The organism is Rhodococcus sp. 66b (genome assembly GCF_002076325.1).
Taxonomy (GTDB): domain Bacteria; phylum Actinomycetota; class Actinomycetes; order Mycobacteriales; family Mycobacteriaceae; genus Rhodococcus_F; species Rhodococcus_F erythropolis.
The window spans coordinates 164995-395680 of the sequence record NZ_MUZB01000004.1 but is presented as its reverse complement, the minus strand read 5'-3'; the positions used below and the strand labels follow the sequence as shown (position 1 = coordinate 395680).

223 protein-coding genes (2 of these 223 running past the window's edge) are annotated in these 230686 nt (G+C 61.8%); 136 read left to right on the top strand and 87 right to left on the bottom strand.

Annotation, left to right across the window (positions count from 1 at the left end; translation table 11 throughout):
• The 6 genes from B0E55_RS09985 to B0E55_RS09960 all read left to right on the top strand — a co-directional run.
• On the top strand, positions 1-568 hold the final stretch of the coding sequence (locus tag B0E55_RS09985) for an NAD-glutamate dehydrogenase (protein WP_020970829.1). It extends 4079 nt beyond the left edge of the window; the window shows 568 of its 4647 coding nt (coding positions 4080-4647); the start codon falls outside the window, past its left edge; it ends in the stop codon at positions 566-568.
• 109 nt (positions 569-677) lie between these two features.
• A complete protein-coding gene (gene hutC / locus B0E55_RS09980; protein ID WP_024487384.1) occupies positions 678-1433 on the top strand; it encodes a histidine utilization repressor in 756 nt (251 codons plus the stop codon).
• Positions 1434-1650: 217 nt separating this feature from the next.
• On the top strand, positions 1651-3045 hold the full coding sequence (locus B0E55_RS09975) for a serine hydrolase domain-containing protein (RefSeq protein WP_241896042.1): 1395 nt from the start codon (positions 1651-1653) through the stop codon (positions 3043-3045).
• A gap of 98 nt (positions 3046-3143) precedes the next feature.
• Entirely contained in the window at positions 3144-4223 is a 1080-nt protein-coding gene (locus tag B0E55_RS09970; RefSeq protein WP_019745341.1) for a dipeptidase, read from the top strand.
• A 32-nt stretch (positions 4224-4255) separates the two neighbouring features.
• Positions 4256-5191 carry an alpha/beta fold hydrolase gene (locus B0E55_RS09965; RefSeq protein WP_029256278.1) on the top strand — a complete coding sequence of 312 codons (936 nt, stop codon included), beginning with the start codon at positions 4256-4258 and terminating at the stop codon, positions 5189-5191.
• Positions 5192-5278: 87 nt separating this feature from the next.
• Complete coding sequence (locus B0E55_RS09960; RefSeq protein WP_019745339.1) at positions 5279-5785, top strand: ClbS/DfsB family four-helix bundle protein; 507 nt, start codon at positions 5279-5281, stop codon at positions 5783-5785.
• Here B0E55_RS09960 and B0E55_RS09955 read toward each other — a convergent pair.
• Positions 5776-6354: a GNAT family N-acetyltransferase gene (locus tag B0E55_RS09955; RefSeq protein WP_070386370.1), complete on the bottom strand. Its 579-nt coding sequence runs from the start codon at positions 6352-6354 to the stop codon at positions 5776-5778. The two genes, B0E55_RS09960 and B0E55_RS09955, sit on opposite strands and share 10 nt — an antisense overlap.
• Before the next feature lie 214 nt (positions 6355-6568).
• Between B0E55_RS09955 and B0E55_RS09950 the strand changes: the two genes are divergently transcribed.
• Positions 6569-7363 (top strand): SDR family NAD(P)-dependent oxidoreductase, encoded by a 795-nt coding sequence (locus B0E55_RS09950; protein ID WP_019745337.1) that lies wholly within the window; start codon positions 6569-6571, stop codon positions 7361-7363.
• A 1-nt stretch (position 7364) separates the two neighbouring features.
• On the opposite strand, the gene B0E55_RS09945 is transcribed toward B0E55_RS09950, so the two are convergent.
• The 4 genes from B0E55_RS09945 to B0E55_RS09930 are packed head-to-tail and all read right to left on the bottom strand — an operon-like array spanning position 7365 to position 10131.
• Complete coding sequence (locus B0E55_RS09945; RefSeq protein ID WP_021331968.1) at positions 7365-7823, bottom strand: nuclear transport factor 2 family protein; 459 nt, start codon at positions 7821-7823, stop codon at positions 7365-7367.
• 51 nt (positions 7824-7874) lie between these two features.
• A complete protein-coding gene (locus B0E55_RS09940; RefSeq protein ID WP_080909638.1) occupies positions 7875-8663 on the bottom strand; it encodes an SDR family NAD(P)-dependent oxidoreductase in 789 nt (262 codons plus the stop codon).
• Positions 8664-8693: 30 nt separating this feature from the next.
• Positions 8694-8990 (bottom strand): hypothetical protein, encoded by a 297-nt coding sequence (locus B0E55_RS09935; RefSeq protein ID WP_080909637.1) that lies wholly within the window; start codon positions 8988-8990, stop codon positions 8694-8696.
• A complete protein-coding gene (locus B0E55_RS09930; protein ID WP_019745333.1) occupies positions 8968-10131 on the bottom strand; it encodes a Rieske 2Fe-2S domain-containing protein in 1164 nt (387 codons plus the stop codon). The genes B0E55_RS09935 and B0E55_RS09930 overlap by 23 nt, the downstream gene beginning before the upstream one ends.
• A 237-nt stretch (positions 10132-10368) precedes the next feature.
• Here B0E55_RS09930 and hsaA point away from each other — a divergent pair, with 237 nt between their 5' ends.
• From hsaA to B0E55_RS09890, 8 genes are all read left to right on the top strand, one after another.
• Positions 10369-11535: a 3-hydroxy-9,10-secoandrosta-1,3,5(10)-triene-9,17-dione monooxygenase oxygenase subunit gene (hsaA, locus tag B0E55_RS09925; RefSeq protein ID WP_020970820.1), complete on the top strand. Its 1167-nt coding sequence runs from the start codon at positions 10369-10371 to the stop codon at positions 11533-11535.
• Positions 11536-11573: 38 nt separating this feature from the next.
• The gene (locus B0E55_RS09920; RefSeq protein ID WP_080909636.1) at positions 11574-12866 is read left to right on the top strand and encodes a glutamine synthetase family protein; all 1293 of its coding nucleotides are present in this window, start codon (positions 11574-11576) and stop codon (positions 12864-12866) included.
• A 65-nt stretch (positions 12867-12931) separates the two neighbouring features.
• A complete protein-coding gene (locus tag B0E55_RS09915; protein ID WP_003940373.1) occupies positions 12932-13291 on the top strand; it encodes an ArsR/SmtB family transcription factor in 360 nt (119 codons plus the stop codon).
• Entirely contained in the window at positions 13284-13745 is a 462-nt protein-coding gene (locus tag B0E55_RS09910) for an SRPBCC family protein (protein WP_020970817.1), read from the top strand. The genes B0E55_RS09915 and B0E55_RS09910 overlap by 8 nt, the downstream gene beginning before the upstream one ends.
• 82 nt (positions 13746-13827) lie before the next feature.
• Positions 13828-14709, top strand: a complete 882-nt coding sequence (locus tag B0E55_RS09905; protein WP_080909635.1) for an SMP-30/gluconolactonase/LRE family protein — start codon at positions 13828-13830, stop codon at positions 14707-14709.
• Between the two features lies 1 nt (position 14710).
• The gene (locus B0E55_RS09900) at positions 14711-15727 is read left to right on the top strand and encodes a TIGR03617 family F420-dependent LLM class oxidoreductase (protein ID WP_080909634.1); all 1017 of its coding nucleotides are present in this window, start codon (positions 14711-14713) and stop codon (positions 15725-15727) included.
• A 30-nt stretch (positions 15728-15757) separates the two neighbouring features.
• Positions 15758-16309: a pyridoxamine 5'-phosphate oxidase family protein gene (locus B0E55_RS09895; RefSeq protein WP_019745326.1), complete on the top strand. Its 552-nt coding sequence runs from the start codon at positions 15758-15760 to the stop codon at positions 16307-16309.
• A gap of 163 nt (positions 16310-16472) precedes the next feature.
• Complete coding sequence (locus B0E55_RS09890; protein ID WP_080909633.1) at positions 16473-18383, top strand: alkyl/aryl-sulfatase; 1911 nt, start codon at positions 16473-16475, stop codon at positions 18381-18383.
• 74 nt (positions 18384-18457) lie between these two features.
• On the opposite strand, the gene B0E55_RS09885 is transcribed toward B0E55_RS09890, so the two are convergent.
• Positions 18458-19990, bottom strand: coding sequence for an FAD-dependent oxidoreductase (locus tag B0E55_RS09885; protein WP_020909157.1), 1533 nt, complete (start codon positions 19988-19990; stop codon positions 18458-18460).
• A 169-nt stretch (positions 19991-20159) separates the two neighbouring features.
• On the opposite strand from B0E55_RS09885, the gene B0E55_RS09880 reads away from it, so the two are divergent.
• The 7 genes from B0E55_RS09880 to B0E55_RS09850 all read left to right on the top strand — a co-directional run bounded on the left by B0E55_RS09880 (position 20160) and on the right by B0E55_RS09850 (position 27883).
• A complete protein-coding gene (locus B0E55_RS09880) occupies positions 20160-20771 on the top strand; it encodes a TetR family transcriptional regulator (RefSeq protein WP_024487262.1) in 612 nt (203 codons plus the stop codon).
• Positions 20772-20964: 193 nt separating this feature from the next.
• Entirely contained in the window at positions 20965-22128 is a 1164-nt protein-coding gene (locus B0E55_RS09875) for a steroid 3-ketoacyl-CoA thiolase (RefSeq protein WP_031330808.1), read from the top strand.
• A 34-nt stretch (positions 22129-22162) separates the two neighbouring features.
• Complete coding sequence (locus B0E55_RS09870; protein ID WP_080909632.1) at positions 22163-24343, top strand: acyl-CoA dehydrogenase; 2181 nt, start codon at positions 22163-22165, stop codon at positions 24341-24343.
• Positions 24344-24350: 7 nt separating this feature from the next.
• Positions 24351-25553, top strand: a complete 1203-nt coding sequence (locus B0E55_RS09865; RefSeq protein ID WP_080909631.1) for a lipid-transfer protein — start codon at positions 24351-24353, stop codon at positions 25551-25553.
• Positions 25553-26422, top strand: coding sequence for a MaoC/PaaZ C-terminal domain-containing protein (locus B0E55_RS09860; RefSeq protein WP_046379299.1), 870 nt, complete (start codon positions 25553-25555; stop codon positions 26420-26422). The genes B0E55_RS09865 and B0E55_RS09860 overlap by 1 nt, the downstream gene beginning before the upstream one ends.
• Positions 26422-27072, top strand: a complete 651-nt coding sequence (locus B0E55_RS09855) for a PaaI family thioesterase (RefSeq protein ID WP_021331979.1) — start codon at positions 26422-26424, stop codon at positions 27070-27072. The genes B0E55_RS09860 and B0E55_RS09855 overlap by 1 nt, the downstream gene beginning before the upstream one ends.
• Positions 27073-27094: 22 nt before the next feature.
• Positions 27095-27883: an SDR family NAD(P)-dependent oxidoreductase gene (locus B0E55_RS09850; RefSeq protein WP_080909630.1), complete on the top strand. Its 789-nt coding sequence runs from the start codon at positions 27095-27097 to the stop codon at positions 27881-27883.
• Between the two features lie 31 nt (positions 27884-27914).
• On the opposite strand, the gene B0E55_RS09845 is transcribed toward B0E55_RS09850, so the two are convergent.
• Complete coding sequence (locus B0E55_RS09845) at positions 27915-28739, bottom strand: mycofactocin-coupled SDR family oxidoreductase (protein WP_021331981.1); 825 nt, start codon at positions 28737-28739, stop codon at positions 27915-27917.
• Between the two features lie 135 nt (positions 28740-28874).
• Here B0E55_RS09845 and B0E55_RS09840 point away from each other — a divergent pair, with 135 nt between their 5' ends.
• Positions 28875-29057 (top strand): hypothetical protein, encoded by a 183-nt coding sequence (locus B0E55_RS09840; protein ID WP_080909629.1) that lies wholly within the window; start codon positions 28875-28877, stop codon positions 29055-29057.
• A gap of 62 nt (positions 29058-29119) precedes the next feature.
• On the opposite strand, the gene B0E55_RS09835 is transcribed toward B0E55_RS09840, so the two are convergent.
• Entirely contained in the window at positions 29120-30616 is a 1497-nt protein-coding gene (locus B0E55_RS09835) for an HNH endonuclease signature motif containing protein (RefSeq protein WP_080909628.1), read from the bottom strand.
• A gap of 831 nt (positions 30617-31447) precedes the next feature.
• On the opposite strand from B0E55_RS09835, the gene B0E55_RS32155 reads away from it, so the two are divergent.
• Positions 31448-31963 carry a hypothetical protein gene (locus B0E55_RS32155; RefSeq protein WP_229756667.1) on the top strand — a complete coding sequence of 172 codons (516 nt, stop codon included), beginning with the start codon at positions 31448-31450 and terminating at the stop codon, positions 31961-31963.
• Between the two features lie 8 nt (positions 31964-31971).
• Here B0E55_RS32155 and B0E55_RS09825 read toward each other — a convergent pair whose 3' ends face one another.
• The 4 genes from B0E55_RS09825 to B0E55_RS09810 are packed head-to-tail and all read right to left on the bottom strand — an operon-like array spanning position 31972 to position 35518.
• Positions 31972-32481: a nuclear transport factor 2 family protein gene (locus B0E55_RS09825; protein WP_046379295.1), complete on the bottom strand. Its 510-nt coding sequence runs from the start codon at positions 32479-32481 to the stop codon at positions 31972-31974.
• A gap of 1 nt (position 32482) precedes the next feature.
• Positions 32483-33379 (bottom strand): TIGR03619 family F420-dependent LLM class oxidoreductase, encoded by an 897-nt coding sequence (locus B0E55_RS09820; RefSeq protein ID WP_080909627.1) that lies wholly within the window; start codon positions 33377-33379, stop codon positions 32483-32485.
• Positions 33380-33389: 10 nt separating this feature from the next.
• Positions 33390-33860: a nuclear transport factor 2 family protein gene (locus B0E55_RS09815; RefSeq protein ID WP_070795669.1), complete on the bottom strand. Its 471-nt coding sequence runs from the start codon at positions 33858-33860 to the stop codon at positions 33390-33392.
• The gene (locus B0E55_RS09810) at positions 33857-35518 is read right to left on the bottom strand and encodes a class I adenylate-forming enzyme family protein (protein ID WP_003940339.1); all 1662 of its coding nucleotides are present in this window, start codon (positions 35516-35518) and stop codon (positions 33857-33859) included. The genes B0E55_RS09815 and B0E55_RS09810 overlap by 4 nt, the downstream gene beginning before the upstream one ends.
• A 254-nt stretch (positions 35519-35772) precedes the next feature.
• Between B0E55_RS09810 and B0E55_RS09805 the strand changes: the two genes are divergently transcribed.
• Genes B0E55_RS09805 through B0E55_RS09795 form a run of 3 tightly spaced genes read left to right on the top strand, consistent with a single transcriptional unit; the run spans position 35773 to position 39109 of the window.
• The gene (locus tag B0E55_RS09805) at positions 35773-37404 is read left to right on the top strand and encodes an AMP-binding protein (RefSeq protein WP_372588550.1); all 1632 of its coding nucleotides are present in this window, start codon (positions 35773-35775) and stop codon (positions 37402-37404) included.
• Positions 37401-38231 carry an SDR family NAD(P)-dependent oxidoreductase gene (locus tag B0E55_RS09800; protein ID WP_020970801.1) on the top strand — a complete coding sequence of 277 codons (831 nt, stop codon included), beginning with the start codon at positions 37401-37403 and terminating at the stop codon, positions 38229-38231. The genes B0E55_RS09805 and B0E55_RS09800 overlap by 4 nt, the downstream gene beginning before the upstream one ends.
• On the top strand, positions 38228-39109 hold the full coding sequence (locus tag B0E55_RS09795; RefSeq protein ID WP_080909625.1) for an LLM class F420-dependent oxidoreductase: 882 nt from the start codon (positions 38228-38230) through the stop codon (positions 39107-39109). The genes B0E55_RS09800 and B0E55_RS09795 overlap by 4 nt, the downstream gene beginning before the upstream one ends.
• 12 nt (positions 39110-39121) lie before the next feature.
• On the opposite strand, the gene B0E55_RS09790 is transcribed toward B0E55_RS09795, so the two are convergent.
• Positions 39122-40384, bottom strand: a complete 1263-nt coding sequence (locus B0E55_RS09790; RefSeq protein ID WP_080909624.1) for a TetR/AcrR family transcriptional regulator — start codon at positions 40382-40384, stop codon at positions 39122-39124.
• Between the two features lie 210 nt (positions 40385-40594).
• Here B0E55_RS09790 and B0E55_RS09785 point away from each other — a divergent pair, with 210 nt between their 5' ends.
• Positions 40595-40834: a LuxR C-terminal-related transcriptional regulator gene (locus tag B0E55_RS09785; protein WP_020909141.1), complete on the top strand. Its 240-nt coding sequence runs from the start codon at positions 40595-40597 to the stop codon at positions 40832-40834.
• A 37-nt stretch (positions 40835-40871) separates the two neighbouring features.
• Here the strand turns inward: B0E55_RS09785 and B0E55_RS09780 are convergent, their stop codons facing one another.
• Positions 40872-41435, bottom strand: coding sequence for a GtrA family protein (locus tag B0E55_RS09780; RefSeq protein WP_003939753.1), 564 nt, complete (start codon positions 41433-41435; stop codon positions 40872-40874).
• Positions 41436-41500: 65 nt separating this feature from the next.
• On the bottom strand, positions 41501-42706 hold the full coding sequence (locus B0E55_RS09775) for an enhanced intracellular survival protein Eis (protein WP_443216805.1): 1206 nt from the start codon (positions 42704-42706) through the stop codon (positions 41501-41503).
• 133 nt (positions 42707-42839) lie between these two features.
• Here B0E55_RS09775 and B0E55_RS09770 point away from each other — a divergent pair, with 133 nt between their 5' ends.
• Positions 42840-44060 (top strand): fatty acid desaturase family protein, encoded by a 1221-nt coding sequence (locus B0E55_RS09770; RefSeq protein WP_003939858.1) that lies wholly within the window; start codon positions 42840-42842, stop codon positions 44058-44060.
• A gap of 4 nt (positions 44061-44064) precedes the next feature.
• On the opposite strand, the gene B0E55_RS09765 is transcribed toward B0E55_RS09770, so the two are convergent.
• From B0E55_RS09765 to B0E55_RS09750, 4 genes are all read right to left on the bottom strand, one after another.
• Entirely contained in the window at positions 44065-44733 is a 669-nt protein-coding gene (locus B0E55_RS09765; protein ID WP_007732650.1) for a methionine ABC transporter permease, read from the bottom strand.
• Complete coding sequence (locus B0E55_RS09760) at positions 44730-45731, bottom strand: methionine ABC transporter ATP-binding protein (RefSeq protein WP_007732648.1); 1002 nt, start codon at positions 45729-45731, stop codon at positions 44730-44732. Before B0E55_RS09760 ends, B0E55_RS09765 begins: the two co-directional genes overlap by 4 nt.
• Positions 45732-45743: 12 nt before the next feature.
• Entirely contained in the window at positions 45744-46601 is an 858-nt protein-coding gene (locus B0E55_RS09755) for a MetQ/NlpA family ABC transporter substrate-binding protein (RefSeq protein WP_080909661.1), read from the bottom strand.
• Between the two features lie 115 nt (positions 46602-46716).
• On the bottom strand, positions 46717-47175 hold the full coding sequence (locus B0E55_RS09750) for a nuclear transport factor 2 family protein (protein ID WP_019745302.1): 459 nt from the start codon (positions 47173-47175) through the stop codon (positions 46717-46719).
• A gap of 130 nt (positions 47176-47305) precedes the next feature.
• Between B0E55_RS09750 and B0E55_RS09745 the strand changes: the two genes are divergently transcribed.
• From B0E55_RS09745 to B0E55_RS09720, 6 genes are read left to right on the top strand one after another with little or no spacing between them, the layout of a single operon-like run.
• Positions 47306-48472: an acyl-CoA dehydrogenase family protein gene (locus tag B0E55_RS09745; protein ID WP_020970792.1), complete on the top strand. Its 1167-nt coding sequence runs from the start codon at positions 47306-47308 to the stop codon at positions 48470-48472.
• Positions 48469-49416, top strand: coding sequence for a bifunctional MaoC family dehydratase N-terminal/OB-fold nucleic acid binding domain-containing protein (locus B0E55_RS09740; RefSeq protein WP_080909622.1), 948 nt, complete (start codon positions 48469-48471; stop codon positions 49414-49416). The genes B0E55_RS09745 and B0E55_RS09740 overlap by 4 nt, the downstream gene beginning before the upstream one ends.
• Entirely contained in the window at positions 49416-50531 is a 1116-nt protein-coding gene (locus B0E55_RS09735) for an acyl-CoA dehydrogenase family protein (protein WP_080909621.1), read from the top strand. The genes B0E55_RS09740 and B0E55_RS09735 overlap by 1 nt, the downstream gene beginning before the upstream one ends.
• Entirely contained in the window at positions 50528-50956 is a 429-nt protein-coding gene (locus tag B0E55_RS09730; protein ID WP_020909133.1) for a MaoC family dehydratase, read from the top strand. The genes B0E55_RS09735 and B0E55_RS09730 overlap by 4 nt, the downstream gene beginning before the upstream one ends.
• Entirely contained in the window at positions 50956-52134 is a 1179-nt protein-coding gene (locus B0E55_RS09725) for a lipid-transfer protein (protein ID WP_020909132.1), read from the top strand. The genes B0E55_RS09730 and B0E55_RS09725 overlap by 1 nt, the downstream gene beginning before the upstream one ends.
• 8 nt (positions 52135-52142) lie before the next feature.
• A complete protein-coding gene (locus B0E55_RS09720; protein ID WP_080909620.1) occupies positions 52143-52970 on the top strand; it encodes a MaoC/PaaZ C-terminal domain-containing protein in 828 nt (275 codons plus the stop codon).
• A gap of 110 nt (positions 52971-53080) precedes the next feature.
• On the opposite strand, the gene B0E55_RS09715 is transcribed toward B0E55_RS09720, so the two are convergent.
• Positions 53081-53857 carry an SDR family oxidoreductase gene (locus tag B0E55_RS09715; RefSeq protein WP_003940546.1) on the bottom strand — a complete coding sequence of 259 codons (777 nt, stop codon included), beginning with the start codon at positions 53855-53857 and terminating at the stop codon, positions 53081-53083.
• Positions 53858-54055: 198 nt separating this feature from the next.
• Here B0E55_RS09715 and B0E55_RS09710 point away from each other — a divergent pair, with 198 nt between their 5' ends.
• Entirely contained in the window at positions 54056-54817 is a 762-nt protein-coding gene (locus tag B0E55_RS09710; protein WP_020909130.1) for an SDR family NAD(P)-dependent oxidoreductase, read from the top strand.
• A gap of 15 nt (positions 54818-54832) precedes the next feature.
• Here the strand turns inward: B0E55_RS09710 and B0E55_RS09705 are convergent, their stop codons facing one another.
• Both B0E55_RS09705 and B0E55_RS09700 read right to left on the bottom strand, forming a co-directional pair.
• On the bottom strand, positions 54833-55609 hold the full coding sequence (locus B0E55_RS09705) for an SDR family NAD(P)-dependent oxidoreductase (protein ID WP_046379285.1): 777 nt from the start codon (positions 55607-55609) through the stop codon (positions 54833-54835).
• A complete protein-coding gene (locus B0E55_RS09700) occupies positions 55606-56244 on the bottom strand; it encodes a hypothetical protein (RefSeq protein ID WP_080909619.1) in 639 nt (212 codons plus the stop codon). The genes B0E55_RS09705 and B0E55_RS09700 overlap by 4 nt, the downstream gene beginning before the upstream one ends.
• A gap of 188 nt (positions 56245-56432) precedes the next feature.
• Between B0E55_RS09700 and B0E55_RS09695 the strand changes: the two genes are divergently transcribed.
• Complete coding sequence (locus tag B0E55_RS09695; RefSeq protein WP_080909618.1) at positions 56433-57341, top strand: LysR family transcriptional regulator; 909 nt, start codon at positions 56433-56435, stop codon at positions 57339-57341.
• A 32-nt stretch (positions 57342-57373) separates the two neighbouring features.
• Here B0E55_RS09695 and B0E55_RS09690 read toward each other — a convergent pair whose 3' ends face one another.
• Together B0E55_RS09690 and B0E55_RS09685 are read right to left on the bottom strand one after the other, a co-directional pair.
• On the bottom strand, positions 57374-58228 hold the full coding sequence (locus B0E55_RS09690; RefSeq protein ID WP_158510638.1) for an AraC family transcriptional regulator: 855 nt from the start codon (positions 58226-58228) through the stop codon (positions 57374-57376).
• Positions 58229-58247: 19 nt separating this feature from the next.
• Positions 58248-59150, bottom strand: a complete 903-nt coding sequence (locus B0E55_RS09685) for a siderophore-interacting protein (RefSeq protein WP_080909617.1) — start codon at positions 59148-59150, stop codon at positions 58248-58250.
• Between the two features lie 141 nt (positions 59151-59291).
• Between B0E55_RS09685 and B0E55_RS09680 the strand changes: the two genes are divergently transcribed.
• The 4 genes from B0E55_RS09680 to B0E55_RS09665 are packed head-to-tail and all read left to right on the top strand — an operon-like array spanning position 59292 to position 63261.
• Positions 59292-60323, top strand: coding sequence for a hypothetical protein (locus tag B0E55_RS09680; protein WP_080909616.1), 1032 nt, complete (start codon positions 59292-59294; stop codon positions 60321-60323).
• Positions 60324-60328: 5 nt separating this feature from the next.
• Entirely contained in the window at positions 60329-61315 is a 987-nt protein-coding gene (locus B0E55_RS09675) for a hypothetical protein (RefSeq protein WP_020970783.1), read from the top strand.
• A 9-nt stretch (positions 61316-61324) separates the two neighbouring features.
• The gene (locus B0E55_RS09670; RefSeq protein WP_443216804.1) at positions 61325-62614 is read left to right on the top strand and encodes an adenylosuccinate synthetase; all 1290 of its coding nucleotides are present in this window, start codon (positions 61325-61327) and stop codon (positions 62612-62614) included.
• On the top strand, positions 62611-63261 hold the full coding sequence (locus B0E55_RS09665) for an NUDIX domain-containing protein (protein WP_020970781.1): 651 nt from the start codon (positions 62611-62613) through the stop codon (positions 63259-63261). Before B0E55_RS09670 ends, B0E55_RS09665 begins: the two co-directional genes overlap by 4 nt.
• 5 nt (positions 63262-63266) lie before the next feature.
• Here B0E55_RS09665 and hppD read toward each other — a convergent pair whose 3' ends face one another.
• Positions 63267-64472 (bottom strand): 4-hydroxyphenylpyruvate dioxygenase, encoded by a 1206-nt coding sequence (hppD, locus tag B0E55_RS09660; protein WP_080909615.1) that lies wholly within the window; start codon positions 64470-64472, stop codon positions 63267-63269.
• A gap of 195 nt (positions 64473-64667) precedes the next feature.
• Here hppD and B0E55_RS09655 point away from each other — a divergent pair, with 195 nt between their 5' ends.
• Entirely contained in the window at positions 64668-65180 is a 513-nt protein-coding gene (locus tag B0E55_RS09655; protein ID WP_003939810.1) for an Lrp/AsnC family transcriptional regulator, read from the top strand.
• On the opposite strand, the gene B0E55_RS09650 is transcribed toward B0E55_RS09655, so the two are convergent.
• The gene (locus B0E55_RS09650) at positions 65168-66712 is read right to left on the bottom strand and encodes an MFS transporter (RefSeq protein ID WP_019745285.1); all 1545 of its coding nucleotides are present in this window, start codon (positions 66710-66712) and stop codon (positions 65168-65170) included. The two genes, B0E55_RS09655 and B0E55_RS09650, sit on opposite strands and share 13 nt — an antisense overlap.
• Positions 66713-66768: 56 nt before the next feature.
• Here B0E55_RS09650 and B0E55_RS09645 point away from each other — a divergent pair, with 56 nt between their 5' ends.
• Positions 66769-67419: a TetR/AcrR family transcriptional regulator gene (locus B0E55_RS09645; RefSeq protein WP_019745284.1), complete on the top strand. Its 651-nt coding sequence runs from the start codon at positions 66769-66771 to the stop codon at positions 67417-67419.
• Positions 67420-67423: 4 nt separating this feature from the next.
• On the opposite strand, the gene B0E55_RS09640 is transcribed toward B0E55_RS09645, so the two are convergent.
• The gene (locus B0E55_RS09640) at positions 67424-68524 is read right to left on the bottom strand and encodes an adenylate/guanylate cyclase domain-containing protein (protein ID WP_020970778.1); all 1101 of its coding nucleotides are present in this window, start codon (positions 68522-68524) and stop codon (positions 67424-67426) included.
• Between the two features lie 206 nt (positions 68525-68730).
• Between B0E55_RS09640 and B0E55_RS09635 the strand changes: the two genes are divergently transcribed.
• Entirely contained in the window at positions 68731-69450 is a 720-nt protein-coding gene (locus B0E55_RS09635; RefSeq protein ID WP_080909614.1) for a DUF6319 family protein, read from the top strand.
• A gap of 74 nt (positions 69451-69524) precedes the next feature.
• Entirely contained in the window at positions 69525-70181 is a 657-nt protein-coding gene (locus B0E55_RS09630) for a S1 family peptidase (protein WP_007732621.1), read from the top strand.
• Positions 70182-70194: 13 nt separating this feature from the next.
• On the opposite strand, the gene ilvD is transcribed toward B0E55_RS09630, so the two are convergent.
• Complete coding sequence (gene ilvD / locus B0E55_RS09625; protein ID WP_003940201.1) at positions 70195-71889, bottom strand: dihydroxy-acid dehydratase; 1695 nt, start codon at positions 71887-71889, stop codon at positions 70195-70197.
• Between the two features lie 143 nt (positions 71890-72032).
• Here ilvD and B0E55_RS09620 point away from each other — a divergent pair, with 143 nt between their 5' ends.
• From B0E55_RS09620 to B0E55_RS09610, 3 genes are all read left to right on the top strand, one after another.
• Positions 72033-72374, top strand: a complete 342-nt coding sequence (locus B0E55_RS09620) for a hypothetical protein (protein WP_019745280.1) — start codon at positions 72033-72035, stop codon at positions 72372-72374.
• 103 nt (positions 72375-72477) lie between these two features.
• Positions 72478-74166 carry an alkaline phosphatase D family protein gene (locus tag B0E55_RS09615; RefSeq protein WP_080909613.1) on the top strand — a complete coding sequence of 563 codons (1689 nt, stop codon included), beginning with the start codon at positions 72478-72480 and terminating at the stop codon, positions 74164-74166.
• The gene (locus B0E55_RS09610; RefSeq protein WP_029256241.1) at positions 74163-75437 is read left to right on the top strand and encodes an alkaline phosphatase family protein; all 1275 of its coding nucleotides are present in this window, start codon (positions 74163-74165) and stop codon (positions 75435-75437) included. The genes B0E55_RS09615 and B0E55_RS09610 overlap by 4 nt, the downstream gene beginning before the upstream one ends.
• On the opposite strand, the gene B0E55_RS09605 is transcribed toward B0E55_RS09610, so the two are convergent.
• Positions 75434-75991 (bottom strand): TIGR03086 family metal-binding protein, encoded by a 558-nt coding sequence (locus tag B0E55_RS09605; protein ID WP_020970773.1) that lies wholly within the window; start codon positions 75989-75991, stop codon positions 75434-75436. The two genes, B0E55_RS09610 and B0E55_RS09605, sit on opposite strands and share 4 nt — an antisense overlap.
• 101 nt (positions 75992-76092) lie before the next feature.
• On the opposite strand from B0E55_RS09605, the gene B0E55_RS09600 reads away from it, so the two are divergent.
• From B0E55_RS09600 to B0E55_RS09575, 6 genes are all read left to right on the top strand, one after another.
• Entirely contained in the window at positions 76093-77088 is a 996-nt protein-coding gene (locus B0E55_RS09600) for an aldo/keto reductase (protein ID WP_080909612.1), read from the top strand.
• Positions 77089-77133: 45 nt separating this feature from the next.
• Positions 77134-78405, top strand: coding sequence for an MFS transporter (locus tag B0E55_RS09595; protein ID WP_007732605.1), 1272 nt, complete (start codon positions 77134-77136; stop codon positions 78403-78405).
• A gap of 70 nt (positions 78406-78475) precedes the next feature.
• Positions 78476-78904 (top strand): DUF6325 family protein, encoded by a 429-nt coding sequence (locus B0E55_RS09590; protein ID WP_019745274.1) that lies wholly within the window; start codon positions 78476-78478, stop codon positions 78902-78904.
• 24 nt (positions 78905-78928) lie between these two features.
• Positions 78929-79249, top strand: coding sequence for an SHOCT domain-containing protein (locus B0E55_RS09585; protein ID WP_019745273.1), 321 nt, complete (start codon positions 78929-78931; stop codon positions 79247-79249).
• A 68-nt stretch (positions 79250-79317) separates the two neighbouring features.
• The gene (locus tag B0E55_RS09580; RefSeq protein ID WP_080909611.1) at positions 79318-81225 is read left to right on the top strand and encodes an alkyl/aryl-sulfatase; all 1908 of its coding nucleotides are present in this window, start codon (positions 79318-79320) and stop codon (positions 81223-81225) included.
• 114 nt (positions 81226-81339) lie between these two features.
• Positions 81340-82578, top strand: a complete 1239-nt coding sequence (locus B0E55_RS09575; protein WP_080909610.1) for an HNH endonuclease signature motif containing protein — start codon at positions 81340-81342, stop codon at positions 82576-82578.
• A 70-nt stretch (positions 82579-82648) separates the two neighbouring features.
• On the opposite strand, the gene B0E55_RS09570 is transcribed toward B0E55_RS09575, so the two are convergent.
• Both B0E55_RS09570 and B0E55_RS09565 read right to left on the bottom strand, forming a co-directional pair.
• Positions 82649-83644: an endonuclease/exonuclease/phosphatase family protein gene (locus B0E55_RS09570; protein WP_080909609.1), complete on the bottom strand. Its 996-nt coding sequence runs from the start codon at positions 83642-83644 to the stop codon at positions 82649-82651.
• Positions 83645-83711: 67 nt separating this feature from the next.
• A complete protein-coding gene (locus tag B0E55_RS09565; RefSeq protein WP_020909101.1) occupies positions 83712-85133 on the bottom strand; it encodes a short-chain fatty acyl-CoA regulator family protein in 1422 nt (473 codons plus the stop codon).
• Between the two features lie 167 nt (positions 85134-85300).
• Here B0E55_RS09565 and prpD point away from each other — a divergent pair, with 167 nt between their 5' ends.
• The 6 genes from prpD (at position 85301) to B0E55_RS09535 (ending at position 91215) form a co-directional block, all read left to right on the top strand.
• On the top strand, positions 85301-86803 hold the full coding sequence (gene prpD / locus B0E55_RS09560; protein ID WP_080909608.1) for a 2-methylcitrate dehydratase PrpD: 1503 nt from the start codon (positions 85301-85303) through the stop codon (positions 86801-86803).
• Positions 86803-87720, top strand: a complete 918-nt coding sequence (gene prpB, locus B0E55_RS09555) for a methylisocitrate lyase (RefSeq protein WP_080909607.1) — start codon at positions 86803-86805, stop codon at positions 87718-87720. The genes prpD and prpB overlap by 1 nt, the downstream gene beginning before the upstream one ends.
• Positions 87717-88838: a bifunctional 2-methylcitrate synthase/citrate synthase gene (locus B0E55_RS09550; protein ID WP_060937997.1), complete on the top strand. Its 1122-nt coding sequence runs from the start codon at positions 87717-87719 to the stop codon at positions 88836-88838. The genes prpB and B0E55_RS09550 overlap by 4 nt, the downstream gene beginning before the upstream one ends.
• Before the next feature lie 189 nt (positions 88839-89027).
• Entirely contained in the window at positions 89028-89810 is a 783-nt protein-coding gene (locus tag B0E55_RS09545) for an enoyl-CoA hydratase (RefSeq protein ID WP_080909659.1), read from the top strand.
• A gap of 60 nt (positions 89811-89870) precedes the next feature.
• Entirely contained in the window at positions 89871-90731 is an 861-nt protein-coding gene (locus B0E55_RS09540) for an SDR family NAD(P)-dependent oxidoreductase (RefSeq protein WP_080909606.1), read from the top strand.
• Positions 90732-90741: 10 nt separating this feature from the next.
• Positions 90742-91215: a MerR family transcriptional regulator gene (locus tag B0E55_RS09535; protein ID WP_080909605.1), complete on the top strand. Its 474-nt coding sequence runs from the start codon at positions 90742-90744 to the stop codon at positions 91213-91215.
• A gap of 6 nt (positions 91216-91221) precedes the next feature.
• On the opposite strand, the gene B0E55_RS09530 is transcribed toward B0E55_RS09535, so the two are convergent.
• Positions 91222-91734, bottom strand: coding sequence for a MarR family winged helix-turn-helix transcriptional regulator (locus tag B0E55_RS09530; protein WP_024487435.1), 513 nt, complete (start codon positions 91732-91734; stop codon positions 91222-91224).
• Positions 91735-91829: 95 nt separating this feature from the next.
• Here B0E55_RS09530 and B0E55_RS09525 point away from each other — a divergent pair, with 95 nt between their 5' ends.
• On the top strand, positions 91830-92798 hold the full coding sequence (locus B0E55_RS09525; RefSeq protein WP_070386398.1) for an NAD(P)/FAD-dependent oxidoreductase: 969 nt from the start codon (positions 91830-91832) through the stop codon (positions 92796-92798).
• Here B0E55_RS09525 and B0E55_RS09520 read toward each other — a convergent pair.
• The gene (locus B0E55_RS09520; RefSeq protein ID WP_080909604.1) at positions 92756-93676 is read right to left on the bottom strand and encodes a TIGR01777 family oxidoreductase; all 921 of its coding nucleotides are present in this window, start codon (positions 93674-93676) and stop codon (positions 92756-92758) included. The genes B0E55_RS09525 and B0E55_RS09520 overlap by 43 nt on opposite strands.
• The gene (locus B0E55_RS09515; RefSeq protein ID WP_080909603.1) at positions 93673-94350 is read right to left on the bottom strand and encodes a TetR/AcrR family transcriptional regulator; all 678 of its coding nucleotides are present in this window, start codon (positions 94348-94350) and stop codon (positions 93673-93675) included. Before B0E55_RS09515 ends, B0E55_RS09520 begins: the two co-directional genes overlap by 4 nt.
• 145 nt (positions 94351-94495) lie before the next feature.
• Here B0E55_RS09515 and B0E55_RS09510 point away from each other — a divergent pair, with 145 nt between their 5' ends.
• Both B0E55_RS09510 and B0E55_RS09505 read left to right on the top strand, forming a co-directional pair.
• A complete protein-coding gene (locus tag B0E55_RS09510; protein ID WP_080909602.1) occupies positions 94496-94900 on the top strand; it encodes an EVE domain-containing protein in 405 nt (134 codons plus the stop codon).
• A gap of 12 nt (positions 94901-94912) precedes the next feature.
• Complete coding sequence (locus B0E55_RS09505) at positions 94913-95359, top strand: MarR family winged helix-turn-helix transcriptional regulator (RefSeq protein ID WP_020970755.1); 447 nt, start codon at positions 94913-94915, stop codon at positions 95357-95359.
• 6 nt (positions 95360-95365) lie between these two features.
• Here B0E55_RS09505 and B0E55_RS09500 read toward each other — a convergent pair whose 3' ends face one another.
• A complete protein-coding gene (locus B0E55_RS09500) occupies positions 95366-96019 on the bottom strand; it encodes a TetR/AcrR family transcriptional regulator (protein ID WP_019745258.1) in 654 nt (217 codons plus the stop codon).
• A 92-nt stretch (positions 96020-96111) separates the two neighbouring features.
• Here B0E55_RS09500 and B0E55_RS09495 point away from each other — a divergent pair, with 92 nt between their 5' ends.
• The 9 genes from B0E55_RS09495 to B0E55_RS09455 all read left to right on the top strand — a co-directional run bounded on the left by B0E55_RS09495 (position 96112) and on the right by B0E55_RS09455 (position 105867).
• Positions 96112-96573 carry a MaoC family dehydratase gene (locus B0E55_RS09495; RefSeq protein ID WP_020909091.1) on the top strand — a complete coding sequence of 154 codons (462 nt, stop codon included), beginning with the start codon at positions 96112-96114 and terminating at the stop codon, positions 96571-96573.
• Positions 96574-96601: 28 nt separating this feature from the next.
• Positions 96602-97774: an acyl-CoA dehydrogenase family protein gene (locus B0E55_RS09490; protein WP_080909601.1), complete on the top strand. Its 1173-nt coding sequence runs from the start codon at positions 96602-96604 to the stop codon at positions 97772-97774.
• Positions 97775-97783: 9 nt separating this feature from the next.
• Positions 97784-98917 (top strand): acyl-CoA dehydrogenase family protein, encoded by a 1134-nt coding sequence (locus B0E55_RS09485; protein WP_080909600.1) that lies wholly within the window; start codon positions 97784-97786, stop codon positions 98915-98917.
• A 131-nt stretch (positions 98918-99048) separates the two neighbouring features.
• Positions 99049-100977, top strand: a complete 1929-nt coding sequence (gene htpG, locus B0E55_RS09480) for a molecular chaperone HtpG (RefSeq protein ID WP_080909599.1) — start codon at positions 99049-99051, stop codon at positions 100975-100977.
• Between the two features lie 155 nt (positions 100978-101132).
• Entirely contained in the window at positions 101133-101672 is a 540-nt protein-coding gene (locus B0E55_RS09475; protein WP_080909598.1) for a DinB family protein, read from the top strand.
• A 92-nt stretch (positions 101673-101764) separates the two neighbouring features.
• On the top strand, positions 101765-103345 hold the full coding sequence (locus B0E55_RS09470; protein ID WP_021345509.1) for an FAD-binding oxidoreductase: 1581 nt from the start codon (positions 101765-101767) through the stop codon (positions 103343-103345).
• Positions 103342-104259 (top strand): diacylglycerol kinase, encoded by a 918-nt coding sequence (locus B0E55_RS09465; protein WP_003940547.1) that lies wholly within the window; start codon positions 103342-103344, stop codon positions 104257-104259. Before B0E55_RS09470 ends, B0E55_RS09465 begins: the two co-directional genes overlap by 4 nt.
• 46 nt (positions 104260-104305) lie before the next feature.
• On the top strand, positions 104306-105133 hold the full coding sequence (locus B0E55_RS09460; RefSeq protein ID WP_029256219.1) for a potassium channel family protein: 828 nt from the start codon (positions 104306-104308) through the stop codon (positions 105131-105133).
• A 47-nt stretch (positions 105134-105180) separates the two neighbouring features.
• Positions 105181-105867, top strand: a complete 687-nt coding sequence (locus tag B0E55_RS09455) for a TetR/AcrR family transcriptional regulator (RefSeq protein WP_021332017.1) — start codon at positions 105181-105183, stop codon at positions 105865-105867.
• Between the two features lie 6 nt (positions 105868-105873).
• Here B0E55_RS09455 and B0E55_RS09450 read toward each other — a convergent pair whose 3' ends face one another.
• The gene (locus tag B0E55_RS09450) at positions 105874-107058 is read right to left on the bottom strand and encodes a metallophosphoesterase (RefSeq protein WP_080909597.1); all 1185 of its coding nucleotides are present in this window, start codon (positions 107056-107058) and stop codon (positions 105874-105876) included.
• A gap of 123 nt (positions 107059-107181) precedes the next feature.
• On the opposite strand from B0E55_RS09450, the gene B0E55_RS09445 reads away from it, so the two are divergent.
• Positions 107182-107811 carry a GyrI-like domain-containing protein gene (locus B0E55_RS09445; protein ID WP_080909596.1) on the top strand — a complete coding sequence of 210 codons (630 nt, stop codon included), beginning with the start codon at positions 107182-107184 and terminating at the stop codon, positions 107809-107811.
• A 3-nt stretch (positions 107812-107814) separates the two neighbouring features.
• Here B0E55_RS09445 and B0E55_RS09440 read toward each other — a convergent pair whose 3' ends face one another.
• The 6 genes from B0E55_RS09440 to B0E55_RS09415 all read right to left on the bottom strand — a co-directional run bounded on the left by B0E55_RS09440 (position 107815) and on the right by B0E55_RS09415 (position 112915).
• Positions 107815-108207, bottom strand: a complete 393-nt coding sequence (locus B0E55_RS09440; protein ID WP_029256216.1) for an RNA-binding S4 domain-containing protein — start codon at positions 108205-108207, stop codon at positions 107815-107817.
• Positions 108208-108231: 24 nt separating this feature from the next.
• A complete protein-coding gene (locus B0E55_RS09435; protein WP_080909595.1) occupies positions 108232-109107 on the bottom strand; it encodes an oxygenase MpaB family protein in 876 nt (291 codons plus the stop codon).
• Between the two features lie 164 nt (positions 109108-109271).
• Positions 109272-110120, bottom strand: a complete 849-nt coding sequence (locus tag B0E55_RS09430; RefSeq protein ID WP_020909078.1) for a 3-hydroxybutyryl-CoA dehydrogenase — start codon at positions 110118-110120, stop codon at positions 109272-109274.
• 92 nt (positions 110121-110212) lie between these two features.
• Positions 110213-111370, bottom strand: coding sequence for an acyl-CoA dehydrogenase (locus B0E55_RS09425; protein WP_003939784.1), 1158 nt, complete (start codon positions 111368-111370; stop codon positions 110213-110215).
• Positions 111371-111529: 159 nt separating this feature from the next.
• Positions 111530-112222, bottom strand: a complete 693-nt coding sequence (locus B0E55_RS09420; protein ID WP_080909658.1) for a TetR family transcriptional regulator — start codon at positions 112220-112222, stop codon at positions 111530-111532.
• 72 nt (positions 112223-112294) lie between these two features.
• Entirely contained in the window at positions 112295-112915 is a 621-nt protein-coding gene (locus B0E55_RS09415) for a TetR/AcrR family transcriptional regulator (protein ID WP_070795694.1), read from the bottom strand.
• A 91-nt stretch (positions 112916-113006) separates the two neighbouring features.
• On the opposite strand from B0E55_RS09415, the gene B0E55_RS09410 reads away from it, so the two are divergent.
• The gene (locus B0E55_RS09410) at positions 113007-114374 is read left to right on the top strand and encodes a cytochrome P450 (protein WP_060938012.1); all 1368 of its coding nucleotides are present in this window, start codon (positions 113007-113009) and stop codon (positions 114372-114374) included.
• Positions 114375-114389: 15 nt separating this feature from the next.
• Here the strand turns inward: B0E55_RS09410 and B0E55_RS09405 are convergent, their stop codons facing one another.
• Complete coding sequence (locus tag B0E55_RS09405) at positions 114390-115994, bottom strand: acyl--CoA ligase family protein (RefSeq protein WP_080909594.1); 1605 nt, start codon at positions 115992-115994, stop codon at positions 114390-114392.
• A 131-nt stretch (positions 115995-116125) separates the two neighbouring features.
• Between B0E55_RS09405 and B0E55_RS09400 the strand changes: the two genes are divergently transcribed.
• The 4 genes from B0E55_RS09400 (at position 116126) to B0E55_RS09385 (ending at position 120097) form a co-directional block, all read left to right on the top strand.
• The gene (locus tag B0E55_RS09400; protein ID WP_042952912.1) at positions 116126-116992 is read left to right on the top strand and encodes a helix-turn-helix transcriptional regulator; all 867 of its coding nucleotides are present in this window, start codon (positions 116126-116128) and stop codon (positions 116990-116992) included.
• A gap of 114 nt (positions 116993-117106) precedes the next feature.
• A complete protein-coding gene (locus B0E55_RS09395; RefSeq protein WP_080909593.1) occupies positions 117107-118534 on the top strand; it encodes an amidase in 1428 nt (475 codons plus the stop codon).
• Between the two features lie 125 nt (positions 118535-118659).
• Positions 118660-119115 carry a DUF6069 family protein gene (locus tag B0E55_RS09390; RefSeq protein WP_020909071.1) on the top strand — a complete coding sequence of 152 codons (456 nt, stop codon included), beginning with the start codon at positions 118660-118662 and terminating at the stop codon, positions 119113-119115.
• A 13-nt stretch (positions 119116-119128) separates the two neighbouring features.
• A complete protein-coding gene (locus B0E55_RS09385; protein ID WP_020970736.1) occupies positions 119129-120097 on the top strand; it encodes a TIGR00341 family protein in 969 nt (322 codons plus the stop codon).
• A gap of 75 nt (positions 120098-120172) precedes the next feature.
• Here B0E55_RS09385 and B0E55_RS09380 read toward each other — a convergent pair whose 3' ends face one another.
• Entirely contained in the window at positions 120173-121489 is a 1317-nt protein-coding gene (locus B0E55_RS09380) for a DUF1254 domain-containing protein (RefSeq protein WP_206745218.1), read from the bottom strand.
• Between the two features lie 276 nt (positions 121490-121765).
• On the opposite strand from B0E55_RS09380, the gene B0E55_RS09375 reads away from it, so the two are divergent.
• From B0E55_RS09375 to B0E55_RS09360, 4 genes are read left to right on the top strand one after another with little or no spacing between them, the layout of a single operon-like run.
• On the top strand, positions 121766-122962 hold the full coding sequence (locus B0E55_RS09375) for an NAD-dependent epimerase/dehydratase family protein (RefSeq protein ID WP_080909592.1): 1197 nt from the start codon (positions 121766-121768) through the stop codon (positions 122960-122962).
• A complete protein-coding gene (locus B0E55_RS09370) occupies positions 122959-124878 on the top strand; it encodes a hypothetical protein (RefSeq protein ID WP_080909591.1) in 1920 nt (639 codons plus the stop codon). Before B0E55_RS09375 ends, B0E55_RS09370 begins: the two co-directional genes overlap by 4 nt.
• Before the next feature lie 13 nt (positions 124879-124891).
• Positions 124892-126796 carry a glycosyltransferase gene (locus B0E55_RS09365; RefSeq protein ID WP_080909656.1) on the top strand — a complete coding sequence of 635 codons (1905 nt, stop codon included), beginning with the start codon at positions 124892-124894 and terminating at the stop codon, positions 126794-126796.
• A gap of 41 nt (positions 126797-126837) precedes the next feature.
• The gene (locus B0E55_RS09360) at positions 126838-128733 is read left to right on the top strand and encodes an alkyl/aryl-sulfatase (RefSeq protein ID WP_020909064.1); all 1896 of its coding nucleotides are present in this window, start codon (positions 126838-126840) and stop codon (positions 128731-128733) included.
• Between the two features lie 21 nt (positions 128734-128754).
• Here B0E55_RS09360 and B0E55_RS09355 read toward each other — a convergent pair whose 3' ends face one another.
• The 12 genes from B0E55_RS09355 to B0E55_RS09300 all read right to left on the bottom strand — a co-directional run bounded on the left by B0E55_RS09355 (position 128755) and on the right by B0E55_RS09300 (position 145888).
• Entirely contained in the window at positions 128755-129435 is a 681-nt protein-coding gene (locus B0E55_RS09355) for a 3'-5' exonuclease (protein ID WP_080909590.1), read from the bottom strand.
• 122 nt (positions 129436-129557) lie between these two features.
• On the bottom strand, positions 129558-130691 hold the full coding sequence (menC, locus tag B0E55_RS09350; protein ID WP_020909062.1) for an o-succinylbenzoate synthase: 1134 nt from the start codon (positions 130689-130691) through the stop codon (positions 129558-129560).
• Entirely contained in the window at positions 130681-131502 is an 822-nt protein-coding gene (locus tag B0E55_RS09345; protein WP_029256203.1) for a GNAT family N-acetyltransferase, read from the bottom strand. The genes menC and B0E55_RS09345 overlap by 11 nt, the downstream gene beginning before the upstream one ends.
• Positions 131480-132643, bottom strand: a complete 1164-nt coding sequence (locus B0E55_RS09340) for a M20/M25/M40 family metallo-hydrolase (RefSeq protein ID WP_080909589.1) — start codon at positions 132641-132643, stop codon at positions 131480-131482. The genes B0E55_RS09345 and B0E55_RS09340 overlap by 23 nt, the downstream gene beginning before the upstream one ends.
• Positions 132640-135999: a serine hydrolase gene (locus B0E55_RS09335; protein WP_080909588.1), complete on the bottom strand. Its 3360-nt coding sequence runs from the start codon at positions 135997-135999 to the stop codon at positions 132640-132642. The genes B0E55_RS09340 and B0E55_RS09335 overlap by 4 nt, the downstream gene beginning before the upstream one ends.
• A complete protein-coding gene (locus B0E55_RS09330) occupies positions 135996-136787 on the bottom strand; it encodes an ABC transporter ATP-binding protein (RefSeq protein WP_003940215.1) in 792 nt (263 codons plus the stop codon). Before B0E55_RS09330 ends, B0E55_RS09335 begins: the two co-directional genes overlap by 4 nt.
• Positions 136784-138664 carry a dipeptide/oligopeptide/nickel ABC transporter permease/ATP-binding protein gene (locus tag B0E55_RS09325; RefSeq protein WP_241896041.1) on the bottom strand — a complete coding sequence of 627 codons (1881 nt, stop codon included), beginning with the start codon at positions 138662-138664 and terminating at the stop codon, positions 136784-136786. Before B0E55_RS09325 ends, B0E55_RS09330 begins: the two co-directional genes overlap by 4 nt.
• Before the next feature lies 1 nt (position 138665).
• A complete protein-coding gene (locus B0E55_RS09320) occupies positions 138666-139679 on the bottom strand; it encodes an ABC transporter permease (RefSeq protein ID WP_019745232.1) in 1014 nt (337 codons plus the stop codon).
• 65 nt (positions 139680-139744) lie between these two features.
• Positions 139745-141346: an ABC transporter substrate-binding protein gene (locus B0E55_RS09315; protein WP_019745231.1), complete on the bottom strand. Its 1602-nt coding sequence runs from the start codon at positions 141344-141346 to the stop codon at positions 139745-139747.
• Positions 141347-141573: 227 nt separating this feature from the next.
• Positions 141574-143178 (bottom strand): ABC transporter substrate-binding protein, encoded by a 1605-nt coding sequence (locus tag B0E55_RS09310; protein ID WP_020970729.1) that lies wholly within the window; start codon positions 143176-143178, stop codon positions 141574-141576.
• 144 nt (positions 143179-143322) lie between these two features.
• Positions 143323-144924: a PucR family transcriptional regulator gene (locus tag B0E55_RS09305; RefSeq protein ID WP_037120543.1), complete on the bottom strand. Its 1602-nt coding sequence runs from the start codon at positions 144922-144924 to the stop codon at positions 143323-143325.
• A 49-nt stretch (positions 144925-144973) separates the two neighbouring features.
• On the bottom strand, positions 144974-145888 hold the full coding sequence (locus tag B0E55_RS09300) for an SDR family NAD(P)-dependent oxidoreductase (protein WP_019745228.1): 915 nt from the start codon (positions 145886-145888) through the stop codon (positions 144974-144976).
• Between the two features lie 100 nt (positions 145889-145988).
• Between B0E55_RS09300 and B0E55_RS09295 the strand changes: the two genes are divergently transcribed.
• Both B0E55_RS09295 and B0E55_RS09290 read left to right on the top strand, forming a co-directional pair.
• Entirely contained in the window at positions 145989-146606 is a 618-nt protein-coding gene (locus B0E55_RS09295) for a TetR/AcrR family transcriptional regulator (RefSeq protein WP_020970727.1), read from the top strand.
• Positions 146607-146908: 302 nt separating this feature from the next.
• The gene (locus B0E55_RS09290; protein WP_007731382.1) at positions 146909-148060 is read left to right on the top strand and encodes a magnesium and cobalt transport protein CorA; all 1152 of its coding nucleotides are present in this window, start codon (positions 146909-146911) and stop codon (positions 148058-148060) included.
• Between the two features lie 120 nt (positions 148061-148180).
• On the opposite strand, the gene lppU is transcribed toward B0E55_RS09290, so the two are convergent.
• Positions 148181-148798, bottom strand: coding sequence for an LppU family putative lipoprotein (gene lppU, locus B0E55_RS09285; RefSeq protein ID WP_069145634.1), 618 nt, complete (start codon positions 148796-148798; stop codon positions 148181-148183).
• 109 nt (positions 148799-148907) lie between these two features.
• On the opposite strand from lppU, the gene B0E55_RS09280 reads away from it, so the two are divergent.
• The 13 genes from B0E55_RS09280 (at position 148908) to B0E55_RS09220 (ending at position 161701) form a co-directional block, all read left to right on the top strand.
• Positions 148908-149954: an ATP-dependent DNA ligase gene (locus B0E55_RS09280; protein ID WP_019745225.1), complete on the top strand. Its 1047-nt coding sequence runs from the start codon at positions 148908-148910 to the stop codon at positions 149952-149954.
• Positions 149954-150994 (top strand): non-homologous end-joining DNA ligase, encoded by a 1041-nt coding sequence (gene ligD / locus B0E55_RS09275; RefSeq protein ID WP_080909586.1) that lies wholly within the window; start codon positions 149954-149956, stop codon positions 150992-150994. The genes B0E55_RS09280 and ligD overlap by 1 nt, the downstream gene beginning before the upstream one ends.
• A 78-nt stretch (positions 150995-151072) precedes the next feature.
• Entirely contained in the window at positions 151073-151588 is a 516-nt protein-coding gene (locus B0E55_RS09270) for a DUF6764 family protein (protein ID WP_020970725.1), read from the top strand.
• Positions 151589-151697: 109 nt separating this feature from the next.
• Positions 151698-152909 carry a serine hydrolase domain-containing protein gene (locus B0E55_RS09265; RefSeq protein ID WP_080909585.1) on the top strand — a complete coding sequence of 404 codons (1212 nt, stop codon included), beginning with the start codon at positions 151698-151700 and terminating at the stop codon, positions 152907-152909.
• A 15-nt stretch (positions 152910-152924) separates the two neighbouring features.
• The gene (locus tag B0E55_RS09260; protein WP_003939815.1) at positions 152925-153143 is read left to right on the top strand and encodes a dodecin; all 219 of its coding nucleotides are present in this window, start codon (positions 152925-152927) and stop codon (positions 153141-153143) included.
• Positions 153144-153153: 10 nt separating this feature from the next.
• Positions 153154-154035 (top strand): hypothetical protein, encoded by an 882-nt coding sequence (locus B0E55_RS09255; protein WP_080909584.1) that lies wholly within the window; start codon positions 153154-153156, stop codon positions 154033-154035.
• Between the two features lie 81 nt (positions 154036-154116).
• Positions 154117-155799, top strand: coding sequence for an FAD-dependent oxidoreductase (locus B0E55_RS09250; protein ID WP_080909583.1), 1683 nt, complete (start codon positions 154117-154119; stop codon positions 155797-155799).
• A 216-nt stretch (positions 155800-156015) separates the two neighbouring features.
• Entirely contained in the window at positions 156016-156939 is a 924-nt protein-coding gene (locus tag B0E55_RS09245) for a L,D-transpeptidase (protein ID WP_019745219.1), read from the top strand.
• A 74-nt stretch (positions 156940-157013) separates the two neighbouring features.
• A complete protein-coding gene (locus tag B0E55_RS09240) occupies positions 157014-157988 on the top strand; it encodes a carbohydrate ABC transporter permease (RefSeq protein ID WP_080909582.1) in 975 nt (324 codons plus the stop codon).
• Positions 157985-158887, top strand: a complete 903-nt coding sequence (locus B0E55_RS09235; RefSeq protein WP_003939837.1) for a carbohydrate ABC transporter permease — start codon at positions 157985-157987, stop codon at positions 158885-158887. Before B0E55_RS09240 ends, B0E55_RS09235 begins: the two co-directional genes overlap by 4 nt.
• Before the next feature lie 38 nt (positions 158888-158925).
• Positions 158926-160257 (top strand): ABC transporter substrate-binding protein, encoded by a 1332-nt coding sequence (locus B0E55_RS09230; protein WP_019745217.1) that lies wholly within the window; start codon positions 158926-158928, stop codon positions 160255-160257.
• Positions 160258-160272: 15 nt separating this feature from the next.
• Positions 160273-161358 carry an ABC transporter ATP-binding protein gene (locus B0E55_RS09225; protein WP_019745216.1) on the top strand — a complete coding sequence of 362 codons (1086 nt, stop codon included), beginning with the start codon at positions 160273-160275 and terminating at the stop codon, positions 161356-161358.
• Between the two features lie 16 nt (positions 161359-161374).
• Positions 161375-161701, top strand: coding sequence for a YnfA family protein (locus B0E55_RS09220; RefSeq protein WP_003940244.1), 327 nt, complete (start codon positions 161375-161377; stop codon positions 161699-161701).
• A gap of 68 nt (positions 161702-161769) precedes the next feature.
• On the opposite strand, the gene B0E55_RS09215 is transcribed toward B0E55_RS09220, so the two are convergent.
• Positions 161770-163728, bottom strand: coding sequence for a M13 family metallopeptidase (locus tag B0E55_RS09215; RefSeq protein WP_080909581.1), 1959 nt, complete (start codon positions 163726-163728; stop codon positions 161770-161772).
• Positions 163729-163841: 113 nt separating this feature from the next.
• On the opposite strand from B0E55_RS09215, the gene B0E55_RS09210 reads away from it, so the two are divergent.
• From B0E55_RS09210 to B0E55_RS09200, 3 genes are all read left to right on the top strand, one after another.
• Positions 163842-164291, top strand: coding sequence for a helix-turn-helix transcriptional regulator (locus tag B0E55_RS09210; protein WP_019745214.1), 450 nt, complete (start codon positions 163842-163844; stop codon positions 164289-164291).
• Between the two features lie 5 nt (positions 164292-164296).
• Positions 164297-164707 (top strand): VOC family protein, encoded by a 411-nt coding sequence (locus B0E55_RS09205; protein ID WP_020909044.1) that lies wholly within the window; start codon positions 164297-164299, stop codon positions 164705-164707.
• A 70-nt stretch (positions 164708-164777) separates the two neighbouring features.
• Positions 164778-167138 carry an ATP-binding cassette domain-containing protein gene (locus B0E55_RS09200; RefSeq protein WP_019745212.1) on the top strand — a complete coding sequence of 787 codons (2361 nt, stop codon included), beginning with the start codon at positions 164778-164780 and terminating at the stop codon, positions 167136-167138.
• Positions 167139-167151: 13 nt separating this feature from the next.
• Here B0E55_RS09200 and B0E55_RS09195 read toward each other — a convergent pair whose 3' ends face one another.
• The 6 genes from B0E55_RS09195 to B0E55_RS09170 form a co-directional block, all read right to left on the bottom strand.
• Positions 167152-168129 (bottom strand): intradiol ring-cleavage dioxygenase, encoded by a 978-nt coding sequence (locus B0E55_RS09195; protein WP_080909580.1) that lies wholly within the window; start codon positions 168127-168129, stop codon positions 167152-167154.
• Between the two features lie 64 nt (positions 168130-168193).
• Entirely contained in the window at positions 168194-169120 is a 927-nt protein-coding gene (locus B0E55_RS09190; RefSeq protein ID WP_080909579.1) for a PaaI family thioesterase, read from the bottom strand.
• Between the two features lie 44 nt (positions 169121-169164).
• Entirely contained in the window at positions 169165-169947 is a 783-nt protein-coding gene (locus B0E55_RS09185) for a pirin family protein (protein ID WP_020970714.1), read from the bottom strand.
• A 114-nt stretch (positions 169948-170061) separates the two neighbouring features.
• Positions 170062-170808, bottom strand: coding sequence for a pirin family protein (locus tag B0E55_RS09180; protein WP_080909578.1), 747 nt, complete (start codon positions 170806-170808; stop codon positions 170062-170064).
• Between the two features lies 1 nt (position 170809).
• Positions 170810-171775 (bottom strand): pirin family protein, encoded by a 966-nt coding sequence (locus tag B0E55_RS09175; protein WP_080909577.1) that lies wholly within the window; start codon positions 171773-171775, stop codon positions 170810-170812.
• Positions 171776-171906: 131 nt separating this feature from the next.
• Positions 171907-172629, bottom strand: a complete 723-nt coding sequence (locus B0E55_RS09170; protein WP_060938028.1) for an IclR family transcriptional regulator — start codon at positions 172627-172629, stop codon at positions 171907-171909.
• A gap of 138 nt (positions 172630-172767) precedes the next feature.
• On the opposite strand from B0E55_RS09170, the gene B0E55_RS09165 reads away from it, so the two are divergent.
• From B0E55_RS09165 to B0E55_RS09140, 6 genes are all read left to right on the top strand, one after another.
• Complete coding sequence (locus B0E55_RS09165) at positions 172768-173217, top strand: nuclear transport factor 2 family protein (RefSeq protein WP_080909576.1); 450 nt, start codon at positions 172768-172770, stop codon at positions 173215-173217.
• Positions 173218-173266: 49 nt separating this feature from the next.
• The gene (locus tag B0E55_RS09160; RefSeq protein WP_007731420.1) at positions 173267-174103 is read left to right on the top strand and encodes an SDR family NAD(P)-dependent oxidoreductase; all 837 of its coding nucleotides are present in this window, start codon (positions 173267-173269) and stop codon (positions 174101-174103) included.
• Positions 174096-174878, top strand: a complete 783-nt coding sequence (locus B0E55_RS09155; protein WP_080909575.1) for an SDR family NAD(P)-dependent oxidoreductase — start codon at positions 174096-174098, stop codon at positions 174876-174878. Before B0E55_RS09160 ends, B0E55_RS09155 begins: the two co-directional genes overlap by 8 nt.
• Positions 174875-176332, top strand: a complete 1458-nt coding sequence (locus B0E55_RS09150) for an FAD-dependent oxidoreductase (protein WP_080909574.1) — start codon at positions 174875-174877, stop codon at positions 176330-176332. The genes B0E55_RS09155 and B0E55_RS09150 overlap by 4 nt, the downstream gene beginning before the upstream one ends.
• A 76-nt stretch (positions 176333-176408) precedes the next feature.
• Positions 176409-177722 carry an MFS transporter gene (locus B0E55_RS09145; protein WP_007731424.1) on the top strand — a complete coding sequence of 438 codons (1314 nt, stop codon included), beginning with the start codon at positions 176409-176411 and terminating at the stop codon, positions 177720-177722.
• A gap of 27 nt (positions 177723-177749) precedes the next feature.
• A complete protein-coding gene (locus tag B0E55_RS09140; protein ID WP_042952875.1) occupies positions 177750-178238 on the top strand; it encodes a nuclear transport factor 2 family protein in 489 nt (162 codons plus the stop codon).
• A gap of 68 nt (positions 178239-178306) precedes the next feature.
• Here the strand turns inward: B0E55_RS09140 and B0E55_RS09135 are convergent, their stop codons facing one another.
• Positions 178307-179947 carry an ABC-F family ATP-binding cassette domain-containing protein gene (locus tag B0E55_RS09135; RefSeq protein WP_080909573.1) on the bottom strand — a complete coding sequence of 547 codons (1641 nt, stop codon included), beginning with the start codon at positions 179945-179947 and terminating at the stop codon, positions 178307-178309.
• Between the two features lie 208 nt (positions 179948-180155).
• Complete coding sequence (locus tag B0E55_RS09130; RefSeq protein ID WP_003940110.1) at positions 180156-180713, bottom strand: TetR/AcrR family transcriptional regulator; 558 nt, start codon at positions 180711-180713, stop codon at positions 180156-180158.
• A 51-nt stretch (positions 180714-180764) separates the two neighbouring features.
• Between B0E55_RS09130 and B0E55_RS09125 the strand changes: the two genes are divergently transcribed.
• From B0E55_RS09125 to B0E55_RS09070, 11 genes are all read left to right on the top strand, one after another.
• A complete protein-coding gene (locus B0E55_RS09125) occupies positions 180765-181724 on the top strand; it encodes a DMT family transporter (RefSeq protein WP_029256186.1) in 960 nt (319 codons plus the stop codon).
• Positions 181721-183316, top strand: a complete 1596-nt coding sequence (locus tag B0E55_RS09120) for an amidohydrolase (protein WP_080909572.1) — start codon at positions 181721-181723, stop codon at positions 183314-183316. The genes B0E55_RS09125 and B0E55_RS09120 overlap by 4 nt, the downstream gene beginning before the upstream one ends.
• A gap of 727 nt (positions 183317-184043) precedes the next feature.
• Entirely contained in the window at positions 184044-184985 is a 942-nt protein-coding gene (locus B0E55_RS09110) for an Ig-like domain-containing protein (RefSeq protein WP_232253211.1), read from the top strand.
• Positions 184986-185203: 218 nt separating this feature from the next.
• Positions 185204-185716 carry an alternate-type signal peptide domain-containing protein gene (locus tag B0E55_RS09105; RefSeq protein ID WP_175470320.1) on the top strand — a complete coding sequence of 171 codons (513 nt, stop codon included), beginning with the start codon at positions 185204-185206 and terminating at the stop codon, positions 185714-185716.
• Positions 185717-185742: 26 nt separating this feature from the next.
• Positions 185743-186285 carry a hypothetical protein gene (locus B0E55_RS09100; RefSeq protein WP_019745195.1) on the top strand — a complete coding sequence of 181 codons (543 nt, stop codon included), beginning with the start codon at positions 185743-185745 and terminating at the stop codon, positions 186283-186285.
• A 65-nt stretch (positions 186286-186350) separates the two neighbouring features.
• Positions 186351-187022: a signal peptidase I gene (locus tag B0E55_RS09095; protein ID WP_223257981.1), complete on the top strand. Its 672-nt coding sequence runs from the start codon at positions 186351-186353 to the stop codon at positions 187020-187022.
• A 9-nt stretch (positions 187023-187031) separates the two neighbouring features.
• Positions 187032-187637, top strand: a complete 606-nt coding sequence (locus B0E55_RS09090) for a SipW-dependent-type signal peptide-containing protein (protein ID WP_080909568.1) — start codon at positions 187032-187034, stop codon at positions 187635-187637.
• A gap of 8 nt (positions 187638-187645) precedes the next feature.
• Entirely contained in the window at positions 187646-188245 is a 600-nt protein-coding gene (locus B0E55_RS09085) for a signal peptidase I (protein ID WP_020909024.1), read from the top strand.
• Position 188246: 1 nt separating this feature from the next.
• Positions 188247-189296 (top strand): hypothetical protein, encoded by a 1050-nt coding sequence (locus tag B0E55_RS09080; RefSeq protein ID WP_241896040.1) that lies wholly within the window; start codon positions 188247-188249, stop codon positions 189294-189296.
• 295 nt (positions 189297-189591) lie between these two features.
• Positions 189592-190875, top strand: a complete 1284-nt coding sequence (locus B0E55_RS09075; protein ID WP_080909566.1) for a hypothetical protein — start codon at positions 189592-189594, stop codon at positions 190873-190875.
• Entirely contained in the window at positions 190875-192260 is a 1386-nt protein-coding gene (locus B0E55_RS09070) for a lipase family protein (RefSeq protein ID WP_370627621.1), read from the top strand. Before B0E55_RS09075 ends, B0E55_RS09070 begins: the two co-directional genes overlap by 1 nt.
• A gap of 6 nt (positions 192261-192266) precedes the next feature.
• On the opposite strand, the gene B0E55_RS09065 is transcribed toward B0E55_RS09070, so the two are convergent.
• Entirely contained in the window at positions 192267-193490 is a 1224-nt protein-coding gene (locus B0E55_RS09065) for a cytochrome P450 (protein WP_080909564.1), read from the bottom strand.
• 185 nt (positions 193491-193675) lie between these two features.
• Here B0E55_RS09065 and B0E55_RS09060 point away from each other — a divergent pair, with 185 nt between their 5' ends.
• The 3 genes from B0E55_RS09060 to B0E55_RS09050 all read left to right on the top strand — a co-directional run bounded on the left by B0E55_RS09060 (position 193676) and on the right by B0E55_RS09050 (position 196563).
• A complete protein-coding gene (locus B0E55_RS09060; RefSeq protein ID WP_080909563.1) occupies positions 193676-194230 on the top strand; it encodes a TetR/AcrR family transcriptional regulator in 555 nt (184 codons plus the stop codon).
• Positions 194231-194353: 123 nt separating this feature from the next.
• Positions 194354-195502, top strand: coding sequence for an acyl-CoA dehydrogenase family protein (locus B0E55_RS09055; RefSeq protein WP_241896039.1), 1149 nt, complete (start codon positions 194354-194356; stop codon positions 195500-195502).
• The gene (locus tag B0E55_RS09050; protein ID WP_080909561.1) at positions 195499-196563 is read left to right on the top strand and encodes an acyl-CoA dehydrogenase; all 1065 of its coding nucleotides are present in this window, start codon (positions 195499-195501) and stop codon (positions 196561-196563) included. The genes B0E55_RS09055 and B0E55_RS09050 overlap by 4 nt, the downstream gene beginning before the upstream one ends.
• A 19-nt stretch (positions 196564-196582) precedes the next feature.
• On the opposite strand, the gene B0E55_RS09045 is transcribed toward B0E55_RS09050, so the two are convergent.
• Complete coding sequence (locus B0E55_RS09045) at positions 196583-198106, bottom strand: acyl-CoA synthetase (protein WP_080909560.1); 1524 nt, start codon at positions 198104-198106, stop codon at positions 196583-196585.
• A 192-nt stretch (positions 198107-198298) separates the two neighbouring features.
• Here B0E55_RS09045 and B0E55_RS09040 point away from each other — a divergent pair, with 192 nt between their 5' ends.
• Positions 198299-199345 (top strand): phosphatidylinositol-specific phospholipase C domain-containing protein, encoded by a 1047-nt coding sequence (locus tag B0E55_RS09040; protein WP_198538406.1) that lies wholly within the window; start codon positions 198299-198301, stop codon positions 199343-199345.
• 44 nt (positions 199346-199389) lie between these two features.
• The gene (locus B0E55_RS09035) at positions 199390-200166 is read left to right on the top strand and encodes a trans-aconitate 2-methyltransferase (RefSeq protein WP_020908998.1); all 777 of its coding nucleotides are present in this window, start codon (positions 199390-199392) and stop codon (positions 200164-200166) included.
• A 27-nt stretch (positions 200167-200193) separates the two neighbouring features.
• On the opposite strand, the gene B0E55_RS09030 is transcribed toward B0E55_RS09035, so the two are convergent.
• The 11 genes from B0E55_RS09030 to B0E55_RS08980 form a co-directional block, all read right to left on the bottom strand.
• On the bottom strand, positions 200194-201189 hold the full coding sequence (locus B0E55_RS09030; protein WP_019745161.1) for a glycine betaine ABC transporter substrate-binding protein: 996 nt from the start codon (positions 201187-201189) through the stop codon (positions 200194-200196).
• Positions 201186-202004 (bottom strand): ABC transporter permease, encoded by an 819-nt coding sequence (locus tag B0E55_RS09025; RefSeq protein ID WP_003939758.1) that lies wholly within the window; start codon positions 202002-202004, stop codon positions 201186-201188. The genes B0E55_RS09030 and B0E55_RS09025 overlap by 4 nt, the downstream gene beginning before the upstream one ends.
• A 2-nt stretch (positions 202005-202006) precedes the next feature.
• On the bottom strand, positions 202007-203218 hold the full coding sequence (locus B0E55_RS09020; RefSeq protein WP_020908997.1) for an ATP-binding cassette domain-containing protein: 1212 nt from the start codon (positions 203216-203218) through the stop codon (positions 202007-202009).
• Positions 203215-203862 carry an ABC transporter permease gene (locus tag B0E55_RS09015; protein WP_019745160.1) on the bottom strand — a complete coding sequence of 216 codons (648 nt, stop codon included), beginning with the start codon at positions 203860-203862 and terminating at the stop codon, positions 203215-203217. The genes B0E55_RS09020 and B0E55_RS09015 overlap by 4 nt, the downstream gene beginning before the upstream one ends.
• Before the next feature lie 316 nt (positions 203863-204178).
• Positions 204179-204799, bottom strand: coding sequence for a malonic semialdehyde reductase (locus B0E55_RS09010; protein WP_020908996.1), 621 nt, complete (start codon positions 204797-204799; stop codon positions 204179-204181).
• 122 nt (positions 204800-204921) lie between these two features.
• Positions 204922-206127 carry a TetR/AcrR family transcriptional regulator gene (locus B0E55_RS09005; protein ID WP_070795732.1) on the bottom strand — a complete coding sequence of 402 codons (1206 nt, stop codon included), beginning with the start codon at positions 206125-206127 and terminating at the stop codon, positions 204922-204924.
• Positions 206128-206152: 25 nt separating this feature from the next.
• Complete coding sequence (locus B0E55_RS09000) at positions 206153-207700, bottom strand: long-chain-fatty-acid--CoA ligase (protein ID WP_080909558.1); 1548 nt, start codon at positions 207698-207700, stop codon at positions 206153-206155.
• A gap of 29 nt (positions 207701-207729) precedes the next feature.
• Complete coding sequence (locus B0E55_RS08995; protein ID WP_020908993.1) at positions 207730-208533, bottom strand: SDR family NAD(P)-dependent oxidoreductase; 804 nt, start codon at positions 208531-208533, stop codon at positions 207730-207732.
• 29 nt (positions 208534-208562) lie between these two features.
• Complete coding sequence (locus B0E55_RS08990; protein WP_080909557.1) at positions 208563-208943, bottom strand: MaoC/PaaZ C-terminal domain-containing protein; 381 nt, start codon at positions 208941-208943, stop codon at positions 208563-208565.
• Positions 208940-209395 carry a MaoC family dehydratase N-terminal domain-containing protein gene (locus tag B0E55_RS08985; protein WP_020970674.1) on the bottom strand — a complete coding sequence of 152 codons (456 nt, stop codon included), beginning with the start codon at positions 209393-209395 and terminating at the stop codon, positions 208940-208942. The genes B0E55_RS08990 and B0E55_RS08985 overlap by 4 nt, the downstream gene beginning before the upstream one ends.
• A 1-nt stretch (position 209396) precedes the next feature.
• The gene (locus tag B0E55_RS08980) at positions 209397-210581 is read right to left on the bottom strand and encodes a lipid-transfer protein (RefSeq protein ID WP_020908990.1); all 1185 of its coding nucleotides are present in this window, start codon (positions 210579-210581) and stop codon (positions 209397-209399) included.
• 443 nt (positions 210582-211024) lie between these two features.
• On the opposite strand from B0E55_RS08980, the gene B0E55_RS08975 reads away from it, so the two are divergent.
• From B0E55_RS08975 to B0E55_RS08940, 8 genes are read left to right on the top strand one after another with little or no spacing between them, the layout of a single operon-like run.
• Positions 211025-212284 (top strand): MFS transporter, encoded by a 1260-nt coding sequence (locus tag B0E55_RS08975; protein ID WP_080909655.1) that lies wholly within the window; start codon positions 211025-211027, stop codon positions 212282-212284.
• 39 nt (positions 212285-212323) lie between these two features.
• The gene (locus tag B0E55_RS08970; RefSeq protein WP_080909556.1) at positions 212324-213481 is read left to right on the top strand and encodes an acyl-CoA dehydrogenase family protein; all 1158 of its coding nucleotides are present in this window, start codon (positions 212324-212326) and stop codon (positions 213479-213481) included.
• 17 nt (positions 213482-213498) lie between these two features.
• A complete protein-coding gene (locus B0E55_RS08965; RefSeq protein WP_029256164.1) occupies positions 213499-214290 on the top strand; it encodes an enoyl-CoA hydratase/isomerase family protein in 792 nt (263 codons plus the stop codon).
• 46 nt (positions 214291-214336) lie between these two features.
• A complete protein-coding gene (locus B0E55_RS08960) occupies positions 214337-215869 on the top strand; it encodes an acyl-CoA synthetase (protein WP_080909555.1) in 1533 nt (510 codons plus the stop codon).
• Positions 215870-215907: 38 nt separating this feature from the next.
• Positions 215908-217053, top strand: a complete 1146-nt coding sequence (locus B0E55_RS08955; protein ID WP_080909554.1) for an acyl-CoA dehydrogenase family protein — start codon at positions 215908-215910, stop codon at positions 217051-217053.
• Positions 217054-217104: 51 nt separating this feature from the next.
• On the top strand, positions 217105-218199 hold the full coding sequence (locus B0E55_RS08950; RefSeq protein ID WP_046379214.1) for a CaiB/BaiF CoA transferase family protein: 1095 nt from the start codon (positions 217105-217107) through the stop codon (positions 218197-218199).
• Positions 218196-219089, top strand: coding sequence for an acyl-CoA thioesterase (locus B0E55_RS08945; protein WP_241896038.1), 894 nt, complete (start codon positions 218196-218198; stop codon positions 219087-219089). The genes B0E55_RS08950 and B0E55_RS08945 overlap by 4 nt, the downstream gene beginning before the upstream one ends.
• A 9-nt stretch (positions 219090-219098) precedes the next feature.
• The gene (locus tag B0E55_RS08940; protein ID WP_046379212.1) at positions 219099-219452 is read left to right on the top strand and encodes a winged helix-turn-helix transcriptional regulator; all 354 of its coding nucleotides are present in this window, start codon (positions 219099-219101) and stop codon (positions 219450-219452) included.
• Position 219453: 1 nt separating this feature from the next.
• Here B0E55_RS08940 and B0E55_RS08935 read toward each other — a convergent pair whose 3' ends face one another.
• Entirely contained in the window at positions 219454-219870 is a 417-nt protein-coding gene (locus tag B0E55_RS08935; RefSeq protein ID WP_070795737.1) for a PPOX class F420-dependent oxidoreductase, read from the bottom strand.
• Between the two features lie 239 nt (positions 219871-220109).
• On the opposite strand from B0E55_RS08935, the gene B0E55_RS08930 reads away from it, so the two are divergent.
• Complete coding sequence (locus B0E55_RS08930; protein WP_019745156.1) at positions 220110-220958, top strand: alpha/beta fold hydrolase; 849 nt, start codon at positions 220110-220112, stop codon at positions 220956-220958.
• Between the two features lie 177 nt (positions 220959-221135).
• Positions 221136-221339: a PspC domain-containing protein gene (locus B0E55_RS08925; protein WP_019745155.1), complete on the top strand. Its 204-nt coding sequence runs from the start codon at positions 221136-221138 to the stop codon at positions 221337-221339.
• Between the two features lie 9 nt (positions 221340-221348).
• Here B0E55_RS08925 and B0E55_RS08920 read toward each other — a convergent pair whose 3' ends face one another.
• Positions 221349-222008, bottom strand: coding sequence for a TetR/AcrR family transcriptional regulator (locus tag B0E55_RS08920; protein ID WP_019745154.1), 660 nt, complete (start codon positions 222006-222008; stop codon positions 221349-221351).
• A gap of 99 nt (positions 222009-222107) precedes the next feature.
• Between B0E55_RS08920 and B0E55_RS08915 the strand changes: the two genes are divergently transcribed.
• Positions 222108-223604 carry an MFS transporter gene (locus B0E55_RS08915; RefSeq protein ID WP_003940566.1) on the top strand — a complete coding sequence of 499 codons (1497 nt, stop codon included), beginning with the start codon at positions 222108-222110 and terminating at the stop codon, positions 223602-223604.
• Between the two features lie 49 nt (positions 223605-223653).
• Here B0E55_RS08915 and B0E55_RS08910 read toward each other — a convergent pair whose 3' ends face one another.
• Positions 223654-224361: a TetR/AcrR family transcriptional regulator gene (locus tag B0E55_RS08910; protein WP_020970663.1), complete on the bottom strand. Its 708-nt coding sequence runs from the start codon at positions 224359-224361 to the stop codon at positions 223654-223656.
• A 141-nt stretch (positions 224362-224502) separates the two neighbouring features.
• On the opposite strand from B0E55_RS08910, the gene B0E55_RS08905 reads away from it, so the two are divergent.
• Together B0E55_RS08905 and B0E55_RS08900 are read left to right on the top strand one after the other, a co-directional pair.
• Positions 224503-224940, top strand: coding sequence for a GtrA family protein (locus B0E55_RS08905; RefSeq protein WP_020908979.1), 438 nt, complete (start codon positions 224503-224505; stop codon positions 224938-224940).
• Between the two features lie 50 nt (positions 224941-224990).
• Positions 224991-225761, top strand: coding sequence for an ABC transporter permease (locus B0E55_RS08900; RefSeq protein ID WP_020970661.1), 771 nt, complete (start codon positions 224991-224993; stop codon positions 225759-225761).
• Here B0E55_RS08900 and B0E55_RS08895 read toward each other — a convergent pair.
• The 3 genes from B0E55_RS08895 to B0E55_RS08885 form a co-directional block, all read right to left on the bottom strand.
• A complete protein-coding gene (locus tag B0E55_RS08895; protein WP_241896037.1) occupies positions 225739-226452 on the bottom strand; it encodes an NAD(P)H-binding protein in 714 nt (237 codons plus the stop codon). The two genes, B0E55_RS08900 and B0E55_RS08895, sit on opposite strands and share 23 nt — an antisense overlap.
• A 319-nt stretch (positions 226453-226771) precedes the next feature.
• The gene (locus B0E55_RS08890; RefSeq protein ID WP_080909553.1) at positions 226772-228253 is read right to left on the bottom strand and encodes a flavin-containing monooxygenase; all 1482 of its coding nucleotides are present in this window, start codon (positions 228251-228253) and stop codon (positions 226772-226774) included.
• Between the two features lie 75 nt (positions 228254-228328).
• Positions 228329-228787 (bottom strand): DUF5990 family protein, encoded by a 459-nt coding sequence (locus tag B0E55_RS08885; protein WP_080909552.1) that lies wholly within the window; start codon positions 228785-228787, stop codon positions 228329-228331.
• Between the two features lie 38 nt (positions 228788-228825).
• Here B0E55_RS08885 and B0E55_RS08880 point away from each other — a divergent pair, with 38 nt between their 5' ends.
• Positions 228826-229980: an alpha/beta hydrolase gene (locus tag B0E55_RS08880; protein WP_080909551.1), complete on the top strand. Its 1155-nt coding sequence runs from the start codon at positions 228826-228828 to the stop codon at positions 229978-229980.
• A gap of 61 nt (positions 229981-230041) precedes the next feature.
• Here the strand turns inward: B0E55_RS08880 and B0E55_RS08875 are convergent, their stop codons facing one another.
• Both B0E55_RS08875 and B0E55_RS08870 read right to left on the bottom strand, forming a co-directional pair.
• Positions 230042-230374 (bottom strand): CD225/dispanin family protein, encoded by a 333-nt coding sequence (locus B0E55_RS08875; protein WP_003940071.1) that lies wholly within the window; start codon positions 230372-230374, stop codon positions 230042-230044.
• Between the two features lie 72 nt (positions 230375-230446).
• Positions 230447-230686: the final stretch of a hemerythrin domain-containing protein gene (locus B0E55_RS08870; RefSeq protein WP_021345440.1), read on the bottom strand. The gene runs 288 nt beyond the window's last position; only the last 240 of its 528 coding nucleotides appear in the window; the start codon falls outside the window, past its right edge; it ends in the stop codon at positions 230447-230449.

The following is a 230686-nucleotide window of genomic DNA, read 5'->3' as shown; positions in this document are numbered from 1 at the left end:
GGCCGTCGGGGCCGAGATCAGCAGATTCGGTGATCGCATCGCGGAGGCGTCGACCGAGCTCGATGACTGGCTGGTAGGCGCAGATCAGCGGAACCTGGCTGCGCGAACGGTCCTCATCACGGACAAGGGCGCGCCGGAGAACCTGGTCAGGCGAGTGGAGATATTGCTCGATCAGTTCGGACTGCTCGATGTGGTGGAGATCGCTGACCTCGCCGATCGCGCAATCTCGGAGACCGGTGAACTCTACTTCCGGCTCGGTGAGCATGTTGGGCTCGTCCCGATGCTCAATCGAGTGTCGGCATTGAGCAAGGACGGAAAATGGAACGCATTGGCGAGGTTGTCGCTGCGGGACGAGTTGTACTCGACGGTGCGGGCCTTGACCCTCGACGTCTTGGCCGACGCGGAAGCGGGTGACTCGACAGCGGAAAAACTCTCCAGGTGGGAAGAAAGGAATGCGTCGAGAATCGAGAGGTCGACTCTCGCGCTCGCCGAGATCGAGGCATCGGGGCAACACGATCTTGCTGCGCTTTCGGTTGCGACGAGCCAATTGCGGCGCATGGTGGGCTAGGCCCGGCGCGGACGCCCGCGGATTGATCGGAAAGGTGCGCGAGACGGATAGACTTCGAAGGCCGAACGGGAGAACCGACTCGGTGGTTTTCGACGAACGGGTGGTGGCGATGGCGATTGCTGAAGTGGACGCAGAACTCGCCGTGCTGTTCAACGAGGCAGGCGGCGAGTCCGCCCCTGCCTACGAACGGGTGAAGAACCTCGTGGTCTCGCAGATCAATTCGGGTCGGTGGACCGAAGGCGATCAGCTGCCTTCGGAAAATCAACTGGTCAGTGCACTTGGGTTGTCACGTATGACGATCAACCGAGCGCTTCGTGAACTCACCAGCGACGGTCTGATCGTGCGGATGATGGGGGTCGGTACTTTTGTCGCCGCCACGAAGACCGCGTCCCCGCTGTTCGAAGTAAAGAACATCGCCGACGAGATTCAGCGCCGCGGCCACCGTCATCGAACCGAGGTCGTCTTCGTTCGTGAGGAAGAAACCGACCACGGGCAGACGTTCCTTCGTGAATCGGTGGGCAAACGGGTGTTCCATTCGCTGATGGTGCACTTCGAGGACGAAACCCCGATTCAGGTGGAAGACCGGTTCGTGAATCCGAACGAGGCGCCCGACTATCTGCGCCAGGACTTCACCGCGATCACCCCCAACAACTACTTGAGTGACGTTGCGCCTCTGGTTCGCGGCGAGCATGTCGTGGAAGCAGTGTTAGGTAGCCCGGACGAATGCGAGCTGCTCCGCATCGATCGAGGGGAACCGTGTCTGCTGATTCGCCGCCGCACCTGGTCGGCCAACGGGTTGGTCAGTGCGGCGCGCTTGATCCACCCCGGTTCACGCAATCGCTTGGAAGGAACCTTCGAGCGCTGATCGTTTCGAGTGGCGAGTCCTGAACGCAGGCTCGTCCGATCGCACCATTTTCGGGGTCGAGTTCGGTGCAATCGACCAGGACGTGACTGCGAGCACACTGAGATCATGGGTGGACGGTTATTGCTTCCGCAACCTCACTTCCCGACGAGTGAGACCTGAGCGGATCGCAGCAACGCTGTCTACGCCACTGGCTTCCATGATCGAAGGAGTTCGACCTGTGACCGACTTGCCCAAGGACCTACTTGTCGCCCCGAAGTGGCAGGAACGCCTCGACGAACTGGCAGCCAAGCATTCGGTACCTGGCGCGCAGGTCGGTGTGATCGCGCTGGGCGAAGACGGTGCAGCGGATATCCGTGTCATCACCACCGGAGTGACGAGCCTGAACACGCGTGTCGACGTCGACGCAGACACCCTGTTCCAGTACGGATCCGCGAGCAAGATCTGGACGACGACTCTGATCATGCAGCTCGTCGACGAGGGCAAGCTGACGCTGGACACCCTGGTGGTGGAGGTGCTTCCGGAGTTCACGATCGCGGATCCTTCCAACACGAAGGAAATCACGATCCGCCAGTTGCTCACGCACACAAGCGGTATCGACGGAGACCTGTTCAACGACACCGGCGACGGCGACGACTGCGTCGAGAAGTACGTCGACGAACTCGCGACCGCGATCAGCGTCACCGAGCCCGGCGGGCATCTGAGTTACAGCAATGCAGGTTTCGCCGTTGCCGGCCGTATCGTCGAGGTTCTTCGTGAGATGACGTGGGACGAGGCGTTGGTCGAATACCTCTGGAAGCCACTCGGATTGACGCACATCATCACCAAGGCCAAGGATGCCCCGCTGTTCCGCACCGCCGTCGGTCATGTGGCGAACCCGGATCGGACGTCGCCGGACAAGGTGGTTCCGACCAAGCAGTGGCTGCTTCCGCGCGGTATCGGTCCGGCCGGGATCATCACCGGATCCGTCAGCTCGCTTCTGACCTTCGGTGCTGCACACATGCGTGACGGCCTCGCGTTGACGGGTGAACGCATCCTGTCCGAAGAATCCGCGCGTCTGATGCGCACCCCACAGTTCGACCTGACCGCGGTTTCGAGCGTCGATCAGGCCTGGGGGCTCGGCTGGATCCTGTCCGACTGGGGCGGTGTGACGTCCGCGCAGCACGGTGGTGCGACGATCGGCCAGATCACTCGTTTTCACACCTTCCCCGAACTCGGCCTGGCCATGGCAGTTGTCACCAACTCGCGTGGTGGCGGTGCCCTGGCTCACGACATCGAGAAGGAGATCGCTCAGGAGCTCGATCTCGTTCTGCCGGAGCCGAAGTCCGAACCGGATGCAGCAGACATCGATCTGTCTCACATTCTCGGGACCTATGAATCGACAACCGTTCGAATCGAACTCACGCGTGGCGACGACGGCGGATTCCAGGCTCAGAACTTCGCCAAGGTCGAGATCGACGGCGAGCCGCCGGCCCCGCCCACCAAGGTCGTGCCTCTGTCTGCTTCCCGGTTCTCGATCAGTAACGAGAGCGCTTCTGGCGAGATGGCTCACCTCACGATCGATGGCGAGGAATATCTGTACATGACACGGCTTTTCAAGAAGATTTCCGACTAGCCGCGGCGAGATGATTCTCTCCGCTGAATGAATTCTCGGGCAGGTCGAGGGCGATGAGGGCCCTCGACCTGCCCGCACTACTTTCTCGAGGAAAACTCATGTTGAAACCTCTCGCTCCTTTTCCGGACGTGAATCACCCAGCGGCACTGGATGCTTACGGCCTTGCGCCGGTCATCGACGGTCACAACGATCTGGCATGGACGGCTCGCGAAACTGCCGCATACTCGGTGGAAAATCTGGAGAAGGATTCCATATTCCAAACCGACATCGACAAACTCGGTCGCGGTGGCGTCGGTGCGCAGTTCTGGTCGGTTTACACCCCGTGTGACAGGACGGAGGCCGAGGCTGTTCAGTACACACTCGAACAGATCGACTATGTATACCGGATGATCGAGCGGTACCCGGATACTTTCGAATTCGCGCGCACCGGTGACGATGTGCGTCGCATCTGGAGCGAGGGCAAGGTCGCGTCATTGTTGGGTGCGGAGGGCGGTCACAGCATCGGCAGTTCGCTCGGCGTTCTGAGAATGATGGCGCGCCTTGGTCTTCGGTACATGACTCTGACGCACAACGACAACACCGGGTGGGCGGACTCCGCGACGGACACGCGCGTACACGGCGGGCTGACCGACTTCGGTCGCGAGATCGTGCGCGAAATGAACCGGCTCGGCGTGCTCGTCGACCTGTCGCACGTCTCGGTGGAAACGATGAGAGATGCCATCGAGACGTCGTCGGCGCCGGTGATCTTCAGCCATTCGTCCTGCACTCAGCTATGCGGTCACCCCCGCAATGTTCCCGACGAGGTCATGAGGCTGCTCGCGGACAACGGCGGGGTCATCATGATCGCCTTTGTGCCCATGTTCCTTTCTTCCGAGTACAACGAGTGGTTCAAAGGCGGGCGGGTCGGCCCACGGCCGGCGATGACGGTGGACCATCTGGCCGATCACGTCGAGCATGCCCGAGACGTCGCGGGCATCGACCACATCGGTTTGGGAAGTGACTACGATGGGTTCGACGACTTTCCGGACGGTATGCAGGACGTATCCGGTTTCGCGGTGTTGATAGACCGTCTGGCGGAACGCGGTTGGTCCGCGGAGGACTTGGCAAAGCTGATGGGCAACAACGTGTTGCGTGTGCTCGACGAGACCAGTGCGGCCTCGATATCGAGCCTTTCCTAGCCGTATCGACGCCCGAGAAGATGAGGATGAGAATGAAGAAGATTCGTACCGTTGCACTGAAGGTGGTTGCTTCGGTGTCCGTAGTTCTGGTTGTGCTGGTATCGATAGCGCTCGTATTCAACGTCGGCTCCAGCAAGGCGAACGTTCCTACCGCGGAAACGGGCAACCAGTTCGTGTCCGTCGACGGCAAGAACATGAGCTACTCGATTCGCGGCAGCGGTGATCGGACCATCGTGCTGCTGCCCGGGTTCGGAACGTCCGCACCGATCCTCGACTTCAAATCACTCATCGACGAGCTTGCACCTGACTACCGCGTTGTCACGATCGAGCCCTTCGGCTACGGATACAGCGACGCAACCGACAAGGACCGCACGGCTGAGAACATCGTCGAAGAGATACACGAGGCTGTGCAGGCCTTGGGGATTGACGAATACATCCTCATGGGTCACTCCATCACAGGTGTTTATGCCTTGGACTACACCGCGAAGTACGGCGACGAGGTCACCGCTTTCGTGGGCATCGACAGCAGCGTCCCGGGGCAGCCGAACATGGACACCAAGTTCCCGATCGAAGTCTTCCGCGTTGCAAAGAAATTGGGCTTCTCCGACGTTCTGGCGAAACTCGGTGGCAGTGAGGAAACCGATGCCTACCTCGATGAAGCCGAGAAGGCAGAGATGAGCCGACTCGTCGCGAAGAACAACTTCAGCGACACGTATCTCAACGAAATGGATCACCTTTCCAGCAACTTCGCCGCGGCGATCGGCAAGACGTTCCCTGCCGATCTCCCGATTCTGTTGTTCGCTGTACAGAATTCCAAGGTCCAGGGCTGGACAGAGCTGCACGAAGAACAGGCAGCATCGGTCGATCATGGTGAACTGGTCTTGCTGGACGGAGACCACTACCTACACCACACCAAGTCGAAGGAGATCGCCGAGAACCTCGAAAGGTTCCTGGGCGAGCTGAACTGAAACTCGTAGGACGTTAATGTTGAATGCGGGGCCATCGAGTCGAGATGGTCCCGCTTCTTCTTTCTCTACTGATCGTTCGGAGGCATTGTGGCGCAGACCTTGTCACGTGAGGAACTGGCGAGTGCGCTGGACTCGGCGTATTCGAAACTCGACGCGTTACTCGACGGCGTCGCCGAGGCCGATGCGTTCGACGCCGTTGCCGTCGATGCGTGGACGGTGCACGACGTACTCGCTGTGCGTGTCTGGTGGGCAGAGGCCGTCGTAGAGTGGATAGGTGCCGGACTGCGAGACGAGACACCGCAGACGCCGGCTGCGGGTTACAAGTGGACGCAAACACCCGCGCTGAACCAGTCGGTGGTCGAGGCGAGTGCAGGTACCTCGGTTCGAGAGCTTCGGGATCGTTTGCGCGCGGCTGTCGCAGCGCTGCGTCGATACGTGGGAACTCTCGAAGACGATCAACTGCTGTCGGTCGGGGTTTTCTCGTGGACCCGGACGTGGCCGGTCTCGAGGTGGATTGCCGTCAACACGATCACCCAATACGCGTCGTTGTCGAAAATGATTCGGCGAGTGCTGAAGTCGAACAATCAGCCCTGAAGTCGATGCATCCGCCATACGCCCGGTCCGTCGGGGAGCGAGGTCTGGCCGACGATCGTGAAACCGAACCGTTGGTACAGCGGGAGATTTCGTTCGGTCGACGTGTCGAGCCAGCAAGCCTGTTCGGTTCGATCCAGTTCCGCCAAGGCATGTTTCAGTAGTGCAGAGCCCAATCCACTGCCCTGCGAACGCGGTGTCGTACCGATCGTTGCCAACGACCACGCGTGCTCGAGGGCGGGAAGCGCAGACAGTTGTTCGTCAGCCTGGAGAACGCGCTCGAACCGATCTCCGTGCAGTTCCACGATCTTCTCGACAGTCGCTTCATCAGGCTCCGGGGCGTCGGGCGGCAGGACTGCGATGACGCCGTTGCCTGAATCATCGATGTATGAACGTCCGAACGGTAGTGCCAGGTGTTCGAGGTAGATCCGTTGCAGAGCGGCGACCCGTTCCACGTGAGAGTCTTCGGCGACGCACCAGTTCGTCCAGGGATAGTCGGCAAAAGCCTCGCCGAGAACCTCGGCGGCACGGTCGAGGTCGTCGATGGACAGCGGTCGAACAGAATTCTGCATAGTGCCACTTCAGCACAATGGTGTCTTCCGTCGCCACTCGATTTCGGCGGTGTAGCAGGTGCGCGGGCCGTGGTCACGTACTTGTGAGTTCATTCAAGAAAGTTGGACGCGGCTGTCGATCCTGCGTTCACTGGTAGTGATCGGGTAATCGCCGAGCTGTCAATTTCGGGCACATGAGATCCGGGTACGGCGATTCCCCGCGAAGGGAATGAATATGAACAGGCTCGAAGGCAAAAATGTAGTGATCACCGGCGCCGCCAGCGGAATCGGGCGTGCAGCAGCACAACTCATGGCGGCAGAAGGCGCCAAGGTGCTGGTCGCCGACCTCGATCCAGCTCGAGCGGAGGAAGCAGCGGCGGCGATCCGCGAGACCGGCGGCACTGCGCTGGGTTTCGGCGTCGATGTCATGAACGAGGAGTCCCTGGCAGCGATGATCGAAAGGGCGGTCGCCGAATTCGGTGGCATCAACGTCTTGTGCAATCACGTGGGCGGTAGTAATCCGCGCAAGGATCTCGACCTGCTCCGGATGGACCTGGACGAGTGGGATCGCGTGATGTCGCTCAACGTCCGCAGCACTGTCGTCGCTTCACGACTTGCCATTCCGCACATGAACAGTGCCGGTGGAGGATCGATCGTCAACACGGCCTCGGTAGGTGGATTGATCGGGGATTCCCTGCAGTCTGCCTACGGATCCGCCAAAGCGGCAGTTATTCGTCTGACGCAGTACATCGCAGTCCAGTACGGAGCAAACGGTGTTCGGTGCAACGCCGTAGCGCCGGGCGCGATCATGACACCCGCACTCGTGGACAACATCCCCGCTGATGTCATCGACGGCATGAAGCAGGCAAACGCGCTGCCCTACCTCGGTGAGCCCGAAGACATCGCACACGCCATGCTCTACCTGGCCTCGGACGAATCTCGCTACATGACGGGGCAGACCTTGGTGGTCGACGGTGGACTCACCAGCAAGAGTCCACTCGCGACCGGCCGTTCGTCGATGTTGAGCTGAGTCAGCTCCGCCAACCGCTGGGGCCGGCGCCCAGAACCTCGATGGATCCCTGACTGGCGTGTGAATGCTTGGTGCGGTGCGTCATTCGCCACCTTCCGTCGATTCGGGTCCAAGAATCGTGGTAGTCGCCGAGGGTGAAGAAGTTCAGGTGAGCTTTGCTTCCGGTGCCCACATGCATGTCGCTGACATAGGAGCGGCTGGTGGCAATATCACCGACCACCTCGACCAGCACGTTGCCGATCAGATGTTGGGTGGGACCGCACTCGTCGAGGAACGAGCGGATGGAAGCCACTACCTCGGCAGGTCCACGAAGAGTTCCGGTTCCCAGTTCTGCCGTAGCGTCCGGAGTCATGATCCGGTGGAGTTCATCCCAGTCCCGCGCGTCCATGGCTCGGGCGAACTCGAAAATGGAGCGGGTGATCTCGCGTTCGTCGAGAAGAGTGGTGATGTCGACGCCCATGCTGTGCGCCTTTCTTAACGTCGGGGGGTTAATAAAGGCGCACAGCAGAAGTCAGCGGTTCAGCAGCTTGCGCATCGCTTCGGCAGCGCCCTTGACCATCTTGTCTCGGGGGAAGCCGCTGCGCTTCTTGGCGCCTTCGTAGTTTCCTGCAGCAACCCAGATCGGGCCGTCGGCAAGGTGTTCGAGGCCTTCGCGTGCAACATCCTCGGGCTCTGCGACGTTCATGCCCGGGATGTCGAAGTTCAATCCCGCGCGAACCATGGCCGGCGTGCGAGTGACACCGAGAATGAACTCGACGACGTGAACGCCGTACGGCTGAAGTTCGAGCCACAGGCTCTCGGCGAAGATGCGACCGAAAGCTTTCGACGCCGCGTAGATGCTCTGGTGCTCGGAGCCCATGAATCCGGCCAGCGAGCCGAGCAGCATGATGCCGCCTCGTCCGCGATCCTTCATCAAACCGCCGAAATGGTGCGAGAGTTCGAGCTGCTTGTTGATGTTCAGCTCGATGACTCCGGCGAATCCCGTCAAATCACCGGTGACGAACTCGTGGCCGTAGCTGTTGGCGCCGGCGTTGAAGATGAGCAGGCCGACCTCGACGTCGTCGGTGACAGCCTTGATCTGGTCGAGCGCGTCGGGAACCAATAGATCCAGTGCAAGAGTTCGTACTTCGACGCCGTTGGCGCGTGCCTTGGCCGCGGTCTCCTCGAGCGGGCCCGGCTTGCGGGCGATGAGAACGAGGCTGATGCCGATCTTGCTGAGCTCGTCGGCGAACCCTGCGCCGACACCTTCGGAACCGCCGGCGATGACTGCCCACGGGCCGTAGTACTGGGGATCGATCATTACTACCTTCTTCGAAAGATGTTGGCTCGGCTAGTGAAACGGAGCGGGTACTGGTTCGCTGTCGTCGACGATCGGCTGAGGCACCGGCTCGTCGTTGAGAATCTCGAGCTCGCCCGCTGTTGCAGCGTTCACGATAGACGCGATCAAGGCGCCGCACTCCTTGCGGGGAGCACCGGGTCGTCCCTCACGTTGCCCGAATTCACGTTCGTCGGCGATTTCGAGGCACTGGGCGCGGGCCTGGTCACTCCACTGAACGGTGGTGTGTTCCCAACTGTTCTTCTGGACCAGGACCTGCGCCTTGCACTCAGCGCACTGAAGAGGCTGCATCTTCGTCTGCCTTCTTCGCAGCGAGGTTGTCTTCGACTTCCTTCTGCCAGGCGGCGACGGGTCGCGCGGTGTCGAGTTCGAATTCGAAGCGCTCGGTCATCTCGGGAGCGATGTCCGCGACGTCGACGTAGAACTGTTCGTACCAGCGACGGAGCTGGTAGACCGGGCCGTCTTCTTCGCACAGGAGCGGATTCTCGATGCGAGTCTTGTTCTTCCAGATCTCGACGTCTTGCTCGAAGCCCTTGGCGATGAACGTGCCGAAGTTCGCGGCCATCGCGTCGGCGGCTTCGCCCTGGAAACGATCCGACTTCTTGACGATGATGCCGTACTGGAGCACGAACTTGTCTGCGCTGACCGGGTAGTGGCAGTTGATGAGTACAGAGTCGACGTTGTAGTCCTCGTACTCGTAGGTCAGGTCGTCGACCATGAAGGAAGGGCCGAAGTACGTCGCAACCGAGTTGCTTCCCACCATCTTCGGGGTGCCTGCCGCGTGGGGACGCATATCGGAGCGAGCGACGCCGCGCATGTACTGCGTTGCGGCGTGGCCTTCGAAGACGTTCTTGAAGTACGTCGGGAACGAGTAGTGGACGTAGAAGAAGTGGGCCATGTCGACGATGTTGTCGACGATTTCACGGCAGTTCGTGTCGACGGTCGTGGTGTACCAGACCCAGTCGCTCCACTCGTCGCTGAGCGCGCCTTCGATACGGGGGATGGCTACGTCGTCGGTCGGCGGGTTGCCCTCGGGGTCGTGCCAGACGAAGAGCATGCCGTCCTGGTCGAGCGTCTGCCATGCGCGCGTCTTGGCCAGCGGGGGAACGCGGCGTGCGTACGGAATCTTCTGGCACTTGCCGTTGCCGCCCCAGCGCCAATCGTGGAACGGACAGGCAATGGCGTCGCCCTTGATGGTGCCCTGGCTCAGGTCGCCACCCATGTGACGGCAGTACGCGTCGAGGATCTTGACGTTGCCTTCACTGTCGGCGAAGACGACGAGCTTGGTACCGAACGCCTCGATGGAGTGCGGCTGGCCGTCCTTGAAGGACTCCGTGAGCCCAATGCAGTGCCATCCACGTGCAAAGCGAGTAGGCGCGGTTCCAGCTTGGATCTCGCGAACTTCGTCGTTGTCGGACTGATTGATCGTCACGATGAGTCCCGTCCTTTCCAGGGTCAGTGTCGACGCCCGACGCTAGGGGAGCGTGAATTACCGCTGGGGCCTCGTCTCACTGGCCGGGACCAGCGGCGAGCGAGAGGATCCGGCGGCTGATCCCGGCCTCCGGGACTTCCGATCATCGGAACGTGTGACCGACATATCGTGACGGGGCAGCCGTTATGTCTATCTGCCGATCCGCTCCCTCACGGTTCGGTGCGAGGAGTGTCTTCCATGGTCAACAAGGTTCTGAGCTCAGTCCGTGATCTGCTTCCGAAGATCGCGGCCCGCGCTCAGAAGGTCGACGATTCGCGCAAGATCTCCGAACGGACCATTCGGGAGCTTTCCGAAGCCGGCGTCTTCTCCATGCTGGCGCCCAAGAGATATGGGGGCGCCGAGAGCGACCCGGTCCACTTCTACGAAGTGGTCAGGGCAATCTCCGCTGCCTGTGGTTCGACCGGTTGGGTCGCGTCGGTGGTGGGAGTGCACCCGTGGCATCTGGCGCTTTTCGACGACCAGGCACAGGCCGACGTGTGGGGAGAGGATCAGACGACGCTCATCTCGTCCGCGTACGCGCCGGTCGGTCGACTGACGGCGGTGGACGGTGGTTACGAACTGTCGGGCCAGTGGGGCTTCTCTTCCGGCTGTGATCACGCGAGTTGGGCATTGCTGGGAGCGATGGTGGTCGGGATGGACGGCCGGCCGGTCGATTTCATGACGGTGTTGGTGCCGCGTACGGATTACGAGATCCGAGATGTCTGGGATGTCGTGGGGATGCGCGGCACCGCGAGCAACGAGATCGTGGTCGACAAGGCCTTTGTGCCCGAGCACCGATTGAAGCGCAACTACGAGACCGCACAACTTCGCGGCCCAGGCCAAGCAGTCAATCCTGGTCCGCTGTACAAGCTTCCGTTCGGGAGTATCTTCACCTCGACGGTCGCGGCTCCGTGTGTGGGCATCGTCGCCGGTTGTTACGAGGGGTACCTGGACGTGATGCGTGAGCGGGTCCGTCTGAGCTTGGGTGGTGGACGGTTCAGTGAGGACCAGTTCGCTCAGGTTGCCGTCGCGCGTGCGTCGTCGGAGATCGATGCCGCGATTCTGCAGATGGATCGCAATATCCGGGAGATGTACGAACTTGCTGTCGCCGGCAAGGAGCTTCCGCTCTCGATGAGGCTGCGCGCGCGTCGTGATCAGGTTCGCGCGACGGAACGTTCGGTGGAGGCGATCGACATGCTGTTCAAGACAGCAGGCGGGAACTCCCTCTCTCGTGGAAACCCGATCGAGCGTGCGTGGCGAGACGTTCATGCGGGCAGCGTTCACGTTGCCAACGAACCCGAGCGCGCGTTGGCGCTGTACGGCCGGGCGGCGTTCGGACTGCCGGTGGAGGACAACCTGATCTGACCGGTTGGCGCGCCGCCGAGTGGGGTATCTGCCTCTGGATGAGGGAAGTTCCGGCGCTGACTATCGGCTCGATCGTGGACATGGCGGGTGTCGCGCGGGCGAAAGTGATGCCGGCAGGCCGAAGCGGTGTCTTCGAGGAAGTCGGTGCGGGGGTCTCGCCGAGTTGGAATGTTTTCTGCAGCGACGATCGGATTGCCTTCACCGATTCCTTTTCCGTCGTGGGTGATCTCCGGTTGCGTATCGACCGCTCCGACCTCCGCGATCTCGGCGAGGGTGTGTCGTGGGCGCCGGCCACTTTGTACGAGCAAGACGGTTCGACGGCTGCTGTGTGCACTCGGTCCGCACTCACTGCCGTCGTGGCGCGGCTTGCTGCCGACGGACTGGAAGCTCGGGTGGGTCACGAGATCGAATTCACTCTTTTCGGTGATGCGTGCGACGGAGCGTGGTCGGCGTACGGGTTAGGTGCAGTCCTTCGCCGCGAGGACTTCCTCAAGGACCTTCTGCGCAATGCCGAACGCGCACAACTTCATATCGAGCAAGTTCATGCGGAGTACGGACCGGATCAATTCGAGATCTCCATCGCTCCGAGCGCTCCTGTTCAAGCGGCCGATCTTGTGGTGCTGGCCCGGATCTTGATCAGCCGCACTGCCAGAGCCCATGGATTGGCGGCATCGTTTTCACCGATACCTACGATCGGAGGTGCAGGGAACGGTGCACACCAGCACTTTTCGTTGATCTCAGGTGGGCGGCCCGTCTTCTCCGGTGGTGGTCAGGACTACGGGATGACCGACGAAGGATCATCAGCTTTGGGTGGAATCCTTTCTCACCTCACGGAATTCACGGCCGTCTTTGCTTCCTCGCCGCTCTCCGGCCTCAGGCTGCGTCCGGACAATTGGTCGGGGGCCTACGTCTGTTGGGGGCTCGAGAACCGGGAAGCGGCACTGAGGTTCTGCACGGAGTCACCGTCGAATCCACACGGCGCCAACGCCGAAGTCAAGATCATCGATCCATCGGCCAATCCGTATCTGGCCACCGCTGCGGTACTCGGTCTTTCGCAGATCGGTATCGACAATGCCGCGCCATTGCCGCCTGAAATCGTGGTGAACCCGTCGACTCTCACAGAGGCGGAACGTGATGAGCGCGGGGTGACCCGAGTCCCCACCGATCTCGGCGAGATCGTGCAGAAGTTCAACTCCTCCTCGGTGGCGAGGGAAATCTTCGGGGAGTCGATCATCGAAGCGATGGTGTCCGTGAAGGGAGCTGAGCAGGAGACGTTCTCCCAGATGGACGAGGCGACAACCGTCGAGAGGCTTCGATACACCTGGAGTTGAAGGGGTTGACGCTTAGGATCGTGAGTTCTATGTTTAAGTTATTCCTTAATTAAGGAGTTGCTTACATGGACGAGCGAAGTGGTCGACTCGATGCAGTATTCAGCGCACTGGCCGACCCGACGAGGCGTGAAATGCTCTCTCGCCTGACGGATGGTTCGATGACCGTCGGTGAGCTGGCCGAGCCGTTCGAGATGAGTCGGCCCGCCATCTCACAGCATTTGAAGGTGCTCGAGCGAGCCGGTCTCATCGAACGAACCGCCACCGCGCAATGGCGCACTTGCACCCTTCGCGCGGAGGGTCTCGACGACGCCAGCGCCTGGGTCGACGAACACCGGCGCGGTTGGAACGAACGCTTCGACCTCCTCGACGAGCGTCTACGTGAGCTGAAGCAACGTCGACCGAAGAAGGAGAAGGACAATGAGTGACCAGAATGCCGATGCCACCGCAGAATTCACCATCACCCGGATCTTCGATGCGCCGCGTGACCTTGTCTGGCAAGCGTGGACCGATCCCGACGAGGCGGCGCGGTGGTGGCACCCCGAGGGTGTCAGCAGCCCTCGGGAGCACGTCACGATCGACCCCAGAGTTGGCGGAACGTACCGCTACCTGATGATCAACGACGAGAATGGTGCCGAGTTTCCCACCGGTGGAACCTATCTCGAGGTCGACGAGCCGAAGAAGCTAGTCTTCACCTGGGGGAATCCAGGAGATTCGGTGGACACCGCGCCTCGAATCACGGTCACGCTCGCAGATCGGGGAGACAAGACCGAGATGACATTCCATCTGGTCGGGATCCCGGGTTTCAAGGGCGACGGCAACGTCTACGACGGGTGGGAATCCGCGTTCGACGTGCTGGACAAGGTATACCGCGGCGAGTAGTCGGGAATCGGACACCGCCACCGGGGCACCGGTGATTGAATGGAGTGAACACACCATTCAATCACCGACGTGGGAGAGCCTGATGGCACCAGAGGTTGCGGTAGTTCTCGAGGGATATACCTACTTCGAATGCCCGCGCTGGCACGAGGACCGAATTTGGGTGTCGGACTTCTATACCTACCAGGTGATTTCGGCCCGTGAGGACGGGACCGACGTACGCGTCGAGGCGGAGATTCCAGGGCAGCCGTCCGGGTTGGGGTGGCTTCCGGACGGCAGATTACTGGTCGTCTCCATGCGGGACCAGAAGATTCTGCGGCGAGAATCCGATGGCGATTTGGTGGTGCACGCAGACTTGTCCGAGTACGTGAGTGCCAACGTCAACGACATGCTGGTCGACGCGCAGGGACGAGCGTACGTGGGCAACTTCGGGTTCGACCTGATGAACCTGGCCCCCGTCGAGACGGCAGATCTCCTCCGCGTCGACCCGGACGGATCGGTGCACGTCGTGGCGCGAGATCTCCACTTCCCCAACGGGATGGCTCTGACGTCGACCGGAGATCTGCTCGTGGACGAAACGCTGGGAAATCGAATCAGTGCGTTTGCCGTCCAGCCCGACGGCTCTCTGGGCGAACGCCGTGATTGGGCGTCGTTCGGGTCGGTACCTGGTGGACCCGAGATGGAGACCACCCTCGCTGAGATCGTCGTTGCGCCCGACGGATGTTGCATCGACGGAGACGATTCGATGTGGGTGGCCGACGCACTCGGAAGTCGAATTCTCCACGTCGACCCGTCTGGCAAGACAATCGGTGAAATTGCCTTCGACAGCGGCGTCTTCGCTTGCGGGCTCGGCGGTTCCGACGGTCGTACGCTGTTCGTCTGTGCCGCCCCGGACTTCAACGAACACGCTCGCAAGGTGGCAACAGAAGGAAAGCTGCTGTCGATTCGTCTGGAGCCTTTGGGCTGACATGGAATTGGTGACCTCGCTACCTGCCGACACTCCGCTGCGGCAGGTGGCTCAGCACGTCGAACGCATCGAGAACCTCGGTTTCGACACGGTGCACATCTCCGAGACCATTCGCGACCCCTTTGCCGTGGCGGCACTGGCCGTCGAGCACAGCAGTACTCTCACTGTCCGGACGTCGATGGTTGTCGCGTTTGCGCGCAGTCCCATGGTGACGGCTTTGGCTGCCTGGGATCTTGCAGGTTTCTCGGGTGGGCGATTTCAACTGGGGCTCGCAACGCAGGTGCGCGGGAACATCGTCGGGCGGTACTCGATGCCGTGGACCAATCCTGTTGCACAACTGCGCGATTACGTCAGTGCTGTAAGGGAGATATTTCAAGCGTTCCAGACGGGCGGCGAACTCGACTATGCCGGCTCGCACTACACCTTCAACCGACTGCAGCCCTACTTCAATCCGGGGCCGCTCGACGTTCCAGCTCCCGAGATCTGGACCGGGGGAGTGAACTCCCGCATGTGCTCACTGGCAGGAGCCGTCGCCGACGGCTTTGTTGCTCACCCCACCAGCTCCCATCCGAAGGTGCTCGCGGAGAGGATCATTCCATCATTGACGGAAGGCGGAAGGAAGCCGCGGCTGATTGCCGTTCCGAAGACGATCACCGGCAAAGATCGTGCCGCGATACTTGCTCGACGAGAAGCGGTGCGCAGTGAACTTGCCTTTCTCTACTCCACACCGGCATATCGAACCGCGCTCGAGGTTCTCGGCTTGGCGGGGATCGGCGAGAAGCTGACTGCGATGGCACGAACGGGTGATTGGGCTCGACTACCAGCTGTGCTCACGGACGATGTTCTCGACATCTTGGTCACGCAATGCACCTACGCCGAACTCCCCGGGGTGCTGAGTTCGAAATACGCGAGTCTCTGCGACGGCATTGCACTGGCAGTGCCGGCGGATCCCGCCGACGACCGCGCCTTCGCAGCGATGTGTGAGGAGATTCGAGCCGCCGCAGCGTCTGCCCCGTGACGTCCAGTCGGCGCGAACTACACTCTCGACATGGGGCGCGTCTACGAAGGCATCGATGAAAAGCTCACCACGTGGTTGCAGGCCCAACCGCTGTTCGTCGTTGCTACCGCACCTTTGTCTCCTGACGGGTTGATCAATTGCTCACCCAAAGGGGGAGTCGGATCGTTCGTGGTGCTGACATCCACCCGCGTGGCGTACCTCGATCTCACTGGCAGCGGTGTGGAAACCATCGCGCACGTGCGCGAGAACTCGCGAATAACCCTGATGTTCATGGCATTTGACGGACCACCGAAGATCGTTCGACTGCACGGTCACGGACAAGTTCTGCCCGCAGGGTCGGAACCGTTCAACGAGCTTGTCGGTAGGTTCCCCGAGCACCCGGGACTGCGGTCGATCGTCGTGGTCGATCTGACGCGCATTTCGGATTCGTGCGGATACGCAGTACCGCTGATGGACTACCAATCCGATCGTGACGTGCTCGACCGCGTAGCGGAGAAGAGGGGTCCGGAGCGGCTCATCGCCTATCGCGCCGAGAAGAACGCGAAGAGTGTGGACGGGTTGCCCGGTCTCGACCCGGAGTGAGGCTCTGGTCCTGTCCGTTGTTCAGTCGCCGTCTCACCTGCGATGGGTGATGCGCGAATGCCGCGTGGCCACCAGATTGGTTGCAGAGGGTTCCGCGTGAGGTCACGTCGATGGCATCGCGTGCTTGCGTGGACGAGGACACAAGGACCGGAGGAGAGTGCTCATGGGTGCTGAGACCAAGCCTGCAACACCGTTCACCGTCGAGGTCAATCGCGCGGCAGTCGACGACTATCCCATGTCTGACCGGGAGGATTTCGGCGACGCGGACCGCGGATTCATCACCGGGTGGGACAACGATCAAGTCTTCAACGACAACGGCGATCTGATCCACGACGGTCGACCACTCGAGTACATCGCGGACGACAAACCTGCGCCAGAGTCCGTCAACCCCAGCCTGTGGCGCCAGTCGCAAGTAGTGAAGCGGTCCGGTCTGTACAAGGTTGTCGACGGTCTGTACCAGGTCAGATTCGCGGTTAACCTGACCATCGTCGACGCACCCGACGGGCTCGTCATCATCGACACCACCACCAGCGCCGACCTTGCCAAAGCAGGGCTCGAACTGTTCCGGCGTGAGCTGAACAATGACAAACCTATCGCTGCGATCATCTACACCCATACACACTTCGACCATTACGCCGGAGTCAAAGGCCTGGTCGACGAAGCAGACGTGGCATCGGGAAAAGTCCCGATCGTCGCGCCCGGAACCATCGAGTCATTCAACAAGTTCGCGATCGGCGAGAACGTCATCACCGGTAATGCGATGTCGCGGCGGATGGGATACACCTTCGGTTTGATTCTGCCGCAATGTGATTGTGGTCTGGTGACAGTTGGTCTGTCCCCTGGTACCGACAACATGAACATCCACATGACCTACATTCCGCCCACTGACGGCATCACCAAGACCGGTGAGGTACGCAATCTCGGCGGGTGGGACTTCGAGTTCCTCTACGCTCCCGATACCGAAGCGCCGGAGGAGATGCATATCTGGATCCCGGCCATCAAAGCGCTCACCTGTGCTGAGAACGCCAATCACTCGATGCACAACATCCAGACCATCCGCGGCGCACGCACCCGAGATGCGCGCAACTTCGCCAGGTACCTGGATGAGACATTGGTGCGGTGGGGCGACGAGGTCGAAGTTCACCACGGTCCGCACACATGGCCGGTATGGGGGAACGCCACGGTGGTGGAATTCCTTGAATCGCAACGGGACATGTACAAGTTCATTCACGATCAGGCGCTACGATTCGCGAACCAGGGTTACACGCCGCTCGAAGCTGCGGAGGTCGTCCGGCTGCCGGAAGCCATCGGACAGAAGTGGTACAACCGTTACTACCACGGCGGACTGCACCACAACGTCCGCGCGGTATTCCACAAGGAGTTGGGATTCTGGGACGGTGACCCGGCGACGATCTTGCCGTTGCTACCCGCGGATCACGCCAAGCGGCACGTCGACCTGATCGGGCGAGAGAAAATACTTGCCGAGGGGCGCAGTGCTTTTGAAGCGGGCGACTATCGGTGGGCGGTGCAGCTACTCCATCACCTGGTCTTCGCCGATCCTGACGACGAGGAAGCGAAGAATTTGCAGGCGGACGCCTACGAACAACTCGGATACCAGCAGGAAGTCCCGCAGTATCGGTCGATCTTCCTCGCCACGGCGATGGAATTGCGCAACGGAGTGACGAGCGCCGGTCAGATCAACACCGACACCACCGACACGATTCTGGCGATGCCAATCGATCTGCTTTTCGACTACGCGGCAGTACACCTCATCGCGGAGAAGGCCGAGGACGTCGACATTTCCGTCAACTTCAGTTTTGCTGACACGAAACAGGATTGGAATATGTGGATTCGACGGGCAGTTCTCAACGCGCGTTCGGGCCGCGCCCCTGACGCGCAACTGACCCTGACCGGTCCGAAGCCGTTGCTTGCCGGCATCCTTCTCCAACCAGGAAAGGCCGCTGCCATCCTCGACACCGGAAAAGTCACGTCCGACGGTGATGTTTCAACGCTGACTCGCCTCGCCGACATCATGGACACGTTCGATCCGAATTTCAACATAGCGACGCCGTGAGAAAGATTGTGGGGCAGCCGATTGCGATATCGGCTGCCCCACGATCTGTTGTCACAGAGTGTGATTGAACTGTGTTACTTCGCCATGTCCTGAGCTGCTCGGTACGAGAAGACCATGGCCGTGCCGAGTGGAACTCCGGGGCCTGGGTAGAAGCGGCCGCTCAGTGACGCGCTCGTGTTGCCGGCGGCGTACAGGCCGTCGATGGCGCTGCCGTCAGCACGCAGGACTCGGCCGTTGACGTCGGTGACCAATCCGCCCTTGGTGCCGAGGTCACTGAGGACGATGCGGGCCGCGTAGAACGGTCCGTTCTCGATGGCCGTCAGTGCCGCATTCGCACCGCCGTTGGGTGGGCAGAAGAACGCGTCGTACGGGTCTTCGCCGCGATGGAACTCTTCGTCGACGCCCAGTTTTGCGGCATCGTTGAACTTTTCGACAGTGCTGCGCAATGCGTCGGCCGGTAGTCCGGTCTTGGCAGCGAGTTCTTCGAGAGTGTCGGCACCGACCCACGTTCCGGCTTCGAGGTGCTTGGCGGGCGCCGTGTTCGGGATGCAGATGGCGGGCAGTCCGCCACCCTCGCGCGAGTCGAAGATCATGAACGACGGCACGGCAGAACCGTTGTCGTCGTGAGCATCCATGGCTCGTCCGAACTGGTCGTACGGAAGCGACTCGTTGAGGTAGCGCTCACCGGCGCTGTCGACGACGAGCCCACCGCGAACGCCGACCATGAAGGCGGCGCTGCCGTCGGGCTGCTCGACGCCGGGGCAGAACCACGCCTGATCGAGCAAGGCTGTTGCGCCGCCGACAGCAATTCCGGCGGAGATCGCGTCGCCGGTGTTGGCGCCGAAGGGACCCATACTCCAGATCGCCTTGCCGGGGGTGCCTGCCTGCTCACGCATCTCGGCGTTGCCTTCGATGCCGCCTGCTGCCATCAGGACACCGCGGTTCGCCTTGATTCGCTGGGTTTCGCCGCCGGATTCGACCTCGGCGCCGACAACCCGGCCGTCTTCCACGATCAGGGAGGTGAGGACGGATTCGGTGCGAAGTTCTGCCTTGCCGGTGCTCTGAACTGCGGCCAGCAGACGGCCGATCAGTGCGCGCCCACCGATCATCGGGCCGGGAGCATGATCCTGACCGGTGCGGTCTTGGTCCAGTTCCGGACGCACCTTGCCGGCGAGGTCACCGATGTCGGCGGGATCGAGATCGAGAGGGTTGATGGAGCGTCCCGTGTCCATCCGGCCTTCGGCTTTGTAGTAGTCGGGGAACGCACGGAACTCGAATTCGATGTTCGGGTTCTGCTCGAGTAGAGCGACGACAGCGGGAGCGGTCTCGACGTAGGCGTCCTGGCGCTCGGACTCGGCGTCACCGAGCAACGCGCGCAGATAGGTGCGGGCATTCTCGGTCGAGTCGGGAAGTCCGGCGCGTTCCTGCACCTGGGTACCTGGGAGCCAGATCGAGGCGCCCGAGTAGGCGGAGGTCCCGCCGAAACGATCGGTTTTCTCGAGGACGATCGTCGTCAATCCCTGAGCAGCGGCGGTATATGCGCCGGTCAGCGCTCCGCCGCCGGAGCCGACTACCAACACGTCGCACTCGCTGGTCCAGTCCTGCATCATTGCGTCCTTACTCCAAGAGGGTGGGGTGTCCACGGAATACCGCACGGCACTGGAAGGCCATGCCAGGTCCCACTGAGCGGGCAATATGCCGAGATGGGTGGTCCAGGTGAGAGAATTAGCGCGGTCGTTCGCGGCCGGGACACATAATCGATGATGGGGGGCGACGTTGCCGAGAATTGCCGAGGTCAGGGACGCTGCTGAGCCCAGTTCGGACGAGCAGCGGGCGCGCCATGTGCGGATGCTGGAAGCGGCCGCCGAATTGGGGACCGAGAAAGAACTCTCACGGGTTCAGATGCACGAAGTTGCCAAGCGGGCAGGCGTGGCCATCGGCACTCTCTACCGTTATTTCCCTTCGAAGACGCACCTCTTCGTCGCTGTGATGGTCGAGCAGATCGATCAGATCGGCGACAGTTTCGCCAAGCATCAGGTGCAGTCGGCCAATCCGCAGGACGCCGTGTACGAGGTCCTGGTGCGCGCGACTCGCGGGTTACTGCGTCGGCCGGCCCTTTCGACTGCGATGCTGCAGTCGTCCAGTACCGCCAACGTCGCGACGGTGCCGGACGTGGGCAAGATCGATCGCGGCTTCCGGCAGATCATCCTCGATGCGGCCGGGATCGAGAACCCGACCGAGGAAGACAACACCGGGTTGCGTCTGCTGATGCAGCTGTGGTTCGGGGTCATCCAATCGTGCCTCAACGGTCGAATTTCCATCCCGGATGCGGAGTACGACATCCGCAAGGGGTGCGACCTGCTTCTGGTGAATCTCTCACGACACTGACGTGACCTCGCCCCTTCTCGGGGTGGGTTCGTCGTGTCCTCAAAATTGAAATCAATTCTATTATTTGAGTCAGACTTGGTTCAAAGATGACGTTCATTCCGGCATTGCCCTGACATCAACAATAGAATACATTACAGAAAAGTTGACGGTGAGTCAGCTCACCGACCGAAAACTCCACGAAGGAGCGCACATCATGGGTCATGCAGTCATCGTCGAGGCCGCTCGGACACCGATCGGCCGTCGTCGCGGCGCCCTGGCGGGGCTGCACCCCGCCGAGATTCTGGGAGCAGCGCAACTCGGCGTTCTCGAACGGGCAGGCGTCGCACCGGAAGACATCGGGCAGATCATCGGTGGCTGTGTCACCCAGGCAGGTGAGCAGTCCAACAACGTCACGCGGCAAGCGTGGCTGCACGCCGGATTGCCGTACAGCACAGCGGCAACCACCGTCGACTGCGCCTGTGGATCTGCCCAGCAGGCAGTGCATTTGATTTCCGGCCTGATTTCCTCGGGTCAGATCTCAGCCGGTATCGGCTGCGGCGTCGAGGCGATGAGCCGTGTGTTCCTGGGCCAGGCAAACGCGCCCGGTACGGGAAACCCGTACCCGGACGACTGGACCATCGACATGGGTGACCAGTTCACCTCTGCGCAGCGTATCGCCGAGAAGCGTGGCATCACACGCGCCGACGTCGACGCCTTCGGCCTGGAATCGCAGCGCCGCGCAGCCCAGGCTTGGGCCGAAGGACGCTTCGACCGTGAGATCGTGCCCGTCAAGGCTCCCGTCGTCACCAAGGAAGGTGTGCCGACCGGTGAGATCGCCACTGTCACCCGCGACGGTGGCCTGCGCGAGACGACAGCCGAGGCGCTGGCCGGACTCAAGCCGGTCATCGAAGGCCATATCCACACCGCCGGAAACTCGTCGCAGATCAGTGACGGCGCGGCTGCGGTACTGCTGATGAGCGAAGAGCGCGCGCAGGAGTTGGGATTGAAGCCCCGCGCGCGGATCGTCGCGTCCGGCATGGTCGGATCCGATCCCTTCTATCACCTGGACGGACCGATCGAGTCCACCCAGATGGTGCTCGACAAGGCCGGAATGACTCTGAACGACATCGATCTCGTCGAAATCAACGAAGCGTTCGCCTCGGTAGTGCTCTCCTGGGCGCAGGTTCACGACGCAGATCTGTCCAAGGTCAACGTCAACGGCGGTGCGATCGCACTCGGGCATCCCGTCGGTTCGACCGGCGCTCGTCTGATCACGACCGCGCTGCACGAACTCGAGCGCTCGAACAAGTCCACGGGGCTGGTCACGATGTGCGCCGGTGGCGCTCTCTCTACCGCCACCATCATCGAACGCATCTGACCCGTACTCACACAGTCGAATTGACGAGGTAGACATGACCATTGGATTGAGTGAAGAAGATCGTGACCTCCGCGACTCCGTACGGGGCTGGGCGGCACGTCACGCAACACCCACCGCTATCCGTGAAGCGGTCGAGGCGAAGGTCGAAACTCGCCCCCAACTCTGGAGCGGGCTTGCAGAGCAGGGACTTCTCGGACTACACGTGGCCGAGGAATTCGGCGGCGCTGGATACGGATTGGTCGAGCTCGCGATCGTCGTCGAGGAACTCGGGCGCTCCATGGTTCCCGGCACGTTCCTGCCGACAGTCGTGGTCAGCGCCGTTCTCAGCGACGCCGGAGTCACCGCTCCGCTGGCCGGACTGGTCGACGGCAGCACACTCGGAGCCGTTGCACTGCAGCCGGGTTCGCTGAAGATCGCCCGCGACGGCAACACCGCCACCCTCAGTGGAACGTCCAGCCAGATTCTCGGTGGCCATGTCGGCGACGTGTTCCTCCTCGCGACGGACAGCGGATTCGTTCTGCTCGGACGTGACCGCCTCGAGGTCACGGACTTGGCCAGTTACGACGTCGTACGTCGTAACTCCGAGGTCACCGTCGACGGTCTGATCCTCGCCGATTCCGAGATCCTCACCATCGATACGCAGCGTGTACTCGACATTGCTGCAACACTGTTCGCCGCCGAGGCATCAGGCTTGGCCGACTGGGCCGTCACGACCTCGGCCGACTACGCGAAGGTGCGTCAGCAGTTCGGTCGCCCGATCGGCCAGTTCCAGGGCGTCAAGCACAAGGCCGCTCGGATGCTCGCTCTTGCCGAGCAGGCGCGCGTCTGCGCGTGGGACGCTGCGCGCGCACTGACGCCCGCCAACGGCGTCGGTGCCGAAGAGGCTTCTCTCGCAGCAGCCGTCGCCGGAGCCACGGCCCTCGAAGCAGGCTTCTCCGTCACGCGTGACTGCATCCAGGTGCTCGGCGGAATCGGCTACACGTGGGAGCACGACGCGCACCTGTACCTGCGCCGCGCGCAGTCCCTGCGAATTCTGCTGGGTTCCACGGCATCCTGGCGTCGTCGCGTTGCCGAGCTGACCATTGCCGGCACCCGTCGCGTGCTCAGCATCGAGTTGCCGCCCGAGGCCGAGGCGGTCCGCGCCGACGTTCGCGCCGAGCTCGCTCCTGCACTCGAACTCGAAGGTGCCGCGCAGAAGACGTACCTCGCGGAAAAGGGCTACACCGCACCGCACTTCACGGCTCCGTGGGGCAAGTCCGCCGATGCCGTCAGCCAGCTGGTCATCGCCGAAGAACTGCGCGCTGCGAAGATCAAGCCGCACGACATGATCATCGGCAACTGGGTCATCCCGACGCTCATCGCGCACGGCAACGAAGAGCAGCTCGCCAAGTTCGTCCCGCCGTCACTGCGCGGCGATATCGTCTGGTGCCAGCTCTTCTCCGAGCCCGGCGCAGGTTCCGACCTCGCGGCTCTGAGCACCAAGGCCACCAAGGTCGACGGTGGCTGGAAGTTGCAGGGCCAGAAGGTGTGGACGTCGATGGCACGCGACGCACACTGGGGAATCTGCCTCGCGCGCACCGACGCCGACGCCCCCAAGCACAAGGGCCTGTCCTACTTCCTGATCGACATCAAGAACAGCGGCCTCGACATTCGCCCGCTTCGCGAGATCACCGGTGAAGCACTGTTCAACGAAGTCTTCTTCGACGACGTCTTCGTCCCCGACGAGTGCCTGGTCGGCGAGCCGGGGGACGGCTGGAAGCTCGCTCGCACCACACTGGCCAACGAGCGTGTCTCGCTGTCCAACGACTCGTCTCTCGGATCGGGTGGTGAGGCTCTTCTGAGTCTGGTCGACGGACTACCCGGTGGCATCGACGACGAGCAGCTGACGGTGCTCGGAAAGGTGCTGTGCGACGCGCAGTCCGGCGGTCTGCTCGGTCTGCGCACCACGCTGCGCTCGCTCACCGGCGCGCAGCCGGGGGCCGAATCCTCGGTGGCGAAGTTGATCGGTGTCGAGCACATCCAGCAGGTCTGGGATGTGGCAATGGAGTGGGCCGGTCCGAGTTCACTTCTGGGCGAACAGCATCGGATGTCTGCAACCCAGATGTTCTTGAACTCGCAGTGCATGTCCATCGCGGGTGGTACAACCAATGTTCAGCTCAACATCATCGGTGAGCGAATCCTGGGTCTGCCTCGCGACCCCGAACCGGGAAAGTGACCTGCACATGAGCAATCGCACCTTCGTCATCGGCGTGGGCATGACCAAGTTCGAGAAGATCGAGACCCGCGACTGGGAATACCCGGACATGGTGACCGAAGCCGTCTCGAATGCACTCACCGATGCCGGGATCAGCTACGACAAGATCCAGCGTGCTGCAGTCGGTTACGTGTTCAACGCGTCGACAGCAGGCCAGCGTGCCCTGTACGAAACGGGTCTGTCCGGTATCCCGATCTTCAACGTCAACAACAACTGCGCCACCGGCTCGACGGCACTGATGACGGCGCGCGAGTGGGTACAGGCCGGACAAGCGGACTGCGCACTGGCCGTCGGCTTCGAAAAGATGACCAAAACGGCGCTGACCGGAACCGGTGAGATGCCCAAGGTCACCACTTTGGACTCGCAGCTGAAGATCATGGTCGAGGACTACGGCTTCGCCCGATCGCCCATGACCGCTCAGTTGTTCGGTAATGCCGCCGTCGAGCACATGAAGAAGTACGGCACCACGGTCGAGCAGATTGCAGCCGTGGCGGTCAAGAACCACAAGCACTCGGTCAACAATCCGTATGCGCAGTTCCGTGACGAGTACACCCTCGAACAGGTGCTCGGCGACAAGATGATTCACGAGCCGCTGACGCGCTCGCAGTGTTCACCGACTTCGGACGGTGCCGGTGCTGCCGTCGTCGTGAGTGAGAAGTTCGTCCGTGAGCACGGACTCGAGGACCGTGCGATCGAGATCGTCGCTCAGGCCATGACCACCGACACCTCGGCAGCGTTTGCCGAGAAGTCGATGATCGACGTAGTCGGCGCGCCGATGACGGCTGCGGCCGCCGAGCAGGTCTTTGCCGAAGCCGGCATCAGCATCGACGACGTCGATGTCATCGAACTGCACGACTGCTTCGCGATCAACGAGATCATCACCTACGAAGGTCTCGGAATGTGTGGCGCCGGCGAAGGCGGAAAGCTCGTCGAATCCGGTGCCACGACGTACGGCGGCCAGTGGGTCGTCAACCCGTCTGGCGGTCTGATCTCGAAGGGCCACCCGCTGGGTGCCACCGGGCTGGCACAGTGTGCCGAACTGACGTGGCAGCTTCGCGGGACCGCAGACGCTCGCCAGGTCGAAGGCGCACGAATCGGATTGCAGCACAACCTCGGACTGGGCGGCGCGTGCGTCGTGACCGTCTACCGAGCCGGAACTTTGGAGAACTGATGGCTATCGATCTCGAGGTGGCATTGTCCGCCGAACCGACTGTGCGCGAAGCGTCGTGGACCGACCGCGACGTCATGCTCTACCAGTTGGGGCTCGGCGCCGGCGTGAACGCTCTGGATCCCGCCGAGCTCACCTGGGTGTACGAAAAGGGTCTGAAAGTGCTCCCGACCTTTGCAATGGTTGCAGGCCAGGGAGTTTCGGCGGGTGTACTGCCCGCAGCGTCGATGAGTATGCCGGGAATCGACATCGACCTGCGCAAGATTTTGCACGGTGGGCAGTCGCTGACACTTCACGCGCCGATCCCGTCGACGGGTGCTGCTCGTATTTCCACTCGCATCGCTGACGTGTGGGACAAGGGCAAGGCTGCCGTCATCGTGCTCGAGACGGCGGCCGAGGACCTTGACGGGAATCCGTTGTGGACCACCGGAATGCAGATCTGGGCCCGCGGCGAAGGTGGCTTCGGCGGCAGCGCCGGTCCCGAAGTGGTTGCCGGGGTGCCTGACCGGGCGCCCGACAAGGTACTGACGTCGAGCACGAGTCCCTCACAAGCGCTGGTGTACCGACTCAGTGGAGACATGAACCCGCTGCACGCTGATCCCTCCTTCGCGAAGATGGCGGGATTCGACGCTCCGATTCTGCACGGTCTGGCGTCGTACGGCATCGTCTGCAAGGCGGTGGTCGACGGAATTCTCGACGGAGATCCGACGCGGGTGAAGAACTACTCGGTGCGGTTCGCCGGTTCGCTGTTCCCCGGCGAATCCATCACCACATCGGTATGGCAGGACGGCAACACACTGACCTTGGCGGCGACGTGCCCCGAGCGCGAGAACTCCCCGGTTCTCACACACGCAACAATGGAGATCAACTGATGGACCTCGGCACGCACCCCACGGCAGCCACACACCCGGGCGGCACGGTTTTGACGTCGCCGCCGCAGGACGCCCCGGTCGACCGGGCCACGGCAGCAGCGCGTCGCGTTGTCGACGCGATGCTGCGCACCGACCGCGGAAACGCCAATCTGGATCGGGTTGCGGAGGAGCTCAACAGCATTGCCGAGCACCTCGAGCAGCACTCGCCCGAGGTGGCCGAGCGCTTGATCGACATGTGGAACGGTGAGGGCGTGACTCGTCACGATCCGGTGACCGGCCCCGAGAATGCCATTGCGCCGCCGCTGGTTCTGGAAGGGCTCGCTGACGGGTCGGTGCAGGGAGTGGTCACGTTGACTCTGCCGTACCAGGGCCCTCCCGGCCACGTACACGGCGGTGTTTCGGCTCTGCTGCTCGATCACGTTCTCGGTGTCGCCAATGCCTGGGGTGGAACTTCAGGCATGACAGCACAATTGAGCACTCGGTACCATCGCCCGACTCCGCTGTTCGAGCCCCTCACGATCAGCGGCAAATTCCTTTCCAAGGACGGCCGCAAGATTCACACCGTCGGTGAGATCAAGACTGCGGACGGCGAATTGTGTGTGTCGGTAGAGGGATTGTTCATCGACAAGACCGTGCCGCGCCCCAGGTAGGGGTCTGACGAAGGAGGGCCCAGTGGGCAAGCTCGACGGACGTGTAGCAGTGGTCACCGGTGCCGGGATGGGCATCGGGCGCGGAGTGGCAGGCGCGTTCGCGCGTGAAGGCGCGTCGGTGTTGGTTGCCGAGATCGACGAGGCAGCGGGCCTCGAAACCACCCAGTGGTTGCGGGACGAATGGGGCGCGGAGGCGGAATTCGTCCGGACCGACGTCACCGACAAAGCGCAGGTTGTTGCCATGGTCGACAAGTCCGTCGAGCGGTTCGGACGCCTCGACATCCTGGTCAACAATGCTTGGCGGACTTTCGGTTTCGCTCGGATCGAGAAGATGACCGACGAGCAATTGCGCGGCGGTTTCGACATGGCAGTGATGGCCGCTTTCTGGGCCATGCAGGCTGCGTTGCCGGAACTCGAGCGTCACGGCACCGGCCGCGTGATCAACATGTGCAGCCTCAACGGCGTGAATGCTCACATGTACTCGGTGCAGTACAACGCGGCCAAGGAAGCATTGCGAACACTGACTCGCACTGCTGCCCGCGAGTGGGCTCCCAAGCACGTGAACTGCAACGTCATCTGTCCCGGTGCGCAGAGTGCGGCGTACAAGCGTGTCGCCGAAGCCAATCCGGAAAACGCGGCAGTGATGGCCGCACAGAACCCGATGGGGCGGATCGGCGATCCCCTCGACGACATCGGCCCCGTTGCGGCCTTCCTGGCGAGCGACGACAGCCGTTACGTCACCGGCAACACTCTCTTCGTCGACGGTGGTGGGCATATCAACGGTGTGCAGTGGGCGCCGACCGTCGACTGATCGGCAGTAATTCGGCTCGAGGATCCGGCGTCTATTTGGCCGTGAATCCCGCATCGACCGGCAACGCGATACCTGTGACGTATCGAGCCTGATCCGAGACCAACCAGGCTATCGCGTTGCTGACGTCGGAAGCTTCGATCAGCCCGACGTCCAAGAGATTGCCGACGTCGGCTCCGCTCGATGCGGGGGAGTCTGCGAACAGTTTCGCGACGGCATCGTTGACGACCATCGGTGTATTCGCTCCCGCCGGATGCACGGAGTTGACACGAATGTTGTGGGGAGCAAGCCAGTGCGCCCACGTGCGCCCCAACCCGACGATGGCGTGTTTACTCGCGCAGTAGCCGTCGGATCCGCCGGTTCCATCACCTCCGCGGCCGACAAGTCCCAGTGTTGATCCGGTCAGGACTATTGCGCCGCCTGTCCCTTGCTCGATCATCGCGGGCGCTGCGGCCTGGACGGTATTCCAGACGCCGAAAAGATTGACCTCCATCTGGTCGCGGAAGGCGCGGGCATCGTCGATGTCCGGGGACATCATGCCGATACCGGCGTTGGCCAGGACGATGTCGAGGCCGCCCAACACTGCGATACCTTCGGCCACTGCGGCTCCCAGCGCGGGTAAATCGCGAACGTCGACTTCTCGCGCGACGACATTTCGCCCGACCGCCTCGATCATTGCCGTTGTCTGCCTCAAATCCTCGGCGGTACCCATCGGGTAGGCCACCGATTCGATCTGGCGGCAGATGTCGAGTGCAATGATGTCCGCACCCTCCTGCGCCAATCGCACGGCATGGCTTCGGCCCTGACCTCGGGCGGCTCCGGTGATCAGTGCGGTTTTGCCTTCCAACTGTCCGGGCATGGGTGCTCCGTCCGTCGTGAATCATGAGTACTCGGTCATGAGTACTGACTCGAGGGGACGGCGAAACTCGTCGCCGGCGACGTAGTCTGAGTTCAGATACAGCGGGAACTCGCTTCGGAAGAGAAGAGGCTCGGTATGTCCGATTGGGAGAAGAAGTTCGAAGCTGAAGCCAAGGGCCTCCTGGCCGAGGTTGAAGAAGAGCTGACCGTCCTCGAAGGTGTCGACACCATCGATCCGTTTGGTGACGACGATCCGGACCCGGTTGCTGGAGACGATCCGTCAGCGGGAGCTGACGACACCAAGCCGGCCTCAGACTGACCCCTGCGACACGTCGACCTGACCCTGCGACACGTCGACGCGCCTCGACGCCGCTCGGTATCTCAGAACGGTGGCGGGTCGTCCCCGTAGTCGATGGGTTCGCGGTGGGCTCGCGGTGATTTCCGCCGCTTACGTTGAGCGCGTTGTTCTAGCTGCCTCTGAATCCGTCGGCGTTGACGATTGCGTTCGGACTGGATACGGGCGGCCTTGTTCTCCGCCTGGGTCCGCCGATCTCGACCGCACTGCGGCGGTATCGGGCCATGCGGCCTGGCCATCAACCCTGCGGGGCGTGTTCGGTAGCAATGCCCGGTCGGCGATGTCAGCGACATGGTCCGATCCTCGTTCGACGCGAATCGCCACCGGTCGGAATGCTTGAGGCGATGGTGGTTGCGGCAGAACGCACTCATATTCGATTCGACTGTCTTGCCGCCGCGTTCGGGGTCGTCATGATGGAACGGTTCATTGTGGTCCAGATCGGAATTCCAGGCCGGGACATCACAATGCAGCCATTGGCAGCTGCCCGCGATGATCCGCAACCAGGTATCGAGAACTGAACCCGGCCGGTAGACGTACGCCGAACCGGGCACCTGTTCGGTGGCGGTATCAGCGGGTACTCGGACGTTTCGAATTACGGCGTCTTGTGCGATGTCGCGAGCATGCTCAGCGCTGATCACCCCGTACCCGTCGAGGTGAGCGGGCTCGCCGCCTCCGCGCAGAGTGGAATCAGTCATCACGACGTGAACCACGGGCCGACGAACGACAACACCACCGCTACGATCCTGCGGGCAATCATCTCGGTCACAGTTGCACGGCAAGAACGGTGATCCGTTGGTCAACTCGAAGAGCGCGTCGGCTCGTCGCTGCTCGTATGTTCGAGAGTCGTTTCGGCATACCGACATTGCCAACTCGCGTAGTCGGCCGTCGAATGCCCGAGCCTGCTCTGCCGGAATGCTTCCCAAGATCTTTGCCATCCCGTCCTCGGCAGCGCTGACCCCGACGAAGCGATCGGTGAGAGCGCGGCGTCGACGTTCTCGCATACCTTCCGGGTCCACCATCGCCACGATCCGATCGATCGCCGCTGTCAGTCGCCTTCCCGTCAAGCCCGTTCCGCCGGCTACTGGTGGGGCGAGAACCTGCTCGAGCAGTAGTCGTTCCACTTCGTCGATCAATTCGTCTTTCACGTTCGCGGTCGCGGAATCGATCAAACCAACTCGGTACAGATCCAACTCGCCACGCGCCATCGCCGCTCGAGTGCGATGCAAACGAGTCTTCAACGAGAACCCCAACCCGATCAGCTTGCCTGCAGCCGCGCGGCCCATCGTCAGTGACGCACCGACTTCCGATTCAGCCAACTCGTGTGCGGTCGACGACCACGCACCACTGGCGGCATGCTCTGAGCTTCGCCGCGAAAAGAACTCGGCAATCACAGCGAGCTTGCGTTCGACCAGCATCGCCTCACATGCGTGCAGATCTGTCATGAGATCAACCAGCGCACAATCAGTTTCGGTACCGGTCAGCTGCGCTGAGATACCGAAGAGCTCTGTTGTCGGGTTGAACATGCATCCATTCTATTCGAATGTGTGTTCGACATGAACTGAATTCTCAAATCAGTCGGAATAGTCCGAATCGGCCGAAATGCTTATTGTGCTTGCGTTTTGGATCCTGTCCATTCGCAACTCGGACATGTTGTCGTGCCACTGTGTAAGTATCGGCATATGGCAGACAACGCGGTGAAACTCAGTGAACAGTCGCTTGTGCTCTTCATGGACTATGGACAGTTTTACATATACGGCGACGATGACGGTTTCGGGAGGGAAACGGACCTGCTCGAACTCGCGATGGCTTCGCGCCCTGCGTACAGTGACGGCACAATTGTGATTGTCCTGAGCCCGCACCAGAACAACTTCGACATGCATGCAACGGTCGAAGTCTGGTCCTCCCGACCCACATCCGACCGCCAGAAATGGCAGCAGGTCAGTGAGTCGTTTCTGAAGGTTGGTCCGCAGGGGTCAATTAGCTTTGATTCACCTCCGGGTGGGGAGTTCATTGTCTGTGATGTACCGGAGGGGTCATATCTGGTCGAGATTGCCGGCCGCGGTTTTGTGAACTACGGCTGGCCCGGATCGACAGAACCCGGAGATGTTTGGCGGGTGCGTATGTGGCCTTCAGGCGGCGACGAGGTGCGGCCATCGCTGCAGTGGGACATGCCGGGATATGGCGTTCCGGTGGACGAACCGATACCTGAACCGATTCCTCGTGCACAGCGGGACATCGAGTCGACATGGATAACGATTGACGGCGAGAACGGCGAGCCGTCCAGGTTTGTGCAAATCAGTGACCTCCGCGCCGAAGCTGCTGAACGAGAGCGGCAGGAGTGGGGAGGAGATCCGATGCCTCAACTCGAACGATTCCAGTCCGGCAAAGACATAGCTCGTATGGACCGACCACTTGCCGAAGCGGTCGTCCGCATGAACGTCCCGACTCTTCGTCGACTCGCGTTTTGGGCCGCTGTGCAGGCGTATGAGTACGCGGGATTGGCCGACAGGGACTGGGTTCGCCCGGCCCTCAACGCTATGCATGTGGGACAACAACTTCCGGAACCCTTCGGAAATCGCACAACGGCATTCGAACACCTACACGAGGAGGAATTCGGCGCGGGGACCGACAACGTGCAGTTGGAAGTCAAGGTCGAGATAGTGGACCGTTCGCCGCAACCGGAGTCCAATCCGTTCGATCACGGGAATATTCATGTCCCGTCCTACGCTCTCAATGCGATTTTCGACGCGCTCGAATCGGACCCGTTGACCGCAGCGGTCAATGCATTGGGAACGGCAGCAGTCACGTTCGGGAAGGACATCCGCATGTTGTTCGCGAGAGCGCGAGTTGAATTCGACCTCGAAGACTGAACCCCAAGTTATTCAAGGGAACTTCGTAGTGCGCTCAGAGGATCCGAGGCGTCACGACGCCCACGCGGACCAGGCCCTTCGGGGTTGACGAAGCGGCCCTCGTCCGAGCGAGTCCACTCTCGTACGGCCCATCGCTCCTTGATCGCCCAGCGACCGTTGCGACGCTCCATGTGGTCGATGAATCGCGCACCGCTGGTGAAGTTGATCATCCCGATGCCTTCGGGCCCACCCCAGTGTGTGGACATCGAATACGCCTCGCTGATCGCGTGGTCGCCGTGCAGTTCGACCAGATGGTTGCCGATGTGATGCATCGTGCCGCCGATCGCCGAGAGTTTTGGTGTCACCCAGGCGATGTACTCGTCGATGTTGCCGTCGAATCCGGTGTGATGGTCGATCGCATCCGGGTGGTAGGCGCTGCGGACGAGATCGAAGTCGAGGCGGTCGATGCCACGGCAGTACGTCAGAACCACCTCACGGATTGCCTGCTTGTCGATGAGATCTTGCAGTGCCCGGTCCATGTCACGCCTCCTTGATGCTGGTCATCCAGTCGAGTAGTTCTGGTAGTTCTTCGGCAGCGCAATCGAATACGGCGGGTCGGAGAACGACGACGGACGCGCCGCGGGCGAACCAGTCCCGGGCCTTGTCTGCGGTTGCCGAGAGGTCGACGGACCCGTTGTCGCGTCGAACCGGCGCCGCAGACACTTGCACGCGCGCCGACTCCGGGTCACGTTGGTGGGCTTCGAACGTGTTGCGCAACAGTGCAACACTGTCGGTGAACGTTCCCAGATCGGTCGGGTTCACGGTCCAGCCGTCTGCGACGCGTGCGATGCGGTCGAAGTTCCGCCGGCTTGGTCCGAAACCGAAGAGCACCGGTATTCGGGGTTGGATCGGCAGCGGGAGGCTGTGGTAGTTCTCGAAAGCGAAGTCGCGCCCCTTGAAGGTGGCCGGTGCATTGGTCCACAGTTCGCGGCAGGCTGCGACGGTCTCCTCCATGCGCCCGAATCGCGCGTCGAAAGGCATGTTGGTGGCGGTGTATTCAGCTTCTTGCCATCCAACGCCGAAACCCATGACAGTTCGACCTTCGGACAATGAGTCGAGAGTGGCAACCTGCTTTGCAAGCAGGGCCGCCGGGCGAACAGTGGCGATCAGAACCGATACTCCGAGGCGAGCTCGTTCCGTCACCGCGGCGATCGAAGACAGAAATGAAATCGGTTCGTACCAAGGGTGGTCCAACGGGAACAGGAAGTTGTGTTCGACTACCCGCTGAGCGTGAGCGTCGGCATTGAAGCCGAGGTGGTCGCCGGTGCAGATCAAATCGATCCCGGCACGGTCTGCACCCGCGGCGAAGTCCAAGACCGGGCGGACCTTGCCGTCGAACAGGGCCTCGAGACCCAAAACGTTGACACCGATTTCCACAGTCGTTCCTCTACAGTGCCCGCTTGGCATGAGCGGACATGTCGCCCATGTTGTCCAAACAGAAGAGCCTCGAGCTGAACTGCCACGACCCGTCGATGCACGTGAAGCGATCGAAGTAGCGCCCCGACAAAATAGGTTGCAGGGCAAGATCTTCGGTACCTTGTATGACCGTTACGTACGAGAGCGCCGTCGCTGATTCACCGTCGACCGAGATTCGCGTGTTGGTCAGCAGATGTTTGGTGCGTGGAACCGGCGGATCTCCGTACATCCGAATGAAGCCGCTGCAGGCTGCGAACACTGCGTCGGCGTCGGACGAAATGAGAGTGGTGGCAACCCCGTCCGGTCCGCACTGCCCGTAGTCGGACTGGGCGAACAATGCAGCGACTTCACGCAATCTGCCCTGATCGATCAGATGCGTGTACTCACAGAGCAGGTCACGGATCGCAGACTCGGCGACGATCCGTGACAGCTCCGCGGTCATACGGTGATCTCGCGCCGAACCATCTTGCCGGTTGCGTTGCGAGGCAACAGATCGCTGGTGATGCGCCACTTCGACGGCACCTTGAAGTAGGAAAGTCGCTCGGCGGCATAGTCGCGCAGCTCCGCCTCCGTGGTGGCAGCCCCGGGACGCAGTACAACCACGGCGGACACTTCCTGGCCGAGGTCGGGGTGCGGCATGCCGATGACAGCGCACTCGATCACGTCGGGGTGTTCGTCGAGCGTCTGCTCGATCTCGGTGGGGTAGACGTTCTCGCCACCACGCAGGATCAGGTCGGAACGACGACCGGTGAGACGGAGACGTCCGTTCTCGATGACGCCGAAATCGCCGGTGCGGAGCCAGCGTCCAGGTGCAATTGCAGACTCGGTCGCCTCGTCGTTCTCCCAGTATCCGAGCATGACGAACGGGCTGCGCACGCACACTTCACCTTCGATGCCGTCCGGCAGCCACTCGCCGAAGGGATCACGAATCTCCATCGAGACGGTGATGATCGGACGTCCGAGAGTGCCTGGGAACTCTTCGAGTTCGGCGCCGACGGCGACCGCAATGGCGGTGCTGCATTCGGTGAGGCCGTAGCTGTCGACCAGAGCATTGCGCGCGAACGGCACCTGCTCCTTGAGGCGTTCCTTGAACGCGGGCGACGACGGCGCGGATGCCAGCGAGAATGCAGTCAACGAAGAGACGTCGTACTTGGCGATGTTGCCGTGTTCGAGTAGCCGCGATGCCATCGTGGGGACAGCACCCCAGTTGGTGACGCGCTCGCGTTCGACCAACCCGAGCACCTTGTCGACGTCGAAGCCGCCCTCGGTCAGGATGACGGCGCTGCCTGTCGCGAGACGGGGGACCACCAGATTGTGCAGGCTGGCGATGTGGAAGAGCGGGGAGGTGAGTAGATAACGCAGTGGGCTCGGCTTGGAAGCGTCGTACTCACGGCCGGTGAATGCAGCGCCGATCGCGTCGCTGTATTTGTGGTAGTCGACGACGGCCATCACGTTGCGGTGCGAGTGGAGTGCGCCCTTGGGGCGGCCACTGGTACCGCTGGTGAACAGGATGACGGCGGGGTCGTCCTCGTCGATGTCGGTGCTCGGCACGTCGGAGCCTGCATATTCCGCGATGAGTGCGGGCAGATCCTCTTCCATGGTGAGGACCGTGATGTCTGCCGGCAGTTCGGGGAGGGCGGCGCCGCGCTTGGCGTCCACGACCAGAACCTTCGGACGTGAGAGCTCGATCCCGTGGGTGACCTCGCGCGGAACCCACCAACCGTTGAGACCGACAGCGATCGCGCCGAGCGCCTGCGTCGCGAAGAACGTCATGACCCATTCGGGAGTGTTGGCAGCGAGGATGCCCACACGGTCGCCCTTGCGGACTCCGTACTTGTCCCGCAGAGCAGTTGCCAGCGCGGCGACGGAATCGGCGTGCTCGGTGAACGAGATTCGACGATCGCTGGTGACGAGATAGTCGCCGTCGCCCCAGGCGCGAGATGCCGAGATGAGTTCACCGATGGCGTGACCACGATTCTTCATCACGGGCATTATGGTGCCGAGAACCTCTTCTTCGACGATCTCGAATGGCCCACCTGGACCGGTGAGGCGTGAGACCGCCTGGTCCAGAAGCAACTGCGGATCTGCGGGGGCAGTCATGGAATGGCCTTTCGTATTGTGGCGCTTTTCACGTCACAAAATCTCACGAGAAAATCATATCTGTGGCGGCGGTTACCACTGAGCGAGACTGGGACGGTTCCGGCTTTGAGGCGTCGATACGTTCGAGTCGTATCGCAGTTGGAGTAATCGACATTCCGATATCGACTAGGACACAGGACACGATGACGAACACCGCCACCGAAGCATCTTCGAATGCAGCTCTTGCAGCTCCTCAGCGCGAGGACGTCGCGCAGATGTTGATCGACCGTCTCGGTGATCAGCACCTGGGTCTGCGGACGCGGACGCAGGACTGGAGCTGGGACGAGGTGGTGCGCGAGAGCGCAGCGCGCGGCTCGCTTGCGAAGTCGCTTCGCGCGCCTGGACCGTTTCACATCGGAGTACTTCTGGAGAACGATCCCGAGTTCCTGTTCTGGCTCGGCGGCGCGGCCCTGACCGGAGCCACGATCGTCGGCATCAATCCGACCAGGCGTGGAGCCGAGCTCGAGGCTGAGGTTCGGTACGTCGACTGCCAGCTGATCGTCACCGACAAAGCGGGCTACGAGAAGTTGTCCGGCCTTGACCTCGGACTGACCGAAGATCGTTTTGTTCTGGTCGACGACGCGTCATACCCGGACAAGATTTCCGCTCACCAGGTCGAGTCGCCTCAGATCGACCTCGGCGTCGACGCGTCGACGCTGTTCTTGCTTCTCTTCACCTCGGGCACCACCGGAATGTCCAAGGCGGTGCGGTGCAGCCAGGGGCGTCTGACGCGGTTGGCCTACGCGAACTGCGCCAAGTACGACATCGACCGCGACGACGTCTGCTACTGCTGCATGCCGCTCTTCCACGGCAACGCGTTGATGGCTCTGTGGGCGCCGGCCCTTTCGCAGGGAGCTACGGTCTGCCTCGTTCGTAAGTTCACCGCCTCGGGATTCATGCCGGACGTTCGGTTCTACGGCGCAACATATTTCACCTACGTCGGTAAGGCCTTGGGGTATCTCATGGCGACGCCGGAACTGCCCGACGACATCGAGAACACCCTCACGCACGGCTTCGGGACCGAGGCGTCGCCGGGGGACAAGGCAGAGTTCATCCGACGTTTCGGTGCACAGCTTTTCGAGGGATACGGTTCGAGTGAAGGTGCCGGTTCGGTCGTGCTCGATCCGAACCAACCTGCCGGCGCGCTTGGCCGTCCCGCGAGCGAGAACATCGTCATCGTCGATCCCGATACCCGCGAAGAGCGACCCCGCGCAATTCTCGACGAGCACGGTCACGTGCTGAACCCCGACGAATCCATCGGCGAGATGGTCGACAAGGCCGGATCGAAGAAATTCGAGGGGTACTACAAGAACGAAGACGCAATTGCCGAGAAGATTCGCCACGGTTGGTACTGGACAGGCGATCTCGGCTACGTCGACGAGGCCGGGTTCATCTACTTCGCCGGACGTAAGGGTGACTGGATCCGCGTCGACGGTGAGAACACCTCGGCTTTGATGATCGAGCACATCCTGCGTCGGCACCCCAAAGTGATTGCCACGGGTGTCTTCGCGGTACCGGATCCGCGTTCGGGCGATCAGGTGATGGCAGCTGTCGAGGTCGCCGACTTTGCCGATTTCGATCCGGCCGAGTTCGCTGCCTACCTTGCCGCGCAGGCGGATTTGGGTACCAAGGCAGCGCCGCGATTTGTTCGTGTTTCGACTGATCTGCCCGTCACGGGCTCCAACAAGGTACTCAAACGTGAACTTCAAGCCGACCGCTGGCGGACCGACGAACCAGTGTTCCACTGGGTGGGCCGCGGCACTCCCGAATACACGTTGATGACCGAAGCTGACGTGGTGAACCTGGAGAAGGAGTTCGAGACTCACGGCCGCACGCGGTTCCTGTGAGTGGTGTTGCGCTGGTTACCGGCGCTTCCCGAGGGATCGGCCGTGAGTGCGCGCTGGCATTCGCGCGCGCCGGATTCGACGTTGCAATCACTGCTCGCACCGTTCGTGAAGGCGAAGGGCGGGCGGCCCCGCGAACGAGGCAGGGGGAGCAGGTCATTCCGGTACCCGGCAGCCTGGAGACGACGGTTGCCGAGATCGAGTCCTTCGGTGTGCGCGCCTTGGCCGTTCCGATGAACCTGCTCGATCTGGCCTCCGTCCGCGGCGCCGGTGAACGGGTGCTGGCGGAGTGGGGACATGTCGACGTGTTGGTGAACAACGCCTACGCACAGACGGTCGGAAACATGGACCGGGTGCTCGACATCGAGATCGACGACGCCCAGGCGATGGCGATCGGCAACTATCTGCACCAGCTTGCGTTGATTCAGGTGATACTGCCGTCGATGATCAAGAGCGGCAACGGGGTTGTCGTCAACCTCGCATCTGGTTCGGCGACCCTGGATCCGCCTGCGCCTCCCGGCGAGGGTGGTTGGGGTTTGTCGTACGCCGCGTCGAAGGCGTCGTTCGGACGTATCGCCGGAGCGATCAACTCGGAGTATCGAGGCGCCGGAGTCAAAGCGTTCAACCTGAGTCCGGGATTTGTCATCACGGAATCAGGGAAAGCCCGTGGTGGCGCGGACGCGATAGTGGAAGCCGGATTTGCGGCCACACCGGCATCCGTGCCCGCCGCTGCTGCGGTGTGGCTTGCAACAGATCCGGATGCGGACCGGTTCCTCGGTCGCGTCGTGGACGGTCCGAAATTGATGGCGACACTGGAGGAAACGGTATGAAGCTCGGCGTAGTTGTTCCGGTCGAATTGGGTCGAAGTGGAGATCCCGACTGGATTCTGCAATTCGCCCGTGCCGCCGAATCGTTGGGTTTCGACGAGATCTCGGCCGTAGAGCACTCGGTTGTCATCGCGGATACGGCGAGCGAATACCCGTACTCTCCGACCGGAAAATCTCACCTACCCGATGACTGTGACATCCCGGATCCACTGGAACTACTGTCATTTGTTGCCGGCGCCACAACGACTTTGGGTCTGTCCACCGGAGTTCTGGTGCTTCCCAACCACAATCCGGTAGTGCTTGCCAAGCGCTTGGCGACGCTGGATCGACTTTCGGGTGGGCGATTGCGCATCTGTCTCGGTCTGGGCTGGATGAAGGAAGAGATCGAAGCGTGCGGCGGTGACTTCGAGCGCCGCGGCAAGGTAGCCGATGAGGCCATCGCGGTGATGCGTTCACTCTGGGAGGGCAAGGAAGCAGTCGATTTCGACGGCGATTACTTCTCGTTCAAGGGTGCGTACAGCTGGCCGAAGCCGCACCGCGAATCCGGAGTTCCGCTCTACATCGGTGGACACAGTCTCGCTGCTGCTCGGCGAGCAGGCCGGTTGGGTGATGGTTTCCAGCCGCTGGGACTGGCCGGTGAAGATCTCGACAAGGCCGTAGCAGCGATGAAAGCGGCTGCGGTGAAGGCAGATCGAGATCCTGCCGACGTATCGCTGGTACTCGGTGCGACACTGCCCAGGCTCGACGAAGCGAAACTCGAGTGGGCACGCGGGTTGGGAGCCGATCGAATCGTGTTGTCCTCGAGCCGTCGTGGCACGTCGTTGGAATTGATCATCGACGAAATGGCTGAATGCTCGAAGCGGCTGGGGCTCGGCGCGTAGTCCTTTCTCTGATCAGGGATGCGCCAGCCCGTTCAGGACCATCGCGCCGACGAAGGCAGCGTTGTCGGCTGGGCTGTCCGATCGGCGGGTGAAGCACCTCAGTAGGAGGGTGTTGGTGATGCCTGCGGCGATGTCCATCGGAGCACTGATGGTCGACATCGCTCCGTTGTCCTGGCCGCGCTGCACAATCGGCGCGATGATCGAGGGAATGTTGAGTTTCTCTTTGAGCGAGAGCAGGCTCTCGGGCTCGCCGTAGGTGTCGTGGGCAACGGCAACCAGCAGTGCATCCATGAACTCTGTTTCGTCAGAGGCTAGTTGTGCGCAGCGGAGTAGGAAGTTCTCGATGATCGCGACGTCACCGAGACCGATCAGGATGTCGTCGGCAACGGTTTCTCGCAGTGAGTCCACGCGACTCTGAAGGGCTGCCACCAAGATGTGGGGCTTGGTGGGAAATAGTTTGTTCGCGGCGACGCGGGGAACTGCCGCCGTGTCGGCGATGTCGTTGATCTGCGTCATGAAGTATCCGCGCTTGCCGAATTCGCTACGCGCAGCGGCGAGAAACGCCGCTCGCGGATCACGCGGCAGCGGACGCGGCTCAGCGGGCTGGTCGATGGGACCGACAACGTCATCGAGGTGTTGGTGAAGGCCGGACGTGTCGACGACGGCGCCCAGTATCGCGAGCAGTGCGTCGGACATGATGTCGGGTGAGACGGAGCGGGAATTGATGCGGCTACGAATGCGGAAGCCGTCGATCACCGCGTTGACCGTGACAGCGAAGGTCTTGGTGGTGAAGGGCCTTCGGAGTGTTGCGTCGGTTTTCTCGAAAAGGGCCTCGTAGGCCGCGGATACGAGCTCGTCGCGTCGACGATATTCGTTTTCCAGAGCGGTGGAGGTTCGCCGGTGTGAGCCCGCAAAAATGTGTGAGAGAAGGCTTCTTGCAGTCGACGCGTCGTTGACGATTGCGTCGAATGCCTCTTTGACGAGAGTGGTGACCGTCGGACGAAGCGCGTCGTCGTTTGCGGCCAGCTGTGCGCGCACGGTCTGCTTCACTTTGTCTGCGCTGTGCAAGGTCGATTCGGTGAGGCTGGTGATCACGGCCTCGATGAATTCGGATTTGGTTCGGAACTTGCGAAAGAACGTGGCCTGCGACGCACCGGCTTGGTTGACGACCTGTTCGCTCCGAAGTCCGCGTTCGAGAACGTCCTGAGGAGCATCGACGAGAGACGTCACGCCGGCATCGACGAATTGCATGGTGGAGGCGTCGCGGTCAGTCATCGCCGATCCTTCGGTCGTTCGACAGTCTCTCCCGCACATAACGGGCAAACAAGACTCTACCGAGGTCAAGGCCTGCTCGAGTGGTGTTCTGAGAGTGTTCACTCTCGCTCGAGAGTTATCCCAGTCAACAAACGGAGTGACCCTGCGACCATGCTCCGTTTCCATGGGAGTTCGACCGCGCGAAAAGCCTGGAAGTTAGGGACACCACCGATGAAGACTGCTGACTCACCCAGCCTCAGTAGACGTGAAGTACAGGTGCTGTTGACCTGGATTCGCTGCGACTCGAAAGCCGAAGTCTCCCGTGAGTTGTACATCGCGGAGGGGACGGTGAATACGCATCTCGCGCGTATTCGAGGGAAGTACGACGAAGTGGGCCGGACAGCCCCGACGAAGATGGCGCTGCTTGCACGGGCCCTTCAGGACGGGCTGATCGGTATCGACGAACTCTGATCGAAGCGCGAGCGATCGGGTGCGTCGATCCGGGAAGTCAGTCGAGGGCGGTGGCGTCGGTTGTCGGCGTCTTGGTGCCGGGAGTCGCTTCGATGTCGAGAACGACCTGGCTGTCGGTGGCTTCTTCGGGGAAGACGTACCGACGCATGGCCCACCAGCGGAAGGCCGTCGCCAGCAGGGTCCCGATGATCGATCCGCTGATGAAGTCCGCGAAGTTCTCCATCAACACCGACACCTCGGGTTGACGCAGGTGGAACACGTACCTGGAGGTCCAGAGAGGTACCTGGTTGATGGCCAAACCGATGCCCGCGACGATGAAGAACAGAGCGGCCTCGTGATGGCGCTGTCGACCACCGCGCTGAGCAAACGACCATTCGCGGTTGAGGACGTAAGACAGAACCGTCGCGATCAGGACCGCAAGGATGTTGGCCGTCACCGGGTGCTGAGGCAGAACCGTCCACTTGATGCCGAAGAACAGCACCGTGGTGACGATGAAGGCGATGCCGCCGACCACCAGGAACTTGAGCATTTCTGCGTGCGGCAGGACGCGCACGAGAACCCGCTCAGGAAGCCTATTGACCATCTTTTCGACAAACGCCATTGTTCGAGGCTAACCCTGAATACGACCGACGGCACAAATCGTCGATGCCCGTGTCGGCAAGATCATCAGAATCCGTACCCGAGAATTGCGGGCTTCTCTGCGTTGAAAGCGAAGTCGAAATTCCGGATCTCCCGCGGATCGGACGCGTGGAGTCGGTGCGCCGCCGCGAAGGTCTTGGCCTGGTGCTCGCCCAGGTACAAGCTGCTCAGGACATCAGAGGGCATCGTGATCGCGGGCTCCGCGTCAGTGGCCGTACAGGTGGCCTTGCCACCCTTGACCTGAAGTGCAAAAGTTCCGCCGGCCTTCAGGAACGGATCTTCGACCTTGATGACGGTGTCCAGGTCAGCAGCATATTCACGAGCCTCGAGAGCCGCGGGCACGTCCATGATGCGCAGCCACAGTCGATCGGAGCGCGTCGTCGTTCGGGCAAGGCGGTAGTCCGTCAGCATCAGCCGGAGTGGATCGGCAGGATGTTGGCGTGTCTCGATCCGGGTGACGAGGTCGAGGCCGCAGATCGTGCGCCACAGCGCCGCGTGCGCGTCTTCGGTGATCGTCACGAACTCGTCGATCCGGGCGATGCTGTCGCGGCCCTCGCTCGTGTGCCGGTAAGCGATGTATCCGTCCGCGTGTGTCAGAAAGAACAGTCCGGAGGCGCCGTCACGATCCTCGGACGGGTCGGCGAACATATGGTCCCAGAGCGGTTGCGGACGCAATTGAGCGCCGGGTGTCAGCAGTCGCCAGCGATCGTAGATCTCGGGTAGAAGCGTCGAGGCAGCTTTGACGTCGACGATCGACACGCCACCGTTGTCGGGCACCTCGGGGCGGAACCGCGCGAAGCGGCGATCGAGGGTGATGCCCTCGCTGAAGGTGGCCGGGCCGTATCCGAAGCGGTTGTAGATGCCGGCCTCGCTGGCCGTCAGGGCGGCAAGTGGTGCTCCGGTCGACTCGATGTGGGCGTGAAGTGCAGTGAACATCGAGCGTAGGACGCCACGTCGACGGTGAGTCGGGGCGACGGATACCCAGGTGATTCCGCGCGTGGGGAGTTGGCGTCCGCCGGGCACGGTGAATTCCATGTCGATTTCGATGGCCACGCCGACGGGTAGGTCACCGTCGATGGCGAGGATGATGTCCTCGGGCTTGTAGAGAGCCTTCGTCAGTTCGCTGACCGCGGGAGACGGGTGAAAACCGAACCCCACCGAGTCGAGTAGTTGGAGAGCCGGCCAGTCGCTCTCGGTAGCGGTGCGGATGGTGATCTTGTTTTCGGGGCTCACGTATATCGACTTTGGCATAGATTGCGTGAAGACGCACATGAATATCGGGGCTGACGTTTCCGCACCGGCTCCCAGGGGTACCGCCCGACGGACCAGTCCTGCGGCACGGAGAAAACCGATACGGAGAAACACTGTGGCGATCACCGACATCAAGGAATATGCCCATCTCACCGAGGAAGACGTCGAAGCGCTCGGGCGCGAGTTGGACGCCATTCGGCTCGACATCGAGGAGAAGCGCGGCGCGCACGATGCTCGATACATCCAGCGGACGATCGCGTTTCAACGCTCTCTGATGGTGGCCGGCCGCATCGTCTTGTTCGCCAGCAAGAAGAAGCCTGCCTGGATTCTGGGGACTGCGCTGCTGGGGGTCGGCAAGATCATCGAGAACATGGAACTCGGCCACAACATCATCCACGGTCAGTGGGACTGGATGAACGATCCCGAGATTCACTCGAGCAACTGGGAGTGGGACAACACCTGCCCGTCCTCGGGATGGAAGCACTCGCACAACTTCACTCATCACAAGTTCACCAACATCGTCGGCCTCGACAACGATGTCGGCTACGGCATCATGCGCGTCACGCGCGATCAGAAGTGGCACGCCGACTATCTCTTCCAACCGATCACGAATTTCGTGCTGGCGACCCTCTTCGAGTGGGGCGTCGCACTGCATCACCTCGAGACCGACAAGCTTCGCAAGGGCGAGGTGAAGTGGTCCGAGAAATCGGAGATGGCCAAGGACGTCGGAAAGAAGATCGCGCGACAGGTGGCGAAGGATTACATCCTGTTCCCCGCCCTGACCGGCCCGGCGTGGAAGACCACGTTGACGGCCAACGCCGTTGCAAATCTCATCCGCAACTATTGGAGTTACGCCGTCATCTTCTGCGGGCACTTCCCCGACGGTGCCGAGAAGTTCACGCTCGAGGAATTCGAGAACGAATCCCGCGCTCAGTGGTACTTACGACAGATGCTGGGGTCCGCCAACTTTCATGCCGGTCCCGTCATGGCCTTCATGAGCGGCAACCTCTGCTACCAGATCGAGCATCACTGCTTCCCTGACCTGCCGAGCAATCGGTACTCGGAAATCGCGGTGCCGCTGCGGGACTTGTGTGACAAGTACGACCTCCCGTACACCACCGGGCCGCTGTGGAAGCAGTACGGATTGACGTTGCGGACCATCTGGAAGTTGTCGCTGCCCAACAGGTTTCTCTCCGCGTCCCAGGACGATGCTCCGGAGACGCACTCGGAGTTGAAGTTCCGCATCCGCGGCGGAATCAAGGAAGTCTTCGGCGTCGATCCGCAGACCGGTAAGCGGCGCGGCCTGCGAACTGCGATCGCGATGGTGTCGAGCTGATCGGTTACCGCTTGTGGGCCATCGAACGAACTACGAGATCGCCGGTCGACTGGATTGCTTGAACCAACACGATCAAGATCACGACAGCGACGAACAACACCGGGGTGTTGAATCGTTGGTAGCCGTACTTGATCGCGAAGTCGCCGAGACCGCCGGCGCCGATGGCGCCTGCCATGGCCGAGAAACCGATCAGCATCACCGCCGTCAGGGTTGCTCCGGCTACCAATCCCGGAACGGATTCGGGCAGTAGCACCTTGGTGATGATGTCTTTGTCGGTGGCGCCCATGGACCGCGCTGCTTCGACGCGTCCGGAATCGACTTCACGCAAGGCGTTCTCGACGACGCGCGCAAAGAAGGGCACCGAACCGATGGTCAGCGGGACGATCGCTGCCGTGGCGCCGAGCGCTGTTCCGACGATCGCCCTCGTTGCCGGGATGAGGAGCACCAACAAGATGACGAACGGCAGCGAACGGCCGATGTTCACCACGGTGCCCAGAACCGAATTGAGGACGCGGTTGGGACGGATTCCGTCGGGCGCGCTCGCGTGCAACAGAACACCGAGAGCGATACCGATGATCACGGTGAGCACGAACGAGACACCGACCATGTAGAGCGTGTCGAGTAGGGCTTCCCATGCTTCGCCCAGGGAATCCTGCCAGGACGTCTTGTTCATGAGAACGTCACCTTCACTCCGCGCTGCGAAAGATGTTCTTCGACAGACTTTCTTGTCTCTTCGTTGCTGACGAGTCCCGTGTGTGAGGCGAACTCCACGCGAAGGCGACCGACCTGATGGGATCCGATGTCCTCGATACCGCCGGAGATCACGGTGACGTCGACGTCGAGATCTCGTGAGAGTTGGGAAATCACGGGTGAGGTGGACAGTGAATCGACAAAGGTGAGGAGCGCCGGAATTCCGGTCGTGGACGTTCGTACCGTTCCGGTCGGCAGTAGCGCCTCTCCGAGGGGTGAGTCCGGGTCTGCGACCAGTTCGGTGAGCGTTCCCTCGTCGACGATGCGACCCTGATCGATCAGCGCAGCGCGATGGCAGATCCGTCGAACCACGTTGAGCTCGTGGGTGATCAGAACAATGGTCACACCGAGTCGTCGATTGAGATCGGCGAGCAGGTCGAGGATCGAATCGGTTGTGTCCGAGTCGAGGGCGCTCGTGGCCTCGTCGCACAGGAGGACGTCGGGTGAAGCCGCCAAGGCTCTCGCGATGCCGACGCGTTGTTTCTGGCCGCCGGACAGTTGCGAGGGGAAGGCGTCACGTCGGTCTTCCAAGCCCACCAACTCGATCAGCTCGTCGACGCGGGCACGTCGATCTGCCCGCGAGTATCCCGCCACTTCGAGAGGGAAGGCGATGTTGGCGGCGACCGAACGGGAATGCAGCAGGTTGAAATGCTGGAACACGACACCGATCCGCTTGCGTGTGTCGCGCAGTTGCGCTGGGCTCAACGCGGTCAGATCGGTGTCGCCCAACAGAATCCGGCCACTGGTCGGGCGTTCGAGCAGGTTGAGGCAGCGCAGCAAAGTCGACTTGCCGGCGCCGCTCTTGCCGATGATGCCGAAGATTTCGCCGTCTTCGATTTTCAGGGATACGGAATCGAGTGCATGCAGAACTTGTGTGCCGCTGCGGTATTCCTTGGAGACCGATTCGATCGAGAAGACCATGACGGGTCTCGATCAGGTAGCGCTGGCCGGAATGACCGAGCCCTGATAGGTCTGCTCGATGAACGTCGCGACGTCGGCGGACGTCAATGCCTCGGCCAACTTCTGTACTCGCGCATCGTTTTCGAGCGAGGTGCGTACGGTCAGGACATTGGCGTACGGGTTGCCCTCGGCCTTCTCGAGCACCAGGGCATCCTTGGCCGGGTTGAGGCCACCTTCGATGGCGTAGTTGCCGTTGATGATTGCGAGATCGACATTTCCGTCGTCGAGCGTGCGCGGCAGCTGCGGGGGATCGACCTGGGTGAACGTGAGTCCCTTGGGGTTGTCGATGATGTTCTTCTCGCTGATCTGCGTGATGTCGGTGCCGGGGGCGCCCAACTGCTGATCGAGCTTGATCAAACCGGCCTGCTGCAGCAGGTACAGCCCACGGGCGAAGTTCGTCACGTTGTTGGACAAAGCGACCGTTGCGCCCTGGCGCAGGTCGGCTACGTTGGTGACCTTCTTGGAATATGCACCGAGGGGCTCGACGTGGACCTTCGCCACGGCGACCAGGTCGTCGACACCCTTTTCCTTCGACCACGATTCCTGGTACGGCACGTGCTGGAAGAAGTTGGCGTCGGTGTCGCCCGCTTCGAGCACCTCGTTGGCGTCGAGGTCGCCGGTGATCTCGCTGACCTCGATCTTGGTGTCGCCGAGCAGGCCCTTTTCTTCGACGAACTTCAAGATCTCGGCGTGCGGAACCGAAGAAGCGACGATGCGAAGGGGCGCGTTCTCATCGGAGGAACTGTCGCTCGAGCACGCTGCGACGGTTCCGACTGCGACGGCGGCCACTGCGAAGGCAGCGAGGAATCTTCTGGTGCGCGAGCGTGACATGTGAATCTCCAAGACATAGCCGAACGTCACGCCGAGATGGCGTGACAGTTGCTGAACGCTAGCCCGGTAAACCTCCCGTGAGGAGATACAGAATCACCGCGATTTTTTCCTGTACCTATTGTCCGAGCAGGATGACCGGAACGTCCTCGGCAAAATCGACTACCAATTCGCGACGCGAGAACAGCCAGGTGCCGTCGACCTTTTCGAAGCTGTCCTGATAACGAATCTCGATCCGGTTGTCCCGGTGGCCCTCGCCCCGCGGATAGATGTGGTGAGCGGAGCAGTAGGCCTCACCGTGCGCAGTGGTGGGGCTGTCGAGGTCGAGGATCTGCTGCTCGACGATGTGCCGGGTCGAGTGCAGATGTGAGACGGCATCGACCACCGAACTACTGACGACGGTGTTCCCACGTATCTCCGTCGGCGCATCCGTTCCGTTCAATGCCGGCGGCAAGACGAATGCCACGTCGTCAGTGAAGAGAGCCGCAAGTGCGGTGGTGTTTCGACGGTCGACGGCCTGTGCATACCTGGCGGCCAAGTCGGTGAGAGCGACGCGATCCGAGGAGTCCATGCGCATATCTCACCCTATGTGACGCCGCTCATGTTTCGGCTTCCCGCTCAACGAGACATTCACAGCGCCCACCTGGGCATCTGGTTAGCGTCCAGACCAAGAGTTGCCAGCCATGAATGCCATAGGAGAAACAGCGATGGATCTGAGGGAATCGCCCGAGCAGCAGGAGCTCCGCAAGGAGTTGCGCGCGTACTTCGCGGCGCTGCTGCCGGAAGAGAAGCGTCGCGCGGCCGGCGAGCAAGGTGTGGGCGGCGAGTACTTCCGCGAGATCGTGAAGTTGCTGGGTAAGGACGGCTGGCTCGGCATCGGCTGGCCCAAGGAATTCGGTGGACAGGGACGCTCCATCGAAGAACAGTTCGTGTTCTTCGACGAGGTTCAGCGCGCGGGACTGCCGTTCCCCTTCGTGACGGTCAATACCGTCGGACCGACGTTGATGAAGTACGGCACCGAAGAGCAGAAGGAACGATTCCTGCCCGGCATTCTTGCCGGCGACATCGTCTTCGCCATCGGCTACACCGAGCCCGAGGCCGGCACCGACCTCGCATCACTCAAGACTCGTGCGGTTCTCGACGGTGACGAGTGGATCGTCGACGGCAACAAGATCTTCACCAGTGGCGCAAACACCGCCGACTACGTGTGGCTGGCCTGCCGCACCGACGCGGACGCCCCCAAGCACAAGGGCATCTCGATCCTGATCGTCCCCACGGAGGACGCAGGCTTCGAGTGGTCACCGATCAACACCGTCGGCGGTTTGATGGTGACGTCGACGTACTACTCCGGCATTCGTGTTCCGTCGAAGGACGTTGTCGGCGAGGTCAACGGCGGCTGGCAGCTCATCACGGCTCAGCTCAATCACGAGCGAATCGGCTTGGCGGCCATCGGTGGTCGCACTTACGGCCTGTGGAACCTGGTTCTGGACTGGGCCAAGGAAAACGGCGCCATCAACATCCCGTGGGTGCAGCAGGACTTCGCTCGTACACACGCCAAGCTCGAGGCCATGCGACTGCTGAACTGGAAGATGACGGCAGCCGTCGCGCAGGACACGCTCTCCGGAGCCGACGCCGGCGCTACCAAGACGTACGGGACCGAGACTCACGTCGACGTCTACCGCACCCTGCTCGGAATTCTCGGCTCCGCCGGACGCATCCGTCCCGAGTCTCCGGGCGCTTTGCTTGCCGGTCAGATCGAGCAGATCTCGCGTCAGGGTGTCGTGAACACCTTCGGTGGCGGCGTCAACGAGGTTCTGCGTGACATGGTCGGCACCATCGGCTTGGGACTCGTTCGCGAAAAGAGGGTCAAGTGAGCGACATTTCGGCGCAACTCGACGCTTTTGTCGGCCAGACGCTTGTTCCCACCACCTGGGGACCCGACGAGGTCAACATCCCCATGATCCGGCATTGGGCCGAGACCATGGGCGATACCAACCCCGTCTACCTCGACGACGAAGCTGCCCGCGCCACCGGCCGTGACGGCGTCGTCGCTCCCGCTCAGATGCTTCAGGTCTGGATCATGCGGACGTTCACCGACAAGATGGCGGGCAACGACCCGTCGCAGGTGTGGACCGATCTGATCGCCACCCTCGACGCAGCCGGCTACAGCTCCGTCGTGGCAACCGATTCCGATCAGGAGTTCTTCGCCGAACTGCGCCCAGGCGATCGCGTGAACTACACCGAGGTCATCGAGTCGATTTCCCCGGAGAAGGAGACCGGCCTCGGCGTTGGGCACTTCGTGACGACGCTCAAGACGTACCGCAACGGCGACGACGAAGTTGTCGGCACGCAGCGGTGGCGGACGCTGCGGTTCAAGCCGCAGGAAGCCAAGGCTCCGGAGGCTCCGCGCGCATTGCGTCCGCGTCCGGCTCTCAACGCGGACAATGCTTTCTGGTTCGAAGCGGCCAAAGAGCACCGTCTGGTGATCCAACGCTGCACGTCCTGCAAGACGTTGCGTCATCCCACCGGCCCGATGTGCGGCGAGTGCCAGTCGCTCGAGTGGGACACGATCGACGCGTCGGGGCGTGGCACGGTGTACAGCTTCGTGGTCAATCATCACCCCAAGATCGACGCGTTCGACTACCCGCTCATCGTTGCGGTAATCGAACTCGAAGAGGGAACCCGATTGATCGCCAACATGGTGGGTATCGCGCCCGAAGATGTCGTGGTCGACATGCCCGTGGAACTTGACTGGATCGACGCCGACCCGGATCTGACGCTTCCCGCGTTCCGGCCGGCCGTACGCGAGGAGCACTGATGGACTTCAATTTCAGCGAAGAGCAGGACGCGATTCGCTCACTGGCCGACGAGGTCTTCACCAGCAAGGCAACGATCGAGCGCACCAAGGAGATCGAACTCTCCGCCGAGCGCGTCGACCGTGAACTGTGGCGAGAACTCGCGACCACCGGCCTGCTCGGTATCGCCCTGCCCGAGGAGTTCGGCGGCGGCGGGCTCGGCTTGTCCGAGCTGTACGCACTGCTGGAGGAGCAGGGCCGTCACGTTGCGGCCGTGCCGATCTGGGAAACGGCCCTTGCGGCATTGGCTGTCAACGAGTTCGGTTCCGATTCCCTTCGTGCCGAGCTCCTTCCGAGTGTTGCCGACGGCAGTCGATTCCTGACCGTCGGGCTCGAGGAATTCGGGCCGTACACGGGCGGCGACCCGCTGACCACGGCCGAGCAGGACGCCGACGGCAACTGGACCGTGACGGGTGAGAAGGCAGTAGTGCCGATGACTCACGTCGCGAACCTTGCTCTCGTTTCGGCAACCGCTTCCACCGGTACGGCACTGCTGCTTGTGGACCTGAATGCCGAAGGAGTGACGCTCGAACAGACGCAGTCCACCAACTGGGAGATCTGTGCCAACGTCACCTTTGTCGGTGCCCCCGCGCAGCTGATCGGTGCGGCTGACGGCACCACGGTTCCGTGGCTGATTGACCGAGTTGAGCTGGCATTGGCCGCAATTCAATGGGGTGTCGGCTCGGGTGCAGTCGCGCAGGCTGTCACGTACCTGAACGGCCGCAAGCAGTTCGGCCGTCCGCTGGCGACCTTCCAGGCCGTCAATCATCAACTCGCTGACTGCTACATCGATCTCGAAGCGATGAGGGTGACACTATGGCAGGCCGCCTGGCGTATCTCCGAGGGATTGGATCTCGGCACCTCGGTACTGGTCGCCAAGTGGTGGGCAACCGACGGCGGACAGCGCGTCGTGCATCGCACCACGCATGTCCACGGCGGTATGGGCGTCGACACCGACTACCCGGTTCACCGTCACCTCTTGTGGGGCAAGCAGATTGCTGCCACCCTCGGCGGTTCCAGCTCCGATCTCGCGCGTCTGGGTGCGCAGCTCGCATCCGGTGTGGAGGTGCTCGCATGACCGTACTTGCCGGTCGCAGTTACGCAGACGTCGTTGTCGGAGAGGCATTGCCCGAGTTGGCGATCCCGTTGACCCGCACGTTGATCGTCGCCACCGCAATCGCCACCCGCGATTTCCAGGACGTGCACCACGATCCGAGCCTGGCCCAGGAGCGCGGCTCCAAGGACGTCTTCATGAACATCCTCACGAGCAACGGTCTTGTCGGTCGATACGTCACGGACTGGGCCGGATCTGCATCGACCCTGCGCCGCATCGCCATTCGTCTCGGGGCGCCCAACTACCCGGGTGACACCATGACGATGACCGGTGAGGTCGTGTCCAAGGAAGACGGAGTGGTCGTGGTCAAGGTGCAGGGTGCAAACAGCCTCGGCAACCATGCATCCGGCACCGTCGCAGTCGCTTTCAAGGAAGAGGAGAGGCTCTGATGGCGATCAGCCCGCTCTCGGGAGCCGCCGCCATCGTCGGCATCGGATCCACCGAGTTCTCCAAGAACTCCGGCCGCACCGAACTGCAGTTGGCGTGTGAGGCCATCGTCGCGGCACTCGCTGACGCCGGTATCGATCCGTCCGAGGTCGACGGTCTGTCCACCTACACGTCGGAGACGAACGGCGAAGCCATTGTGGCTCGCAACTGTGGCCTCGGCGAGCTGAAGTTCTTCTCGCGCATTCACTACGGCGGCGGCGCCGCGTGTGCCACCGTGCAGCAGGCGGCCATGGCAGTTGCGACGGGTGTTGCCGACGTCGTGGTTTGTTACCGCGCCTTCAACGAGCGCTCCGGTGTGCGCTACGGCCTTGGGCAGCACGATCGACCCATGGACAGCACCGCGGATCGCGCGGCATATGCGTGGATGACTCCGCAGGGATTGTCGACTCCCGCTCAGTGGGTCGCCATGTTCGCCCGCCGCTACATGCACCAGTACGGTGCGACGAGTGAGGACTTCGGACGAGTTGCAGTGGTGGCGCGCAAGCATGCCGCCAACAACCCGGCTGCCTGGTTCTACGAGCGTCCGATCACACTCGAGGACCATCAGAACTCGCGCTGGATCGCCGAGCCTCTGCACCTGCTCGACTGCTGCCAGGAAACCGACGGCGGCCAGGCATTGGTCATCGTCTCTGCCGAGCGCGCAAAGGATCTGGCCAACAAGCCCGTCATCATCAAGGGCGCCGCTCAGGGCAGTAGCAAGGATCAGCACATGATGACCAGCTACTACCGTCCTGACATCTCTGGTATCCCGGAGATGGGCCTGGTTGCTCGTCAGTTGTACGGCCAGAGCGGCCTGACCCCTGATGACATCAACGCCGCGATTCTGTACGACCACTTCACCCCGTTGGTGCTTCCGCAGCTCGAAGAACTGGGCTTCTGCAAGCCAGGCGAAGCCAAGGACTTCATTCGCGAAGGCAACCTCGAGATCGGTGGACGCTTGCCGTCCAACACTCACGGTGGTCAGGTCGGCGAGGCATACCTGCACGGCGTCAACGGAATTGCCGAAGGTGTGCGACTGGTCCGAGGAACGTCGACCAATCAGCCCGACGGCGTCGAAAACGTCTTGGTCACAGCCGGAACGGCAGTGCCCACCAGCGGTCTCGTTCTAGGCGCTGTTTAAGAGAGGAAATGACAGTGATAACTTCGGAAGCTGCGAAGACCGCCGGCGATTGGCGCGGAGCCGATCTCGGTACCCGCACCGTGGCGTACACCGAGCGCGACGCGATCTTGTACGCACTCGCCGTGGGCGCCAAGGCAACCGAGCTGGACCTCGTCTTCGAGGATCAGCTTCGGGTACTGCCGACTTTTGCTCTGACGCTGGCACAGTGGGCTCCCGACGCTCTGGGCTCGGCGGGCGCCTTCGACACCTCGACGGCACTGCACGGCTCGCAAGAGTTGAAAGTGCTTGCTCCGCTTCCGCGTAGCGGTGAGGTGACGTTGAAGGCTTCGGTCGGCGAGGTGTGGGACAAGGGCGCAGCAGCGGTGTTCGAAGTGAAGGTGGAATGCGAGTACTTCGTCGCGACCTGGTCACTTTTTGCTCCCGGTGCCGGCGGATTCGGCGGAGAACGTGGACCCTCACGTCCGGCGGAGCCGACCGGTGAGCTTTCGCTGACCGGTGTGCTGACCACAGCGGAGAACCAGACGGCGATGTACCGGCTCCTGGGCGACAAACACCACATCCACATCGATCCCGAGGCTGCGGCGCGGATCAACCAGCCGCGTCCGATCATGCACGGGCTGTGCACGTTGGCCGCCAGCACACTCGAGCTTGCTCGGATCGCCGGAGTGCATCCGGCTGATCTTGTCAGTCTCGAGGGCCGATTCGCTGCGGCGATCCATCCGGGTGAGTCGCCGTCCATCGTTGCGTGGGGAACTCCCGACGACCTGGCCTTCCAGGTCACCAAGGGTGATCAGGTAGCGATTTCCGGTGCACGAGTGAGCTTCTCCGCTCACTAGTCCCTCCAGACTCAACTGCGGGGTGCTTGACCCCTTGTCGCGCCCCGCAGTTGTTTGCACGAAGAAGCAGCCCCTGAGCGATTCGCTCAGGGGCTGCTCTGTGCTTGTGTTCAGTCCTGATGGGTCGCCATGTAGCGAGCCGGGTACTCACCGCCGCCGTGAACGGCGATGTCGGCGCCGTTGACGTACGAGGAGAGTGGGCTCGCCAGGAACAGGCAGGAGTTTGCGATATCGGCCGGGACGGCCATGCGCTCCATCGGAATGGTCCTGGTGACCGCCGCGCCGCCGTCGGCGCCGTAGACCTCGGCGGCAGCCTCGGTACGGATCAGGCCGGTGGTGATGTGGTTGATCCGGACCTTCGGCGCCCATTCGAGGGCCAATGCCTTGGTCAGAACGAGGAGGCCGGCCTTGGCTGCGCTGTACGCCGCGGTTCCGGGCTGCGGATCGATTGCCGAGACACTGCCGATGTTGATGATGGCACCGCCGTCGTCCTGAGTCTGCATCACTGCGTTGGCGGCCTGGGCAACGTTGAAGGGTGCCAACAGGTTCAGCGCCACGATCTTCTCGACGAAGCGGGGTGACACCGTCGCAGCATCGGCATCGGGGGAGCCGCCGGCGTTGTTGACCAGGACGTCCAGACGGCCGAAGCGCTCGACGGCATCCTGGACGAGGGCTGCGGCGTCGGCGGGATCGCGGACGTCCGTGGCGCGAAAGGCTGCGCTACGGCCGTCGGCGGTGGGTAGGTTTTCGGGCTCGTTACGGCCACAGACCAGCACGTTCGCACCCGCGGCGAGGAAGGTTTCGGCGATGACGTAGCCGATGCCTTTGGTGCCGCCGGTGACGATCACCGAGCGTCCGCTGAAATCGACGGGGTTGGGCAGTGTCACGGTGGAGCCTTCCTGGTGCGGTGCCGAGCTGAATTGCCGCCCAATGTGATTGACGCGACGTGGTCGCACACCTTAGGGTCAAGCAAGTGCTTGGTTGTTTTGTAGGTCGAGTGTAGACGACAAACGGCGGCAGTCACCAGAATCGACCGGTCCTTCCCGCAAAGGGACCTCTGCGTCGACAGACATTGGAGTAGTCACATGGGCAAGCTCGAAGGCAAAGTTGCACTCATCACGGGTGCGGGTCAGGGAATCGGGCAGGGGATTGCCTTGGCCTTGGCCAAAGAGGGCGCCGTGATCGCCGTTGCCGGTCGCACCGAATCCAAGTTGCACACCACATGCGGACTACTCGCTGACATCGGTGCGCGCGGTGAGGCCGTGGTTTGTGACGTCAGCAAGAAGGACGACATCACGGCGGCCGTGGACCGAACCGTCGAACTGTTCGGCGGAATCGACATCCTGGTCAACAACGCCAACGACTGCAAGCCAGGCCCGCTCTTGAGCGTGCTGGACGAAGACTTCGAGCGTTCCTTCGCGACGGGCCCACTCGCCACCCTGCGCATGATGCAGGCGTCGTACCCGCACATGAACAGTCGTGGGGGCGGCGTCATCATCAACATGGTCACCTCGGCCGCCGTGCGCTGGGATGCCAGTAACTACGGCGCTTACGGTTCCATCAAGGAAGGCATGCGCTCGTTGACCCGCGCTGCCGCCTGTGAATGGGGCAAGGACAACATCCGCGTTCTCAATGTTGCCCCGCACGCCAAGACCCCCGCGTTGCAGTGGTGGATGGACAAGAATCCGGAAGAGGCTGCGGCTTTTGTCGCGGGTATCCCGCTGGGACGCGTCGGAGATCCCGAGACCGACATCGGTCGTGCCGTCGTCTTCCTCGTCAGTGAAGACGCCGGTTACCTGACGGGTGCCACGATCCCGCTCGACGGCGGTCAGTCGCGCTGGGGCTGACCGCCATCGACCCGATCAGGTCATCACGGCGCCGCCGTCGACGGCAATCGTCTGCCCGGTGACGTTGCGAGCCTTGTCGCTGAGCAAAAACGCGACCATCTCGGCGATGTCTCCGGGCGTCTGGGCTCGACCCATCGGAACCATTTGGGCAACAAAAGAATCGAAGACATCAGCATCGGAAACGCCCGCTAGTGCAGCATCGCGCCGACGCAGTTCCTTGATGGTTCGCAGCCACATGTCGGTGAGGATCAGCCCGGGCATGACCGTGTTCGAACGGAGCCCTCGAGTCGCGCCGATCCGGGCGACGCTGTGACTCATCTCGATCACGGCGGCCTTCGACGGCCCGTAGTGCGCGAGCATGTCACCGCCCAAGCGGGCACCGATCGACGCAATGTTGACGATCGCTGCCGGACCTTCGGTTCTACTGACGAATTCGCGGCACATCAGGAAGCTGCCCTTGGTGTTCACTGCAAAGGTGTTGTCCCACTGGTCTTCGGTGATCTCGAGGAACGGCGTGAAGACGCCGATGCCGGCACCGTTGACGAGCGCAGTCGGACTTCCGACCGACGCAGCCACGTCGAACGCGTTCTTGACGTCGCCTTCACGTCGAACGTCGCATCGTGCCGTGTGGACTGCTACGCCAAGGCTTTCCAGGCGTGCTGCGGTGTCGGCGAGTGCAGCCTCTTCGATGTCGAGTAGAAGCAGGGTGCCGAAGTCCTCGGCAAGCCGCTCGGCAATAGCGGCGCCCAACCCGGCCGCTGCGCCCGTGACAATGGCTACGGGCGCGCTCACGGCAGGTGCGTTTCGAGCAGTGGGGCAAGCAGTTCGGCTGCGCGCGCTGCCGTGATGACCTCGCTCGGATCCACCTTGGTGACGACTTTCGAAGCAGAATCTTCGTAGACGTGCTCACCGATGAGTCGACCCTGCTCGTCGTACGGCCAGACGAATGCCAAGGTCCGACGCACGAGATACCAACCGTCGGAGTCGATGCCCGACGACTGTTCAGGGGCTGCGGACGTGGATCCGCCCGATTCGTGCACCGCGCCGAACACCCCGTCTCCGAGGATCGCTCCAGGAACGAATTGACTGAAGAGTGTCTCACCCGAGAACCCGCTGTCGGATACCGCGAAGTCGGACTTCCCGGTCCACATGACAAGGGTGTCCGTCTCGGCGAGTGACTGGTAGAAGTTGGTGACGGCGTCCATGCCGTCGAGGACAATCGACTGGCCGTCTTCGAACAACCGGTAGACGGGTTCTTCGACGGTCATGTCCGGCGAGAGGATTTCCTTGTAGCGACCGGAGACCTCGAGCAAGGCGTGGCGTCGGTAGTTACGGAGGATCTTCTGGTGCCGCGGATTGTCGATGGTTTCCAATTGCTTTTCGACGCCATCCATCATGTGGACGAATTCGTGCTCGTACTTGCTCATCACATCTCCTGGTTTCGCAGATTCGGCGGGCTGTCCGGATCTGCGACAACTGTGACCTGGCGAGGCATTCGCTGTACATGTAGATCTTCGTTCGAGAATTGCCAGTTTGCTTAACTTCGCTGTTCAGATACCGTGATGGTCGTCACTTTAAGTCGAGCGGCGGGCCGAAAACAACCGAATGGACGGTAATGAAGAAGGCGAGAAGAGGCGAAGATCTGAATCTGCGTTTGGTGTCCTCGTTGCTCGTCGTCGTGGCGGAAGGGCACTTCGGGCGAGCGGCAGACCGGCTGTTCGTCACCGCGCCCGCCCTCAGTCAGCAGATTCGACGACTCGAGGAGCAGGTGGGAGTCGAGTTGGTCGATCGCAGTTCGCATCCGGTGGTGCTCACCGCCGCGGGTGAGGTGTTCGTCGCGGATGCGCGGCCCGCTCTCGAGTTTGCCGTTCGCGCGATGAACGGTCTCGACGCACTCGAGCGTCGGCGGGCCAGGCGGTTGCGGATCGGATTCATCAACGGGGCTGCCGGGAGTTTGGGGCGTGCGGTGATCGATTCGTTGCACGCGGAGGTGGAGCTCGTCCAGTTGGATTGGTCCCAACAGGTTTCGGCGGTGGCGAGCGCGACCGTCGACGCGGCATTCGTGCGACCGCCACTGCCGGTGCTCGACGGTGTGGTGCTCGAACGGATAGGCGTCGAACCGCGGGTGGTGGCTCTGCCTCGAGGGCACCAACTGGCGGGTCGCGCGAGCATCGAAATTTCTGAAATAGATGGGACTGTGCAGGTTTCGAGTGACGGCGCACCACCCGAATGGGTGAAATGGTGGTCGGTGGACCCGCGCCCGAGTGGTGTACCCGTCCGGTACGGTCCCTCGGTCCGCACGATGGACGAAGCGCTCGAGGTTGTCGCCAACGGTCGGGCGGTGGTGATAACGGCAGCAACCATTGCCGAGTACTACACCCGCTCGGATATCAGTTTCGTGCGCATTTCCGACATCGAGCAGTGTTCGATCGATCTGTGTACCCGCGAGGGCGACAGCAGTCCGGCAGTGATCGAGCTACGCAAAGCTGTTGCGGCCCAGGGTGCCGGGAGGACCACAAGCTGACGGGAAGGCTGGGTGCCGGAAAGGCCGGGTGATCAGCGAAACCGTTCGCGGTACTGGACCGGGCTGCACTGCCACCGGGACCGGAACCTGCGCGCTGCGTGGCCGGGGTCATGCCATCCAACGGCGCGTGCGGCCCCAGCAACGCTGAGTTCCGTTGTGCGCAACAGGGATGCGAGACGCTCGACGCGCAAAGTTTGGAGATAGGACATCGGGCTGGAGCCGGTGTCGGCAACGAACACGCGGCTCAATTGTGAAGGCGAGAGCGCTACCTCGGCGGCCAGCGAACTCAGAGTCCACGGATGATCGAGGGAATTGTTCATCAACTCGACAGCCTGCTCGACCGTCGCACGGTAACCGCGTTGTTCACTGTGGCTTACCGTGGCGGAGACGAGAGGCTCGAGCACGGAGAACGCTGCGAATAGAAGGGCATATTGCTCGAAAACCCCAGTCCCGAGATCTCGGGATCGGCCCGTCCCTGCTGCGAGTTCGTCAAAAAGTTCGGCCAGTTGTGGGGTGCGGTCGTCGACATCGAGGGTCAGAACGGGCCGAGGGGCGCGCGGCTCCGGTGACACCGCGGCGCCCCAGCCCGGGACTCTCGTGATCCATGACAACTCGTCGGCGAACAGAGTCGGATCCAGAAACACATTGGTAGTCAGCAGGCGGTTCGATTCGAGGCTGTGGCGCGAGCCGGGAGCGAGGATCAGTAGGTGACCCGAACGTATGTCCGTCACGTCGTCGGCACTGCGCTGGACCGCTCGGCCATCTCGAACGAGAGCCAATTCCACGGCGTCGTGGCTGTGTACATCCACGTCGTGGTCGAGGCGAAGATGCGCGGCGTGTACTCGCGGACCGGCGCACTCCGCGGCGTTCGTCGATTTGACGCGCACCACTGCCTCCCCTCACGCTTCACGGCTTCGTCGGTAGGTACTCCACATCGTCGACTGTCAGTTCGTCGAGTTCCTGAGGCGTCAGGTTCCGTCCGTCGGCGACCGCCGCATGCATGCGGGCGAACACGTCGTCGGCCACCTCGTCGGCGTCGGCTTTGCGTTTCCAGTACCCAACGATATGCGAGTTTATCGGGGAGTAGCCAATGTCCCGGCGGAGCAGGTGCCGGACTCCACGGAGGGCACCAGCCTCTCCTGCCGCCCAGACGTAGTCGGGCTGATGTGCCGACAACGCTTGACGGAGTTCCTCGATCATCGAGTCCTCGTCAGAGCCGCGGATCCACCGGGCGCGCCCGTCTGCGGCGGACTCCAGTGGAATTTCATCGTCCGCGGTATCGGCAGTCAGAAGCGCGATCGCCTCTTGATCGGCGGTCAGAGATTCCAAGATCGTCATAATTGCGGGGAGAGCGGAAGCGTCGCCGAGCAACACCAGAGAATGCGCCAGCTCTGGGAGTGGTTGGTTCCCTCCGGCATTGGTCAGTCCGACGACGTCGCCGGGAACGGTGTTCGTGACCCACCTGCCGGCCGGCCCGTCGCTGTGGACGACGAAATCGATGTCGACCTCGCACAGCTCCGGGCGATGCGCGCGGATCGTGTACGTCCGCACTATCGGCTTGGGTGCGTCGTCGGCGTACTCGAAACCGCGAGCTCCGACGGTCGGAATCGTTAGTTCTCGGGCGGCTGCGGCCTCGTCGGCGTCATCGGGCAGAAAGATCTTCACCTTCGGAGCAATGCCTTGGCAGTCGTAGTCGCCGAGTTCGCCGAACGTCACTCGGACGAAATGAGGTCCTATCTCTCGTTTCCTTGTGACGACAGCGCGATAGGTGGTGAATCGGGTGCGGATTGCCGTTGCCGTGTCTTGCATGAAGTGCTCCTTGAAAGCAATCGAAGTTAGGTATACCTATCTTCAGGCGAACTGGATCTCGGTGGTGAGGACGTAACGCGCATGTACTCGGATTAAATACGCATTCTTGCCGTCTTCGTTTTAGTCAGTTAGACTAAAACCATGAAAACGATCAGCGCGGTACTTGAAATCGTCGAGGCGGCACGAGTTTCGGCCGATGTGTTCGGGGGAGACTCCAGCGATCTCGACACCCGTCGCGCTGCGAAGCGTCGTTTTCATCGGCTCGCCTCCGCCATTCATCCGGACCGGGCGAAGCCCGAAGATCGGGTGCGATACTCGGCCGCAACATCTCGGTTGAACGAGCTATACCGCAGTTGGACAGCGGAGTTCGAGCCGGCAGATTCTCGTCCCGTTTATGTCGGCGAGCGGGGCGAGTACACGTTGGGTGGACTGGTAGCGCGCGGCTCGGTCGCTAACCTGTACCGGTCCGATGCCGTTGTCGTACTGAAGATTCCGCGAAACCCTCGGGCGAACTCGATGATCGAGGCTGAACGGAATGTGTTGACGGGCATCGAGAATTCGTGCGAAGCCGGTTGGGCAGTCTCGTACTTCCCGCGATTGATCGATCGAATCACCCATGTGGGCAGCGGCACGAGACGTCAGATCGATGTGTTGGACGATCTGACCGAAGGTTTTGTGAGTCTCGCCGACGTCCGTGAGGCGTATCCAGGTGGCCTCGATCCACGGGACTGGGCGTGGATGCACCGACGGCTACTTCGGGCTCTGGCAGCAGCGCATGCGACTGGTTGGGTGCACACCGCGATTACCGCGGAGAACGTGCTGATCGAGCCTGATCGGCACGGGGTGGTGCTGGTCGGCTGGTCCTTTGCCACCCGTACGGGCAGCCGCCCGGTGGCGACTATCGGTTCCGATCGTGATTCGTACCCACCGGAACTCGGCGAAGGAGCGTCTCCGGCCTGGGACGTCTACATGGCTCATCATTTGATGCTCCGAATGCTGGGCGAGCAGACCCACGAACGGATGAAGGCGTTTGCCGACGGCTGCATGCAGGACAACCCGAGATTGCGTCCCGACGCGGTCGACCTACTTGGCGAGTTCGACGAACTCCTCGATCTTCTCTATGGCCAGCGGACATTTCGTCCGTTCGCCGTTCCATCCACGAAAGGACAGTGATTGTCATGGGCTACGGATACTGGGACGACAACACCTATTTGGCGGGCAAGACTTTTCGTGCCGCACGCGGTGTCGACGATTTCGGTTACACCGATTCGCTTCGGTCGCGTCCGCGAAGCAGTTGGAAAGCGGACCCGACCCTCGACCCCTTCGGCGTCGACAAGCGTGAATGCCGAGACTCGGACGGGCACCCCGATTCTCTCCCGATAGCAGTGCTTTTCGATGTCACCGGCTCGATGGGCGCTGTTCCTCGAATCATGCAGGACAAGCTCGGAAAGCTGCACGGGCTGCTGCAACGCAAGGGATATGCGGATGATCCGCAGATTCTGTTCGGTGGTATCGGCGACGCCGATTCCGATCAGGTGCCACTACAAGTCGGCCAGTTCGAGTCGGGAAACGCGATGGACGAGCAGCTTCGGACCATCTTCCTCGAGGGCAACGGTGGTGGTCAGAAGTCGGAAAGCTATGAATTGGCAGCATATTTCATGGCACGTCACACCAGTACGGATGCCTGGGAGAAGCGCGGAAGGAAAGGCTACCTCTTCATCATCGGTGACGAGCTGAACAAGCCGCGGCTCTCGGCTCGTCACATCCGTTCGGTGATCGGGGACAAGGTACGTCAGGACGTGTCGGTGCCGTCGATCTACCGTGAACTCGAAGAAAGATGGAACGTCTACTTCGTTCTGCCGGATCAGTCGTCGTACTTCAACGATCCGGAAATCGCGGATCACTGGAAGACGTTGCTCGGTGAACGCTTCGTCAAACTCGACGATCCCGCCGCGGTGTGCGAACTGATCGCGCTGACGGTCGGAATCGGCGAGGACCGCATCGACCTGCGTGACGGACTGGCGGATCTCCGCGACATCGGTTCAAGAGCTGAAGCCGAGACTGTCGGCAAGGCTCTCGCCCTGATTCCAGGGCGCAGCACCGCGACGGTGGCCGGTTTGCCGCGCGATCTCGGAACCGGCACGGACGATGTCGATTTCGCCTAGAAGGAGAACATGATGGAGCCGTTCGAAGACCGCGATATCGTCGTCGTAGACCTCGGGTTCGGAGATGCAGGGAAGGGAGCGACCGTCGATTGGCTTTGCTCCGATCGAGCCGATCTGGATGTGGCCGCAGTGGTCCGCTTCAACGGTGGGGCACAGGCAGCGCACAACGTGACGGTCGGCGAGCGCCACCACACGTTTTCGCAGTTCGGCTCGGGAACGCTGTCCGGCGTCCCGACGTTTCTCTCGAGATTCGTGTTGGTCGAACCCATCGCGCTCGCACGGGAAGCGCGTGCACTGGAAGCGCTCGGAGTTCGAAATCCGTTCGATCTGATACGGATCGACGCGCGCGCATTGTTGACGACACCGATCCACGTGGCCGCCAACAGGGCCCGTGAGGATGCTCGCGGCGATAACCGACACGGCTCGTGTGGCAAGGGGATCGGTGAGACGGCGGCGTATGCGCTCGAAGTTGCGAGTGCGCCTACGGTGGGAGACTGCCGGCGACATGATTCCTTGCGTCGTAAGTTGTCGGCGTTGGCCACATTCTACGGACCGTTGATCGCGGAGAGTCGCCACGGGTTTCCGCCGATCGACGACATGGTCGACATGTACGCCGAATTCGGTGCCGTCGTGGACATCTCCGACCCGGATGCGCTGGGCGCGTTGGGTGCCGGTGGTCGTCTGGTGTTCGAGGGGGCACAAGGTGTCCTTCTCGACGAGTGGCGGGGGTTTCACCCACACACCACGTGGTCGACGGTCGAGCCGTCCAACGCGCGAGCGATGATCGACGAGTTGGGCCGGGACAGTTACGTACTCGGCGTCACCCGCACCTACATGACACGACACGGAGCTGGGCCGTTCCCGACGGAGGATCCGGAGCTGGCGAAGGTGTTGCCCGAGCTGCACAACGGGACGGGTGAGTATCAAGGCGGATTCCGGACGGGCCACCTCGACGAGTTGTTGTTGCACTACGCAATCGAGGTGAGCGGTGGCGTCGACGGCTTAGCGCTTACTCATCTCGACGCGATGGATCGCGCGCGGGCTGCAGGCATCCCGATCCACGGGGTGCACGCGTACGAAGGATTGCCGTTCGTTCCCGTCGGAGAGTGGAAGGATCTCGATCACCAGCAGGCGCTGACAGATTCCCTGAAAGCCGTAGGGGTCGTGCCGAAGGAACTTCCGGCCGACCCGGAGGATTTCGCCCGGTATCTGAGCGAGGAAATGGGTGCGCCGGTAGTGCTGACCGCGAACGGTGCCGACCGGGTCGATCGTCAGATGCGATGCCCAGTGCCTGCATGATGGACGGTGTGGACCAGTCACTTGTCTCGATCGATGTCATCGCGCTCCGGTTCGGCAATCCGGAACCCGGGATGTTGCGATTTGCCGTCACTCCGCGGCGAGCGGAGCCGTACACCGGGCAGTTGGCGCTGCCCGGTGTACTGCTGGGCACCGGTGAGCGGTTGCAGGACGCCGCCAGGCGAGCCGTGACCACCAAGCTCGGAATTCCCGACGAGAAGATCCTCGTCAGCGGTCAATTGACCGTGTTCGACGAACCCAATCGCGACCCCCGCGGTCCGACGCTCTCGGTCACCATGTGGGCAGTGATCTCGTCGGACGAGGTGCCGGGTTCGGCCGAATGGGTGAGCTGGGACAACCCGGGGGACCTTGCGTTCGACCACAATCGGATAGTCGCCGATACCCGCCCGATCCTTGCTGACACCCTGTTGTGGCGAGATCAGGCTTTCACGCGTGCACTACTGGGTCCGTCGTTTCCGGCGTCGTACGCGCTGGCCGTGGCGGAGGAGCTTTCCGGTGTGCGTCCGGACCCGGGCAACTTGAACCGGACGCTCAAAGCGTTGCCAGGGCTGGAACGTACGGACGAACGAGTCCGGGTCAGTGCCACCGGGCGACCCGCGGTGGTCTGGGCGTGGACCGAAAACAGCTGACCACCTCAGAAGTTGCCCCGCGCGGCCTGCTCACGCTCGATCGCTTCGAACAGGGCTTTGAAGTTTCCCAGCCCGAATCCCAGTGAGCCGTGGCGTTCGATGATCTCGAAGAACACGGTGGGACGATCTCCGATCGGCTTGGTGAAGAGCTGAAGAAGATAGCCGTCCTCGTCGCGGTCGACGAGGATGCCTCGCTTCTGCAATTCCTCGATCGGAACTCGAACCTCTCCGATACGCGCGCGCAATTCGGGATCCTCGTAATACGAAGCAGGAGTAGAGAGAAACTCGATTCCTTCGTCGACCAGAGCATCGACTGCTCCGAGGATGTCGTTGGTCGCAAGCGCGAGATGCTGAGCGCCGGGACCTTGGTAGAACTCGAGGTACTCGTCGATCTGTGACCGCTTCTTCGCGATGGCAGGTTCGTTGAGTGGGAACTTGACTCGGTGATTGCCGCTCGAGACGACCTTGCTCATCAGCGCGGAGTAGTCGGTGGCTATGTCGCCGCCCACGAACTCGGCCATGTTGGTGAATCCCATGACCCGGTTGTAGAAGTCGACCCACTGGTCCATCTTGCCGAGTTCGACATTGCCGACGACGTGGTCGAGGGCCTGGAAGATTCGCTTGGGCGCGCCGTCACGCTTGCGGTACGACGACGTCCGTTCAACGTATCCGGGAAGGTAAGGGCCGGTGTAGCGGGAACGGTCGACGAGGGTGTGCCGAGTCTCGCCGTACGTCGCGATTCTGGCCAGGCGAACGGTGCCGTGCTCGTCGGTGATGTCGTGCGGTTCGCTCAACACCGTCGCGCCTTGGGTGATGGCGTGTGCGATGCACTTGTCCACGTCAGGGACGCTGAGCGCGATGTCGCGGATACCGTCGCCGTGACGGCTGTGATGTTCGATCAGCGGACTTGCCGGATCCACAGCGCCCTTGACGACAAACCGCACCGCCCCACTCTTGAGTACAAACGCGTGGTGGTCGCGGTTTCCCGTCGACGGGCCTGAATAGGCCACCAATTCCATGCCGAACGCGGACTGGAAGAAATGTGAAGTCTGCGTGGCATTTCCGACGATCCATTCGAGGCCGTCCCAACCGCTCACGGGAAAGGGATCGTGATCGCTGTCGTACTCGACCAAGCCGACCAACTGGCGCAATTGCTCCAGATCCAGGCCGGCCAGCTGTTCGTCGTCGGTGAGAGTCTGTTCGACGGTCATGATGAGTCCCCTCTGAGTGCGATGTACACAGCGCGGTGCTCGAGTTATGTTCGGCACTGCCAGTACAAACAGATAAGTCCTTCAGAGGTTGGGTAGTCAACGGAGGTAGTTGAAAGTAGACACAGCGCCGGAATGCGAAGATGGTGGCACTGTTTTGTAGGCAATTTGCATAGTTGAACGACGAGTGGAGCAGACGTGAATCTCGACGCAGTGGATCTGGCTCTGTTGGACGCGATGAACAAGCACCCGAGAGCCGGTGCGTTGGAGCTTTCGCGTCAGGTCAAGGTTGCGCGGGCGACAGTGCAGGCGAGATTGAAAAGGATGGAAGATGCGGGCGTCATCGCCGGATACGCGCCGCACATCAATTTGGCTGCAGCGGGTTTCGGAGTACAAGCATTCGTGACTTTGCAGATCGCCCAGGGGGCGCTCGACACCGTCACCGCGGAACTCGAGGCAATCCCCGGTGTGCTCGAGGCCTTTGCCACCACAGGCTCCGGCGACGTGCTGTGCCGGATTGCCGCTGCGTCGCACGAGGATTTACAAGCGACGCTGCTCGAACTGAATCGGTCGGGGATAGCCACCCGGTCGACCAGCGTCATGGTTCTCTCGGTTGTGGTGCCGCTCCGGTCGATGCCCCTACTGCAGACTCTGCAATCGGAGCAGACGACCAAGGCCCCGGCATACCGACGAGGCGGTCAGTCTCGCTGACGACCCGGAGCCCAGAATCCCAGAACGATCGCGGATACCCACATGATCGCGGCGAGCGTGAGTGCTCCTTGATCCATGCCTTTGATGAAGGCTTCACGGGCGAATTCGGCCAACTGGGCACCCTGCGGTCCGGCTGCTTCGGCGACATGGAGAGCGGCGGCCAGAGAACCGGATACCGGTTCCTTGGCGGGTTCGGGCAGCAAGTCGACCGCGGGCTGGACGTGATTGCCATAGCCGGCGGCGAGGATACTTCCCGCCAGTGCAACGCCGATGGCAGAGCCGATCTCACGGGTTGCGTCGTTGACTGCTGAGGCAACACCCTGTTTGGAGTCTGGTGCGTTGGAGACGATCGCAGCAGTGGCGGGGGTTGTCGACAAGCCCAATCCGATAGCGGCTACTACCAAGGGGACACAGACTTCGGCATAGGTCGAACTGGCGTCCAAGCGCGTCAAGAGTGCAATTCCGGTTCCGAGGAAGGCAACACCGGTGGCGGTGAGAGCGCGAAGGCCGATACGCGGAATCAGTAGGGGCGCAACCACGGACAACGCCATCACCGGCACAGCGATCGGCATGAGGGCGAGCGCCGATTGCAGTGGGGAGTAGTCGAGCACCAGTTGGAGATACTGCACGATCAGGAAGAACAAGCCGAAAGTCGCCAGGAATTGCAGGGTCAGTGACGCTGCGCCGCTGCCGAATGCGCGATTGGCGAACAGTCTCACGTCCAGAAGTGGATGGCGAGTACGTAATTCGACCCAGCTGAATACCGCGGCCATGGCAATTCCGCCGACCAGCAACGCGAGAACTACCGGATCGAGCCAACCACGGGCCGGCGCCTCGATCATCCCCAGGACGAACAGTCCGATCGAGCCGGCGATCAGCGCTGTACCAGGTAGATCGAGTGGAGTTGCCTCCGTGTCCTTCGACGTCACGATCGTGAACGACACCACGAGGATGAGGACCGAGACGACGGCCAGGCTGACGAAAATCGAATGCCAGGACCATTTTTCGAGGAGTAGCCCGGAGACGACGAGTCCGGCGATTGCACCGGACCCTGCGACGCCGGACCAGACTCCGACGGCACGGGCACGCTGCGCCGGCGGGAAACCTGCAGTGAGTAGAGACAGCGTCGCCGGCATGACAAATGCGGCGCCGACGCCGGAGATCACGCGGGAGACGATGATCCACGACGGTTCGTCCGCGAAGACCGGAATCGACGAGCCGGCAGCAAAAACGAGTAGTCCGAACATGAGCAGTTCTCGTCGACCGTATCGATCGCCGAGTGCGCCCGCCGGCAACAAGAGACAAGCCAGCGTGAGCGTGTACCCGTCCACGATCCACGTGAGCTGGCTCTGTGTTGCACCGGTATCGCGGGCCAAGTCGGGAAGGGCCGTGTTGAGAGCTGCCATCGCTGCGACGACCAGCGCGACGGCGCAGCACGCGACCGTCAGCATCCAGATCTGTCGGATGGTCCACGTGGACTGTTCGAGCGTCGTATCGCTACTCACGAAACCTCCCGATAGAAACAAGACCATCAGTATCGTTACAAGAACAGCAGTTCCACAACCCCCAAGTGGGTATAACTGAGGTTGTGACGGCGGGAATCGACAAGCAGGAAATCGACAAGCAGGTCAGCGACGAGGATCCGCGTAAACAGCGTTCCAGGTCCAGGTTGCTCGACGCGGCGACCAAGCTGCTGGCAGAAGGCGGCGTGGACGCGGTGACGATCGATGCTGTCACCAAATTGGCCAACGTCGCACGTGCGACGCTGTATCGGCATTTCGACAGCGGCACGGAGTTACTCGCCGCGGCATTTGCTCGCCTCTTACCGCCGGTGCCCGAGATGTCCGGGGAAGGTGACCTCCGCGCGCAATTGCTCGAGTTGTTGACCAGTCAGGCCAAGGCCATCGAAAGCGCACCGATCCAGGTGACGGCCATGTGCTGGCTCGGCTTGGGGCCGGAGCTGAAGGGCTACTCGAGCGTCGACGCCCTGTCGACGGACAAGCCCGAATTGCGATCGTTGCGCCAGACGGTCTTCGAGCAGTACCGTCACGCGTTCGATCGGATCCTGCGCTCGCCGGATGCGATCGAAGCGTTGGGGGAGTACGACTACGACGTCGCACTTGCTCAGTTGGTCGGACCTTTGGTGCTCACCAAGCTGGCCACGCTGACGCCTCTCGGGGAGGCCGCGTGTGAGCAGATCGTGGACGATTTTCTGGCTGCACGCGGAGTGTCGAGCTGACAGCTCACGGCTCCAGATTGCGTCGTAGCACGTACTGCTCGAGGCGGTCGATGCCGCGCACTCGTCGCGGACGAAGGTGTCGCAGTTTGAAATTGGCGTCCGAGCCGAGCTGGGTGGCCAGCTCGGAGTCGATCAGCACGGTGCCGGGGCGAGCGGAGCTGGTCAGGCGCGCGGCCTTGTTGACCACCGAACCGTAGAGATCTCCGAAGCGAACCAACGTCGGACCCATGGCCAGACCTACCCGAAGCTGTGGATCGTCGTGATCGGCGAGGACCGCCTGCTGGATCTGCAAGGCGATCTCGGCGGCGTGGTGGGGGCTCTCGGCGGCAAACATGACCTCGTCACCGACGGTCTTGACCACCCAGCCGTAGTTGCGTCCGATGATTTCGGTGGACGCGGACTCGAACCGCTCGAGCAGATCGTTGAGTTCGGCGGAGTCGAGGCCGCGAGTCAGCGAGGTGTACCCGACGATGTCGGCGAAACCCACGACCAGAACGCGACTCGCGACTTCTTCGCCCGGGTTTCCCACGTTGCGGCCCGTCGACGACGCGACGTGACGCTTCCATACGTACGTCTGCAGAGATTCGACAGCGGGAATGATCTCGGCGCCGAGGCTCAGGACGACATTTCTGATGGCGTCGGGTTCGTGATCCACCGAGTCCGCAAGCTGATCGATGATGTGTGTGCTGATCAGCGATACCTGCCACTCCGCCAACCTCGACATCGACTGTCCGAGAGAACGGGCGGCTGCCACCTCACTGTTCTGCGAGATGACGCCTCGATTGACCATGTCGGTGATGGTCTTGAGGGCGTCGGCGTCTTGCTGCGTGAACATGACCGCGTCGGGATCCTCGTCGACGGCAAAGCCCATCGCCACCCACAGACGATCGGCGCGCTCACGTGTCACCCCGGCGAAATCCGCGATCTGCGACTGTGTGAAGCAGCGCGGTCCGCCGAGGAGGGACTCCTCGATGTCGGCTTGAATCCGGCTGAGCAGATGAGCATCGACGTCGATCGGCTCAGCAGCGTGAGATTCAGCAGCGTTAGATTCAGCAGGGGCGGGTTCGGTGACCTCGTCGATCCACTCTGACTCCGAACTGCTCACCGTGCTCCTTCTTGCCGCAACGAATTTCTGTCCACCATCTTCCACGCGGTGCCCCGAGAACAGTACTGAATTGGCCGAACCGCCTACGGATCCTCGGGCTCAGGCGGGCGGTGAGAGTCAACACGTCGGTGGCTTGTGCAAGAGTTGCCCCGAGAAAAGCACTGTCGATACTGAAATGCACGAGATACTTCTGAAAGGACCTGCGCATGCCACCCCGTAGACGTTCCGGCGCTGCCGCATCAACGCCGGATCACCTCACTGCGGACAATCTGGCAGCGCTCGCCACGGCTGTCGCCGAAGGCAAGCGCGCCACCGTCTATCTGCGCGAGGCGACTCCCAGCCTGGGGATCGAAGCCGGTACCTCGGCGAAAGTCGTGTCGGTGGACGGCAACACCGTGATGATCCGCCCCAAGGGCGTGAACGACGAATTGCCTTTCGAGGCAGAGGAATTGCGCATCAACCGCGTCTCCGCGGCGCCGGCCAGACCGGCGCCACGGCCCAAACCAGTTGTGGAGTCCGAGCCCCTGATGGAGCCACTCGTAGAGCCTGTTCGACCGAAGCCGCGTGCGCAGCCTGCACCCGCTCCGGTACCGACTACCACTGCTGCCCCTGCCGCGACACCTCGTCCGGCCGTCAAGCGTGCGAAGAAACTGCCGGCCGGCATCAGCGTCACCATCCATGCGGGCGCGGACAACGACTGGAGCGTGACGGTCACACAGGGCGCCAAGCGTCCGGGCAAAGCAGTTCCGGTCGCACCCGATGCAGTCGAGCGAGCTGTCCGCGAGTTGGGTGAGCCCACCGCCATCGAAGCTGTCGAGTCCATCATCGTCGCTGCACGGGACATGGCTGCAGCGCGAGTCGACGAGTTGAGTCGCCAGCTCGAGGAGGCACGCAAGATGCTCGAAGCGCTCGGAGCTACCGACTAGAAACGCTGCGTAGGTCCGCACTTTCCGGGGTATGCGTTTTTTGCAGCGGGGAGATTACCGGCGGAGAGATTGTGATGTTGCAGCGAATTGTTTCGGCTCTGGCAGCGTTGGTCTTGGCACTCGGACTCGGGTTCATCGTCAGCAGCAACGCGGTTGCTGCACCCACGCCCATGGGTGGTGGTTCGGGCATCATCATCGACAATCAGCTGGTCTGCACGTTGACCACTATCGGGCACGACAACGGCGGCAGACTCGTGGGTATCACCGCAGGTCACTGCGGTGGTCCTGGATCGTTCGTGATCCCGGAAAGCAACGAGGACGCAGGCGTGGTCGGCACGTTCGTCGAGTCGAACCCGGACCTGGACTACGGGGTCATCCAGTTCGATCCGGGCAAGGTCACACCAGTTCGAACGGTGGGCGCGGCAACCATCACCTCGATCGGCGCTCCGGCCAGCTTCCCGGCTACAGCCTGCAAGGAAGGCCGTACGACGGGCACCACCTGCGGCGTCGTCTGGGGAGACCTGAGCGCCGACGCATCCACCTGGACTCAGATCTGCGTCGACCACGGTGATTCGGGAGCCCCGGTCACGGTCGGCACGACGCTGGTCGCGATGGTCAACGCCTACCTCTGGGTGCCGTGCCTGGGGCCGGAACTCGGCACCAACATGACCTCCATCGTGGACACGATCAATGCCCACGGAGGCGTCGGCGCCGGGTACCGGCCCATCTAGCTGCGAGCTGGGATCAGCCGCACACTGCTCCACCCGAGGCTGATCCCACGAGCTTGGAGTACTTGGCCAACACACCACGTGTGTAGCGAGGCGGCAACGGCTCCCAGCCCTTCTTGCGGGCTTCCAATTCGGAGTCGTCGACCAACAATTCGAGTTGTCCGGTACCCACGTCGAGCCGGATCTGGTCGCCGTCGCGAACGAACGCGATGGGACCGCCGTCGACGGCCTCGGGCGCAACGTGTCCGACACACAGGCCGGTGGTGCCGCCCGAGAATCGTCCGTCCGTCAGCAGCAGGACGTCCTTGCCGAGACCCGCACCCTTGATCGCGCCCGTGATGGCCAGCATCTCACGCATTCCGGGACCACCCTTCGGGCCCTCGTAGCGGATGACGACGACGTCGCCACCAGTGATGGTCCCGTCTTCGAGCGCGTCCATTGCGGCGCGTTCACGTTCGAAAACCCGTGCAGTGCCGACGAATACATCAGACTCGAATCCTGCCGACTTGACCACCGCGCCGCCGGGCGCAAGTGACCCCTTCAGGATCGTGATGCCTCCGGTCGGGTGAATGGGCTTGTTCATCGCCCGCAGGACCTTGCCGTCCGGATCGGGCGGGGTGATGTGCGCCAGATTCTCCGCCACGGTCTTGCCGGTGACGGTCAGACAATCTCCGTGCATGAGTCCCGCGTCGAGCAATGCCTTCATGATGACGGGGACGCCGCCGATACGGTCGACGTCCGTCATGACGTGCTTTCCGAAGGGCTTGACGTCGGCGAGGTGCGGGACCTTCGCGCCGACGCGAGCGAAGTCGTCGAGCGTCAGCGGGACGTACGCTTCGTGCGCGATCGCGAGGAGATGGAGCACCGCATTGGTGGATCCGCCGAACGCCATGACTACTGCGATGGCGTTCTCGAACGCTTCCTTGGTGAGGATGTCCCTGGCGGTGATGCCCCGACGAAGGAGTTCGACAACGGCTTTGCCGCTCTCGCGGGCGAATCCGTCGCGGCGACGGTCCGGTGCGGGCGGTGAAGCGCTGCCGGGCAGCGACATTCCCATGGCCTCGGCGGCGCTGGCCATCGTGTTTGCGGTGTACATGCCGCCGCACGCGCCTTCGCCCGGGCAGATCGCCCGTTCGATGGTGTCGACGTCGGCGCGGCTCATCAGTCCACGCGAGCAGGCGCCAACAGCCTCGAACGCGTCGATGACGGTGACTTCCCGCTCGCTGCCGTCGGAAAGTTTGGCGACGCCGGGGAGGGTGGAGCCGGCGTACAGGAACACGCTGGCGAGGTCGAGGCGGGCCGCCGCCATCATCATGCCGGGCAACGACTTGTCGCAGCCGGCGAGAAGAACCGATCCGTCGAGACGCTCGGCCTGCATGACGGTCTCGACGCTGTCCGCGATTACTTCACGGGAGACGAGGGAGAAGTGCATGCCCTCGTGACCCATCGAAATGCCGTCGGAAACGGAGATAGTGCCGAACTCCAGGGGGAATCCACCGGCCTCCCGGACACCTTCCTTGACGGCCTTGGCCAGGCGATCGAGGGACAGGTTGCACGGTGTGATCTCGTTCCAGGACGAGGCGACGCCGATCTGCGACTTGACCCAGTCGTCGTCACCCATTCCTACTGCACGCAACATGCCGCGCGCTGCGGTCTTTTCGAGTCCGTCGGTGACGTCACGACTTCTGGGCTTGATGTCGGGTTCGGTCATTTTCCAAGCATAGGCGTCAGCAGGATGTCTTTCCGGCAGACGAGCGACTTGAGTTGCCTCGAAACAGCGCCCGCGTTGAATAGACTCGCCGCATCACAGTTGGGGCTGGGTGTGCTGGGCGATTCAAGTACAGGGGGATTCAGGTGGAGTCGGAACTGATTTCAGCTTTCGGGTTTGCAGTTCTGGCGGCCGTCTTGACCGGTAGTGGTGTCTTCCTGGTTGTTCTGACGGTTCTGCACGAGATTGCCCGGTGGAAGGGCCGCTTCGTATCGGTGTGGGTGACTTTCTTTGCCGCGCTGCTGATACTGCCTGTGCTGTTCGGTGCGTTGATCGCCGGCTATTCCGCGTTCTCCGAGATCGACGGGTCCGAGGCACTGATTCCGCCGGCGTTCTGGATCCTGATCGCGGCCGGGGGTGCACTCGGCGGTTACATCGGAGTCAAGGTCGGTGTGGTTCGAGGCTCGGCCCTCGACTACCGGTTGTGATCGGGATCGACTCGGTCAAACTTTCAGAGAATCGCAGGCGAAGCCTGGGTGAACATCCCGAAGCTCTCTTGAACGGCCGTTCAGGTGCGGGTTCACTCCTAGCGTGCACACGAATGCCTTCGATCGAATATCCAGACGTGGCCTACTGCAGGGATCGGCGGCTCTCGCCGGCGCAGTAGGTCTCGGTGTCGCTTCGGCGAGCCACGCCGGTGCCGAGGTTCCGGGTGGCAGCCCGGGATTCGCGCACGGCGTGGCATCCGGTGACCCGTTGCCGGATGCCGTGATCATCTGGACCCGCATCACCCCAACGGCGGACGCAACGCCAGGTTCGGGCGTCGGGGCGGCGGTGACGCTCAACTGGCAGGTCGCGACCGATGAGGGGTTCGCGAGCGTTGTGGCGTCGGGAAGTGTTGCTGCTTCGGCAGAATCCGATCACACCGCGAAGGTCGACGTCACCGGACTCGATTCGTCGACGACGTACTGGTACCGATTCACTGCGGGTTCGGCTGTTTCTCCGGTGGGACGCACCCGCACGGCTCCGTCGAACTCGGCAGATCTCGATCGTCTCCGCTTCGGCGTCGTGTCCTGCTCCAACTGGGAAGCAGGATATTTCGGTGCTTATCGCCACCTCGCATTCCGCGAAGACCTCGACGCGATCATTCATCTCGGTGACTACATCTACGAGTACGGGCAGGGGGAGTACGGCGCGCGGAACGGATCCGTTCGCCTTCACGAGCCGGCCCACGAGATCATTTCGCTGGCCGACTACCGAATTCGGCACGCGCAGTACAAGACCGACCCGGATCTGGCTGCTCTTCACCTGAAACTCCCGTTCATCACTACGTGGGACGATCACGAATCGGCCGACAACGCGTACCGGGACGGCGCCGAAAATCACACTCCCGGTATCGAAGGCGATTGGGCAGATCGAAAGGCGAACTCGGCCAAGGCATATTTCGAGTGGATGCCTGTCCGCCCGTCGGGTAGTGGTTCGAGCGTTCAGCTGTATCGACGGTTCCGCTTCGGGAATCTGGCCGAGATCTCGATGCTCGACCTGCGTACCTACCGCGACGAGCAGCCGACGATGAAGCAGGTCGACGATCCGTCACGCACCATTACCGGACGCGCACAGATGGATTGGTTGACCAGCGGAATCGTCACCTCCCCGACGCAGTGGAAGATCGTCGGCAATCCGGTCATGATCACGCCCTGCGTGTTCCCGCCGCTGGAACCGGCGACCACCGCGGCGTTGACCGAACTGGTGGGAGTGCCGCAGGCCGGTGTCCCGTACAACACGGATCAGTGGGACGGGTACACCGCCGACCGCACCAGGCTTTTCGACGCGATCACCTCGAACGGTGTGGACAACACCGTCTTCATCACCGGTGACATCCACACGTCGTGGGCTTGCGACCTACCGACCAATGCCGCGAACTACCCAGGCGGGCCGACTGTCGGCGCCGAGTTCGTCGTCCCGTCGGTGACGTCGCCCAACATCGACGACATGCTGAAAGTGCCGCCGCGAACGGTAACCGTTGCGGCAGAAGAAGCATTCAAGGCCGTGAACCGACACGTGCGGTACGTCGAACTGGACTCGCACGGCTACGGCGTATTCGAAATCGCCCGCGAAGGTACTCAGATGGATTGGTACTACGTCGACGATCTCACCAATCCGCAGAGCAATGCGCACTACGCCGTGAGCTACCGTCTACCGGCAGGCGCGGGCAGTAGAGTCTCGCCCACTTCGGCCGCCCTCGATCAGGCCTCGTACCGACCAGGAGTCGACCAGTGAGTATCGAAGTTTCGCGTCGTAGCGTTCTGATCGGTGGAAGTGTTGTCGCCGGAACGGCATTGCTCGGAACGCCCGCTCGCGCGAGCGTTCCCACCAGCGCAGGCATCCCAGACCTGGACGTGCATGTCATCGTCGTCGACGGCATGCGTCCGGACGAGCTGCGATCGGAGCTCACCCCGACGCTGACCGGGCTTGCGGCCGGCGGTATTCACTACCCGGACGCCAGCGCCATCACGATCGCGGAGACGCTGCCGAATCACACGGCGATGATGACGGGAGTGCTGCCGGCGCGTTCGGGAGTGCCTGCAAACTCCGTCTACGATCCGTCCATCGACAAGAAGCGTGACCTCGATCGGCCTTCCGACCTGCAGGCATCGACGGTTCTTGATCGGGTGCGCACCGAACTCGGATTGACCACTGCGAGTGTGCTGTCGAAGCACTACCTCCACGGGCTGTTCGGTGACCGCGCCTCACTGGTGTGGGATCCCCAGCCGCTCGTTCCCGGCACGGAGCACGCGCCGGACAACTTCACGATCGACGCCTTGATCCGTATCGTCGGCGGGAACTCGCCGCGGCTCTCGTTCACCAACCTCGGTGACGTCGATCGGGTTGGGCACCTGGATCTGTCCGGTCCGTCCATCCGGATCGCTCGCACGGCCGCACTTCAGAACACCGACAACCAGGTTCGCCGCTTCGTCGACTTCCTTCATGACACGGGTCGCTGGAATCGGAGCATTCTGATCGTGTTGGCCGACCACTCCATGGACTGGTCGGAGCCCGCGCGGCTCATCGGACTCGATCGACCGCTGAACGCGGACCCGTTGCTGGCAGGCAAGATTCGAATCGCCCAGAACGGTGGCGCAGACCTGATCTACTTCGTCGGACCCGATGGCGAACGGGCGGAAGCCGTCAGCCGGATTCAGCAGATCGTGGATGGTGTGGACGGCGTCGAATCCAGCCACCTCCCCGCCGAATTCGATCTCGGCACCAATGCCGGTGACGTCGTTGCGTTTTGCGCCCAGGGCTGGCGGTTCAGTGATCCGACTCCACTGTCCAACCCGATTCCCGGCAACCACGGCCATTTCGTGACACTGCCCATCCCGTTCTTCCTCAGCGGCGGGCATCCCGCTCTCGACGGTGGACGGAAGATCGACACGCAGGCTCGCACGATCGACGTCGCGCCGACGGTTGCGGCTCTGCTCGGCCTCGGTGCACCTGCCGGCGGCTGGGACGGCGTCGCCCGCACGACGGGCGTGACGCTGAACGTCTAACGAGGATCGCGGCCGGTCAGGGCAATCAGCTTGTCCTGCAACGACGCATCGTCAGGAAGATCGACGGGAGCGGAGAACAGGCCGCTCTCGGCGAGCATGTCGCGCTGCCCGTCGAGGTCGGACCAGACGGCCTCGACGAGGTCTGGATCGAGTCGCTCGTCTGCTCCGACCGCTCGCGCGAGATCCCAGGTGTGGATCGTGACGTCCGAGGTCTGCTGGCGCAGATAGGGTTCCACCTTCACTGTGCCGTACGAGAGGTGAACGTGGGCACTGAGGTCCGTCGATTTCCACGCTTTGATGGCGGCATCGGAGTACTTCTGCCATTCGGTCCACAGGTCGTCCCCGACGGGAACGATGTCCGGTGTCGCCTCGCCGACCGTCAGTCCGGCCAGGAGCGGCGGTACCCACTGCTGCTCCTCGATGACGTGGCGGACGAGGTGTTCGACGTGCCAGTCGGAGTCGGGCGTGGGTGCGTTCCAGTCCTCGACTGCGGCGAGTCGTGAACCGAATTCGCGGTGGGCGGTGAGCACGAGTTCGAGCCAATCGAATGCCATCACTCGAGGGTAACCCGATCAGCGTGACGTTAATCGGTGCGTGAGGCTTCGATTCGGTGAAGACTGTCGAGGTTGTCGCTTAGTCGAATCGAGGAGTTTTCATGACCGTCTCCACCGTCACTCTGGCCGAAGGTCTCACTGTCAGCGCCCAGGGATACGGCGCGATGTCCGTCGCCCCTGTCTACGGCCCGGTGGATCCGGCCGAGGCGCTTGCCACATTGCACCATGCGGTGGACATCGGGATCACGTTCATCGACACCGCCAACGTGTACGGCGAGGGCTCGAGCGAGCGAGCGGTGGGAGAGCTTCTCAAAGACCGCCGGGACGAAGTGCAGTTGGCGACGAAGTTCGGTCTGGTCGGCAACATCGCCAACGGTCAGCGCGGGATCAACGGAGACCCGGCCTACGTACCGCAGGCACTCGACGAGTCTCTGGGACGACTCGGCGTCGATCATGTCGACCTCTACTACTTGCACCGGGTCGACCCGAACGTTCCGATCGAAGACACCGTCGGCGCGATCGCAGAGCAGGTGAAGGCGGGCAAGGTCCGCAACATCGGCCTCTCCGAGGCGACCGGCGATGAACTGCGTCGTGCGTACGGGGTGCATCCGATCGCGGCGATCCAGTCGGAATGGAGCATCTGGAGTCGGGACGTCGAGAACAAGGTAGTACCCACCGCCGCGGAACTCGGAGTCGGATTCGTGCCCTTCTCACCTGTGGGCCGAGGCTTCCTGGCGGGATCGTTCGATGCGGAGACGCTCGGTGACAACGACCTGCGCCGACGCTTCCCACGCTTCTCGGACTCCGCGCTCCCTGCTAATCAGAAGGTTCTCGACGTGGTCCGCGCCGTCGGTGAGGAGCTCGGCGCGACGCCTGCACAGGTTTCCCTGGCATGGCTCGATGCCAAGGGCCGGCAGTACGGGTTGCCTTCTGTTTCGATTCCCGGCACGCGGTTCGCTGCACGAGTCACCGAAAACGCCGGAGCGTTGGACATCGTTCTGAGCGAAGACCAGATCGCTCGCCTCGACTCCCTCGCCGCGATTACCGAAGGCTTCCGTTCGGCTGATTTGAATTGGGTCTCTCAGGGCCGCGAATAATCATGTCCTGAGCCTTGCGAAAGACAGGAGTAACATACAGACCCGATGAAAAAAGTGTGGTTGGTCTGGGGTGTCGGTGTTTTTGCCTACGTGATCGCCGTGCTTCACCGCACTTCGTTCGGTGTCTCGGGTCTGTCTGCTGCTGATCGGTTCTCGATCTCGCCCAGCGTTCTGTCGAGCTTCGTCGTGCTGCAGATCGTTGTGTACGCCGGTATGCAGATTCCGGCGGGAGTTCTCCTCGACCGCTACGGTTCGCGGATCATGATCGCAGTCGGTGCGTTCATCATGATGTCCGCGCAGTTGGCTCTCGCCTTCACCGAATCGCTGCCCGTCGCGATCGGTGCACGTATTGCCGTCGGTGCCGGGGATGCACTCACCTTCATCTCGGTGTTGCGGTTGGTACCGCAGTGGTTCCCGCCCCGGCAGGTGCCGTTGGTCTCGCAGTTCACGGGCATCCTCGGTCAGCTGGGCCAGGTGATGTCTGCGCTTCCGTTCATGTTGCTGTTGTCCGGACCGGGCTGGACTTTTGCCTACGGCAGCGCTGCCGCTGTCGGACTGTTGGCGTTTGCACTGGCGTTGAGTGTCATCCGCGACGCGCCTCCCGGTGCCGACGTGGTCGCCGTGCCGGCCGGCGCCAAGGAGATCGGGCGACAGATCAAGACGGTGTGGATGCGGCCCGGCACCCGCCTCGGGTTCTTCAGCCACATGGGGACTCAGTTCTCGATCACGACGTTCGCGCTGCTGTGGGGTGTGCCGTACCTGAAATCGGCTCAAGGCCTCGACTCCACGACGGTCGGCTCGCTGCTGACGCTGTCGGTCATCTCGGCAATCGTGGCGGGCCCGATCCTCGGCATTCTCACCGGTCGCTATCCCATGCGTCGATCGTGGTTGGTTCTCACCATCATGGTCGCCAGCGCGCTCATGTGGACGATCGTGCTTTCACGAAGCGAGCCGTCTCCGCTCTGGTTGTTGACGATCCTGGTGGTCGTCATCTCGGTGGGTGGACCGGGTTCGGTGATCGGCTTCGACTACGCGCGCACATCCAATCCGAGTTCGGCGATGGGCACCGCACAGGGCATGGTCAACATCGGTGGATTCCTCGCTTCCCTCATCGTGATTCAAGTGATGGGCGTAATCCTCGGACACATGGGCGGGTACACGTTCGACGGATTCCGCGTCGCCTGGATGGTGCAATATCCGGTCTGGATTCTCGGCATCGTCGGTGTGCTCGTCACCCGAGGCAAAGCCCGGCGAGCCCTCGCGGCAGAAGGCGTACACGTACGGCCGATTCGCGAAGTCATTCGTCGCAACAAATAACTCGATCGCATCGGGTAATTCATCCCCTGCGGGTGAGGTTCCCAAGCGTCCGAGCCACCAGGCTTGATGGATGAACGACGCAATGAACATCGGACCGGTCGAGCTCGTGGTGCTGGCATTCCCAGGTTCCACTGTGGATCCTGAAGCCGTCGCCGCGCTGCAAAACGTGGTGGAACGAGGTTTTGTCACCCTGCTCGACCTCGTGTACATCGCCAAGGACGCCGACGGACAGGTGTCACAGATCGACGTCGACGAAGATCTCACAGAGATCGGACTGGCGATTCTGTCCATCGAAGCCAAGGCATTGATCAGTGACGAGGATCTGGACGTGGTCCGTGAGTCACTCGAACCAGGAACGTCCGCCGCAGTCATCGTCTACGAGCAGACGTGGGCGCGTGAGCTCGCGTCGACGGTTCGCGGCGGCGGCGGCGATGTAGTCCTTCACGTTCAGGTACCGCGCGAGGTAGTCGTCGCAGCGGTCGAAGCAGCATTTCAGTAGCGACAATTACCCAAGGAGTTCGGCATGGTTTTTCGAGGTGGACGCAGAGGGCGGCCGGGGTTGCTCGGCACGGTGGCGCGCACTGCGGTAGTGGCTGGAACCGCAAAAGCGACGTCCAACGCCATGGATCGACGGAGTCAACGGAAGGCCAGCGAGCAGCAGCAGGAATACCAGCAGGAGTACCAGCAGCAACAGCCGCCGCCGCAGGTCGCACCCGTGCAGTCCGTTCCCCCTTCTGGCGCGGACGATCTGGTCTCCAAGCTGCAGGAGCTGGGTCAGCTTCATCAGTCCGGCGTGTTGACCGACGCGGAGTTCGCCGCGGCAAAGTCGCAGTTGCTGAGCTAGTGCCTGCTGGTTCTTGAAGCCTTGAACGGGTTTACCACACTGGACAATTGAGCATGAAAGGCTGATCTATGATCGACCCACGCGCAGCATCGGCCGCAATCGAAGCGGCGAACTCCCGAGTCACCGAGACCCTGCCGTTCTCCGACAAGACCGATTTCACCGATGCCGAGCGCGGGTTCATCGGCGCGCTCGATCCCGGCGTGGTAACCGGACCCGACGGAAAAGTGCTGTGGGACAACGACTCGTACTCATTCCTGGATGAAGAGTGCCCGCCGACCGTCAATCCGAGCCTGTGGCGTCAATCGAGGTTGGTGGCCAAGCAAGGACTATTTGCGGTGACGGATTCGATCTATCAGATACGCGGCCTCGATCTGTCGAATATGACCCTTATCGAGGGGGAGAGCGGGATCATCGTCATCGATCCACTGATTTCTCGGGAAACCGCGGCCGCCGGTCTTGCGTTGTATCGGGCGCATCGTGGTGATCGACCGGTTGTCGCGGTGATCTACACGCATTCGCATATCGACCATTTCGGTGGGGTCAAGGGGGTGACCACCGAAGACGACGTCGCTGCCGGGCGATGCGTGATCTTTGCGCCAACGGGGTTCGTAGAGCATGCCGTCGAGGAAAACGTCTATGCGGGAACGGCAATGGCTCGACGTGCGGCATACATGTACGGGGCGGCATTGCCTCGAGGTCCTCGAGGTGGCGTCGGTGCAGGATTGGGCCAGACCACCTCCACCGGTACACCGACGCTGATTTCACCGACGGTGTCGATCTCGAAGACTGGTCATACAGAGACGATCGACGGCGTTCGGATCGAGTTCCAGATGACCCCAGGCACCGAGGCGCCGTCCGAGATGAACTTCTACTTCCCGGACTTTCGCGCATTGTGCATGGCGGAGAACGCAACTCATAATCTGCACAACCTACTGACACTTCGTGGAGCGTTGGTGCGAGATCCGCATGTGTGGTCGGCGTACCTGACCGAATCGATCAATCGCTACGCCTCACGATCCGACGTCGTGTTTGCATCCCACCATTGGCCGACGTGGGGGACCGAACGGCTCACCGAGTTCCTGTCATTGCAGCGCGACCTCTACGGGTACCTTCACGATCAGACACTTCGTCGAATCAATCAGGGGTGGACCGGTCTAGAGATCGCCGAATCCATCGAACTGCCAACCGCCTTGGCGCAGGCGTGGCACACACACGGGTACTACGGTTCCGTCAGTCACAACGTCAAAGCCATCTACCAGCGCTACATGGGATGGTTCGACGGCAACCCAGCGCACCTGTGGGAGCATCCACCCGTCGAATCGGCCAAGCGTCACGTGGAGTTCATGGGCGGATCGGCAGAGGTGCTCCGAAAAGCTCGGGAATCGTACGAGGGCGGAGACTTTCGGTGGGTCGCGCAGGTGGTGAACTACGTCATCTTTGCTGAACCGGACAACGCCGAGGCCAAGACCCTGCAGGCCGATACCTTCGAGCAACTCGGGTACGGCGCCGAGAACGGCACCTGGCGAAACTTCTACCTCACCGGTGCATACGAACTGCGCAACGGTTCGGTGGGTACGCCCACAGTTGCTGCAGCTCCTGATATCACCGCAGCGTTGTCGGTGAAGCAGGTGTTCGACGCCGTGTCGCTCCGTGTCGACGGAGTGAGTGCAGCGAATTCCCACATCGTCATCGATTGGAACATCACCGACGAAAACATCGTGCACCGAACGGAACTGAGCAACGGAGTGCTGATCCACTTCGACGTGGAAGGTGGGTCTGCAGATGCCGGGTCTGTGGATGCGACGTTCAGTTTGAGTCGTCTCGACCTGCTCGGTGTCCTGCTCGGTGGTGCGGACCTGGGCGCCGAGATTGCGAAAGGCAGTATCACGGTGGCCGGCGACCCGGCGAAGCTTGCAGAACTTGCGGGGCACCTTGACGAGCCTGACCCGAACTTTGCGATAGTCACGCCGACGTAGCAGTTTGTGGCAGTCGAATAAGGCTGTATTTCAACGAGTCTCGACTTCTGGGCGCTCCTGAAGTTGTCCGTTTTGTCTCTGGTTATCGAAATTATGTTCGATTAAACTTTCGGTATGAACAGTCGGGAAGCATGGCAACTGGATGGTGAGGACCTCAAGGGTGAGGTTCTCGATCTGGTGCGCGCCCGGCACGAGTTGCAATCGCGGATGGTGTTGCTGATCGTGGAAATGTTTTCCCGTGACGTTCTCGGGGGGAGGGGTTTTCGGGCGATCGCGCAGTGGTTGCATGGTTCGACGAATTTGGAGATCGGTGAGTGCAGTCTGCTGGTCGGGTTGGCGCGGTTGTTGATGCTCGAACCTGTGGTGGGCGATGCGTTTCACCGGGGTGATGTTGATGCGTTGAAGGCGCGGCAGGTGGCGTCGTTTTGTCAGCATCCGCCGAAGAACATGACCCTGGCGGATGTGGACAAGGCCCGCGGGATTTTGTTGGGGTTGGCGTCGAAGAACATCGCGGATTGTGATGCGGTGCGGGCGGCGATTCGGCGGATTGAGAAGCAGTACGGCACGCGTGAGGATGGTGTTCCGGTCGGGGAGGATTCGGAGCGTAACGAGTTCTATGCCTCGAAAGGCTTGTACGGGCGTGTGTCTGTGAAGGGTGATTTGGATGCGGTGAACGGGGCACGGTTGATCACGTTGCTGTCGAGTCTGTCGGCGCCGACGCCGGAGAAGGACGGCGTGAAGGACACCCGTACTCCTACATTACGGCGTGCGGACGGGTTTTGTGAATTGTTGCGCCGGTATGAGCGGGCGGGGTTGGGTCCGATCGAGGGCGGCGTGAAACCGCACATCACGGTGACCGCGTCGGCCAAGGACATGACGGACCTTAAAGTTCTGAAAGACCTCCTGCCGTCCACCGAGGAACTCGGATTCGCGTGGACCGATTGGGTAGGCCCCATCAGCATCGACACCGCCCGGATGCTGGCGTGCGACTGCACGGTCACGCGGATTTTGTTGGATGAGAATGGTGTTCCGCTCGACTGCGGCAAGGAAGCGAGAACGGCGACGGTTCCGCAGCGCCGGGCTCTTGCGGTTCGGGATGGTGGGTGTGCGTTTCCGGGGTGCGGGACGCCGTCGGGGTGGTGCGATGCTCATCATATTGTTCACTGGAACGATGGCGGCCCAACAGATCTCGACAACCTGATCTTGTTGTGCGGTCACCATCATCGGACGCTGCATCATACGGAGTGGCGGGTGGAGATCGGCCCGGATCGGAAGTCGGTGTTCTATCCGCCGATGTCGGTTGATCCGTATCAGCAGCCGATCGGCGGGAACAGCCCACCGACAGCAGCCTAAAGTGAAACAACTCGAGACGTGAGCACCGGGGCACAACCATGCCCTGGTGCTCGCTCAATCCAGGATTTAGTCAAGACAACGTGATGTCGGCAATCAGGCCGTGGTGATCGGATCCCTCGATCTCGATCCGTTCCAAGGATGTCGCCGCGGCGCCTTTGGTGATGATGTGGTCGATACCGACCACCGCCGGATACCACTTGTCGGTCGGGTACGTCGGGATCAGGCCGGAACCCAATTGATCGGCGGCGCTGGTGTATCCGTTGCTGAGGAGATTCCGGAACTGTTTGTTCGAGTACGACGCATTGAAATCGCCGCTGACTATCACATTGTCCATCCCGGCGGCTTCGTCCATGTAAGACCCAAGCCTTTGCTGCTCGGCCGCCCACACCGAAGCCGGCGAGATGTACGCAGGTGCCGGATGCACGGCGAACAATGTGACTGGCTGCGCCAAGCCGACATTCAGCTCTGCGGACAGCGTTTCGGGTGAGAACCCGTCGAGGCTACGTGGATTGGAGAGAGGAAAGCGACTGTAGATTCCGGCCCCGCCACCGCCGTCGGCGTAGGGGATCAGGAACTGGTGGCTCAGAACCTCTTCAAGCCCGGCGGCTTCGAGCGCCTCGGCTTCCTGGTACGTCAACTCCTGGACCGTCACCACGTCGACGTTGCGTTCGCGGACCATCGCCACAAGCGACTCCGGATCCGCTGCACCGACCATCAAGTTGGCCTGCATCAACCGAATCGATGGACCGTTCGCAGACGTCGACTCCCCAGTTCCGACGATGTACAGCGGGCTCACAGACCATCCGAACAGTGCAAGGACGACAAGGGATGCGGCGCATACGATCCACTGACGCCCGATACCCGAGACGACGGCACCGATCAGCGGAGCAATCATCAACAAGGGTGCCACTGACGCCAGAACGATCACGATGTTGTGATCGACGTCCAGCTGAGTTGCGATCAAGGCAACCAAACCCGTCACGATTCCGGCCACACCAACCACGGCCGAAAGGCGGCGAAGAACCAGTCGACGAGGGGTCACGGTATCGGGTTGCATGACATCCATCGAAGCAGAAAGGCGCCGTAGCTCCGGGGAAGCGCAGGTGGAGTCGGTGCGCCCTATTGTTTGCGTCCTATTGTTGCGGATACGGCAGATGGCTGCTGCTGTTCTGACTGACGGAGATCGAGCGGCCGAGTTGGGGGAAGGCGCGTTGAGAGCACGCTGGTCTGTCACAGACTTTGCACCCCGCGCCGATCGGCACGATGGTCGCGGGGTCGTCCGTCTGAATTCCGTGGGAGTAGACCATGCGATCGGCGTAGCCGATGTCGCAACCGAGTCCGACGGCGAAGTTCCGCTCGGGGGCGAGGTACCCGAGCCCGCCGCTGTGGGTAGTGCGCGCCACCCAGAGGTATGTCCGGCCGTCGGGCATCTTCGCGACCTGGGTGAGGATGCGCCCTGGGCTCGCGAACGCCTCGTGGATGACCCACAGCGGGCAACTGCCGCCGACTCTGGAGAAGTGAAAAGCGGTAGCGGACTGTCTCTTCGAGATGTTTCCGGCGCGATCGGTTCTGACGAAGAAGAAGGGAATGCCGCGCTGGCCGTGGCGTTGGAGTGTGGACAACCGGTGGCAGACGGTCTCGAAGCCGACCTCGAACTTGAGGCTCAGCAGATCGATGTCGTATCGCAAGGCCTCAGCGGATTCCAGGAATTGGGTGTACGGCAGTAGTAGCGCGCCGGCGAAGTAATGCGCGAGTCCGATGCGGGCGAGAGCTGCGGATTCGGCACTCAATGATTCATCCTCGGCGACAAGAGAATCGATCACGTCGGCTTGGGTGAAGAAGGCCAACTGCATCGCGATCTGGAACGCGCGTTGCCCTGCCGACAGACGACGGGCGAGGGTGAGTACCGACTTGTCCGGATCGTAGAAACGCTTGGGGCCGAGCTTGTCTGGTTCGTCGGTACGGATCGTCACGGTGACGCCGTGCTGATCGCGAAGTAGTCGTGCCAGTTGCAAATCCACTGCGCCAACGGACAATCCGTTGTCCACGAACATCTGCTCGGCAGCGTCGTCCAGAACGGCGATGTGATTCTTTCGGTCGTAGAAGAAGTCCCGAACCTCCTCGTAGGGCATGGGTACGAGCGACACATCAGATGCGGCCTCGCCGGACAATTGCGTCGAGAACTGGTCCAACTGCTCGGTTGCGGCGTGCAAACGACGGTGCAACATCACGAGGGTGCGTCCGACCGCGGGCATTCGGGCCACCAATTCGTCTACCTCTGCCAGCGATACCTCCCCGGATTCCGAGGTTTCGGCCAAGGCGTGATGAACGTCAGCCACGAGGCGTGCGTCGGAATCGGAGGCGAAGAATTGCACGTCGAGATCGAACTCGGCGTTGAGCTTGAGAAGGACGGGGACCGTCAGCGGTCGTTGATCGTTCTCTAGTTGATTGACATAGCTGGGGGAGAGTTCGAGTGCCTTCGCCAGTGCGGACTGTGACAGGTTTCGTTCTTCCCGCAGCCGTCGCAGCCGCGCTCCCGCGTACATCTTCTTCATCGAATCTCCTCGGTGCCGATCGCGTTCACCCTACCGAGGAGCCATTCGCAACATTCGCAACATTGCAGGATCGTTATTGCACAAATAGGCAGTTGCGAGGGCCTATCCCGAGGTGAATGAGCTGCGTAGCGTGCAAATAGATACCGAAGCACGTGAGAAGAGGATCGATGAAGACGCATCTCGTACGCACCCACCGCTCTGCCGAAGAGTTCCCCAAGGAAGACCACCTCGCGTGGAAGATCGCGGAAGTTGCGACGGATTCCGTCGAGGTCACCGACGCCACGTCCGACATGATCGTCAACCGGATCATCGACAACGCGGCAGTTGCCGCAGCTTCCCTGGTGCGCCGCCCCGTAGTGAATGCGCGTGCACAGGCGCAGTCTCATCCGTACACACCCGGTTCCACCGTGTTCGGTATCTCGGGTACCTTCTCGCCTGAATGGGCCGCATGGGCAAACGGCGTAGCGGTTCGTGAACTCGATTTCCACGACACGTTCCTGGCCGCCGAGTACTCGCACCCCGGTGACAACATCCCGCCGATCCTTGCCGTCGCTCAGCACGCCGGGCGTGACGGCAAAGACCTGATTCGTGGTCTGGCGACTGGCTACGAGATCCAGATCGACCTGGTTCGGGCTATCTGCCTGCACGAGCACAAGATCGATCACGTCGCACACCTCGGCCCTTCGGCCGCGGCAGGTATCGGAACCTTGCTCGGCCTGGGCACCGAGACGGTCTACCAGGCAATCGGTCAGGCGCTGCACCTCACGACGGCTACACGGCAGTCCCGCAAGGGCGAGATCTCCAGCTGGAAGGCCTACGCGCCGGCGCTGGCCGGCAAGGTTGCCGTCGAGGCAGTCGATCGTGCGATGCGCGGTGAAGGTGCACCGTCACCGATCTGGGAAGGCGAAGACGGCGTCATCGCCTGGCTGCTCGGTGGCCCGGACAAGGAGTATCACGTTCCGCTTCCCGGTTCGGGTGAGGCGAAGCGCGCCATCCTCGACTCGTACACCAAGGAACACTCCGCTGAGTACCAGAGCCAGGCACCGATCGACCTCGCTCGTCGGATGCGTGCCCGCGTCGGTGATCTCGATCAGATCGCCTCGATCGTCCTGCACACCAGCCACCACACCCACGTCGTCATCGGCACTGGCTCCGGCGATCCGCAGAAGTTCGACCCCACCGCCTCGCGTGAAACCCTCGACCACTCGGTGATGTACATCTTTGCCGTTGCGCTGCAGGACGGTACGTGGCACCACGAGCATTCCTACGCGCCCGAGCGTGCACAGCGCCCGGACACGATCGAGCTGTGGAACAAGATCTCCACGCGCGAAGATCCCGAATGGACACGCCGTTACCACTCGACTGATCCGGACGAGAAGGCATTCGGTGCTCGCGCCGAGATCACCTTGAAGAGCGGCGAGGTCATCGTCGACGAGCTTGCGGTGGCTGATGCGCACCCGCTCGGCGCACGTCCGTTCGCTCGCGATCAGTACGTCGCGAAGTTCCGCACCCTCGCCGAGGGCGTCATCGAGCCGAGCGAACAGGACCGCTTCCTCGACGCGGCTCAGCGCACCGCCGAATTGAAGGCAGGCGAACTGGATCAGCTGACCTTCACCGTTTCCGAAGACGTCCTTGCTCGGGCACCCAAGGTCGCCAAGGGACTTTTCTGATGTCGGGCCTCATCGCAGCATCGACGTCCGCGGCCGACAAGCGGATTGCCTTCCGGGCGGGGCTGACGTGCGGAAAGATTCAGCGCTTGCCAGGTGCCATCAATCCGCTGACAGCCAAGCTGATTCAGGAAATCGGGTTCGAAGGTGTCTACGTTTCGGGTGGTGCGTATTCCGCCGGATTGGCGCTTCCCGACATCGGGCTGACCACGTTGACCGAGGTCGCCGCCCACAGCAAGCAGATCGCGCGGGTCACCGACCTCCCGACGCTGATCGATGCCGACACCGGTTTCGGTGAACCCATGAGTGCTGCCCGCACGGTCACGGTCTTCGAGGACGACGGTATAGCCGGTCTGCACCTGGAGGATCAGATCAACCCCAAGCGCTGTGGGCACCTCGACGGCAAAGTGATCGTGCCTACCGAAGACATGGTTCGCCGAGTTCGTGCTGCAGTCTCGGCACGTCGTGACCCGAACTTCGTCATCTGCGCGCGTACCGATGCTGCCGGAATCGACGGTATCGACGCAGCGATCGAGCGAGCAAAGGCCTACGCGGATGCCGGCGCTGATTTGATCTTCACAGAGGCTCTTGCCACCGAGGCCGACTTCGAGAAGTTCCGCGCAGCAGTCGACACTCCGTTGCTCGCCAACATGACCGAGTTCGGAAAGTCGAACCTCATTTCGGCGAGGACATTGGAAGAGATCGGTTTCAACGCCGTCATCTACCCCGTGACCACCCTTCGTCTGGCGATGTTCGCTATCGAAAAGGGTCTGCGCGAGATTTTTGCGGAGGGCACGCAAGAAGGACTGCTCGGCGAGATGCAGCAGCGCAGCAGGTTGTACGAGATTCTCGAGTACGAGCGTTACAACGAATTCGACAGTGGCATTTTCAATTTCAGCGTGGAGGGGAGTAGGACATGACCGAACAGATTCCGACGATCTACAAGGGCTTGGCCGGGGTTGTCGTCGACACGACGGCTATCTCCAAGGTAGTGCCCGAGACGAATTCGTTGACGTATCGCGGTTACGCAGTGCAGGACCTCGCCGCGAATTGTAGCTTCGAAGAAGTTGCGCACCTGCTGTGGTACGGCGAACTGCCGACACCCGAGCAGCTCGAATTGCTCTGTCTGCGTGAGCGTGCGGCTCGCCGTGCCGATCGCTCACTGCTCTCGCTCCTGACCAAGATGCCGGACAACTGCCACCCCATGGATGTGGTCCGTACGGCGATCAGCTACCTCGGCGCCGAGGATCCGGCGGAGGACGACAACTCGGAGAAGGCCAATCTGGCCAAGGCACTGCGGATGACGGCTGTGCTTCCGACCATCGTCGCAGCCGATTTCCGCCGCCGGCGCGGCCAGGATCCCATCGCGCCGCAGTCGGACCTGGGTTTCGCCGAAAACTTCTTGAACATGTGCTTCGGTGCTGTTCCGGAGCCGGCGATCGTAAAGGCCTTCGAGGTCTCGCTGATCCTGTATGCGGAGCACTCCTTCAACGCCTCGACGTTTGCCGCTCGTGTTGTGACGTCCACACTTTCGGACATCTACAGCGCAGTGACGGCTGCGATCGGCACGCTCAAGGGCTCGTTGCACGGCGGCGCAAACGAAGCTGTCATGCACGACATGCTCGAGATCGACGACCCCGACCGCGCAGAAGCCTGGATGTCGGAGAAATTGGCTGCCAAAGAGAAGGTCATGGGCTTCGGGCACCGTGTCTACAAGAACGGTGATTCGCGTGTTCCGACCATGAAGCAGGCGCTCCTCGACGTAGCGGCAGCGACGGACGGCGAGAAGTGGGTGCAGATGTACGAGATCCTCGAGAAGACGATGGTCAGTGCCACCGGAATCAAGCCGAATCTCGATTTCCCCACGGGCCCTGCGTATTTCCTTATGGGCTTCGACGTCGAGATGTTCACGCCGATCTTCGTGATGAGCCGCATCACCGGATGGACGGCGCACATCATCGAGCAGGGGCAGTCGAATGCACTTATCAGGCCGCTGAGTCAGTACTCCGGTGTGCCGCAGCGGACCGTTGTGGCATAACGCTTTCAACAATCGTGGCATGACACCCCACTAATGCTGCGTCGGCGAGGTTCGGTTCTGGCATCACCGTCTCCTGGCCTCGTCGACGCTTCTCCGTTCGCACTATCTGCAACTTCGCACCGAATATTCGCAAAGATACTCGAGTGCAATGTGTTTCGTTTGTTCCTTGCCGGTAATAGCGTCAGTGTCATGACTGAAACGCACGAAGACATCTCGATCATTCGTCATGGCGACACGCTTGACATCGTGTTCAACCGGCCGGAAAAACACAACGCATTGACTCCTCAGATGTACGACGCCATTGCCGGAGCCTGCCGAAGCGCCGACTCCGACCGCGAGATCCGGTTACTCACTCTCCGAGGTGCTGGGGGAGAGGCGTTCTCGGCGGGTTCCGACATAGGCCATTTTCAGACCTTCTCGAGTTTTCACGACGGGCTCGACTACGAAAGTCGGTTCGTCGGCGTGCTGACCGAACTCGAGAAAGTGCGGGTTCCCACGCTGGCGGTCATCGACGGTGTGTGCGCGGGAGCCGGGCTGTTGTTAGCGGCAGCGTGCGATGTGCGGATCGCGACGCACGGGTCCCGCTTCTGCCTCCCGATCGCGCGCACGCTCGGAAACTCGTTGTCGGTCCATTCCGTGGCGTTGCTGGCGGACAGGATCGGCAGTTCGCGTCTGATGTCGTTGGTCGCTCGGGCGGGGGTCATGTCGAGCGACGAGGCTCTGCGGAACGGCTTCCTCAGCGACTGTGCAACAGAGACAGAGTTCGCGAGCCTGACTGCCCAGGTATCGCGGGAACTCCTTGCGGCTGCCCCGATGACCGTGTGGACGATTCGAGAGTCCCTGCGCCGCATCAGGACCCGATCGATCACCGACAACGATGATCTGATGCGCATGATCTACAGCAGTGACGACTTCAAAGCCGGTGTCGACGGTTTCCTTCGCGGCGAGCGACCGGTTTGGGCCGGCGTGTAGCTCGGCTGTAGAACCAAAGGCTTGCGTTGGAGCGCGCTCTAACCCCTAGCGTTGCCGACCATGACAACAAAAACCTGGATCATCACTGGAGTTTCTCAGGGTTTCGGCCGCGAACTTGCAGTGTCCGCACTTCGAACCGGGGACGCGGTAGTCGCGGCAGTTCGTAGGCCCGAGTCCGTTGCAGATATCGCGTCGGAGCATCCGGATCGGTTCTCGGCGGTGACGTTCGACGTCCGCGACACCGCGGCGGCACCCAGCGTCGTCGAACATGCGCTCGAGCATTTCGGTCGTGTCGACGTGCTGGTCAACAATGCCGGTCGCGGGATGGTCGGCGCGGCGGAGATGGTGGACGATTCGACCTTGCGGGATCTCATGGAACTGCACCTGATCGGACCCGCCGCGTTGGTGCGCGCCGTCCTCCCTTCGATGCGAGCGCAGGGCAGCGGAACGATCGTGCAGATGAGCAGTCAAGGCGGCCGCATGTCGTTTCCCGGCGTCGGGGCGTATTCGGCGTCCAAATTCGCGATTGAAGGCTGGTCGGAGGCCCTTGCCGGTGAGGTCGGGCAGTTCGGCATCCGGGTCATGATCGTCGAGCCCAGCCGATTCCGTACAGCATTCAACAGACCTGGCGTTCTGAGCTTCGCCGAATCATCCTCGGACTACCGTGATTTGCTCGATCCTGTTCTGCGGGACATGGCGGCGGCAGACGGTGTTCAGGAGGGTGATCCGGAGAAGGCAGCAGAGATCATCACCTCGCTGGTGCACAGTGAGAATGTGCCACTTCGCTTGCCGCTCGGAAAGGAAGCCGTGGAGCGGATATCCGCGTCGTATCGGAAGAATCTGGCCGAGGTAGCAGTCTGGGCTGATCTGGCTCGCAGTGCCGACTTCGCGGATGCTGCCGGACCCGTCCGTCCGTTCTAGGCTGAGAAGCATGGCTACCGAAGACTTGATGCGCAAGGCACTCGAGGCACTTGGGGAAGTGGACGGGCCCATGTCGATCGAGGTGATCCATCGACTCGTCGATACAGGGGATGTTCAGGACCCGATGTCGATCGCCGAAGTGTCAGACCTGCTGGATGTTTCGGCACATACCCTGCGTTATTACGAGAAGATCTGCTTGGTTGCGGTGGATCGTGATTCGAGCGGACATCGTGTGTACGGGCCGGAATCTATTCGCAGGCTGGTGTTTCTGACCCGCATGCGTATCTCGGGCATGGCGATTCGCGACCTGCAGCATTACGTCGAACTGGTCGACGCCGGTGAAGGGACAGTTCCGGAGAGGCTCGACATGCTGCTCGAGCACCGGGACACCGTTCGTCGGCAGATCAAGGAGCTCACGTTGTCTTTGGCTGCGACGGAGTACAAGATTGCGACGTACGGCGGGCGGACCGGAGAGCAGGAGTAGCGCGGGCTACTTCTTGTCCTGCGTTCGATCCAGCCCGCCTTCCATGGATAGCGCCAACTGCTCGAGTGCCGCGAGAATTTTTCCGCGGTCCCGTCCGAGTTTGGTGAATAATTCACCGTGAGCGGCGAGTTCGCGAGGAAAGACGTCATCGACGACAGCGTTTCCCTGGATCGTCATCGTGATCAGTGCAGATCGCCTGTCTTCGGGATTGCTCGTGCGGGAGACAAGGCCTCGCTTCTCCAATCGTGCGAGTGCCTTGCTGACTCCGGCCCGAGACATGCCGAGGCGTTCGGCGAGACGAATCGCGGTAACCGGTTCCTCGGCGTATCGAAGTGGCACAAGCAGTTCGACTTCCGAAACGGTGAGGTCCGCGGATCGGTACACCGGTTCGACGGCGAGTTCGAGAAGCGCCGTGATCCGCTTGAGTTGCGCGACAACTTCCATTGGCGACGTGTCGAGGTCAGGATTGTTTTCGGCCCAAAGGTTGCACGTACGGGAGCGGAGTGTTGGTTCGTTCACGATTCCTCAGTTTTGTTAACTGGTAAACAAATTTGCTAGATTGCCAGAATAGCTCACCGTCTGGGGTGGGACGAACTGCGGGACTGGGGGAGTGCATGAGGTTCGATGTGGTGATTGTCGGTGGCGGTGCGGCGGGGTTGAGTGCCGCGCTTGTTCTGGCTCGGGCTCGGCGGCGAGTGATGATCGTCGATGCTGGTAACCCGCGCAATGGTGTCTCCGAGCACCTGCACGGGTACCTGACGCGGGACGGGCAGAGTCCGACGCAATTACTTGCGGCCGGACGCAAGGAGGTTCTCGAGTACGGCGGCGAAATGACGACTGGCACCGCAATCGGAATCGAGCAAACGGAGGACGGTGGATTTCTTGTGCAAACCGACGTGTCTGCGTCGCTGGAGGCACGGACTGTTCTGGTGGCGACGGGGTTACGTGACGAGCTGCCGAACATCGCTGGTCTGCAGGATCGCTGGGGAGTCGACGTTTTGCATTGTCCCTACTGTCACGGGTACGAGGTTCGTGATACGCCGATCGGTGTACTCGGTGGTGACAACAGACCCTTCACGATTCATCAGGCGTCGTTGGTGCGCCAATGGTCGGACGATGTTGTCTTCTTTCCGAATCGCATCGAGCTGACCTGCACCGAGCGGGATCGGCTGACTGTCAGGGGGATTCGCATCGTAGAAGGCGACGTGGCCGGGGTCTCGGTGGCAGACGGTCGATTGGACGGCGTCGAGCTGGCCTCCGGTCAGGTTGTTCCGCGGAGTGTGGTGTTTGTCGGTCCACGGTTTGTTCCACGCGACGCTTTGCTGACTGACCTGGGATGTGACGCTGACGAAAATGGTTGGGTGGTAACTGATCCTGCGGGAAGTACCAGCACGCCTGGTGTGTGGGCCGCCGGGAACGTGTCGGACTCGCCTGCACAGTTGATCACCGCCGCCGCCGCTGGGTCGAAGGCTGCGATTGCACTGAATCACTATCTGCTCGAGCAGGATATCGTGCGAGCGGTCGCGACCGCGACCGAACTTCAGCCGAGTGTCACCGGAAGCAGCCCTCGCGGGGTCTCCTGAGCGATCTGTTCCAGCGCAGACTCCAACGTCGGAAATTGATACTGGAAGCCGCTGTCCGCGAGCACCCCTGGCGCCACCCAGCGGCTCTTGAGTACCAACTCGGCCTCGGTGCGGATGATCCGAGCGCCGAATTCCAGCATCCAACCGGGCGTGGGCACACCGTACCGTCGACCCAACGCTGCGCGCACCTGTCGCATCATCTCGTCATTGGTCACAGGGCACGGGGATGCGATATTGACGGGGCCCGAGATCTCCGGATGCCCGTAGATGTGGATGATCGAGCGAACGACATCGGAATTGTGTATCCAGCTGAACATTTGTCGTCCGTCGCCCATTCTTCCGCCGAAGCCTGTTCGGGCCAGGTTGACGAAAGGGTTGATTGCTCCGCCGCCGGCTCCGAGAACGATCGACATTCGTAGCGCTACTTTTCGAACCGGGGTTGGGGCGGAGAACAATTCGTGCTCCCACGCTCGCGCGACCGCGACGGAGAATCCCTTACCCAGCTCTCCGTTCTTCTCGTCCATCGGTCGATCCCGCGCGTCTCGGTAGATCGTGCCGGTACTGGCATTCGCCCAGAGCGAGGGTGGCTGCGGTGTACGGGCCAGTGCGCGACCCAACAGTGCGGTCGTTTCCACGCGGGAGGAGAAGATTTCGTCGGCATTGCGCTTGTTGTATCGGCAGCTCACAGAGCGTCCGGCGAGGTTGACCAGCAGATCCGCGCCGCTGAGTACGTCGGCGACACCTTGCTCGTCGGACCAGGTGGCATCGCTCGTTCCTCCCCGGCCGATCGTTCGTACGTCCACCCCGTTGGGTTCGAGCGCTCGAACGAGAGATTGCCCTATGTAGCCCGACGCACCGGATACAACGACAGTCTTCATGATTTTGTGTTCCCCTCTGGAGAAACGACTTTGGTCATCAGGGCGGCGACGTCGCCGACCAGGCCGCGGGCCACTGGTAACCGCGCGAGGGTGAGCGCTTTGGCGATGATCGGGACCAGGCCGTCGACCAGGGATCGGGTACGAGTTTGCCCCGGAGACGAGTCGGTGACCCAGTGCAGCGTCACGCCCAGATAGCTGAGCCACAAGAGTGTTGGGAGCTGGGTCTCCAAGGACGCCGGCGTCTTCTGCTTCGACGCCGCCAGTGCTTCGCGCATCAATTCGACGGCCATCGATCTCGCATCACTCGACTCGGCCGAGAACGGGCTGGACGGCGATGCGGTGGGCAGGGCAACGTGCAGAAACGCGCTACCGAAGCCGTGATAGGGCCCCATGACATCGAGTCCGGTGTGCAGAACGATCGCGAGATTTTCCGCGAGTGAGCCACCTTTGCGTAGGAGTGGGAGCGCACGCTCTCGGTGATCACGTTGGATGACGAGATACAGCTCGTGAACCAGTTCGTCTTTGCTGGCGAAGTAGTAGTAGGCATTCCCGAGGGAGACACCTGCCTCAGTCGCGATCTTGCGCATGGTCGTCGCTGCGAAGCCTTCGTCGCGGAAGAGCCGCAAAGCTGTTTCCACCAGCTTTTCCCTGGTTTCGATCCCGCGACTGCTCATGGGTTCCCCTTCTTTGAACGTGTTCAAGTTCAGCGTACGCCCTGAAGTTGAACACGTTCAAGAGTTGATCTGTTGCGAGGAAGATAATAAGCGCGCATACTAAATTCATGATTGAACTTGCGCTCGGTTAACGAGGGGGTTGGTGATGAGTGCCTGGTTAGGGGTTGTCTCGGCCGAACATGTGCGTCGCGCAGTGGATCTTGGGATCGCGCAGATCGGGCACGGGAAGAGGTCCGGATTGGCGCGGATGAAGGCGGGCGATGTGCTTGTCTACTATTCGCCGGTCGAGTCCATTGGTGATCGAGATCCGTTGCGCGAGTTCACAGCCCTCGGTGTGATCGAAGAGGGTGAGATCTGGCAGGCGGACGAGGGGTGCTTCAAGCCGTTTCGGCGTCGAGTGCGATACGAGCAGTTCACGCCCGTTCCTCTCGGCGACGTACGGAGTCGATTGGCATTGACCTCGACACCGAACTGGGGGTATCAGCTCCGCCGAGGCTTGATTCCGTTGGATGGCAACGACGTCGAGATTCTGCGCTCGACAACGAGCTGACACACTGACGCTGTGGTGAAGAAACTGGAAACCGACTTCGAGGATGCTGGCGACAGTCCGGGTCTGATGTTGTGGCGTGTCACCAACGCGTGGCAGGCCTCGATTCGCGCGGCGCTGCGGCCTTTCGACCTGACTCACGTGCAGTTCGTTCTGCTCGCCGCACTGACGTGGCTGGACGCGGAAACACCGATAACTCAACGCGATCTTGCCGAGTATGCGCGCACTGATCCGATGATGACGTCACAGGTGATACGGACCCTCGAATCCAAGAAATTGGTCGAACGACGTCCACACCCGACGGACGCTCGGGCACGCTCGGTGGTGGTGACCCAGGCGGGTGCGGCCCTGGCAGGCAAGGCAAATCGTGCGGTCGAAGCATCGGATCGGGAATTCTTTGCCGCTCTCGGGGATCGTCAGGCGGCCTTTGTTGCGATGCTCGGCGTGCTTGACCGAAAGTAGCAACCCTCAGTTTTCAAGGGATAACTCTGAAGTGGTCTGCAGCAGTGCATATTTGGCTTCCAGCCCGTCCAGCAGGGATTCCAGCGCGAGTTCGAAACTGGCGCCGTCGATTTCCGTAGCACGCTCGCGCAACAGATGTGCTCGCGTGAGGTGCGGGTAACGCTCGGCGTAGATCGCCGGATCGTCTACGAATCCGCCGGAGAACGTCGCTGTCGCAGCACCCATGACCACGTACTTGACGGAAGCGCCGATCAGCGTTGCCGTGCGCTGCGGCCATCCGGCCCGCACCAGGCCGCCGTGGATGGCGTTGGCGCGGTCAAGGGCGATGGGCCTGACGCTCGGACCGTAGGCCAAGTAGGGAACGATATTGGGATGCTTGCCCAGGGCAGCGTGGTAGGACCGCGCCCACGTGCGAAGCGCACCGCGCCAATCGTCAGAGTCGAAGCCGCTCACGTCGACAGACTCCATGATGACGTTCGCGACGTCGTCGAGTAGCTCGTCCTTGTTGGCGTAATGGCTGTACAGCGATGGTGCCTGCACGCCGAGAACGGTGGCGAGTTTGCGCATCGAGAAGTCGGTCAAACCGTGCTCGTCGACCAATTTCAGGGCGGTGTCCCTGATGATCGGCTTGCTCAGTAGTGGAATCCGCGGTCGCGCCATCGCACACCCTTTCGTGTGAAGTACTGGACAACCTTACACTGTGAGTTTATTATCCAATTAACCTAACAGTGTTCGGGAACGTGGAGGATCAGATGACGCGGGTGTTCGAGAACAAGGCCGATCTCCTGGGGGCGGTCGGTGAAACGCTGGGCTCGAGCGAGTGGGTTGAGGTCACCCGCGAGATGGTCCATCAATTTGCCGACGCGACCGGTGACCATCAGTGGATTCACGTCGACGACGAAAGGGCAAAGCGTGAATCACCTTTCGGCGGCCCGATTGCCCACGGGTATCTGACTCTCTCGCTCCTGCCGCTTCTGTCGAAGTCCGTGTACCGCATCGACGGGGCGAAGATGGTCATCAACTACGGGTCCGACAAGGTTCGATTCCCGAGTCCAGTGCCGGTTGGAGCCAAGGTTCGAAACACTGCAGTGCTCTCTGCGATCGAAGAGTTGCCGAACGGTTCGCTGCAGAGTCAGATCACCAACACCGTCGAGATCGAAGGCGTGGACAAGCCCGCCGTTGTTGCGCAGACCGTCGCACGAATCTTGTTCTGAAATCCTGCCAGAAGAAAGCAGACTCCATATGAATCTCGAATTGACCGCTGAGGAAGTTGCGTTCCGCGAGGAGATGCGAAAGTTCTTCACCACCGAATTCTCGCCCGAACTTCGTGCACGTGCAGCGGGATTCGGAAAGCTGACGCGTGAAGACATCGTTGCGGGCCAACAGATTCTGAACGCACACGGACTGGCGGTTCCGCACTGGCCGGTCGAATGGGGTGGCAAGGACTGGACTCCGGTACAGCGCCACATCTATTCCGAGGAAATGCAGTTGGCGTCGGTACCCAACCCGTTGCCGTTCAACGTGAGCATGGTTGGGCCCGTTATCGCAGCCTTCGGCTCGCAGGAGCAGAAGGAAAAGTTTCTCCCGGCGACGGCCAACGCCGATATCTGGTGGTGCCAGGGTTTTTCGGAACCAGAAGCAGGCTCGGATCTCGCTTCACTCAAGACGGCCGCTGTCCGTGACGGCGCGGATTACATCGTCAACGGTCAGAAGACGTGGACTACTCTCGCGCAGCACGCCGAGTGGATCTTCTGTCTGGTTCGGACAGATGCCAGTGCCCAGAAGCGTCAGGCAGGAATTTCGTTCCTGCTCATCGATTTGGCGACTCCCGGCATCACGATTCGTCCTATCAAACTGATCGACGGCAGCGTCGAGGTCAACGAGGTGTTCTTCGACAACGTCCGTGTTCCTGCGGAAGATCTTGTCGGCGAGGAGAACAAGGGCTGGGACTACGCCAAGTTCCTGCTCGGCAACGAACGCACGGGGGTCACACGGGTCGGGTTCTCCAAAACCCTTGTCGCCACGGCAAAAGAGAAGGCGCGGGAGGTTCGCGTCGGAACCGGCACCCTCCTCGAGGATCCGTTGTTCGCGGCTCGGTTGGCCGAGTTGGAAAACGAATTGCTTGCACTGGATCTGACTCAACTGCGAGTTGTGGCGAGTTCGGCAGACGGAAAGCCGAATCCGGCATCCTCGCTGCTCAAGCTCCGTGGCTCCGAATTGCAGCAGGCAGCAACGGAATTGCTGATGGATGTCGCCGGACCGGACTCTCTGCCGGTAGATATCGCCGACATCGACTCGCCGGAGTGGGCGCAGCAGGCGGCGCCGCGCTACTTGAACTACCGGAAGGTTTCCATCTACAGCGGATCAAGTGAGGTGCAGCGCTCCATCATTGCCTCCTCGATCCTCGGATTGTGAGCATCTGACATGAATTTCGAACTCGACGACGAACAGACGATGCTTCGCGACACAACGCGCGAATTACTCAGCCGCAGCTACGACGCGGAGAAGCGCAACGCCACCTCGGCCACTGACGAGGGATGGAATGCCTCGGTGTGGAAGCAGTTCGCCGAGCTCGGGCTGCTCGGCCTGCCGTTCGCGGAGGCCGATGGCGGGATGGGGGCTGGGCCGGTCGAGACCATGGTGGTGATGACCGAACTGGGCCGCGCGCTTGCACCCGAGCCGTATTTGGGTGGTGTTCTGATCCCCGGTGGGTTGATTGCTGCGATCGGTTCGGCAGATCAGCGGGCGCGACTCCTGCCGGCGCTCAGCGACGGGACCACGTTGTCGGCATTTGCCCATACGGAACCTGGGACGCGCTGGCCGGTCGCCACTGTCACGACCACTGCATCGCAGGAGGGATCGGGGTGGACGATCACCGGCGTCAAGAACCCGGTTCTGCAGGGCGACAGCGCGCACGTCGTGATCGTCAGTGCCACACTTCCAGGCGGCGGCACCGGGCTCTTCCTGGTGGATGCGGAAGGCTCGGGTGTCACACGGAGCACGTACGCGACCCACGACGGCCGTCGCGGCGCGCAGTTCACGTTCACCGATGCCGCGGCCGAACAACTTGGTGAGGGCGGCGATGTCACGGCGGCGATCGTTGACGCAGAGGTCCGGGCGCAGGCAGCTCTGTGCGCCGAGGCGATCGGAATCATGACCGAGGCGCTGCGACTGACGACAGATTACCTGAAGCAGCGCAAGCAGTTCGGTGTTCCGCTCGCGAAGTTCCAGACGCTGACTCATCGTGCGGCCGACATGTACGTGGCGCTCGAACTGGCGAGCAGCATGAGTCTGTACGCGACCATGGCCATCGCCGACGGAGTGATCGATCCGACCATCGCGTCGCGAGCGAAGCTGGCTGTCGGTCGTGCCGCGCATCAGATCGGTCAGGAAGCAATTCAAATGCACGGTGGTATCGGTATGACAGCCGAGTATCCGGTCGGGCACTACGTCTCGCGGCTGGTGGCCATCGAACACACTTTGGGCGCATCGGACGATCACCTCAGGGTGCTGGCCGGCGGCGTCTCGAACTATTCGATGGTTGACGTCACCGAGTAGATCGGTGGGTGAAGATAACGGGAGGTCATGCGCAGGTCGCGTGGCCTCCCTTGTCTGTGCGGGGGCCGGCCCGCGGTATTCGAGGTCGAGTAAAATCCCTGTGATCAGTCCGAGAAGAGAAAGGGATCGAAGTGACCGCGCATACCGAGCAGCTCGAGTTCCAAGCAGAAACACGTCAGCTGCTGGATCTGATGGTTCATTCAATCTATACGAACAAGGACAGCTTCCTTCGTGAGTTGATCTCCAACGCTTCGGACGCGCTGGACAAACTTCGCCTCGAGTCGTACCAGGACAAAGACCTCAACGTCGAAGTCTCCGATCTGCATATCGAGATCGACATCGACAAGGCGGCACGCACCCTGACCATCCGCGACAACGGCATCGGAATGTCGCGTGACGAGGTCGTCGACCTGATCGGCACGCTCGCCAAGTCCGGCACCGCCGAGGTGCGTCGTAAGCTCAAGGAAGCCAAGGATGCAGCGGCATCCGAAGAACTGATCGGTCAGTTCGGCATCGGCTTCTACTCCACGTTCATGGTCGCGGACAAGGTCACGCTGCTGACCCGCCGCGCCGGTGAAGATCACGCGACGCGCTGGGAGTCGACCGGCGAAGGCACGTACACGCTCGAGCATGTGAACGAGGCGCCGCAGGGCAGCTCCGTGACCCTGCACCTGATGCCCGAGGATTCCGAGAACGGCCTGCACGACTACACGTCGGAATGGAAGATCAAGGAACTGGTCAAGAAGTACTCTGACTTCATCGCGTGGCCCATCCGCATGGATGTCGCTCGTACGTCGACGCCGGCCGAGGGCGAAGAGCCCGAGGTCACCATCGAGACCGAGACGATCAACTCGATGAAGGCACTGTGGACTCGCTCCAAGGACGAGGTGTCCGAGGACGAGTACAAGGAGTTCTACAAGCACGTCAGCCACGCCTGGGACGAGCCTCTCGAGGTCATCCCGATGAAGGCCGAAGGTACTTTCGAATACCAAGCGCTGCTGTTCATTCCGTCGACGGCGCCGTTCGATCTCTTCATGCGTGAGCGCAAGGCCGGCATCCACCTCTACGTCAAGCGCGTCTTCATCATGGACGACTGTGAAGAGTTGGTGCCCGATTACCTGCGCTTCGTCAAGGGTGTCGTCGACGCACAAGACCTCTCGCTCAACGTCTCTCGTGAAATTCTGCAGCAGGACCGGCAGATCGCTGCCATCCGTCGTCGTCTGACCAAGAAGGTCCTCTCGACCATCAAGGACATGAAGGCGAACGAGCCGGAGAAGTACTCGACCTTCTGGACCGAGTTCGGACGCGCGCTCAAGGAAGGCCTGATGGCCGATGCCGACAACCGCAAGACGCTGCTCGACATCTCTTCGTTTGCCTCGACCAACAGCGAAGAGGGCGTGACCACTCTCGCCGAGTACGTGGAGCGTATGAAGGACGGCCAGGAACAGATCTACTTCATGACGGGCGAATCTCGTCACCTGATCGAAAGCTCTCCGCACATGGAGGCTTTCAAGGCCAAGGGCCTCGAGGTTCTGGTTCTCACCGACCCGGTGGACGAGATGTGGGTCGACGCTGTCTCGGACTTCGACGGCAAGACCTTCCAGTCGATCGCCAAGGGCGAGGTCGACCTGGACACCGAGGACGAGAAGAAGGCGGCCGAGGCCGAGCGTGAAGAGAAGGAGAAGGAATTCGGCGAGCTGCTGACGTGGCTGACCGAAACCCTGTCCGACGACATCAAGGAAACGCGTCTCTCGACGCGCCTGACCACGTCGGCTGCCTGCATCGTCGGCGACGCGTTCAGCATGTCTCCGACGCTCGAGAAGATGTACAAGGCTTCGGGTCAGCCTGTTCCGCACAGCAAGCGCATCCTCGAGCTCAACCCGGAGCACCCGCTTGTCTCGGGTCTTCGGGAGGCGCAGGCCGCCAACGACAATGCGGAGAACCTGACTGAGACGGCTCAGTTGCTCTACGGCATGGCGTTGCTTGCCGAGGGCGGCGAGTTGAGCGACCCGGCGCGCTTCACGCGTCTGCTGGCCGATCGTTTGGCTCGCACAGTCTGATCTGGTCCTAGCTGGCTCGAACTCCCGGCATCCACCTTCATCGGTGGGTGCCGGGATTTTTTTCTTGATCGTTTTCTATTGAGGACCGTTTCTGTCCGCAATAACTTCTAACGTAGTTCTCACAGGGCACGAACCCACTAGCGAAGGAAAACATCATGAACGCACCGACCACCACCGTCACCGGCGAGCGCGCGGATCTCCTCCAGAGCCTGCGTCAACATCGTGAATTCCTTCTCTTCACGGTCAAGGACCTCACCGACGAGCAGGCTGTTTCGAGGCCGACCGTGAGCGAACTGTGCCTAGGCGGATTGGTCAAGCATGTGGGTCAGGCGGAGAAGGGTTGGGTCGACTTCATTCTGGAAGGGCCGGCCGGACTTGGCGGGGACTTCGACCCGACCCAGTGGTCGGAAGAGATGCAACAGGAACGGGCGAACGAATTTGCCATGGTCGAGGGTGAAACCTTGGCAAGCATCGTTTCCGAGTACGAAGGGATCGCGGCCAGGACCGACCAGTTGGTGGCCTCGCTGGACAGCCTCGACATCTCTCATCCACTTCCGAGCGCTCCGTGGTTCGAAGCCGGCGCTCGCTGGTCAGCGCGGCGCGCATTGCTGCACATCATCGCCGAGACGGCCCAGCATGCGGGCCACGCAGACATGCTTCGTGAAGCCATCGACGGATCCAAGACGATGGGTTGATCGACAGCTCGATCAACCGGGATGTTTACACATCACACAAATATGTAACACTAGTGTCTATGAGCACCGAAAAGTCTGCCTTGCAACCGCCGATGCAGTGGGACGCCTGGGGCGATCCGGCCAAGAAGCGTGAACTGTCGGACGCAGTCACATCATTGTTGACCGGATTTCTCGGTGTCTCCGCACCGACTCGCTCGCGCCTCGCCATCGAAGACGTTCAGGTGACTCCGTCCGCCCTGGCTCAGTCGCACGTCGAGGCGCTGGCTGGGCTGGTCGGGGCCGAGTACGTCAGCACCGAGGATTCGGATCGAATCCTTCGGGCCGGTGGCAAGAGCACCCCGGATCTGCTTCGCCGTCGTAGCGCCGAGCCGCAGGACGCACCGGACGCAGTCGTCACTCCAGGGACAGACGCAGAGGTCGAGCAGGTTCTCCGATACTGCTCTGCCAACCGGATCGCAGTGGTCCCGTTCGGTGGTGGCACCAGCGTCGTCGGCGGGCTCGATCCCATTCGTGACGGGTTCGACGCAGTTCTATCTCTCGATCTGCGCAGGTTCGATCAGCTCGTCGGGTTGGACGAGGAATCGGGCATCGCGACGTTCGGCGGCGGAACCACCGGCCCACGCGCCGAGGAGCTTCTGCGTGAGCACGGTTTCTCGGTCGGGCACTTCCCGCAGAGCTTCCTGTTCGCCACTCTGGGCGGGTTCGCCGCCACCCGGTCTTCGGGGCAGGCGTCGGCTGGATACGGACGTTTCGAGGACATGGTTCAGGGCCTCACCGTTGTCACCCCGAGTGGTGTGATCGAGACCGGGCGTGCGCCGGCATCTGCCGCAGGCCCCGATCTGGGTGAGCTTTTTGTCGGCTCCGAGGGGACATTCGGCGTCATCACGCACGTGCGTGTGCGGGTTCACCGCCTGCCCGAGACCACCGTGCGCGAAGGGTGGAGCTTCCCCGACTTCGCCACCGGCGCAGCAGCATTGCGTGAGCTGGTCCAGGAAGGATCGGCTCCGACCGTACTGCGATTGTCCGACGAGGCCGAGAGCGGCGTGAATCTGGCGACTACCGACAAGATCGGCGAGAACGCCTTCACCGGTGGTTGCCTCGGCATCACCACCTACGAGGGCACCGCTTCGCACACCGTTGAACGGATGGCGGAGGCCCGAGCAATTCTCACCGCTCACGGCGGCACGTCTCTCGGCGAGGAGCCCGGAAACAGCTGGGAACACGGGCGATTCGATGCGCCGTATCTGCGTGACGCTCTTCTCGACGTCGGCGCACTGTGTGAAACCCTCGAGACAGCAACCACCTGGGGTAACCTCGCGAACCTGCGCTCCTCGGTCACCGAAGCGCTGACCAAGGCTCTCGTCGAGCAGGGGACTCAGCCGCTCGTCATGTGCCACATTTCTCACACGTACAAGACCGGTGCTTCGCTGTACTTCACAGTAGTCAGCGCGCAGACCGAGGATCCGATCGCTCAGTGGCACAAGGCGAAAACTGCCGCTGGCGATGCGATCATCGCCGCCGGTGGCACGATCACCCATCATCATGCAGTCGGAGCTGACCATCGCCCGTGGATGAAGGACGAGATCGGCGAATTGGGCGCGAATATCCTTCGCGCAGTGAAGAATGCAGTGGACCCTGCCGGCATCCTCAATCCTGGAAAGCTGATTCCGTGACCGAAACCCGCAGTCAGATCGAGAAGGTTACCGTCCTGATCAATCCGATGGCGGGACATGGTCACGCGCCTGCGGCCGGACGCAAAGGTGTTGCGCGACTGCGTGCTCGGGGAGTTGCCGTCACCGAGATCATCGGAACCGATGCCGACGACGCCAAGAAGTTGGCGCGTCGTGCGATCGAGGAGGGTACCGACGCGCTGGTGGTGGTCGGCGGTGACGGTGCCATCAGCATCGGATTGCAGGCTGCCGCGTTGACCGATACTCCTATCGGGCTCATCCCGGCGGGCACCGGTAACGATCACGCCCGTGAGTTCGGCATTCCCACAGGCGATCCCGAGGCAGCCGCCGATGTGATCGCCGACGGCGTCGTGCAGCAGTCCGACCTGGCGAAGATCACGCTTGCCGACGGTTCCGTCGTCTGGTCGGGAACGATCATCGCGAGCGGATTCGATTCGCTCGTCAGTGAACGGGCCAATCGGATGTCGTGGCCCAAGGGACCGATGCGCTACAACTTGGCGATGCTCGCCGAGTTGGCGAAGATGAAGCCGCTGCCGTACCGGATCGAACTCGACGACGAGGTCATCACGGTGGACGCGACGCTCGTGGCTGTCGGCAACGGCCGCTCGTACGGTGGCGGCATGCTCATCACTCCGGGCGCGTCGAAGTCTGATGGGTTGCTGGATCTGACCGTCGTCGGGCACGGTTCGAGGTTGCGTCTGGTGCGCCTGTTTCCGCGGGTGTACAAGGGAACTCACGTCTCCTTGGATGCGGTACAGACGTATCGGTCGAAGAAGGTCCGGTTGGTCTCCGAGGGCATCATCGCCTACGCGGACGGCGATCGGGTGGGGCCGTTGCCCATCACGATCGAGGCAGTTCCCATGGCGCTCAACATCTTGACGCACACTCGGATCTGAGTTGGTTCTGCCGGTCACGCGGTAGCAGTGGTGTAAGACTTCTCGGATGAACGAATCGAGGAAGTCGGTGCACCGCCGCACTGCGTGGACGTCGGAGCGGTGGCAGCTCACCACCGACATCCCCTTGACCGCTGCGGCCTGCCTGTTCTTGGTGGCGTACGCGTACCAAGTCCTGGCGCAACCGACTGGCTTCCCGCATCGCCTGACCGAATGGATCATGTGGGCCGCGTGGTTCGTATTTGCCGTCGACTACGCAGTTCGCCTGTGGTTGGCTCCTGCACGCGGTCGCTGGTTCGTCAGGCATCTCTTGGATTTGGCGATGGTGGTGCTACCCATGCTGCGTCCCTTGCGCCTCCTTCGATTGGTCACCCTGCTTGCAATAGTCCACCGCTCGAGCGGGCAAAGCTTGCGTGGACGAGTGGTTGTTTACGCCACCGGGGCTACGGCCTTGCTGATCGGTGTCGCGGCACTGGCCATGCTCGACGCCGAGCGGCACGCTGAGGGCGCCGCCATCACGTCGTACGGGACGGCGTTGTGGTGGGCGATGGAGACGGTTACGACCGTCGGTTACGGAGACATGGCTCCTGTCACTACAACCGGGCGCCTGATCGCCGGAGCGTTGATGATCGGCGGAATTGCATTGCTGGGCATCGTGACTGCCACACTCGCTTCCTGGTTGGTCGAGCGAGTGGCGGAACAGGACGAGGCAGGGCAGGCCGCGACGCGTAAGCAGGTGGCAGATTTGTCCGTGGAGGTCCGAGCTTTGGCCACCCGCACGCACCGAGTCGATCTCGCGTCCGTCGATACCGATTCGCTGCGTCGCGAACTGGCGTCGAGGGGAGTCGTGGCGCAGCATGCACCTTCGGACAATTGACCCGCAGTACAGCAAACAATAGAACGATGGTCTGATAATCTTGCGTGATGGTGGCGACCCATGGATTCCAGCGCGCGCGCAGGCCCGAGCAGATCGAAGCACGTCGGTGCGCGATTCTCGACGCAGCTCGCGCGATGCTCGGGTCCAAGCCAGTCGCAGACATCAGTCTGCGTGAGCTCAGTGAGAGCGTCGGCCTCGCGAAGTCGAACGTGCTCCGGTACTTCGACAGTCGCGAGGCCATCTTTCTCGAAGTGCTCGACGAGAACTGGGTAGCGTGGCTGGACGGGTTGTCCGAGTCGTTGACTCCGACCAGTGACGACTCACCGTTTGCCGCTGAAATTCATGTGGCATCCGCGGTTGCGGAATCGCTTGTCTCACAGCGGTTGCTGTGCGAGTTGATGAGCGTCATGGCCGGTGTCCTCGAAAGAAACATCTCCGTCGACTTCGCCCGTGACTTCAAGAAGCGGGCGACGGTCAACTCGGGAAGGTTTGCGTCGCTGGTTCATTCGCAACTGCCCCATCTCTCGGAGGGCGACGCCGCTCAATTCGCCAAGGTAACCCTGGTGATCGTTGCCGGCTTGTGGCCGACTGCCGAGCCGACGGAATCCATGGTCGTCGTACTGAACGAGATGCAGGCGCCCCCGGCCTCCGACATGTTCGCAGTCGGCCTGCGTGAAGGTCTGATCAACCAGCTCGTCGGGTTGTCGGCGCGAGCGGCAACCCGAACGAGCTGAGAACGATCAGGCGCTGTGCAGCGTCAGAACGGTTATCTCGCTCGGTGCGAACACCCTGAAGGGCGGACCCCAGAATCCGGTTCCCCGGCTGGTGTACAGCTGCGTACGTTCTCCGTGCCTGGTAAGCCCGTGCACCGACGGTTGATCGAGTTTCACCAGAAAGTTGAAGGGCCAGATCTGTCCGCCGTGGGTATGACCGGCGAGCTGCAGATCCACTCCCGCGGAAGCGGACTGAGTAACCTGCTTCGGTTGGTGGGCGAGCATCAGGATCGGCAATTCGGGGTCGGAGCCGGCCAGGGCCATGTCGAAGTTCGCGCCGTGCCCGTCCAGTTTCGATCCCAACGCTGTCGCATCGTCGACTCCGGCGATGACCAGTCTTTCTCCGCCCTTGGTGACGACGAGGTGGCGGTTGTGCAGCGCGTCCCAGCCGATCGAGGTCATGTAGTCGAGCCACTCCTGAGCCTCGTGGAAGTACTCGTGATTGCCGGTCACGTAGACGCGAGCGAGCCCGGCTTCGACCGATGCGAGGGGGGTCGCTTGGCCGAGGCGCTGCTCTACCGTTCCGTCGGCGATGTCACCGACGTGGGCCACGATGTCGGCGTCGAGATCGTTGACTGCCGCGATCACGCGCTCGGACCACTTCTCGCGATTGATCGGCCCGAAGTGAGTGTCGGTGATCGCGACTACCCGAAGTTTGTCCATCCCCGCACCAAGGCGGGGGATGGTGACGTCGACCTGCTTGATCCGTGGCAGTCTCATGGCTTCCCTGTAGCCCCAGATCAGCAGAAGGGCCGAGATGATCAGTGCGGCAACGGCGACAATTCTCGATCGAAGCGGGTCATCCACGCCGCCGACGAGCAGTCCGAGCCTCAGAACTTCGCCGAGCAGGGTCCACACGAACACGACCCAGATGATTCCGAGGAGTGCGTCGCCGATCAGGCGAACTGGATCGCGGTCGGTGTGTCCGTGGCTGAGCACCATGCTCGCAGGCAGGGCGATCAAGAGGGCGGCAAACAGAACGGTGCCGAAAACTGCCACCGCCGTCGGCCAGTCCGGCCGGATGAACAAGCTCCACCACGGGTACACGAACAACAGAGCCAAGATCGACGCGACAATCGCGGATATGGCAACGATCCGCAACGGTCTGCGGCGCGGAACTCGAGCGACGTCGGTCGCCTGGGGTGTAGTCACCCCGTCCAGAGTAAAGGTCCACTGGTCTATTAACAAGGGGACAGTGGTCCGCTATCGGGATGTCGGTGTTCTCGGATAGGTTTCCGAACGTTGAAACTCGGCCAGTGATCAGGTGGGTGGCGCATGGAGAAGTACGACGTCAAGAAGGCATACAAGGATCTCTACTCGCCTGGGCGCCGCGATTTTGCCCTCGTGACCGTTCCCCGCTTCGGCTACTTCGCCGTCGACGGTCACGGCGACCCCAACACTGCCACCGAGTACTCCGAGGCGCTCGAAGCGCTGTATTCGGTGTCCTACTCGGCAAAATTCGCTAGCAAGAAGGAATTGGATCGCGACTTCGTCGTTGGCCCGCTGGAAGGGTTGTGGCGGGCAGATGACCCCGAGGTGTTCGTGACACGGGACAAGGCGGCCTGGGATTGGACGATGATGATCTCGCAACCGGAGTGGATCACGGCGGCCGAACTGTCTGCGGCGATTGACGCAGTCCGGGCCAAGGCAGTGCGGGCCAAGAAGGAGATTGCCGCTCTCGACAAGGTCAGGTTTCTCGAGTTGGAGGAAGGTCTGTCCGTCCAGATTCTTCACGTCGGCTCGTACGACGACGAAGCTCCCACCCTGGACCGCTTGCACAACACGTTCATCCCGTCGAACGGCTTCAGTTTCAACGGCGATCATCACGAGATCTACCTCAGTGATGCGCGCCGGACGCCGCCCGAGAAACTGAAGACGGTTCTGCGTCAGCCTGTTTCGAGGTAGCAATCAGGGCTCGAGGCCGCGCAACTTCTCGAGGTCACGTCGCTCGCGCTTGGTCGGTCTGCCGGCGCCACGATCACGTCGCGGAATGGACGCAATCAGTTCGGGCGGTGGTGGGGGTGGCGAATTGTCCTGCAGGCAATCGGCGGCCAGCACCGCGCTGACTCGCTTCGTGATCGGCTTGACCACGACGACAATGCGTTCGATGCCGGATACACGCACCCGCACCTCGTCGCCGGCTTTCACCTGCTGAGCCGCCTTTGCCGACGTTCCATTGACCCGAACGTGTCCCGATCGGCAGGCCGTCGCCGCCTGCGAGCGTGTCTTGAACAGCCGAACCGCCCACGTCCAGCTGTCCACGCGGACACTGATCGCGTCGGAGGGGAGTTGGGCTGGCACGCACTCCAGCCTACCGACGAGTGCTCACAGACCCTGCGCGCGGATGCCCGAGTAGGCGCGCGGTGCATACCGCAGTCGTAGCGGCAGCAGATGCCAGAACCGATCTGTCAATGTCAGGAAGCGGGCGAACCAGAAGTACATCCGTTCGTCGCGCGGAGTCCATTCCCATTCAAGGGTCTTGCGTGCCTTCTCCGGCATCAGTGCCTTGCCGATCCAGTTCGCCACGGCCATCGTGGGGCGAGAGCTAAGACGCCACAGCCACGTCGGAACCTTCGGAGCCGGTGCGATGTCGTGCTCGGCGATGCGCGTCGACCATTTTGTGGTGTGGGTGTTGATCAGGTGGTTGTCGAGCATGTCTTCCCAGTACATGCGGAAGCTGGCGTAGTCGTCGAAAGCCGGCCGATCGGTGAGTCCGTAACAGCGCCACCAGGTTACGGCCTCACGGACAAGTTGGTCCTTCTGCTCCTGCGTGAACTTCTTGTACGCGAATCGCTCGTTGAAATCGAGAATCACCTCGAAGAACGTGACGTGTGTCCACCAGAAAGTGTCAGGAGCGAGGGCGTGGTAGCGCCCGCCGGTTTCGTCGATTCCTTTGAGATCGGTGTGGAAGTTGCGAACGAGCGTGCCTGTGCCCTCTTCGGTCCGGTCGTACACGACGCCGTAGATGGGCGGCAGGGAGCGGAACAGGCGGTCGAGCGGGTTGTCGAAGAAATTCGAATGATCTTGCAGCGCTCCGCTTACCGCGGGGTGCATGTTCTGCAGGATGCCTGCGCGTCCGAGGTACAGCAGGCCGCGAACGTCGCCGAAGTGTGTCCATGTCAGGGAGCCGGGGCCGATCGGATCGGCTCGTAGTTCTCGAGGCTTCGATCGACGAGTGCCCGTGTCTGCGTCGCTGCTCATCTGGGTGCCCCTCCGCCTGCCATCATGTGACAACGGTTGTTGTCACATGATGACTTTTACTGCGCTACGCGAATTTGTCAATCGATTCGACAAGATCTGTCCGAAAACAACTCCGGCCCCTCACCTGCAATAGGTGAGGGGCCGGAAGAGTGAAGCGGTCGGACTCAGGCGTATTCGTAGAACCCGCGACCGGTCTTCTTGCCGAGACGACCGGCGTCGACCATGCGGCGAAGCAGCGCCGGCGGAGCGTAGTGCGGTTCTGCGAATTCCGCGTACAGGGACTCTGCCGCTGCGAGGGCAATGTCGAGACCGACGGTGTCGAGCAGCGTCAGCGGACCCATCGGGTAGCCGCAGCCGCCCTTCATGGCCTCGTCGATGTCTTCTGCTGTGGCGTAGCCGGATTCGAGCATCCGGACTGCCTGGCACAGGTAAGGGATGAGCAGAGCGTTGACGATGAAGCCCGAGCGGTCGCCCGCGCGAACCGTCTTCTTACGCAACGTGTTCTTGGCGTAGTCGGTGACGGCGAGGACGGTCTCTTCGGACGTCGTGAGGCTGACCACGATCTCCACGAGCGGCATGACCGGCACGGGGTTGAAGAAGTGAACGCCCACAACCTGGCCGGGGCGCGAGGTGGCCTTGGCGATCTTGATGACGGGGATCGACGAGGTGTTGGTCGCCAGAATGCCTGCAGGCTTGACGATCTTGTCGAGCTTGCCGAAGATCTCGTACTTGAGAGCTTCGATCTCGGGAGCCGCCTCGATCACCAGGTCGCGATCGGCGAACTCTTCCATGTCCAGGGTGACGCGAACGCGTGCGATGGCGGCGTCGGCGTCTTCCTGCGTGATCTTGCCCTTGGCTACGCCGCGGTTGATCGACTTGGCGATCCGTTCGCGAGCAGCGGCGGCAAATTCTTCTTTGGTTTCGAGCACCAGTACCGAGCTACCGGCTTTTGCACAAACTTCGGCAATGCCGGCACCCATGGTGCCGCCGCCGATTACGCCTACGAGTTCCACGATTCTCCTCAAGATTCTTCAGACAGGGGACAAGCCCCCGTGCGCGGTTAAGGAGTCTATGGACTGCCTGACCGCGCACAGGGCCGGAGGCCCTACTTCAGTAGCGCACGCGACATCACGACGCGCTGAATCTGGTTGGTGCCTTCGTAGATCTGCGTGATCTTGGCGTCGCGCATCATGCGCTCGACCGGGAAGTCGGTGGTGTAGCCGGCGCCACCGAACAGCTGCACGGCGTCGGTGGTGACCTCCATGGCAACGTCCGAAGCGAAGCACTTCGCCGCAGCGGAGATGAAACCGAGGTTCTTCTCGCCGCGCTCGGCGCGAGCAGCGGAGGTGTAGACCATCAGACGTGCGGCTTCGACCTTCATTGCCATGTCCGCGAGCATGAACTGAACAGCCTGGAAGTCGCTGATGGACTTGCCGAACTGCTTGCGATCCTTGGTGTATGCCAGAGCCGCGTCGAGTGCGCCCTGGGCCAGGCCGACAGCCTGTGCGCCAATGGTGGGACGCGTGTGGTCGAGGGTCTCGAGTGCCGTCTTGAAGCCGGTGCCCGGTTCGCCGATGATGCGGTCGCCGGGGATGCGGCAGTTCTCGAAGTACAGCTCAGCGGTGGGGGAGCCCTTGATGCCGAGCTTCTTTTCCTTCGGTCCGACGACAAAGCCCTCGTCGTCCTTGTGGACCATGAAGGAGGAGATGCCGTTTGCGCCCTTGTCGGGATCTGTGACAGCCATAACGGTGTACCAGGTCGACTTGCCGCCGTTGGTGATCCAGCACTTGGAGCCGTTGAGGATCCAGTCGTCACCATCAGCCTTCGCGCGGGTACGCATCGAGGCCGCGTCGGATCCGGCTTCACGCTCGGACAGCGCGTACGACGCCATTCCGCCGTTGACCAGATCCGGGAGCACCTTGGACTTGAGCTCTTCGGAACCCTTGAGGATCAGGCCCATGGTGCCGAGCTTGTTCACGGCGGGGATCAGCGAGGAGGAGCCACAGACGCGGGCGACTTCCTCGATGACGATGCAGGTGGCGACGGAGTCGGCGCCCTGGCCGTCGTAAGCCTCGGGAACGTGGATGGCGTTGAAGCCGGACGCGTTGAGGGCGGTGAGCGCTTCCTCGGGGAATCGTGCGTTCTCGTCGACGTCCTTGGCGTACGGCGCGATTTCCTTCTCGGAGAGTCCGCGGATAGCAGCCCGCAGTTCGTCGTGCTCTTCGTTCAACGCGAAGAGATTGAAATCCGGGTTTCCTGCCATGGGAACGCTCCTTGGTGAAGGTGGCTTGAAGGCGGTCGGTGCGGCTCCGGCGTTACCGACGAGATTCGCGGACAGACCGGTGCCAATGACCCCAGTCAAACACGGCACTGAGTGCCAGGTCAAGGGATGGGCGTGTGAAGTTCCGGTGCACGATCGGTGTCAGCCGAGTTGTTCGTGGATTTTTCTGCTGATCTCCTCGGCGGAGGTGCCCGGGGGAAATGCTACTACCAGCACAGACTTCGATTCTGGCGTGCTGGTCTTGGACCCGGGTGCCACGCCGTACGTCCGCCGAACGTCGAGCAATGCCTGGCTCAGCGCTTCGGCTGTGGCGTCTTCGTCGCCTTTGATCATGCTTCGCAAGAGGTAGTTGTGGCACGCGGTGACAGCTGCGGCAAAACCGACAACCTCGAGGACCGGTTCGCGGGGAACAGCGCTGCGCAGGTAGTCGACGAATAGGCGCTCATAGCGGAATCCGGTGACGAGTTCGCGGTCGCGAAGAGCTGGAACATGCTGTACGACGCGGTATCGCCGCATCGACAGGTCACGGTTCTTGCGGAAGAAATCGAAGACCAGTCCCGCGGCCTCGCACACGGACGCCCAGGGGTCGGCGGAATCGGACGCGAGGAACTCGGCGACGTGTTCGAGGAGGGACTCGTGATCGGCGAAGATCACGTCTTCCTTGGAGCGGAACTGCCGGAAGAACGTCCGGCGCGACACACCTGCCGCAGCGGCGATCTGCTCGACGGTGGTGGCTTCGTACCCGTTCTCCGAGAACAACCGGATCGCTTGAGACGCGACGTGTACCCGAAACTGTGCGGGGTCAGTTCCGGGCAGGTCTGCGCGTTCACTCATGGGGACAAGTATTGCGCCTGTTCGCGCCATCCCGGTGTGGCGGGCAGCAACCGCATGCCGATCGGTTCCATCTCAACGGTGTGCGGTGGACGTGAATTGGTAGGTTGCCGCCTCGACGATCTCGTCAGGGGTAATAGCGATCTCCTCGTTCAGCCACGCGGTGACCAATTCGGCAAGGCCTCCGACGAAGAGCAGTCCGTTGATCTGACCTTGATGAGATGGCCAAGCTCGGTCGCCGTACATTCGCGAGGCTTCGTCCGCGACCATTTGCGCGAAGCCGTGCAGTACCGCGCGCCGGTGTGCGCGAAGGGGCTCGTATGCAGCGGATTCGATCATTGCCACACGCCCCTTGCGGGGATCGTCGGTGAGGAGGGTGACGAACGACGCGATGGCATCTCGTACGCGCTGCTCGAGCGTCCCGTCGCTCGCTCGTAGTGCGGTCATGCCGGCGTCGCGAACCTCGTCGGCAATTCCGTCCAGGATTGTTTTCAGCAGTTCGTCTCTGCTGGAAAAACTTTCGTAAAAGTAGCGTTCCGTCAACTTGGCTCGCGCACAGATCGCGGTCATCGTGGCGCCTCGACTGCCTGCGACAGCGAATAGTTCCAGCCCTGCCTCTAGCAAGCTCTCGCGCCGCAATGCTGAGCGCTGGTCGCCGCTGAGGCCGGCATACCGCCGCGGCGTCGGAGAAGTCATAGGTCGATATTGACAGACGCAACCACTGTGACGCAGACTACAGTCCATCTGACAGGACGCACTGTCAGATTGAGTGAGAGTAGAGGTCGCAGTGTCCAAGATCCTGGCTCGTCCCCCCGTGAACTCGCAGTTGCACCCGATTTCGGGCCGTTCCGGGCTGCCTCTCGTCGGGCACGCTCTTGCATACATCCGCGATCCACTCGCATTGATGCAAGAGAACTGGGATCGATACGGCGAGGTCTCTTGGTTCTCGATGGTCGGTCGGCAGTGGATCGCTGTTCTCGGACCCGACGCGTGCCAGGAAGTGCTGCAGAACAAAGATCGGGCTTTTGTGAACAGCGACGGCTGGTCGGTGCTTATCGGCCCCTTTTTTCACGGTGGGCTGATGCTTCTCGATTCGGAAGAACATCTACGGCATCGTCGAATCATGCAGCAGGCGTTCACTCGGACTCGGATCGAGAAGTCTGTCGACGTTCTCAATCCGGCAATCGACTCGGCGCTCGACACATGGACCCCCACTGACGGATTTCGTGCATACACAGCGCTGAAGACACTCACCCTCGATCTTGCCACCGACATCTTCATGGGCGGTGCGGAAGGAAGTACCGAAAGCGAAATATCTTCGGTGAAAAAGGCTTTCGTGGATTGTGTGCAGGCGGCTACTTCTCTGGTCCGCTACCGCGTGCCGGGGACCAGATGGAAGCGAGGACTCGACGGCCGCCGGGTCCTGGAAGACTTCTTTCGTCGCTACCTACCGGCGCGTCGAGCTCGCGCAACCGATGACCTGTTCTCCGTGCTCTGTCACATCGAATCCGAAGCAGGACAACGCTTCAGTGACGACGAAGTGATCGACCATATGATCTTCCTCCTGATGGCCGCACACGACACTTCGACGATCACCCTTTCCACGATGATGCAATATCTAGGTCAACATCCGAAGTGGCAGGACAGGTGCCGTGCCGAGTCGCTCGCTCTGGGGACCTCGACGCCCAGCTATGCAGATCTCGACGGCCTGAGCAGCCTTGACCTGGTGATGAAGGAATGCCTCCGACTCGTCTCTCCCGTACCGGTCATGGCGCGGCGAGCGGTCCGCGACACTCAAGTACGGGGTCACTTCGTGCCTGCGGGAACGTATGTTTCTGTCGCCCCTCACTTCACGCACCACATGGCGCAGTACTGGCCTGATCCCGAGCGTTTCGATCCCGAACGTTTCGCCGAGAATCGACGCGAAGACAAGGTTCATCGGTACGCGTGGGAACCGTTCGGAGGTGGAGTGCACAAATGCCTGGGAATGCACTTTGCCGGCGCCGAGATCAAGGCAATCATGCACCACCTCCTCATGCGCTTCGACTGGAACGTCGACGCAGATTACGTCGCTCCGCTCGACTTCACGTCCTTGCCGTTCCCTTCGGACGGGCAACCTGTCGATCTGCGCCGGCGTCACAGTTCGGTGCGCTGAGACCCTACGGCCGAATTACTTCGACGCACGCAATTGGAACTTGAGAACCTTGCCGGTCGGGGTGCGAGGAAGGTCGAGTGGAAAGACGATGTCGCGGGGAACCTTGTACCCGGCCAGCAATGCACGGGTGTGCTCGACGATGTCTTCGGCGGAAGCCTGTAATCCCTTGCCCAGCACCACGAATGCCTTCGGGCGCTCGCCCCACTTCTCGTCGGGAACGCCGACGACTGCCACGTCGATCACGGCAGGGTGACTCATGATCGCCTGCTCCACCTCGACGGTGGAGATGTTCTCACCGCCCGAGATGATGATGTCCTTCGCGCGGTCCTTGAGCTGGATGTAACCGTCGGGATGCATGACGCCGAGGTCGCCGGAATGGAACCAACCACCGGCAAATGCTTCGGCGGTCGCGGCCTCGTCACGGTAGTAACCGAGCATCACGTTGTTGCCGCGGAGCACGATCTCACCCATGGTCTGGCCGTCGGCGGGAACGTCGTTCATCTCGGCATCGACAACGCGAGCATTTTCGGCCTGCACCATGCCGACTCCCTGACGGGAGAGAAGTGCGGCGCGCTCGGACTGCGGCTTGTCGTCCCAGGCTTCCTGGTACTCGCAGATCGTGTAAGGGCCGTATACCTCGGTGAGGCCGTAGACGTGGACGACGGTGACACCGATGTCTTCGAGTTTTCCGATGATCGTCGGTGACGGGGGAGCGCCGGCGGTGGTGATGCGCAGGGCTTCGACCTTGTGGGCCTGGTCCGCGTCGGCGATGGTCGAGCAGACGGTAGGAGCGCCGCACAGATGCGTCACGCCCAGATTGTCGATGGCGTCCCAGATCGCGTCGGCGCGGACCGCGCGCAGGCAGATGTGTGTGCCCGCGGCCTGCGTGACGGCCCAGGGCGTGCACCACCCGTTGCAGTGGAACATCGGCAGTGTCCACAGATACTTCGTCGATCCGTCGAAGCCGTTGTGGAAGGTCTCGCCGAGCGAGTTCAGGTACGCCCCGCGGTGGGAGTACATGACGCCCTTGGGTTTTCCGGTGGTGCCAGAGGTGTAGTTGATGGCGATGCACTGCTGCTCGTCGTCGACGCCCCAGTGCAGTGGCTGATCGGTGAGAGCCTGACCTTCGGCAATCAGATCGGCGTACTGCCCGGTGACGATTCCGGTGGGAACCTCCGGGGATGGGACGGTGGAGTCCGGGATCTCGATGATCTCGCGCAGGCTCGTCACGTTCGCCTTGGACGAGGTGACCGAGCCGACGAATTCGGAGTCGACGAACAGGATCGTGGTTCCCGAGTGATCGAGGATGTACTCGAGTTCGGGACCGGCGAGGCGTGAGTTCAGGGCGATCAGGACTCCGCCGGCGAGTGGGACGGCAAAATGCGCGAACAGCATCTCGGGAACGTTCGGCGCCAGGTATGCAACGCGGTCACCGGGCTGAATGCGTTCACGCAGGACGCGGGCCAGCGCTGCGACCTCGTCACCGAACTCTCGGTACGTGTAGGTCCGGTCGCCGTGAATGACGGCGGTGCGATCGGGGAACACCGCAGCGCTGCGCTCGAGAAAGCGCAGCGGACTGAGCGGGGTGTTGTTGGCTGCGAGAGCTGTCGAGACAGACACGGTTCCTCCGAAGGCGACGTGACACGGTTGGTGTCACGGTAGTTGTGATCGGCACTACAAATGGCCTGGATGCACGCTATTGCCCAGTCAAAGGTGCCGCTACCCTCTGAATTGGGTATGTGGAGGTGAGAGTGAGCAGGGTACTGAGACCGAGCGACGACGACGCGTTGCGCGCCGAACTGCGTCGACTGCACCCCCGAACCGAGTTGCCGGTTCTGTTCGGCGGTTGTGTCGACGACCGGTCGCTGACCATCACCGGCTACGTCGGGACTCGTAGCAACATCCTGCGAAATTTGAAGATCGACGCCGAATGCGGACTCGGTGGTCGTGCGATCGCAGAACAACGACCGGGCGCGGTGCAGGACTACGCGAACTCGTCGCACATCACCCACGACTACGACTACGAAGTGGGCACCGAAGCCATCGAATCCTTGATGGCAGTCCCGATCGTCGTACGCGGGGTTACTCGCGGAGCGATCTACGGAGGACTGCGTGCCAACCTGCCGATCGGCGACGTGATCGCCGAGACGATGATGCGATCGTCGTACGCGTTGGCCCGCGAATTCGAGATTCGCGACGAAGTGGATCGTCGGGTGGCGATGCTCGATACCGCTGCGGTGGAACATGGTTCGAATCGCGATGCCCAGATATCCGAAGGGTTGACCGAGAGCGTCCTGGCGCTCGGCGAGATCGCGGCGAACCTCGAGGACATGGCTCTCAGCGCGCAGGTCCTCGCCGTCGAGGCAAAGTTGCGGGCGTTGGCGTCGCCGAAACCTTCCGCGAACACTCCAGTCGCGAACACCGTTGTCCTGTCGCCCCGCGAGCGGGAGGTGATGGGCTACGTAGCTCTGGGACTGCGCAATGCCGAGATCGCCGAGAGGTTGTCCCTGAGCGTCGAAACGATCAAGACGTACATGCGGAATCTGATGGGAAAACTCGACGTCCGCAGTCGGCACGAAGCAGTTGTGGAAGCGCGGCGGCAGGGCTTGATTCTGTAAGGCTGAATCGGTGGGCCGGTCCCGCCAAGCGGAATTTCAAAGCTACGCCTTCGCCATGGTTGGTATGACGGACCTCACTATCGGTAGAGTTCGACACGAGTGATGAGGGCATCGATGCAGGATTTGTTCGACAACAACGACATGACCGGCCTGGCCGAAGCGATCAAGAGCGGCGACGTCTCCGCCAAGGAAGTTCTCGAGTTCAGCCTGGACAGACTCGACGAGCGCAACCCGGCAGTCAACGCGGTGATCAGTGAGCGTCGCGAGGAGGCACGCAACGAGGTATCAGGCGGCTTGCCGGAAGGTCCACTGCACGGCGTCCCGTTCGTGATCAAAGACCTGGGCATGGACGTCGCAGGATTGCCGAGCACCAACGGATCTCGATTGTTCGCCGATGCTGTGGCAGAAAAAGATTCGACGCTCGTGGAGCGGTACCGTGAGGCCGGTCTGGTTGTCATCGGCAAGACGAACACCCCGGAGTTCGGTAAGAATGCGAGTACCGAACCTGCGCTGTTCGGGCCTACCCGCAACCCTTATGCCCTTGATCGTTCACCCGGCGGATCTTCGGGTGGCACAGCTGTAGCTGTTGCCGTCGGGATCGTGCCCGGCGGCCATGCCAGTGACGGCGGTGGATCGATCCGTATTCCCGCATCGGCCTGTGGCTTGGTAGGCCTCAAGCCCAGCCGTGGACGTACTCCGACGGCACCGGCGCGCACGCTGTTCTCGTCGCCGATGAGTGTTCATCACGCACTCACCCGAAGTGTCCGCGACACTGCACTGCTTCTCGATCTCTCCGCCGGACCGACTGTCGGCGATCCTTACGTGATCCTGGCGCCAAAGCGGCCGTACGTCGAGGAAGTTGGTGCGGATCCCGGACGGTTGCGGATCGGTCTGAGCAACACTCTTCCTGATGGCACCCCGGTGGACCCGGAGTGCTCGGCCGTCACAACCAGTGTTGCCGGCCTGCTCGAAGAACTCGGTCACGATGTGACCGAGGGTGCCCCGAACTTTCCGCTCGATGCGCTCACTGCCGGGCTTTCCGTGTTGATGGGCATTCCGATGACGATCGAGGTCGACGAACGACTCGAGGCCCTGAACCGCGCAATCCGCGACGACGACCTCGAGCCGATGGCTCGGATGATCTACGACCGCGCGAAGTCCGAAAGTGCGACGAACGTCGTCAAGGCATTGCAGGAACTCGAGCGGGCAGCCCAGGTGATCGGTGCGTTCTTTGTCGATCACGACCTGTTGCTGACGCCGACGATGGCTCGACCGGCAGCTCCGCTCGGTCTGCTCGATACGGCAAACCCCATGTCGATCTGGGAGCATTCGGCCGGGTACAGCGGCTTGACCAGTCCGTTCAACAGTTCAGGTCAGCCTGCGATTTCCTTGCCGATGGGTCATGACTCGGCCGGCGTCCCTATCGGTGTGCAGTTGGTCGGAGCGTTCGGGCGTGAAGATTTGCTGATCCGGGTGGCGTCGCAGCTCGAGGTGGCGCGCCCGTGGAGCATTGCCCCGGTGTGGCCGCCCGTCCCGGCGTAGCCCCGGCACCGTCGAAGAGTCGAGAACACCGTACTTTTCACCCGTCGAGGGTGAATGTGGGCCGTCCCGAAACGCATACAGTTCGGAAGGACAGCCCTATCCGGTATCGGTGAAGGAGTCTCTCGATGAGCCAGTTCCAACCAGACAGTCCGGCGACTCCCGCCGTCAATGCACAACGACTGTGGGCGGGCGGGGCCGCAACTGCGCTCGTCGCGGCCCTGGCCGCAGTCGTCGGACTACTGATCGTGCGGGGAATCCTCGACACTCCGGTCATCACACCGGAGCGGATGCCGGGGAATTCACAAGCCGGCTCGCTTGCTCTCAGCGCCGCGATCGCAGCGCTGGTCGCTACCGCACTTCTGCATGCGTTGATGGTGTCGACGCCACGTGCGTCGAACTTCTTCGCGTGGATCGGAATCCTCGCAACGATCGCCACCGCGCTGTGGCCGTTCACGATCGCGGCGACCACCGCATCGCGAGTCGCCAGCGCCGCAATCTACTTCGTCGTCGGTATCGCGATCGTCTCGTTGCTCACCGGGGTCGCAGGGTCAGCGCAGACCACTCGCCGTATCGGCGTGTGATGGAGTATCGACCGTGAACGGGGTGGTTCCGCAAGCACAACGGCGCACATTGGCGGAGCTCGACGAAAAGCTCAATTTTTCGGTGGGGGACCGAGATTCGAAGCGATCCGCCTTCTGGGTGATGCTGACGCTGTCTGCCGTGATCGCCGTGGCCGGTGTCGTGGGCGATTCCACGGCAACCGTCATCGGAGCGATGATCGTCGCTCCCTTGTCGACGCCGATTCTCGGGGTCGGGTTGGGCATCACAACTGGCCAAGGCGCTTTGGTGGGGCGGAGCCTGGTCTATGTCGTCGGTGGAATCTGCCTCGTCGTCGTATTGGGTGTCGCGTTCGCTCAGGTATTGCCGAATCCCTCCAACGTGCTGACCAATTCCCAAGTGCTTGGGCGTACTTCGCCGACGTTGATGGACTTGACGGCAGCACTTGCGACCGGTTTGGTCGGGGCCATCGCGATCGCGCGCAAGGATGTCGGCGACGTACTTCCCGGTGTTGCCATCGCAATTTCGCTTGTCCCACCGTTGGCGGTGGTAGGTGTCTGTCTCGGCTCGGGGTCACCGAGTTTGGCGGTGGGCGCGTTTGTACTGTTCGCATCGAACGTGGTTGCCATGATCATCACTGCGACAGGCGTGTTCGTCGCAGCTGGGTACGCGCGCGACGCCGGGATCTTGAAGACGTCGCGGCGGCGGGCATACCTCGTGCTTGCCGCTCTGTTGATCGTCGTCGCGATTCCGATGGTCGGCAACTCCCTGTCGTCGTTGTGGGCGAGGCAGATCGGGAGCGCGGCGCAACAGTGGCTCGCAGACACTCCGGGAGCCGAGGTCACCGATGTCACCTGGCAGGGCAGCACCGCCACCATCGACGTGCTCGGCCCGGAAACCCTTCCCCCACTGGATGAACTGGAGGCATCGATCGACGCACTGATTCCGTGGAACCCGGACGTGCAGATCGTCCATACCGTCGGGACGAGGATCGCGGCTGGGTAACCGTGATCAATCGGTGGCCGTCACGCGTCGAATGTCGGTCGGCAATTCATCGGTGGCTTCAGTCGAGGCGCTCGATCAAGTGACGTCGAAGGACGGTGTCAGGTATTCGCCGTCCTGAACGGCCTTGCTCGGGCCGTACATTCGCATGATGAGGTAGGCGTCTTTCTCCGGAATGGGTAGGAAGTTCGGATTCTCTGCGTTGGCGTCGACGTCCGCGCTCAGCACGATCGTAAAGTAACCGTCGTCGTCCATGACCAGCGTGCGATCGCCGCGACTGTGACGATTGATCGCATTGTGCGCCATCAAGCGATCGTCAGAACCATAGACGGTGAACGACCAGAATTCGCTCACGTCCGGAGGGAGAAGGCGCGCACGGTACGTCTTGCCATGCGCGCCGTTGATCGGTTGCCCGTCGGAGCCTGTCTCGACCTTGACGTACACCGACTCGACCGGTGGCAGTCCCCACTGGCCGAGATACGTTCCCTCGGCGAAGAGATCGCGCGGCCCGTCCTGAAGGTCGGCCCGTGTGCCCAGCAGCTTTCCCGCGTTCGTCATCTCAGGCGCGAGATCACGGATATGTGCCATCCCAAGCTGCTCTCCGCGCTCGGCGGCATCCAGTTGCTCAGGTGTGAATTCAGTTTTCCCCGGCTCCAAACCGATGTCGTGGTACTTCGTCAGCCATTCCGCATCTGCTCGGGCCATTGAACCGGCAGCCAGGACAAAGTTGGTGCGCGCGAGCCAGTTCGTCGATTTCGGATCGGGATAGTCGCGGATTGGTTGCCCCGGGCCAGACACCCCGAGGAACACCGACAGCGTTTCCAACTTCCACTGGTCCTGGAGGTTTCGGGCCGCCTCTAGGTCGTCGCCGCCGGTAGTCATGATGCGGGCCATGACCTTGATCAGATCGGACTCGGAGCGCACAACCTCGTCGACCCCGTCCGGAATGTCACCGTCCCACACACCACTGGCGAACAGGAAGCGTCCTCCTCGCGCACCCCGCGTTCGAGATCCGATCATGGCGTTGGTGTAATGACCGAGGTCCATCGTGTGCAGGATCCAGTACCGCCCCTCGTCGAAGTCCGGGACGGTCACAACCACAGGTTCGGCACCGACATCGAACCATCCCTGCAGGTGCAGCGTGTCGTTGTTGATCGAGGGGTGGGCCGTATAGGTGTCATCTGCCAGGTCTCGCAACAGTTGGAACTCGTTTACAGCGCGCCCAGGCTCGATGGTCGTCTCGAACAGGAACTTGTACGCCTCGTCGATCGAATAGGCGTACAGATACGCATCCCTGGCCAGGTTCTCGGAAATCGTCACTCCAACCACATCCTCAGCTTCGTCATCGAACTCCACACGATCCTCGAACAATGTCTCGGTATAGAGTTGCGGCACAACAACAGTCGTCAAATAAGGCCGTTCCTGAACTTGCCTCGTGTTGTGCTTGGGAATACGAGATGACCATACCCTCGAGATCCGTGCCTACTGCCGCATGGACGCTCCTGCACTTGATGTTCACCCGTAGTAGGTGAAGTGCATGCGATCTTGGCACTACAGACTGACGATGTGGTCATGGCATCGAATTCGGCATCGGGATCCGGGCTACAGGTGAAGCATGCGAGAACCGCCTGCATGAGTGACACCTGTCCTCCACGGAAGTAAGGGAGAACCATGCGCATACTGATACTCGGTGGTGACGGATTCTGCGGTTGGCCGAGCGCTCTGCATCTTTCGGCGCACGAGCATCAGGTGACCATCGTCGACAGTTTTGTTCGTCGTCGAATCGACGACGAACTGCGGGTGCAGTCGCTGACCCCGATTTCGACTCTCTCCGAGCGTGTGCGGGCCTGGTCGGAAGTGACCGGCCGAAGAATCGACGTCGTCGAATTCGATCTGGCCCACGAGTACGACGCCTTACTCGATGTCCTCGGCAAGGTTCGTCCGGAGGTGATCGTGCACTTCGCGGAACAGCGTGCTGCTCCGTACTCGATGAAATCGCCGGAACTCAAGCGCTACACCGTCGACAACAATCTCAACGCAACTCACAACCTGCTTGCCGCGGTGGTTCAGACCGGCCTCGACGCCCATGTGGTTCATCTCGGGACGATGGGCGTCTACGGATACGAGTCGGTGCCGGTAGATCTGCCCGAAGGCTATCTGACCGTGAGTTACCCGGACCGAGACGGACATCTTCATTCACGCGAAATTCTGTACCCGACGGCGCCCGGTAGCGTTTACCACCTCACCAAGTCCTTGGACCAGTTGCTGTTCCAGTTCTACGCGCGCAACGACGGCGTGCGGATCACCGACCTCCACCAGGGCATCGTCTGGGGCACACAGACGGACGAGACTGCGCTCGATTCCCGTTTGGTCAACCGCTTCGACTACGACGGTGATTTCGGAACGGTGCTGAACCGCTTTCTGGTTCAAGCGGCGCTCGGTCATCCCTTGACCGTGCACGGGACCGGAGGGCAGACTCGGGCCTTCATCAACATTCGTGACACCGTGCGGTGCATACGATTAGCCGCAGAATCCGGGGACGCCGTCGACGGACGGGTACGCGTGATGAATCAGGTGACCGAGACTCACCGCGTCTCCGATCTGGCACGCCTGGTCGCCGAGTCGATCGGCGCGCGCATCAGTGAGGTCCCGAACCCCCGTGCCGAGGCTGATGAAAATCTGCTCAGTGCACGCAATGATCACTTGCTCGGCCTCGGTCTGGAGCCGACTCGGCTGGACGCCGGACTGCTGCAGGAGTCGGTGGAAATCGCACAGAAGTATGCAGATCGGGTCGACGTGAGCCGAATCCCGTCCACCTCGTACTGGAACAGCGCAAGGAGATCATCTGCCGCAGGAGCCGATGCATGAACGACGACACAGATGGCCCGGCCGTAGATCCGCCTGATGGCACTCCGGGCTCGGGAGCGAAAGATTCCGAGCCCGAATACTTTCCGGGGGAACGTGGGCGTTCGGTTCCACGATCTGCATGGTGGGTACTTGCGGCTGCCGTCGTACTCTTGCTGGTTTTCGTGTTCGTGCGGCCGTTGTGGTTCACGCGCGATGTCGACGACAACAGCCTCGATGTTCCGGCGGATCGTCACTACACGAAGTCGCTGTCGGGAGCGGGATTCGACGACGGCGTCTGGCTCACCGACGATTCGCCGTCGACGAGTTTCGACGTCACCTTCCCGGTCGATTCGGCGCGGGAACAGACCCGACTGCGATTGACCGGGACGTCGCAGGTGGCCCGGGACAGTGTCGTGTTCCTGATCGTGAGGATGGACGGTCAGCAGGTCTACAAGAGTGAGTTGAACACGGGGGAAACCGGATTGGACGTCATGGTCGATGTTCCGGGGCAGTTGTCGAGCGACGGACAGGTGCGCGTACAGGTGCAGGTACAAGGGACCCTCGACAATCGGACCTGCACACCCGACCATGCGGCCGGAATGCAGGTGCACCTGGATCCCACCAGCGTCGTAGAAGCGGCCTTGTCGGAACCTGTACACACAGTTCGCGACGCCGTCGTCTCCTGGGATCGTCGTCTCACCGTGGTCCTGGTCGATCAGAGTGACCAGTGGCGAACAGCCGCAGCACAAATGGGAATCGCGTTGACCCGAGCAGAGTACGAGGTGACGTACTCGGACCGGTTGCCAGGCGAAGGCGATGAAAACGTAGTGATGGTGGGCCCGACGGACGCACTCGTCGATCAGGGCTGGTCTGCCACGGAAGGGCAAGCTGGGTCCATCACGCTCGGAAAGGCCCAGGGCACAGCGGTGGTGGCGATGACCCAACCGAACGGTGACTTGATTTCGAGATTCCTCACGACTCCGATTGTGTCCACGGCTGATTCGGAACGGAGCGATCCGCAAGCGCTCGTGACAAAACCGTTGAGCGGCAACGACGTGGCTCTCGATGCACTCGGCGGTGACACGTCCGTCGTGCAGGTCACCGAAAACCATCGGTGGCGCATCGGGTACTCACTCGCCGATCTACCCGGCGGGCGTCTACCGCAATCAGTTCGGGTCGGGATGCAACTCCCGGCGTCGCCCGACGACCTCACCTGGATTCTCAACGTTCAACTCAACGATCAGTTGGTCGACAGTCGCCGCCTCGATCGCGCGACCTCGGTGGAGACTGTCATCGCTTTGCCGACGTCGTCGCAGCTACTGGAAAACACTCTGACCCTCAGCATCCAGCGTGACCGTGATCTGGGTGGCTGCGATGTGCGAGTGACCACGTACCCGATGCAACTCGAGACATCTTCTGCTCTCGTGCTCGGTGATGACCCCGGGATCGGATTCACGGCCGTACCCCGGACGCTTGCGCCAGGATTCGCCGTTTATCGACCCGACGCTTCGAGCGTGAGCGCAGTGGACGAACTCAACGCAGTCGTCCCGGTGCTGACGAAGTTCATTCCGAATGGGTACGACCCGGAGTTTCTCTGGAATTCCCAACCGGCACCGGGTCAGCCATTCGTGCTGATCGGGCAAAGCCCGGAAGTGAATCCACCGGTGCGCATCGACAATGGACGAATTCTGGCAGGCGCTGAGCAATCCACCCTCGACATTTCCTCGTTCGACGACGGAATGGTGGTCGAAACTGCCACCAGTACAACAGGTGCCGGGGGACTCGCCATTCAATTTGTCGGGGAACCCGGTAAAATTCCGGTACCGCCGTTCGGGACGGAATCCGCTCGACTGATGACGGCTCAGGGCAGCGTCATCGTGAACGCCGACGGCACAACGGGTCCCGGCGCTCAGGCACGTGCGAACGGACCCCGGTGAGTGGGGGAATGCGATGACTGACGCATTGCGTGCTCCTGACGAGGACCGTGCGCTGGTCGATCATTTCCGGTCTGTCGACAGCGCGCCGGCCGACTACGCCGTCGATCGGCCGTCGAGCGGGACCAACGGATTTCTGATCACCTTTGCCGGGCTGTCGATCATCGCCATGTGCATCCGAACATTCCTCGTGCATTCAGGATTGACCGACATGCCGCGAGACCTGGTCATCTTTTCAGAGGGACGAGGGAAGGTCGTCTTCCCTCTGCGGCTGTTTCTGATCATGTTCTTCTTCACCTACGCACTCTGCGCCTACTCGAACATCTGGCGCAGAGTATTCCTCGCCTTCTCCTTGCTGGGTAAGTACGCGTTGTTCTGCGTCGCGGTCGACACTGCGGCGTGGTTGCTCCACGACGCCGGGATCATCTCCATCTCCGTCTTCGGAGCTCAGATGATCTCCGGGCTGATCGCCCTCGCGATTTTCCCGCACACCATCCTCCGTCAGGCACAACTTCCTCCGCAGGGGCCGCTGCCACTCGACCCGCGAATACCGCTGAGCGCGTTCCTGAAACTGTCAGGATGCCTGGTACTGGCGATCGCTGGAGCCGCGATCGCATTGCACGTCCTGTACGACCTCGTCGACCTCCTCAAGAGTTGGGCAATCCTCGGAGGTATCGGTGCCGGAGTTTTCCTCATGCAGCAACTCCTGGCGATCTCGACGGCACTGCTCGGAGTACGTGCGCTGAAGAAGTCGCGCGGTCACGAGTTCTCGCCGCCTACGGCAATTCTTGTTCCGGCTCACAACGAGGCGCACGATATCGCCGCTACCATCGCTGCCGTCGACACCGCAGCGCGAACATACCCGGGACGAATCCACCTCTACGTCGTAGACAATGCCTCCACCGACAGCACACACGAAGTCGCAGAACAGATCATTGCTGAATGCAGCTTCATCACCGGTACCGTCCTCGACTGCCCGACACCGGGCAAGGCAATCGCACTCAATATGGGAATCGACCACATCACTGAAGAGTTCGTAGCCAGGATCGACGCTGACACTGTCATCGGCCCGGGTTGCCTCGAGACAGCGATGCGACATTTCGCAAACCCGCGCGTCGGCTGCGTCGGTGGGATCCCCATGCCGCGCGAGGAAAAGACCTGGATCGACAAGTGTCGCCTGATCGAGGTGTACATGCGCCACGGCTTCTTCCAGGTCTCGCTCGACGGGTATCAGGGCGTCATGGGCATTCCCGGGATGTTCGCGGTCTATCGGCGGAGCCAGTTGATCAAGGTAGGCGGCATGGTGCAGGGGATGAATGGCGAAGACACCGACATTTGCATGCGGCTGACCGCCGCCGGCTACCACAGTGTGGCGGATCCGAAAGCTGTGTACTACAGCGAGACTCCGGCGTCCTACGCGCACCTACTCGAGCAGCGAACCCGGTGGTTTCGCAGTATCTACCACCTCGCAGCGCGCAACCGGGCGCTGCTCCTCGATCGGCAGACCATGATCGGAACGTTCGTGTTGCCGTTCAACCTGGTCAACGCCGCACGCCGAGCGATGCTGGCGCCACTGCTCATTTTCGCCTGTATCGCCGGAATCGCATTCCAATCGACATTCACGACTCTGCAATGGCAACCCATCGTTGCGACATTGTTGGGTATGTCGATGATCATGACGGTCGTCGTGTGCCTGGTCTGGCGGCCGAGTTCGGTCAAGTACGTTCCCGCCTACCTCATCTTCCGTCTGCTGCGCAGCTACTTCACGCTCGGATCGACACTGAGCCTGATCTATCCGCCGATGCACCCACGAATACAACACCCCCGCCTGCGTCGATCACGAGGCCGTCGCAGATCGAAGGAAGCTCGTTTCTCCGCTCGCGGGTCAGACACATTGGTCACGAACATCATTCACCCGTAGAAGGTGAGGCGAAGACGACCGCAGCGCGCCAAAATGTCGGTATGGCTACGACATCGAACGCGGCATCCGAGACCATCATTCGTCAGCAGAAGGCGCTCCTCGGGAGTCTGCCGTTCGCCGATACACAGGATTTCGACGACGCCACTCGCGGGCTTGTTGCTCGCCGTCAACCGAACGCGGTGACCGCCGAAGACGGAACAGTTCTCTGGGACAACGACACCTACTCGTTCCTCGAAGGGGATGCACCCGAGACTGTGAATCCCAGTCTGTGGCGGCAGTCGAAACTCGCCGCGATCGACGGATTGTTCGAAGTAGTCCCGGGCATCTATCAGGTCCGCGGAATGGACTTGTCGAACACGTCTTTCATCGAAGGCGACGAGGGGGTAGTTGTCATCGACACCCTCCTGTCTGCCGAAACGGGAAAGGCGGCGCTCGAACTCTATCGACAACATCGGGGAGATCGGCCGATCAAGGCGATCGTCTACACTCACTCACACGTCGATCACTTCGGTGGTGTGAAGGGATTCGTCACGCAGGAGGAAGTCGACGGCGGGAGCGTGAAAATCTTTGCGCCGGAGGGATTCGTCGAGCACGCGGTCTCCGAAAACGTGTATGCGGGTACCGCGATGGGACGACGTGCGGGTTACATGTACGGTGCCGCACTGGCCAGGGGTCCGCAGGGACAAGTCGGTGGAGGTCTGGGACAGACTGTGTCGGTCGGAACCGTCACTCTCATCGCGCCGACCGATATCGTCACCACCACCGGACACGAAGAGACCGTCGACGGTGTCCGCATGATCTTCCAGATGGCACCTGATACCGAAGCGCCGTCGGAAATGTTGATCTACCTTCCCGGCTTCAAAGCTCTGTGTGCCGCCGAAGACGCCACCCACAACTTCCACAATCTCTTGACGCTACGCGGCGCTGTTGTGCGTGATCCTCACGGTTGGTCGCAGTACCTCACCGAAACCATCGACATGTTCGGTGACGACGTCGAAGTTGTCTTCGCCTCGCACCACTGGCCGACTTGGGACAACGACCGCGTCGTCGAATTCCTTGCCACGCAGCGTGATCTGTACGCCTACGTCCACGATCAGACGCTGCGCATGATCAACAAAGGTCTCACCGGACCTGAAATCGCCGAAGAGATCCAGTTGCCACCGTCGCTCGAGAATGCCTGGAGCGCAAAAGGTTACTACGGTTCGATCAGCCACAATGTGAAGGCGATCTATCAACGCTATCTCGGTTGGTTCGACGGCAACCCGGCCAGTCTGTGGGAACATACTCCGGTTGAGCAATCCATTAGGTACGTCGAATTCATGGGTGGCGCCGACGCAGTGGTCACCAAAGCGCGTGATTCGTTCGACGCCGGCGACTACCGTTGGGTCGCACAGGTACTCAATCACGTCGTGTTCTCGGAGCCTGGTCACGCCGGAGCCAAAGCGCTGTTGGCCGACACCTACGAACAGCTCGGCTACGGTGCGGAGAACGGCACCTGGCGCAACTGGTATCTCTCCGGTACCACAGAACTGCGTGGTGGCCAGTTCGGCACCCCCACCGAAACCACCGCCCCGGATGTCATCGCGCAGCTGACACCTGCAATGTTGTTCGACGCCATAGCGATTCAAGTTGACGGTCCGAGTGCCTGGAATGAACGACTGTCCATCGACGTCGTGCTGACCGATGTCGACGAACGCTACCGATTGCGGCTCGCCAACGGAGTCCTGACCTACAGTGCGCACAGTCAAAAGGATCCTGCGGACGCGATCCTGTCCACGACCAAACGATCGCTGCCTGCGTTGGCTCTCGGCGGATTGTCCGCCGAAGGGCTTGCCGATGCCGGCATCGCGCTCACCGGGGACGAGTCGGTTCTGGCGCGACTTGCCGCGGTGTTGGATCCCGGCGACAAGAACTTCGCGATCGTGACTCCCGACTGACGGCGTACTCGATTGCCCGGATCAGGCGATAACGCGAATCGGCCACTGGCCGTCGACGTCTCCTACGTCCCGGCCCTGGCTGAGTAGGTACTCGGCGAAATCACGCTGGCGCTCGGCGTGCCAATCGGCTTGATCGACCATGAGATCGAGCCCCAGGAGGTCGGGGAACCGCACGGCCAACTCGCGGGCCAACGCCGCCGCCGCTTTGGCATCGGCCTCGGCTTCGTGCGCCGACTCCAATGAAATTCCGTAGTGCTCGCACACAGCCGCAAGCGTTCGCTTGCCCTTGCGGAACGTATCCATCGCCCGATCGATCACGTACGGATCAATCACCAACCCGGGAACGAATGCGGGCTTGCCGATGCGCAGACCCTCGGCATGAATGACCGTCAGATCATAGGAGGCATTGAACGCCACGACAGCGTGATCGCGCGCCCAGGAATTGTGCAGAGCATCGCGAATCTCTTCGTAGCCCTCGGCGTAGTTCTGGCCGTGCCGCGTCGCGTACTCGGTGCTGATTCCGTGAATAGCCGAAGCGTCGGCGGGGATATCGACGCCGGGATCGAGTAACCACGTGCGTGTTTCGACATTCGAACCGTCGATGACCGCGACGCAGGCACTGACGATGCGAGCGGTCGACGGATCCCGCCCCGTGGTCTCGAGGTCGAACGCGCAGATCGGGCGATCGGACCAGCTACTCATCGGGGGCCTTTCGGTGCAGAACGTCATGTCCGAATCACTATGCACCTCCCTACCGACAGAAACGACGAACAGCCACCTCCGCCGGGTGAAGGTGGAGGTGGCTGCTGCGTGACTGTGTGGACCTACAGAGTCTCGGTTCCGACCGTGAAGCGATCCATGACGTCTTCACGTGGAGTCACACCGAAGCCCGGTCCCTGCGGCACGGCGATGTGGCCGTCCTCGATGACAAACGGTTCGGTGATGTCCTCCTTGTAGAAGCGATCGGACGCCGAGATGTCGCCGGGCAGCGTGAACCCGTCCAGCGCCGCGAGGGCCGCGTTGGCGGCGCGGCCGATTCCGGTCTCGAGCATTCCGCCGCACCACACCGCGATACCGTGTGCCGAGGCGAGATCGTGGATGCGCTTGGCTTCCAGATATCCACCGACACGGCTCGGCTTGATGTTGATGACCGAAGCGGCACCGAGCGTGATGGCATCCGCCGCATCCTTGGCCGACTCGACCGACTCGTCGAGGCAGATCGGAGTCGAGAGGGACTGGGCGAGCTTGGCGTGCTGCACCAAATCGTCCTCGGCCAGCGGCTGTTCGATGAGGAGCAGTGCGAATTCGTCCAGGCGACGGAGCAACTGCGCGTCGACGAGGGTGTACGCGGCATTTGCGTCGACCTGCAGAGGAACGTCGTAGCCGAACTCCTTGCGCACCGCAGCCACGGGAGCGATGTCCCAGCCCGGCTTGATCTTCAGCTTGATTCGCACGTACCCCTGCGACAGATAGTTGCCGACGGTCTCTAGCAGCTGAGGGATGCTGTCCTGGATGCCGACGGACACTCCCGAGGGAACTCGCGTGCGAGTGGCACCGAGGTACCGAGCGAAAGACTGTCCGCGAGCGCGCAATTCAGCATCGAGAATTGCCATTTCGATAGCCGACTTGGACATCTGGTGACCCACGATGTGGTGAAGTACGCTGCCGACCGTCTCGGCCGAGAGCGGCTGATCCGACTGCGACTTACGTAGCGTCGGAACGAGATACTCGCGAAGCATCGCCCGCGCACCAGCGGTGTACTCCGAGTTGTAGTACGGATCGCTCAGCGAACCGCACTCGCCCCAGCCGACAGTCTCCACCGGACCGTTGGGGCCGTCGGTGGTGCCGCTCACCTTCAGGACGAGGGTGTTGCGCTCGAGCTGGGTGCTGAATGACGTGGTGAAGGGGGAGACGAGAGGGATGCGCAGTTCGCGCAATTCGACGGACTCAATGTGCATGGACTTGCTCTTCTCCGGTTGTCTCGCAGATTTTCGTGAACGTGTAATAGCCGCTGGGGTCGAAGCCGGTCGATTGCCATTCCTTCGAGGCGATCAGTGGTTCGAGGTACTCGCGAAGCGCGTGTCGCCAGGCAAAGGCAGAGGCGCGGTCGACTGTTCTCAGATGCTCGATGTCTCGGGGTATTCCGACTGCGATATCGATGCAGTCGGGTGGGATCGGGAGCATTCGAGGCGTACCGTCCTCGGTGGGTTGAAGCACCTTGAATGTATCATTCACGGCCACAGCAGAACTCGGAGATCCATCGACGTCGAGATCCCAACTGACGAGCATACGATCGCTGGCGTCGCCTGCGTTGATGCCGTCTGCCATCGAACCGTAGAAATCCGGGTTGTATTCGGTCGGTGCGGCACCGAGACGCTGAATGTTGAAATAGGCATTTCGTGCGACCAGTGGATCGAAGGTCCACCGGATCGTCCTGACACCGCGCTCGATGCACCAGTCTCGCTGATGATGCTTGAGGGCGCGGCCGATTCCCTTGCCTGCGTGTCCCGGTAGTACTCCGGCGATGTGTGAGTGCAGAACCTCGCCGAGAGGCTCGACGAAGAATCCGACACAACCACCGATCATTTCGCCTTCGGAAAAGGCTCCCACCACGTAATGACCACCGTGATGAAGCGCAACCAACATCGCCGTGCCGAAATGAGCCGGTCCGGGACTGGTAGCCCAGATCTCGTCGAAAACGGCAGATAGATCGGCTATTTCGCGATTGTCGACCAGCTCTCGAAACTCAACCGCTTTGCTTTTCGACACGAGGGCCCCCTTCAGACGTGATCGAACGAATAAGGCCCGCAACCAACGCCGTCCTCGGGGCGATAGCGGACACGAGCGCATGCTCGGTCTCGGCGTGTGCACCGCCGCCGACGCCACCGAGGCCGTCGAGGGTGGGGATACCGATACCGGCAGTGAAGTTTCCGTCCGAGGCTCCGCCTACGGCGAGCCCGACGGGAGGAGTCAGATCATGCTCGAGCGCAACACGTTCCGCCAACGCCAGCAACGGTGCGGACATCGTCGCTTCGAGAGGTGGACGGTTGACGCCACCCGAGACCGTGACTACGGCTTCAGGGTGGATTGCCTGCAGGGCTCGGATATTCGCATCGACCCGTTCCTGCTCGGCAGCGCTGGTTGCGCGCACGTCCACGTCGACAAAGGCTTCTGCCGGAACGGTGTTGGTGGTGGTTCCGGCCGAAATGACAGTCGGGGTGACGGTGGTTGCCTGCGCCGGCGAGGACAAGTCGTTGACCGCGATCACGAGACGAGCCAGTTCTACTGCAGCATTGATGCCCTTTTCCGGCTCCAGCCCGGCGTGCGCGGCGCGACCGGCAACATGGATCCGATACAGCGACACTCCCTTGCGGACAGTCTTCAGTTCGCCGCCGTCACCGCCGGCCTCGAGAACCAGTACCGCGCCCGCCGCGAGTTTCTCGATCAGTGACCGCGACGTGGGCGAACCGATTTCTTCGTCACCGGTGACCAGGAGTGTGATTCCGTCGAGTGCATCGTCCCCGTGCAACTCTCGGACGATGGCGAGGGCGTGGATTGCCTGAACGACACCAAGTTTCATGTCGAGGCCACCCGGACCTCGAAGTGCGCCGTCGGTGACCGCTGCGGGTAGGCGCGTCAGGGTTCCGATCGGCCACACGGTGTCGTGGTGACCGAGCAGCATCAGCCGCGTCGGTGAGCTGCCGAAACGGGTCACCAGATGGGTTCGGCCTTCCGTCACTATCGACTCCGGTGTCACTCCGAGTCGTTCGTGGACAAGGTCTGACGTCCACTTCGCGCTGCGGGCAACAGCTTCGAGATCGTGCGACGGCGACTCGACTTCGATGAGCGCGATGACGTCCTCGAGGATCTGAGGAAGTTGGCGCTCGGCCAGATCGCGGAGAATGGTCATCGGTTGTTCACTCGCGGATACGCGCGGCTTCCGACGTGTAGCAATTGTGTACTCCCGGTGTCGGAGAAAGTGATCCGGATCCAACCCGCTGATTGAGGTAGTTGGGTCGCGAATACTCCAGGGTGAACTTCGATCAGGCTGAGAGAGACGGACTCTGCGCTTTCGGCGTTGACCGAAGGGTCGATGTGATCGGTGCGGCGGGCGGTCAGGGAACTCCCGGTCCTTTCCAGGACGAAATCGGCAGCAGCATCGCGGTACAGACCGCACAGCGCATCGAGTTCCTCAGGTGAGGACGTGGTGCGGGCGGCGGGGTCTCCAGGCGAAAATGCCGGTGTCACGGCGACGCCGCCGATGGAACCGATCACTTCGGTGAGAAGGTCGCCCGAGAGAGCGTCCATCGCACCGCCGTTGGCCATCAGGACTACCGCAATGCCGCAGGACGGGACCACCCGCAAGAAGGACTGCTGTCCGAGGGTTCCACCGTTGTGACCATGCGCCAGCACCCCGTCCCAATTGTGCAGCAGCCACGTGGTTCCCATGATGTCTGCAGACGACACGTCTCCGATCTGGCGGCGCTCCTCGAGCATCGCCAGATGGGTGGACCGCTGAAGCAGAATCGGATCCTCGCGCATCGAATCCTGCGCGAACAGAAGAAGGTCCTCGGCGGTGCTGTTGATGAGACCGGCGGGGCCCATCGAGCGAGGGATGAGGAATTGTGGTGTCTGCGCGAGATTGTCGGCACCGCCGACATGCCCGACCGCAGCGCGGTGCAGTGCCGTCTCCTCGGGCAAGGTCGTGGTCTTGGTCAGGCCGAGCGGCTCGATGATCCGCTCACGCAGAACCGCGTCCCAACTCTTGCCTCGGAGAACCTCGATGATTCGTCCGGCGATGACGAAGCCGGTGTTGCAGTACGACCAATCGGTACCGGGTGCGAAGAGCTGCACCGTCGATGCCAGGGCTGCGACGTATCGCTCGACGCAGTCGTCGCCGCGTCCGCCGTCGATGAAGACGTCACCGTCGATGCCACTGGTGTGAGTCAACAGGTGGCGAGTGGTGACCGTTTCAGTGGCTACCGCGTCGGCAACTGCGAAGCCCGGCAGAATGTTCCGGACAGGCGAGTCGAGGTCCAGTAATCCTTCTTCGACGAGTTGCATGATCAGGGTGGCCGTCCAGACCTTGCTGATCGAACCCATCTGGAACAACGTGTCGGGAGTGGCCGCGACACCGGTGCGGGTACTGACGACACCGGACGTCACCACGGTGCGGTCGAAACCGCTGCGGGTAGTGGTCAAAATTCCGAGCGAAGCACCGGGTACCCCGTACTTCGCGCTCAGGGTGTCGAGTCGGTACTGCCAGTAGTCGGGATCGACCGTCGTCAGTGCCGGCGTAGGCGAGAGATGACGTTCGATCCAGTCGACGAGACGGGTGCTGTAATCCAGACGGTGGGAGGGGCGACCCGTCAGCACAAAGGCATGCGACGCGCCCGGGAAGACCACCAGTTCGGTCGGGGTGCCGGCCAAACGCAGTCCACCGAACCACTGTTCTGCCTGGTTGACCGGGCAGCGGACGTCGCTACCGCCGTGAAGTATCAGCGTCGGTGTCGTCACCTGGGAGACTCGCCCCAGCGGCGAAAGTTCCTGCACCCGAGATGACTGCGGGTCGAATTCGACCGTCTGCAGCAAGATGCCTTCGTCCGAGGGGCCCGCCGTGTTCGCGATGTCGCAGACAAGGCCGCCAGCGACTGCGACGGCAAACCGATCGGTGACGGACGTCAGGGCGCACGTCATGAATCCGCCGTAGCTGTAGCCAGTGAGCACCAGTTGCTTCGGATCGGCCATCCCTTCGGCGACAAGGGTTTCGACTGGTTCGAGCAGGTCGGCGCGATCCGCCTCACCCCAACCGTCACGCACACCGTCGAAGAACTCGTTGCCGTAGCCGTCGCTTCCCCGCGGATTGATCATCAAGACCGTGTATCCGAGCGCGACCAGTTCCGCGTGGTACGCGTGCATCGGGGTGGGTGTACCGGTCCAGGCATTGTGTGGTCCGCCGTGGACGTCCAGAACCAGCGGACCGGCGCCCGTGACGTTCGGGTCGCGCAAGATCCAACCCTGAACACGGGTGCCGTCGCTGATGTCGAACCAACGCTCGGAGGCGACTGGAAACGCGACGGAAGTTGTCAGTTCCGTGTTCAATTCGGTGACGGTTTCGACTGCACGAGTCTCGAGGTCGATGACGGCGACCTCACCGAAGCACGTCGCGGTTGCAAGCGCGACGACGGCCTTCCCGGACGTCAGGGCAAGACCGGAGACCACTGTCTGTTCTCCGGTGAGAAGTGGTGAGACGGAGCCTGATCCGAAATCGACCTTGTGCAGTTCGGTGGAGCCGTGGTTGCGGATACAGAAGACGATGTCGCCGTCGGCGGTGAAACGCGTTGCGCCACCGGGATAACCGGTCCCGCCGGGCATGACGTTTCGGTCGAGTTCGGATGTCAGACTGCGGTCTTCCACTCGCTGGTCGCGGTGCAGGACAAGAAGTTCGTTGTTGTGAATGATCGGCGTATGCCAACCGACTGCTACGACGGCGTCGCCGGCAGGTGTCCACGTAAGTGGTCCGGCGATGCCGCGTGCGTGCCCCAGCATCCGCGGAGCCGAGGCGAGATCCGTCAGCGATACGGTCCACGCGGAACTCGCCCGTGTCAGATCGGCATTGCCGTCCATCGCCGCGGTGAAAGCAAGTTCGGTGCCGTCGGGACTGTACGCGGGATGCGAAGCGTCCCAATCGCCGTCCGTCAGCTGCCGAAGCGAGCCGGCGGCCAGATCGAACTCGAACAAGTGCGCCCGAACGCTGCCCCGGACACCGGATCCGTCGACCTTGTAGTTGAGGCGTTTCGCCACCAGGAGGTGTGACGATCCGGCGGCAGTGCGGTCGACCGGGGCACTGAAGGCGATTCGAGCACCGTCGGGAGAGAACACTGGTGCCCCAGCGCCGAGCGGGAGCTGCGCCATGGTGGTCATCTGAACGGCGGGTCCGCCGGTGGCGTCGACCTTCCACAGTTGCGGTGTGCCCGAGGAATCCGGCCGAACGAAGACCAACAGCGTGGAAACGGGATGCCATGCCGGCGAGGTGTCGGCAGGTCCCGCGGTGAGCTGTAGTTGCGGGGAAGCCAACCAGATCGAGTGCTCGTTGGTATCCGCGGCCGGATTCGCTTCGGTACGTACGTATGCAATGCGTCCCGACGCCGAGACGGCGATGCTGGTCGGTGTAACCACGGACGCGTAATCCTGGATTCTCGCCGAACGACGTTCTTCGGCACGGGCTACGGCAGCGGGGGAGTCGAGAGTGGTCGGCGTTGTCATTGGAACATCGGCTCCCCGAAGGTCGGGATCGCGGACAACAGCTTTGCCGTGTACGGCTCCTTGGGCGAATCGATCACGTCGAGAACCGGCCCGTGTTCGACGATCTCGCCGCCGAGCATGACTGCGACGTGGTCACAGACATAGCGGATCACCGCCAGGTTGTGACTGACGAACAGAACCGTCAGACCTAGCTGCTTCTGCAGATCCACCAACAGATTCAGAACCGCCCCCTGCACGGACACGTCCAGAGCGGAGGTGATTTCGTCGGCAAGCAGAACTGCCGGTGCGGCTGCCAAAGCCCGCGCGAGGGCAACGCGTTGGCGCTGACCACCAGACAACGACGACGGGTATTCGTGCGCCTTCTCCACCGGCAGTTGGACGGTGGTGAGGAGTCGAGCCACCTCGGCAGCGCGGTCGCCGCGGCTGCGGCGAGCTTTGTCACGACGCTCGGTGGACCGCAGCGCCTCGGCGAGTGACTGGCCGATGGTCATTCGCGGGTCGAGGCACGAGTACGGATCTTGGAAGACCATCTGGATCCGGTGGCGCAGACGAGCGGTCGCGCCGCGGGCGTGAGCGACGTCCACACCGTCGAGAAGGATCTGGCCGGAACTGGGCTCGGCCAAGCCGACAGTTGCTCGCGCCAGTGTCGACTTTCCGGAACCCGATTCACCGACGAGACCGACCACCGATCCGGAGGGGATGTCGAGATTGATGTTCTTGACGGCGTGGAATTTTTTCGAACCGCTACCGAGGTGGACGTTGACGTCACGGAATTCGAGCCTGCTCATCGGATCTCCTCTGCAACAGCCAACAGTTCTTCCAACTCGATGTCGGCGGTGCTCTCCTCGGCGTCGAGGCTCTCCACCTGCCAGGCTTCGTCGACGGTGGCAAGCGGCTTGTCGCGATCGGTGCTCATGGTGGGGACCGCGGCGATCAGCGCGCGGGTGTACGGATGCTTTGCACGACCGGCGATCAGATCGTCGACTGCGATGTCTTCGACGATTTCGCCGGCAAACATGACCAGGACACGGGTGCACATGCCGGTGATGACGGCCATATCGTGCGAGATGAGAAGGATTGCGGCGCCGGTTTCCTCGCGAACCTCGTGGAGCAGCCCGAGAACCTCACGCTGAACGGTCACGTCGAGCGCAGTGGTGGGTTCGTCCGCGATGATCAGAGCGGGCTTGCCCATCAGACCCATGGCGATCATCGCGCGCTGACGCATACCGCCGGAGAACTCGTGGGGGTACTGCTTCGCACGCCTGGGCGCGTCGGGGATCTTGACGGCGTTCAGTCGCTCGACTGCCGCCTTCTTCGCGTCGACCTTGCTCATACCTTCGTGGAGCCAACCGATCTCGGCGACCTGGTATCCGACCTTGAGAGACGGATTCATGGACGACATCGGATCCTGGAACACCATCGCCATACGTGTGCCGAGTTGGCGGGCAACCTTGCGCGAAGCCGCGTTGTCCGGCCGCTTCCCGTCCTTCATCAGCACGGTGCCGTCGAACTCGATGAGCCCGGCGTCGACCACGGTGGGGTGGTCGGTCAGCTGCGCGATTGCCATGCAACTCAGTGACTTTCCGGAGCCGGATTCACCGACGATGCCCACGGTTTCGCCGCGATGAACTGTAAAACTGATGTTGTCGACGGGGCGACGCCAGTCGTCACCCGCGGGGACTGCGACGGACATGTTGCGGACGGTGAGAACTGCGTCCTCGTCACTGGGCGCCGAATCGGCCTGGGCAGTTTTCCGGTTGATCGGCTTCCACTTCGGCAGGCGACTGCTGATCGGGCTGCGAACTCCCGCGCCGCGAGCAATGGCCTCGCCGAGCAGCGTGAAGGTCAAGCCGGCGAGCACGACGGCGATGCCGGGGGCAAGTGCGGTGGCCGGGTTGACGAAGATCTTCGACAGACCTTCGTTGAGCATCCGGCCCCAGTCGAATGCAGGTGGCTGAATGCCCAAGCCGAGGAACGAGAGTCCGGCGAAGACCACCAGGCCGCTGCCGACAGCGATGCTGGCATTGACGATGAGTGGTTCACGGATATTGGGGAGAATGTGGCGGAACAGCAGCCCCGGCTTGGTGACCCCGAGGATGCGTGCTGCGTCGATGAAGTCGCGCCCGTTGACCGACGAAGCCAGTGCGTACGTCAACCTCGCGAACGGCGAGGCCAGGGCGAGGCCGATGGCGATCACCGCGCTGCCCGCACCCTGTCCGAGAACGACCAACAGGAAGATCGCGAGGAGCAGTCCGGGGAATGCGATGGCGAAGTTGAGGAATGCCACGACCATGCGTCCGACCCAGCGGGGAGCGAGCGTCGGGAGCGTACCGAATATCAGGCCAATTGTGACACCGAGTGCGACGGCTCCGAGAGCCATGAGCACCGACAGTCTCGCGGCGGTCATCGTGCGCGCGAAGACGTCACGCCCGCCGGCGTCGGTGCCGAAGATGTGCTCGGAACTCGGTCCCTGAGACAGTGCCTTCGGGTTGGCTGCGACAGCGGCGTCACCCCAGATCATCGGTCCGAAGATGACGAGGGCGATCAGAGCGGTCAGGAAGGTGAGGGCCAGGATTCCCAATGGGGTGCGGAACGTTCCGACGATCCAGTGTCGTCGCGGGGGCGTCTTGGGGGCCGCAGTGGGGGCCGTAGGTGAGGTGCTCAACTCAGTTCTCCCGAATTGTGGATCGTGGGTCGATGAGAGCGAGCACCACGTCGACGATGAAATTGATGAGAAGGACGATGGCGCCGTAGATCACGACCAGTGTCTGGGCGAGCGGGTAGTCCTTCTCGGTGATGGATTTGACCAGCGCCATGCCCATACCGGGCCAGGCGAAGATGCTCTCGATGAGCACGGTGCCGGCAATCAGACCACCCAGGAGGAGTCCGGCGAGCGTCAGCGTCGACGTCATGAGGTTGGGCATTGCATGACGGAAGTAGATTCGTGCCACGGGCATTCGCTTGGCGCGCGCCGTACGGATGTAGTCCATGTCCAACACGCCGAGTGCCTCTGCACGGACGATGCGCGACATCGAGGCGATGGCACCGATCGACATGGCCGCGACCGGGAGGATGTAGCTTTCCGGTCCACCTCGGCCGGCGACGGGCAGAACAGGGAACGTGACGGCAAAGAGGTAGACCAGCGCCGTACCGAACATGAACTCGGGGATCACGGCGATGGTGCCCGACGTTGCGGTGTAACCGATCTCGACTCCGCGTCGTCGACCGTTGCGGGTCAGTGCAGCGAAGATGAGGCCGATCGGAATGCCCAGTAACAGCACCGTGACCACTGTGAGTACAGCCAGTTCGAGTGTTGCCGGTAGGCGGGACGCGATCACCTCGAAGACCGGAGTCCTCAAGGTGATCGAGTCACCGGGATTCCCGCTCAGCAACCCGCCGACGAATCGGAAGTACTGCTGCCACAAGGGAAGGTCGTAACCGAGCTGAGACCTCGTTGTCTCGACCAGTTCGACCGGTGCGTTCATTCCCAGAGCCAACCGAACCGGGTCGCCCGGAATCAGTTGGAGCATCAGGAACGCCGCAGTCACCAGCGCCCAGAGTGAAATCACGAAGGTGCCGAAACGACGCAGAAGATATGCGGGCCAGCTGTCGGACTCGAGCCACTTTGCTCGAGCCTGAGGCGCCGCTTCTGGTTTCGCGGCTTCAATAGTTTGACTCATGGGCTGTCTTTCCGGAGGGCGGGAACAGATGCAGGGCGGGAAGAGATGCTGAGCGGGAAAACGACTTACTGGTAGAGACGCAACGCAGAACCGGTGAGCGTCTTACCGAATGAGAGTCCGGCCTTGTTGAAGTACACGTTCATGACGGAATCTGCGAAGGGCACGGCCGCGATCGTCTTGGTGAGCTCCGACTCGGCGTCGGCCCAAGCGTCACAAGCGTCGCTACCGGTCAGACCGGACGCCTTGGTGGCTGCTGCTTCGTAGGCGGGGTTGCTGACCGATCCGAAATTCTTGCCTGCTGCGGGAACCGGCCCGGCAAAGTACGCGGTGAACGTGCTGGGCAGCGAGGAGTTGATCTGGACCCAGGCGATGTCCCAGGCAGAGTTGTCCTTGCCGCTCAGAATGACGTCGATGATCTTGTTCGAGTCACCCCCGGTCACCTCGACGTTTGCGCCGAGTTCGGACCACGCCGACTGAGCAAGTTCTGCCGCCGCGTTGCGCGGATCGTCGGTGCCGTCGTACACGAGGCGGAGATTGAGCGGCTTGCCATCCTTGCTTCGCTTGCCGTCAGCGCCGGCAGTCCAACCAGCGCCGTCCAGTGTTGCCTTTGCAGCTGTGAGGTCGAAGTCCGGAATGTTGCCTGCGACAGAGTCGTAGACACAGGCGCGCGGTTCGACGGCGACGAGACTGGTTGCCCGGACCCCGTTTCCGGCGGTGATGACCTGAGTGAGGTCGTCGAGATTGACCGCTTGGATCAGCGCCTTGCGCACTGCCGGATCACTGGTGGGGTTGCTGGCGATCTGGTTGAAGTACATCTGGCCTGCGGGTACCGGCCGGCCAACCGAGTCCAGATTGGCTGCCGCGACGCGGTCCTTGTCCGGCCCGGCGATCGGAGCTGCATTGAGTTCACCCGAGAGAAGCTGATTTGCGGCGGTGCTCACGTTCGGTGCCATGGCGGCGATGACCGTCTTGGGGACGCCGGGGGTATCGGAAGCGGTGCCGTCGGGGCCCCAGTTGTAGCCATCACGTCGCTGGAACGTGTAGTGGTCGTTGGCGGCGACTTCGGTGACTTCGAACATGCCGGTGCCGAGCGACTTCTTGTTCGATGCTGTCGGATCTTTCAGCCCGGCCTCGCACAGGATCGGCAGTCGACCGACGTTGAGAAGCAGGAACGGGCTCGGCGCCGCAGTGGTCACCGTGACGGTGCGCGCTGCCGGATCGGCGGTTGCTGTGGCACCGGTCGGAACGGAGGACCCGCGCAACTGTGAACCGTTGTCCGGATTGGCCACGAAGTTGATGTTGTCCGCGACGGTCTGGGAAGTCAGCGTCGATCCGTCGGTACAGGTCACCCCGTCACGGATGGTGAAGGACGCCGAGGTCGGGGTCTCTTCCCACTTCTCCGCCAACCACGGTCCGACTTCGCTGGTATCGGGATCTTGGTAGATCAGGTAGTCGTAGGCCAAACGAGACAACTCGGCGGTTGCCTGAGAGGCCGACATGATCGGGTTGAGTGCGCCCGGATCGGCCTGCAGGGCGAAACGGAAGGTCCCGTCCGTGGCCGGTTCACCGCCACTGGCGCCCGAGGACGTGCCTCCCGAGCCACAAGCAGACAACACAAGCGTGAGCCCTGCGGCTGCCGCAAGTGTTGGATAGGAGCGGTGTTTCATGGTGCCTCCGGGATGGAGCTGGGGCCCGAGCGAAAAACGTGAGGGCGCGATTGAGTGTTGACTGCTAAATCTTGGCGCATGACGTGACGCGCATCTCTGTCGATCCTCACGAAAATCGGGTCGATTTTCGTCCGCTCCCACGAAAACCGCCTGGATCGGTGAATACCTGTCCGTATACCGACAGCGACCGGCGAAACACGACGATTTCCCCGGTCGCTACCGGCGGTCTACTGGTACAGGCGCAGGGCCGAACCGATGAAATTGCGGCCGAATGCAAGACCCGCATTGTTGAAGTAGAGAGTCGTGATCTTGTCGGCAAAAGGTACCGCCGAGTTTGCTTTGATGATCTCGGACTCAGCGTCTGCCCAAGCGGCACAAGCGTCCTCGCCCGTCAGCCCGGAAGCCTTGGTGACGGCTGCGTCGTAGGCCGGGTTGGAGATCGACGCAAAATTCATTCCCGCAGCGGGCACAGGACCGGAGAGGAAGGGGACCAGCATGCTGGGCAGCGCGACGTTGATCGGCTCCCACACAACATCCCACGCCGTGTTGTCCTTGCCGCTGAGTGCTACATCGAGAATCTTGTTCGAGTCTCCACTGGTGAGTTCAATGGTGGCGCCCAGGTCGTTCCACGCGTTGACCGCGACGTCGGCGGCAGCATCGGTCGCGTCACCGAACGTCTCGTACACCATCCGAATTCGGAGCGGTGTGCCGTCCTTGCTGCGCTTACCGTCCGCGCCGACCTTCCAGCCCGCAGACTCGAGAGTTGCTGCGGCTGCACTGGTATCGAAGTCCGGCAGGTTTCCGGCGACAGAGTCGTAGATGCAGGCCCGCGGTTCGATGGACACCATCGTGGTCGATCTGGTTCCGCGACCGGCCGTGAAGATCTCGGCGAGGTCGTCGAGATTGAGAGCCTGGACCAGAGCCTTGCGGACAGCAGGATCGCTCGTCGGATTGCCGGGACTGTGGTTGAAGAACATCTCGCCCGCCGGAGCGGGCTGCTTGACGGTGTCCAGGTTCGCGGCGTTCATGCGATCCTGGTCGGGGCCCGAAACTGCTGCGGCATTCAGATCACCGGACAACACCTGGTTGGCCGCTGTGCTGTTGTTCGTGATGATGGACGCGACGACATTCTTGGGTACTCCGGCCGTATCCGAGGTGGTGCCGTCCGGTCCCCAGTTGTAGCCGTCGCGCCGAACGTAGGAGTAATGATCGTTCGCGACTGCCTCTGTCATCTGGAACATGCCCGACCCGAAGGTCGTCTTGTTTGCCGCCGTCGGATCCTTCAACCCGGCCTCGCACATGATCGGTATTCGCGCCAGGTTGAGAAGCAGGAACGGAGAGGGCTCCGGAGTCGTGACCGTCACTGTCCGTGTCGCCGGGTCGGCGGTGGCGCTCGCAGTTGCCGGTGCGTACACCCCGCGGAGAGCAGATTTGTTTGCTGCGTTGGTGATGAAATTGACGTTGTCGGCGACAGTCTGGGCAGTCAGAGCGGATCCGTCGGTACAGGTGACGCCGTCGCGAATGGTGAAGGACGCGGAAGTGGTTGTCTCTTCCCATTTCTCGGCGAGCCATGGCTTGGTGACTCCGGTATCGGGATCCGGGTGGAGCAGATAGTCGTAGCTCAGACGCGCCAGCTGGTGCGCCGGCGATGCGGCCGTCATCAGCGGATTCAGAGCGCCGGGGTCGGCCACGAGAGCCAATTTGAAGGTGCCGTCCGTGACGGGTTCACCCCCACCCGAACCCGAACCCGACGAGCCACCCGATGAGCACGCGGTCAGGGCAAGAACGGTGCCAGTTGCCGCAGCCAGCAGTGCGTAGGACCGTTGTTTCATGGTGCCTCCGGAAGGTGTAGTCCCGCCCGAGTGACGCGAGGTCTGTCGGGTCAGGAGCAAAAAACGATTGCTTGAATCCTCACCCAACAAAAGGAGGAGAACATCGTCCGGATTTACGAATGTTTCGTGAGACTTGGTAGATCGCTACAACGCTGTCGGATAGAAGAGACGAAGCTGGAGCATCAGGCTGAATCGAGTTTCCGGATCATCGAGATCGATTCCGGCAATCCCGGCAAGCTTCTTGAGGCGGTATCGAAACGTGTTGACGTGGATGTGAACCAACGACGCAGCCGCCGGAATGTCGCCGAACGTGTCGAGCCAGGCTCGAAGGGTGTCCACGAGGTTGATGTCGTGAGTGCGGTCGTACTCACGCAGTACCGCGAGCGGACCCGACGCGGTCTCGTTCTCGTCCGCCAGGGCGTCGGAGAGGCGCAGAAGTAGGGAATTGATCTGCACGTCGTCGGCGCGCGCGACGGTCCGGCCCGAGGAATTCCACGTCGACCTCAGAACGCGAAGCGCTCGGTCGGCTTCGTCGCGTGACTTCTCCAGCGTCATCACGTCGGCCACTGTCGCACCGATTCCGATGACCACCGACTTTTCCGAACGGGAACGGTCTGCAAACTCCGACGCGATCCGACGCACGTAGTCGTCGTCGGTCTGGTGCCGGGTGTGTGGGATGACGGCGTAGACGGTGCCGCCGATCGCTGCCGCCACCGACAACGGAAATACTTGGTCGAGATAGGTATTGAGTGTCAGGGCCAGTTGATCGACGTCGGCTTCGGCCTCCAACGATGCGCCGGCGCCGCTACGGAAGCCGGCTGCAAGTACGTTTGCTTTCGAGCGGCCGTAGCCCAGTCGCTCGGCCGCTTCCTTGGCCGAAGTGCCGCCACTCAGTAGCGTGATCACCTCGCCCAACCTCAGCCGTCGTGCGGAATCGGCGGCCAGCTTGGCACGAAGCAAACTCATCGCGGCTACGCCCGCCGCCTCGACGAGCGTTTTGACCTGCAATTCGTTCGGCTCCTCGTCCAAGATCACCCAGATCGAACCGAGGATCTGGGATGCCGCATGTATTCGCATGCCGACCCGGGGCCTGATGCCCGGCCCGATACCCGGTAGAAATACCGGCAGGGTAGAGCCGTAGATCTTGTTGAAGTACCCCATTGACCTGAGCCGGTCGGAATAGTGCTGCGGCACTTGATGTCCGAGGACGCTCTGCTTACGTGCCTCGTCACCGAAGGCTTGATCCGCAGAGAACGCGAGGATCCGGCTCGACTGATTCTCGATGGTGACGGGGCCGTTCAATACCTGAGCGATCGAATTGGCAAGATCGAACAGGTCGGCGTCAGCGGCGGACGTGCGGTCCCCGTTGTTGCCGGATTCGAGGATCTCGTTGATCAGCGACGCACTTTGCAGCCAGCTTGCATCCTTGACCATTCCAAGTAGTGCGATATCGGCTTCGGCGACCGCCCGTGCGACGCTTTCGTCGACGGCCAATGGCTCCCTGACGATCAGCGCGACGGCTCCGGCCGAACCGTATTCTTTTACTGCAGTGGCAATGTCGGCCGACTCGGCCAGTCCTGCGCCGAGCACGACGGCGCCCGCACTGCCTTGCGTGACTCCGGACCCTTCGTGCAGGGTCACTCGGCTGACAGTGCGGGCGTCGTCGACGGTGTCGCCTCCGCTGAGGAACGTCATTCCCAGTCTGTCGACGATGTCGACGATCGAAACTCCCGTTGGTGTGGTCACCACCACACCTTAGGGGGAGCAGGATCGATCAGTTGGCTGGTTGCCCTGCTCAGTTGGCAGGCTGCTCGGCTACAGCTTTCTCGACGAACCGGCGGGTCTGATCGAACGCCGCGGGCACCTGGACGGAATTGGTCATGTCACTGATCTCGGACCACCGTTCGGCGACGACCTCAGGGGAGAGTGCGCCTTCGGGGATGTACACGCCCTGCGACTCTTCCATGCGAGCGATCGCGAAGACACCGGCACCAGCGCTGAGGATGGTCTTGGTCGGTGCGTCATCGGAGACCATGAACAGTGCGCCGGGTGAAATCGATTCGGGTGCAAGCAGAGCGAGAGTCTTCTCGTCGAGGAGGTCTTCGGTCATGCGGGTCGCGGCGGTCGGGGCCAGCGAGTTGACGCGGATGCCCTTGCGTTCGCCCTCGATAGCGAGAACGTTCATCAGGCCGACGACGCCGGACTTCGCGGCGCCGTAGTTTGCCTGGCCGAAGTTGCCGTAAATTCCCGATGCCGACGTAGTCATGAGGATGCGTCCGTAGTTCTGTTCGACCATGTGCGGCCAGACTGCCTTGGAACAGATGACGGAACCCATCAGATGCACGTCGATGACTTTGCGGAAGTCGTCGAGCTCGGCCTTGATGAACGACTTGTCGCGCAAGATTCCGGCGTTGTTGATCAGGATGTCCACGCGGCCCCACTTGTCCACGGCCGTCGCGACCATGGCGGCGACGGCGTCGACGTCGGTGATGTCGCAGTGGTCCGCGATGGCCTCGCCACCCAGCTCGACGATTTCCGCCACTACTTTGGCTGCTGCGGTATCAGCGCCGCCACTGCCGTTGACCGAGCCACCCATGTCGTTGACGACGACGCGTGCGCCGCGTGCGGCGAGGGCCAATGCATGCGAACGGCCGAGTCCGCCGCCTGCGCCTGTGATGATCGCTACCTTGCCGGAAAAATCCAACGACATTGGAAAACCTCTCTGATCTGGGATACTACTCAGTATTACTATGCGATAGCGTGGAAACAGTCAAGGGCCGGCAGGCAGTGCGAATAGGAGTGGAAGTCGAATGAGTAGTGATCTTCCGGACGTGCGATCCGCGATCATCACCAGCGCCGCCGACGCCTTTGCCGAAGACGGTTACGCGGCCACGACCATGGATTTGCTGGCCGATCGAATCGGGGCCACCAAAGGTCTTGTCTACTACCACTTTCGTTCGAAGTTCGACATCTACCTGGCAATCTACGAGCGCGGGATGAGCCTGCTCCGCGCGGAGGTCGAGTCTCGGATCGACGGGGCAGACAGCGGCCTCGCGCGTCTCGAAGCGATGTCGCATGCCCACCTGGTCAATCTCATGACACATCTCGGGTACCACCACACGATCCACCAAGGTGTCCGGGGCCAGATGAACTCCGCGCTCAAGCCGAGGCAACAGCAAGTCCTCGTGGAACTGAATTCGCTGCGACTCGACTACGAGAATCTGTTCGTCGACGTGATGACCGAAGGTGTCGCGGATGGTTCCATTCGTGCGAGCTCGCCGCGAATGGCGGCAAAAGTACTCCTCAGCAGTCTCAACGGCATCGACCTCTGGTACCGAAGGCGTGAAGGGCAGACTTTGGCGGAGACGGAGTCGTTGGCGGACCAGATCGTCGAACTCTTGATCGGCGGATTGCGCGCTGCGAACTGACTGAAAGCTGCATTCGTCGAGCGGATTTCCTCCGACCGGTTCGTGCTGTCCTGCGGCTTGTCGTTCGGTTTGTCCCGCTCTGACAGTCGGGGTAGCATGTTGGCGTCGTGCGCGGACTTGCGTAGGAATTCAGGGAAGAGGAGGTGTGGCTGTAATGCGTGGCCAACCTCCGAGTACCAACTGAAGCTGTAGCCGCCCGGGTTGTTCCGGTATTTTGCTGCAGCTTCATCGTGTGTTCATCGGCTTCGGCTTTGCTGTGAAGCAAGCGTCGTCGTTCACTCTTCCCTCGAAAGCTGTTCAGCATGCGCGAATTTCGTCGTTCACGGTCGGTACTGCCACGTCGTTCCGCGGGTCTCGGTGACTCACATCCCGGGCACTCGCGTGCCGCACGCACCGTCGTCAAGGCTGCCCCGCCCGAGGCGGTGGCGCCCGTCGAATCGACCGTCGTCAACAGTGGCGTGTACCGCGACGGCGAGCGGATAGCGTCGCCGTCCACGCTGGCGGAAGCACTGTCATGCCTTCCGGATTCGCAGTCGATGGCGTGGATCGGCATGTACCGGCCCGACGACGCCCAGTTGTATGCCGCTGCACAACATTTCGACCTCCACGAACTGGCGGTCGAGGATGCGATTGTCGCGCACCAGCGCCCCAAGCTCGAGCGCTACGGCAAGACACTGTTCGTGGTCCTGCGTGCTGCGCGGTACCGCGACGAGACCGAGCGGGTCGAATTCGGTGAGTTGCACATCTTCTGTGGTCCGAACTTCATTCTGACCGTCCGTCACAGTGAATCGCCGGATCTCTCGGCGGTGCGGACTCGCATGGAGAACGATCCTGACCTGTTGCGGTTGGGTACCGAGGCCGTTCTCTACGCCATTCTCGACGCAGTCGTCGACGGGTACGCCCCGGTGGTGGCCGGCCTGCAGAACGACATCGACGAGATCGAAACCGAAGTGTTCAGTGGCGATCCCGGAGTTTCGCGCCGCATCTACGAACTGACCCGTGAGGTGATCGAATTCCAGCGGGCGACCCGTCCGCTGCTGGGAATGCTGCGTGGGTTGTCGGCGGGGTTCGACAAGTACCACACGGACGAGGAACTCCAGCGTTACCTCCGCGACGTCACCGACCATGCGACGACTGTGGTGGAGCGGGCCGACGGCTTTCGTCAGTTGCTCGGAAACATCCTCACGGTGAACGCAACTCTGGTGTCGCAGAACCAGAACGAGGAGATGCGCAATCTGACGCAGGCGAGCTACGCGCAGAACGAGGAGATCAAGAAGGTCTCGGCGTGGGCGGCAATTCTCTTCGCGCCGACGCTTATCGGAACCGTGTACGGAATGAACTTCGACGACATGCCGGAACTGCACTGGCACTTGGGCTATCCGTTTGCTCTCTCGATGATGTTCTTGACGTGTGGAAGTCTCTACACGATCTTCAAACGTCGGGGCTGGTTGTAGAAAGCGCCGGTTGTAGAAAGCGCCGGCTGTAGAAAGCGCCGGCTGTAGAAAACACCTGTGCGCCTTGCCAACCGAGATCGGTTGACAAGGCGCACAGGTGTTTTCGGGAGGGCGCTCGAATCAGAGCGTTGCGACGCAGACCGTGAACTTACGATCCGGGTGCTCGAATCCCGAGTCTGCCCCCGAACCGCATTCGTCGATCGACGTGGAGTTCTGCAGGATTTCGACGACCTCGACTACATTGGTGCCGCTGGTATCCGAGCATTCGATGCGGGCGGGCTCGTCCATTCCGCTGCCGAGGTCCATGCATCCGCCGACTACCCAGTCGACGTCGAGACAGACAGCGCCCTGCTCGTCACCCGCGAGGGTCTCGTAGTAGTACGAGTCGACATCGGAGGCACACTGATCAGAGGTGGGAACCTTGGCGACCACCTTGTAGTTGGAATCCTTGCTACCGCAGTCCGCGTTGTCGATTTCCGCGGCCGTCGTGGTACCACCGAGCTTGACGCAATCACCGATCGACACGTCGATGTCGACGTCGCCGCCGTCGTCCGAACCCTCCTGGCCGGTGATCTTCGAGGTGGTCGGGGCTGCGGAGGTAGTGGTCGAATCGGCAACCGAGGAAGATGATTCCGCAATGGCTTTCGGCTCGATGTCGGAACCGCAACCGACGGTGAAGGCGGCGATTGCAGAAGTTGCGATCACCGCAGTGCAAAGTCGCCGGACGATTCCGGACATAAGGACCCCTTTGTTGATTCTTGGATAATTCTGTTGGTTCGTAGATTGTTCGGGACCTATTCCAATACATCGGTAGTCGAATTGCCAACCGGACTGTCAGTATGGGTAGGTGGAGCTACCCCTGATGCCGCCGCTTGCCCCGATGCTCGCGAAGGCTGCGGCCACTGTGCCGCCTCAGCCCGAGTCCGGTGACCCGACGTGGTCGTACGAGCCGAAATGGGACGGATTTCGAGCAATCATCTTTCGTGACGGTGACGAAGTGGTGCTCGGATCGCGAGGAGGAAAGGACTTGGCGCGGTACTTTCCCGAGGCGGTGGAAGCCGTCAAGTCTGAATTGCCCGAAAAATGTGTGGTGGACGGAGAACTGGTGGTTCCCCGTGAGATCGACGGTGTGACGCGCCTGAGTTGGGAAGCGCTCTCCGAGCGGATTCACCCCGCCGCGAGCCGCGTCGCATTGTTGTCGGAACAGACGCCCGCGCAATTTGTCGGGTTCGATTTACTGGCGCTCGGGGATCGCGACGTCTCGATCGAGGACTTCGGTGTGCGACGTGCGTTGCTCCTCGATTGCGTCGGTGGCGGGCCGAGTTGCCACGTCACGGCAGCGACGGCCGACAGCGCCGAAGCAATGGCCTGGTTCGAAACCTTCGAAGGCGCGGGCCTCGACGGGGTTGTCGCCAAGAAGCTGGCGGGACCGTACCTGCCGAACAAACGCGAGATGATCAAGGTGAAACACGCCAGGACCGCGGATGTCGTACTGCTGGGCTACCGTCCACACAAGAGCCAGCCGGGTATCGGGTCGATGCTTCTGGGTCTGTTCGACGGTTCCGAATTGAAGATGATCGGTGGCGCTTCGGCTTTCACCGCGGCGCGGCGGATCGAGTTGTTGGCCGAACTCGAACCTTTGCGCCTCGGGGACGACGTTGTGGCCGAGGGAGAGGCCAGCCGGTGGAGATCGGCCGCAGACCGCTCCTGGATTCCGCTTCGTCCTGAGCGGGTGCTGGAAGTGGCGTACGACCAGATGGAAGGGGAACGCTTTCGGCACGCCGCGCGGTTCCTGCGCTGGCGTCCGGACAGGGTGCCCGACGAATGCACTTTCGATCAGTTGGAGGTTCCGGTGCGATACGACTTCGCGGATGTTCTTGCAGGTGGTAAGTGATGGCGAGTCCCGCAGAGGAACTGGACGTCGACGGGATCGCGGTCCGGTTGTCGAGCCCGGACAAGATCTACTATCCGCAGTTGGGTGAGGACGGCGGAACCAAACGGCATCTTGTCCAGTACTACCGAACGGTGGCGCTGCAGGGTGCAGCGTTGCGGGCGCTCCAAGATCGGCCAACGCATCTTCAGCGATTCCCCGACGGCATCGAGGGCGAAGAGGTTTACCAGAAGCGGCTGCCGGCAAAGCGGCCCGAGCACGTCGAATCCTGCGAGGTCACGTTCCCGTCGGGTCGCAAGGCTGACGTCCTTCGAGTGCGTAGTGCTGCGAACATCGTGTGGGCTGCCAATCTCGGGACTGTCACGTTTCATCCCTGGGCCGTGCGTTGCCCGGACACCGACCACCCGGACGAACTCCGCATCGATCTCGATCCGCAACCGGGGACCGGGTTCGACGAGGCCGTTGCCATCGCGGACGAGGTCCTTCGCCCTCTGCTCGCCGAGGTGGGATTGGAAGGATTTCCCAAGACGTCCGGTGGCCGAGGCCTTCACGTCTACATCCCGCTCGAGGCGCGCTGGGATTTTGTCGAGGTCCGCCACGCGGGTATCGCCCTCGCCCGTGAAGTCGAACGGCGTAGTGCCGATCGCGCCACAACCGCGTGGTGGAAGGAAGAGCGGGGTGAACGGATCTTCATCGACTTCAATCAGAATGCCCGTGACCGGACGATCGCGGCGGCGTATTCGGCTCGTAAGACGCCGATCGCAACTGTGTCCACGCCGGTGACCTGGGACGAACTGCGGGACGTGCATCCAGACGACTGCACCATCGCCACGGTTCCCGGCTTGCTCGCCGATCGTGGTGATCCGATGGAAGCGATGCACGACAAGGCCTTTGCCCTCGACGTTCTGTTGGAGATGTGGGAGAAGGATCTGGTGGCGGGACTTGGCGATCTGCCGTACCCGCCGAACTATCCCAAAATGCCCGGTGAACCCAAACGAGTTCAACCGAGCAAGGACCGCGATCGGAAGAACAAAGACGGGTAGCGTCAGAGGCGGACATATCGGGTAATTCGATTAGACGTCGAATGTACGGTCACGTCGAATGCACTGTGGGGGTTGGATATGGATCGCCGGAAAATGCGAGCAGCAGGCTTAGCGGCGGGTGGCGTGATTCTTGCCGCCTTCGGATTGTCACTCGGTAGCGGAACAGCGTCGGCCGCGACGTTGGATTGTTCGGCGCGCGGCCAAGATCAGACGATCGTCGACGGGTCATCCGCATGCCGAGCGGTGGCAGATCCCTCCAGTTACGCGATTTCACACGTGGAGGGCGATGGCGTCGGCGTCGCCGATTCGCGAGACGGTGGCCGGTCGGCGGGCGTCGGACTCTTCGGCGGCGTTGCTGCAGCGGAGTCGCGCGGTGGGCTGCTTGCCGCCGTTGCGTACGGCCCGGGTTCGCTCGCACTCGGTCGCACAGACTCCTCACCCTTTGCCGTGGTGCTCAGCGGACCTGGCGGCAGAGCGGCGGTGGGTGACGCGGACGTCGGGGCGATCTGCTCGGGTGGTCCCACCCTTGTTTTCAACCTTGCCACAGGTCAGGGATGTGTCAGCGACGGCACTTCGACGTGGGTCACCCCGTGAGTGCACCCCGGTCCTGAGCCTCTTGCGTGACAGTGGTCACAATGGTGTCAAGCTCCTGCCACCGATCCGGTGACCGGACAACTTGAATCAGCGGGGATCGGAGGACGCGATGGCTCCCAATGCACGACGGGGTTCGCTCGCCCGGGTGGAGGTGCCTTCACGCACCGAGCTGTATGTGGACCGGCGATTCCTTCCCTTGGCCGACCGCTTCTTCGCGATGTATCGCCAACCGCAACAAGGCGGCGGCGCGCTGGTCGTGTACCTGGGCGGCGAGAAAGTTCTCGACATCTGGGCCGGCAATGCCGACCGCGACAGGCGCTGGGACCACGACACGGTGTCGCTTTCCTTCTCGACCGGCAAGGGCGTGGCCAGCACCGTCGTTCATCGACTCGCCGAACGCGGGCTGATCGACTACGACTCTCCGGTTGCTCAGTACTGGCCCGAATTCGCAGCGGCCGGCAAGGACAAGATCACCGTCCGGGAACTGATGTCACATCGCGCGGGCCTTCACCGCGTTCGCGGCCTGATGCCGCATCCCCTCGACCTGATGGACTACTACGCGGTCGTTGCCGCCCTGGCTGCCGAGAAGCCGGATCCGCGTCGGCTTCGAGGCCCCGGCTATCACGCTGTGACCTACGGCTGGTTGGTAGCCGAACTTGTGGCCAGGGTGTCCGGTCAGCCGTTCATCGACGTCGTACAAGCGGAGATAGCGAAGCCCCTCGGAGTCGACGAATTCTGGTACCGCGTACCCGAAACCGAGCGCCCACGGATCGCGAAGCTGTTCCCACATATCAACCCTGCGGGCTTGAACTGGGCCTTCGCGTCTACCGTGCTCTCACACGTCGGTCCGACTCGCGGACTCGCGGAGGCCGCGATGCCGGACGGTTTCGACGTCATGGTGCGCAACCCGGCTGTCCACGACGCCGTCATGCCGGGCTGGAACGGAGTGTTCAGCGCGCGTGCTCTCGCGAAGATGTACGGCGCCATCGCGAACGGCGGCGTGATCGACGGGAAGCGGTTCCTGAAGGAATCGACCATCGACCAGATGTCGACCATCCAGACTCGCGATCGGGATTACGTGCTGGCGGTGCGGCCCAACTGGACTCTCGGTTACCACCCGCCGATCATTGCCGCGCGGCGGCAGCCGCGGAATGCGATAGGCCACTACGGAGTCGGCGGTTCAGGCGCGTATGCGGACCTGTCCAGCGGACTCTCGCTCGGTTTCACCACCAACAGGTTGGGTAGTGCTGTGACAGCTCTCGGTGATCTTCGCCTTGCGAGGCTCGGCGCCGAGGCGCAGGAGTTGGTTCGTCGAATCTGACACGAAGGGAATGCCATGAGCAGCAACGTGTACCGGGTGACCGAGATCGTCGGCTCGTCCACCGAGAGCAGTGACGCGGCAATTCGCACCGCCATCGCCCGGGCGAACGAGACGGTGCGCAACCTCGAATGGTTCGAGGTGGTGGAAACTCGCGGCCACATCGAGAACGGCGCCGTGGCGCATTTCCAGGTCACGTTGAAGGTCGGCTTCCGGCTCGACGGCGACGAATCCTGAACCGTTCTTCATGAGTGTTGATCTCACGGCGGCCGTCGGGTTCATGGCGGGACATGCCAGGACTCTCGATCGGCATCGGCTGAATTTGATTCTCGGACAGGGTGACCGGGCCGCGGCTTGTGCGGCCGTGGACGGTTATCGCAACCCGGACGGTGGGTACGGCTGGGGACTCGAACCGGATCTTCGCTCGGCAACCAGCCAACCCGGCGGAGCGCTGCATGCCTTCGAAGCCTTTGCCGACATCGGAACGCCGACGCCCAGAGCGGTCGAACTGTGCGACTGGTTGCAGACCAATTCGCTGGCAGGCGGCGGTTTGCCCTTCGCCTTCTCGATTGCCGACCCAGCCGGGTGTGCGCCCTTCTGGGTGAGCGCGGACCCGTCGGCGCCGTCGTTGCAGATCACCAGCATCGTGTGTGCTGCAGCGGCTCGCGTTGCCGAATTCGACGAGGCCGTCGCCGAACATCCGTGGTTCGCCTCTGCCGTTCGATATTGCCTCGACGCGATCGACGGGGCGGATTCTCTGCATGCCCTCGAGCTCGCCTTTGCCTTGCAGTTTCTCGACGCGGTTCACCGGAACAGTCCCGAAGCGTCGTCGTTGGTGAGCACTCTTGGTTCGCGTATCCCGGCTGACGGCTTGGTTCACGTGGACGGGGGAGCCGAGGGCGAATTCATGCGGCCCCTCCATTTCTCACCGCTTCCTGGTGGTCCGACTCGCGTGTTGTTCGATGCAGCGGTGATCGACTCCGAACTGTCCGCGCTCGCTGCACGGCAACACGACGACGGCGGCTGGGCGGTGGATTTCGACAGCTATTCGCCCGCCGCGGCGTTGGAATGGCGAGGTCACGCCACCGTGCAGGCGGTATGGCTGCTGAAGCGCAATGGGGTGATCTGAAAACGATTCTCGCGCCAAATTGGAACACGTTATAGTCTGGGAATCAGTTCGTGCTTCGTGTTTCAGGGATAGGGGAATGTCATGGCGTATGTGATCACGCAGCCGTGCTGCAACGACGCCTCGTGTGTTGACGTGTGTCCGGTCAATTGCATTCACCCGACACCGGACGAAGCTCCGTTCGCGACCACCGAAATGCTCTACATCGATCCCGACACCTGCATCGATTGTGGTGCGTGTGTGGACGAGTGCCCGGTCGAGGCGATCTTCCCGGACAACGAACTCGATGAGGACGACGCGCCGTACCTGCAGATGAACGCGTCGTACTTCGAGAAGCATCCGATGGGCCCGGATTGGCCCGAGCCGATCACGATGGCCAAGATCGATCCCGAACTGGGAACGCTGAAAGTGGCGATCATCGGCTCCGGCCCCGCAGCCTGCTATGCGGCGATGGAACTGACCGGCAAGCCTCGCGTCGAGGTCGACATGTTCGATCGGCTTCCCACTCCCTACGGATTGGTGCGCGCCGGCGTGGCTCCGGATCATCCCGGAACCAAAGGCGTCACCGACCAGTTCCGCGCCGTGGTCGCGAAAAAGACCGTGCGCTGCCACTTCAACGTCGAGGTGGGTACCCACATCTCGCATTCGGAACTCTTGGACCATCACCACGCAGTGATCTACGCGGTCGGCGCTGCCGGGGATCGCAAGCTCGAGATCCCGGGCGAGGAACTGCCGGGAAGTCACGCTGCCACCGAGTTCGTCGCCTGGTACAACGGCCACCCGGGATATGCCGATCGGACTTTCGATCTGTCCGGCGAGCGAGCAGTGATCGTCGGAAACGGCAACGTCGCACTCGACGTCGCTCGCATCCTGGTGACCGACCCGGACCAGCTCGCGAAGACGGACCTCGCCGAGCATGCATTGGAAGCGCTGCGTAACAGCAAGATTCGTGAGGTCGTCATTCTCGGGCGGCGCGGGCCGGCGCAGGCCGCGTACACCAATCCCGAACTGTTGGCCCTCGGACAGATGGCGAACGTGGACGTAGTCGTCGACCCGATCGAAGCCGAACTCGACGAGGCCAGTCAGGCGTTCGTGGACAGCGATGCCGCGGAGCCGTCCGTGCTGCTCAAGGTCAAGCAGGCGCAGGAATTTGCTTCCCGTACCGCAGATCCTTCCCGCAAGCGGATCGTTCTCCGGTTCCTCACCTCGCCCGTCGAGATCCTCGGCGACGGTGCAGTCGCACAGGTGCGGATCGTGAAAAACGAGTTGGTGGCAACGCCGACCGGTCAGCTCTCCGCCCGGCCTACCGAAACCGAGGAGACGATCGACACCTCCCTGGTGCTTCGGTCGGTCGGATACCGCGGTACACCGATGGCCGACTTGCCCTTCGACGACGCTCGCGGCGTGATCCCCAACGAGAACGGTCGCGTGATCGACACCGAGACCGGCACGCCGATCCCGGGTGTCTACGTCGCGGGTTGGATCAAGCGCGGACCGACGGGCGTGATCGGCACCAACAAGTACTGCTCCGCCGAGACGGTGTCGATGATCTTCGACGACTTCGCTGGTGGGCGCCTCGCCACGCCGACCGAGGACGCTGACAAGTTGCAGGTTCTGCTGGCAGATCGGTCGCCGGATCAGGTGGACTACCAAGGTTGGCAGCGGATCGACAAGGCAGAACGAGCATCCGGTGCCGCCGCCGGTCGACCGCGAACCAAACTCATCTCCATCGAATCGATGTTGGCGGCTGCTCGCAGCGAGGGATAGCAACATTTGGGCGAACATCCGAATTGCTCGATTGCCGCATTTGTGTGTTAATGACTATGGAAATGTGCGGTTTGCTCTCTTTGGCGTGCTCGGGTGTGTAGGTGTGCGCCCGGCGGGCGCGTCCGGATGGTGCATCGGCATCGGTACCAGGCGGGTGTCGATGCCGGCCGCGCAAACTCCACGTGAGTACGTGGTCATTCGAGCGAAGGTAGTGACATGGGCAGCAAACAGGGTCGTCGGACGTCACGGGTTGCCGTGGCAATCGTCGGAGCGGTGGCTGCCGGCCTGGCTCTCGCCGGACCTTCCGCGGCCGTTCCTCTCTTCCCCGGTGGACCGGACATTCCGTTGCCCGTCATTCCCGGCGTTCCGTACCTCGATCCGGCGATTCCGGTTCCGGGCATCCCGGGTACACCGATTCAGGCTCCCATCGGCGCTCCCAACTTCTCCGCGCCGTCGCTCAACCCGTCGGCGGGTGAGACAGTCGGCATCGCGCAGCCGATCATCATTCGTTTCAACGAGGCAGTCGGCGACCGTGCCACGGCCGAGCGCGCGATTCGCGTGACCACCGATCCTCCGGTCGATGGCAGCTTCTACTGGATCAACGACAGCCAGGTCCGTTGGAAGCCGGCACAGTTCTGGCCGGCGAACATCTCCGTGACCGTCGACGCCGGTGATTCGCACTCCACGTTCAACATCGGTGACGCCCTCGTCACCGTCGCGGACGACAACACCAAGCAGGTCACCGTCACCCGCAACGGTGAGGTCGTGCGCACCATGCCGACGTCGTTCGGCAAGCCGGGGCACGAAACACCGAACGGCACGTACATCGTCGGCGAGCAGCTGCGCGACATGTACATGGATTCGTCCACGTACGGCGTTCCGATCGATTCTCCCGAGGGTTACCGCACCTACGTCGAGTACGCGACACGAATTTCCTACAGTGGCATCTTCGTCCATGCCGCTCCGTGGTCGGTAGCGCAACAAGGTTTCACCAACGTCAGCCACGGCTGCCTCAATGTCAGCACCGAGGACGCCAAGTGGTTCTTCGAGAACGCAGGCAAGGGTGACCCGGTGATCGTGCAGAACACCGCAGGTGGAGTCCTCAGCGGCGCCGACGGATTGGGTGACTGGAACCGCTAGACATCGACGAGGAAGGCCCTGCGCGAGAAGTATTCGCGCAGGGCCTTTTTCGTGTCGCGTTCAGCTCGAGTGTCTTGTACGTTCACCATTCATTCGTTGCGAGCGGTCAGACTGCCTCAGTGAGATCGAGTCCGGAAAGAACGCTGCCCACATCAGGCAAGCCAGGTCTGTGGAGCAGACCATGGCGTGATTACGCGCTCTTTGCGCTCTTGGTAGGTCCCAATCTCGCGTTGCTGATCTTGTTCACCTATCGCCCGCTGGTGGACAACATCCGACTTTCGTTCTTCGACTGGAACATTGCGGACCCGAAGGCGACGTTCATCGGGCTGAGCAACTACCGCGAGTGGTTCGGACGAAGCGACACCTGGCAGATCGTCACCAACACGGTGGTATTCACATTGGTCACAGTGGTGGGTTCGATGGTCATCGGTCTGGCGTTGGCCATGCTGCTCGATCGCAAGCTCGTCGGGCGAAACCTGGTCCGGTCGGCGATCTTCGCGCCGTTCGTGATCTCCGGTGCAGCGATCGGTGTCGCGTTTCAGTTCGTCTTCGACCCCAACTTCGGTCTGATCCAGGATCTCCTGCACCGTGTCGGACTCCAATCGCCCGACTTCTATCAGGATCCCCACTGGGCGCTGTTCATGGTGACGGTGACATACATGTGGAAGAACCTCGGCTACACGTTTGTCATCTATCTCGCTGCGCTGCAAGGAGTTCGGCAAGAATTGAACGAAGCCGCCGAAATCGACGGTGCCAAGCCGTGGACCAAGTTCCGCCGGGTTCTCCTACCTCAGTTGCGCCCGACGACGTTCTTCCTCTCCATCACCGTCATGCTCAACTCGCTCCAGGTCTTCGACATCATCAACGTCATGACCCGTGGTGGCCCGCTGGGTACAGGGACGACGACGATGGTCTACCAGGTGTACAACGAGACATTCCGAAACTTCCGGGCGGGTTACGGCGCGACGGTTGCCACCATCATGTTCTTGATCCTGCTGATCATCACCGTCTACCAGGTTCGTGCCATGGATCGGGGAGAAGAGAAATGACAGCGGTAGAGGAAAAGAAAAGCGCTGCTCCGACTTCCGTCGTCCGGCCCGGGCCGGATCGCAAGAACGTGGACCGGCGTGAGGTCGGTGTGAAGATCCTCGGCTACGCGGCAATGGTGATCGCCTTGGTCATCATCGTCCTGCCGCTCTACTGGATCGTGATGACCTCGTTCAAGGAGCGTCCGGAGATCTACACGCAGCCTGCAACGTGGTGGCCGTCGTCGCTGCATCCCGAAAACTATTCCGAAGCAACGACATCGGTTCCGTTCTGGATGTTTCTGCGGAACTCGATAGTGATCACGACGATACTGTCCGCGGCGAAGTTCGTTCTGGGGACTCTCAGCGCCTATGGGCTGGTGTTCCTGCGCTTCCCGGGGAAGAACTTCGTCTTTCTCGGAATCATCGCCGCATTGATGGTTCCGAACCAGATCACCGTGATCTCGAATTACGCACTCGTGGCAGAGTGGGGCTGGCGTAACACGTTCCAGGGCATCATAGTTCCGCTCGCGGGTGTAGCCTTCGGTACGTTCCTCATGCGCAACCATTTTCTCTCGATACCTTCGGAGATCGTCGAGGCAGCGCGGATGGACGGCGCCGGCCACTGGCGGCTTCTCTGGCGCGTGGTGCTCCCCGTTTCCGGGCCCACGATGGTGGCGTTCGGCATCATCACGGTGGTCAACGAATGGAACGAGTACCTGTGGCCGTTCCTCATGTCCGACGATTCCTCGGTGGCGCCGCTGCCGATCGGATTGACCCAACTGCAGAACAACGACGGACTCACCAACTGGGGTCCCGTCATGGCAGGAACGGTACTGACGATGCTACCGATCCTGGTGATTTTCCTTCTGCTGCAACGACACATGATCAAAGGCCTCACCTCCGGTGCGGTCAAGGGCTGACAGCTTTTCCCGTCACATTTCTTTCTCGAGGAGCAGTAATGGCAAACATGAACAGACGCGGATTTCTGAGCCTCGGCGGTGCAATCGCCGCCGGCGCAGCACTGACCGCGTGCGCGGGATCCGGTGGTTCCAGCGCTGATGCTGCGGGAACATCCGGTGCGTCGGGTGAGTCCAACACCATCACCTTCTGGTCGAACCACCCGGGTAAGTCCACCGACGTGGAGAAGGAATTGATCAACCGCTTCCAGACCAAGTACCCGGACTTGAAGGTCAACTTGGTGGACGGCGGCAAGAACTACGAAGAGGTGGCGCAGAAGTTCAACGCTGCTCTCTCCGGCGGAGATGTTCCCGATGTGGTTGTGCTGTCGGATGTCTGGTGGTTCAACTACGCACTTGCCGGGGCAATCGAGCCGCTCGACGGACTCTTCTCCGAGGTGGGCGTCGACTCGGCCGACTACGTCGACTCGTTGCTCGCCGACTACCTGTTCCAGGGCAAGCACTACGCACTTCCCTATGCGCGGTCGACGCCGTTGTTCTACTACAACAAGGCGGTCTGGTCGCAGGCCGGACTTCCCGACCGTGGGCCTGCAACGTGGCAGGAGTTCGACGAGTGGGGACCTGAGCTGCAGAAGGTCGTGGGCAACGGCAAGTTGGCACACGGGTGGGGCAACGCGAAGGATTACCTCGGCTGGACCTACGAAGGCCCCATCTGGACCTTCGGCGGATCGTACTCCGACCAGTGGAATTTGCAGCTCGACAACGAGAAGACCATTGCCGCAGGGCAGTTCCTCTCCAGCATGATTCACGACAAGAAGTACGCCGCGGTCTCCACTGACATCGCAAACGAATTCGGTACGGGCATCCTGGCGTCGACCATCGCGTCGACGGGTGACCTGTCCGGCATCAAGAAGACTGCCAACTTCGACTTCGGCACCGCGTTCCTCCCGGCGGTGGACGGAACTCCCGGTTGCCCCACCGGCGGCGCCGGACTTGCCATCCCGTCCAAGATCTCCGATCAGCGTAAGAAGAACGCGCTCAAGTTCATCGACTTCATCACCAATGGTGAGAACACGGCGTACTTCTCGCAGAACGTCGGCTACATGCCGGTCCGCAAGTCGGCAACGTCGGAGCCGAGCATGAAGGCATTCCTCGACGCGAATCCGAACTCCCGTACCGCTGTGGATCAGCTTTCGCGTACGCGCTCGCAGGACTACGCACGCGTGTTCGTCCCGGGTGGCGATCAGATCATCGGCACCGGACTCGAGCAGATTGCTCTCCAGAAAGCCGACGTCGCATCGACATTCGCCGGCGTTGCCACCCAGTTGCAGCAGATCATCGACCGGCAGATCACCCCAAAGCTGCCGAAGTAGTAGGAGAGAACACTCATGGCCAACGTGCAATTCGCGGGAGTCACGCACCGCTACGAAGGAACCGATCGACCGGCAGTCGACCGTCTCGACCTCGACATCGCCGACGGTGAGTTCCTGGTACTCGTAGGGCCTTCCGGTTGCGGTAAGTCCACCAGCCTGCGAATGCTCGCCGGTCTCGAATCCGCGTCGGACGGCCGGATCGAGATCGGCGGCACGGACGTCACGCATCTCGCGCCGCGAGCACGTGACGTCGCCATGGTGTTTCAGAGTTACGCGCTGTACCCGAACATGACCGTCGAGCAGAACATGGGTTTTGCGCTCCAGAACGCGGGAGTGGGAAAGTCCGAACGGCGCGAGCGGGTACTCGAGGCAGCACGGATGCTTGAACTCGAACCGCTGCTCGGACGTAAACCGGCAAAGTTGTCCGGTGGGCAACGTCAGCGAGTTGCCATGGGTAGGGCCATCGTTCGCCATCCCAAGGTGTTCTGCATGGATGAGCCGCTCAGCAATCTGGACGCCAAACTACGCGTGAGCACGCGGTCGCAGATCGCTGCCTTACAGCGTCGACTCGGCACCACGACGGTCTACGTCACCCACGATCAGGTCGAGGCGATGACGATGGGGGACCGGGTGGCGGTGATGCTGGACGGTCGTTTGCAGCAGGTGGCGAAGCCGCGGGAACTTTACGACAACCCCGTCAACACCTTTGTGGCCGCCTTCATCGGATCGCCCGGCATGAACCTGATCGAAGCGCCGGTCGAGGGTACCGTCGCAGTGCTCGGTGACCTGCGGATTCCGCTGCCCACCGGGGCGTCCGAGCGGGAGCGGGTCGTCGTGGGAGTGCGTCCCGAGTCGTGGGATCTGGTGGGAGCGTGGCGAAAGGGCTCGCTGGCCGTGGATGCCGACCTGCTTGAAGAGCTGGGCGCCGAATCGTTCGTCTATGCAAAGGGTGCCCCGGATTCGCAGTGGCAGAGCCGATCCGGCCGAATTGTTATTCGCGTCGATCGGAAGATGTCGGTGGCACCGGGGGAGTCGCTTCATCTGCTGCCCAAGGCCGGCGAGGTGTACTTCTTTTCCGCGGAGACCGGGGTACGTCTGTAGCGATACTGTGTGCGGCATGACCGTCGCACGTTCGCTATTGCTGTTCGTACTCGCCGCGCTGCTCGAGATCGGGGGCGCGTGGTTGGTGTGGCAGGGAATTCGCGAGCACAAGGGCTGGATCTGGGTAGGGCTCGGCGTCATCTCGCTCGGTCTCTACGGTCTGGTCGCGACCATGCAACCCGATGCGAACTTCGGGCGCATCCTCGCCGCGTACGGCGGGATCTTCGTAGCGGGTTCACTGCTGTGGGCGGTGGTGATGGACGGATTCCGCCCGGATCGTTTCGACATCGCCGGTGCGCTGATCTGTCTGGTCGGCGTCGGGGTGATCATGTACGCCCGGTAGGGCCTTCGGCCCCGTGCGCGCTCAGGGAGTCCAGGGGGTCCTCGAGCGCGCACAGGGGCTTGCCCTTGCTACCAGATCTTCACACGCTTCTCCGGCTCCAAATACAGTGCGTCACCGGGCTTGACGTCGAACTCCTCGTGGAACGTGTCGAGGTTGCGGACGACGCCGTTGCACCGGAACTCCGGCGGCGAGTGCGGGTCGACGGCCAGACGGCGAAGCGCTTCGGCCTCACGGGCCTTCGTGCGCCATACCTGCGCCCACCCGAAGAACACGCGCTGCAGACCGGTGAGTCCGTCGATGACCGGAGGTTCGGTACCTTCGGTCGCGATCTTGTACGCCGCGATCGCGATCGACAGCCCGCCGAGATCGCCGATGTTCTCGCCGATCGTGAATTCACCGTTGACGTGGTGGCCCGGCAGTTCCTTGGGCTCGAACTCGTTGTACTGCTCGATGAGAGCCTTTGTGCGCTTGCCGAATTCGCTACGGTCCTCGTCGGTCCACCAGTCGACCATGTTGCCGTCGCCGTCGTACTTGGCGCCCTGATCGTCGAAGCCGTGCCCGATCTCGTGGCCGATGACGGCGCCGATGCCCCCGTAGTTGGCGGCATCGTCGGCTGCGGCGTCGAAGAACGGCGGCTGGAGAATGGCTGCGGGGAACACGATTTCGTTCATGCCCGGGTTGTAGTACGCGTTGACGGTCTGCGGCGTCATGAACCACTCGTCACGGTCCACGGGGCCACCAAGCTTGGCCAGGTCACGGTCGTACTCGGCGGCGTATCCACGACGGTAGTTGCCCACCAGATCGGTAGCCGAGACATCGAGACCTGCGTAGTCGCGCCACTTGTCGGGGTAACCGATCTTCGGGGTGAACTTCTCGAGCTTGGCCAACGCGGCCTCGCGAGTCTGCGGGCTCATCCACTCGAGGTCGGAGATGTTGCGGCGGTACGCCTCCTGCAGGTTGGCGACCAGTTCCAGCATGCGGGTCTTCGCCTCAGCGGGGAAGTGACGGTCGACGTAGAGCTTGCCGACGGCCTCGCCGAGCAGATCCTGAACCAGGCTGACCCCGCGCTTCCAGCGCTCACGGTTCTCTTCGGTACCCGAGAGCGTGGTGCCGTAGAAAGCGAAGGTCTCGTCGACCAGCGCCGAATGCAGGTAGGGGGAGCGAGCGTGCAGCACCTTCCACGCCGACCATGCCTTCCAATCGTCGAGTGACTCCGACGCCCAGAGTGCGGTGAAGGTGTGCAGGAAATCGGGCTGACGGACCACGATCTCGGCGAACTTCTCCGAATCGGCGCCGAGACCGGACAGCCATGCCGCCCAGTCCAAACCGGGGTTCTGCTCGGTCAGTTCCTCGAAGCCCACGAGGTTGTAACTCAGATCTGCGTCACGACGCTTGACGACGTCCCAATGCCCGGCCGCGATCTTCTTCTCGAGTTCGAACACACGCTGTGCGTCGTAGCCGACGCCGGCGAGGGTGAACATCTTGTCGATGTGCGCGACGTACTTCTCGCGGATCTCCGCGTAGTTGTCCTCGCGGTAGTACGACTCGTCGGGCAGGCTGATTCCCGACTGGCTGAAGTGGATCAGGTACCGCTCGGAATTCTTGGCATCGGTGTCGACGTAATGCGAGATGGCACCGCCGACGCCGACGCGCTGGTGGCGTCCGATCACGGTGGCCAACGACGACCGGTCCGGCGCATCGGCGACGGCGTCCAGTTCGTCGTCGATGGGGCTGAGGCCCGCGGCCTCCACGGCGTCGGCGTCCATGAAGCTCGAGTACAGGTCGCCGATGCGCTGTGCATCGGTACCGGCGGCAGAGTTGGACTCCGCGGCTTCGGTGATGATGGTCTGTACGTCTTCTTCGGCCTTGTCGTAGAGCGTCCGGAAGGCCCCGTCGACTGCGCGGTCTGCCGGAATCTCGTATTCGGCGAGCCATTTTCCGTTGACGTGGACGAACAGATCGTCCTGCGCCCGTGTGTCGCCGTCGAGGTGGGTGAGGTCGATGCCTGAGCGATGAGCCGTGGTCATTTCTCCATCCTTACACGATCATGACGAACTGCTCGGTGTGTGCGTGATCGCTCCACACCCCAGTTCATCTCTTGTGCTGGGCAACGTCGGTACCGCATGGCACGATCGAATACGTGACCAGCAGACCTGCCGCAGATCCGCACCTGCAGGACCTCGCGCGACTACGACGCGTGCGTGACCGTATCGACCGGGAGTACGCGCGGCCTCTGGACGTGGAGGCGCTCGCGCGGGGAGTGAACATGTCTGCGGGGCATCTCAGTCGCCAATTCCGTCAGGCGTACGGCGAACCGCCGTACGCATACCTGATGACCAGGCGAATCGAGCGCGCAATGGCGTTACTGCGCCGCGGGGACCTCAGTGTCACGGACGTCTGCTTCGAAGTCGGCTGCAGCTCTCTCGGCACTTTCAGCAGTAAGTTCACCGAATTGGTAGGGGTCCCGCCCAGCGTCTATCGGCGCGAGGCCGAGCAGTCGACGGCCGGAATGCCGTCCTGCGTGTCCAAACAAGTCACCAGACCGATCAGGAATCGAGAAGCGCAGAACCCACAACCGCAATTAACGTGATCGCCATGGACATCACCATTCACTCGAGTTTCCTTCCGCAGGACGACCCTGACGCCGCCCTGAACTTCTACCGCGACACCCTCGGCTTCGAGGTGCGCAACGACGTCGGATACGACGGGATGCGTTGGATCACGGTGGGGCCGCCCGGCCAGCCCGGCACCTCCATCGTGTTGCATCCGCCGGCCGTCGATCCCGGAATCACCGACGACGAGCGCCGCACCATCATCGAGATGATGGCCAAGGGCACGTACGGCGGACTTCTTCTGGCCACCAAAGATCTGGACGATACGTTCGAGCGGCTTCAGGCCGGCGACATCGACGTCGTCCAGGAACCGACCGAGCAGCCGTACGGCGTTCGCGATTGCGCCGTCCGCGACCCAGCGGGAAACCTGATCCGTATTCAAGAACTGCGCTGAGCCCGTCAACTGCGCTGAGCCCGTCAACTGCGCTGAGACCGTCGGCGATCGACTGACAGATGGAGACACGATGACTGCCCTGCACACTGCAGACAGCCACGATTTGATCCGCGTGCAAGGCGCGCGGGTGAACAATCTCGAAGACATCAGCGTCGAGATCCCGAAGCGGAGGCTGACGGTATTCACCGGCGTGTCCGGTTCGGGAAAGAGCTCGCTGGTGTTCAGTACGATCGCCGCGGAATCGCAGCGGATGATCAACGAGACCTACAGCGCTTTCGTTCAAGGATTCATGCCGACGCTCGCGCGGCCGGACGTCGATGTTCTCGACGGCCTGACCACCGCGATCATCGTCGATCAACAGCGGATGGGCGTCGACCCGCGCTCGACAGTCGGAACCGCCACCGACGCCAACGCGATGCTCCGTATCTTGTTCAGCCGTCTCGGAAAGCCTCACATCGGTTCGCCTCAGGCGTTTTCGTTCAACGTGGCCTCGATCTCCGGAGCAGGTGCGGTCACGATGGAACGCGGCGGACGTCAGACGAAAGAGCGTCGTAGCTTCAAGATCACCGGCGGCATGTGTCCGCGATGTGAGGGACGAGGGGCGGTCAACGATTTCGATCTGACCGCGTTGTACGACGACACCAAGTCGCTCAACGAGAGTGCGATCACGGTCCCCGGCTACAGCATGGAGGGTTGGTACGGCCGGATCTACCGCGGCTGCGGTTTCTTCGATCCCGACAAGCCGATCAAGAAGTACACCAAGAAGGAACTGAACGATCTGCTCTACAAAGAGCCGACCAAGATCAAGGTCGAAGGCATCAACCTGACGTACACGGGTCTGATTCCGCAGATTCAGAAGTCGTTCCTCGCCAAGGACGTCGACGCGATGCAGCCCCACATCCGGGCGTTCGTCGAGCGGGCGATCACGTTCACCACCTGCCCCGAATGTGACGGGACGCGTTTGAGCGAGGGTGCGCGGTCGTCGAAGATCAAGGGCGTCAACATCGCCGACGCCTGCTCGATGCAGATCAGCGATCTCGCGGAATGGGTCAGCGGTCTGAAGGAACCATCGGTCGCGCCTTTGCTCACGACGCTCGGCGAAACGCTCGACTCCTTCGTGGAGATCGGACTCGGCTACCTCAGCCTCGACCGTCCGTCGGGAACGCTGTCCGGTGGTGAAGCTCAGCGCACCAAGATGATTCGTCACCTGGGTTCCTCGCTCACCGACATCACGTATGTATTCGACGAGCCCACTACCGGCCTGCATCCGCACGACATCGCGAGGATGAACGATCTTCTGCTGCGCCTGCGGGACAAGGGCAACACCGTGCTCGTTGTCGAGCACAAGCCGGAGACGATCGTGATCGCCGATCACATCGTCGACCTCGGTCCAGGCGCGGGTAGCGCCGGCGGAAACGTCTGCTTCGAGGGCACAGTCGATGGCTTGCGAGCCAGCGATACGGTCACCGGGCGTCACTTCGACGACCGGGCCGCCCTCAAGGAGACCGTGCGGGAGTCCACCGGAGCAATCGAGATTCGTGGAGCGAACTCACACAACCTCCAAGATGTAGACGTCGACGTACCTCTCGGCGTACTGGTCGTGGTGACTGGTGTGGCCGGATCGGGTAAGAGTTCGCTGATCCACGGCTCGCTCGCGAAACGCGAGGACGTGGTGTCGGTCGATCAGAGCGCGATCCGCGGCTCCCGTCGGAGCAACCCGGCAACGTACACCGGGCTGCTCGACCCGATCCGCAAGGCATTCGCGAAGGCAAACGGCGTGAAGCCGGCGCTCTTCAGTGCCAACTCCGAAGGCGCCTGCCCGACGTGCAACGGCAACGGCGTCATCTACAGCGACCTGGCGATGATGGCCGGCGTTGCCACTCTCTGCGAGGAGTGCGAGGGCAAGCGCTTCCAGGCGGAAGTTCTCGAATACAAATTCGGTGGCAAGGACATCAACGAGGTTCTCACGATGTCGGTGGCCGAGGCCGAGGAGTTCTTCGGCGACGGTGAGGCCAAGACGCTCGCTGCGCACAAGATCCTCGTCCGACTGGTCGACGTTGGGCTCGGGTACCTCACGATCGGCCAGCCGTTGACGACGCTGTCGGGCGGTGAGCGTCAGCGCATCAAGCTGGCGACGCACCTCGGCGAGAAGGGTGGCGTGTACGTCCTCGACGAGCCGACCACCGGACTGCACCTGGCCGACGTCGAGCAGTTGCTCGGCCTGCTCGATCGACTCGTCGATTCCGGTAAGTCCGTCATCGTCATCGAGCACCACCAGGCCGTGATGGCGCACGCCGACTGGATCATCGACCTCGGCCCTGGTGCCGGTCACGACGGCGGTCGGATCGTCTTCGAAGGCACTCCCGAGGAGCTCGTCGCCGACGGCTCCACCCTCACCGGAAAGCACCTCGCGGCATACGTCGGCGGCTGACCTGGCTCCTACCTCAGGCGTCGATACCCAGGTTGATGACGGCGAGGTAGGAACCGTCCGACTGCTTCTCGACGGTCATGAGGCCGGTGTCGTCGTAGATACCGTCACTGGCGTTGTTCGTGTTGTTCTCACGACCGGTGTGCTCGCTGTACGGGGACTGCGAGTACACCTCGTCGAGAAGGGTCTCGTCGAAGAAGGTCTGCGACGTGAGGACCGTCTTCTTGTCGATGTGCACCTTGACGTGAATGTGGGTGGTGCGGCCCATGTACCAGCCGGGAAAGATCGTGGTGAACTGCGCGATGCCGTTTGCATCGGTGGTCTGGGCGCCGCGCAGGTAGGTGCCGTCGTCGGTGGTGGTGGCTTCGGTGTCGCCGACGCTGTACGAACCGTCGGAGGTCTCTCCGGAACCGCCCATGCCGCCGCCCATTCCTCCGGGGGCGCCTGACGGAGGTTCGCCCATTCCACCTCCGGGTGCACCTGACGGAGGTTCACCCATCCCGCCGGCCGGGGGAGTTCCGCCGCCGCCGTTGGCGCTCAGCGAACCGGATTCGAAGCCGGAGTACACGCCGCCGGCGTCGCAGTGCCAGATCTCGACGACGGCGTTGGAGACCGCGCCGATGCTGCCGTCGACGTTGCACTGGCTGTTGTCCTGCACGCGCATTGCCACCTGCAGTGTGGTGCCCGGACGGTCTTCGCGGATGTCGCCGCGAATGGAGTCGACGTCGAACCAGTAGGGGCCCTGTGTCTCTTCCTTGCTCATGACGCACTGCGGTGCTTTGGCCAGAAGTGCGGTGACGGCATCGCCGGACGTGGCCGCTGCGGAAGCGCCGGAAGTGGTTGTCGTCGATGCAGCCGCGGCCGAAGTCGTCGTGGCGGTGCCACTGTTACCGGAACAGGCTGCGATGAGCCCGCCGAGACTGATGGTTCCGCCGAGAGCGAGGGCCCGTCGACGGCTCACGCGTAGCCTGCTCGCTTCGATGTCTTTGTTCACCGCTGTACCTCCATTGTGTGGGCTGTTGTCTCAATGGTGGACGGGCGACCTGGTGCGGAACTGGTTATCCGCTGTGAACTTGCTGGGAGAGCATCTGGATGCTCGAGGTGGCCCGTACGTAGACCTGTCCGCCGGCGTCGACGATGCGAGTTTCGATCAGGGCGAGCCTGCGCCCGGCGCGAATCACGGAGGCTTCGGCGCGCATGATCGGCCCACCGATGTCGGGTGAGCGCAGGAAGTCGATCTTGTGGTCGAGGACGCGATAGTCCTGATCGACGCTGGTCAGGGTCTGTGCTGCCAGTCCCGTAACGGCGTCGACTGCCGAGATGAGGACACCGCCCTGCACGGCGCCCAGCGGGTTGGCCATCCAGGCCACGGGTGCGAACTCCCCGACGACGGAACCTGGCGTCACGTCGACGACAGCAAGATCGAGTAGCCCGGCGAGCGGTCCGCGTTCGAGTTTGCCGCCTCGGATACCTTCGACGACGTCGGACCCCGACAACCCACTCAGGTTGCTCGTTTTCTCCGGCGTCGGGACCGGTAGCGGCGCACCGTCCACGTAGTCGTCGATTCCGACGACGGGTGGACGCGAGACCACCATTGCGCGGCCGGCCATCACGGCCAGGAGGGTGCCGTTCTCGTCGCGAAGTTGACCGGACGCGAGCCCGACGCCGTCGTCGAGATGCACGAGCGTGCCGGTGGCGCCGACGTCTGCGAGAGCGGGAATGTCGGCGCCCGCGCTGACCGTGACCTGCGCGAGCACGGATTGATGGCCCGAGGTCAGTCCCGAGTACACCGCGCCGCCCATGGCACCGTCGATCATGACGCCGATGGAACCGAGCACCGTCTTGCCACGGTGATCGTGGAAGCGCGGGCCGACTGCCTGCGCGAAGGCCAAGTCGCCAGGCACGACCGATACGGCGCGCACACCCATCAAGGTGTTGAGGGGGTCAAGTTGTGTGACGGGTGCGGCGGAGTTGTCGATGCTCATCCGTCGAGTATCTCCAGCGCGCCCAGTCCTGCCGAGACCGGGTCTCAACCACCGATACGTGAATGCATCTCCCAGACGAGGACTTCCGCCCCGGCGTCGGAGGTCAGTTGCTGCCCACCCGAATCGCTCAACCGGACGGCATCACCCTCGTACAGTGTGCCGACGCCCTCCATCTCGGCAGTGCCCTGCGCAACGAAGACATGCAGGAACGGTGCGCTGGGAAGATTTACGGAGGTGCCGGGCAGAATCCGCGCGACGTGCATGGCGGCGTTCTTGTTGTTGATGCGAATCGCCGAGTGATCCTTGTAGCGCTCCATTCCGGAGGCCACCGGGATCAGTCCGCCGCGCAGCAGTTCGTCGTCGATCTCGAGTTGTTCGTAGCCGGGAGTCAGTCCACCCTCGTCCGGTACCACCCACATCTGGATGAAATGCACGGGGTCGGAATGCTGTTCGCCGCCAATACGCCACGAATCGTTCTTCTCGCTGTGCATGATTCCGGTACCGGCGCTCATGCGCTGGGCGAGGCCTGGATAGATGACGCCGGTGTGGCCGATGGAATCCTGGTGCACGAGCGAACCGCGAAGCACCCAGGTCACGATTTCCATGTCCTTGTGCGGATGGGTATCGAAACCGGTTCCCGCCAGTACGGTGTCGTCGTTGTTGACGAGCAGCAATCCGTGATGAGTGTTGTCCGGATCGTAATGCTGTCCGAACGAGAACGAATGTTTCGAATCCAGCCAGGAGACGCGGGATTTCAAGCGATCACCGGAGCGGTGCACATCGATGTGCGGTGTCGTCCGTGGGGCCTGTGCTCGACCAGATGCCATGGCTCCTCCTTCTGTGCCACCGGGATCCATCACTACCGGATCCACCACTACCGGCATCCACCCTACGACGAACCTGCTGTGTAGTCCGAACATTGGGCGTACTCGGTGGTGTCGTCAGTTCGTCGACGCGTGCATCTCCCACACGAGTATCTCCGCATCGTCGATTCCCTCGACTCGTTGACCGCCAGTGTCCTTGAGTCGCAACGAATCTCCTGGCGCCAGCAATCCGACTCCCTCGACGTCGACAGTGCCGCTGGCGATGAACCCGTGCACGTACGGCGCATCCGGAAGAGATACCGACCCGCCGGTCTCGAGGCGAGCAACATGTAGTGCCGCATGTTTGTTGTGCAGGCCGATGGCGCTGTGACCGCGATGCGCGGGCATCCCCGACGCGAGGGTGATCAGGCCACCGCCGTCGAGTTCGGAGTTGATGTCGAGTTCCTGATAGCTCGGGGTCACTCCGGATTCGTCCGGCGGTATCCACATCTGAACGACGTGAACGGGTTCGGTGACGCGTGAGCCGTCGGCCCGGAAGCGATCGTTGCGCTCGGAGTGCAGGATTCCGGTACCGGCGCTCATTCTCTGCGCGAGTCCGCGATGGATGACGCCGGAGTGCCCAGCGGAATCCTGGTGAACCAGAGATCCGCTGAGCACCCACGTCACGATCTCGGTATCGCGGTGCTGATGAGTGTCGAAACCGGAGCCGGCTTCGATGATGTCGTCGTTGTTCACCAACAGAAGTCCGTGCGCGTACGCGGCGTGATCGAAGTTTCCGGCGAAGGGGAAACTGTGACGCGCGGTGAGCCAGCCGTAGTTGAGGTGCGCACGTTCGGCTGCTCGTTGGACGACCACCGACGACATGTCAGCTCAGCTTCTCGTGTGCTGCCGGGATGGATCCGAGGCGTCCGGCCTGGAAGTCCTCGAAGGCCTGCATGACCTCGGACTTGGTGTTCATGACGAACGGCCCGGCCATCGCGATGGGCTCACGAATCGGTTTGCCACCGAGGATGAATACCTCGAGGGATTCGGTCTGCGAATCCTGGCGATCGGAAGCGGCGACGGTGATGGAGTCACCGCGTCCGAAGACAGCCGTCTGCCCTACTCGAATGGGTCGACGCTCGGCTCCGACCGTTCCTTCGCCGGCGAGCACGTAGACGATGGCGTTGAACTCGGGGTTCCAGGGCAGAGTCAGGCTCGCACCCGGGGCAATAGTGGTGTGGGAGAGCGCGATGGGTGTGTACGTCGATCCGGGTCCGGCGTGGCCGGCGATGTCTCCGGCGATGACGCGCACCAAGGCTCCGCCGTCCGGCGAGGAAAGCAGGGCCACCTTGTTGCCCGTGATGTCCTGGTACCGCGGAGATGCCATCTTGTTGTCGCGAGGCAGGTTGACCCACAGTTGGACGCCGTGGAACAGGCCGCCGCTGAGGACGAGGTGCTCCGGCGGAGTTTCGATGTGAAGGATGCCGCCACCCGCGGTCATCCACTGAGTGTCGCCGCCGCCGATTACACCGCCGCCACCGTTGGAGTCCTGGTGCTCCATGATGCCGTCGATCATGTAGGTGACGGTTTCGAAGCCGCGGTGCGGGTGCCACGGAGTGCCCTTGGGCTCTCCGGGTGCGTAGTTGACTTCGCCCATCTGGTCCATGTGGATGAACGGGTCGAGGGCGGAGAGGTCGATGCCGGCGAACGCGCGGTGAACGGGAAAGCCTTCACCTTCGTATCCGACCGGCGCGGTGGTGATGCTCTTGACGGGGCGGTCGACTGCTGACTCTGCCGGCTCGTCGAGGCGGGGCAGGGCCAAGATGTTCTCGACTGTCACAGCAGGCATGTCGTACTCCTTGTATCCGTGAAGCTGATGTCAGGTAGTTGATTGTTCAACTATCTCATTCGGAGTCAACAAAGTCGAGCCCCGGGTATTCCCGGGGCTTGGCTGGTGTTCGGATCAGCCTGTTGTCTGGATCAGCGCAACATGCTGCCGAGGGTTTTTGCCGCTGCCATGACCTCGGCGCCCAGGGTTGCTTGATCCTCGGAGTCGAACACGGAGATTCCGAGGCTGGAGATGGCGTCGCGGCGTCTGCCGGGGATGACTGCCGAGATTCCGAGGACGGACGGGATGACCTCCCCGACGGTCACTGCGTAACCCCGTGCGCGGGCCGCCGTCACTTCCTCTCGTTCCCCGCTCACCGGTGGGAGTGAGGCAAGAATGGAAAGCCCGGCGGAGCCGCGGTCGATCGGATCAACCTGCCCTGGATGAAACGCGACGTGAACCTTGGCGCTGCGCGGTTCGACCACCATCAGTGCGCGCACTTCGGTGTCGCTCTCGCGGACCACCAGGTGTGCTGTCGCCTCGGTGGCCTCGGCAAGTTCTTGAAGTATCGGGCGGGCCAGGGTTCGTAAATCCTGTTCCACCGGTTCGGCGAGGGTGACCAGTCCGGCGCCGAGAGTGACGCGCTTGAAGGAGTCTTTGCGGCACAGGTGATGAGCCTCGAGCGTGCGGATCAACCGATGTGCGACAGTCCGGTGGACTCCCACTCCGTCGGCAATGTCCGTGACTGACAAACCGTGCGGATAGGACGTCAGGAGTTCCAAGATCTCGAGTCCGTGGTGCAGCGTTTTCGACATGCTCGAGTCCACTTGAACTGCGCTTTTGCGCGGTCGGTGTTCCTCGCTCAGCTCTGACATCAAATCCCTTTCTTGACGTTTGTGAGGTATGCCACCTACGCTTTGAACATATCGCACAGTGTGTGCGATTATCGCACACTTTACGGAGCTGCACAACCTTCGGGTGGATGCAGCGCAGCGTGTTCGGAGAGAACCTTCATGAGCAACTATCGCGTCGTGGCAACGGAGGATGTTGTCGCAATCCAACAGCTGTACGGCCACCAGAGTCATTGCATAGACTCTGGGCGCCAACAGGATTGGGCGCAGACATTCACGGACAACGGTGAATTTCATTCACCCAGTTATCCGGAACCCGTGGTCGGTTTCGACGACCTTGCAGCGTTTGCTGCTCGCTTTCACGCTGCTGCGGAAGCCGTCGACGAGGTGCATCGGCACGTTCTGACCAATCTCGTAGTCGAGGCGGTGGACGAGAGTGCTCTCGCAGTGCGCGGGTACCTGCAGATAGTTGCCACCGCTCGCGGCGGTGAATCGCGACTGGTGCGGATGACGACTGTCGATGACCGCGTGGTTCGGGTCGGTGAGGAATGGAAGATCGCCCGCCGCACCGTCTCCCGAGACGACGCACCTCGAGTGTCCGAACAAGGCTGAAGTACCGAAAAGTTTCTTGCACAACAATATTCAGTAGGAGAAGTACATCATGACCGAAAGCTCTGACCAGACGAACCCGGGCCGCACCGTTGTGACGCAGATGTCGGCGGTGTACCCGGAGTTGGCAGGCAAGGTCGCAGTGGTGACCGGCGCGGCTCAGGGTATGGGTGCGACGTTCGCCGAAGGGCTGGCAACACGCGGCGTACATGTCGTCGGTGCCGACATCAACGAAGAGCAGATGCTCGCCACGGCCGCACGAATCAATACGGACCTGGAATCGAATGCACTGGCGGACAAGCCGGGTCGCGTCGTCGGAGCTCGGGTCGACGTCACCAAGCCGGACGAGCACGAACTGCTTGCGCAGTTGGCGTTGAAGGAGTTCGGCCGGGTCGATTTCTGGATCAACAATGCGGGTATCTTCCCGTTCGCGCTGGCCGAGGAGATTACCCCGGAGCAGATCGGCGCAACGCTGAGTGTCAATGTCGAAGGAGTGCTCTACGGTGCTCAGGCAGCGGCACGCCACCTCGGTCCCGGTGGCGCCATCGTCAACATGTCCTCGGTATCTGCGCTGCGTGTGCGGAAGGGGAGAGGCGCTTACTGCACGTCGAAAGCTGCCGTCGCGCACCTCACTGAGTCGCTCGCAGTGGAGTTCGGAGACAAGGGTATTCGTGTGAACTCCATTGCGCCCGGCTACATCGACACGGCGATGACGAAGTGGGTTCAAGAAGATCCGATCGCGCTCGCGAACGCACTCGACGCGGTGCCGCTGCATCGTCTGGGCTCGCCCGAAGAGGTCTTCGGCCCGCTGCTGTTCCTGCTCTCGGACAGCGCGCGCTACGTCACCGGGCACAGCATTGCGGTGGACGGTGGTTCGCGGCATGTCTGAGTCCACGAAATATCCCGGCGTCGTTCTCGTTACCGGCGGTGCTGCCGGGATGGGAGCGCATCACGCGCGCACTCTCGCCGCGCGCGGTTCGCATGTCTGCATTGCCGATGTTTCGGATTCATCCGGCGTGGTCGACGACATTGTCTCCGCCGGCGGATCGGCGTCCGCTCATCTTCTAGACGTCACCGATGCCGAGGCCTGGGACCGGGTTGTCGACGAAATTCGCACCACCCGTGGGGAACTCGGCGGACTGGTCAACAACGCCGGCATCTCGCGTCGGCTCGAATTCATGGACACCCCGAACGACATCTGGGAACTGACCATGAAGATCAACCTCTTCGGTCCGTTCTACGGTATGAAGGCGGTGGCGCCGCTGATACGCGAGAGTGGTGGCGGATCGATCGTCAACATCTCGTCCATCGCCGGTCAGATCGGATACTTCTCTCCGGCTTACTCGTCGAGTAAGTGGGGTTTGACCGGTCTGTCGAAGTCGGCCGCAGGCAACTTCGCGCAGTGGGGGATTCGCGTCAACTCGGTACACCCGGGACTGGTCGGCACGGCGCTGCTCGGCGGCGCAAACGACTTCGTCGCCGCGTCACTGAAGTCGGTTCCCTTCGGACGCATGGGAACTCTCGACGAGATCACCGAAGCAGTGCTGTTCCTGCTCTCGAACAGTTCGACCTACACCACCGGTACGGAGCTCACCGTCGACGGCGGGTTGGTGTCGAACGGTCTTTACCACCGCATCATCGCGGAGACTGGAGAACTTTCATGACCGAGCACTGGGACGTCGTTGTCATCGGTGGCGGCGGAGCAGGCCTCGCGGCTGCGGTGTCCGCGGCAGAAGAAGGTGCATCCGTTCTGCTGTTCGAGTCCGAAACCGAACTCGGTGGATCCACTGCGCTTTCGGCCGGAATCTTCACGGCCGCCGGAACAAGCGTGCAGGCAGGCCTCGGAGTCGACGACTCGGCAGAGAAGTTCTTCCAGCACTACATGGACCTCAACCAGTGGATGCTCTCACCCGGATTGATTCGTGCGTTCTGCGAAAACGCCGGTCCGACACTGGAATGGCTCATCGGACTTGGCGTCGAAATTCCGGCGGCAATCTCGGGTAACGCTCACCAACCGGGACTCGCCCAGGCCGGCGTCGAGGACGTCTGGCGCGGCCATGTGCCCAAGGATCAGGGATACGGACTGATTCAGGTGCTGGACAAGGCTCGTCGTAAGCACGGGATCGAGGTCATCTTCGGAACACGGGTGCAGAAGCTGATCGAGGAAGACGGTCGGGTTGTCGGGGTTGTCGCCGACGACATCGAGGTACGTGCGGGCGCCGTCGTTGTTGCTTCCGGTGGATTCGCGCAAGATCCAGGCTTGGTGGCGCGCCACTTCCCGGACGCGAACAAGGCCGGAGACGCCTTGTTCGTCGTCGCAGCCGAGGGGAGTCGCGGAGACCATCTTCGTTTTGCCGAGGACCTCGGTGCGTCCGTGGCGGGCGACGGCTGGGGCCTGATGCTGCCCACGGTCTACTTTCAGCGATTCCATCACTGGCAGGCCGGTTTTCCGCCGAAGTCGCGGATCTACGTCAACCAGGACGGCCGTCGATTCATGGACGAGGACAGCTCGTACGCCGTCTCGACCGGCATCATCGACCATCAGGGTGGATACGGTTGGATGATCTTCGACGAGAACGCTCGCGTGAATCTGGCTCCGGGATATGCGGATTGGAATCCCGAACGCATCGAGGAAGAGGTTGCCGCCGGTGGCACGATTCGCGCGGATACGATCGAAGACCTCGCAGTGGCTACGGGTGTTCCGGTTGCGACGTTGACGCAAACCCTGCGTCGGTGGAACGAGCAATTGCCCAGCGGTCACGACGACGACTTCCTCCGTCATCGCACGCTGCGAAACAAGGGTGCCGTCGGCAACCCGGATCCTATTGCGACAGCACCGTTCTATGCCGCGAAAATCCTTCCGGCAGAGCTCGTATGCACGCATGCGGGAATGGAAATCAACACCGATGCGGCCGTGCTCGGCAGCACCGGAGTACCTATCGAGGGTCTGTACGCGGCCGGTGAGGCCGGCGCCGGAATCCTCGGACTGAGATACGTGGGCGGCGGCAATGCAGTTGCCAACGCTTTGACCATGGGCCGCGTAGCGGGACGTAATGCGGCGAATTACACCAGGACCAGCGCTGAGCGCGCACCGGTCCATTCCATCGCGCACTCCTGACGTCCGACGTCTGCGCGGCACCGAATCCAGTCAGTATCCAATCCAGGCAGGGAACAACATGTCAGAGAATGAGACCATGGCGAGAGCCGAATCCACCGAGGGCAGCAGCGTGGCAACCGAACGACAGTCGACGACGAAGGTAATTCGCGCGGCCATCGTCGGTACCGTCGTCGAGTACTACGACTTCGGTATCTACGGATACATGGCCACGACAATCGCCGCGCTGTTCTTCGTTTCCCACGACCCGAACGCAGCACTGCTCGGTACCTTTGCAGCATTTGCCGTGGCCTTCTTCCTACGCGTGCCCGGCGGAATCTTCTTCGGCCACATCGGCGACAAGTACGGCCGAAAGAATGCTCTCTCCTGGACCATCCTTCTGATGGTTCTGGCGACAGCAGGCATGGGCTTGCTGCCGACGTACGCCACGCTGGGTGTGTGGGCCACGTCCATCCTCGTTCTGGCTCGTTGCCTTCAGGGCTTCGCGGCCGGCGGTGAACTCGGCGGTGCCAACGCGTTTGTCTCCGAGTCCGCTCCCAAGCGGTGGCGTGCGACGCAGACCTCGATGGTCAATACCGGCACCTACCTGGGTTCGCTGGCTGCTTCGCTCATGGCCCTCGGCCTGACGTCGGTATTCTCGCAAGAGCAGATCCTCGAGTGGGCGTGGCGTATCCCGTTCCTGCTCAGCCTGCTGATCGGCGGCATCGGTATCTGGATCCGTAGCCAGATGGAAGACACTCCTCAGTTCGAAGAACTGCAGGACAAGGGTGAGACCAAGAAGCTTCCCATCCGTGAGCTGCTCAGCACCTCCGGTGGCAGCGTCGTCAAGATCATCCTGCTGGGCGCACTCATCACCGGTGGCTACTACATCGCCTCGGTATATGCCGCGACGTACCTGCAGACCACCGGCGGTCACTCGTCGCGCGTTGCCTTCCTTTCCACTTCTCTTGCGCTGGTTCTCGGCGTCATCACGTTGCCGATCTCGGGATACATGGCAGACAAGTACGGGCGTCGGCCGGTGCTGTTCGCCGGTAGTGCCGCCGCAGTGGTTCTCGGAATCCCGATGTTCATGATGATGGCCGGTTCTGGTATCTGGCAGGCGGTTGTCGGTCAGTCGGTGCTCTTCATCTGCGTTTCCGTTGTCAACGGTGCTTCGTACGTGACCTATGTCGAAATGCTGAAAGCATCTGTGCGGTACAGCGGTCTGGCCTTGGGTAACAACGTCACCAACATGTTCCTCGGTGGCACCGCGCCCTTCATCGCCACCTATCTCATCAGCTTGACCGGTAACTCTCTCGCCCCGGCCGGATACTTCGTGTTCTGTGCCGTGATCACCCTCGTCACGGTCTTCTTCATCAAGGAGACCAAGGGCGTTGAACTGCAGGTTGATTGATCACCTCGGGAGAACAGGAGACGGGCTGTGTCCCTCGCTGACAAGCAAGAAATCACCGAAGTTCTGTATCGCTACGCTCGGGCCGTCGATCGGAAAGATTTCGACAGCGTAGCCTTCTGCTACTTCGACGACGCGATAGACAACCACGGTGGTTACATCGGAACCGTCGACGGGCTCATCGAAGACATGAAGCTCAGGCACAAGACGATCGACTCGTCGATTCACTGCATTTCCAACATACTGATCGACGTCAACGGCGATGTCGCTCAGTGTGAGTCGTACTGTTTGTGTTTTCTGCGGCAGGAGCGTTCCGGTACGGATTCGGTGCAGACGCTTGCCACGATCAAGTGCCGTTACGTCGACAGGTTCGAAAGGCGCCGTGGTGAGTGGCGAATCGCCGATCGGATCGTCGTGTTCGACGAATCCCGTGAAGACGTGATCGAAAACGTTCTGCCCACTGACTGGGTGACCCAACGCCGATCCTTCGACGATCCGGTGTACACCAGGACGCCTTGACCAGTAGTGCAGACGAAGGCCTTCACACACGATGTGTGTGAAGGCCTTTCGCCTGTTCACTGGTCGTGTCAGCCCACTGCGTCCGGTGCGGCGACCTCGGTCAAACGGCCGTCCGAGAGCCTGAGCCAGCGTTCGACCTTGACCTCGGCCAGGAATCTCTCGTCGTGGCTGACCACCACGAACGCCCCCTGATATGCATTCAGGGCACTTTCGAGTTGAGCAACGCTCACCAAGTCGAGGTTGTTGGTCGGCTCGTCGAGAAGAAGCAATTGCGGGGCCGGATCGGCGAAGAGAACGCATGCCAACGTAGCCCGCAGCCGTTCACCGCCGGAGAGTGCAGCGACGGGTAGGTGAGCACCCGCACCCCGAAAGAGAAAGCGCGCCAGTATGTTCATGCGTTCCGGTGCCGGAAGGCCTGGAGCCGACAATGCAAAGTTCTCGGCGACGGTGCGGGCGGGGTCGAGTAGGTCGAGCCTCTGCGACAGATATGCCACCCGGCCGTCGGCTCGCTTGACCTCACCGGAAGTCGGCGCGACATCCCCGTTGACGATGCGAAGTAACGTCGACTTTCCGACGCCGTTCGGCCCGGTCAACGCGATACGCTCCGGTCCTCGAATGGCCAGGTCAATGCCGGGGTCGGCGAAGATCTCACGATCGCCGAACGCGAATTGCATTCGCTCACCAAGGAACACCATGCGTCCGGCAGGTACGTGAGTACCTGGCAATTCGAGCGAAATCGTCTGATCGTCTCGAAGAGCGCGGCCCGCTCTGTCGAGTCGGTCCTTTGCCGCATCGACCCGGGCGAGGTGTGTCTCGTTCGCCTTGCCGGCCGATTCCTGAGCATTGCGCTTCATGGTCCCCGCAAAGATCTTGGGCAAGCCCGCGTTCTCGAGATTGCGGGCAGCGTTACTTGCGCGTCGTGAAGCGCGTTCTCGGGCCTGCTGTAGTTCGCGTTTCTCGCGTTTGACCTCCTGCTCGGCGTTGCGGATGTTCTTCTCCGCCACCTCGCGAGCCGAGCGTGCCGCAGCTTCGTAGTCGGTGAAATTGCCACCGTAGAAGCTGATCTCGCCGCTGTGAAGTTCGGCGATGCGGTCCATGCGGTCGAGTAGTCCTCGATCATGGCTGACTACCAACAGACAGCCATTCCAGTCGTCGAGAACGTCGTAAAGTCTGCGGCGCGCGTCAAGGTCGAGATTGTTGGTGGGTTCGTCGAGGAGAAGGACATCGGGGCGTCGCAGGAGTTGAGCTGCCAGTCCGAGCGAGACGACCTGCCCGCCGCTCAGAGTGTCGAGACGACGATCAAACGTCATGTCACTCAAACCGAGTCGGCCGAGTTGGGCTCGGGTCCGCTCTTCGATGTCCCAGTCGGACCCGATTGTCGTGAAGTGTTCTTCTCGTGTGTCTCCGGATTCGACAGCGTCCAGCGCAGCGAGCGTCGGGGCGATGCCCAAGACCTCGGCAACGGTCAGATCGCCCGTCAGTGGAAGGTCTTGCGGAAGGTATCCGAGAACGCCGTCGACGGACACACTGCCGGCGCGTGGGCGGAGTTGACCGGCGATCAATCTGAGCAGAGTGCTTTTCCCGACGCCGTTCTGGGCAACCAGCCCGGTTCGGCCACCGGGCACGGTGAAGGACAATTCGTCGAAGACCGGAGTGTCGTCCGGCCAGGCAAAAGACAGATTCGAGCAAACGATGTAGGTATCGGACATGAATAGACCTCAGGTGTCGTGCGGGCGCGGCAACGCTGCTCCGCAAAAAGTCGGGTAAGTGAACGACAACATGGCCACTACGGCAGCGCTCCGAGGCGTCTGCCGGTGGCCGTCATGCCCGGTTTTATCCGGAGATGTCGAGTTCACCAACCATGTCTGATCCTTTTTGGTCTGTGTCGTTTCATCCGACGATAACAGGAGCCGGTATTTACATACGAGCAATACCGGCGCAGAGAAGTTCGACCAGTCTTCGGTAAACCCGATCCGGGTCGGTGCCGGCCGGTTGACCCTCTACCGATTCGAGGATGCAGAAACCGTGCAGCGCGCTACGAAGAGACCACGCCGCCTGCTCCGAATCATCCGGGCTCAGACCGTATCCCGCGATCACCTTGTTGATGACGTCTACCACCTCGCCGACGGCGGAGACCAGATCGGGATGCGGAGCAGTGGGGTAGCGGTCGGTGATGGCGTAGAGCCCGGGGTGCACCCGGACGAAGGCACGCCATGCGTCTGCGAGCGCCATGACGGCGTCGTCGCGCGAGAGACCAACCGCGGCGGCACGCAGTTGTTCGGCGAGAAGGTTGCGAGCGAGGAGGCTGAGTTGATGGTGGACGTCGTCGACCCCGTCGACGTGTTTGTACAGGGCTGACTGCCGGACGTCGAGGGTCTCGGCGAGTTGACTCAGTACCAGAGCGTCGGCGCCTTTGCTGTCGACCAGGTCGGCTGCGGCAGCGATCACGCGTTCACGGGTAACCGGAGTTCTCATGCACGCATCTTCCCTGTATGACAGGCTTTGCGTCGGTGATACATTATCACCATGAGTGATGAAGTATCGCCACGCGTGCCGTCCGGCGATCAACTACGCCGTCGTGACCTGCGCGTAGTCGTCACCGGTGCATGCATCCTCGGGTTGACCTCGGTGCTCTATGAACTCTCAGGAGTGTCTCCGTCGACGGGTGCCTTCTTTCGGTGTCTCTATGCGCTCATCCCTCTCGGCATACTCGTGCTCGTTCAGCGTCGTCGGTCATCCCGGTCTTCGATCTCGGCGCCCTGGATCGTGAAGTCTTTGCTTGCCGGCGCGTTCCTCGGAATCGATCTGGTGCTCTGGCACGAGTCGATTCATTCGATCGGGGCAGGTCTTTCGACTGTGATCCTGAATTTGCAAGTGCTGTTCGTCGCAATCCTCGGCTACGTTGTTCTGCGCCAACGGATCGGCCGGGAACTGGTCGCCAGCCTTCCGTTGCTCTTCGTCGGAGTTGCTCTGGTAGCCGGGACGAGCACAACGCTCACGGGGTCGAATCCTGCTGTCGGAGTGTCGTTTGCCGTGATCGCCGCAGGCGCCTACGCGGTCTACATCTTCCTGATGGGTCTGGCTACTCGGGCGGCGGGTAGAACGGCTCTGCCGATGTTCGTCTCGACGGGAGCCACTGCCCTCACTGCAGGTGCATACGGCCTCGTGAGTGGAACTTTGGATCTGACGCCTTCGCTCGTAGCTCAAGGCTGGCTTGTCCTGCTCGCGTTGGTATCTCAGGTGATCGGGTGGCTCCTGGTGGCAAGCGCCAGTCAGCGTCTGCCTGCCAGTGCAGTCGCCGCCAGCCTGGTGTTGCAATCGGCGTCGGCACTGCTGTTCGGCGCGGTGATGCTTGCGCAGACCCCAACTCTCGTCCAACTTGCAGGTGCCGGAATGATTTTGGCCGGAGTGGTTGTGGCGACGCGGATACCTGCGAAGAAGTCCTCGACGACTGTAGTCGGAAAACGAATGGAGACAAGCGTATGACACCGGTGGCTGACCACATCTACATCAACGGCGAGATCAGGACCATGGACGGTGCTGTCAGCGATAACGCGACCGCTGTGGCAGTCAAGGACGGCAGATTCGTCGCCCTCGGAACTGATGCCGAGATCTCGGCGCTGACCGATTCCGAAACCTCCGTTGTCGATCTCGCCGGAGCGGTGGTTGTTCCGGGGTTCATCGAGACGCACCTTCATCCGATGATGTGGGGTTTGATGCTCAGTGGGGTCGACGCAACGACGAGTGCGTGCCCGACCATCGAGCAGTTGATCACGGCGTTGGCCGCGCGGGCCGCGATCACACCAGTTGGCGAGCCCATAGAAGCGTGGGGCTTCGACGACAGCCTCGTGGCGGAAGATCGAGGTCTGACCGCAGTTGATCTGGACAAGGCATCCACCGAGCATCCGATTCTGGTGCGGCACTTGTCTGCTCACGGGATCTATGTCAACTCGGTCGCACTGGAGAAGGCCGGGATCGATGCCACCACGGTCGATCCGGAGGGTGGTGTCATCGTTCGGGACAGTGACGGTGTACCCACCGGTGAACTGTGCGAGGTTCCGGCAATGTCTCTGGTGCACGGACTTGTTCCGGATATGAACCCGGATGCGTCCAAGATCGCGATGCTGCGGGCGCAGGAAGTCATGGCTTCGGTGGGCGTGACAAGTTTTCACGACATGTACGTCACAGCCGAGATGTACGAGGCGTACCGACAACTGGACGCTGATGGTGAACTGCGTCTGCGTGCGCGCCTCTACCTCGGCCACGGGGTGCACGATCAATTGGGTGAACTCGCCGATTCGACAGACCGAGTTCGTGTGGGCGGCGTCAAACTCATTTCGGACGGGTCGATTCAGTTGCACACCGCTGCGCTGACCGAGCCGTACCACGATCTGGGCGGATGCCACTGCGGCGGAATGGCAATCCCGGCAGGTGCACTCGGGGCACTCGTCGCGGAACATCACGCTGCCGGCCGGCAGGTTGCGATTCATACCAACGGTGATCAAGCCATCGATTTTGCACTGGACGCAATTGCAGCGGCACGTGCAGCACGTCCGGACATCGAAGTTTCGCATCGACTCGAGCACGTTCAGACGTTGCGGGAAGATCAGATCGCGCGGATGGTCGAACTCGGGGTGGTGGCGTCGATCTTCGTGAACCACGTCTACTACTGGGGCGACCGGCACCGTGATCGGTTCCTCGGACCGGGTCGTGGCGAGCGGATCAGCCCCGTGGCGTCGGTCGTGGCGGCGGGGCTTGCCTACGCGCTGCATTGCGACTGCCCTGTCACTCCCGTGAACCCGCTCTTCACGATGAACACAGCCGTACACCGTGTGACGCGAGAAGGTCATGTTCTGGGTGCAGAGCAACGGGTTTCCGCGTCCGATGCGTTGGCCGGTTACACAAGCGCTGCCGCCCGTCTCACCGGTGAGTCATCGGACAAAGGTCGGATAGCGGTGGGACTTTTGGCGGATTTTGTTGTGCTCGACGGAGATCCGTTGCGGAGCGCTTCTCAGGAATTGAACGAACTGTCGGTCCTGCGCACGGTTGTCGGCGGTGAGACCGTCTTCGAGGCGTAGGTGCTCGAAGTTTTACCTTGGGATTGGGTGCCGGTAGTCAACTCCTTACCGGCTTCGCAACTGTAGACGCACGTGGGCCGGGTAGCGAATTTGCTTCCCGGCCCACAGCTTTGGACGCACCAGGGGCAGTCGCTATTCGATGGTCAGGCAAAGTTATTGGTGGAGTGCTGGTTTCGGAGCGCGCGAGGGTTTGTCATGGCCGTCTGATCCGGCGAGGCGCGGCGATCGATGATGCCCGTGTCCGTGGCGTTCGTGAACGAAATGCAGCACGTGCTCGAAACGGTTCGATCCTTCTGTTTGCTCGAGGGTCGCTGTTCTCGACGAGTTCGTTCGTGAATATCCTCGGACATACCAAGAGTATGTAGAACGTGTTCTCATATCGAGTGGAACGAATCGCCCGTTCGGCGCCAAAGGGTTTTTCGGGAACAAGTTACGAAGCGCAGCTAACTGTTTCTAACAGTACTGGTCAGCGCGCATAATTCACCCGCATGGAGTGCTCGAATTCCTCCTGAACGTTTGACCAGTAAAACCGCCACAAAAGCTGATACGTGTGATAAAAATTGATCCGAAGCGGAGCAGTAGCTATGTATGAGCGAGGGCATGCACAGCGTCACGGTTCGGCTCGCAAGCCTTCTGCAACATGTTCGGCACCGATGGCGGATGTACCTGGATCTGTCGTCTTATCACCCCAATGCCCGGCAACGGGACAGACGAAATGAGTCTTCACATGCCTCGATTTTTCCCGGTCGGGGACGGACGCGAATCCCGTCTCCCCCGGCGCGCCACTGCTGTGTTGGCGGCGCTGCCGGCTGCATTGCTCCTCGCGACCTCGGGTGCGCTGCTTGCTCCCGGTAGCGCCGTGGCTGCCCCGGGCGACGACATCACTGACCAGTGCCTGGAGATGTCCCAGAACGGTGGACCCTGGGTCAAGCCGCCAGCCTTCGGGCCCGATGGAACCGACTACATCCCGATCCCCGGAGATGAGGGCACGCAGATGGCCTTCGACGTCCGCAATGTCTGCGACCTTCCCGCCACGCTCACACTCTTCAGCGAGGGCTGGTCCGTCTCGGGCGGCGGCACCGCGACAGTACGGGGCAAAATCGGCAGCCAGGTCGGCCAGCAATTCGTGATCGGACCGGATGCGAATTCCGCGACTCGGATCGAGTTGGTGAAGACGCCTCTCGCGCAGAACGTCAACGTGATGGTCGGTTTCATGATTGGTATCCCGGCCAACGAAGTCCTGCAGGGATACGAGATCAACCCCGGCTGGGGTCTGGTCCTGGTGGAGGGCGAGCCTGCTGTGGTCGCTCCCAGTGCTCCGACCGACTTGTCTCTGGGCGCCGCCGAGGTAGAGGCGGGTACACCCGTCAAGGTCTCCGGCAAGGCAGAGCCGAACAGCACCGTCACTGTCACCGGAGGGGGTGCCACCTGCACCGCCACCGCGGATGCGAGTGGGGACTTCAGCTGCAACCTGACTATCACCACACCCGGCAGTCATCCGATCACCGCCACTGCGACAAATGCGGGTGGGACCAGCCCCGCCTCCGCGGGAGTCACGGTCAAGGTCACGGCGAAAACTACCGATCCGGGTGGCAGCAGCAGCGGTTCGCTCGGCAGTAGCACCGGTTCGCTCGGAAGCCTGGACCTCTTCGGAAGCCTCGGCGGATAACCACTCCGGCCCAACCGGCCACTTAGAACTCGCGATGCGCGGGGCGATCTCGACCATCTCCGCGCATCGCCGGCATTCTCGGTCACCGAATTCAATTCGGCGGCTTCATTTCCCATGCCCCTTCCTGGGGCTGTTTCACCGGAGTGCACATCCGCACGGCCCGGGCTCAACCAAGCGCGTCGGATGTCCCGCCGCGAACTGCACAGGAGGAATACCAGATGAACAAGACCACAAAGGGTGCGATCGCCGCAGGTGCGGCTGCCGTTCTGCTTGCAGGCGGTGCGGGCACCATGGCCGCGTGGAACGCGTCCACCAACACCACGGGCGCCGGCACGGTGACCGCAGGATCGATGGCAGTTTCCGAGACCACTGCCGGCACCTGGAAGTGGGTCGGCGGCAGCAAGGCCGGACAGGCGTTTGCGCCCACCGACAAGCTGGTTCCGGGCGACAAGGTCGCTTACACCTCGGTGTACCAGGTGACCCTGAACGGCACCAACCTGAAGGCCACCCTCACTCCCACCCTCGGCAACCTGACCGGCTCGCTCAAGGACGCGGATCTGCTCACCGTGAGCCCGTCGAGCACCAACGTCTCGCCGATTACCGCGTCCGGCCCCATCTCGTTCACCACCGAGGTGGAGTTCAAGGCGGATACGACCGGTCAGGTCGGCGCCGCCGGCACCGCCACCATCGGTGCCGGAACGATCCTCCTCGAGCAGACGCTCACCCCGTAGTTAATCCGTAACCAGAAGAAGGTCACGTGAAGACCCAATACAAATGGGCGATCGCAGCGTCGTCGGTTCTGCTCATCGGGTTCGTCTCGGTGCAGCAGACCGGCGCGCTGTGGCGCGATACCGCAGAATCGACCGGCGGCACTATTCAGGCAGGCATGCTCGATATCTCTGCCGGCGGTGAAGGGGTCAAGCAGTTCAACCTCGATGGGTTCAAGTTGGACAACAAGGGCCCGGGCGACAGCATTCAGATGCCCTTGCCGGTGATCAACTCCGGCAACGTGCAGATGAACTACGTGCTTTCCGATGTTGTACTCAACGGCGCCACCCCACCGCCGCTGAGCCTGCGCGTGGCCAAGGTAGCCAACGAGGCGGCCTGCACCGCCACTGGTGACGTGGGCACTGAGCTCTACAACGGTGCCATGGACGGTGCGGCCTTTTCGGAGCAGCTGGTTCCGGCCGGGCAGATGCAGGTGTTGTGCCTGCGGGCCACGCTGGGCCAGGGCGCGGCAGCGAGCCAACAGTCCAACGCGACGTTCACCTTCGACGCAAGCTCAGTGAGCCAGTCATGACCGTCACCGCGAGAAGCCGGCGCGCGGGCGAACGTGCCGAGTATCGACCCCGGCACAGCGCACACGTGGAAACATCTGAGCGGCAACATGATCCCGAACAAGACTCAGGAGAGAAGACCACCCTCTGGTGGTGGACTCGAACCATCGTCTCGTGGGTGCTGTTGCTGTTGATGATCGGCGTTCTCGCGGTGATGGTCGTTATCCCTCGACTCACCGGCTCCACCGCGTACACGGTTCTCACCGGCTCGATGGAACCGACCATGCCCCCTGGCACGCTCATAGTGGTCAAGCCGACTCCTAACGAGGATCTGACCACCGGGGACGTGATCACGTTCCAGCCCGTCTCCGGCGATCCAGCGGTGGTCACCCACCGCATCGAGGGCATCTACTACACCGGGGAAGGGGAGCGTCGCATCCACACTCGCGGCGACAACAACCCCGTCGCCGACTCGTGGTCGCTGGTGCCCGAGCAGATCCGTGGTCGGGTCATCTACTCGGTGCCGTATCTGGGCCGGGTGAACTCGGTGATCAACGGGCAATCGCGTTCGATTCTCACCACGGGCGTGGCTGCGGGCCTGGCTGTATATGCCGTGTGGATGGTCGTCAGTGGCATCCGCGACAAGCGGGGCAAGGCCGATGACGACGAAAGTGGCACCGACCCGACTCTTTCCGGCCCTGAACTCGGCGCGCCGGTATTGCCCGCCGATCCATCGGCACCAAACTCCGAATCGAAATAGGACAGCAGAATGTCTACAGAACAGAAATCGGGCGGCGGCGCGCGTCTCGGGGCGCGGATGCGAAGCCGTCTGGGCGAGACCGGTTGGATACGTACCCGGGCCGTGCTCTCACTCGGCATGGTCCTGGGCCTCGGAGCGGTCGGCACGATGGCGGCGTGGTCCGACAGCGCTACCGCGACCACCGGCATGTTCAGCACTTCGTCGGTCCAGCTGAAAGTCGACAACCAGCGGCCCACACACCAATTCACCGAACTCAAGCGCAACAGCATGCTGCCAGGCCAGAGTGAGGCCGGGGCATTGACGGTTCAGAACACCGGAACGGCCAACTTCCAGTGGGCAGTATCGGCAACGGCCACCGGCTCGTCCGCGCTGATCGGGAAGCTCAAGGTTTCTCTACATCAGAGCGGTGCCAACGACGGCAGTACCTGTTCAGGACCGATCATCGGGACGCAGCAAGCGTTCTCCGGCAACCCGACACTCGTCTCCGGCAGATCACTCGCTGCCGGTGTTTCGGAGCAGGTGTGTATCAAGGTGACCGTCGATTCGACCGCAGGTCAGACGGAGCAGTTCAAGATCGCCGATCTGGGCTTCAACTTCACCGCAACGGGGCAGTGATCATCGCGATGGACAGCACCGATGAGGAGGTGACCGTGGGACGCAGTCGCGGCAAGGAAATTGCCCTGAATGTGGCCGCGGTCGCCGGGCTCATCTGCATTATCGCCACTCTCGCGTCCCTGATATTCGGGATCAAACCACTGGTGTTCCGCTCGGGTTCGATGGAACCTGCAATCTCCACCGGTGCGCTGGCGCTGGCGAAGACCGTGCCTGCAACTGAACTCGCTGTCGGCGACGTGATCAGCGTCGACAACGACCAAGGCGTGCGTATCACCCACCGCGTGGTCGAACTCGAATCGGCAGGAGCGGACACCGTGCTCGCCACGCTCAAGGGCGATGCCAACAATGTGGCTGATCGGCTGCCGTACACCATTACCGAGGCAGACCGCGTGTTCGCCAGCGTCGGTGGGCTCGGCTATGTCGTTGCTTGGCTTTCCAGCCCGCTCGCAACTTTCCTCGGCGGCGGATTGGTAGGCGCGGTGCTGGTCATCGCATTTGGACGAACTAAAGACCGGCGTCTGGAGAATGCCCGCGCCGCCACTACAAATGACGCCCGCGTCGATGCTGACGAAACCTGCGGGGAGCTTCAGGAGGCTCATAATGATTGAAATGCGTCGGGCTAGCACCCGCATGAAGTCGCTGCGGTCGTTGATCGCCATCGGCGGCGCTGCTGCAATGGCTTTCGGCCTGGCTCAGACCACCGGGACGTTGGCCAATTCGACTGATGCGGTCAATTCGACCGGCGCACAGGTGGCGACGGGCAACTTCTATCCGACTCCGTTGACCGCAAGCATCGGATGCTCGACGTCGGGCTCTGTCACGAGTCAACGTGGGAACCCATATTGGAGCGCTGTACCTGGGGCAACGGGTTACAAGGTCGAACTGATGAACAGGAGTAACAACACAGTCAAGGACACAAAGATCTTCACCTCGACGCAACTTCAGTGGTCGGGCGTATCTGACTCGGATCGAACTGGACTGTACATCAGGGTCTACACCATCAACGGCCCGATGACCTCGTCCGGATATACAACCGGCGCCGGCATGTCTTTCAAAGACTGGGTGAGTGGTCGTACCGCGTGCGAAGGTAGTTCGAGCACAAGCAAGCCAAACCAGGCATGGGAGAACGTCTCCACTTGGGATCCGAGCACCCCGGCACCCAACGGGGCGAACCCTCTGAGCAGGATGCAGGCCGAAGCGATGGTGCCGAACGAGCCGGATGCGTTGGAGACGACCACTACCCAAGCTCCGTCCACGAGCGAGACCGTCGATCCGACGACGTCCCCCGAGCCGACCAGCACAACCGAGGCCACGACCACGACGGCACCGAGCACGACAACTCCGGCACCGACCACCCCGGAAACTACGTCGCCGGAGATCACTCCCTCGGCTGATCCGCAGCCGGTTCTCACGGACACAGTCGAGAGCGGCGGCCTCACCGGCGGCTGGACCGCGGGTGGGAACAAGGTTGCGGTCGTCGACGCCGACGGGAACGAACTCGCCAGTGGCCGTGTCGAATCGGGCTCCACTCTGCACTGGTACAACGGCCAGTTGTGGATTGTCGGGGCAACCGAGGTCTTCCGCATCATGGAGTCGCCGCAGGACGGCACGTGGAAGTTCTACAAGGACAGCGGGCAGAACATGCCTGACTTCGGGTAGCGGCTGATCACTCGATATCTCGTCTGTGCCCCCGAGTCTGCGGACCCGGGGGCACAGGCGTGGATCCGCATGCTCTGATCGTGTCGGGCAACAGGTAACCGGCCGGTCGCCCGCTGGTGAGGTTTCGGCGATTCGGGAACGGGATAAGCAACTGCAGGTGGCAACGACGTGTAGAAGTGCCAAGAGTGCTCGTACGGAATTGGTATTCCTTCAGGTCTCGAGCTATCTTACTGCAAAGTAAGTTTGGTGTCGGTGATCGATCGGGGCAATTGCCGACCTGAGTACGAGGACCGATATGCGCGTGAACCTGGGGGCAGTAGTTCGGCGACGTCGTTGGGCGCGCGACGTATTGGCAGCCACGGCGGCATGTGCGCTGGCGATGTCCGCGTTGCTGTCGGTCCAGACATCAGCGTCGGCGTCCGAACTAGACGAGTACGTGAATTTGCCTTTGGTGAATCGGAATGCCGAACACGGTCCGGGCGGTGTCCATCCCGCGTTGCCGACTGATCTCGGCACCTTGCAAGCCCTTGTGGAAGAAGCCCGCGCCAGTGGTCGCAGTCCGGAATCCTATGCGGCCTTGCTGTTTCAGTATCGATTGGTCGCTGCCACGGAAGCCGCCGGAATCGATCTCTCATCGTGGAATCCGCGCGCCGGAGTGTCGGCTAATCGCACGAACCTGGTGAAGTCGTACCGCTACTACGAGGATCTGCAACTCGGTCACCCGGAATTGCAGTGGGCGGGCATGGGCGGACAGGTAGGAGCGGATTTCGGCGGGGGACTGATCGACTTCGAACTGATGGCGGACGTGTACTCGTTTCCGAATCTCCAGCAGGTTGCCAATTCGATAGTTTCTCAGTTCACGGATCAGGTTGGCGTGCAAGCGCTGAACCAATTGCCGGCAGGGCTGCGCGCACTCGCGGCGGTGGGCAGGAACGTCACGGCGGACGACTTGGATTATGCGCTGGGGATGATCCTGGTGATGCAGAAGAACATCTTCTCGGATCTGATGCCGATGCATCAGGCGTACGTGGATGAAGGGCTTCCCGCACTGGAGGAAATGCAGAGTGCCGGACTATTCGGCAAGGATGTCATGGACGCCTGGCGTGATGTCGCGTCCGGCGATCCGGATCGAATTGCACTGGGGAACGCGGCGCTGCTCCAGCGTGAGCAAGGGGTGATCATCCGCGACCAGTGGGATACCGTGCGCGCCTACAAAGGTGATGTGGGAGAAGCGATCACCTACGCATCGACCGTTGCCGGCTCGCCCTCGGTCGCCGGCGTGGTCCCGCCTCGCTCGTTCCGGCCCCTCGAGTTCACGACGACACTTGCCGACGGACGCACCGCGAACGTGACGATGCCACTGCCGGATTGGAACTGGTCGGTGTACGAGGACCGGTGGGACTACATCACCTCACAGCTATTGCCGAAGTACCGAGCGATGGTCGAAGAAGATTGGCCACGGCTCGTAGCCACATTGAGTGTTCCCTACGAAATTCAATTGGAGAGCCACCGCCCGATGATGACCCTCCCACAAACTCTCGAATCGGCCCTCTCCAGTTTGAAAGTGACGGTTCAGTGATGTCGTCGGCGACATTCCGAAGGTTGGCGCCGCTGGTAGCGCTGACCGTTGCGCTGGTCCTGCCAGCAACGGCTGGAGCTGAGGTGCCGGACAGTGATGCCCCGAAAGACGTGCAAACTCCTGTATCCGAGGAGTTTCGGACCGACACCCCAACTCTGGGAGAGGTATTCAACGGGTTCACCGTCGGTGCTCTCAGTTCAGGGGAGTTCGCATCCGAAGAGGAGATCTTCACTGCACTCACCGCCGATGATCCGTTTTACGACGAGCCGGTGTTGACCGGCGCCGAGCGTCCCGGTGATCTCCTGAAGTCGAAGAAGGTGGATGTACTGTTCACCGGATACAAACCGGGACAGCTCGACGCCTACAAGATCATGTATGTCACAACCGGAATCGACGGTTCGACGCCGGTAGTGAGCACTGGAATCATGATGATCCCGATCGACGGAACGCCGGCGTCGGAGAAGAAGATCATCAGCTATCAGGAGGCCAACGACAGCGTCGGCGGCTACTGTCATCCGAGTTCACACTGGACCGGCGGCGATCCGCTGGACGGCGCCTCCTGGTCGGCCTTGGGTCCACTGGCGCTGATGTTCGGAAAAGGCTATGCCGTAGTGATTTCCGACGTCGGGAACAACGGAGACCGTGATCCCCACGGTGTCTTCGCGGGTAAGTTCGCCGGGCACGCCCAGTTGGATGCAGTGCGCGCAGCATTTCAGCTGCAGGATTCCGAGCTGAATCCGGAGGCGGAGATTGCGTTGTTCGGAATCGCTGGTGGTGGAGTCGGTTCGGCATTCGCCGCAGAATCTGCGCAGTCCTACGCGCCGGAACTCGATATCGTCTCGACAGTCCTCGAGGGCATGGTGATCAAGCCCCGAACATTCATGGAGACAACAGATTCCTCGGTCGGCGCGGGCTTCGGATTTGCGACGCTCCTCGGTCTCGAACCGTGGTATCCCGAGATGAAGTTGAACGACAAGCTCAATCCCGTGGGCCGAGTGATTGCCGACGTGTACCGGGGTGAGTGCCAGATGCCGGCGTACTTCACGCTTCCGTTCGTACCGTTGGCAAGCCTTTTCGCGCCGGGAATCGATCCGATCACAGAACCCAGCTTCCAGCGTGCGTACGACGACAACGTATTGGGCCACGGCGCTCCGGCGTCGAAGGTATTGATAACTTCGTGCGCAAAGGACGACTCCCCGATGTCACTTGTACCGGCAGCTGATGCGCGAGAACTGGCGGACACGTACAGAAGCCGAGGGACGGACGTGAGCTATCAGCCCACCGACTGCAGTATGGATCGCGCAGTCGCGGATCCATACGGTTGGGGGACAGACCTGTTCGGAATGCAGACAATCGATTGGATTGCCCACAATTTCGACAACTGAGTGAAACTATCCGGTGACAGCGAGACGCAAACTCTGATGGCGGCGTACGAACATGCTGGGGACCCAACGTGGCGGGAATTCGGAATCGACTGTGACATGCGAACTGTTTTCGAGAAGTACACCGATGGCGGTCTTTGCTTCCAGCCTGGCCAGCGCGGCCCCGACACAGAAATGTGCTCCCTTGCCGAAGGCGAAATGCGCTCGGAGATTGGCCCGGTCGAGGTTCATCGCGTGTGGCTCGGCGAACGACTCCGGGTCGCGGTTCGCCGAGCCCCACAGCAGTATGAGATGACTGCCGGCGGGTAGCGCAACTCCGCCGAGGTTTGTGTCCGCATTGACATGTCGGTGGTGTCCGCGAAAAGGCGACTCGAGTCTGAGCGTCTCCTCCAGGAATGCGCTCACGAGTAGAGGGTCCTCGCGCAGCTGCGTCTGTATCTCGGGGCGCTCGGCGAATAGCCGAGCAGAGCTGGCGATCAGTCCGGCGGTCGATTCGCCACCCGCACCGACGAGTTGCACCAGCATCAGAACGGCCACGTCTTCGCTGAGTTCGCCTGCGTCACAGCAACGGACGAGGTCTCCGAGTAGATCGTCGATCGGGTTTGTCCGCGCCTCACGAAACTTGCTGTAGAGGTACCCGGTGAGTTCGGCCGCCGAGGTGACGACGTCAGTAAACCGTTCCGCCGTCACGATGCCGCTGAGAAGTTCGGTGCTGTCGTAAGACCACGCCAGCAATTGGGGGACGTCGGCTGTCGGCAAGCCGATCAGTGCGGCAACCATCTGCAGTGGGAGGGTGTCCGCTATCGACGTGACCCAGTCGATATGGCGACCGTCGAAGCCGTTGTCCCACAACTGCTGCGTGTACTCGAGCATTGTCGGCTCGAGTGCTCGTATGCGTTTGGCGACCAGTGTCGGCAGGACAAGTTTGCGATGGTGCTGATGGTCGGGTTCGTCGGCGGTCGCGAGGACATGAACGGCTTGCCCGCCGCCGTTCATGTCGAACGTCACGGCCGATCCGTCCGGTGTTCGAACCAGTACGCCGGTGAGGTTGGAGGAGAAGTCCTCGGTACGGGAAACGGCTTCGGTGACAAGTTCCCACGTCGACACCAGATAGAAGTCGGTATCGGGTATTCGATACACGGGGTGCTCGCGCCGGAGTACGTCGTAGAGCGGGTAAGGGTCGTCGATATTCGACGGGAGGAAGGGGTTGATGTCCAGCGTCGGTGGTGTCACGAATGGAAGATTTCACGGCCGTCGAGGAGAAGTCAACAGGTGGGAAATGCCTCTGAACTGGCATTTTGAGAAAATCTCACGCACTTCAACCCCCTCGTACTTCTCCCAGGTCAGAGGCTCGCGGCCTTCCGTAGCGTTGAGATTTCTGATTGAATTTGTCTCGAGATGAGACGAGGTGACGGAGAGTGACCGGTGTGAACGAGCGCCGCGCCGCCGACTGGTTGGCCGGCGGTAACCGCCGTGAACTCGCAACCGAGCGCATCTTCGCGGCTGCAGCAGAGCTGATTCGAGAACAGGGATTCGATCGGTTCAGTGCCGACGACGTCGCTTCGCGCGCAGGCTGTTCGCGGGCGACGCTCTACCGCTACGTGGGTGGCAAGTCCGCGATCCGTGAGGGGTTGTTGTCGCGAGGTGCGGCGTCCGTGGCGAGCCAGGTTGCGGCTGCCGTCGAATCACTGCGCGGCGACGAGCGGATCGTGGAGTCGATCCTCGTCGCCGTCGACGCGATCAGAGCCGACGCCGCCATGAGCCATGGCCTTGCGGCGGCGCGGGCCAACGGTATCGACGAGTATCTCGTGTCTTCTCCGTTGCTGCCGCGTACTGCACTCGAACTTGCTGGATTGGATCCCGAAGGTCAACAGTCGCAGTGGGTGGTTCGGATCGTGTTGATGCTGTTGGCGTGGCCTCTTGCAGACAGGGCCGCCGAGCGACGGATGGTCGAGTCGTTCGTCAGCTCCTGAGCGGGATTCCGTGTTCGTGAACGGTGCATCGGGTCGTCGCTGCTATAGGCGGTTCGGTTCATGCATTCGTTCCTCGGCTCGGTACCCTGAAGCCTGTCCGCTGCCGCGAAGGAGAAAGTCACGATGGTGGTACGCAGTACGTCCATGCGTTTCGACGCAACAGAACTGACGATCGAGGAACTCGCGCTTCAGGCTGAAGTGCGGGAGTACCTCGACAAGCGGCTAACCCCCGGCAGCTACCCCCTCGGACTCGGGATGTCCGGGGCTGTGGATCCGGCGTTCTCGCGAGATCTCGGTAGCCGTGGGTGGCTCGGCATGTCGCTGCCGAAGGAATACGGCGGGGGTGGACGGTCAGCAGTGGATCGATTGGTCGTCGTCGAAGAACTTCTCGCGCGGGGAGCGCCGGTCGGCTATCACTGGATCGGAGACAGACAGTCGGGTCCGAGCATCGCCGCCAACGGCACGGAAGAACAGAAGCGGTACTTCCTTCCCGGTATCGCGAGCGGTGAGTTCTCGTTCTCGATCGGGATGAGTGAACCCGACTCGGGTTCGGACCTGGCATCGGTACGCACTCGCGCCGAACGTGTCTATGGTGGCTGGAAAGTCAACGGCACCAAGATCTGGACCACCGGCGCCTTCCACGCCACACACGTACTCGCCCTGCTGCGAACCTCGGCAGACAAGCACAACGGACTCACTCAGATGATCGTCGATCGCGACAGCGAGGGCCTGACCGTCTCACCCATTCCGTTCATCGACGGAAGCGAGGACTTCTGCGAGGTGTCGTTCCAGGACGTTTTCGTGCCGGACTCGCGTCGCCTCGGAGACGTCGGAGCGGGCTGGGGACAAAACACCGGTGAACTCGCACTCGAGCGAGGTGGCGTCGACCGCTGGATGTCGCTGATGCCGGTCCTCGAGAACTGGGCAGCCAACCAGGCGGCGCAGGGCGGTCCCTCTGCCCTCGCCGATCTGGGCTCGATTACGGCGCGCTGCTGGGCTTTTCGTGGGATGTCGCTGTCCATTGCACGGATGGTCGACTCCGGTCGCTCGCCGGTCACGGAGGCCGCGCTGATCAAGGAGATGGCAACACGCTTCGAACAGGACTGTGTTGCGACCGTCGCGCGGCACCTCGGCCGGGCTCCAGACCTTGCCTCCGACGATCCGTACGAGTCGCTGCTCGCCCGGGCCGTGCTGGTGGCGCCGTCGTGGTCGATTCGCGGTGGAACCAACGAAATTCTCCGCACCGTGATCGTGAAAGGATTGAACCGATGAATTCGGGGTCAGAGATCAACGCGTACACATTCGACGCCGACCTCGAATCGATGGTAGAACAATTTTTCGCCGAGAAGTCCGGCACCGAGGTGGTAGCGCAGGCGGAGATGGACGGTCTGCCCACCGGATTATGGAGCGCGGCAGTCGAACTGGGGTTGCCACTGGTCGGTCTTCCCGAATCCGTTGGTGGTTCCGGTGGCTCGCTCCTCGACGCCGTGACTGTCCAGCGCGCGGCGGCGAGGCACGCTGCGCCGTTGCCGCTCGCCGAGACGTACCTCGCGGGCAGGCTGGCAGCAGCGGCCGGGCTACCGGTGCCCTCCGGAATCGCAACCGTCGCGCCGGGATCGCAGCGCGACGATGTGCGTCGCACCAACGACGGTTTCCTGTCGGGCACCTTTCATGATGTGCCGTGGGGTAGCGCCGCATCAGTGCTGGCAGCAGTTCTCGGTGATCGCGTTGTACTCCTGAACATCTCCGACGCCGAGATCGGTGGAGGGACGGATCTTGCCGGGCAACCGCGTCAGAGCCTGACGTTCGCAGAAGCGCGGATTGTCGATGGCGACAACTTTGTCGACCCGCGGATTCTCAACAGGCTCGGCGCGTTCTTGCGCTCGGTACAGATGGCAGGAGCCATGGAGTCGGTGTCGACGTTGACCCGTCGCTACGTGTCGGAGCGGGTGCAGTTCGGTAGGCCCATCGCGCAGTTCCAAGCCGTCCAGCAGCATATCGTCACTCTCGCTCAGATGGCATCGATGTCCACGCTGGCTGTCGATCGCACTGCACATGCACTCACCAGAGGCGATGCCGACTTCGAAGTGAGCGCAACCAAATTGGTGGTTTCACAAAATGCGCTCGCGAGCGTGCGCGCCGCCCACCAGGCACACGGTGCGATCGGCATGACCCGCGAATACCGCTTGCAACAACTCACCCGACGACTGCATGCCTGGCGATCGGAGTTCGGCGACGAAATCGCGAGCGCTACGCAACTGGGAGAGGCCGTAGCTGCATCGCCGTCACTGCACCGCTTGATCACTGATCCAGAACCGACATTGCAGCTGTAATCCTGACTGTCGTAGAGGATTACGTTGCGTTGCAACGAAGATCGCGCTTCAGTATCTTGCCTGCTGCCGACAGTGGCAATGCATCGACGAATTGGAAGGTACGCGGAGATTTGTAACCGGCGATCAGCGTTTTCACGTGAGCGCGCAGTTCGTCGGCGTCGGCGTCGAAACCATGCCGAAGGACGACTACGGCATGGACACGCTCGCCCCACTGGGTATCGGGCAGGCCGATCACGGCACAGGACGCGACGGATTCATGTTGTGCCAGAGCGTTTTCGACCTCGGTGGAGTAGACGTTCTCGCCACCGGTGACGATCATGTCCTTGATGCGATCGACGATGAACAGGTAACCGCGGGCGTCGAGGTATCCGGCGTCGCCGGTATGCATCCACCCGTCGCGGAGCACTTCTGCGGTCTCTTTCGGTTTGTTCCAGTATCCGAGCATGACGTGGCTGCCGAACGTGACGATTTCGCCCACCTCGCCGGGTGGGAGTTCCGCGCCGGTCGGGTCGACGATTTTCACCTCGCAGTGCGGCAGTACTCGACCGGCGCTGCGGAGGAGATCACCACCTTCGAGGTGATCAGCCGGGCTCAGCATGCTGATGTGCGCGGTTTCAGTCATCCCGTAGCCCTGCACAAACGAGCTGTTGGGGAACATTTGCATGACTCGTTCGAGAAGCGTCGGTGAAATGGGCGAGGCGCCGTATCTCAGGATCCTGACGCTGGACAAGTCATAGGTGGTCGAGTCTTCGTAGTCGACCAACATCTGAAGCATCGTCGGCACCAGACCCACAGTTGTCGGGCGATGGTGATCAACGGCCTCGAGGAACGTGCGTGGGCTGAAGTTCGGCATGAACACCTGGGTGCCACCCATCAGCGACTGAGCCAACCATCCAACTATCCCGGCGATGTGAAACAGAGGGTTGATCGCGAGGTTCGTTCCGTTGCTGACAGCCACGCTGCCTGCCGCGAGAGTACCAAGCGCCGAGGTCATCAGCGCTTGATGACTGATCATCACGCCCTTCGGCACTCCGGTGGTCCCGCCGGTGTAGAGGAGTAGTGCCAGCGTGTCGCCGCCGACGCGCAGATCGTCGACCGGAGTCGCCTCCGCGATCACCCGTTCATAGTCGAGCATTCCGTCGCGAACCGGGCCGCTGCCGCAGTAGACGACAGTGGTCAGGCCTGGACACGCCTCGCGAAGGGTAGATCCGACGGAAGCAAAGTTCTCGTCCACGAGTAATACCGTCGATCCTGAATCTTCCAGGGCATACGTGATTTCCGCCGTGCTCCAGCGAGAATTGACCGGACTGGCCACTGCTCCGAACCACCAGCAGGCCAGGAGCGCCTCGTGGTAGTAGTCGGAGTTCGATGCCAAGATTGCGACTCTGTCACCGGTGCGCAGGCCCAAAGTCTGAAACCCTCCGGAGAGTCTGCTCATCCGGTCCACCGATTCCCGGCACGTGCGCAGCCGGCCGTCGAAGATCGTCATCACCGCATCGGGTGATGCTCGCAGGGATCGGTGAACGAATTGAGTCAGCTGCATGCGATTCCTTCTGCGGGTGTGGGCCGAGTGCTCCGACTCGGATCAGTTCCAGCCATGATGCTATTTGCCTGATAATTTCCTTCACTCACCGCCTGAGACCGCGCCTCACCCTCGATGCAGTCTAGGACGATTGTCCAGTTGTCTCTTCCGATTCCGTCCTGCAGCGGCGTGATTTCTGCGAGAGTGTCGAACATGCGTGGAATTCTGGTAGCCGGTGTGAGTGCATTCGCGGCGGTCGTCTCGGTCGTCTCGGCTCCCACGGCCGGTGCCGAGGCGACTGCGGACCGAGCTCGCTCGTTCTCCGAGACCACGTCCGTCGGCGTCCACAATTCCTACGAGAAGGCGACGTTTCCGTACTTCGCCGACGCTTTGGACTCCGGGGCCTCGCTGCTCGAATTGGATCTGTGGACCAACGGCGGTGGTCCGGACTGGCGTGTCTCGCACATGAATCCGGTGGTGAGTGACAGCAACTGCGTCGGTGCGCAGGACGCATCCGGGTTGCGAAGTGGTCAGCGAGATCAGGGACTGCGCGGATGCCTGGCAGATATGCGGGCGTGGCACGAAGCCGACCCCGAGCATCCTCCGGTGATGATCAAGTTGGAACTCAAGGACGGTTTCACCACCGGCTACGGACGCGGACCTGCCGATCTCGACGCCTTGATCCTCGGGACTCTCGGCGACGCGGTCTTCACTCCATCCGATCTGATGGGTGAGTCCTACTCGACCCCGGATGCCGCCGTCACCGACCGTGGATGGCCGACCATGTCCGAGATGAGCGGCAAATTTCTGTTCGAGCTGATTCCGGGAACGATCGAGGAGGGAAACCCGCTCGACACGGAGTGGACCGACCGGCAGTACGCGACGCACTTGCGAGATCTGTCCGCTGCCGGACTCGTCCAACTCGGCGCCGCCTTTCCCGCTGTTCACCGGGCGTCACCGGGAGACCCACGAATCGACCGTTACGCCGACCCGGGCATCCGCCCGTGGTTCGTGATCTTCGACGGCGACGCCCTCGATTACACCTCGGGCGTTGTGGATCCGCAGTGGTACCACGATCGTGGCTACCTGCTCGTCATGACCGACGCGCACAAGGTCGCTCCACAGATCGACGGTGCGCATGCCACCGAAGCCGAGGCGAGCGAGCGTCTCGACCGGTTGGCGGGTGATCACGCAAGTTACATCACCGCGGACTGGTCGAGGTTGCCGAACGTATTGTCCACCGTGGTGCCGCGTCGGTGATCTAGAGGGCGGCAATTCTCAGGAACAGGGTGCAGGATGGGTTCATGCGCACTGTCACGTGGAATCCCGAAGTCTACGGCCGCTATTCGGGTGAGCGGTCACGCCCGTTCGTGGACCTGGTGTCACGGGTGGCGACCGAAGACCCGACGCGGGTAGCCGACCTCGGCTGCGGATCAGGTAGCTTGACCGCGATGCTGGGGGAACGATGGCCGGACGCCTCGGTATCCGGTTTCGATTCGTCTCCCGAAATGGTGGCGCAGGCCCCGACAGACCTACCGGGAAACGTCACCGTCGAGTTGGGGGACATCATGTCCTTCGATGCCACGGGTTACGACGTGGTCGTCAGTAACGCTGCATTGCAGTGGGTTCCGAGCCACCGTGAGCTGATCGACCAGTGGGCGGACACCCTGGCATCCGGGTCGTGGCTGGCGTGGCAGGTTCCGGGAAACTTCGATGCACCGTCACATGCGCTCATGCGAAGCCTCGCGGAGTCCGCGGAATGGAGCGAGCGACTGGGCGGCGTCCTACGCGGCCCGGAAGGCGTCGACAGTCCGGTTGCGTACGCGCAGCGTCTGCAGGAGCACGGATTCGACGTCGACGCCTGGGAAACGACGTACGTACACGTGCTGGCCGGTGCCGATCCGGTGCTCGGATGGGTTCGGGGGACTGGACTTCGGCCGGTGCTGGACGTTCTCGGCGAGGCCGACGCTCCGGAGTTCGAGCGCCAGTATTCGGATCTGCTGCGGGAGGCGTATCCCGCAACAGCCGCCGGAACGCTGTTTCCGTTCCGGCGGGTGTTCTGCGTGGGACGCAAGCGGTAACTACTCGGCTGTGCTGCGGTCCGCCGATCACTCAGCGGTGACAAAGCCTTCCGAGACCAGCCAGTCGCGAGCCACGTCCGCCGGCTCCTTGCCGTCGACGTCGACCTGCCGGTTGAGCTCGGTCATCACCTCGTTGGTCAGTTTCTCCGAGATCGGCGCCATGACTTCGGCAACCTCCGGATGTGCTTCCGCGAAGTCCTTTTTCATGACCAATGCCGGATTGTATTTCGGGAAGAACTGCAGATCGTCTTCGAGCAGAACGAGATCGAGTGCGATGATGCGACCGTCGGTGGTGAACACCTCGCCGAACTTGCACTGATCGCTGTCGGCTGTCGCCTGGTAGATGATGCCGGTCTGCAGGATCTGGCGCTGGGCACGCGAGGCGTCGAAACCGTATTTCGCTGCCAGACCGGGGTATCCGTCCTGGCGGACGTTGAACTCGGTCTCGACGCACGTCACCGCGGCGCCGGGATCGGATTCGACCAACTTCGCGTAGTCGGAAACCGTCTTGACGCCGGTCTTCTCAGCGGTCTCCTTGCTCATCGCCAATGCATACGTATTGTTCATCGGCGCCGGATCGGTCCACACCATGTCGTTCGCAGCAAGGTCCGCATCACGGACGGCCTCGAACTGCGCCTGCGAATCGGGAAGCGGAGTCTCGTTGCCGAGGTAGTTGATCCAGCCGGTCCCGGTGTACTCGTACGCAAGGTCGATCTGCCCGTTCAACTGTGCGTCACGGGTGCTGTTCGAGCCCTGGATATTCGTGAGATCTCGAACATCTGCGCCCGCAGCGGCCATCGCGAATTCGATGACGTATCCGAGCACGATCTGCTCGGTGAAGTCCTTGGAGCCGACGGTCATCTTCACACCCTCGAGCTCCGGAACCGGCTCGATGCTGCCGGGACCGACAGCCAGGGGCAGTGCGCCACCGGACTCGAGGCCACACGAAGCGACAAGTGTGAGGCCGATCGTGGCAACCGCGACTTTCCAGCCCCACGTTCTGGTGATCGAAGTCTTGGTCATCGTAATCCCTTGGGCCCGAGATAAGTTTCGGCGAGCGCGCCGAGCCAGTCGATCAGCAAGGCCAACGACACCGCCAGTACGGCACCGACCACGAGGGTGACGTTGTCGCGGAGCTTGTATCCGGTGTCGATCAGAATGCCGAGCCCGCCGGCACTGACCAGGAAGCACAGCGTCGCGGTGCCGACTGCCAGAACGAGCGAAGTGCGCAGTCCTGCAAGGATGTACGGGACGGCCATCGGGAATTCGAGTTGACGCAGGACCGTGAGCGAAGACATTCCCTGCCCGCGCCCGGCATCGATCAAGGTCTTGTCCACTTGCTGGTAGCCGAGGATGGTGTTGCGCAGCACCGGGAGCAGCGAATAGAACGCGATGGGAAACACGCCTATCCAGAAGCCCGTCGTTCTTGTTGCGAGATAGAACAGCACGAGCAGGCCGATGGCAGGCGCCGCGGCTCCGATGTTGGCTATTCCCACGAAGAACGGTGCCAATCGGGTGAATTTCGGCCTGGTCAGCAGGGTTCCGAGTGGAACCGCGATGGCGACGACGATGATGACCACGGCGGCCGTGATCAGTACGTGCTGCCAGGTCAGTGTGACGATGTTGTCGAGATTGATGCTCGCCTTCTGCGTCGCGTTGAGATCTCGGCTGAATGCCCAGATCAACACGCCCGCAACCAGGATCAGGACGATGACCGGTTGCACATACAGTCGCATCCGTTCCGCACGGCGCGTGGCGGCGTTCTCGGCCGCACCCAGATCGGGGGCGTCCGGTTCCATCTCAGGCGCGGAGACGCGCTCCTCTGTCGTGGCAGTCATGTTCAACCCTCGACGTTCTCGGTGTCTGGCTCTTCGTCGTGGTCGTGCGCATGCTCCTCGCGCATCTCGGAGAGATGGCTGACCAGTGTGTCGATGGTGATGAGACCGACATACTCGCCGCGCCGTCCGGTGACCACAGTGGACGCATTGCTTTCGGCGAGAAGAGCCTCCAAGGCATCCTGCAGGGTGGACTGGATGGACACGGCTTCGCCGATCTCGTTACCGACACCTCGAAGCGTCGACGCATGGGCGAGGTGGCCGGGCGAGACCCAGCGAAGCGGCCGTCCACGCTGATCGAGAATCAAGGCCCACTTCCACTTACGCGCTGCGAGTGCGGTTCTCAAATCATCGACCGAATCGGTTTCGCGGGCGGTGAGGCACTGCTTGAGTTTGATCTGGCGCACGCGTGTCAGGGTCAGCTGCTTGAGCGAGGCGTCCGCCCCGACAAATCCCGCGACCATGTCGTTTGCGGGATTGGCGAGAATCGCTTCCGGAGTGTCGTACTGCATGATGCTGGACTGATTGCCCAGCACGGCAATACGGTCACCGAGTTTGACTGCCTCGTTGAAATCGTGGGTGACGAAGACGATGGTCTTACCCAACTCCGACTGCAGACGCATCAGTTCGTCCTGCAGCAGGCCGCGGGTGATCGGGTCGACGGCACCGAAAGGCTCGTCCATCAACAAGACGGGGGGATCTGCAGCCAGGGCCCGCGCCACGCCTACACGCTGTTGCTGGCCACCGGACAACTGGCGAGGGTAGCGGTCGCGATAAGTATCGGGATCGAGGCCGACGAGGTCGAGCATCTCGTCGGTGCGAGCTGCGATACGTTTCTTGTCCCAACCGATGAGACCCGGGACGGTCGCGACGTTCTTCGCAATGGTGAAGTGCGGGAACAATCCTGCCTGCTGAATCGAGTAGCCGATGCCGCGGCGAAGCTTGTCCGGGTCGATGGACAGCGCGTCCTTGCCGTCGATGGTGATCTTGCCCGAGGTGGGTTCGATCAGACGGTTGATCATGCGCATCGTCGTCGTCTTGCCGCAACCCGAAGGTCCGACGAAGACCACGATCTCACCGGCCGGAACAGTCAGTGAAACATTGTCCACCGCTGCAGCTTTCTGGCCCGGGTAACGCTTGGTCACGGATTCGAGAACGATCTCGACCCCGGATACCTTCTGATCTGCAGATACATCAGACGGAATGGTTTCAGTCATTGCAGCCCCTTCGAAGTAGTGAGACGACCGATGACGACGTAGATTCCGTCGAGAATCAGAGCGAGAATGACGATCAGTACGGTGCCGACCAGCGCTTGAGGAACAGCGTTCGGGCTACCGACGCGCGAGAGTCCGGAGAAGATCAGGTTTCCCAGACCAGGACCCTTGGCGTACGCCGCGATGGCGAGGATGCCCATGAGCATCTGTGTGCTGACCCGCATGCCGGTGAGGATCGACGGCCACGCGATCGGCAGCTCGATTCGACTCAGAACATGCATGCGATTCATTCCGACACCGCGGGCTGCGTCCGTGATCGCCGGGTTGACCGCATCCAGACCGATGATCGTGTTCCGAATGATCGGGAGCAGGGCATACAAGATCAACGCGGTGATCGTGGGAGCGACGCCGAGACCGAGAATCGGAATGAGCAGTCCGAGGAGAGCGAATGAAGGAACCGTCAGGATCGTGCTGGCCAACGCCGTAGCGATGGAGGATCCCGCCGGGCTCCGGTAGACGAGAATGCCGATGATCACGGCGGCAATCGTCGCGATGATCACGGACTGGATAACTGCTGAAACATGTAGGTACGAGTCGGTCATCAATTGTTGTCGTCGTGCAACGACAAAATCCCATAGGGCGCCCATATTTCCGAACCCACTTTCTTCGGACTTCTGCTCGCTCGAACGTCTTCCCTCGACACCGACCGGCGCACAAGGGCTTTCCCCGCAGCCTCCGTAGGCCGAGGGGTTTCCCTCGACTGTCGTCCAAAAACTGAGATACTGCAACTAATTCCGATTGCAGCGTGTCGGATGTTGTTCTGGACGTGAGATTTTGCGGGACGCGGGTAGGTACCCACTGCGTGCGGAGTTGAAACGTGCTGGAGACAGCAAACGCTCGAGACAGCAATGCGGGAGGGCTCCGGAGAACCCTCCCGCATTGTGGGAACTGTACGAGTCGGCCTCAGGCCCAGCTGAGCGCATCCTCATTGGACAGCCGCGGCAGACGGTCGAACCACGGGTTCTCGCCGGGATGGCCGATGTTGACCACCAGGGTGGTCTTGAAGCGTCCGTCCGCGAAGAACTCGCCGTCGATGCCGTCGGCGTCGAAGCCGGCCATCGGGCCGGCGACCAGGCCCTGCGCCCGAATCGCGAGGATCACGTAACCAGCCTGCAGTGCGGCGTTGAACTTGCTGCTCGATGTGGCGGCAGCGTCGTCGGACTCGAAGTAGTCCTTCATCTCCGGACGGATGGGGAACAGTGCCGGAATGTGCTCGTAGAACTTGGTGTCAACGGCAAGAACCGCGACAGCAGGCGCCGATGCGGTCTTGGCCTTGTTGCCGTCGGACATGTGCTCGACGAGGCGCGCTTTGCCCTCCTCCGTACGCACGAACAGCACGCGCAGTGGATTGGTGTTGGCCGCGGTCGGTGCCCACTTTGCGAGCTCCCAGATCGCAGTCAGTTCGTCGTCGGTGACCGGTTCGTTGGAGAAGGAGTTTGCCGTGCGGGCTGCTGTGAAGAGCAGTTCACGGCCGGCTGCGTCGAGCTGCTGTGCGGTAAATGGGGTGGCTGCGTCGAGTGACATCGGTGGTTCCGTTTCCGTTGTAGCTCATCCGAGCGTTACCCGGTAAAGCTAGTTGCTAGTAAAAAGAAAGTACTTGGATACGGTAGCACCAGTCGTAGGGTTCAGCGCTGGGGAGTGACGAGTCAGACCGTCTGGGTGGCGAGAATCCTCACCGCCAGATCCTCGATCGCGCACTGTCGTGATTCGAGGCGGACGCGCGTGAGGTCGTTGATCATGCTGATGGTTGCCAACACCGTCGCCCGCGCATCCGCAGTTTCGTTGCCGAGCAGGTGTACCCACTCGTCGATGTACTCGCGTTGTGCAATGTGCGTCGAGGCCTGCGCTTCTTCGGGCAAGTTCGCTGTTTCTTCGATGAGAATGGCAATCGCGCTGTCGGGTGAGATCACCGAGTTGGTGTACGAATGTACGACGCGGGCAATCGCGTCTTCCCGTGAGTCTGCGTTCCTCAAAGCCTGGACCAGGCCGAGCCGGAGTGTTTCGTTCCCGCGGGCCAGAATTGCTTGCAGCACTTCGGCTTTACTTCCGAAATGGGTGTAGATGCTCGAACTCGGAACACCGGCGGCGCTGCCGATGTCGTCCATTGTCACGGATCGGTAGCCGCGTTGATCGAACAGCGTGATTGCGGCGCCCATCAAACTTTCGCGACGCGAAGTGTGGCTGAAGTTCGAAGTCGGCTGGGGCTGTGCCGCCGGCTCCTCGGGAAGGACCGGAGCGGTACGAACGACATCGAACAACCTGGCCAACAAAGCCTCGAAGCGCTTCCGAGGAAGCGTCGTGCGGTGTCGAGCGGGGCTGAACGCGATACTGGTGAGTGCCCACCCCAGAACGACGGAATCGGGAACCGACAGGTCGGGACGCTCGTGTCGAAGGGCGGCTGCGACCCGGCTCGTGACTTCCCGAACTCCGGCACGCGCCTCCGTTCTGCGCTCGGGGGTCAGGTTACGGGCCTCCTGATCGAAGAGAAGACTACGGAAGTTGTTGTCGAGTCCGTAACGAACCAGTGCCGTGAAGACCACCTTGGAATCGGTTCGATCGACCTCGTCGAGGATCGCGAGGATCGAAGACGAGCCGTCGAGCATTGCCTGCGCGAGGAGTTCCTGCTTGTTCGGGAAGTGGCGGTACAGCGCGCCTGCGGTGATGCCCACCGCAGACGCGATGCCTTCCATGCTGACGTTGTGGTACCCCGAGCGGCCGAACTGTTCACGAGCCACGGTGATGATCTGCGCCTTGCGGTTGCGTGGGCGCAACGTCTTCTTCGGGGTCGTTTTCGGCGCGGCCGGCCGGTCCGGCGAGGCCGCAGGTGTGCCGTCCGATGTATCGATCGTCATGGGGCCCTCGAGGTCGGTGGCGTGGTCAGGTGATGGTGCTGGTTGCCAAGTCGGAGAACTGCCTGCGGAGTTCTCTCTTGAGTATCTTGCCAGCCGGGGACACGGGCATTTGCTCGACGATGGTGATACTTCGCGGAGACTTGTAGCCGGCAATCAGCGTCTTCGAGTGTGCGCGGACTTCTTCGCACGTCAAAGACACCCCGGGACGCACGACCAGGACCGCGTGGACTCGTTCGCCGTACTGATCGTCGGGTACGCCGATCACAGCGCAGCTGATTACGTCCGGATGTGTGGCCAGTGCGTTTTCGACCTCCGTCGAATAGACGTTCTCACCACCCGAGATGATCATGTCCTTGAGCCGATCCACGACGAAGAGATACCCGGCTTCGTCCATGTAGCCTCCGTCGCCGGTGTACAGCCAACCGTCGCGCAATGCCGATCGTGTTTCTTCCGGCCGATTCCAGTAGCCGCACATGATGTTGCCGCCGCGGGCGATGATTTCGCCGACCTCACCGCGAGGAAGCTCGTTGCCGTTCTCGTCGACCACCTGAATCTCGACGTGTCCCATCGGCCGACCGGCAGATTTCAGGCGGGTCGCGTCGACGTGATCTTCTGCGCTCAGGCTGGTGAGTCCGGGTCCGGCCTCGGTCATGCCGTACCCCTGCATGAAGGCTGCCTGCGGAAAAGCCTGTTGCGCTTGCCGAAGCAAGGTTTCGGAGATCGGGGAAGCACCGTACTGCACGGCCAGGATGCTGGACAGGTCCCGGTTCGTCCGGTCCGGATGACGAATCAGCATTTGAATCATCGTGGGTACCAACAGCATCGACGTAACTTTGTGCTGCTCGATCAAGCGCAGTGCGGTGGCCGGTTCGAAACTTGGCTGAATCACCAACGTCGCCCCGACAGTGTTACGGCCGATCCAATTTGCCAGCGACGCAAGATGAAACATCGGGGCGGTGATCAGAGCCAGGCCGTCGGTACCAGGCGTTCTGTTACTGGCCACTGCGCCGAGGCTCGACGTCACGAGGTTGGCGTGGGTGAGCATGACCCCCTTGGGGTGACCGCTGGTTCCGCCGGTATAGAAGATTCCGGCCAGGGTGTCACCGCCGAGTCGCAGGTCCGGTGTGGGTTCGCTCGAGGCGATCAGATTCTCGTAGTCGAGAGCGCCGGCCGGCGTCGGCAGTTCGCCGGCATGTATCACTACGGCGAGCTGTGGGAACAACACCCGTACCTCGTCGAGTAGCGGCAGAAAGGTGTCGTCGACGACCAGCACTCGTGTATCGGAATCGTCCAGCGCAAAAGCGATCTCGGCAGCGCTCCATCTGGTGTTGAGCGGATTGACCGCGCCTCCCATCCACCAGGTGGCAAAGAAGTACTCGTGATAGCGGTCGGAGTTGAGCGACAGTATCGCGACGCGATCGCCTACCTGCACACCGAGGTCACGGAAAGCGCCCGCAAGACGGGTTACTCTCCCGCCGACCTCGGCGCAGGTGCGGAAACGGTCCCCACACACGGTCATGGGCTGGTCAGGGCGTTGCTGCATTGATCGTTGCAGAGACTGAGTCAAGTACATGGGGACCGCTCCTTTCGGGAAACGTGAGGTCAGCGACTGCCGCCGTCGCACACCAGGCATTGGCCGCTGACGTAGTCGGTTTCGGGCAGGCAGAGCGCAAATACCGCGCCGGCCGCTTCGTCCGGACGTCCGGCGCGGCCCAGTGGGATGGTCCGCTCGGCTGCCGCCAGGAGCTGCGGGTTGACGCCGACTTTGATCTCGCGACCCTCGACGTCGATGGTCGAGTTACCGTCCGCCGACGCTTCCGTCAGGCGGGTGTTGATCAGACCGTACGCAACGGCATTGACGTTGACCTTGTAACGACCCCACTCACGCGCAAGGGTCTTGCTCAAGCCGATGATCCCGGCCTTGGCGGCTGCGTAGTTGGACTGTCCGGCATTGCCCACCACTCCGGCATTGGAGGAGATGTTGACAACCTTGCGGTGGTAGTCGGTGGGATTGGCCTTGATGTAGGGCTGAGCGGCGCGCAGGATCTGGAACGGTGCCTTCAGATGCAGATCGAGAATCGTGTCCCACTGCTCGTCGGTCATCTTCTGGATGACGTTGTCCCAGGTGAACCCGGCATTGTTGACGATGATGTCGAGGCCGCCGAAGGTATCGATTGCGGTGTTGACGAATCGATCCGCAAAACCTTCTTCGGTGACCGAACCGACGCACGCCACTGCCTTGCCACCGGCCGCGATGATCTCCTCGACCGTCTCCTTGGCCGGGCCCGGATCAAGATCGTTGACTACGACGCTCGCGCCTTCCGCGGCGAACTTCATGGCGATGGCGCGGCCGATACCACGGCCGGATCCGGTGACGAGTGCTGTCCTGTTGTCGAGCTTGCCCATGTCGGGGTTCCTTTCGGTAGAGAGAGTTTTCAAGCGGCTACGACGGCGTCGCCGCGCAGGGTGACGGTGCCGTCGGAGAGAGTGACGGCAATATCGAGATGGGCCAGGCCGTCCTCGACCTTGGTGACGGTCCCGGTGCACGTCGGCTTGGCGTGCAGCGGTGTGATGGAGGCAAAGCGAACACTGTAGGCGCGGATGCGTTCCTGCGGAACGTAATTGGTCAGCAATCGACCGAGGTAGGCCATCGAGAGCATGCCGTGTGCGAACACGTCGTCCATTCCGCCGGAGCGAGCGACGTCGAGATCGATGTGCATCGGATTGTGGTCACCCGAAGCTCCGGCGTAGAGCGCGAGAGTGGTGCGACTGATCTCGGGCAATTCCAGGGAGGGAAGAACGTCACCTGTTTTCATTTCTGCGCCTTAGGGTTTCGAACGACCAGGGTGTTGGTGAGGCGGGCGATCAACTCGCCGTCGCGGGTGACCTCGGCGGTCCGGACAAGGAAGTCCAAGGCGCCGTTCTTCTTCGAGTACACGTCCGTGACCTTGCCGTTGTAGGCAAGTGTGTCGCCGGCATAGGCGAGTGCGTGATATTCGAAGGACTGCTCGCCGTGCAGGACGTACCTCATGTCGATTTTCAGCGATCGGACCAGGGCAAACGGGTCCGGTTTTTCCATGTCGAGGCAGAACAGGAATGTCGGCGGTACCACCAGGTCACGATGCCCCGCAGCCTTGGCGGCCTCGACGTCTCCGTAGATCGGGTTGGTCTCACCGATGGCCTGGGCGAAGAAGCGCAGGCGTCCGCGCTCGACCAGTGCCTCGTGGCCCGGGATGATCGTTCCGACGACGGACGGATCGAGCGCCATGTCAGCCCACCTTCTTGAAGATGCTGACCACACACGCACCGCCGAGTCCGAGGTTGTGCTGCAGTCCGATTCGTGCTCCTTCGACCTGCCGCTTGCCGGCCTGACCGCGCAGTTGCCAGACCAGTTCGGCGCACTGGGCAAGACCGGTGGCGCCGAGGGGGTGGCCCTTTGACAGCAGGCCTCCCGACGGGTTGGTGACTACTCGTCCGCCGTAGGTGTTGTCGCCGTCCAGGATGAACTTCTCGGCAGTACCTTCGGGCGTGAGGCCAAGACCTTCGTACGTGATGAGTTCGTTGGCGGAGAAGCAGTCGTGCAGTTCCACGACCTGAACGTCCTCAGGTCCGATGCCTGCGGCTTCGTAAACCTGCGCAGCTGCGGCAGCCGTCATGTCGTAGCCGACGACCTTCATCATGTCGCGGTCCTCGAAAGTGCTTGGTGTATCGGTGGTCAGGGCCTGTGCCTCGATCACTACGTCAGCCGCCAGCCCGTGCTTGCGGGCGAACTCTTCGCTGCAGACGACAGCGGCAGCGGCGCCACAGGTGGGTGGGCAGCACTGGTAACGAGTGAGCGGGCCGAAGATGTGCGGTGACTCCAGCACCTGCTCTTCGGTGAGAAGATCACGGAAGACCGCGTTGGGATTGTTGGCCGCGTGCTTACGGGCCTTGACCGAGATCTTTGCGAAGGTCTCGGGCTTGGTGCCGTACTTCTCCATGTGCGAAAGTCCTGCGCCACCGAACATCTGGGCTGCGCGCGGTGCGTCGTGGACGCCTTGGATCTCGGTCATCAGATCGTCGAAACGGAACATCGGCGCTGGGCGGTCGTCCCAGACCCGCTTGAGCGCACCGGGTTTCATCTGCTCGAAGCCGACAGCCAATGCGCATTCGACGGCGCCGCTCGCGACGGCTTGGCGTGCGAGGAAAAGGGCCGACGAGCCTGTGGCGCAGTTGTTGTTGACGTTGATGACCGGGATTCCGGTGAGCCCGAGACCGTAGACGGCGGCCTGTCCGGCAGTGGAATCGCCGTAAACGTAGCCGGCATAGGCCTGCTGGACCAGCGAGTAGTCGATACCGGCGTCGTCGAGGGCGGCACGGGCGGCCGTCTCTCCCATGACGTTGTAGTTCTCACTCTTGCCCGGCTTGGTGAACGGGATCATTCCCACTCCGGCAACATGGACTTTTCTGGTCACGATTGTCTCCTAAATGATCGGATGAAGATTTACTTAACACCACCATTCGAGTTTTGTCTACTGGGTCACAATGCGTATTTACGAGGGACTTTCGTCGCGATATCCGGCAGATTGTCGACGAAGGTGGACAATTTCACGAGGCTATTGCGTCGGAGTGTCGATTGATGATTTACTTTCTGGGCGGCAAGGTGGCGTGCGTCACAGAGTAGGTGCCCGGCGGTTGAATCGACCACGAATCGACCACATCGGGTTGGCACCGGACCGGTCTCCGAGTCCCGCATCCAGTACTTCGGTGCTGAGATCAGTTCACCCAGCTTCTGTTTCGCATTGCGCTCACTCCGTGGCGCAGTTGTCGCACTTGCCTGAGAGGATCGATGAGAATGACGTTGAGCAAGCCGGCTCTTCCCACCGCCGCACCACCGCGAGAAGTAGGGGAATCCCGAGTGCGGGCATGGGGGCTCACCGGAGTTCTCGTTCTCCTTGTCGTCGTCAACTGGGCTGACAAGGCAGTCTTCGGCCTGGTTGCACAGCCGCTGGCCAAGGAATTCGGGCTGACCTCTGCACAGATCGGACTGGTCGGCAGTGCATTCTTCCTGGCCTTCACCGTCGGTGGCTTCTTTGCCGGGGTACTGCACAAGTGGATGTCGCTGCGGTGGTTGCTGGTTCTGCTCTCACTGGGGTGGGCAGCGTCGATGATCCCGCTCGTCGTGGTTGCCGGTTTCGGCATGCTTCTGTTCACGCGCATGATGCTCGGATTCTTCGAGGGACCAGCGGGTGCGCTGGTTCACACGGGTGTCTACTCGTGGCATCCTGCGGAAAAGCGTGGTCTGCCAGGAGCTTTCCTGGCTTCCGGTGCCTCTATCGCGAAGATTGCGATCGCGCCGCTGATGGCCTTGGCTGTAGCCAGTTGGGGGTGGCGAGCAACGTTCGTCATCCTTGCCGGGGTCGGCGTGGTCTGGTGCGTCCTGTGGTTGTTCACCTGGAAAGAGGGGCCGTACATGCAGCGGCCGGTCAGGAAGTCCGAGCGGGAGACCACAACGGCCACAGACTCGGTGGTTGTCGCTAAGGTGCCGCTGACGAAGATCTTCTTCACGCCGACATTCCTCGGTGCGCTTGCCGCGGTGTTCACCATGTACGCTCTCATCACGGTGGTGCTCACGTGGCTGCCGTCGTACTTCGAAGTGGGACTTGGATACTCGCGGGTTCAGGCGGGAACCATGTTCGGCATTCCCAGCATCGCGGGACTGTTCTTCATGTTCCTGTGCACGTCGATCAGTGACAGGCTGATGGCGCGGGGTGCCAGCTCTCGGATCCTGCGCGGTATCGTTCCCGGAATTGCCCTGCTGATCTGTGGGCTTGCCCTCGTCAGCATGCCGTTCATCAAGACTCCGATCGTTGCGGTGCTCGTGGTATCAGTGGGTTACGGCATCGGGACGGTCATCATTCCGCAGTTCAACGCAGCGATCTCCGAAATCTGCCCGCCGCAGCAGATGGCCTCGGTACTGGGTGTTTTCATGGCTCTGATGGCCACCGGCGGTCTGATCGCTCCCTACCTCACCGGCGTCATCGTCGACAGCGCCGCAACCCCGGCCGAGGGATACGCCACCGCATTCCAGATCTTCGGAATCGCGACTGTCATCGGTGCCGTCATCGCGCTCTGCGCCGTCAACGCCACCCGCGATCGGGTGCGAATCCTCGGCTGAGCACTACTCACTTTCATTTCACAATATCCAGGAGAAACAATGCAGCGCACAGTATTCAACGAAGAGCACGAGGATTTCCGCAAGGTCATCCGTAGCTTCATCGAAGCCGAGGTAGTGCCCAACTTCTCCGATTGGGAGCGCGAGGGCATGGTGCCCCGCGACTTCTATCGCCAGCTCGGCAAGCTCGGCGTTCTCGGAATGACGGTTCCCGTGCAGTACGGCGGAGCGGGTGAAACAAGCTTCAAGTTCCAGGCTGCCCTGACCGAAGAGACGGCTCGTGCGGCAGTCAGCTTTGGCGCATTCGGTGTACACACCGGCCTGGTCCTGCCATACATCCTGACCTACGGAACCGAAGAGCAGAAGCAGCGTTGGCTGCCCGATTTCATCAGTGGCGACATGATGACTGCCATCGCGATGACCGAACCGGGCACCGGCTCGGACCTGGCGGGCATCAAGACCACGGCCAAACGGTCCGAGGACGGCACTCACTATGTTCTCAACGGCGCAAAGACATTCATCACCGGCGGCGTTCAGGCTGATCGGGTTCTCGTGATCTGCCGTACGTCACCGCCGACGGCAGCGAACCGTCGCGCCGGGTTGAGCATCCTCGCAGTGGACACGTCGAGCGAAGGCTACGAGGTCGGTCGCAAGCTCGAGAAGATCGGCATGCGCACTTCGGACACGGCAGAGCTTTCCTTCACCGACGTGCGGGTGCCGGCCGAGGATCTACTCGGTGAGGAAGGCGCAGCGTTCGGTTACCTGGCCAACAACCTTCCGCAGGAGCGACTGATGATCGCGGTCACCCAGACCGCCGCGGCCGTCGGAGCTATCGAGTTCGCTTCTGCCTACGTGCGTGACCGCAAGGTGTTCGGCCAGGCGGTGGCGGAGTTCCAGAACACCAAGTTCGTCATCGCCGAGTGCATCGCCAAGGTGGAGGCTGCTCAGTGCATGGTCGACCGGGCTCTGGAATTACACGAGACCGGCGACCTCAGTGTTGCCGACGCCGCCAAGGCAAAGCTGTTCTGCACCGAGACGGCAGCCGAGGTCATCGACAAGTGCTTGCAGCTTCACGGGGGCTACGGCTACATGCTGGAATACCCCATCGCGCGTCTGTACGCGGACACCCGTGTGTCGCGCATCTACGGCGGAACCAACGAAGTGATGAAGACGATCATCGCCAAAGCGGCCGGGTTCTGAACGAATCGAGGGAAACCATGGCAGAGCTTCTCTACGACGTCGATGACGGTGTCGCCACGATGACTCTGAACCGACCGGATCGACGCAACGCGATTACGTACACGCTGCTCACCGAGCTGCAGAACGCGCTTACGTCGGCCGCCGGTGACGAGGCCGTGAGAGTCGTCGTGCTCACGGGCGCTGGAGGGAACTTTTCGGTCGGTCGCGATCAGTCCGGTGATCGGTCGAGCCGTGTAGTGCGGGGTGATTCACAGCAAGAGGATCGCACTCGCTTGCTTGATGTTTCACGGGTGATACCAACTTTGGTGCAGCATCCCAAGCCTACGGTGGCGGTGATTCGCGGTGGCTGTGCGGGCGCCGGCTTGAGTCTCGCTCTGGCGTGCGATCTTCGCTATGCCGGAGCCGATGCGATGTTCAACACGGCCTTCCTGGGGGCTGGAATGTCCGGTGACATGGGAATGGCGTGGTTGCTGACCCGCGCAGCGGGCACATCGAAGGCGCGGGAATTGATGCTGCTGTCCGAACGAATCAAAGCTGATCGCGCTGCCTCATTCGGAATGATTCACGAGGCTTTCGCCGAAGAATCGCTGGAAGCGAGGACTACGGAAATTGTTCAGCGGCTCTCTGTTTCGGCACCGTTGGCAGTGCGTGGTGCAAAGCTGAACCTCGATTCGGCGATGTCGCGGCCGCTGTCCGAATTCTTGATGGACGAAGCCGACCGGCTGATCACGTGCGCGTATTCCGAAGACGTGGAGGAAGCGCGCTCGGCATTCCTCGAGAAACGAGTACCGCACTTCACGGGCCGCTGAAAAGAACTGGAACACATTGTTATCGGGATCAGGAGAGTGAACGAGAATGTACTTGACTCAGGGTTTACATCGGTCGGTCCAGCGTGAACCCGACGCGATCGCCGTCGTTGACGGGCAGCGCCAGTTGACGTTCGCTCAACTGGAGAGTCGCGTTGCGCGATTGGCCGGTATGTTCACGTCGTACGGGCTCGACCGAGGTGACCGGGTAGGGATACTGGCCACGAACTGTCTCGAGTATGTCGAATACTCCTTCGCCTGTGCCTGGGCGTCGATGGTCGCGTCCCCGGTGAACAACCGCTGGAGTCCCGACGAGATGGCATTTCACATCGAAGACGCCGGAATCACAGTGCTTCTCGTGGACGGACCGCGCCTGGCCGCTGCGCTGGAACTGCGTGAACGGTGCGCTGTACTGGAGACCGTGATCGTATTCGGTGCGGCGGATCTGCCCGGCGATACGGTCGACTACGACTCTGCTTTGGCGCTGCACGGTCCGATTCCCGATACTCATGCAGATCCCGATGCATTGGCGCTGCTCATGTACACCGGCGGAACTACAGGCCGCCCCAAAGGTGTCATGCTGAGCGCAGGCCAGATCCTGACATCGGTGCTCGGAGTCCTTGCCGGTAGTGGTGAGCCGAATCTGCCAGGCCGCTCCCTGCACGTGGCGCCCCTGTTCCACCTCGCAGCCTTCGCCGGTTTGGTCCAGGCCTCGGTTACCGGATCCGTGCACGTTTTGATGGGGGACTTCACCGTCGAGAAACTCGTCGAAACCATTGCAGAGAAGGAAGTTACACAATCTCTGCTCGTGCCGACAATGGTGCAAGCGATGCTCGAATACGCTGATCGGACAGGTCTGCCGATCGACAGTCTCACCTCGATCACCTACGGCGCATCGCCGATGCCCGAACCACTGGTTCGGCGCTTGATCGAACGATCACCTGATCTTCGACTGCGCCAGGGCTACGGAATGACCGAGTTGGCCCCGGCAGCAACACTTCTCCGCGACGACGACCACCGCAATCCTGATCACCCGGAACGACTGCGATCAGTGGGACGTGCTGCGCCACACACCGAGGTGCGGATTGTCGACGCAACCGACACGGAGCTTCCGCGTGGCGATATCGGTGAGGTCGTCGTGCGGGGCTCGAACGTCATGATGGGTTACTGGAACAACGAGGCGGAGACGGCGCACGCGGTGCGCAGTGGATGGATGCATACCGGTGACCTCGGCTTCATGGACGAGCACGGCTACGTGTTTCTCGTAGACCGACTCAAGGACATGATCATCTCGGGCGGCGAGAATGTCTACAGTGCCGAAGTCGAAGCCGCCCTGTCCCAGCATCCCGGTGTGAGCAGTTGCGCGGTCATCGGAGTACCCGACGACAAGTGGGGAGAACGCGTACATGCAGTGGTGGTACGCACACCTGAAAACAATTCGAGCGGTGATGAACTCCGAGATTTTGTCGGCGAGCGTATAGCTCGGTACAAGGCGCCGCGGTCGGTCGATTTCGTCGACGCACTCCCGCTGTCGCCGGTAGGGAAGATCCTCAAGCGCACTCTGCGTGAGACCTACCGGTGACACAGCCATCTTCCCAACATGCTTCCAGGAGTAGAACCGTGATCGACCCACAGATTCGCGACCTCGATTTCGACGCCTATCGGCAGGTGATCCGCGATTTCACCGACAATGAGCTCATTCCTCGTGAGAACGAAATGGTCGCTGCTGGTGAGGTTCCCGCCGACCTCGTGACAAGGATGGCCGAGGTCGGACTATTCGGCATCACGCTTCCGAGGAGCGTCGGTGGGTTGGGGTGGACCGTCGAACAGCAGGTGCTGCTGACTTTCGAGTTCACCCGGTCATCGGCGGTGTACCGTTCCCGATTCTCGACCAGTATCGGACTGGCTTCGCAGATCCTCCTCGAATACGGCACCGACGCTCAGCGTGAACAGTATCTACCGGCGATGGCGGCGGGGGAGTGCGTCATGGCGTTTGCTCTCACCGAGGAGCAGGCGGGTAGTGACGCCTCCGCCGTGCGCGCCACCGCTACCCACACCCCGGACGGCTACGTCATCAACGGTGAGAAGCGCTTCATCACCAACGGAGCGTGGGCTGATGTTCTGGTGGTGTTCGCCCGCACCGCGGACGGCGAGATTTCATCCTTCCTCGTAGATCGGGAATCGCCGGGGGTACAGACCCGGGTGCCTGAATTGATGAACGGTCATGCCGAAGGCCCAGTCGCCGAGATCAGCCTGCGTGAGGTTGTGGTGAGCGCCGACCGGTTGATCGGCGGTGCAACAGGTTTGGGGATGATTCACGCGATGCGCGGAATCAACCAGGCTCGCACCCACGTTGCCGCGACCGCAGTCGGTCAGGCGACTCGGATGCTCACGGAGGCAATGAAATACGCGGGCTCTCGTGAGCAGTTCGACCAACCTTTGGCCGAGTTCGGTGCCGTGCAGGCGATGCTCGGACGCAGCTATGCGGAACTCGAGGCAGGACGAGCGATGATCCTCGCCTGCGCCCGTGAGTTCGACCGCGGAACGCCGCCGCGTCATCGGATTGCCGCGGCAAAGCTGTACTGCACCGAGATGGCGTCGGTGGTCGGGGACCGGGCGGTGCAGGTGCTCGGCGGGGTCGGCATCGTCGGCAATCACCCGGTACCGCGTATGTGGCGGGATGTGCGTGCCTTGCGGATCTACGAAGGTGCCTCTCAAATTCACGAACGCAACCTCGCCCGGGCGCTGCCGTCATTACTCGGCTGAAACCCGTACCTACACAAATATTTCGACTCGAGAGAAAACCGAGGGACAATCATGGGTACCACCACAGGCCGCGGACCGCTCGCCGGACTTCGCGTCGTAGAGCTTGCCGGAATCGGTCCAGGTCCCCACGCAGCGACGTTGCTCGCTGATCTCGGCGCTGACGTCGTCCGTGTTCAACGCGCCGGTCGGATCCCCGGTCCCGGTCAGCCACGGGATCAGACCCAGCGTGGGCGTCGTATCTGCGAGGTGGACCTCAAGGACCCTGCCGGCGTCGACATTGTTCTCGGATTGATCGAGCGTGCGGACGTGCTCATCGAGGGTTTCCGTCCTGGGGTCACCGAGCGGCTCGGCCTCGGTCCGGAGGTTGCGCTGGAACGGAATCCAGCCCTGGTGTACGGCCGGATGACAGGATGGGGTCAGGAGGGGCCGCTTTCGCAGGCTGCCGGGCACGACATCAACTACATCTCGCTGACCGGCGTCCTGCACGCGATAGGTCGTGCCGGTGAGCGTCCGGTTCCGCCGCTCAACATGGTGGGAGACTTCGGTGGTGGCTCGATGTTTCTGTTGTTCGGAGTACTTGCCGCGCTCTTCGAGCGACAGAAGTCCGGGCAGGGTCAGGTTGTCGATGCCGCAATGGTCGACGGGACGCTGGCGCTGTCACACATGATGTGGAGTTTCCGGGGTCTCGGACGCTGGTCTGACGAACGCGGTGTGAACATGCTCGACACCGGCGCCCCGTACTACGACACTTACGAGACATCCGACGGCAGATACATGGCAGTCGGTGCCGTCGAACCACAGTTCTATGCACTACTTCTGGCCGGTTTGGGACTTGATCCCGCGACGTTGCCGAGCCAGAACGACAAGAGTGCATGGCCGCACACGAAGAAGGTGTTTGCCGATGTGTTCGCGTCCAAGACACGCGACGAGTGGGCGGCGATCTTCGACGGCACCGACGCGTGTACGACACCGGTTCTGACGTTTGCGGAAGCCTCATCCAATCCCCATGTTGCCCAGCGTGGTTCGCTCGTGGAACTGGACGGGGTCACTCAGCATCGTCCGGCGCCGCGATTTTCCCGCTCCGATCCGGGTCTGCCGTCGGCCCCCGCCGCTGAAGCCGTCGATGCAGGGACGTTGTGGACGTGACGCTCACCGAATCGCGAGAACTCGAGTCCTTCGACCTGCACACGTTGCTGAGCCTGGACGACGTCGGACCCGACAGATTCCAGGGTTACTGTCACGCAGGTTCTCCCGGGCGTATCTTCGGCGGGCATCTCGCGGCACAGGGTTTGACCGCCGCTGGTCGGACAGTGCCTGCGACTGCGGTGGTGCATTCCCTTCACGGATACTTCCTCAGCTCAGGCGATCCGCGGCAGCCCATCACCTACGAAGTCGGTCGTCTTCGTGACGGACGTACGTACTGGTCCCGTCAGGTCACTGCCCTGCAACTGGGCACGCCGATCTTCACACTGTCCGTGTCCTTCAAACTTCCGGAGGACAGCACCGATCGACAGGGGGAGATGCCCGTCGTACCTGCTCCGGAGGACCTTCCCGATCCATACGAGCGCTGGGCGAGTGCGCGCGCCGACGAGTTCCGCGACAACAAGACACATCGTGCGATGGACATGAGATTCGTTGCCGACGAGGGTGAGCGCGAGCGGGGGTCGGTCGCACAGTCGGTGTGGTTCAAACCGAATCACGCTTTTCCTGACGAACCGTTGTTCCACGCTGGTGTGCTCACCTACGCGTCGGACTTGTCCTTGGCATCGACGGCCTCACTCGACATCCAGCCCCACCGGTCGTTGATGGTCGGACCTTCGCGAGTGCTGATGGCGTCACTTGATCACGCGATCTGGTTTCACCGACCTTTCCGGGCCGACGAATGGATGCTCTTCGCCCAGGAAAGCAACTCCGCCACTGACGGTCGGGGATTCTCGACGGGCCACTTCTGGACACGCGACGGCGTCTTGGCTGCAACCGTCGCCCAGGAGTCGCTCTTGCGGCGAGTTGACGGGCCACAGTCGCCTCGGGCCTAGGATGAAGCAATGTCTGGGAAGAGCGAAGCCGAGCACCAACCACGCGTCTGTGACGCGGCGTTGGCGCGCGCTTTCAGCTTTCTCGGCAAACGCTGGAACGGGGTGATCCTGGCGACGCTCCTCGGTGGTCCGGCGGGATTTGCGGAACTCAAGCGTGCAGTGGGCAAGATCAGCGACTCCGTGCTCTCGGACCGATTGACCGAACTGGCTGGTGCGGGCCTGGTCACGCGGACCGTCGACGCCGGCCCGCCCATCGCTGTGGAGTACGAACTCACGGCGTCGGGGCAGGCGCTGCTCCCCGCTCTCAGTGAACTGACAACGTGGGCAGCCGAAAACCTGCCACCCGAGAGTTGCCCGAACTGACCTATTGCGTGTGAACAGTCTTGTGAGATTCGTACCAGGTGTCACCTGCCGGTTCTCCCGCCAAGTTCCAACTCCACGAGACTGTCGGAGTGATGCGTGAATAGATTCCGGGACCGACCATTCCTACCCTTTCGATCGGCCGCTCAGCGACTCCGTAGATCCTGATCCCGCGCGCGACAAACGGCTCGAATGACGGCATGTCGTCGATGACGAGGGCTACTTCGAGTTGTCCTGACCCGATATTGCGGAACTTCTTGGTTTTCAGGACACTCTGGCCGCCCCCGCCGATCCAGAAGTGGGCCCCGTCGTATTCGAAGGCCAATGGCACGACGTCTGGTTGCCCGTGCGGTGAGAGCGTCGCTACGCGCGCCAGTGGCTGCGACTGCATGTATGCGATTTCTTCTTCCGTGAATGCCATCTGTTCTCCTTCGGGGACGAAACACGTACGCAACGTGGATGCAACGTAATCAAAACTAGTGTTCTGGATCACACAGTGTTCGTGTGGTCGAGAGGCCTTTGGTCACGAATCTGTGGGCAGAACGGGTCCTGGTTCGCTACCGGTGGTGGATGAGGACAAGGTTCCGCGGGTTGAGCACACAGCTCGCGGAACCGCCCCACCACACGCCCCGACGAGGGCACCGGCCGACAGGAGTTCAGGTGTCCGTAGTTGCGGAAGTCTCGGCGATTGATTTCGCGGAGACCGAATTCGATTGGGCGCAGCGATCGACGCGGATTCGTGAAGTCGACCCACTCGTTCCGGGGCCACCATCCTTGGCGATGTGTCTGAGCGAGCCGACGCGCGGACTGGTCGACATCGCTTCACTGCTTCTCGCGGCTCCTTGGTTGCTTCGATCGCCGCGTGGGGACGGGCATCCGGTCCTCGTTCTCCCCGGATTGCTGACTTCGGACGTGTCGACTCTCGCCTTGAGGACGTACCTGAGCTTTCTCGGATACCGGGTTCACGGTTGGAATCTGGGTCTGAACACCGGTCCGACGGCGACGGTGGTCGACGGATTGCCTGCCGCATTGGCCGAGGTAGCTGATCGATACGAGCAGAAGGTGTCGGTGATCGGCTGGAGTTTGGGCGGTATCTACGCTCGAAAGCTGGCGAGGGATCTGCCGGATTCCGTACGTCAGGTAGTGACACTCGGAAGTCCTTTCGCTCTCACCAGTCTGGAGCAGACGAGAGTCGGATCTCTCTACGCTCGTTTGTCCGGTAATCACGCGATACTGCCTCCGGTCGACGGCATCGAATCCGAACAGGGATCGCCTATTTCCGTTCCTGCCACGTCGGTCTACTCCAGGCACGACGGTATCGTTCCATGGCAAGCGTGCTGTGAAACCTCGGCAGGCCTGTCGGAAAGCATTGCGGTGCAAGGCAGTCATATGGGGTTGACCCACAACCCGTCGGCGTTGTGGACCGTTGCCGATCGTCTGGCACAGGACGTCGACAACTGGCAACCTTTTGCGGCTCCGAAACGGCTTCGACGCATGTTTCCCTGCTGAGGTACGAGGCTGGGGTGTGGGGGAGAACCCTGAGTCCGACGCGGGGACGGACTCGTACCTGAGGACACACCGCGACGGAAAAGATGGGTCCATGGCCTGATGCGCACAGGTGGATCGGCGGCGGATAGTGGAGGTCGACGCGGATGAACCGCGAGTTCCGTTGAAAGGAAACAACACATGACCTCCCCGATGAAGACCCGCAAGCTCACCCGCGCCCGCTCGGGAGCAATGTTCGGTGGGGTGTGCGCCGGAATCGCTCGATACTTCGGTTGGAAGTCGTCGACTGTCCGCTTGCTGTTCGTGCTCTCGTGCCTGCTGCCCGGCCCGCAGTTTCTGATCTACATCGTGATGTGGATCTTCATTCCTCGTGAGCAGATCTGACCGAACCGCTCAACGGCGGCGGTCTTTCAGGCATTGCTTGGCCTCGTGCAATTCCTCCGAACTCAGCGGAGGAAGGGGGAGTGCGTCACGGTGCAAGCCCTCCGTGCGTAGACCGTCGAGCATCACCGAGAGGTATCGACGCCACACGGTCGGGTTGACGGGCTGAGCAAATTCGGTGACTGCGCCCACCATGAAGATGAGGCCGAACAGGTCCGTCGGTACGGCATCGGGGCGCAGCATCCCGGCCTCCTGGGCCCGGTAGAAGATCCTCTCGACCGACGGTTCGATGATGGATCGTTGGCATGCGACTTGCTCGCATCCCTCGTCGGTTCCATTCAGGACGTCTTTGAGCCCGCGGTTGACCGACATACGGCTGCAGGCGAATTCGGCAAAGGTGACCAGGCCGTCCCACGGATCCGGATTGGCGAGTGACGCGTCCGCGGCCGCCGCCATGTCGGCGAAGTTCTGTTGGAAGACTCCGTCGATCAATTCTTCTTTGCTGGCGAACCGCCGATAGACCGTTCCGACGCCGACACCCGCGCGCCGGGCGACGTCGTCGAGTGTGACGTCGATCCCTTCTTCGGCGAACAATTCACGTGCGGCGTCGATGATCAACTGCCGATTACGTGCAGCATCGGCGCGAAGGGGGCGCTCCATTGCGGTACTCATGTCCCCACTCTACCCGCCAAGTGGAGACAGCCTCTCCGTTTTGGTGTAGCGTTTTTGCTAACCGGAGAAGCCATCTCCGCATAGGTTGGGCGAGGGACTATGTCAGACATTGCTGAACGGACTGAATTCGAGCAGTCCTCAGCGCCTTCAGGGGACAACCACGCAAAGCGGTGGCTGGTTCTCGCGGTTCTGGGAATTGCGCAGCTGATGGTGGTCTTGGATGCCACCATCGTCAACATCGCGCTGCCTGCTGCGCAGCGCTCACTGGAGTTCGGTGATTCGGACCGCCAGTGGATCATCACGGCATACGCATTGGCGTTCGGCAGCTTGCTGCTACTCGGCGGTCGATTGAGCGACTTGTTCGGGCGCAGGCGAACTTTCATCGTCGGTCTTATCGGCTTCGCAGTGGCTTCCGCCATCGGTGGCGCAGCCGTCAACTTCGAAATGCTTGTTGCCGCTCGTGCCGGCCAGGGCGTATTCGGTGCGCTCCTTGCCCCGGCAGCCCTGTCGCTGCTGTCCGTGACATTCACGGATCCAGGTGAGCGTGCCAAGGCTTTCGGTATCTTCGGTGCCGTTGCCGGCGGCGGTGGCGCCATCGGACTGCTGCTCGGCGGCGCACTCACCGAGTGGGTCGACTGGCGCTGGTGCCTCTTCGTGAATCTCTTCTTCGCGGCGATCGCCCTGGTCGGAGCAGTCCTGTTGCTCGCGCCGCACACCAGTGACTCGCGACCCAAGCTCGACATCCCGGGAACGATCCTGGTGTCGATCAGCTTGTTCAGCATCGTCTTCGGATTCTCGAAGGCCGAATCGGACGGGTGGAGTGCAACTCCCACCATCTCGTGGCTCGTTGCCGGCGTAGTGTTCATGGCGGCGTTCATCTACTGGCAGACCAAGTCCGAGCACCCGCTCCTTCCGCTGCGGGTGGTCCTCGACCGAATCCGGGCTGGCTCGTACCTGGCGATCTTCCTTTCCGGCGCAGGCATGTTCGCAGTCTTCCTGTTCCTGACGTACTACATGCAGCTGATCCTCGGGTACAGCCCGATCATGACCGGCCTCGCATTCATGCCGATGGTGTTCGGAATCGTGACAGCGGCAACGCTTTCGACAGCGGTTTTGCTACCGCGCGTCGGTCCGCGAGTGCTGATCGTGAGCGGAATGGTCATCGCGGCGATCGGAATGACGCTGCTGGCCCAGATTTCCGTGGACAGCACCTATGCAGTCCACATTCTGCCGGGGCTCGTTGTCACCGGACTCGGCATGGGCAGCATTTTCGCCCCGTCGATGCAGGGAGCAACTTCAGGCGTGCACCACGAAGATGCCGGCGTCGCCTCTGCCACGGTCAACACGATGCAGCAGGTGGGCGGCTCGATCGGAACTGCACTGCTCAGCACGATTGCAGCCTCGGCTTCCACCAACTACCTGGTGGGCCGCGAGATGAATCCGCTGACCCAGGCACAGGCTGCCGTCGAGAGCTACACCACGACGTTCTATTGGGCCGCAGGCATATTCGCGGTCGGTGCGGTCTTGACCGGACTGGTTCTTCGGAGTGGACTGCTGCCGGATTCGCCGGAAGGCGAACCGGTAATCGCCCACTGACAGCAAATTTCGGGGTCGACGCCATTGCGGCGTCGACCCCGAAATCGAGTCAGCAGTTCTTATCGGGCGATGCCTGAAACCGATGAAGGACGTGATCGAGTTGTTCGGAGGAAAGCGCCGGGACGGGCAACTCGCGATGGCCGGTGCGGGACGCGCAGAGTCCGTCGATCATGAACCCGAGTGCGCGGCGGTAAGCCTGAGGGGCCTCGTCGCCGCCGAACTTCTGGGCCATCTTGACGACCTGCATGAGAAGCGGAATGTCGTTGACTTCGAAGTCGCTCCGCAGGGTGCCCTGTTCCTTGGCACGATTGACAAGTGCCGCGGTGTGCTGAGCGATCCCGGCGCGCGCGCGAGCGAAAGTGTCCGACGCGAAGCGCCCGTCCATCAGGAGATCGCCGAATCCGCGGTTGTCTGCCATGCGCAGGGAGATCACGTCGAGAAAGTAGACAAGACCTTCCCAGGCGTCTGGCATCTCCCGGGCGGTGGCGGCAATCGTTTCGATCTCGGAGCACCGTGTGTCGAACAGGGCCTGGATCAGCTCGTCCTTGCTGGCGAACCGGCGATAGACGGTGCCGACGCCGACGCCGGCGTGCTTGGCGACGTCCGCCAGCGTGGCGTCGAGTCCTTGGGCAGCGAACACCTCGCGAGCGGAGTTGAGGATGCGCTCGAGGTTGGCCTTGGCGTCGGACCGAAGGCGCGGCTGTGAGCAGTCGGCCGAGGTCCCCGCATGAGAAGCGTCGGGGTGTGTTGTCGGCATCCTCACAGTCTACGGCACTAAGCGGAATGATCGATTCCGTTAGTGCTATATTACTAAGCGGAACGTGTGGTTCCGATTGTCCGTATGAGAGAAGCCGATATGAGCACGTCTGACATCTGGGTCGGGAGCAATCCGATCTCGATGGTGGGTACGCGGAGTGCAGGTTTCGCGGCAACGAGGCTTCGCGCTCTTGCCGGCGACGGCGCCTTTGCTCAGCTCGTTCGTTTTGCCCTCGTCGGCGGAGCCAGCAATATCTTGTACTTTGCCGCTTTTCTGGCGCTGCGCGGTGACGGAGCGCTGGTCGCCAACGCCGTTGGTGCAGTCTTGAGCACCATTCTGGCCAACGAGCTGCATCGCCGGCTCACCTTCCATGCCGCGGATCGCGTCAACTGGTTCACCGCGCAGTGGGAAGGCGGTGGACTCGCTCTGGTCGGGTTGATCGCCAGTTCGGCCGCCATCAGTGCGCTCGGCTTCCTTCTCCCCGGCGCCGACGGACTTCTTCAAGCCGGGCTTGTGATCGCAGTGAGCGGAATTGTCGGTGGCCTGCGATTTGTCGCCCTTCGCGGTTGGGTTTTCTGAGCGGTTCTCGAATTCGAGTCGGACTCGGCTCGTAGGGAACACTGTGACCTATGAGCCTTTCGATAGCCGACTCCGGCATCCGTCTGGCTGTGCTCTGCATCGTCATGGCTCTTGTCGCCACGCTCGTCTACCGATTCACCTCTCTCGGTAGCGTTCGGGTAGTCCCAGGCGCACTCGCTCGCGGCGCTCTTCAGTTGGCTGCGATTTCGTTGATCCTCGCCGCAGCCTTGGCTCACATCTGGTCAGCGCTCCTCGTGCTCGTCGGCATGTTCGCTGCGGCGTCGTTCACCGCGGCACGACGCTGCGGCGCAGGAACGTCCGGAGCGTGGCTGACCATCGCCTTGGCGTCGGGAATCGGTGTGGTTCTGCCACTGATGCTGCTGTCCGGAGTGGTTCCGCTGGAAGGCATCGCTCTGGTGCCGATCGGCGGAATTGTTCTGGGCGGCGCGATGACTGCAACATCGATGGCAGCCAAACGCGGACTCGACGCCGTCGATGATCGATACGGGGAAGTCGAAGCCGCACTGAGCCTTGGATTTTCCCAGCGCGATGCACGGTGGGAAGTAGCCCGCACCGCAGCCTCCGACGCCCTGCTACCGGGAGTCGACCAGACGCGCACCGTCGGCCTCGTGACATTGCCGGGAGCTTTTGTCGGCGTTTTGCTCGCGACGGGGTCGGCCGTTCAAGCCGGTGCCGTGCAAATTCTTGTGCTGGCAGGGCTGCTGTTGGCGCAAACCTGCTCGGTCGCCGTGGCGTTGGAACTCGTCGCCCGCGGCTTCGTCTTTCGAGGTAAGACTGTCAGGCCTGCGCGAGTTCGTTGATCTTGTCGCTGCGAAGGACGCGGTCGGGAAGATCGGGCGTGTTTGCCGCGAGGGTGATCATTGCCCTGCCGATGTTTTCGCTGGTGGTCACGCTGCTGGGCCAGACCTTGCGCAAGAGTGGGTAGAGAGGCACGGAGATTTGATAGAAGGCCTTGTACCACCACGTCTTCGACGGCGATCCCGGGCGCGGACGGATGAATCCCGGCCGGAGGATGTAGGTCGTGAGAGGGAGGGCGAGTAGCGCATTCTCGGTCGCGCCACGTACTCGCTTCCACATGGTCTTGCTGGTCTCGGTGGAGTCGGCGCTTTCGCCGGACACGTAGACGAACACCATCTGAGGATTCACACCCGACAGTGTCGTGGCGGCGGCAAGCGTGATGTCATGCGTGATGCGGGTGTAGTCGGCTTCGTTCATGCCGGCAGAGGAGACACCGAGGCAGAAGAAGCAGGCGTCCGCGCCGGTCAGATCGGCTTCGATCGCCGAGAAGTCGAGCATGTCGCGGTGAACGATGTCGACGATCTTCGGGGCAGTTGTACCGGACGGATTGCGGCCGACGGTCACGACTTCGTCGATTCGTGGATCGTCGAGGCATTCCCTCAGGACGCTGTTGCCGACCATTCCTGTTGCCCCGAAAACGACGACCTTCATGATGTTCCCCCCGGCGTTGGTTCCACTTTCTGTGATGCGCACACTACGGAACGGTCTGCAGTTCATCCGACCGGAGTGGCCAACTGAACGCTTGACCTGCAATTATGAGTCCATTTTGACCCGACTCGTGACTAAAGTCCCTACAAACCGGCTGGACGGTTGGCTGAAAATAGTTTTATGAACGAAGGAGTTGATGAAATACACGTTCTGGGATCGGAGTCAGCCGGTCGAATGGTAGAGGCGTCGACGATCATCGTTCTCGGTGCGCTCTGTGCCGTGGTCGCAGGTTCTGGCGTGTTCTTTGTCGTCGGATCGATTGGTGGCTTCGCCAGACTGCTCTACCTGGTTGTTCGTGGTCCGCTCAACTCTTGCTCGGTACCGGCGTCGAATGTCGAGCTGGTGCCTTCGAGAACGTCATGTGGTCGTTGATGCTCCCGAACATGGAGTGAAGACGGTCAAGGATGTAGTTCTGACGCATGTTCCACGGTGACTTCGATCCCTGCTTCGGGAACTGTTCCACGGCACGCATGACGTACCCCGACGCCAGATCCAGGATCGGCCGCTGGTCCATTTCTTCGGTCGCGTGCGGCACGCACTTCGAATAGTCGCGCTTGTCCATCTCCGTCAGCAGTCGGCACACGTACATCGACGTGAGATCTGCTCGCAGAGTCCACGAGGCGTTGGTGTAGCCGACGCACATCGCGAAGTTCGGTACGTCGCTGATCATCATGCCCTTGTAGACGTAACGATCACCGAGGGTGACGGGTTCGCCGTCCACTTCGATGGACATCCCGCCGCACGCCTCCATCTTCAATCCTGTTGCAGTGACGATGATGTCAGCTTCGAGTTCGCGACCTGACGCGAGAAGGATCCCGGTCTCGGTGAAGGTGTCGATGTGATCGGTCTCTATCGAGGCCTTGCCGGATCGGAGGGCTTTGAACAAATCGCCGTCGGGTACGACGCACAAGCGCTGGTCCCAGGGATCGTAGGAGGGTGTGAAGTGAGGATCGAGGGGGATGTCTTTCGGGAGTTGACGACTGATCGCGAGGTTCAGCATCCTCTTTGCACGCGCCGGACTGCGTCGGCACAGTTGGTAGAAACTCAGGTTCACTACGACGCTCTTCCATCGAGCGATGCTGTGCGCGAGTTGATTCGGCAGTACCGCGCGAATGGTGTCCGATAATTTGTCGCTGGACGGCAGCGCCAGAATGTACGTCGGTGATCGCTGGAGCATCGTGACGTGGCTTGCGTCCCGTGACATCGTGGGGACCAAAGTGACTGCGGTGGCGCCGCTTCCGATCACAACGACCTTCTTGTCGGAGTAATCGAGTTCTTCGGGCCAGAACTGGGGGTGCACTACCTCACCGGCAAACGATTCACGTCCGGGGAAGGCGGGGGTGTATCCGCCGTCGTAGCTGTAGTACCCGCTGCAGAGATAGAGGAAGTTGCAGGTCAATGTTTCGTCTTCGTCGCCGGTCGTGACCGTGACTGTCCAGGTCGAGGTCGCTGACGACCATGATGCGGCCGTCACCTTCCGGTTGTACCGAATCTTCTTGTCGATCCCGTTCTCTCGCGCGGTGTCGCGCACGTACCGCAGGATCGAATCACCGTCGGCGATTGCTTTGGCATCTGTCCACGGGCGAAACGGGTAGCCGAGCGTGAACATGTCGGAATCCGATCGGATGCCGGGATACTTGAAGAGGTCCCAGGTTCCGCCGCTGTTCGCTCGGGCCTCGAGGATTGCGTACGACTTTCCTGGGAGCTCGGTCTGGAGTCGATAAGCAGCACCGATGCCGGACAAGCCGGCGCCGACGATCAGGACATCGAGGTGTTCGGTGCTCATCAGTTCGGACTCCGTATCGACTATGTGGGGCCACCGGCAGAGTTAGTGCTCGATCACCACACTACTGAACGATGCTCAGTAAGGCGAGGGGGACCAGGTGATCGTTGGTGGTCGGATTGCCGCGCACAGTGGTTTACCTGCGGCGTCGGTGAGCCCGAGGTCTCCGTGGAGCACGCCGGAAGCGTCGGCCTGCTCGACGATGTGCTCGGGGATCGCGTCGAGCATCAGCTTTGCGCGCCGAAACATCTCGAACGTCTGGTCATCGGATACCGTCACCCAGGACAGGTAGATGAAGCGTCCGCGAGGTGGACCCTGGATGTGTGAACCGAGAATGTCCCAGGCACCGGACTTTCGCTCCAGACTCGCTGTCAGTTCCCATCGCACTGTCTCGGTATCTCCTGGTACGAGGTCGAGGATTTCGTGTGGCTTGCCTCGGCGCTGAACGCCGACGTGGATGCTGCTGCGCCCTTCGAAGGTTGCGGTTTCGGAACACTCACGTCCGGGCAGGCTGTGACCGGTGATGATGATCTGCATATCGACATCATGCTCTGCACAGGTCGGGAGGGGTTGGCGTGGTGAGTCGTTCGGGTAGAACCTTTGTGGCGGCCGTGGTGGCGAGCATTCTGTTGTCGAGTCTCGGCTGGGGGTCAGGTGCTGCCGCGGCGACGACGGACGAACCGGAAGTCGCGGGCGCGCTGGAGTCCTATGGCGAACTCTCGGCCGCAGTGTTTCCGGTCGGCGCCGGTGAGACGCAGCGGGTCGTGTATCGAACTCTGCGTACCGCTGACAGATGGGGAGAGTCGTCAGGGTCCGTGTTTCTGCCGGAAGGTGCCCCACCGGCGGGCGGTTGGCCCGTCATCTCCTATGCCCACGGAACTTTGGGCAGTGCGGATCAGTGTGCACCCTCGTCGACCGGATTCGGTCCGGGCGAGATCGAACCGATCGAACGCTGGTTGGAGCAGGGATACGCGGTAGTCGCTACCGACTACTCGGGACTTGGTACCGACGGGGTGCTGGCCTATCTCGACGGACATGCCGCCGGCGCGAATGCGGTCGACATCGTGCGGGCAGCGCACGAGTTGTACGGCAGTGTGCTGAGTCCGCGGTGGATGGTTGCGGGTTTGTCCGAAGGCGGTCATGCGGCGTACTTCGCGGGACACGAGGCCACCACTCGTGCACCGGAATTGGATTTCCGCGGCTCGGTCGTTGTTGCCGGCCCCACCCATATGGAAGGTTTGTTTCCGTTGGGCGGACCGCTGTTTCCCGACATCGGCATCACCGGGTTGGTGGGATACGCGCTGTACGTTCTGGCCGGGATCGACGATCAACGACCCGAAGAGAACATTCGGGAGGTTCTCTCGCCGCAGGGGATCGAGTGGATGGAAAAGGCTCGGACACTGTGCGCCGGAGATCTCGGCCGCCACATTCGCGCCGAACGAATCCAGTTGAGCTCGTTGTTTTCTCGGTCGGTGTGGACGCCACGCTTCCACGATCTGTTTCGCGAGATGATGCAGGTGCCGGTCGACGGCTACGACCGGTCACTGCGTGTGGTGCAGAGCGTGTCGGACACAACGGTTCCTGTCGCCCTTACCTGGGCGCAACTGGTCGACATGCGTTCGCGAGGAACGCAGTTCGAGTATCAAGAACTCAGCGGAATCAGCCACGGCCAAACGACGGTCGCTTCGATGGACCAGACCATGGAGTTCATCGATCGATTGACGAGGTGATGTTCGGCGGTGTTGTTGTTGCGGTGTTGTTGTTGCGGTGTTGTTGTTGCGGTGTGGTTGTTCAGCGCATACGTCGCGGCCCGTAATCGTGGCCACCGTTGGCGAACCACACGATTGCCGCAATCGCGTACAGGATGCAGACCAGGAGTAGTAGCCCGCCTGCGATCCACAGCGAGATCTGACCGAGTCGTTTCACTCGATCGGACGCGTACCGCGACCCGGCCACATCGCCGTCGGCCCACAGCGGATACACGTTGAAGGCGTGCGTGAAAGCGGAGAAGGAGAGCGGCCAGAAGAACAGCAGCGAGACCACTGCCCAACCCGCATTGACGGGCGGTCGAATCGGGTGCTGAGGAACGGATTGCTGGACGGTGGGTTGATCCGGGTTGGTCATGGGGGCTCCTGACATGAGGTGGCCCTTTCGACGCTACTGCGATGGAGCTGAAGAATCACTGAGTGTGCACGATCAGCCGTAATGCCAGTCGCGATCCATCCGTCGGAAGTACGGAAAGAGTGTGGCCTCCTCGAAATCGAGGTGCGACTGCATATGATCCGCCAATTCGGAGATTGCGGCGTGTGCCCGATTGACCGTGGAGGATTCGGTGCTCAGCGCGAGTGACGCACGCTTGGCTTCCGACACGATCTCCCCGACAAGCTTGTGTTCTGCCTGCAGTCGTTCGACCGCAGGGGCCAACTCGGGAAAGTT

Coding starts and splice junctions, on each gene's coding strand:
- B0E55_RS09685 (WP_080909617.1), bottom strand. CDS start 59,150: ATGCAAGACACGGCAACGGCAATCCGCACCCGATTCACCACCTATCGC.
- B0E55_RS08875 (WP_003940071.1), bottom strand. CDS start 230,374: ATGACCAACCCGGATCAACCCACCGTCCAGCAATCCGTTCCTCAGCAC.
- B0E55_RS09435 (WP_080909595.1), bottom strand. CDS start 109,107: ATGAGCAGCGACGCAGACACGGGCACTCGTCGATCGAAGCCTCGAGAA.
- B0E55_RS09895 (WP_019745326.1), top strand. CDS start 15,758: ATGGGGCGCGTCTACGAAGGCATCGATGAAAAGCTCACCACGTGGTTG.
- B0E55_RS09160 (WP_007731420.1), top strand. CDS start 173,267: ATGACCGAAAGCTCTGACCAGACGAACCCGGGCCGCACCGTTGTGACG.
- B0E55_RS09030 (WP_019745161.1), bottom strand. CDS start 201,189: ATGACCAAGACTTCGATCACCAGAACGTGGGGCTGGAAAGTCGCGGTT.
- B0E55_RS09145 (WP_007731424.1), top strand. CDS start 176,409: ATGGCGAGAGCCGAATCCACCGAGGGCAGCAGCGTGGCAACCGAACGA.
- B0E55_RS09720 (WP_080909620.1), top strand. CDS start 52,143: ATGACAGTGATAACTTCGGAAGCTGCGAAGACCGCCGGCGATTGGCGC.
- B0E55_RS09315 (WP_019745231.1), bottom strand. CDS start 141,346: ATGAAACACCGCTCCTATCCAACACTTGCGGCAGCCGCAGGGCTCACG.
- B0E55_RS09150 (WP_080909574.1), top strand. CDS start 174,875: ATGACCGAGCACTGGGACGTCGTTGTCATCGGTGGCGGCGGAGCAGGC.
- B0E55_RS09110 (WP_232253211.1), top strand. CDS start 184,044: ATGCCTCGATTTTTCCCGGTCGGGGACGGACGCGAATCCCGTCTCCCC.
- B0E55_RS09120 (WP_080909572.1), top strand. CDS start 181,721: ATGACACCGGTGGCTGACCACATCTACATCAACGGCGAGATCAGGACC.
- prpD (WP_080909608.1), top strand. CDS start 85,301: ATGAAGACGCATCTCGTACGCACCCACCGCTCTGCCGAAGAGTTCCCC.
- B0E55_RS09395 (WP_080909593.1), top strand. CDS start 117,107: ATGCAGGATTTGTTCGACAACAACGACATGACCGGCCTGGCCGAAGCG.
- B0E55_RS09025 (WP_003939758.1), bottom strand. CDS start 202,004: ATGACTGCCACGACAGAGGAGCGCGTCTCCGCGCCTGAGATGGAACCG.
- B0E55_RS09875 (WP_031330808.1), top strand. CDS start 20,965: ATGGGTCATGCAGTCATCGTCGAGGCCGCTCGGACACCGATCGGCCGT.
- B0E55_RS09260 (WP_003939815.1), top strand. CDS start 152,925: ATGAGCAGCAACGTGTACCGGGTGACCGAGATCGTCGGCTCGTCCACC.
- B0E55_RS09790 (WP_080909624.1), bottom strand. CDS start 40,384: ATGACTGACCGCGACGCCTCCACCATGCAATTCGTCGATGCCGGCGTG.
- B0E55_RS09710 (WP_020909130.1), top strand. CDS start 54,056: ATGGGCAAGCTCGAAGGCAAAGTTGCACTCATCACGGGTGCGGGTCAG.
- B0E55_RS09585 (WP_019745273.1), top strand. CDS start 78,929: ATGGTTTTTCGAGGTGGACGCAGAGGGCGGCCGGGGTTGCTCGGCACG.
- B0E55_RS09355 (WP_080909590.1), bottom strand. CDS start 129,435: ATGAGTAGCTGGTCCGATCGCCCGATCTGCGCGTTCGACCTCGAGACC.
- B0E55_RS09570 (WP_080909609.1), bottom strand. CDS start 83,644: ATGGATGTCATGCAACCCGATACCGTGACCCCTCGTCGACTGGTTCTT.
- B0E55_RS09825 (WP_046379295.1), bottom strand. CDS start 32,481: ATGGACCGGGCACTGCAAGATCTCATCGACAAGCAGGCAATCCGTGAG.
- B0E55_RS09255 (WP_080909584.1), top strand. CDS start 153,154: ATGAGTGTTGATCTCACGGCGGCCGTCGGGTTCATGGCGGGACATGCC.
- B0E55_RS09040 (WP_198538406.1), top strand. CDS start 198,299: ATGCGTGGAATTCTGGTAGCCGGTGTGAGTGCATTCGCGGCGGTCGTC.
- B0E55_RS09810 (WP_003940339.1), bottom strand. CDS start 35,518: ATGACTGCCCCCGCAGATCCGCAGTTGCTTCTGGACCAGGCGGTCTCA.
- B0E55_RS09525 (WP_070386398.1), top strand. CDS start 91,830: ATGAGGTTCGATGTGGTGATTGTCGGTGGCGGTGCGGCGGGGTTGAGT.
- B0E55_RS09950 (WP_019745337.1), top strand. CDS start 6,569: ATGAACAGGCTCGAAGGCAAAAATGTAGTGATCACCGGCGCCGCCAGC.
- B0E55_RS09600 (WP_080909612.1), top strand. CDS start 76,093: ATGACCGTCTCCACCGTCACTCTGGCCGAAGGTCTCACTGTCAGCGCC.
- B0E55_RS09310 (WP_020970729.1), bottom strand. CDS start 143,178: ATGAAACAACGGTCCTACGCACTGCTGGCTGCGGCAACTGGCACCGTT.
- B0E55_RS08925 (WP_019745155.1), top strand. CDS start 221,136: ATGACCTCCCCGATGAAGACCCGCAAGCTCACCCGCGCCCGCTCGGGA.
- B0E55_RS08885 (WP_080909552.1), bottom strand. CDS start 228,787: ATGCAGATCATCATCACCGGTCACAGCCTGCCCGGACGTGAGTGTTCC.
- B0E55_RS09575 (WP_080909610.1), top strand. CDS start 81,340: ATGAACAGTCGGGAAGCATGGCAACTGGATGGTGAGGACCTCAAGGGT.
- B0E55_RS09920 (WP_080909636.1), top strand. CDS start 11,574: ATGAGGGAAGTTCCGGCGCTGACTATCGGCTCGATCGTGGACATGGCG.
- B0E55_RS09760 (WP_007732648.1), bottom strand. CDS start 45,731: ATGGTCTTCTCGATCGAATCGGTCTCCAAGGAATACCGCAGCGGCACA.
- B0E55_RS08900 (WP_020970661.1), top strand. CDS start 224,991: ATGAGCCTTTCGATAGCCGACTCCGGCATCCGTCTGGCTGTGCTCTGC.
- ligD (WP_080909586.1), top strand. CDS start 149,954: ATGGCGAGTCCCGCAGAGGAACTGGACGTCGACGGGATCGCGGTCCGG.
- B0E55_RS08965 (WP_029256164.1), top strand. CDS start 213,499: ATGGCAGAGCTTCTCTACGACGTCGATGACGGTGTCGCCACGATGACT.
- B0E55_RS09630 (WP_007732621.1), top strand. CDS start 69,525: ATGTTGCAGCGAATTGTTTCGGCTCTGGCAGCGTTGGTCTTGGCACTC.
- B0E55_RS09765 (WP_007732650.1), bottom strand. CDS start 44,733: ATGAACAAGACGTCCTGGCAGGATTCCCTGGGCGAAGCATGGGAAGCC.
- B0E55_RS09550 (WP_060937997.1), top strand. CDS start 87,717: ATGACCGAACAGATTCCGACGATCTACAAGGGCTTGGCCGGGGTTGTC.
- B0E55_RS09815 (WP_070795669.1), bottom strand. CDS start 33,860: ATGACCGCGGAGCTGTCACGGATCGTCGCCGAGTCTGCGATCCGTGAC.
- B0E55_RS09905 (WP_080909635.1), top strand. CDS start 13,828: ATGGCACCAGAGGTTGCGGTAGTTCTCGAGGGATATACCTACTTCGAA.
- B0E55_RS09250 (WP_080909583.1), top strand. CDS start 154,117: ATGGCGTATGTGATCACGCAGCCGTGCTGCAACGACGCCTCGTGTGTT.
- B0E55_RS09910 (WP_020970817.1), top strand. CDS start 13,284: ATGAGTGACCAGAATGCCGATGCCACCGCAGAATTCACCATCACCCGG.
- B0E55_RS09650 (WP_019745285.1), bottom strand. CDS start 66,712: ATGGTCTTGTTTCTATCGGGAGGTTTCGTGAGTAGCGATACGACGCTC.
- B0E55_RS09860 (WP_046379299.1), top strand. CDS start 25,553: ATGGCTATCGATCTCGAGGTGGCATTGTCCGCCGAACCGACTGTGCGC.
- B0E55_RS09045 (WP_080909560.1), bottom strand. CDS start 198,106: ATGCAGCTGACTCAATTCGTTCACCGATCCCTGCGAGCATCACCCGAT.
- B0E55_RS08935 (WP_070795737.1), bottom strand. CDS start 219,870: ATGGCATTCACGGAAGAAGAAATCGCATACATGCAGTCGCAGCCACTG.
- B0E55_RS09890 (WP_080909633.1), top strand. CDS start 16,473: ATGGGTGCTGAGACCAAGCCTGCAACACCGTTCACCGTCGAGGTCAAT.
- B0E55_RS09670 (WP_443216804.1), top strand. CDS start 61,325: ATGATGGAGCCGTTCGAAGACCGCGATATCGTCGTCGTAGACCTCGGG.
- B0E55_RS08970 (WP_080909556.1), top strand. CDS start 212,324: ATGCAGCGCACAGTATTCAACGAAGAGCACGAGGATTTCCGCAAGGTC.
- B0E55_RS09485 (WP_080909600.1), top strand. CDS start 97,784: ATGAATTTCGAACTCGACGACGAACAGACGATGCTTCGCGACACAACG.
- B0E55_RS09855 (WP_021331979.1), top strand. CDS start 26,422: ATGGACCTCGGCACGCACCCCACGGCAGCCACACACCCGGGCGGCACG.
- B0E55_RS09035 (WP_020908998.1), top strand. CDS start 199,390: ATGCGCACTGTCACGTGGAATCCCGAAGTCTACGGCCGCTATTCGGGT.
- B0E55_RS09080 (WP_241896040.1), top strand. CDS start 188,247: ATGCGTCGGGCTAGCACCCGCATGAAGTCGCTGCGGTCGTTGATCGCC.
- B0E55_RS08985 (WP_020970674.1), bottom strand. CDS start 209,395: ATGGCGCTCGATCCGTCCGTCGTCGGAACGATCATCCCGGGCCACGAG.
- B0E55_RS09330 (WP_003940215.1), bottom strand. CDS start 136,787: ATGAGCAGGCTCGAATTCCGTGACGTCAACGTCCACCTCGGTAGCGGT.
- B0E55_RS09475 (WP_080909598.1), top strand. CDS start 101,133: ATGAACGCACCGACCACCACCGTCACCGGCGAGCGCGCGGATCTCCTC.
- B0E55_RS09635 (WP_080909614.1), top strand. CDS start 68,731: ATGCCACCCCGTAGACGTTCCGGCGCTGCCGCATCAACGCCGGATCAC.
- B0E55_RS09185 (WP_020970714.1), bottom strand. CDS start 169,947: ATGGCATCTGGTCGAGCACAGGCCCCACGGACGACACCGCACATCGAT.
- B0E55_RS09780 (WP_003939753.1), bottom strand. CDS start 41,435: ATGGCGTTTGTCGAAAAGATGGTCAATAGGCTTCCTGAGCGGGTTCTC.
- B0E55_RS09445 (WP_080909596.1), top strand. CDS start 107,182: ATGGAGAAGTACGACGTCAAGAAGGCATACAAGGATCTCTACTCGCCT.
- B0E55_RS09885 (WP_020909157.1), bottom strand. CDS start 19,990: ATGCAGGACTGGACCAGCGAGTGCGACGTGTTGGTAGTCGGCTCCGGC.
- B0E55_RS09020 (WP_020908997.1), bottom strand. CDS start 203,218: ATGACTGAAACCATTCCGTCTGATGTATCTGCAGATCAGAAGGTATCC.
- B0E55_RS09970 (WP_019745341.1), top strand. CDS start 3,144: ATGTTGAAACCTCTCGCTCCTTTTCCGGACGTGAATCACCCAGCGGCA.
- B0E55_RS09540 (WP_080909606.1), top strand. CDS start 89,871: ATGACAACAAAAACCTGGATCATCACTGGAGTTTCTCAGGGTTTCGGC.
- B0E55_RS09795 (WP_080909625.1), top strand. CDS start 38,228: ATGAAGCTCGGCGTAGTTGTTCCGGTCGAATTGGGTCGAAGTGGAGAT.
- B0E55_RS09390 (WP_020909071.1), top strand. CDS start 118,660: ATGAGCCAGTTCCAACCAGACAGTCCGGCGACTCCCGCCGTCAATGCA.
- B0E55_RS08915 (WP_003940566.1), top strand. CDS start 222,108: ATGTCAGACATTGCTGAACGGACTGAATTCGAGCAGTCCTCAGCGCCT.
- B0E55_RS09605 (WP_020970773.1), bottom strand. CDS start 75,991: ATGGCATTCGATTGGCTCGAACTCGTGCTCACCGCCCACCGCGAATTC.
- B0E55_RS09755 (WP_080909661.1), bottom strand. CDS start 46,601: ATGTCACGCTCGCGCACCAGAAGATTCCTCGCTGCCTTCGCAGTGGCC.
- B0E55_RS08960 (WP_080909555.1), top strand. CDS start 214,337: ATGTACTTGACTCAGGGTTTACATCGGTCGGTCCAGCGTGAACCCGAC.
- B0E55_RS09840 (WP_080909629.1), top strand. CDS start 28,875: ATGTCCGATTGGGAGAAGAAGTTCGAAGCTGAAGCCAAGGGCCTCCTG.
- B0E55_RS09070 (WP_370627621.1), top strand. CDS start 190,875: ATGTCGTCGGCGACATTCCGAAGGTTGGCGCCGCTGGTAGCGCTGACC.
- B0E55_RS08940 (WP_046379212.1), top strand. CDS start 219,099: ATGTCTGGGAAGAGCGAAGCCGAGCACCAACCACGCGTCTGTGACGCG.
- hutC (WP_024487384.1), top strand. CDS start 678: ATGGCGATTGCTGAAGTGGACGCAGAACTCGCCGTGCTGTTCAACGAG.
- B0E55_RS09490 (WP_080909601.1), top strand. CDS start 96,602: ATGAATCTCGAATTGACCGCTGAGGAAGTTGCGTTCCGCGAGGAGATG.
- B0E55_RS09945 (WP_021331968.1), bottom strand. CDS start 7,823: ATGGGCGTCGACATCACCACTCTTCTCGACGAACGCGAGATCACCCGC.
- B0E55_RS09515 (WP_080909603.1), bottom strand. CDS start 94,350: ATGAGCAGTCGCGGGATCGAAACCAGGGAAAAGCTGGTGGAAACAGCT.
- B0E55_RS09000 (WP_080909558.1), bottom strand. CDS start 207,700: ATGTACTTGACTCAGTCTCTGCAACGATCAATGCAGCAACGCCCTGAC.
- B0E55_RS09205 (WP_020909044.1), top strand. CDS start 164,297: ATGGACATCACCATTCACTCGAGTTTCCTTCCGCAGGACGACCCTGAC.
- B0E55_RS09365 (WP_080909656.1), top strand. CDS start 124,892: ATGACTGACGCATTGCGTGCTCCTGACGAGGACCGTGCGCTGGTCGAT.
- B0E55_RS08890 (WP_080909553.1), bottom strand. CDS start 228,253: ATGAGCACCGAACACCTCGATGTCCTGATCGTCGGCGCCGGCTTGTCC.
- B0E55_RS09265 (WP_080909585.1), top strand. CDS start 151,698: ATGGCTCCCAATGCACGACGGGGTTCGCTCGCCCGGGTGGAGGTGCCT.
- B0E55_RS09270 (WP_020970725.1), top strand. CDS start 151,073: ATGGATCGCCGGAAAATGCGAGCAGCAGGCTTAGCGGCGGGTGGCGTG.
- B0E55_RS09835 (WP_080909628.1), bottom strand. CDS start 30,616: ATGTTCAACCCGACAACAGAGCTCTTCGGTATCTCAGCGCAGCTGACC.
- B0E55_RS09320 (WP_019745232.1), bottom strand. CDS start 139,679: ATGAGTCAAACTATTGAAGCCGCGAAACCAGAAGCGGCGCCTCAGGCT.
- B0E55_RS09680 (WP_080909616.1), top strand. CDS start 59,292: ATGAAAACGATCAGCGCGGTACTTGAAATCGTCGAGGCGGCACGAGTT.
- B0E55_RS09005 (WP_070795732.1), bottom strand. CDS start 206,127: ATGACGATCGATACATCGGACGGCACACCTGCGGCCTCGCCGGACCGG.
- B0E55_RS09495 (WP_020909091.1), top strand. CDS start 96,112: ATGACGCGGGTGTTCGAGAACAAGGCCGATCTCCTGGGGGCGGTCGGT.
- B0E55_RS09510 (WP_080909602.1), top strand. CDS start 94,496: ATGAGTGCCTGGTTAGGGGTTGTCTCGGCCGAACATGTGCGTCGCGCA.
- B0E55_RS08950 (WP_046379214.1), top strand. CDS start 217,105: ATGGGTACCACCACAGGCCGCGGACCGCTCGCCGGACTTCGCGTCGTA.
- B0E55_RS09155 (WP_080909575.1), top strand. CDS start 174,096: ATGTCTGAGTCCACGAAATATCCCGGCGTCGTTCTCGTTACCGGCGGT.
- B0E55_RS09090 (WP_080909568.1), top strand. CDS start 187,032: ATGTCTACAGAACAGAAATCGGGCGGCGGCGCGCGTCTCGGGGCGCGG.
- B0E55_RS09335 (WP_080909588.1), bottom strand. CDS start 135,999: ATGACAACGCCGACCACTCTCGACTCCCCCGCTGCCGTAGCCCGTGCC.
- B0E55_RS09245 (WP_019745219.1), top strand. CDS start 156,016: ATGGGCAGCAAACAGGGTCGTCGGACGTCACGGGTTGCCGTGGCAATC.
- B0E55_RS09845 (WP_021331981.1), bottom strand. CDS start 28,739: ATGCCCGGACAGTTGGAAGGCAAAACCGCACTGATCACCGGAGCCGCC.
- B0E55_RS09735 (WP_080909621.1), top strand. CDS start 49,416: ATGGACTTCAATTTCAGCGAAGAGCAGGACGCGATTCGCTCACTGGCC.
- B0E55_RS08910 (WP_020970663.1), bottom strand. CDS start 224,361: ATGCCGACAACACACCCCGACGCTTCTCATGCGGGGACCTCGGCCGAC.
- B0E55_RS09130 (WP_003940110.1), bottom strand. CDS start 180,713: ATGAGAACTCCGGTTACCCGTGAACGCGTGATCGCTGCCGCAGCCGAC.
- B0E55_RS09235 (WP_003939837.1), top strand. CDS start 157,985: ATGACAGCGGTAGAGGAAAAGAAAAGCGCTGCTCCGACTTCCGTCGTC.
- lppU (WP_069145634.1), bottom strand. CDS start 148,798: ATGTCCGGAATCGTCCGGCGACTTTGCACTGCGGTGATCGCAACTTCT.
- B0E55_RS09300 (WP_019745228.1), bottom strand. CDS start 145,888: ATGTCGTTGGATTTTTCCGGCAAGGTAGCGATCATCACAGGCGCAGGC.
- B0E55_RS09805 (WP_372588550.1), top strand. CDS start 35,773: ATGTTGATCGACCGTCTCGGTGATCAGCACCTGGGTCTGCGGACGCGG.
- B0E55_RS09050 (WP_080909561.1), top strand. CDS start 195,499: ATGAATTCGGGGTCAGAGATCAACGCGTACACATTCGACGCCGACCTC.
- B0E55_RS09055 (WP_241896039.1), top strand. CDS start 194,354: ATGGTGGTACGCAGTACGTCCATGCGTTTCGACGCAACAGAACTGACG.
- B0E55_RS09170 (WP_060938028.1), bottom strand. CDS start 172,629: ATGTCAGAGCTGAGCGAGGAACACCGACCGCGCAAAAGCGCAGTTCAA.
- B0E55_RS09010 (WP_020908996.1), bottom strand. CDS start 204,799: ATGTCACTCGACGCAGCCACCCCATTTACCGCACAGCAGCTCGACGCA.
- B0E55_RS09175 (WP_080909577.1), bottom strand. CDS start 171,775: ATGCCTGCTGTGACAGTCGAGAACATCTTGGCCCTGCCCCGCCTCGAC.
- B0E55_RS09340 (WP_080909589.1), bottom strand. CDS start 132,643: ATGACCATTCTCCGCGATCTGGCCGAGCGCCAACTTCCTCAGATCCTC.
- B0E55_RS09125 (WP_029256186.1), top strand. CDS start 180,765: ATGAGTGATGAAGTATCGCCACGCGTGCCGTCCGGCGATCAACTACGC.
- B0E55_RS09290 (WP_007731382.1), top strand. CDS start 146,909: ATGCGCGAATTTCGTCGTTCACGGTCGGTACTGCCACGTCGTTCCGCG.
- B0E55_RS09015 (WP_019745160.1), bottom strand. CDS start 203,862: ATGGGCGCCCTATGGGATTTTGTCGTTGCACGACGACAACAATTGATG.
- B0E55_RS09470 (WP_021345509.1), top strand. CDS start 101,765: ATGCAGTGGGACGCCTGGGGCGATCCGGCCAAGAAGCGTGAACTGTCG.
- B0E55_RS09965 (WP_029256278.1), top strand. CDS start 4,256: ATGAAGAAGATTCGTACCGTTGCACTGAAGGTGGTTGCTTCGGTGTCC.
- B0E55_RS09520 (WP_080909604.1), bottom strand. CDS start 93,676: ATGAAGACTGTCGTTGTATCCGGTGCGTCGGGCTACATAGGGCAATCT.
- B0E55_RS09915 (WP_003940373.1), top strand. CDS start 12,932: ATGGACGAGCGAAGTGGTCGACTCGATGCAGTATTCAGCGCACTGGCC.
- B0E55_RS32155 (WP_229756667.1), top strand. CDS start 31,448: ATGCCTCAACTCGAACGATTCCAGTCCGGCAAAGACATAGCTCGTATG.
- B0E55_RS09085 (WP_020909024.1), top strand. CDS start 187,646: ATGGACAGCACCGATGAGGAGGTGACCGTGGGACGCAGTCGCGGCAAG.
- B0E55_RS09200 (WP_019745212.1), top strand. CDS start 164,778: ATGACTGCCCTGCACACTGCAGACAGCCACGATTTGATCCGCGTGCAA.
- B0E55_RS09940 (WP_080909638.1), bottom strand. CDS start 8,663: ATGATCGATCCCCAGTACTACGGCCCGTGGGCAGTCATCGCCGGCGGT.
- B0E55_RS09420 (WP_080909658.1), bottom strand. CDS start 112,222: ATGAGTGAACGCGCAGACCTGCCCGGAACTGACCCCGCACAGTTTCGG.
- B0E55_RS09535 (WP_080909605.1), top strand. CDS start 90,742: ATGGCTACCGAAGACTTGATGCGCAAGGCACTCGAGGCACTTGGGGAA.
- B0E55_RS09700 (WP_080909619.1), bottom strand. CDS start 56,244: ATGAGCAAGTACGAGCACGAATTCGTCCACATGATGGATGGCGTCGAA.
- B0E55_RS09695 (WP_080909618.1), top strand. CDS start 56,433: ATGAAGAAGGCGAGAAGAGGCGAAGATCTGAATCTGCGTTTGGTGTCC.
- B0E55_RS09955 (WP_070386370.1), bottom strand. CDS start 6,354: ATGCAGAATTCTGTTCGACCGCTGTCCATCGACGACCTCGACCGTGCC.
- B0E55_RS09545 (WP_080909659.1), top strand. CDS start 89,028: ATGACTGAAACGCACGAAGACATCTCGATCATTCGTCATGGCGACACG.
- B0E55_RS09565 (WP_020909101.1), bottom strand. CDS start 85,133: ATGAAGAAGATGTACGCGGGAGCGCGGCTGCGACGGCTGCGGGAAGAA.
- B0E55_RS09190 (WP_080909579.1), bottom strand. CDS start 169,120: ATGAGCATCGACAACTCCGCCGCACCCGTCACACAACTTGACCCCCTC.
- B0E55_RS08920 (WP_019745154.1), bottom strand. CDS start 222,008: ATGAGTACCGCAATGGAGCGCCCCCTTCGCGCCGATGCTGCACGTAAT.
- B0E55_RS09590 (WP_019745274.1), top strand. CDS start 78,476: ATGAACGACGCAATGAACATCGGACCGGTCGAGCTCGTGGTGCTGGCA.
- B0E55_RS09375 (WP_080909592.1), top strand. CDS start 121,766: ATGCGCATACTGATACTCGGTGGTGACGGATTCTGCGGTTGGCCGAGC.
- B0E55_RS09750 (WP_019745302.1), bottom strand. CDS start 47,175: ATGCGCATGGACTCCTCGGATCGCGTCGCTCTCACCGACTTGGCCGCC.
- menC (WP_020909062.1), bottom strand. CDS start 130,691: ATGCACATTGAGTCCGTCGAATTGCGCGAACTGCGCATCCCTCTCGTC.
- B0E55_RS09580 (WP_080909611.1), top strand. CDS start 79,318: ATGATCGACCCACGCGCAGCATCGGCCGCAATCGAAGCGGCGAACTCC.
- B0E55_RS09415 (WP_070795694.1), bottom strand. CDS start 112,915: ATGACTTCTCCGACGCCGCGGCGGTATGCCGGCCTCAGCGGCGACCAG.
- B0E55_RS09180 (WP_080909578.1), bottom strand. CDS start 170,808: ATGTCGTCGGTGGTCGTCCAACGAGCAGCCGAACGTGCGCACCTCAAC.
- B0E55_RS09785 (WP_020909141.1), top strand. CDS start 40,595: ATGAAGACTGCTGACTCACCCAGCCTCAGTAGACGTGAAGTACAGGTG.
- B0E55_RS09460 (WP_029256219.1), top strand. CDS start 104,306: ATGAACGAATCGAGGAAGTCGGTGCACCGCCGCACTGCGTGGACGTCG.
- B0E55_RS08990 (WP_080909557.1), bottom strand. CDS start 208,943: ATGAAAACAGGTGACGTTCTTCCCTCCCTGGAATTGCCCGAGATCAGT.
- B0E55_RS09725 (WP_020909132.1), top strand. CDS start 50,956: ATGGCGATCAGCCCGCTCTCGGGAGCCGCCGCCATCGTCGGCATCGGA.
- hppD (WP_080909615.1), bottom strand. CDS start 64,472: ATGACCGTCGAACAGACTCTCACCGACGACGAACAGCTGGCCGGCCTG.
- B0E55_RS09360 (WP_020909064.1), top strand. CDS start 126,838: ATGGCTACGACATCGAACGCGGCATCCGAGACCATCATTCGTCAGCAG.
- B0E55_RS09455 (WP_021332017.1), top strand. CDS start 105,181: ATGGTGGCGACCCATGGATTCCAGCGCGCGCGCAGGCCCGAGCAGATC.
- B0E55_RS09865 (WP_080909631.1), top strand. CDS start 24,351: ATGAGCAATCGCACCTTCGTCATCGGCGTGGGCATGACCAAGTTCGAG.
- B0E55_RS08995 (WP_020908993.1), bottom strand. CDS start 208,533: ATGGGCAAGCTCGACAACAGGACAGCACTCGTCACCGGATCCGGCCGT.
- B0E55_RS09105 (WP_175470320.1), top strand. CDS start 185,204: ATGAACAAGACCACAAAGGGTGCGATCGCCGCAGGTGCGGCTGCCGTT.
- B0E55_RS09135 (WP_080909573.1), bottom strand. CDS start 179,947: ATGTCCGATACCTACATCGTTTGCTCGAATCTGTCTTTTGCCTGGCCG.
- hsaA (WP_020970820.1), top strand. CDS start 10,369: ATGGTCAACAAGGTTCTGAGCTCAGTCCGTGATCTGCTTCCGAAGATC.
- B0E55_RS09675 (WP_020970783.1), top strand. CDS start 60,329: ATGGGCTACGGATACTGGGACGACAACACCTATTTGGCGGGCAAGACT.
- B0E55_RS09220 (WP_003940244.1), top strand. CDS start 161,375: ATGACCGTCGCACGTTCGCTATTGCTGTTCGTACTCGCCGCGCTGCTC.
- B0E55_RS09900 (WP_080909634.1), top strand. CDS start 14,711: ATGGAATTGGTGACCTCGCTACCTGCCGACACTCCGCTGCGGCAGGTG.
- B0E55_RS09165 (WP_080909576.1), top strand. CDS start 172,768: ATGAGCAACTATCGCGTCGTGGCAACGGAGGATGTTGTCGCAATCCAA.
- B0E55_RS09595 (WP_007732605.1), top strand. CDS start 77,134: ATGAAAAAAGTGTGGTTGGTCTGGGGTGTCGGTGTTTTTGCCTACGTG.
- ilvD (WP_003940201.1), bottom strand. CDS start 71,889: ATGACCGAACCCGACATCAAGCCCAGAAGTCGTGACGTCACCGACGGA.
- B0E55_RS09230 (WP_019745217.1), top strand. CDS start 158,926: ATGGCAAACATGAACAGACGCGGATTTCTGAGCCTCGGCGGTGCAATC.
- B0E55_RS09870 (WP_080909632.1), top strand. CDS start 22,163: ATGACCATTGGATTGAGTGAAGAAGATCGTGACCTCCGCGACTCCGTA.
- prpB (WP_080909607.1), top strand. CDS start 86,803: ATGTCGGGCCTCATCGCAGCATCGACGTCCGCGGCCGACAAGCGGATT.
- B0E55_RS09935 (WP_080909637.1), bottom strand. CDS start 8,990: ATGCAGCCTCTTCAGTGCGCTGAGTGCAAGGCGCAGGTCCTGGTCCAG.
- B0E55_RS09500 (WP_019745258.1), bottom strand. CDS start 96,019: ATGGCGCGACCGCGGATTCCACTACTGAGCAAGCCGATCATCAGGGAC.
- B0E55_RS08905 (WP_020908979.1), top strand. CDS start 224,503: ATGGTGGGTACGCGGAGTGCAGGTTTCGCGGCAACGAGGCTTCGCGCT.
- B0E55_RS09370 (WP_080909591.1), top strand. CDS start 122,959: ATGAACGACGACACAGATGGCCCGGCCGTAGATCCGCCTGATGGCACT.
- B0E55_RS09215 (WP_080909581.1), bottom strand. CDS start 163,728: ATGACCACGGCTCATCGCTCAGGCATCGACCTCACCCACCTCGACGGC.
- B0E55_RS09745 (WP_020970792.1), top strand. CDS start 47,306: ATGGATCTGAGGGAATCGCCCGAGCAGCAGGAGCTCCGCAAGGAGTTG.
- B0E55_RS09425 (WP_003939784.1), bottom strand. CDS start 111,370: ATGGCAGGAAACCCGGATTTCAATCTCTTCGCGTTGAACGAAGAGCAC.
- B0E55_RS09730 (WP_020909133.1), top strand. CDS start 50,528: ATGACCGTACTTGCCGGTCGCAGTTACGCAGACGTCGTTGTCGGAGAG.
- B0E55_RS09075 (WP_080909566.1), top strand. CDS start 189,592: ATGCGCGTGAACCTGGGGGCAGTAGTTCGGCGACGTCGTTGGGCGCGC.
- B0E55_RS09665 (WP_020970781.1), top strand. CDS start 62,611: ATGATGGACGGTGTGGACCAGTCACTTGTCTCGATCGATGTCATCGCG.
- B0E55_RS09295 (WP_020970727.1), top strand. CDS start 145,989: ATGAGTAGTGATCTTCCGGACGTGCGATCCGCGATCATCACCAGCGCC.
- B0E55_RS09225 (WP_019745216.1), top strand. CDS start 160,273: ATGGCCAACGTGCAATTCGCGGGAGTCACGCACCGCTACGAAGGAACC.